The sequence below is a fragment of the Mesorhizobium sp. M0292 genome, from assembly GCF_040321695.1.
Lineage (GTDB): Bacteria > Pseudomonadota > Alphaproteobacteria > Rhizobiales > Rhizobiaceae > Mesorhizobium.
In genome coordinates this window covers 171657-399130 of record NZ_JAMYSB010000004.1, presented here as the reverse complement: position 1 = coordinate 399130, position 227474 = coordinate 171657, and the positions used below count along the sequence as shown (strand labels likewise).

218 protein-coding genes and 3 pseudogenes (1 of these 221 only partly in view) are annotated in these 227474 nt (G+C 62.0%); 105 read left to right on the top strand and 116 right to left on the bottom strand.

The features are described from left to right. Nucleotides 1-485: 485 nt before the first annotated feature. Nucleotides 486-1049: a sigma-70 family RNA polymerase sigma factor gene (locus tag NKI96_RS08820; protein WP_023667968.1), complete on the top strand. Its 564-nt coding sequence runs from the start codon at nt 486-488 to the stop codon at nt 1047-1049. Here the strand turns inward: NKI96_RS08820 and NKI96_RS08815 are convergent, their stop codons facing one another. From NKI96_RS08815 to NKI96_RS08765, 11 genes are all read right to left on the bottom strand, one after another. Continuing rightward, nucleotides 1050-1226, bottom strand: coding sequence for a hypothetical protein (locus NKI96_RS08815; RefSeq protein ID WP_023821896.1), 177 nt, complete (start codon nt 1224-1226; stop codon nt 1050-1052). It abuts the gene before it with no gap. Between the two features lie 142 nt (nt 1227-1368). Next, nucleotides 1369-1587, bottom strand: coding sequence for a hypothetical protein (locus NKI96_RS08810; protein ID WP_023681089.1), 219 nt, complete (start codon nt 1585-1587; stop codon nt 1369-1371). Between the two features lie 73 nt (nt 1588-1660). Beyond that, complete coding sequence (locus tag NKI96_RS08805; RefSeq protein WP_352803771.1) at nt 1661-2563, bottom strand: class I SAM-dependent methyltransferase; 903 nt, start codon at nt 2561-2563, stop codon at nt 1661-1663. A 4-nt stretch (nt 2564-2567) separates the two neighbouring features. Next, complete coding sequence (locus NKI96_RS08800; RefSeq protein WP_245260259.1) at nt 2568-3545, bottom strand: GNAT family N-acetyltransferase; 978 nt, start codon at nt 3543-3545, stop codon at nt 2568-2570. 8 nt (nt 3546-3553) lie between these two features. Then, nucleotides 3554-4681 carry a glycosyltransferase gene (locus NKI96_RS08795; RefSeq protein WP_373420135.1) on the bottom strand — a complete coding sequence of 376 codons (1128 nt, stop codon included), beginning with the start codon at nt 4679-4681 and terminating at the stop codon, nt 3554-3556. Nucleotides 4682-4717: 36 nt separating this feature from the next. Beyond that, the gene (locus tag NKI96_RS08790) at nt 4718-5650 is read right to left on the bottom strand and encodes a glycoside hydrolase 5 family protein (protein ID WP_352803769.1); all 933 of its coding nucleotides are present in this window, start codon (nt 5648-5650) and stop codon (nt 4718-4720) included. Further along, complete coding sequence (locus tag NKI96_RS08785) at nt 5643-6404, bottom strand: TIGR04290 family methyltransferase (RefSeq protein WP_023681093.1); 762 nt, start codon at nt 6402-6404, stop codon at nt 5643-5645. Before NKI96_RS08785 ends, NKI96_RS08790 begins: the two co-directional genes overlap by 8 nt. Before the next feature lie 3 nt (nt 6405-6407). Further along, entirely contained in the window at nt 6408-7211 is an 804-nt protein-coding gene (locus NKI96_RS08780; RefSeq protein ID WP_352803766.1) for a sugar phosphate nucleotidyltransferase, read from the bottom strand. Continuing rightward, complete coding sequence (locus NKI96_RS08775; RefSeq protein ID WP_023699986.1) at nt 7211-8311, bottom strand: CgeB family protein; 1101 nt, start codon at nt 8309-8311, stop codon at nt 7211-7213. The genes NKI96_RS08780 and NKI96_RS08775 overlap by 1 nt, the downstream gene beginning before the upstream one ends. 14 nt (nt 8312-8325) lie before the next feature. Then, complete coding sequence (locus NKI96_RS08770; RefSeq protein ID WP_023667978.1) at nt 8326-8922, bottom strand: histidine phosphatase family protein; 597 nt, start codon at nt 8920-8922, stop codon at nt 8326-8328. Beyond that, a complete protein-coding gene (locus NKI96_RS08765) occupies nt 8919-10022 on the bottom strand; it encodes an inositol-3-phosphate synthase (protein ID WP_023736084.1) in 1104 nt (367 codons plus the stop codon). The genes NKI96_RS08770 and NKI96_RS08765 overlap by 4 nt, the downstream gene beginning before the upstream one ends. Before the next feature lie 156 nt (nt 10023-10178). Between NKI96_RS08765 and NKI96_RS08760 the strand changes: the two genes are divergently transcribed. Then, nucleotides 10179-11921, top strand: a complete 1743-nt coding sequence (locus NKI96_RS08760) for a hypothetical protein (RefSeq protein WP_352803763.1) — start codon at nt 10179-10181, stop codon at nt 11919-11921. Nucleotides 11922-11929: 8 nt separating this feature from the next. Here NKI96_RS08760 and NKI96_RS08755 read toward each other — a convergent pair whose 3' ends face one another. From NKI96_RS08755 to NKI96_RS08715, 9 genes are all read right to left on the bottom strand, one after another. Then, nucleotides 11930-12115: a hypothetical protein gene (locus NKI96_RS08755; protein WP_023667982.1), complete on the bottom strand. Its 186-nt coding sequence runs from the start codon at nt 12113-12115 to the stop codon at nt 11930-11932. 93 nt (nt 12116-12208) lie between these two features. Continuing rightward, entirely contained in the window at nt 12209-13249 is a 1041-nt protein-coding gene (locus NKI96_RS08750) for a UDP-glucuronic acid decarboxylase family protein (protein WP_023681096.1), read from the bottom strand. 23 nt (nt 13250-13272) lie between these two features. Next, entirely contained in the window at nt 13273-14376 is a 1104-nt protein-coding gene (locus NKI96_RS08745) for a CgeB family protein (RefSeq protein WP_352803760.1), read from the bottom strand. Continuing rightward, nucleotides 14373-15467, bottom strand: a complete 1095-nt coding sequence (locus NKI96_RS08740; protein WP_352803757.1) for a CgeB family protein — start codon at nt 15465-15467, stop codon at nt 14373-14375. Before NKI96_RS08740 ends, NKI96_RS08745 begins: the two co-directional genes overlap by 4 nt. Next, nucleotides 15464-16594 carry a CgeB family protein gene (locus NKI96_RS08735; protein WP_023681098.1) on the bottom strand — a complete coding sequence of 377 codons (1131 nt, stop codon included), beginning with the start codon at nt 16592-16594 and terminating at the stop codon, nt 15464-15466. Before NKI96_RS08735 ends, NKI96_RS08740 begins: the two co-directional genes overlap by 4 nt. Before the next feature lie 2 nt (nt 16595-16596). Continuing rightward, nucleotides 16597-17697, bottom strand: a complete 1101-nt coding sequence (locus NKI96_RS08730; RefSeq protein WP_352803755.1) for a glycosyltransferase family 4 protein — start codon at nt 17695-17697, stop codon at nt 16597-16599. Continuing rightward, on the bottom strand, nt 17682-18974 hold the full coding sequence (locus NKI96_RS08725) for a TIGR04295 family B12-binding domain-containing radical SAM protein (protein WP_023725527.1): 1293 nt from the start codon (nt 18972-18974) through the stop codon (nt 17682-17684). Before NKI96_RS08725 ends, NKI96_RS08730 begins: the two co-directional genes overlap by 16 nt. Then, nucleotides 18971-20044, bottom strand: coding sequence for a GDP-mannose 4,6-dehydratase (locus NKI96_RS08720; RefSeq protein ID WP_023696367.1), 1074 nt, complete (start codon nt 20042-20044; stop codon nt 18971-18973). Before NKI96_RS08720 ends, NKI96_RS08725 begins: the two co-directional genes overlap by 4 nt. Further along, nucleotides 20041-21147, bottom strand: a complete 1107-nt coding sequence (locus tag NKI96_RS08715; RefSeq protein WP_023681102.1) for an NAD-dependent epimerase/dehydratase family protein — start codon at nt 21145-21147, stop codon at nt 20041-20043. The genes NKI96_RS08720 and NKI96_RS08715 overlap by 4 nt, the downstream gene beginning before the upstream one ends. A 217-nt stretch (nt 21148-21364) precedes the next feature. On the opposite strand from NKI96_RS08715, the gene NKI96_RS08710 reads away from it, so the two are divergent. Then, nucleotides 21365-21640 (top strand): hypothetical protein, encoded by a 276-nt coding sequence (locus NKI96_RS08710; RefSeq protein WP_023667991.1) that lies wholly within the window; start codon nt 21365-21367, stop codon nt 21638-21640. Between the two features lie 215 nt (nt 21641-21855). Here the strand turns inward: NKI96_RS08710 and NKI96_RS08705 are convergent, their stop codons facing one another. From NKI96_RS08705 to NKI96_RS08690, 4 genes are all read right to left on the bottom strand, one after another. After that, nucleotides 21856-22182: a low affinity iron permease family protein gene (locus NKI96_RS08705; protein WP_023681103.1), complete on the bottom strand. Its 327-nt coding sequence runs from the start codon at nt 22180-22182 to the stop codon at nt 21856-21858. 110 nt (nt 22183-22292) lie between these two features. After that, the gene (locus NKI96_RS08700) at nt 22293-22775 is read right to left on the bottom strand and encodes a DUF2269 family protein (RefSeq protein WP_023687798.1); all 483 of its coding nucleotides are present in this window, start codon (nt 22773-22775) and stop codon (nt 22293-22295) included. Next, entirely contained in the window at nt 22775-24061 is a 1287-nt protein-coding gene (locus NKI96_RS08695; RefSeq protein WP_023725526.1) for an SDR family oxidoreductase, read from the bottom strand. Before NKI96_RS08695 ends, NKI96_RS08700 begins: the two co-directional genes overlap by 1 nt. Before the next feature lie 165 nt (nt 24062-24226). Continuing rightward, complete coding sequence (locus NKI96_RS08690) at nt 24227-25183, bottom strand: NAD(P)/FAD-dependent oxidoreductase (protein WP_031196940.1); 957 nt, start codon at nt 25181-25183, stop codon at nt 24227-24229. 188 nt (nt 25184-25371) lie between these two features. Between NKI96_RS08690 and NKI96_RS08685 the strand changes: the two genes are divergently transcribed. The 8 genes from NKI96_RS08685 to NKI96_RS08650 all read left to right on the top strand — a co-directional run bounded on the left by NKI96_RS08685 (nt 25372) and on the right by NKI96_RS08650 (nt 32000). Beyond that, the gene (locus tag NKI96_RS08685) at nt 25372-25713 is read left to right on the top strand and encodes a DUF768 domain-containing protein (protein ID WP_023696361.1); all 342 of its coding nucleotides are present in this window, start codon (nt 25372-25374) and stop codon (nt 25711-25713) included. A 156-nt stretch (nt 25714-25869) separates the two neighbouring features. Then, nucleotides 25870-26904, top strand: coding sequence for an ABC transporter substrate-binding protein (locus NKI96_RS08680; protein ID WP_352803752.1), 1035 nt, complete (start codon nt 25870-25872; stop codon nt 26902-26904). 10 nt (nt 26905-26914) lie between these two features. Further along, entirely contained in the window at nt 26915-27682 is a 768-nt protein-coding gene (locus NKI96_RS08675; protein WP_023667999.1) for an ABC transporter permease, read from the top strand. Continuing rightward, nucleotides 27682-28353 carry an ABC transporter ATP-binding protein gene (locus NKI96_RS08670; RefSeq protein WP_023696358.1) on the top strand — a complete coding sequence of 224 codons (672 nt, stop codon included), beginning with the start codon at nt 27682-27684 and terminating at the stop codon, nt 28351-28353. The genes NKI96_RS08675 and NKI96_RS08670 overlap by 1 nt, the downstream gene beginning before the upstream one ends. Then, nucleotides 28350-29525 carry a lanthanide ABC transporter ABC transporter substrate-binding protein PedA1 gene (locus NKI96_RS08665; protein WP_352710769.1) on the top strand — a complete coding sequence of 392 codons (1176 nt, stop codon included), beginning with the start codon at nt 28350-28352 and terminating at the stop codon, nt 29523-29525. The genes NKI96_RS08670 and NKI96_RS08665 overlap by 4 nt, the downstream gene beginning before the upstream one ends. Next, nucleotides 29513-30475 (top strand): PQQ-dependent catabolism-associated beta-propeller protein, encoded by a 963-nt coding sequence (locus NKI96_RS08660; protein ID WP_031201516.1) that lies wholly within the window; start codon nt 29513-29515, stop codon nt 30473-30475. Before NKI96_RS08665 ends, NKI96_RS08660 begins: the two co-directional genes overlap by 13 nt. Beyond that, nucleotides 30472-31197, top strand: a complete 726-nt coding sequence (locus NKI96_RS08655; RefSeq protein ID WP_023687806.1) for a lanthanide ABC transporter ATP-binding protein PedB/LutE — start codon at nt 30472-30474, stop codon at nt 31195-31197. The genes NKI96_RS08660 and NKI96_RS08655 overlap by 4 nt, the downstream gene beginning before the upstream one ends. After that, nucleotides 31194-32000 carry a lanthanide ABC transporter permease protein PedC gene (locus NKI96_RS08650; RefSeq protein ID WP_023696355.1) on the top strand — a complete coding sequence of 269 codons (807 nt, stop codon included), beginning with the start codon at nt 31194-31196 and terminating at the stop codon, nt 31998-32000. Before NKI96_RS08655 ends, NKI96_RS08650 begins: the two co-directional genes overlap by 4 nt. A 1-nt stretch (nt 32001) precedes the next feature. Here NKI96_RS08650 and NKI96_RS08645 read toward each other — a convergent pair whose 3' ends face one another. The 13 genes from NKI96_RS08645 to NKI96_RS08585 all read right to left on the bottom strand — a co-directional run bounded on the left by NKI96_RS08645 (nt 32002) and on the right by NKI96_RS08585 (nt 47189). Continuing rightward, nucleotides 32002-32418, bottom strand: a complete 417-nt coding sequence (locus NKI96_RS08645; protein WP_023681113.1) for a c-type cytochrome — start codon at nt 32416-32418, stop codon at nt 32002-32004. After that, complete coding sequence (locus NKI96_RS08640) at nt 32399-33277, bottom strand: cytochrome c oxidase assembly protein (RefSeq protein WP_023681114.1); 879 nt, start codon at nt 33275-33277, stop codon at nt 32399-32401. Before NKI96_RS08640 ends, NKI96_RS08645 begins: the two co-directional genes overlap by 20 nt. Then, the gene (locus tag NKI96_RS08635; RefSeq protein WP_023681115.1) at nt 33274-33615 is read right to left on the bottom strand and encodes a hypothetical protein; all 342 of its coding nucleotides are present in this window, start codon (nt 33613-33615) and stop codon (nt 33274-33276) included. Before NKI96_RS08635 ends, NKI96_RS08640 begins: the two co-directional genes overlap by 4 nt. Continuing rightward, nucleotides 33615-34220, bottom strand: coding sequence for a cytochrome c oxidase subunit 3 (locus tag NKI96_RS08630; protein WP_352597011.1), 606 nt, complete (start codon nt 34218-34220; stop codon nt 33615-33617). The genes NKI96_RS08635 and NKI96_RS08630 overlap by 1 nt, the downstream gene beginning before the upstream one ends. Further along, nucleotides 34217-36193 (bottom strand): cytochrome c oxidase subunit I, encoded by a 1977-nt coding sequence (gene ctaD / locus NKI96_RS08625; RefSeq protein WP_352803749.1) that lies wholly within the window; start codon nt 36191-36193, stop codon nt 34217-34219. The genes NKI96_RS08630 and ctaD overlap by 4 nt, the downstream gene beginning before the upstream one ends. Beyond that, a complete protein-coding gene (gene coxB, locus NKI96_RS08620; RefSeq protein ID WP_023668010.1) occupies nt 36190-37203 on the bottom strand; it encodes a cytochrome c oxidase subunit II in 1014 nt (337 codons plus the stop codon). Before coxB ends, ctaD begins: the two co-directional genes overlap by 4 nt. After that, nucleotides 37200-37733 (bottom strand): c-type cytochrome, encoded by a 534-nt coding sequence (locus NKI96_RS08615; protein WP_023668011.1) that lies wholly within the window; start codon nt 37731-37733, stop codon nt 37200-37202. The genes coxB and NKI96_RS08615 overlap by 4 nt, the downstream gene beginning before the upstream one ends. Next, nucleotides 37730-38521 (bottom strand): substrate-binding domain-containing protein, encoded by a 792-nt coding sequence (locus NKI96_RS08610; protein ID WP_023668012.1) that lies wholly within the window; start codon nt 38519-38521, stop codon nt 37730-37732. Before NKI96_RS08610 ends, NKI96_RS08615 begins: the two co-directional genes overlap by 4 nt. 58 nt (nt 38522-38579) lie before the next feature. Beyond that, the gene (locus tag NKI96_RS08605; protein ID WP_023821880.1) at nt 38580-40457 is read right to left on the bottom strand and encodes a methanol/ethanol family PQQ-dependent dehydrogenase; all 1878 of its coding nucleotides are present in this window, start codon (nt 40455-40457) and stop codon (nt 38580-38582) included. Beyond that, the gene (locus tag NKI96_RS08600) at nt 40454-41188 is read right to left on the bottom strand and encodes a heme-binding protein (protein ID WP_488505412.1); all 735 of its coding nucleotides are present in this window, start codon (nt 41186-41188) and stop codon (nt 40454-40456) included. Before NKI96_RS08600 ends, NKI96_RS08605 begins: the two co-directional genes overlap by 4 nt. A gap of 322 nt (nt 41189-41510) precedes the next feature. Next, nucleotides 41511-42560 (bottom strand): chemotaxis protein CheB, encoded by a 1050-nt coding sequence (locus NKI96_RS08595; RefSeq protein WP_023668015.1) that lies wholly within the window; start codon nt 42558-42560, stop codon nt 41511-41513. A 141-nt stretch (nt 42561-42701) separates the two neighbouring features. After that, nucleotides 42702-43670, bottom strand: a complete 969-nt coding sequence (locus NKI96_RS08590; protein ID WP_023681124.1) for a manganese catalase family protein — start codon at nt 43668-43670, stop codon at nt 42702-42704. A gap of 366 nt (nt 43671-44036) precedes the next feature. Next, nucleotides 44037-47189 (bottom strand): GAF domain-containing protein, encoded by a 3153-nt coding sequence (locus NKI96_RS08585; protein WP_352758032.1) that lies wholly within the window; start codon nt 47187-47189, stop codon nt 44037-44039. Between the two features lie 220 nt (nt 47190-47409). Here NKI96_RS08585 and NKI96_RS08580 point away from each other — a divergent pair, with 220 nt between their 5' ends. The 4 genes from NKI96_RS08580 to NKI96_RS08565 all read left to right on the top strand — a co-directional run bounded on the left by NKI96_RS08580 (nt 47410) and on the right by NKI96_RS08565 (nt 50038). After that, the gene (locus NKI96_RS08580; RefSeq protein WP_352803744.1) at nt 47410-47664 is read left to right on the top strand and encodes a hypothetical protein; all 255 of its coding nucleotides are present in this window, start codon (nt 47410-47412) and stop codon (nt 47662-47664) included. A gap of 128 nt (nt 47665-47792) precedes the next feature. Beyond that, nucleotides 47793-48851, top strand: a complete 1059-nt coding sequence (locus NKI96_RS08575; protein ID WP_352803742.1) for an alpha/beta fold hydrolase — start codon at nt 47793-47795, stop codon at nt 48849-48851. A 20-nt stretch (nt 48852-48871) separates the two neighbouring features. Further along, a complete protein-coding gene (locus tag NKI96_RS08570; RefSeq protein ID WP_352803740.1) occupies nt 48872-49390 on the top strand; it encodes a DUF1003 domain-containing protein in 519 nt (172 codons plus the stop codon). A gap of 255 nt (nt 49391-49645) precedes the next feature. Continuing rightward, nucleotides 49646-50038, top strand: a complete 393-nt coding sequence (locus tag NKI96_RS08565) for a response regulator (protein WP_023687818.1) — start codon at nt 49646-49648, stop codon at nt 50036-50038. A gap of 185 nt (nt 50039-50223) precedes the next feature. Here NKI96_RS08565 and NKI96_RS08560 read toward each other — a convergent pair whose 3' ends face one another. The 3 genes from NKI96_RS08560 to NKI96_RS08550 all read right to left on the bottom strand — a co-directional run bounded on the left by NKI96_RS08560 (nt 50224) and on the right by NKI96_RS08550 (nt 51688). Then, the gene (locus NKI96_RS08560) at nt 50224-50400 is read right to left on the bottom strand and encodes a hypothetical protein (RefSeq protein WP_023687819.1); all 177 of its coding nucleotides are present in this window, start codon (nt 50398-50400) and stop codon (nt 50224-50226) included. A 192-nt stretch (nt 50401-50592) separates the two neighbouring features. Next, entirely contained in the window at nt 50593-50829 is a 237-nt protein-coding gene (locus NKI96_RS08555; protein ID WP_023668023.1) for a DUF6894 family protein, read from the bottom strand. 19 nt (nt 50830-50848) lie between these two features. Next, complete coding sequence (locus NKI96_RS08550) at nt 50849-51688, bottom strand: Crp/Fnr family transcriptional regulator (protein ID WP_352803738.1); 840 nt, start codon at nt 51686-51688, stop codon at nt 50849-50851. Nucleotides 51689-51997: 309 nt separating this feature from the next. Between NKI96_RS08550 and NKI96_RS08545 the strand changes: the two genes are divergently transcribed. Together NKI96_RS08545 and NKI96_RS08540 are read left to right on the top strand one after the other, a co-directional pair. After that, a complete protein-coding gene (locus NKI96_RS08545; RefSeq protein WP_352803736.1) occupies nt 51998-53773 on the top strand; it encodes a CarD family transcriptional regulator in 1776 nt (591 codons plus the stop codon). Then, complete coding sequence (locus NKI96_RS08540) at nt 53770-55326, top strand: DEAD/DEAH box helicase (RefSeq protein ID WP_352803733.1); 1557 nt, start codon at nt 53770-53772, stop codon at nt 55324-55326. The genes NKI96_RS08545 and NKI96_RS08540 overlap by 4 nt, the downstream gene beginning before the upstream one ends. Nucleotides 55327-55399: 73 nt before the next feature. Here the strand turns inward: NKI96_RS08540 and cyoD are convergent, their stop codons facing one another. The 5 genes from cyoD to NKI96_RS08515 all read right to left on the bottom strand — a co-directional run bounded on the left by cyoD (nt 55400) and on the right by NKI96_RS08515 (nt 60545). Then, nucleotides 55400-55810: a cytochrome o ubiquinol oxidase subunit IV gene (gene cyoD / locus NKI96_RS08535; protein ID WP_352803730.1), complete on the bottom strand. Its 411-nt coding sequence runs from the start codon at nt 55808-55810 to the stop codon at nt 55400-55402. Further along, entirely contained in the window at nt 55807-56493 is a 687-nt protein-coding gene (locus NKI96_RS08530) for a cytochrome (ubi)quinol oxidase subunit III (RefSeq protein WP_352803800.1), read from the bottom strand. The genes cyoD and NKI96_RS08530 overlap by 4 nt, the downstream gene beginning before the upstream one ends. Beyond that, nucleotides 56490-58490 carry a cytochrome o ubiquinol oxidase subunit I gene (gene cyoB, locus NKI96_RS08525; protein WP_352803798.1) on the bottom strand — a complete coding sequence of 667 codons (2001 nt, stop codon included), beginning with the start codon at nt 58488-58490 and terminating at the stop codon, nt 56490-56492. Before cyoB ends, NKI96_RS08530 begins: the two co-directional genes overlap by 4 nt. Before the next feature lie 2 nt (nt 58491-58492). Then, nucleotides 58493-59383 (bottom strand): ubiquinol oxidase subunit II, encoded by an 891-nt coding sequence (gene cyoA / locus NKI96_RS08520; RefSeq protein WP_050586850.1) that lies wholly within the window; start codon nt 59381-59383, stop codon nt 58493-58495. A 271-nt stretch (nt 59384-59654) separates the two neighbouring features. Continuing rightward, on the bottom strand, nt 59655-60545 hold the full coding sequence (locus NKI96_RS08515) for an MBL fold metallo-hydrolase (protein WP_023668030.1): 891 nt from the start codon (nt 60543-60545) through the stop codon (nt 59655-59657). A 298-nt stretch (nt 60546-60843) separates the two neighbouring features. Between NKI96_RS08515 and NKI96_RS08510 the strand changes: the two genes are divergently transcribed. After that, nucleotides 60844-62001: a hypothetical protein gene (locus NKI96_RS08510; RefSeq protein WP_023691420.1), complete on the top strand. Its 1158-nt coding sequence runs from the start codon at nt 60844-60846 to the stop codon at nt 61999-62001. A gap of 69 nt (nt 62002-62070) precedes the next feature. Here NKI96_RS08510 and NKI96_RS08505 read toward each other — a convergent pair whose 3' ends face one another. From NKI96_RS08505 to NKI96_RS08495, 3 genes are read right to left on the bottom strand one after another with little or no spacing between them, the layout of a single operon-like run. Next, nucleotides 62071-62592, bottom strand: coding sequence for a ferritin-like domain-containing protein (locus tag NKI96_RS08505; protein WP_023687824.1), 522 nt, complete (start codon nt 62590-62592; stop codon nt 62071-62073). Nucleotides 62593-62639: 47 nt separating this feature from the next. Continuing rightward, a complete protein-coding gene (glf, locus tag NKI96_RS08500; RefSeq protein WP_023754459.1) occupies nt 62640-63782 on the bottom strand; it encodes a UDP-galactopyranose mutase in 1143 nt (380 codons plus the stop codon). A 2-nt stretch (nt 63783-63784) separates the two neighbouring features. Further along, nucleotides 63785-64957: a glycosyltransferase family protein gene (locus NKI96_RS08495; protein ID WP_023704621.1), complete on the bottom strand. Its 1173-nt coding sequence runs from the start codon at nt 64955-64957 to the stop codon at nt 63785-63787. Nucleotides 64958-65310: 353 nt separating this feature from the next. Between NKI96_RS08495 and NKI96_RS08490 the strand changes: the two genes are divergently transcribed. Further along, nucleotides 65311-66228: a glycoside hydrolase family protein gene (locus NKI96_RS08490; RefSeq protein WP_023700021.1), complete on the top strand. Its 918-nt coding sequence runs from the start codon at nt 65311-65313 to the stop codon at nt 66226-66228. 183 nt (nt 66229-66411) lie between these two features. Here NKI96_RS08490 and NKI96_RS08485 read toward each other — a convergent pair whose 3' ends face one another. Further along, nucleotides 66412-66588 carry a hypothetical protein gene (locus NKI96_RS08485; protein WP_155922451.1) on the bottom strand — a complete coding sequence of 59 codons (177 nt, stop codon included), beginning with the start codon at nt 66586-66588 and terminating at the stop codon, nt 66412-66414. Nucleotides 66589-66728: 140 nt separating this feature from the next. Between NKI96_RS08485 and NKI96_RS08480 the strand changes: the two genes are divergently transcribed. Next, the gene (locus NKI96_RS08480) at nt 66729-67238 is read left to right on the top strand and encodes a pyridoxamine 5'-phosphate oxidase family protein (RefSeq protein ID WP_023712198.1); all 510 of its coding nucleotides are present in this window, start codon (nt 66729-66731) and stop codon (nt 67236-67238) included. Between the two features lie 40 nt (nt 67239-67278). Further along, nucleotides 67279-67878 (top strand): cupin, encoded by a 600-nt coding sequence (locus tag NKI96_RS08475; protein WP_023668038.1) that lies wholly within the window; start codon nt 67279-67281, stop codon nt 67876-67878. Nucleotides 67879-67978: 100 nt separating this feature from the next. Here the strand turns inward: NKI96_RS08475 and NKI96_RS08470 are convergent, their stop codons facing one another. The 6 genes from NKI96_RS08470 to NKI96_RS08445 all read right to left on the bottom strand — a co-directional run bounded on the left by NKI96_RS08470 (nt 67979) and on the right by NKI96_RS08445 (nt 70773). Continuing rightward, the gene (locus tag NKI96_RS08470; RefSeq protein WP_023687830.1) at nt 67979-68275 is read right to left on the bottom strand and encodes a SemiSWEET family sugar transporter; all 297 of its coding nucleotides are present in this window, start codon (nt 68273-68275) and stop codon (nt 67979-67981) included. Between the two features lie 15 nt (nt 68276-68290). Further along, the gene (locus NKI96_RS08465) at nt 68291-68854 is read right to left on the bottom strand and encodes a hypothetical protein (RefSeq protein ID WP_032902380.1); all 564 of its coding nucleotides are present in this window, start codon (nt 68852-68854) and stop codon (nt 68291-68293) included. Between the two features lie 118 nt (nt 68855-68972). Continuing rightward, complete coding sequence (gene xth, locus NKI96_RS08460; RefSeq protein WP_023821871.1) at nt 68973-69749, bottom strand: exodeoxyribonuclease III; 777 nt, start codon at nt 69747-69749, stop codon at nt 68973-68975. Nucleotides 69750-69817: 68 nt separating this feature from the next. Beyond that, on the bottom strand, nt 69818-70030 hold the full coding sequence (locus NKI96_RS08455) for a hypothetical protein (RefSeq protein ID WP_245260612.1): 213 nt from the start codon (nt 70028-70030) through the stop codon (nt 69818-69820). Continuing rightward, complete coding sequence (locus tag NKI96_RS08450; RefSeq protein ID WP_155921618.1) at nt 70027-70182, bottom strand: hypothetical protein; 156 nt, start codon at nt 70180-70182, stop codon at nt 70027-70029. The genes NKI96_RS08455 and NKI96_RS08450 overlap by 4 nt, the downstream gene beginning before the upstream one ends. Nucleotides 70183-70245: 63 nt before the next feature. Beyond that, a complete protein-coding gene (locus NKI96_RS08445) occupies nt 70246-70773 on the bottom strand; it encodes a YciE/YciF ferroxidase family protein (RefSeq protein ID WP_023681150.1) in 528 nt (175 codons plus the stop codon). 422 nt (nt 70774-71195) lie between these two features. Between NKI96_RS08445 and NKI96_RS08440 the strand changes: the two genes are divergently transcribed. Continuing rightward, nucleotides 71196-72596, top strand: a complete 1401-nt coding sequence (locus tag NKI96_RS08440) for a phospholipase D family protein (protein WP_023729500.1) — start codon at nt 71196-71198, stop codon at nt 72594-72596. A gap of 91 nt (nt 72597-72687) precedes the next feature. On the opposite strand, the gene NKI96_RS08435 is transcribed toward NKI96_RS08440, so the two are convergent. Then, on the bottom strand, nt 72688-72984 hold the full coding sequence (locus NKI96_RS08435; RefSeq protein ID WP_023668045.1) for a hypothetical protein: 297 nt from the start codon (nt 72982-72984) through the stop codon (nt 72688-72690). A gap of 73 nt (nt 72985-73057) precedes the next feature. Beyond that, nucleotides 73058-74050 carry a YihY/virulence factor BrkB family protein gene (locus NKI96_RS08430; RefSeq protein WP_023691410.1) on the bottom strand — a complete coding sequence of 331 codons (993 nt, stop codon included), beginning with the start codon at nt 74048-74050 and terminating at the stop codon, nt 73058-73060. A 193-nt stretch (nt 74051-74243) separates the two neighbouring features. On the opposite strand from NKI96_RS08430, the gene NKI96_RS08425 reads away from it, so the two are divergent. The 3 genes from NKI96_RS08425 (at nt 74244) to ligD (ending at nt 77563) form a co-directional block, all read left to right on the top strand. Next, a complete protein-coding gene (locus NKI96_RS08425) occupies nt 74244-74468 on the top strand; it encodes a hypothetical protein (RefSeq protein WP_155921617.1) in 225 nt (74 codons plus the stop codon). Continuing rightward, nucleotides 74465-74758 carry a hypothetical protein gene (locus NKI96_RS08420; protein WP_023687836.1) on the top strand — a complete coding sequence of 98 codons (294 nt, stop codon included), beginning with the start codon at nt 74465-74467 and terminating at the stop codon, nt 74756-74758. The genes NKI96_RS08425 and NKI96_RS08420 overlap by 4 nt, the downstream gene beginning before the upstream one ends. Nucleotides 74759-74920: 162 nt before the next feature. Continuing rightward, a complete protein-coding gene (ligD, locus tag NKI96_RS08415; protein ID WP_352803723.1) occupies nt 74921-77563 on the top strand; it encodes a DNA ligase D in 2643 nt (880 codons plus the stop codon). Between the two features lie 95 nt (nt 77564-77658). On the opposite strand, the gene NKI96_RS08410 is transcribed toward ligD, so the two are convergent. After that, nucleotides 77659-78426 carry an alpha/beta fold hydrolase gene (locus NKI96_RS08410; RefSeq protein ID WP_352803720.1) on the bottom strand — a complete coding sequence of 256 codons (768 nt, stop codon included), beginning with the start codon at nt 78424-78426 and terminating at the stop codon, nt 77659-77661. A 182-nt stretch (nt 78427-78608) separates the two neighbouring features. Next, complete coding sequence (locus tag NKI96_RS08405) at nt 78609-79079, bottom strand: GFA family protein (RefSeq protein ID WP_023754451.1); 471 nt, start codon at nt 79077-79079, stop codon at nt 78609-78611. 708 nt (nt 79080-79787) lie between these two features. On the opposite strand from NKI96_RS08405, the gene NKI96_RS08400 reads away from it, so the two are divergent. Both NKI96_RS08400 and NKI96_RS08395 read left to right on the top strand, forming a co-directional pair. Then, nucleotides 79788-81281 carry an alpha,alpha-trehalose-phosphate synthase (UDP-forming) gene (locus NKI96_RS08400; RefSeq protein ID WP_023833975.1) on the top strand — a complete coding sequence of 498 codons (1494 nt, stop codon included), beginning with the start codon at nt 79788-79790 and terminating at the stop codon, nt 81279-81281. Nucleotides 81282-82031: 750 nt separating this feature from the next. Then, nucleotides 82032-82295, top strand: a complete 264-nt coding sequence (locus NKI96_RS08395; RefSeq protein WP_023736053.1) for a hypothetical protein — start codon at nt 82032-82034, stop codon at nt 82293-82295. 221 nt (nt 82296-82516) lie between these two features. Here the strand turns inward: NKI96_RS08395 and NKI96_RS08390 are convergent, their stop codons facing one another. After that, complete coding sequence (locus tag NKI96_RS08390) at nt 82517-82693, bottom strand: hypothetical protein (protein ID WP_023681160.1); 177 nt, start codon at nt 82691-82693, stop codon at nt 82517-82519. A gap of 117 nt (nt 82694-82810) precedes the next feature. Continuing rightward, on the bottom strand, nt 82811-83377 hold the full coding sequence (locus tag NKI96_RS08385) for a response regulator (protein ID WP_023668059.1): 567 nt from the start codon (nt 83375-83377) through the stop codon (nt 82811-82813). 147 nt (nt 83378-83524) lie between these two features. Here NKI96_RS08385 and NKI96_RS08380 point away from each other — a divergent pair, with 147 nt between their 5' ends. Both NKI96_RS08380 and NKI96_RS08375 read left to right on the top strand, forming a co-directional pair. Continuing rightward, entirely contained in the window at nt 83525-86638 is a 3114-nt protein-coding gene (locus NKI96_RS08380; protein WP_023736052.1) for a CheR family methyltransferase, read from the top strand. Then, a complete protein-coding gene (locus NKI96_RS08375) occupies nt 86635-87051 on the top strand; it encodes a response regulator (protein ID WP_023804850.1) in 417 nt (138 codons plus the stop codon). The genes NKI96_RS08380 and NKI96_RS08375 overlap by 4 nt, the downstream gene beginning before the upstream one ends. A gap of 180 nt (nt 87052-87231) precedes the next feature. Here NKI96_RS08375 and NKI96_RS08370 read toward each other — a convergent pair whose 3' ends face one another. The 3 genes and pseudogenes from NKI96_RS08370 to NKI96_RS08360 form a co-directional block, all read right to left on the bottom strand. Beyond that, nucleotides 87232-87477, bottom strand: coding sequence for a hypothetical protein (locus tag NKI96_RS08370; RefSeq protein ID WP_023687844.1), 246 nt, complete (start codon nt 87475-87477; stop codon nt 87232-87234). Between the two features lie 90 nt (nt 87478-87567). After that, a pseudogene (locus NKI96_RS08365) lies at nt 87568-87970 on the bottom strand (SDR family NAD(P)-dependent oxidoreductase); the annotation flags it as partial. A gap of 610 nt (nt 87971-88580) precedes the next feature. Then, on the bottom strand, nt 88581-89378 hold the full coding sequence (locus NKI96_RS08360) for an SDR family NAD(P)-dependent oxidoreductase (protein WP_023696321.1): 798 nt from the start codon (nt 89376-89378) through the stop codon (nt 88581-88583). A gap of 514 nt (nt 89379-89892) precedes the next feature. Here NKI96_RS08360 and NKI96_RS08355 point away from each other — a divergent pair. Genes NKI96_RS08355 through NKI96_RS08340 form a run of 4 tightly spaced genes read left to right on the top strand, consistent with a single transcriptional unit; the run spans nt 89893 to nt 92265 of the window. Then, nucleotides 89893-90354: a hypothetical protein gene (locus tag NKI96_RS08355; RefSeq protein ID WP_352668294.1), complete on the top strand. Its 462-nt coding sequence runs from the start codon at nt 89893-89895 to the stop codon at nt 90352-90354. Further along, the gene (locus NKI96_RS08350) at nt 90351-91571 is read left to right on the top strand and encodes an NRAMP family divalent metal transporter (RefSeq protein ID WP_023668066.1); all 1221 of its coding nucleotides are present in this window, start codon (nt 90351-90353) and stop codon (nt 91569-91571) included. The genes NKI96_RS08355 and NKI96_RS08350 overlap by 4 nt, the downstream gene beginning before the upstream one ends. Then, nucleotides 91568-91930, top strand: coding sequence for a hypothetical protein (locus NKI96_RS08345; RefSeq protein ID WP_245260251.1), 363 nt, complete (start codon nt 91568-91570; stop codon nt 91928-91930). The genes NKI96_RS08350 and NKI96_RS08345 overlap by 4 nt, the downstream gene beginning before the upstream one ends. Before the next feature lie 2 nt (nt 91931-91932). Continuing rightward, entirely contained in the window at nt 91933-92265 is a 333-nt protein-coding gene (locus tag NKI96_RS08340) for a hypothetical protein (RefSeq protein WP_023681169.1), read from the top strand. A gap of 80 nt (nt 92266-92345) precedes the next feature. Here NKI96_RS08340 and NKI96_RS08335 read toward each other — a convergent pair whose 3' ends face one another. Continuing rightward, nucleotides 92346-92921 (bottom strand): GNAT family N-acetyltransferase, encoded by a 576-nt coding sequence (locus NKI96_RS08335; RefSeq protein WP_245261917.1) that lies wholly within the window; start codon nt 92919-92921, stop codon nt 92346-92348. A gap of 201 nt (nt 92922-93122) precedes the next feature. Here NKI96_RS08335 and NKI96_RS08330 point away from each other — a divergent pair, with 201 nt between their 5' ends. From NKI96_RS08330 to NKI96_RS08310, 5 genes are all read left to right on the top strand, one after another. Next, a complete protein-coding gene (locus tag NKI96_RS08330; RefSeq protein WP_031195797.1) occupies nt 93123-93443 on the top strand; it encodes a hypothetical protein in 321 nt (106 codons plus the stop codon). A 628-nt stretch (nt 93444-94071) separates the two neighbouring features. Continuing rightward, nucleotides 94072-94482, top strand: a complete 411-nt coding sequence (locus tag NKI96_RS08325) for a DUF427 domain-containing protein (RefSeq protein ID WP_023704637.1) — start codon at nt 94072-94074, stop codon at nt 94480-94482. Nucleotides 94483-94522: 40 nt separating this feature from the next. Continuing rightward, nucleotides 94523-94942 (top strand): HD domain-containing protein, encoded by a 420-nt coding sequence (locus NKI96_RS08320; RefSeq protein WP_023681173.1) that lies wholly within the window; start codon nt 94523-94525, stop codon nt 94940-94942. A 331-nt stretch (nt 94943-95273) separates the two neighbouring features. After that, complete coding sequence (locus NKI96_RS08315; protein ID WP_023668075.1) at nt 95274-95780, top strand: YciE/YciF ferroxidase family protein; 507 nt, start codon at nt 95274-95276, stop codon at nt 95778-95780. Between the two features lie 128 nt (nt 95781-95908). Further along, nucleotides 95909-96955 (top strand): ATP-dependent DNA ligase, encoded by a 1047-nt coding sequence (locus tag NKI96_RS08310; RefSeq protein WP_352803715.1) that lies wholly within the window; start codon nt 95909-95911, stop codon nt 96953-96955. Between the two features lie 654 nt (nt 96956-97609). Here the strand turns inward: NKI96_RS08310 and ku are convergent. Further along, nucleotides 97610-98599 (bottom strand): non-homologous end joining protein Ku, encoded by a 990-nt coding sequence (gene ku / locus NKI96_RS08305; RefSeq protein WP_502897966.1) that lies wholly within the window; start codon nt 98597-98599, stop codon nt 97610-97612. A 49-nt stretch (nt 98600-98648) separates the two neighbouring features. Between ku and NKI96_RS08300 the strand changes: the two genes are divergently transcribed. The 5 genes from NKI96_RS08300 (at nt 98649) to NKI96_RS08280 (ending at nt 108592) form a co-directional block, all read left to right on the top strand. Beyond that, a complete protein-coding gene (locus NKI96_RS08300) occupies nt 98649-99134 on the top strand; it encodes a DUF6894 family protein (RefSeq protein ID WP_156933725.1) in 486 nt (161 codons plus the stop codon). Nucleotides 99135-99157: 23 nt separating this feature from the next. Next, complete coding sequence (locus NKI96_RS08295; protein WP_023687850.1) at nt 99158-99778, top strand: cysteine hydrolase family protein; 621 nt, start codon at nt 99158-99160, stop codon at nt 99776-99778. 295 nt (nt 99779-100073) lie between these two features. Continuing rightward, nucleotides 100074-100349, top strand: coding sequence for a hypothetical protein (locus tag NKI96_RS08290; RefSeq protein WP_023691389.1), 276 nt, complete (start codon nt 100074-100076; stop codon nt 100347-100349). 445 nt (nt 100350-100794) lie between these two features. Then, on the top strand, nt 100795-106506 hold the full coding sequence (locus NKI96_RS08285; RefSeq protein ID WP_352803796.1) for a HAMP domain-containing protein: 5712 nt from the start codon (nt 100795-100797) through the stop codon (nt 106504-106506). Nucleotides 106507-106555: 49 nt separating this feature from the next. Beyond that, the gene (locus NKI96_RS08280; RefSeq protein ID WP_352803712.1) at nt 106556-108592 is read left to right on the top strand and encodes a PAS domain-containing hybrid sensor histidine kinase/response regulator; all 2037 of its coding nucleotides are present in this window, start codon (nt 106556-106558) and stop codon (nt 108590-108592) included. Between the two features lie 125 nt (nt 108593-108717). On the opposite strand, the pseudogene NKI96_RS08275 reads toward NKI96_RS08280, so the two are convergent. The 7 genes and pseudogenes from NKI96_RS08275 to NKI96_RS08245 form a co-directional block, all read right to left on the bottom strand. Then, nucleotides 108718-109029: pseudogene (locus tag NKI96_RS08275) on the bottom strand (GFA family protein). Nucleotides 109030-109139: 110 nt separating this feature from the next. Beyond that, nucleotides 109140-109316 carry a PCC domain-containing protein gene (locus NKI96_RS08270; protein WP_023691386.1) on the bottom strand — a complete coding sequence of 59 codons (177 nt, stop codon included), beginning with the start codon at nt 109314-109316 and terminating at the stop codon, nt 109140-109142. 26 nt (nt 109317-109342) lie between these two features. Beyond that, entirely contained in the window at nt 109343-109660 is a 318-nt protein-coding gene (locus tag NKI96_RS08265; protein WP_023691385.1) for a hypothetical protein, read from the bottom strand. A gap of 264 nt (nt 109661-109924) precedes the next feature. Further along, on the bottom strand, nt 109925-110896 hold the full coding sequence (locus NKI96_RS08260) for an SDR family oxidoreductase (protein ID WP_023687856.1): 972 nt from the start codon (nt 110894-110896) through the stop codon (nt 109925-109927). 183 nt (nt 110897-111079) lie between these two features. After that, the gene (locus NKI96_RS08255; protein ID WP_023702102.1) at nt 111080-111721 is read right to left on the bottom strand and encodes a hypothetical protein; all 642 of its coding nucleotides are present in this window, start codon (nt 111719-111721) and stop codon (nt 111080-111082) included. Nucleotides 111722-112174: 453 nt separating this feature from the next. Beyond that, nucleotides 112175-113155: a cell division protein FtsZ gene (ftsZ, locus tag NKI96_RS08250; RefSeq protein ID WP_031198409.1), complete on the bottom strand. Its 981-nt coding sequence runs from the start codon at nt 113153-113155 to the stop codon at nt 112175-112177. Between the two features lie 322 nt (nt 113156-113477). Next, the gene (locus tag NKI96_RS08245; RefSeq protein ID WP_023691382.1) at nt 113478-114347 is read right to left on the bottom strand and encodes a LysR family transcriptional regulator; all 870 of its coding nucleotides are present in this window, start codon (nt 114345-114347) and stop codon (nt 113478-113480) included. 233 nt (nt 114348-114580) lie between these two features. On the opposite strand from NKI96_RS08245, the gene NKI96_RS08240 reads away from it, so the two are divergent. Together NKI96_RS08240 and NKI96_RS08235 are read left to right on the top strand one after the other, a co-directional pair. Next, nucleotides 114581-114736 (top strand): YjiS-like domain-containing protein, encoded by a 156-nt coding sequence (locus tag NKI96_RS08240; protein ID WP_023681184.1) that lies wholly within the window; start codon nt 114581-114583, stop codon nt 114734-114736. A 141-nt stretch (nt 114737-114877) separates the two neighbouring features. Continuing rightward, complete coding sequence (locus tag NKI96_RS08235; protein ID WP_023691381.1) at nt 114878-116014, top strand: DUF930 domain-containing protein; 1137 nt, start codon at nt 114878-114880, stop codon at nt 116012-116014. Between the two features lie 79 nt (nt 116015-116093). Here NKI96_RS08235 and NKI96_RS08230 read toward each other — a convergent pair whose 3' ends face one another. The 6 genes from NKI96_RS08230 to NKI96_RS08205 form a co-directional block, all read right to left on the bottom strand. After that, complete coding sequence (locus NKI96_RS08230; RefSeq protein ID WP_023668095.1) at nt 116094-116837, bottom strand: ribonuclease activity regulator RraA; 744 nt, start codon at nt 116835-116837, stop codon at nt 116094-116096. Nucleotides 116838-116860: 23 nt separating this feature from the next. Continuing rightward, nucleotides 116861-118024, bottom strand: coding sequence for a mandelate racemase/muconate lactonizing enzyme family protein (locus NKI96_RS08225; protein WP_023691380.1), 1164 nt, complete (start codon nt 118022-118024; stop codon nt 116861-116863). A 31-nt stretch (nt 118025-118055) separates the two neighbouring features. Further along, nucleotides 118056-119153, bottom strand: coding sequence for an ABC transporter ATP-binding protein (locus NKI96_RS08220; RefSeq protein ID WP_023691379.1), 1098 nt, complete (start codon nt 119151-119153; stop codon nt 118056-118058). 124 nt (nt 119154-119277) lie between these two features. Next, complete coding sequence (locus NKI96_RS08215; protein ID WP_023691377.1) at nt 119278-120168, bottom strand: carbohydrate ABC transporter permease; 891 nt, start codon at nt 120166-120168, stop codon at nt 119278-119280. After that, nucleotides 120165-121124: a carbohydrate ABC transporter permease gene (locus NKI96_RS08210; protein WP_023691376.1), complete on the bottom strand. Its 960-nt coding sequence runs from the start codon at nt 121122-121124 to the stop codon at nt 120165-120167. The genes NKI96_RS08215 and NKI96_RS08210 overlap by 4 nt, the downstream gene beginning before the upstream one ends. A gap of 81 nt (nt 121125-121205) precedes the next feature. Next, nucleotides 121206-122684, bottom strand: a complete 1479-nt coding sequence (locus tag NKI96_RS08205) for an ABC transporter substrate-binding protein (protein WP_023668101.1) — start codon at nt 122682-122684, stop codon at nt 121206-121208. A gap of 205 nt (nt 122685-122889) precedes the next feature. Between NKI96_RS08205 and NKI96_RS08200 the strand changes: the two genes are divergently transcribed. From NKI96_RS08200 to NKI96_RS08180, 5 genes are read left to right on the top strand one after another with little or no spacing between them, the layout of a single operon-like run. Continuing rightward, nucleotides 122890-123600 (top strand): GntR family transcriptional regulator, encoded by a 711-nt coding sequence (locus NKI96_RS08200; RefSeq protein WP_023691374.1) that lies wholly within the window; start codon nt 122890-122892, stop codon nt 123598-123600. Between the two features lie 54 nt (nt 123601-123654). Then, nucleotides 123655-124821, top strand: a complete 1167-nt coding sequence (locus NKI96_RS08195; protein ID WP_023821856.1) for a mandelate racemase/muconate lactonizing enzyme family protein — start codon at nt 123655-123657, stop codon at nt 124819-124821. A gap of 56 nt (nt 124822-124877) precedes the next feature. After that, nucleotides 124878-126236, top strand: a complete 1359-nt coding sequence (locus NKI96_RS08190; RefSeq protein ID WP_023821855.1) for a mandelate racemase/muconate lactonizing enzyme family protein — start codon at nt 124878-124880, stop codon at nt 126234-126236. A gap of 47 nt (nt 126237-126283) precedes the next feature. Further along, nucleotides 126284-126610: an NIPSNAP family protein gene (locus tag NKI96_RS08185; protein WP_023821854.1), complete on the top strand. Its 327-nt coding sequence runs from the start codon at nt 126284-126286 to the stop codon at nt 126608-126610. Nucleotides 126611-126618: 8 nt separating this feature from the next. Beyond that, nucleotides 126619-127821: a mandelate racemase/muconate lactonizing enzyme family protein gene (locus NKI96_RS08180; RefSeq protein WP_352803704.1), complete on the top strand. Its 1203-nt coding sequence runs from the start codon at nt 126619-126621 to the stop codon at nt 127819-127821. 74 nt (nt 127822-127895) lie between these two features. Here NKI96_RS08180 and NKI96_RS08175 read toward each other — a convergent pair whose 3' ends face one another. Further along, nucleotides 127896-128534, bottom strand: a complete 639-nt coding sequence (locus tag NKI96_RS08175; RefSeq protein WP_023691369.1) for a MarR family winged helix-turn-helix transcriptional regulator — start codon at nt 128532-128534, stop codon at nt 127896-127898. Nucleotides 128535-128650: 116 nt separating this feature from the next. Between NKI96_RS08175 and NKI96_RS08170 the strand changes: the two genes are divergently transcribed. Together NKI96_RS08170 and NKI96_RS08165 are read left to right on the top strand one after the other, a co-directional pair. After that, on the top strand, nt 128651-130180 hold the full coding sequence (locus NKI96_RS08170) for an MDR family MFS transporter (RefSeq protein WP_352803701.1): 1530 nt from the start codon (nt 128651-128653) through the stop codon (nt 130178-130180). Between the two features lie 68 nt (nt 130181-130248). Then, nucleotides 130249-131085, top strand: coding sequence for an amidohydrolase family protein (locus NKI96_RS08165; RefSeq protein ID WP_023681200.1), 837 nt, complete (start codon nt 130249-130251; stop codon nt 131083-131085). Nucleotides 131086-131134: 49 nt separating this feature from the next. Here NKI96_RS08165 and NKI96_RS08160 read toward each other — a convergent pair whose 3' ends face one another. Continuing rightward, on the bottom strand, nt 131135-131920 hold the full coding sequence (locus tag NKI96_RS08160; RefSeq protein WP_023681201.1) for an SDR family NAD(P)-dependent oxidoreductase: 786 nt from the start codon (nt 131918-131920) through the stop codon (nt 131135-131137). Nucleotides 131921-132003: 83 nt separating this feature from the next. On the opposite strand from NKI96_RS08160, the gene uxuA reads away from it, so the two are divergent. The 5 genes from uxuA (at nt 132004) to NKI96_RS08135 (ending at nt 139342) form a co-directional block, all read left to right on the top strand. After that, complete coding sequence (uxuA, locus tag NKI96_RS08155; RefSeq protein WP_023681202.1) at nt 132004-133188, top strand: mannonate dehydratase; 1185 nt, start codon at nt 132004-132006, stop codon at nt 133186-133188. Nucleotides 133189-133389: 201 nt separating this feature from the next. Further along, entirely contained in the window at nt 133390-134679 is a 1290-nt protein-coding gene (locus tag NKI96_RS08150; protein WP_352754789.1) for a D-arabinono-1,4-lactone oxidase, read from the top strand. Next, nucleotides 134676-135848: an alanine racemase gene (locus NKI96_RS08145; RefSeq protein ID WP_031193055.1), complete on the top strand. Its 1173-nt coding sequence runs from the start codon at nt 134676-134678 to the stop codon at nt 135846-135848. The genes NKI96_RS08150 and NKI96_RS08145 overlap by 4 nt, the downstream gene beginning before the upstream one ends. A 79-nt stretch (nt 135849-135927) precedes the next feature. Then, on the top strand, nt 135928-137640 hold the full coding sequence (locus NKI96_RS08140; RefSeq protein WP_352803698.1) for an aldehyde dehydrogenase family protein: 1713 nt from the start codon (nt 135928-135930) through the stop codon (nt 137638-137640). Nucleotides 137641-137689: 49 nt separating this feature from the next. Beyond that, a complete protein-coding gene (locus NKI96_RS08135; RefSeq protein ID WP_023729466.1) occupies nt 137690-139342 on the top strand; it encodes an FAD-binding dehydrogenase in 1653 nt (550 codons plus the stop codon). Between the two features lie 237 nt (nt 139343-139579). Here the strand turns inward: NKI96_RS08135 and dgoD are convergent, their stop codons facing one another. Both dgoD and NKI96_RS08125 read right to left on the bottom strand, forming a co-directional pair. After that, nucleotides 139580-140728 (bottom strand): galactonate dehydratase, encoded by a 1149-nt coding sequence (gene dgoD / locus NKI96_RS08130; protein ID WP_023736036.1) that lies wholly within the window; start codon nt 140726-140728, stop codon nt 139580-139582. Nucleotides 140729-140735: 7 nt separating this feature from the next. Then, complete coding sequence (locus NKI96_RS08125; RefSeq protein WP_245259915.1) at nt 140736-141425, bottom strand: FadR/GntR family transcriptional regulator; 690 nt, start codon at nt 141423-141425, stop codon at nt 140736-140738. 245 nt (nt 141426-141670) lie between these two features. Between NKI96_RS08125 and NKI96_RS08120 the strand changes: the two genes are divergently transcribed. The 4 genes from NKI96_RS08120 to NKI96_RS08105 all read left to right on the top strand — a co-directional run bounded on the left by NKI96_RS08120 (nt 141671) and on the right by NKI96_RS08105 (nt 146007). Beyond that, nucleotides 141671-142660 carry an arabinose ABC transporter substrate-binding protein gene (locus NKI96_RS08120; RefSeq protein ID WP_023668118.1) on the top strand — a complete coding sequence of 330 codons (990 nt, stop codon included), beginning with the start codon at nt 141671-141673 and terminating at the stop codon, nt 142658-142660. Nucleotides 142661-142728: 68 nt separating this feature from the next. Further along, on the top strand, nt 142729-144240 hold the full coding sequence (gene araG / locus NKI96_RS08115; RefSeq protein WP_352803695.1) for an L-arabinose ABC transporter ATP-binding protein AraG: 1512 nt from the start codon (nt 142729-142731) through the stop codon (nt 144238-144240). Nucleotides 144241-144251: 11 nt separating this feature from the next. After that, on the top strand, nt 144252-145202 hold the full coding sequence (gene araH, locus NKI96_RS08110; RefSeq protein WP_023815856.1) for an L-arabinose ABC transporter permease AraH: 951 nt from the start codon (nt 144252-144254) through the stop codon (nt 145200-145202). Between the two features lie 25 nt (nt 145203-145227). Next, on the top strand, nt 145228-146007 hold the full coding sequence (locus NKI96_RS08105; RefSeq protein ID WP_352803692.1) for an SDR family oxidoreductase: 780 nt from the start codon (nt 145228-145230) through the stop codon (nt 146005-146007). Between the two features lie 62 nt (nt 146008-146069). On the opposite strand, the pseudogene NKI96_RS08100 reads toward NKI96_RS08105, so the two are convergent. Beyond that, nucleotides 146070-147015 (bottom strand): annotated as a pseudogene (locus NKI96_RS08100) (GlxA family transcriptional regulator). An 88-nt stretch (nt 147016-147103) separates the two neighbouring features. Between NKI96_RS08100 and NKI96_RS08095 the strand changes: the two are divergent. From NKI96_RS08095 to NKI96_RS08065, 7 genes are all read left to right on the top strand, one after another. Then, complete coding sequence (locus NKI96_RS08095) at nt 147104-147811, top strand: DJ-1/PfpI family protein (protein ID WP_352803687.1); 708 nt, start codon at nt 147104-147106, stop codon at nt 147809-147811. 121 nt (nt 147812-147932) lie between these two features. After that, nucleotides 147933-148667: a FadR/GntR family transcriptional regulator gene (locus NKI96_RS08090; RefSeq protein WP_023668124.1), complete on the top strand. Its 735-nt coding sequence runs from the start codon at nt 147933-147935 to the stop codon at nt 148665-148667. Next, nucleotides 148664-149860 carry a PLP-dependent transferase gene (locus tag NKI96_RS08085; RefSeq protein ID WP_352803684.1) on the top strand — a complete coding sequence of 399 codons (1197 nt, stop codon included), beginning with the start codon at nt 148664-148666 and terminating at the stop codon, nt 149858-149860. Before NKI96_RS08090 ends, NKI96_RS08085 begins: the two co-directional genes overlap by 4 nt. A gap of 26 nt (nt 149861-149886) precedes the next feature. Then, nucleotides 149887-151164: an ABC transporter substrate-binding protein gene (locus NKI96_RS08080; RefSeq protein WP_352803682.1), complete on the top strand. Its 1278-nt coding sequence runs from the start codon at nt 149887-149889 to the stop codon at nt 151162-151164. A 231-nt stretch (nt 151165-151395) separates the two neighbouring features. Continuing rightward, nucleotides 151396-152319, top strand: a complete 924-nt coding sequence (locus tag NKI96_RS08075; RefSeq protein ID WP_023748105.1) for a carbohydrate ABC transporter permease — start codon at nt 151396-151398, stop codon at nt 152317-152319. Then, nucleotides 152319-153167: a carbohydrate ABC transporter permease gene (locus NKI96_RS08070; protein ID WP_023668128.1), complete on the top strand. Its 849-nt coding sequence runs from the start codon at nt 152319-152321 to the stop codon at nt 153165-153167. Before NKI96_RS08075 ends, NKI96_RS08070 begins: the two co-directional genes overlap by 1 nt. Before the next feature lie 3 nt (nt 153168-153170). Further along, entirely contained in the window at nt 153171-154238 is a 1068-nt protein-coding gene (locus NKI96_RS08065; protein ID WP_023668129.1) for an ABC transporter ATP-binding protein, read from the top strand. Between the two features lie 2 nt (nt 154239-154240). On the opposite strand, the gene NKI96_RS08060 is transcribed toward NKI96_RS08065, so the two are convergent. Further along, nucleotides 154241-155083: an AraC family ligand binding domain-containing protein gene (locus NKI96_RS08060; RefSeq protein ID WP_502900255.1), complete on the bottom strand. Its 843-nt coding sequence runs from the start codon at nt 155081-155083 to the stop codon at nt 154241-154243. A gap of 246 nt (nt 155084-155329) precedes the next feature. Here NKI96_RS08060 and NKI96_RS08055 point away from each other — a divergent pair, with 246 nt between their 5' ends. The 6 genes from NKI96_RS08055 to NKI96_RS08030 all read left to right on the top strand — a co-directional run bounded on the left by NKI96_RS08055 (nt 155330) and on the right by NKI96_RS08030 (nt 164320). Beyond that, nucleotides 155330-156796, top strand: a complete 1467-nt coding sequence (locus NKI96_RS08055; protein ID WP_023729456.1) for an alpha-glucosidase/alpha-galactosidase — start codon at nt 155330-155332, stop codon at nt 156794-156796. A 98-nt stretch (nt 156797-156894) separates the two neighbouring features. Continuing rightward, nucleotides 156895-159006, top strand: a complete 2112-nt coding sequence (locus NKI96_RS08050; RefSeq protein WP_352803675.1) for an ABC transporter substrate-binding protein — start codon at nt 156895-156897, stop codon at nt 159004-159006. A gap of 99 nt (nt 159007-159105) precedes the next feature. Further along, entirely contained in the window at nt 159106-160113 is a 1008-nt protein-coding gene (locus tag NKI96_RS08045) for an ABC transporter permease (RefSeq protein WP_352803672.1), read from the top strand. Then, nucleotides 160114-161250: an ABC transporter permease gene (locus NKI96_RS08040; protein ID WP_023687914.1), complete on the top strand. Its 1137-nt coding sequence runs from the start codon at nt 160114-160116 to the stop codon at nt 161248-161250. It abuts the gene before it with no gap. A gap of 10 nt (nt 161251-161260) precedes the next feature. Then, entirely contained in the window at nt 161261-162928 is a 1668-nt protein-coding gene (locus NKI96_RS08035; protein ID WP_352803670.1) for an ABC transporter ATP-binding protein, read from the top strand. 21 nt (nt 162929-162949) lie between these two features. Next, nucleotides 162950-164320, top strand: coding sequence for an alpha-glucosidase/alpha-galactosidase (locus NKI96_RS08030; protein WP_352803668.1), 1371 nt, complete (start codon nt 162950-162952; stop codon nt 164318-164320). Between the two features lie 29 nt (nt 164321-164349). Here the strand turns inward: NKI96_RS08030 and NKI96_RS08025 are convergent, their stop codons facing one another. Both NKI96_RS08025 and NKI96_RS08020 read right to left on the bottom strand, forming a co-directional pair. Continuing rightward, on the bottom strand, nt 164350-165996 hold the full coding sequence (locus tag NKI96_RS08025; RefSeq protein WP_352803666.1) for an acetolactate synthase large subunit: 1647 nt from the start codon (nt 165994-165996) through the stop codon (nt 164350-164352). A gap of 107 nt (nt 165997-166103) precedes the next feature. Then, nucleotides 166104-166991, bottom strand: coding sequence for an AraC family transcriptional regulator (locus tag NKI96_RS08020; protein WP_023691348.1), 888 nt, complete (start codon nt 166989-166991; stop codon nt 166104-166106). Between NKI96_RS08020 and NKI96_RS08015 the strand changes: the two genes are divergently transcribed. Next, nucleotides 166977-167795, top strand: a complete 819-nt coding sequence (locus NKI96_RS08015) for a glutathione S-transferase family protein (RefSeq protein ID WP_352803663.1) — start codon at nt 166977-166979, stop codon at nt 167793-167795. The two genes, NKI96_RS08020 and NKI96_RS08015, sit on opposite strands and share 15 nt — an antisense overlap. 125 nt (nt 167796-167920) lie before the next feature. Further along, nucleotides 167921-168481: an FMN reductase gene (msuE, locus tag NKI96_RS08010; RefSeq protein WP_352651527.1), complete on the top strand. Its 561-nt coding sequence runs from the start codon at nt 167921-167923 to the stop codon at nt 168479-168481. Nucleotides 168482-168641: 160 nt separating this feature from the next. Here the strand turns inward: msuE and NKI96_RS08005 are convergent, their stop codons facing one another. From NKI96_RS08005 to pcaQ, 9 genes are all read right to left on the bottom strand, one after another. After that, entirely contained in the window at nt 168642-169673 is a 1032-nt protein-coding gene (locus tag NKI96_RS08005) for a hydroxyacid dehydrogenase (protein ID WP_023685282.1), read from the bottom strand. A gap of 256 nt (nt 169674-169929) precedes the next feature. After that, nucleotides 169930-171375 carry an aldehyde dehydrogenase gene (locus NKI96_RS08000; RefSeq protein WP_352803659.1) on the bottom strand — a complete coding sequence of 482 codons (1446 nt, stop codon included), beginning with the start codon at nt 171373-171375 and terminating at the stop codon, nt 169930-169932. A gap of 94 nt (nt 171376-171469) precedes the next feature. Then, nucleotides 171470-172255: a coniferyl-alcohol dehydrogenase gene (locus NKI96_RS07995; protein WP_023714837.1), complete on the bottom strand. Its 786-nt coding sequence runs from the start codon at nt 172253-172255 to the stop codon at nt 171470-171472. Between the two features lie 2 nt (nt 172256-172257). Next, nucleotides 172258-173322: a branched-chain amino acid ABC transporter permease gene (locus NKI96_RS07990; RefSeq protein WP_352803656.1), complete on the bottom strand. Its 1065-nt coding sequence runs from the start codon at nt 173320-173322 to the stop codon at nt 172258-172260. Continuing rightward, nucleotides 173319-174215 carry a branched-chain amino acid ABC transporter permease gene (locus tag NKI96_RS07985; protein WP_023826435.1) on the bottom strand — a complete coding sequence of 299 codons (897 nt, stop codon included), beginning with the start codon at nt 174213-174215 and terminating at the stop codon, nt 173319-173321. Before NKI96_RS07985 ends, NKI96_RS07990 begins: the two co-directional genes overlap by 4 nt. Then, the gene (locus tag NKI96_RS07980) at nt 174212-174940 is read right to left on the bottom strand and encodes an ABC transporter ATP-binding protein (RefSeq protein ID WP_352803653.1); all 729 of its coding nucleotides are present in this window, start codon (nt 174938-174940) and stop codon (nt 174212-174214) included. The genes NKI96_RS07985 and NKI96_RS07980 overlap by 4 nt, the downstream gene beginning before the upstream one ends. After that, complete coding sequence (locus NKI96_RS07975; RefSeq protein WP_502900254.1) at nt 174937-175611, bottom strand: ABC transporter ATP-binding protein; 675 nt, start codon at nt 175609-175611, stop codon at nt 174937-174939. Before NKI96_RS07975 ends, NKI96_RS07980 begins: the two co-directional genes overlap by 4 nt. Before the next feature lie 89 nt (nt 175612-175700). Beyond that, nucleotides 175701-176999, bottom strand: a complete 1299-nt coding sequence (locus NKI96_RS07970) for an ABC transporter substrate-binding protein (protein ID WP_352803647.1) — start codon at nt 176997-176999, stop codon at nt 175701-175703. Between the two features lie 276 nt (nt 177000-177275). Then, nucleotides 177276-178193, bottom strand: coding sequence for a pca operon transcription factor PcaQ (pcaQ, locus tag NKI96_RS07965; protein ID WP_023685275.1), 918 nt, complete (start codon nt 178191-178193; stop codon nt 177276-177278). Between the two features lie 92 nt (nt 178194-178285). Here pcaQ and pcaD point away from each other — a divergent pair, with 92 nt between their 5' ends. Genes pcaD through pobA form a run of 6 tightly spaced genes read left to right on the top strand, consistent with a single transcriptional unit; the run spans nt 178286 to nt 183104 of the window. Next, the gene (pcaD, locus tag NKI96_RS07960; protein ID WP_023687922.1) at nt 178286-179095 is read left to right on the top strand and encodes a 3-oxoadipate enol-lactonase; all 810 of its coding nucleotides are present in this window, start codon (nt 178286-178288) and stop codon (nt 179093-179095) included. Beyond that, nucleotides 179088-179501, top strand: coding sequence for a 4-carboxymuconolactone decarboxylase (pcaC, locus tag NKI96_RS07955; RefSeq protein ID WP_023685273.1), 414 nt, complete (start codon nt 179088-179090; stop codon nt 179499-179501). Before pcaD ends, pcaC begins: the two co-directional genes overlap by 8 nt. Continuing rightward, a complete protein-coding gene (gene pcaH, locus NKI96_RS07950; RefSeq protein ID WP_023685272.1) occupies nt 179491-180246 on the top strand; it encodes a protocatechuate 3,4-dioxygenase subunit beta in 756 nt (251 codons plus the stop codon). The genes pcaC and pcaH overlap by 11 nt, the downstream gene beginning before the upstream one ends. Continuing rightward, nucleotides 180246-180860 carry a protocatechuate 3,4-dioxygenase subunit alpha gene (pcaG, locus tag NKI96_RS07945; protein ID WP_023685271.1) on the top strand — a complete coding sequence of 205 codons (615 nt, stop codon included), beginning with the start codon at nt 180246-180248 and terminating at the stop codon, nt 180858-180860. Before pcaH ends, pcaG begins: the two co-directional genes overlap by 1 nt. 19 nt (nt 180861-180879) lie before the next feature. Continuing rightward, on the top strand, nt 180880-181932 hold the full coding sequence (locus NKI96_RS07940) for a 3-carboxy-cis,cis-muconate cycloisomerase (protein ID WP_352803642.1): 1053 nt from the start codon (nt 180880-180882) through the stop codon (nt 181930-181932). Further along, nucleotides 181932-183104, top strand: coding sequence for a 4-hydroxybenzoate 3-monooxygenase (gene pobA, locus NKI96_RS07935; protein ID WP_023685269.1), 1173 nt, complete (start codon nt 181932-181934; stop codon nt 183102-183104). The genes NKI96_RS07940 and pobA overlap by 1 nt, the downstream gene beginning before the upstream one ends. Nucleotides 183105-183117: 13 nt before the next feature. Here pobA and pcaF read toward each other — a convergent pair whose 3' ends face one another. The 3 genes from pcaF to NKI96_RS07920 are packed head-to-tail and all read right to left on the bottom strand — an operon-like array spanning nt 183118 to nt 185967. Further along, nucleotides 183118-184323 carry a 3-oxoadipyl-CoA thiolase gene (pcaF, locus tag NKI96_RS07930; protein WP_352803639.1) on the bottom strand — a complete coding sequence of 402 codons (1206 nt, stop codon included), beginning with the start codon at nt 184321-184323 and terminating at the stop codon, nt 183118-183120. A gap of 1 nt (nt 184324) precedes the next feature. Continuing rightward, the gene (locus NKI96_RS07925) at nt 184325-185113 is read right to left on the bottom strand and encodes a CoA-transferase subunit beta (RefSeq protein WP_352803638.1); all 789 of its coding nucleotides are present in this window, start codon (nt 185111-185113) and stop codon (nt 184325-184327) included. Next, a complete protein-coding gene (locus tag NKI96_RS07920) occupies nt 185110-185967 on the bottom strand; it encodes a CoA transferase subunit A (protein ID WP_352538529.1) in 858 nt (285 codons plus the stop codon). The genes NKI96_RS07925 and NKI96_RS07920 overlap by 4 nt, the downstream gene beginning before the upstream one ends. Nucleotides 185968-186083: 116 nt before the next feature. Between NKI96_RS07920 and NKI96_RS07915 the strand changes: the two genes are divergently transcribed. The 12 genes from NKI96_RS07915 to NKI96_RS07860 all read left to right on the top strand — a co-directional run bounded on the left by NKI96_RS07915 (nt 186084) and on the right by NKI96_RS07860 (nt 197843). Next, nucleotides 186084-186854: an IclR family transcriptional regulator domain-containing protein gene (locus tag NKI96_RS07915; RefSeq protein WP_023752096.1), complete on the top strand. Its 771-nt coding sequence runs from the start codon at nt 186084-186086 to the stop codon at nt 186852-186854. Nucleotides 186855-187062: 208 nt separating this feature from the next. After that, on the top strand, nt 187063-187788 hold the full coding sequence (locus tag NKI96_RS07910; RefSeq protein ID WP_023752095.1) for a GntR family transcriptional regulator: 726 nt from the start codon (nt 187063-187065) through the stop codon (nt 187786-187788). A 3-nt stretch (nt 187789-187791) separates the two neighbouring features. Beyond that, a complete protein-coding gene (locus NKI96_RS07905; protein ID WP_023696232.1) occupies nt 187792-188826 on the top strand; it encodes an ADP-ribosylglycohydrolase family protein in 1035 nt (344 codons plus the stop codon). Beyond that, nucleotides 188823-189797: a PfkB family carbohydrate kinase gene (locus NKI96_RS07900; protein WP_023752094.1), complete on the top strand. Its 975-nt coding sequence runs from the start codon at nt 188823-188825 to the stop codon at nt 189795-189797. Before NKI96_RS07905 ends, NKI96_RS07900 begins: the two co-directional genes overlap by 4 nt. Nucleotides 189798-189830: 33 nt before the next feature. Then, nucleotides 189831-190892, top strand: coding sequence for an ABC transporter substrate-binding protein (locus tag NKI96_RS07895; RefSeq protein ID WP_023749929.1), 1062 nt, complete (start codon nt 189831-189833; stop codon nt 190890-190892). A 65-nt stretch (nt 190893-190957) separates the two neighbouring features. After that, nucleotides 190958-191827, top strand: a complete 870-nt coding sequence (locus NKI96_RS07890; protein ID WP_023685260.1) for an ABC transporter permease — start codon at nt 190958-190960, stop codon at nt 191825-191827. After that, nucleotides 191827-192615, top strand: coding sequence for an ABC transporter permease (locus NKI96_RS07885; protein ID WP_031194901.1), 789 nt, complete (start codon nt 191827-191829; stop codon nt 192613-192615). Before NKI96_RS07890 ends, NKI96_RS07885 begins: the two co-directional genes overlap by 1 nt. Then, complete coding sequence (locus tag NKI96_RS07880; protein ID WP_023690769.1) at nt 192615-193682, top strand: ABC transporter ATP-binding protein; 1068 nt, start codon at nt 192615-192617, stop codon at nt 193680-193682. The genes NKI96_RS07885 and NKI96_RS07880 overlap by 1 nt, the downstream gene beginning before the upstream one ends. A 103-nt stretch (nt 193683-193785) precedes the next feature. Then, complete coding sequence (locus NKI96_RS07875) at nt 193786-194874, top strand: Gfo/Idh/MocA family protein (RefSeq protein ID WP_352803633.1); 1089 nt, start codon at nt 193786-193788, stop codon at nt 194872-194874. A 54-nt stretch (nt 194875-194928) separates the two neighbouring features. Continuing rightward, entirely contained in the window at nt 194929-195843 is a 915-nt protein-coding gene (locus tag NKI96_RS07870) for a sugar phosphate isomerase/epimerase family protein (RefSeq protein WP_023705643.1), read from the top strand. Between the two features lie 16 nt (nt 195844-195859). Continuing rightward, nucleotides 195860-196954 carry a fatty acid desaturase family protein gene (locus tag NKI96_RS07865; protein ID WP_023736018.1) on the top strand — a complete coding sequence of 365 codons (1095 nt, stop codon included), beginning with the start codon at nt 195860-195862 and terminating at the stop codon, nt 196952-196954. 85 nt (nt 196955-197039) lie between these two features. Further along, nucleotides 197040-197843: a 3-methyl-2-oxobutanoate hydroxymethyltransferase gene (locus NKI96_RS07860; protein WP_023682254.1), complete on the top strand. Its 804-nt coding sequence runs from the start codon at nt 197040-197042 to the stop codon at nt 197841-197843. Here the strand turns inward: NKI96_RS07860 and NKI96_RS07855 are convergent, their stop codons facing one another. Together NKI96_RS07855 and NKI96_RS07850 are read right to left on the bottom strand one after the other, a co-directional pair. After that, entirely contained in the window at nt 197844-199352 is a 1509-nt protein-coding gene (locus NKI96_RS07855) for an HAL/PAL/TAL family ammonia-lyase (protein ID WP_023815628.1), read from the bottom strand. Then, complete coding sequence (locus NKI96_RS07850) at nt 199349-200350, bottom strand: ornithine cyclodeaminase family protein (RefSeq protein ID WP_352803630.1); 1002 nt, start codon at nt 200348-200350, stop codon at nt 199349-199351. The genes NKI96_RS07855 and NKI96_RS07850 overlap by 4 nt, the downstream gene beginning before the upstream one ends. A 109-nt stretch (nt 200351-200459) precedes the next feature. Here NKI96_RS07850 and NKI96_RS07845 point away from each other — a divergent pair, with 109 nt between their 5' ends. From NKI96_RS07845 to NKI96_RS07815, 7 genes are all read left to right on the top strand, one after another. Further along, entirely contained in the window at nt 200460-201893 is a 1434-nt protein-coding gene (locus tag NKI96_RS07845) for a DHA2 family efflux MFS transporter permease subunit (protein WP_023714823.1), read from the top strand. A 272-nt stretch (nt 201894-202165) separates the two neighbouring features. Beyond that, the gene (locus tag NKI96_RS07840; RefSeq protein ID WP_023699681.1) at nt 202166-203152 is read left to right on the top strand and encodes an ABC transporter permease; all 987 of its coding nucleotides are present in this window, start codon (nt 202166-202168) and stop codon (nt 203150-203152) included. A 60-nt stretch (nt 203153-203212) separates the two neighbouring features. Then, entirely contained in the window at nt 203213-204238 is a 1026-nt protein-coding gene (locus tag NKI96_RS07835) for a sugar ABC transporter substrate-binding protein (protein WP_023668177.1), read from the top strand. 79 nt (nt 204239-204317) lie between these two features. After that, nucleotides 204318-206441, top strand: a complete 2124-nt coding sequence (locus tag NKI96_RS07830) for an ABC transporter permease (protein WP_023714822.1) — start codon at nt 204318-204320, stop codon at nt 206439-206441. After that, nucleotides 206438-207487, top strand: coding sequence for an SMP-30/gluconolactonase/LRE family protein (locus tag NKI96_RS07825; protein WP_023821820.1), 1050 nt, complete (start codon nt 206438-206440; stop codon nt 207485-207487). The genes NKI96_RS07830 and NKI96_RS07825 overlap by 4 nt, the downstream gene beginning before the upstream one ends. Further along, nucleotides 207487-208983, top strand: a complete 1497-nt coding sequence (locus NKI96_RS07820; protein WP_023821819.1) for a sugar ABC transporter ATP-binding protein — start codon at nt 207487-207489, stop codon at nt 208981-208983. The genes NKI96_RS07825 and NKI96_RS07820 overlap by 1 nt, the downstream gene beginning before the upstream one ends. Before the next feature lie 391 nt (nt 208984-209374). Next, a complete protein-coding gene (locus tag NKI96_RS07815) occupies nt 209375-209782 on the top strand; it encodes a carboxymuconolactone decarboxylase family protein (RefSeq protein ID WP_023821818.1) in 408 nt (135 codons plus the stop codon). Between the two features lie 45 nt (nt 209783-209827). Here NKI96_RS07815 and NKI96_RS07810 read toward each other — a convergent pair whose 3' ends face one another. The 12 genes from NKI96_RS07810 to NKI96_RS07755 form a co-directional block, all read right to left on the bottom strand. Beyond that, a complete protein-coding gene (locus NKI96_RS07810) occupies nt 209828-210715 on the bottom strand; it encodes an amidohydrolase family protein (protein ID WP_352803794.1) in 888 nt (295 codons plus the stop codon). Beyond that, nucleotides 210715-211851, bottom strand: a complete 1137-nt coding sequence (locus tag NKI96_RS07805) for a vWA domain-containing protein (RefSeq protein WP_352803625.1) — start codon at nt 211849-211851, stop codon at nt 210715-210717. Before NKI96_RS07805 ends, NKI96_RS07810 begins: the two co-directional genes overlap by 1 nt. A gap of 235 nt (nt 211852-212086) precedes the next feature. Then, nucleotides 212087-212971 carry an AAA family ATPase gene (locus NKI96_RS07800; RefSeq protein ID WP_023690780.1) on the bottom strand — a complete coding sequence of 295 codons (885 nt, stop codon included), beginning with the start codon at nt 212969-212971 and terminating at the stop codon, nt 212087-212089. Then, nucleotides 212971-213975, bottom strand: coding sequence for a xanthine dehydrogenase family protein molybdopterin-binding subunit (locus NKI96_RS07795; protein WP_023690781.1), 1005 nt, complete (start codon nt 213973-213975; stop codon nt 212971-212973). Before NKI96_RS07795 ends, NKI96_RS07800 begins: the two co-directional genes overlap by 1 nt. Nucleotide 213976: 1 nt before the next feature. Further along, nucleotides 213977-215344 carry a xanthine dehydrogenase family protein molybdopterin-binding subunit gene (locus NKI96_RS07790; RefSeq protein ID WP_023690782.1) on the bottom strand — a complete coding sequence of 456 codons (1368 nt, stop codon included), beginning with the start codon at nt 215342-215344 and terminating at the stop codon, nt 213977-213979. Nucleotides 215345-215355: 11 nt separating this feature from the next. Beyond that, entirely contained in the window at nt 215356-215838 is a 483-nt protein-coding gene (locus NKI96_RS07785) for a (2Fe-2S)-binding protein (protein ID WP_023821816.1), read from the bottom strand. 60 nt (nt 215839-215898) lie between these two features. After that, the gene (locus NKI96_RS07780; RefSeq protein ID WP_023821815.1) at nt 215899-216693 is read right to left on the bottom strand and encodes an FAD binding domain-containing protein; all 795 of its coding nucleotides are present in this window, start codon (nt 216691-216693) and stop codon (nt 215899-215901) included. A gap of 15 nt (nt 216694-216708) precedes the next feature. Further along, nucleotides 216709-217152, bottom strand: a complete 444-nt coding sequence (locus NKI96_RS07775) for an SRPBCC family protein (RefSeq protein ID WP_023673045.1) — start codon at nt 217150-217152, stop codon at nt 216709-216711. Nucleotides 217153-217265: 113 nt separating this feature from the next. After that, on the bottom strand, nt 217266-218093 hold the full coding sequence (locus tag NKI96_RS07770) for an AraC family transcriptional regulator (protein WP_023739925.1): 828 nt from the start codon (nt 218091-218093) through the stop codon (nt 217266-217268). Nucleotides 218094-218242: 149 nt separating this feature from the next. Next, entirely contained in the window at nt 218243-219013 is a 771-nt protein-coding gene (locus NKI96_RS07765) for an SDR family oxidoreductase (protein WP_031194897.1), read from the bottom strand. A 39-nt stretch (nt 219014-219052) separates the two neighbouring features. Continuing rightward, a complete protein-coding gene (locus tag NKI96_RS07760; RefSeq protein ID WP_023673048.1) occupies nt 219053-220051 on the bottom strand; it encodes an ABC transporter permease in 999 nt (332 codons plus the stop codon). A gap of 41 nt (nt 220052-220092) precedes the next feature. Further along, nucleotides 220093-220833 carry an ATP-binding cassette domain-containing protein gene (locus NKI96_RS07755; protein WP_023696206.1) on the bottom strand — a complete coding sequence of 247 codons (741 nt, stop codon included), beginning with the start codon at nt 220831-220833 and terminating at the stop codon, nt 220093-220095. A gap of 466 nt (nt 220834-221299) precedes the next feature. Between NKI96_RS07755 and NKI96_RS07750 the strand changes: the two genes are divergently transcribed. After that, on the top strand, nt 221300-222289 hold the full coding sequence (locus NKI96_RS07750) for a sugar-binding protein (RefSeq protein WP_352803622.1): 990 nt from the start codon (nt 221300-221302) through the stop codon (nt 222287-222289). Nucleotides 222290-222468: 179 nt separating this feature from the next. After that, entirely contained in the window at nt 222469-223251 is a 783-nt protein-coding gene (locus NKI96_RS07745; protein ID WP_023729411.1) for a FadR/GntR family transcriptional regulator, read from the top strand. A 19-nt stretch (nt 223252-223270) separates the two neighbouring features. On the opposite strand, the gene NKI96_RS07740 is transcribed toward NKI96_RS07745, so the two are convergent. Further along, nucleotides 223271-224209, bottom strand: coding sequence for an NAD(P)-dependent oxidoreductase (locus NKI96_RS07740; RefSeq protein ID WP_023690788.1), 939 nt, complete (start codon nt 224207-224209; stop codon nt 223271-223273). Nucleotides 224210-224326: 117 nt separating this feature from the next. Here NKI96_RS07740 and NKI96_RS07735 point away from each other — a divergent pair, with 117 nt between their 5' ends. Next, nucleotides 224327-225217: an NAD-dependent epimerase/dehydratase family protein gene (locus tag NKI96_RS07735; protein WP_352803620.1), complete on the top strand. Its 891-nt coding sequence runs from the start codon at nt 224327-224329 to the stop codon at nt 225215-225217. A 107-nt stretch (nt 225218-225324) separates the two neighbouring features. Next, nucleotides 225325-226101, top strand: coding sequence for a FadR/GntR family transcriptional regulator (locus NKI96_RS07730; protein ID WP_023687956.1), 777 nt, complete (start codon nt 225325-225327; stop codon nt 226099-226101). A gap of 148 nt (nt 226102-226249) precedes the next feature. Here NKI96_RS07730 and NKI96_RS07725 read toward each other — a convergent pair whose 3' ends face one another. Both NKI96_RS07725 and NKI96_RS07720 read right to left on the bottom strand, forming a co-directional pair. Beyond that, nucleotides 226250-227356, bottom strand: a complete 1107-nt coding sequence (locus tag NKI96_RS07725) for a Gfo/Idh/MocA family protein (protein WP_352803618.1) — start codon at nt 227354-227356, stop codon at nt 226250-226252. A gap of 32 nt (nt 227357-227388) precedes the next feature. After that, nucleotides 227389-227474, bottom strand: the 3' portion of a protein-coding gene (locus NKI96_RS07720; RefSeq protein WP_023712088.1) for an ATP-binding cassette domain-containing protein. Its footprint extends 751 nt past the window's final position; 86 of the gene's 837 nt are visible here — the last part of the coding sequence; the start codon falls outside the window, past its right edge; it ends in the stop codon at nt 227389-227391.

The window sequence follows — 227474 nt, the reverse complement described above, 5'->3', positions numbered from 1 at the left end:
AGCCAGCTTCGGAGAGCAGCTGCAGATTGTACGCGAAAGCACGCCGTTCGGCGACGTCGTCAAGGGTGAATGCTTAGCCCGATCGGAGGGCAGAATAGAGCAAGTGCTGGACGAGCACGTTCGTTGGCCGGCCTCCCGGCAACTACGACCGATTGCTGGACGCTATGTATCAATGGTAGCCGAGTTCGCCACGTGGTTCGCTAGGCAGTGGTTTGCGCGTTGCCAGCCGCACGACTCGGTCCATGCCCTGCACAGCCAAACGCACCGGCGAGGCTTCCCGGGAATGAAGCTCGGCATGGTGTTTCGTTCCCTTGAAGTGGGCGTGTTTGGGGGAAGACCGTAGTCGGCGCGTTCGCGCCCGATGGAATTTTCGAAGAGTTGTTTCCAACGGCGGGAACGAACCAAACTTCCATGCATTTAGCTCTGGCTTCGTTCATTCACTCTTTCTTCTGGGAGCTGGACCATTGTCATCCGGAGGCTATCTCTTGGCCGACCAACAAACCAATGACGTTTCCATCGTTGATCTGATACCTGCCCTGCGGGCTTTCGCGCGCACCTTCTGCCGCGTTCCAGACGATGCCGACGATCTGGTGCAGGAAACGTTGACCAAAGGGCTCGCCAACATCGACAAGTTCGAACCTGGTACACGCATGAAGTCGTGGCTCTTCACCATCATGCGCAACACCTACTACACCCGGATCAAGATCGCTGCACGGGAAGCGCCAGGCCTTCTCGACTGCGCGTCTTCGAGACCGATTTCGGAAGCTACCCAGGAATGGACCGTTCAGAGCAAGGAAGTTCACGGCGCCATCCAAAAGCTGCCCGAACACCAGCGCGAGGTGCTGATGCTGATCGGCGTTTTGGGAGTGGGCTACGAGGAAACGGCCGAAATATGCGGGTGTGCGGTAGGGACGGTCAAGAGCCGGCTGAACCGTGCCCGCGCCAACATCCTTGAGCTACTCGGGGAGAGCTCTCTGCAGACATTGATAGAGAGACGAAATCAGCTGTCGGATGGTCAGCTCGATATAGAGGTCGACAGCCGCAGATAATCAGCTCTTCACGTCTCGCCGACGCTTCTCGACGAGAGCGTTTTGCAATTGGATCGCCAGCTTGGATAGGCGGTCTGGTATCTTTTCCTGCTCTATGGCGGCCAGGAGGGAAGTAATCTCCCGATCCACTGCCATCTCGACAAGCAGATCCGTGGTATCGTCGCTCGAATGAGACATCACGTTCTCTTGATAGCATCCCTAGATCCAAGTCTGGTGATGAGCGCTCGGCACTACAAGGCGTTGTCGACCGCCGGGAGGCTCACCGGCGGCCCTTGCACAGATTTTCCTCCGTGCCGCGGCAAGACGCGGCGCGGTGGCGTCAGTCCTTCAGCAACCGGTTTGCGGCGTGATCCTGAAATTGATCGGACTTGATTCGATTGCCGTCCAGCCCGCGCTCTCGGCCATGCTGCTTCCTGTCGCGGTTGGACAAAACCGCGTTTTCCTCGATCTTGTCCTTGTCCAAGGTGGTCATTGCGCCGGCGCCGGCACCTTTGCCTTGGCTGCCTTGGCCGAAATGCTTTTTGCCGCCGGATGCCATGATCTCCTCCTTCGAATCCAGGACACTGATCGGTGCCGACGCCCGAACCGGCATCGCGCTGTAATGTTCCGTCTCACCCAGCAAGCAGGAAGGCGTCGCCATCCCATGACCGAAACGGCTTCTCGCCGTCGATGACGACCCGCAATTGGTGAGCTTGCGCAAGACGGCCGATGTCGGCCCGGTCCAAAGAAAGCGATCCGCGATAAGAATAGTTCAGCAATGCGAGCCGGCCCGGCCGTTTGAGAACGCGCGCAATTTCATCGAAAAGCCGCTCAGCCATGCCGGCCAGGACCAGGTAGGGAAAGCTGTCGACCGCCAACACGCAATCGAAACTGTCGTCGTCGAAGTCGGCCAGATCGAGACCGGAGGTTTGGCGCAGTTCGACATTGCCGAGCGCTGCGCATTGCTCGGAGGCGATAGCGATCATCCGCGATGATATGTCGATGCCGACCATCCGCTTGAAGGAATTGGACAGCGCGCGCTCGAAACGTCCGATGCCGCAACCGATGTCGAGAATGTCTCGTTCAATTCCGGTGAATTCTCGCGCCTCGAGCCATTCAACGATTTCATCGGTCATGGCTGTCAGCCGCTCGTCATCGCCAAGGGATCCTAACTGGACACTTGCGGCTGTCGAAATTGCTGCCGCGGCATCAAAACTCGAGGCCAGCCGCGTGACGACGGCGATATCCGTCTCGCCGTTACCGCGCTCATGCCGAACGGCGCCGCCTGTCGCTCGCAAAGTGGCAAGGACGCCCGGTTTGTGGCGCAGCAGTCCAGCGACCTTTCGCAGTCTTTCAGCATCGCCGGTATTCGCCGGACGGACTTTCAGCACGACCTCCGCCAATTCCGCCGCTTCAATTGTGGGCGGCAGGTGAAGCGCCAGCCTGACGAGAACAGCTTCGGCGCAGGCACCATCGGCCACACAACCTTCGACCGCCCGTCTGACCGATGTCCGGCGCTGCGCGTGCACACTCATGACATCAACTCCGCGTCCAGATCCTCCGCATCGTCCACCTGTCGACGGCGCCCCAGCCATATTTGTAGGCTTCCTGGCCGCGCAGGAAGTCGAACTCGCGCGCATCCTCGCGGATCGACTCCGCGATCGCGTGGCCGATCAGGATCGCACCTGGGCTCTCCTCGGCATAAGCAGGATCGAGGCCGCCGAGATAGGCATAGGCGCGGCCGCGGTGGTGAAATCCGTAATAGGCGGCGACAGTCGTGCCATCGATCGCGAGCAACCAGCATCGGACCAGACCGTGAGCATCGAGCAAGGGAAGTGAAAGCCCATGGAAGTGCTGCACGGCGGGGTCGGCCAATACACCACCTCCATGTCCAACCCAGCGTGCATGGTGCAGGCGGATCAATTGGTTCAGGAAGTTCTGATCGCCCCGGGCTGACGCCAACGCGAGCCGGCCGCGTCTGGACGCCGCTTGACGCGCCCGGCGCAACTGGCGCCTGCGCCGAGCGGGAACGCAGCCGGCCAACGTTTCGTCGCCGGCAACAGCAAGCACGGGGCAGGCTGCATGAATTGCCGGCCTCTCGACCGTTAAACCGGGATGCGCGATCGTAAGACCGGCACTGTTTTGCGGCAGATCAGACAAGATCCATTGTGACCACCCGACCGAGCAGATCGTTTCGGCAATGGTGGCGACAACCGCCGCCTCGATATCCTGGACAGCCAGGATGTCCAGATAATCACTGAGCGAAATGCCGACCGGAAGCAGCTTCGAACCGGCCGTTCCATGCTCGAGATAGAGTGGCGCCAGCCCGACCAGATCGCCGCCACGCCAGACCGCGACTGTCGCCAGTTCACCGGGTGCGAATGCGCGCCACCATGGCACCAGCCAGGCGGGGGATTGGAACGGCGTCGCAGAGGAACTCTGCTCCCACAGTTTCCACCAGTGCGGTGTCAAGGCATCGAATTTTACGGGGTCATCGATGATTTCGCTGCGCAACACTGCTTTTCTCACGGTGCCGCAGCGAAGCGCCGGCAATCTGTGCCAAGTTGTGCCAGCGCCTGATAGGCAGCCATATACGACGAGATCATCCGTTCCAGCGAAAACCGCCGTCGCGCCTCCACCCGGCACGCCTCGGCGTCCAGGCTGGGCGCCGCAAGAATGGCTTGGGCCATTTCGTCGACTGTGTTGACGAGAAAGCCCGTCCTGCCGTGCTCGATGACATCCGCAAGCGCGCCATTCGGGAATGCGACCACCGGGGTACCGCAGGCGAGGGCCTCCATGGCGACAAGCGAGCTTGTCTCGGCGGCGAGGCTCGGAATGACCAGACAGCGGGCTGCGTTGAGAAAGCGCCTCTTGGCGTTAAAACCGAGCGGGCCCAGGAAGCGGCGGCGAGCATCAAGACGGGATTGGACCTCGTCGCGAAAGTAGCGCGTATGTGTTTCGTAGGGGTAGACCTTGCCGCCGATGATCAGGGGCACGCCCGCCTGTTTGGCCGCGTCCAGGGCCAGGTGAATGCCCTTTTCCGGGCAGACTCGGCTGAGAACCAGGGCAAAGTCTCGCTTCGGCTGCACCAGGCTCAGTGCTTCGATGTCAACGCCGTTGGGAATCGGCGCCACCAGTCTGGCCCCTGGTGGCGCCGTTTGCTGCTGGGTGGGCGAGACCGCATGGAGCCACAGGTCGTCGCGCGTCGGTCGCAGAGCCTCGGCCGGATACCAGTCCAAGGGCAGGTGGAGGCTCACCAGGGTCGGACCATCGTCGGGCAGATAGGCATGAAAATCGATGCCGTGCAGATGAACCACATCGATCGGCCATCGGGCGCGGGCAGCGGCGATCGCTTTGCGATGAGCCTGCTGCGCGCGGCTCTTCGCCGCCTCGTCGAGCACGCCGTTTTCAGCCGGTATTTCCACAAGGGTACCGCTCGCGCTGGAGCCGCGGCAGCCAATGACGATAGAGCGGTGGCCGGCGCGAACCAGCCCCCGATCGAGAATCGACAGAACCTGTTCGGCACCGCCGACAGCATCGGGTCCGACGGGTGCGAGAGGGTAGGCGACATTGAGGATAGTGAGCGCCGCGGCTGGTTGCGCCTCGGTCCCGTATGCCGCACCACCTGTCGATGATGCCGCTAATTCGTCCAATGTGTCAGGCGTCTGATGCATGGCAGCATGACACTTTCACGCTGCCGAGGCCCGCCGCGTCGGGAGCGAAGCGGACGCCATGCCGGGCGCATAGCGGCGGATCATGGTTGCGCAGAATTCCGCGAACTCCTCCGGCACCAGTGGCGGGCTGGTGTGGTGGGGCATCATTCCCCGATGCTCCGGTGTAAAACAAAAGGTGACCGTCACGTCGAAATCGGCGAGTGCCTCCATCTGCCGGTCGAACCAGTCCAGCGCGTTCGGTCGGAAGCTGTCTGCCCAGGAAAGCCCCGTGCGCATATTGGTGACGCCCAGCCGCTTCATCCAGGCGACAGCATCGTCCAGCCGGGGGTCCTCGAAATGAAACCACTGCACCAGCCCCATTGCGGGCGAGTAGCGCAGGAACTTCTCCAGCGCTGGTTTTGGCGTGCCGTCCTGGCGCAGCAGCCCCATGTGGAAATGTCGATAGTAAGAAGAGCCCTCCGCCTCGCGATGCCGCGTCGTTGCTTCCCATTCGCGCGGAAGATCGTAGAGGCTGTACCACTGGATACGTGGTGCGTTGCCAATCAGCAACTCGGCGGTGCGCTTGAGCCCCCAGACCTGGATCTCTTCCGCGCCGAAGGTCGATACGCCGACTTCGCTGACCCAGATGGGAAGGTTGGTGACGGTCGCGATCTCGCCGATCTTCTGTGGCCATTCGTGGATCTGCCACAGGTTCCAGTCGAGCGGAAAGCCGTGCACGGCGACGGCATCGACATGGTCCAGCACGCCGAATTCCTTCATGCGGGTGATAAAGCCCGGATCTATCGGCGAGATGCCACCGAGTACTTTCGTCAAAGACGGGTTCTCCGACGCGATTGCGTCAGCCGACAAGATCGCCATCCTGCCAAAGCGGCTCCAATCGGGATCGAGCTCTGGGTCCCAATGCGATTTGTTGTTGGGCTCGTTCCAGATCATGGCGGCTTCAATCATGGAGCTGTCCTTTCGAGGGGTAGATGGCGCCGCCGCCGGCCGGGTCCCCGGCTGCGCGGCAGAAATAGACCTCCTGCTCGGGGTGCAGAACGATCTCGAAACCGGCGCTGCGCAGCATCGCTTCGGTGCAGGCGCGGTTTGGAATCCACCAGTTGGTGGGATCGTCGGCATAGCGGTGCTCGATGAAATGCAGCTTGGGAAACTGCGGCTGGTCGAACAGGTCATGCGTCCAGAAATGATAGTTTTCTTCCAACTCGGGCAGATCCGCGCTGCCGCGCTGCATGGACTGGAAGATCATCAGGTCACGGGCGACATGTTCGCGGATCAGGTCGAGCGCGAGCAAGGGGTGGCGCAAATGGTAAAGCACCCCCATGAACAGCACGACATCGAACGTCTCGCGCAGCGAGCCGACGTCGTAGACCGAAAGCTTCTGGAATTCGATCTCGCAATCGGCAACCTCGGCCGCAAAGCGAGCTTGGGCCAGATAGGCGTCATCGAAATCGATGCCGAGGACACGGTCAGCACCTCGCCGTTTCATCTCGATGGAGTAAAATCCTGCATTGCAGCCGATATCGAGTACCGCCTTGCCCGTCAGATCAGCGGGAATGGCATTGGCAAATTTGCGCCATTTGATCAGCGGGTAGTTGCCCAGAAAATGGTTGGGAGCGGTTTGGACGCCGGCAAGTTCCATGTTGTGGAACCATGGGCCGAGCGCATCGATGCGGCGGCGGATTTCGGCATGGGAATGCAGCATGGCTCAAGCTCCTTCGCCAGGAACGACGGGTACATGCGACTGCGCGCCGGGCATGATCATGGTGGGCCGGCGGTGCGCGGATGGGGCGTCGTTTTCAAGCAACCGCAGAGCTGTGCGATAGCCGTTGAAAGTGCCGACATCGACATAGTCCGACCCAGCCCTGACACCAAAAGCTGTACCGCCGGCCGCAATATAGGCGTTGACCAAAGTGCCGATATATTCGTCACTGCGCTCGCGCTCACGCCAGAGTGCCGCAAGCTGATGCAGGATATGGCCCGGCATCTTGAACGCACCCCAAACCCAGTTCGTGGCGGCATCCTGTCGTTTGACCTGGATTTCGATCACGCGCTCGTGGACGTCGGTGACGACGGCGTCGAAGAATTCCGGCTGATCCACCGGGAAAAGCAGAAATGAGAGCTGATCGTCGGGCAAATGGCGGAAACCGTCCTCGGGAAACCAGATCGTATCGGGAAGGCCGACCAGGACGACCTCGGCGCGCGCGACGAGGGGCGCCGCCCGGAAGATCGCATCGCACAGACCGACGGGGTTCGGCTGCACCACGAAGAGAGCCGCCGCGTCACCGTAGCCGGCGGCGTAGTATTCAAGGATGTCGGATTTGCCCGATCCGATGATGAAGCAAATCTTGTCGACGCCGGCCTGCACCATGCGCCGTACCAGATACTCGCTCACGGCGCATGGACGCTCGGTCTGTCCATCGATCCGGCTACCGACCGGCAGCAGCTCTTTCGAGAAGCCGAGCGGCTGAATGCGGCTGCCGCGCCCGGCAGCGGGTACGATGCCCAACATCAGACCGCTTCCCTCATCGGTTCGCCGGGAGATCTTTGAAAGGCCTCGTTCAGGATGCGATCCAGTTCCGCCGCGCGCCGTGCGGAAGTGTGTTCGCCCAAGACCCGGTCGCGGGCACGCCTTCGAATGCCGTCGAGCTCGCGCTCCGGCAATCGCAATGCGGCGACCACATCATCGGTGTCATGCGCCAACAAGATTTCGCGGCCGGGTTCGAAAAATTCGGCCAGGCCCGGCCATGCATCGGTGACGATGGCAGCCCCACACGCGGCCGCTTCGAAGAGCCGTCCCGACGGGCACCAGCCCTTTTGCGCCATCGCCTCCCGGGTGACGTTCAATGTAAGGCGAGATGATGAGAAGAAAGCCGGATGGTCGGCGGGCGGAAGATGCCTGACAAAGAAGATATTGTCGCTCCATGGGAATTCCTGCGGATATTGCGCGCCGCCAATGATGAAGCGGTGGTCAGGCAGGCGCGCGGCCGGGCGGACCAGCAGCTTTTCGACGCCGGCCTGGCGATCCGCCGCGTAAGTTCCGAGATAGGACAGATCACCGGCGAATTCGGCCCGCTTCTCTGCCGGCCGGTGTTGGTCGGGATCGACATGCCCATAGAGAGGCACCACGTGACGCGCGCCTAAAACCGACTTAAGCGCCTCGATCGCAGAGCCGCCGGTGTAACTCAAAACGAGGTCGAAATCGGCAAGACCCTCAGGTCCGAAATAGGGCGGACGCTCGCCTTGCTCGATGCGGGCAAGCGTGACCGGAGTGTCGAGATCGTAGAAGACACGCAATCCGCGACCTGTCTGCTGCGCCAGCCGCGAGGCCTCCACGGCGTCGGCACAGTAGGAGGTAACGACGACGACATCCGCTTGCTTCATTGCCCGCTCCGCAACGCGACGGATGTCTTCCCAGTCCGGATAAATGACGACGTTGCCGCCATCGAGCCGATCGAGATCACGCGTCCCGGCATAGTAGGGGGTATCGCGTTCGAAGAAGGTGATGGACCATCCCAGCCGACCCAGGGCGCGGATCAGTCCGCGCCAGAGCGTGGCATGGCCGTTGCCCCATGATGATGTAACGGTGAGACCGAAAATGACCATCTGCATCCGGAAAGTCCTCGTCAGGCAGCTTCGTTCATTCGCAGGAGCTTGGAGCCCCAGTCACCCGACACGATCGTCGTGATCGAGGCTGGATCGATGTCGAAGCGGAAGCAGTCGCCGACCGGCAAGCCAAGCACCTTGCAGACGGCGGCTTTGATCACGTCGGCGTGGCTGACCAGGGCGACACACTGATTCGGATGCCGCTCGCGCACTGCGTTCATCAGTGCGACGATCCGCTCCTGGACATCCAGCATGGTCTCGCCGCTCGGTGTCCTGGCCTCCTGCCGCTGGTCGTTCCACGCCCGCCAACCGGCATCGCCATTCAACTCGTCGAAAGTCTTTCCCGACCAATCGCCGAAATCGATCTCGTCGAGTTCGGCGCAGATCGCGATTTCGCCGACGCCGCAGGCAAGCGCGATCGGCACGGCCGTCTCTTGCGTACGCTCACGCGGGCTGCACAAGATGGCTTCAATCGGCTCCCGGGCCATGCGGCCACCAAGATGCGCGGCCTGCGCCTTCCCAGCCTCGCCAAGGCAAACGCCGTCCATCCGTCCTGCAAGATAGGAGCCGACATTGTCGTGCGCTGCATGACGGATCAAAAAGAACGTTGTCGTCATTCCGCGGCATCCAGCAAAGGCTCGTCCTTGCCGGCGATGAAAGCGAGCGTGCGCTGCCGCGCTTCGGCGTCGGTGAACTGTTCGGGAGGCGACTTCATGAAATAGCTGCAGGGGCCGGTCAGTGCTCCCGCTATGCCACGATCGAGCGCAAGCTTGGCGCAGCGTATCGCATCGATCACCACGCCGGCTGAATTTGGAGAATCCCAGACTTCCAGCTTGAGTTCGGCGTTGAGCGGCACGCCGCCGAAGGTCGTCCCTTCCACCCGGATATAGGCCCATTTGCGATCGGTCAGCCACGGTACGTGGTCGCTGGGTCCGACATGAATATTGCCCGGCTCCAGGGGAACATCGAACTGGCTGGCCACGGACTGGGTCTTGGAAATCTTCTTTGATTCCAGCCGCTCGCGTTCCAGCATGTTGAGGAAGTCGGTGTTGCCGCCGAAATTCAGCTGATAAGTGCGATCGATGCGCACGCCGCGCTCGCGGAAGAGATTGGCCAGCAGGCGGTGAACGATGGTCGCCCCGACCTGGCTCTTGATATCATCGCCGACCAGCGGCAGCCCTCGCTGCTCGAAGCGCCGGCGCCATTCCGGACGTGAGGCGATGAAAACGGGTATGCAGTTGACGAAGGCGCAGCCGGCCTCGAGCGCGCATTCGGCGTAGAAGCGCGTCGCCTCCTCGGAGCCCACCGGCAGGTAAGAGACCAGCACGTCGGCGCCGCTGTTGCGCAGGATTTCGCTGACGTCGGCAACCGGCTCCGGCGCCTCCTCGATTTCGTCGCGCAAGTATTTTCCGATGCCGTCAAGTGTCGGTCCGCGCTCGACGCGAACGCCGTTTGCCGCCGCATCGGCAAAGCGGAACGTGTTGTTGGGGGCGGCGTAGATTGCTTCAGCGACGTCGAGGCCAACCTTGCTCCTGGCGACGTCGAACGCGCAGACAATCTCGACGTCGTCGACATGGTAGCCGCCGAGGTCGGCATGCATCAGCCCTGGGATTGGTTCGTTGCTTTTTGCGTGACGATAATAGGAGAGGCCCTGCACCAGGGAGGATGCGCAATTGCCGACCCCGACGATACCGACACGAACCTTTTTCGATCCCACGAAACTGCCGCCCTATGCTGTTCAAAGGTAAGTTCCTGCCGCCGAACCACCAGCGTGCCGGAATGTTCCTTGGCCTGCCGAAAAATTGCGCAAGACAGCATGGATCGAAGCAGCGCCCGCTGCGTTGCGCAGGGCAAAGCATTGGAAAACCGATCGATGATCGTTTACGGCGACCAGAAGCGGAGGCAGAGCGCAGAACGGCTTCGCGAAGCTGCCAGCGAGATTGCTCAAAGTCTGGACCGCATGGCTCATGGCGTCCGACGCCATGCCGCGTTGGTCGGCCTATTCATCAGCGTATCGGAACTGGTTCGCGCGCTTGCCGATGTCGATTTCGAGAACAGGGGCATCGACATCTTTTCGCCGCGGCAACAGCAAGGCGCCAGATTGCTGGTTGGTCTTGCGGCCGAGGTCGCGAAGTCGTGGCGAAGCGGTTTCGCCGTAGGCGGTGGCATCGACCCGGGACTTCTCCAACTACTGGACGGGTTGGATTGCGAAGCTGAGGTTCTGACCGGTTCGGCCGAGGGTTACGCGCACTACACGCTTTATCCCGAAAGCTATTTGGGAGCGGCGCAGGAGTCAGGTCTCGATGCGAACACATGCGTGATCGGCATCCGCAGCATCGGCCTGGGGCTTGCAGCCATAGTGGCTGCCGCGATTGGCGCGCCGGCGCCATTCAGCGTTCGTCCGGTCGGCCATCCTTTCCGCAGGCACATCAATGCCGATCCGCGCTCGATCGCCACCTGGAAGAACAGTCCATCGGCACGCTTCGCCGTTGTAGACGAAGGTCCCGGTCTGTCCGGCAGTTCGATGCACGCCGTTGTCGCGTGGCTGCGGGAACTGGGTATTGGTATGGACCGCATTCACCTGTTTCCCAGCCATCCTGGCGACCCGGGCATCGAAGCGTCGCGGGAGGCCAGGGAGACATGGTCGCGCTGTCCGAAACATGTGGCGACGGCGTTCGAATGCACCTTCACCGAAAGCTCGAACATTCCCACGCTGAGCGACTGGGTGGCCCAGGCGGTCGGCAGCCCCGAATTACGCCTGACCGAACTGTCTGGTGGCGAATGGAGGAGCGTCCACTACGTCGATGAAAAGCTTTGGCCGCCGAGCCCGCGCGGCATCGAGCGGCGTAAATTCCTGGCGTCCGCGGGGTGTGGTCGCTGGCTCGTCAAGTTCGCCGGCCTCGGCGAAACCGGGCGGAATAAGAAACGAACCGCGGAAATGTTGGGGAAAGCCGGGTTGGGATCGCAAGTGGTCGGGCTTTGCCACGGCTTTATGGTTGAACGGTGGACTGACGGCACCACGATGGACCAGGCGCCGCTGCCCAGAGGAAGGCTGGTCGCGGAGTTGGCGCGCTATCTAGCCTGGCGGGCGCTCAATCTCCGAACATGCGAACCGGGTGCATCATTGCTCGCACTCGCGGAAATGGCTGTTTCCAATACATCTGAAGCCCTGGGCGAGAACCGAGCGGCGACGTTGCGCGGTTGGCTCTCGAAAAAAACCCCTGCGTATGTTCTGCAGCGGGTGGAAATCGACGGAAAGCTTCACGCGTGGGAGTTTCTCGTTTGTGCCGACGGCACGGTGCTCAAGACAGATGCCGTCGACCATTGCCGGGCACACGATTTGATTGGCTGCCAGCCGATAGAGTGGGACATTGCCGGCGCCCGTGTCGAATATGGACTATCCGACAGCGATGTGACGACATTGGTCGAGGGGATGGGGCTCGATATTGACAATGGCCACATCGATTTTTTCGAACCCTGCTATTTGGCGTTCCAAATCGGGCTCTGGAGCACGGCTGCGCAATCCGAAAATGGCCAGGAAAAAGCAAGGCTGGCCGCGACCGCAGACCGATACAGGGCGGGGCTGATACGATTCCTGGACGAATCTCAGGGGTAGCGTTTCGATCAATCCAGCCTTCGTAGCATGTCTGCTTCCTGCTCGAGAATAGCGGCCACTTCCTCGCGCTGCAGATGCGTCATCATCAGGCTGACGCAGCACTCGAGATAGGTGATCGAGGAGCGCCGCAGATAGGCAGCCGCCTCGCGTTCGGCAATCTTGTCGACATCCTTCGCGGGTCGCTTGGGTTGCATGAGGATGATCCTCCGTATCGGGTCCCTCCCGCCAAACTACAAGGTTGGATGGATGTTCCGCACGATCTCGGGCAGGTCCGGCCGCGGCCCGCGTCATGCAGGAAGGTTCTGCAGCCCGCCTGCGGGTCTCCTTTTGGCAAGGCCTGTCATCTGATCGCCGATGCCGGTGCCTTCGAGCGCCGCGAAATAATCGATCGTCAGCTTGAGCCCTTCGTTGAGCGGCACTCTCGGCGACCAGCCGAGCAGCGTTTTCGCACGCGAAATATCAGGCTGCCTGCGCCGAGGATCGTCTTGCGGCAGGGGCAGAAATTTCAGATCCGACTTGGTGCCGGTCATCGCCTTCACCAATGCCGCCAGTCGCACGATGGTGAATTCTCCGGGATTGCCCAGATTGACCGGCTTGCCCGGATTGGGGTCGATGTTCATCAGGCGCATCAATCCATCAATCAAGTCGGAGACATAGCAGAAGGATCGCGTCTGCTGGCCGTCGCCGAATATCGTCAGCGGACGCTTCTCGAGCGCCTGCATGATCAAATTCGAGACGATGCGACCGTCGGCCGGATCCATTCTCGGACCGTAGGTGTTGAAGATGCGCGCGACGCGGACGTCGGCCTTGCCGGCCCTTAGATAGTCGAAGCAAAGCGTTTCGGCGGTGCGCTTGCCCTCGTCGTAGCAGGCGCGTGGGCCGGTGCAGTTCACATGACCGACGTAATCCTCCCTTTGCGGGTGTTGTTCCGGATCGCCATACACTTCGCTCGTCGAGGCCTGCAGCAGTCGCGCGTCATTGCGGACAGCGAGTTCGAGCAGGTTGAGGGTTCCGATCACGCAGGTACGCGTGGTGTGTATCGGGTCGGCCTGATAACGCGGCGGTGAGGCGGCGCAGGCCAGGTTGAAGATGTGATCCACGGGCTCGCCGAGATCCAGTGGCCGGCAGATGTCCTGCTCGATCAACCGGAAACCCGGCCGGTCCATGATCGAGATGATGTTTTCCATGCGCCCGGTCAGAAAATTGTCGACGCAGATCACGCGCCAGCCGTTGCGGAGCAATACTTCGCAAAGATGCGAACCGAGGAAACCCGCGCCGCCGGCAACAAGCACCGTCTTTGCCCTGTGCGCCTTTCTTGTCTGTCGCATCGCTGTTTTCTCCTGTCTGCCGTTCATGCTGCACTTCCAATGTCGAGATCGAGGGCCGTCGCCCTTGGTTGGGTCAGCGCCGCCACGAATTCGCGAGCCCTGGCCCCACCGGTGTGGGAAGCGAGGACGAGTTTGCGAGCCCGGCCGGCCATGGCCAGGCGTGCGCGCTCGGACTCGCCAACGAGGATATCGATGACTTCGTCCGTCTCCGCGGCGGTGTGGATCGCCGATGCAGGAAAGAAGCTGTCGAGCCCTGGCCAGCGGTCGCTGACGATGGGCGTGCCGCAAGCCGCCGCTTCGAACAGGCGCACGCTGGGCGACCATCCTGCGGTGATCATGGAACTGCGTGTGACATTCAGCGTGTAGCGCTGACGGCTATAGAACGCGGCGTGATCGGCTGGCGGCAAATGTTCGATGCGTTCGACATTGTCCGGCCAGATGATGTCGGATGGATATTGGGAGCCGGCCACGACGAAACGGAGGTTTGGCATATGCCGTGCGGGCTCGAGCAGCAGAGCGTTCAGCGTTGTCTGCCGGTCCATGCTGTAGGTGCCGAGATAGCCGAGATCCCAGCGGACCGGATCTCCTGTCGGGAGATGCCGTTCCGGATCGACCGAACAATAGAGAGGTTCGGCATGGCGCGCGCCGAAGTCTTGCGCCAGATGGTTGAGCGTTGGGCCGCCAGTGAAGGAGAAGTAGACATCGAAATACGGAATTTGCCGCGAACTCAGATAATCGCAATCGTCGGCTGAAAGCTTGGCCAGGGTCACCGGGGTGTCGATGTCGTAAAAGCAGAGCTGCCCCTTGCAAAGCGAGGCGACGATGTCGATGACCTGGCGTCCTTCTGGAACAAAGGATCCGATGACGATGATGTCGGCCTGCTCCAGGCACTGTGCGTAGTCGCGTTGCAGCTCCGCAGTGGTTTCGTAGTAGCGCAAGGCGCAGAACTCCGGTTCGCGCAGATCGCGGTGATTGGCATACCATGGCACGTTGCGCTCCAGAAAAGTCACGTGGTGACCGAGTCCGTGCAAGCCTTTCAAAAGACCTCGAAAAGTGGTGGCGTGACCGTTTCCCCAGGATGAGGACAGCGACAGGCCGAGAAAGACGATGTCCAGTTTCTTGGTCATTCCGCTGCCTCCACGGCCCCGTGCTCGAAATGACGTTTGAAGACGGCATCCGCCACATCCGCCCGAAGCGCGTAGGTATGGTCCGCCAGCACGCGGTGAAGTGCGGCTTGGCCGATTGCCTTGGCCCGCCCGGGGCTCAGCGAGCGCATTATTTCGGCGACATCGCCGCCGTCACGCGCGACCAGGATCTCCTCGCCTGGTTTCAGGAACAGTTCCACGCCCAGCCATGCATCCGTGATGAGACAGGCGCCCGCGCCGGCCGCCTCGAACACTCGCGTGGCCGGTGAAAAACCGTTGGCGGCCATGCTGTCGCGGCTGATGTTCAACACGGCTTTTGGGGTGACATTGAAGGCGTTGTGATCGCGGGTGCCGACATGGCCGAGCCAGCCTACATTGGTGGGGAGCGGCTTGTCGCCCCAACCCGAGCCTCCGAGCAGGAAACGCTGTTTCGGCAGCTGGCTGGCGGGATCGAGGAAAAACGATTCGACACGCGCTTCACGGTCCGGCAGCCGGTTTCCGAGGAACGCCAGGTCGCAGGCAAAACGCGCTTTGCTGGCGACCGGATGGTGCGTTTCGGGATCGAGCGCATTGTAGATGGGCACGCACTCCTTGGCGCCCATGGCACGATAGGCCCAGACAACGGGATCGCCGCCACCATAGGTCAGCACGAGGTCGATCTCCTGCAGTGCACGATGGAGCGGGTGGTCCGGCTCGTCGCGCAACTGGGCAAGCGTGGCTGGCGCATCCACGTCCCAGAATACGACAAGCGCGTCGCTGCGGGCGTGGTCGAGAACGGCGCGAAGCAGCGCCTCGTCTTCGAAACCGACGCCACTCGCCTTGACGACGATGTCGGCGCCGGCGGCACGTGCCGCGACCTGCATCAGCGCATGCTGGGTCGCCTCATAAACGACGACAGTGCACCAGTCGGGAGCTTCGATGTCGCGGTTCTTCTGCCGGTCGTAGACATCGGGTTCGTAGAACGTGATCTCGTAACCCAATTGCGAAAGTGCCTTGAGCAAACCGCGATAGTACGTCGCGGCACCGTTCCAGTAGGACGACAAAAGGCTCGATCCATAGAATGCGATCTTCATGCGACGGCTTCCTTTGCGGCTGTCGGGACGGCGGTGTGTCGGTTCGCGCATTGCGTGAGCACGCCGAGCAACTCGTCGACGCGGTGGCGGCAGGTGTGCCGCGAGCGGATGGTCTCGAGACCCGAGGTCACCAGGGAGGCCGCAAAGTCCTCGTCGGACAACACCGTCCGAAGCTGTTGCCGCATTTGCGAGCCATTCTCGGCAAACAGGAAGTCGACACCGGGCCTGAAAAGCTGCTCGACATCGGACCATGGCGCTGAAATCAGCGGAATGCCGCAGGCGAGTGCCTCGAACATGCGGATCGTCGGGATTCCGGGCAACCTCTCGCGATAGGGGCGCCGTGGAACGTGAACGGTGACACGATGCGCGGCGAAGGCCTTCGGCACGTCGGCATTGGCGATCCACCCCTCATAGCGCAGTCCTGCGGTGGCCAGATCCGCAAGTGCGGTCTTGGGGTAGCGTACGCCGTGAACAGCGGCATCAAGGCCGAGATCGTGCACCGGCTCGATCAGAAACTCCTTGAGTTCGGCGGTCCGCTCATCATCGCCCCAGTTGCCGATCCAGACCAGATCGGAGGTGGGGTGGATCTCCGGGTGCGGCTTGAACAGGCGATCGTCCGCCGCTTCATGCCAAGTGAAGACGCGCTTGCCCCAGCCGGCGCGCAGATAGCTCTCGCGCAAGGTTTCGCCAAAGGCGAGAACGCCGTCATAGTGCTCCAGCCGGAGCGCCGAGAGTGCCTCGGTCGCAGACACGGCCCGGTGGTGGGTGTCGTGAAAAAGAAGGATGAAGTTGCCGCCGGCGGCCCGGGCACGGCCAATACGTGCGACAAGCTCCGGATCCGTCCACTCATGAACGATCACAACGTCGGCCTCGGCAATCCAGGCTTCGTGATCAAATCCGGCGTCGTAGGTCACCGGCATCAGTTCGGGAAAATCCTTGCGGAAGCGTTCGATGGCGAACGACCCCTTCTCAGCCAGCAGATTCGACCGGCTCCAGCCATTCGCCGGCTCCAGCGCAATAGTCTGATGCCGGCGCTGGACCAGCTCTCGCATGACGCCGCGCAGGAAATGGGCATTGCCATGGTTCCAGTCGGAAACGACCGAGTGGGTGTAAAACACAAAGCGCATGATCAGCGCTCCGCCATCGCTAAGGCCGCTTTGTCGTAGACGCCGCGCATAGCCGCTGTCTGCTTTGTCAGCCTAAACCTGCGGCTGCGTCGGATGGCTGCCTGGCCAAGCTCTCGCCGGAGCTCGGCATCGCTGGAGAGACGGTTGAGGCAGGCAGCGAGATCGTGCGGATCGCGCGCGTCAAAGAATATCGCGGCCCCGTCCCATAGTTCGCGATAGGTGGCGATATCGGAAAGCACCAGGGGCGTAGCCGACATGGCGGCTTCCAGCGCGGCCAGGCCGAATGGCTCGTAGAGCGATGGCGATACGAAAATACCCGCGCGAGCCATCAACGAACGCACCTCATCGGACGGCACTGCTCCCAGAGGAACAGCATGGCTGAAGCTGACATGCTCGCCGTTTGGGCCGTTCGTCGAACCGGCGGCAAACAGAGGCCATCGCGTCAGGGACGCCGCCTGATCGACCACCGCCGCATTTTTGCCCTCGTCCCACCAGCGGGCAGCGGCGAAGACGAGCGGTTGATGCTTTTCGGCCTTCGGCAGAGGACGGGCACCATTTGTGACCACACTCAAGCGCGCGATCGGGCCGTAGCAGGTCTCTAGCATGTCGGCATGGCTGCGGCTCGGCGCGATGACCGCGTCGGCCCGATCCATGCCGCGTCTGTTGCGCTCCTTCTGCCAGGCCCATGCCCCATCCGCCGCGTGTCCTCTGACCGCATGGAACCAGGTCGTCACGCAGGAATGGGAGACCACCACGACCGGGCATGGCGCGTCGAATCCCGCCGCCTGCGAAGGCGCGTTGAAATGGACAAGGTCGATGGCGTGGTCGCGCATGGGCGCATGCAACTCCCGCGGCAGCGCGTCGAGATCACCGCCGTTGCGGGTCATCCAATCCGGCGGCGTGTTCAGCCAGATCAGCTTCGCGAAAGCCTCCGCCTCGTCGGCCTGCTGCCTGGACGGTGGCGGACCGAGGCCGGCAAGCACCACGCTATCGCCGCCGTTGACAAGTTCCCTGGCCAGGTCGAGCGCATAGCGCCACACGCCGCCCACGGCGTCGACCGTCATCAGGATGCGCCGCGAGCGCGGCGTCAGTGTCCGCAACATGTCGCCTCCAGTTCCGCCAGCGGACGCGGGCGCCTTTCCTGGATGTCGCTGAACTTCTGGAATGATGCGAGATAGTGATCATGGGCGCGCTCCCAGGCGAGGTCGTCGGGTTCGCCCCAAAGCTCGCGATAGCTTGGCGAACTCGGATATGGATAAAGCGGTACGGGTTCATTGGCCCACACGCCGTTGTCGATCAGGTGCGTTCGCCAGTAGTCCACAAGGGCAGGGTCATCCTCGACGACGCCGATCAGATTGGCCTGTACGAACGGAACGTGACGCCTGGCATTGACGAGCAGCGCGGCAAGTTCCTCGGTACCCAGCCGGCAGCGTTTCGCCAGCATCGCACGACCTTCCACGGTCAGGCTTTCGAGGCCGGCCTCGATGGAGACACAGCCAGCCGCACCGAGCAGTTCCAGCAGCTCGGGCTTCCAAAGGTCGATGCGGGTCTGCACACCGAACTTCACGTCGCGATGGATCAACGCTTCCAGCAGCGCTTTTTGCGGCAGGAAGATTTCATCGATGAAATAAATGTAGCCGACCCCCTGGGCAATCAGCCCATCGATTTCCGCTATGACAGCCTCGTGGTTTCGGCGGCGATAGGCATCGCGGAAATCGATCTTGGCGCAGAAGCTGCAATTGTAGGGGCAGCCGCGCGATGCTTCGACCTCCGCGCCGAACCCAACCTGCTTGTCATCGAACCTGTGATGGTGATGCGAATGGGCTGCGATCCAGTCTGATGGCCATTGGAGTGGCGGATGATCGACAAACGAGCTGGCGTGGACGCCGCCGTTCAAAACCACCTTGGCGTCGCGCAGGTAAGCGGTCGAGGGGACCGCGCTCCAGTCGTCGCGCCGGGCAAGTTCCGCGACGATTTCCTCGCATTCGCCGCGCACAACAATGTCGACGCCAAGCTTGCGCAAGGTTGGCGCGGGCGTAGCCGAGCCATGCGGCCCGACCGCGACTGTGCGTCCACCGCGCCCGGCGAGACGGTTGAGGAAATCGGCCGGCACGCGCAACTCGGGTGGTGCGCAGCGCCAGAACAGATAAGTCGGGGCGGTACTGACGACCGTCATTGCAGGCGCGAAATCAGCCACACGCTCGGAGAGGTCCGAGTTGTCGAGCTTCTGCAATTGCCCATCCAGCATCAACACCTCATGGCCGGCTGTTTCGAGGAGGGATTTCGAATAGCCGAGTTCCAGCGGGAGATGTGGTTGGCGGCAGCCGAAATAGATGCTGTCGTCATAGGTCCAGAACGGGTTTACCAGGGCGATTTTCATGCGACGTACCTCACGACTTCGGGGCGAGGCTGGAGCCGGTGTTGTTGCAGCCAGTCTGCGAGATCGCGAATGCCTTCGCGCCATGAAACACGAGCTTTCCAGCCAAGCATCGCTTTGATCTTGCGGGTGTCGGCGACGAAGAAGGGCTGATCGCCGGTGCGTTCGTCATCATGGCGGATCGAAAGCTCATGGCCGGTCAAGCTACGGATCTCGCTCAACAGCATGCGCAGGCTGATCGCATTATCGGGGCCGCCGCCAAGATTGAATGCCTGGCCTTTGGTCGTCTCGATACGATCGAGCGTGGCCCTGTAGGCGGCGACCGCATCGGAGACATGCAGTATATCGCGCACTTGTCTGCCGTCGCCGTAAATGGTGATTGGACGTCCCGTCAGCGCACTCAGCAGGAAGTGCGCGACCCAGCCTTGATCCTCGGTTCCGAACTGGCGCGGCCCGTAGATGCAGCTCATCCGCAGCACCGCCGTGGGCATGCCGTAGGATTTGGCATAGTCGAGCACATATTGGTCCGCCGCGCCTTTGGAGCAGCCATAGGGCGTGCAGAAATCCAGGCCGTGGGTCTCGTCGATGCCATTCGCTTGGATGATGCCGTCGCAAGGCAGGTAACGATCGCCGTCCTCGCGCACCGCGACGTCGGGCAGGCTGCCATAGACCTTGTTGGTGCTGGCGAAGACCACCGGAACAAACTCACTGCTCAGCCGCGCCGCCTCGAGGACATTGAACGTTCCTCGAAGGTTGATGTCGAAATCCTCGTCCGGTTGGACCAGGCTCGTTGTGACGGCGGTTTGCGCGGCCAGGTGGAAGATCGCCTTGGAACTCTTCAGAACGGGCGCAAGCGCGTTGGCGTCGCGCACGTCAATCGTTTCGACCATGAGGCGGCTTCCGTGTTTCTGCGCCAGCCATTCAAGGTTCTGTTCGACGCCGGGGCGGCTGAGATTGTCGATCACCAGCACCGGCTCGCCATCCGACAACAGGCTGTCGGCCAGGTTCGATCCTATGAAGCCGCTGCCGCCGACAATGGCGACGGGCGCGTCGCGTCGATTGCGCGTATTCATGACACCAGCCCACGTTCTTCAAGCTCGCGTTTCATGTCGGCGCCGCGGTCGATGGCGGACGAGTTGCGCACCCAGGAAACGAAATCGGCGAGCGAATTCTCCAGTTGTTGCCTCGGCTCGAAACCGAGCAGCTCACGGGCCTTGGAAATATCGGCGAAGCAGTTGCGGATATCCCCGGAGCGCGCCTTGCCGAGCAACTCTGGCGAGCGGTCCGGCGTTCCCATGGCCTCGGCAAGTACCCGCGCGACGTCGCTGATAGCATAGGCTCGGCCGCTGCCGATGTTGATGACGTGACCCCTTGCCTGGCGTTGCTGCAGCGCAAGACGAAAGGCGCGGGCGACGTCATCCACATGGACGAAATCGCGTTTCTGTTCGCCATCCTCGAAGATCATTGGACGTTGGCCGTTGGCGAGACGCGAAGCAAAATTGGCCAACACGCCGGTATAGGGGTTCGATAACGCCTGGCCGGCGCCGAAGACGTTGAACAGGCGCAGCGCGACCGCATCGATGCCATAGGCTTCGCCGAAGATCAGCACGGCGCGTTCCTGGGCGTATTTCGTCAGTGCATAGATAGAGGCGAGATCGACCGGCTTTTCCTCGTCCGTCGGCAGGGGGGAGAGGGGTTCGCCTTCCGGCGACAGCGGATTCCACTGTCCGTTTTTGATGTCGCTCGCCTTGCGCCGGGCATTGTCGATGCGCCGGCCGTCCGATGTAGCATAGAGGCCCTCGCCATAGACACTCATCGATGAGGCGACGACAATGCGCTCGACCGGGTGTTTGATCAGCGCCTCAAGCAGCGTCGCGGTGCCGAGATCGTTGGTGCCGACATAGCGCGCGATCTCGTACATCGACTGTCCGACGCCGACTTCCGCGGCTAGATGAATGACCGCGTCAACGCCTTCCAGCGCCTTGGCGACCGCCTCCCGGTCCCGAATGTCGCCCTTGATCAGCTCGGCCCCGGCGGGAAGGGCGACTGTTTCGCCTGCGTGCACCTGCTCCAGCAGCACATCCAAAATGCGAACCGAATAATCCTGCTCGATGAGTTCCTGGGCGACATGCCGGCCGATGAAGCCGCAGCCCCCTGTAACCAATATCCGTTTCACGACCACTCCTCAGACAGGTAATCTTGGCGACCCGAACTTTTCGGCAAAAGGTTTGTTCCCTTGGCTTCAACAAAGTTCCTTTGGCCGGCTTCGTTCGGAAGCAGCCACATCGCGCTCGCCGCGCCGTGCCGGAACATTGCCGCCCTTGTGCTGTTAGGACGCCGGCAGCCCCGACGATGCCCGATGTTGGCAACGCCGATGATCAAAGGAGATTTCAATGTCCCAGTCGCAAACGACCACCAATCACGACGAAATCCGCAAATGGGCGGAGGAGCGGGATGGACGGCCGGCAGTGGTTCGCACCAAAGGCGCGGGCGGCATCCTGCGGATCGACTTCGGCAAACCCGAGGAAGCATTCGAGCCGGTCGAATGGGATGAGTTCTTCCGCATATTCGACGAGAACGATCTGGCCTTTCTTTACCAGTCCAAGACTGGTGACGGACAAACCAGCCGTTTCAACAAGTTCGTCGAGCGCAACCAGAAGGGCGAATGACGCACTTCGAGCCGGCCGATTTGCCTGACCTGGTTCTCGGGCAAATTTTTCTGGATGCGGTGGAACAATAGGGGCTCCGATCCTTCCGTCGCTGAACCACAGCCGCAGCAAGGATCGAAGGCCTTGGCCCTGAGCGCAGGAGGCGGCGGGGCTGGATAGGCGTCAAAAGCCGGAAACCCGCTACTCGTCCTGCCGTGAAACCAAAACGCCGCTCATCAGTCGTCCTGCTGCCTGCGGTGGCGGTGTTTTTCGATTTCCTCGGGCTCTTCATCGTCGATCCGCGTGATGTTCGAGGCATTGTGGTCTGATCGCAGGATCTCATCCAGTTTGGCGTGAATGGCCTGAGTGTCGCGGTGCTCGGCACGCTGGATGAACAGCGTCATGGCCCACGTAAACAAGGTAGCCGCTCCATGCCAGTCCAGGGTCTGTCGCTCGAAGATCATCCAAAGGATTGCGTAGACCAACAGGATCAGGAATGCCGCGGGGCGGGAGGTTAATGTGCCGATTGAGGTAAGCACGCCGGTGACGGGATGATTGGCCATGCGAAAGAACTCGCGGCAGTGACCGTGGTTCCCGACCGCAGTGCATCGCGCCGGCACGAGCCAGCTAGGCGCGACGGATGAATTCACGGCGCAGTGCTTGCCGATCGCAGCTACAACGATGACCACTCGATTGCCGGGCGCGCAATCATCAGCCAGAAAATGGCGAGCACGGCGCCGAAAGCTGGGAAGCCGAAGACAAACCAGCGTCTGAACAGCTGATGGTAGCGCTCGGGAGGAGGTTGGTTGGAGAGTGCGGCCTGTGTGGCTAGATTTCGCATCTCGATCTGCATCCACACGACAGGCAGCCAGAACAGGCCCGTTAAGATGTAGAGCAGGATCGAGAGAACGATCCATCCTTCGGACAGCGAATACCCCGCAACCCTAGCGAGGCCCAGTCCGGTCAGAGGTTGTGCGACAACGGCCGTAGCCGTGAACAGGAAATCAGCCAGCACGACAATTCGGGCGATGGCTGCGATCGTCGCGGCATTCCCGGTCCGGTGTGCCAAAAGCATGAAAAAAGCAATGCCGGCACCAGTTCCGAGCAGCACAGCAGCGCCGATCACGTGCAGGTATTTAAGCACGAAGTACATCATCAGCGTTCCTCCAGAATGGCCAGCGCTGCAAAATGCAGAACGAGGATCGGGAGGATTTTGATCAGCGGCCCGAGTGGCTCAAGCCAAAGATCCGGCCGCAGAATGCTCCCAGCGGTCGCATAGAAAAGCGATACCGCGATTGCGCCGAAAAGACCAAGCCGGCTGGTTGGGCGCCAGGCGACAAGCGCCCCGACGGCGATGTCAGCCAGCGCGCCGGCGACTACCGCCGGTTCGGCCAAGGGGCCGGCAGCAGTGCCAATCAGCAAGTCAACTCCGCTGCGCCAGCCGGCGGTGAGGGAAATGATGCCGGTCATGATCCAGAAGAGCGGCAAGACGACAAAGAGCGCCGGCTTGACGAAGTAAAGACCGGCGAACCATCGCTCCTGCACGGTCGCAGGATTTAGACGCAGTGCAGATGTAAGACCTGATGGTTGAATGCCGGTCGCCGTCATCCACGGCTGGGGATCGCCGACAGCGCCACGGGCAATCTCTTTTGCTGCATTGCTGCGCATGGGCGGGCGCCAGCCCAGCTGAGCCGCGGCATCCCCGAACCTGTACAAGATAGCTGCGGCCCAATTCGGCAAGATGAACTCCCGAGCACTGCTCCATCCGAACCAGCGGCGATAGCGACCCACGACCTCGCTCATCGAAAGTGCCTCGGGCCCAGCCAGGTCCAGCGTGAGGTGCGATGGGCTGCCGGGTTTGAGGAAGAACAGGACGGTGGAGATGACGTCATCGAGTTGGACGACTTGGAGATGGCCCGTGTCGGGCATCAACGGCAAGAGCGGCAACGCCGCGAGGCCGCGAAACAGTGCACTTGCGCCGAAGGCCGGCCTTCCCAGCACTACGGAGGGGCGCAGGATGACCCAGCTAAGGCTACGTGCCATCAGTGCTTCATCGCCGGCGAGCTTGCTGGCGGAAAAGGCGGACGGCTGCTGGCGATCGACCCCGATGGCAGAAAAGTGAATCACCTTGTTCACACCTGCTTGCTCACACGCGGTGAAGAGAGCCGAGGCGCCGGTAGAATGGACATGCCGGGTGTTTTCCCGGGCACTATCCTGGAGGACGCCGGCACAGTTTACGACGGCGTCCACACCGGCGAGATAGGGGATCCAATCCTGAGGTCGCAAGGCCCGCGCCATATCCCGGGAAACGGTTTGGATCTCCGGGTGGACGCCAGTGTCTGCGTGGTGAAGCACGCGGACCACTTCATGACTCTCGCCGGCCAGGCGCGCGCAAAGCGCGGCTCCAATCAGACCTGACGCGCCGGTGACGAGAATTTTCATTCCTTCCTCCAGCCGTTCGCCAGCGCGTGCCCGTCCATCAACCCAGCGGCTGCGCCTGGGAGAACTCTAGCAAAGCCGAAGCCGGTAGTCTCACGCCGGGTGGAACAGGTTCCGGGCATCAACGCAGCCAAAGGTGAGCCGGTACGGTGCGTTCGCATCTGCAGGTCAACTTCGCCGGAAGTTCGTCGCCGGCTCGGCGCAATCGCGGAGGTCGTTATGAATGTGAGTTGCAGCCTTGGCGGCGTCTCCGAACGCAACAGCAATTTGATTGAGCCCCTCGGCCACGTCGCCAATGGCATAGAGTCCTGGCGTTGAAGTCTCAAGGTGTCGGTTGACCAGGACATAGCCTTCTGCGTCACAGTTAGCCCCCAGAGCAACCGCGAGTTCGGAGCGTACGTCGCTGCCCATCGAAGGGTACACCACATCGATGTTGCGCATCGGGGCGCCCTCGGCCATGACGACATCGAACCCGGTTCGTCGAGGGATCAGGTCATCGACCGCGTCCCAGATTTCAACTCCGCCTGCCAAGGCGGCGCCGCGGGCAGCTTCGGAAACATCATCCTGGTTATTGGCGAGCAAGGCGACCTGACTGCCATATCCCTTCAGGAACAGAGCCTCCCTGACGGCGAGATGCTCCGGACCAACAACGCCGATGCGGCTACCCCGGGCCTCATATGCATCGCAAACCGGGCACAGTCTGACAATGCCGGTTGCGATCGCCTCCTCCAGTCTTTCAATGGGAGGTGCCTTGTCCACAATGCCCGTTGCCAGAATCACGCGCCTTGCTTGGACAATCCCGCAGGTGGTCGTCAGAACAAAAAACCCCTCGCGTTTTTCGGCGTGGCCTACGCAACCATGGACAAGGCTCGCGCCGTATAGCTGTGCCTGGGCTCGTAGGCGGCCGAGCAGTTCTTCCCCGCTGATGCCGTCGGGGAAGCCGGGACAGTTGCGGGATTTTGGGATGAGCTTGGCACGCGCATGCCCCGCGTCGAGCGAGATCACCGAACGCAGAAACCTGGCTAAATACATGGCTGCAGCGAGCCCCGCGGGGCCGCCGCCGACGATGGCAACGTCAAAAACTAGTGCGCCCGAAAAGCTTGGTTCGCCCGAAAAGCTTGGCATCGGGCCTAACTTCAACTCAACGAGCTTGTTCCACAGGGTCGAAATGGACGCAATCAGGATGCACACTGCACAATAAGAGTGAACTCCAATCGAGTCGTGAAGAGAAAGGCCACTGCCTCATCAAGCCTGCAAAAACCTCGTGGCTCCCAACGCTGTGAGTACAGCACCACTGGGAAAGTGAACGCATCATGGAACTTCGGCTCACCGTCGCGCTTAGTTTGGCGAAAGGGTGGTCTGAGATGAGCGCGACCAGAGAGTTTTTTCAAAACTGGCTACAGGAGAATGTCGGCACACTTCCTGGTCGAGAGGAAGTCAGCGTCGCGGTGCTCGCTCAGCAATTCGAGCAGGATGCCGAGGTGGCTGGTTATGGGCGTGAAGTAAGGGAGGACGAACTCGGAAACATCGAAGATGCTATCGTGCAAGCGATCGAGAACGCCGGGTCCGGGGTGCAGAGCCCGAGCTCCGAAAAGAGCGATCCGGCACCTGTAATGGACGCGTTGGAGGTCGATGATGCCAAGAGCGGACCGTAGCCCCTGACACCTTCTTCTGTTCGCCTGAACAAGCCCCCGGACTGCCGTACGAGCCGAAAAACGGACCTTAGGTGCTTTCCCGTTAGTTCCATGCACCATCGAGGAACATTCCTGCCGCCACCGCGTTAGGAAAGTTCCTTCACACCCGGTGCGCCCGTGCTGACTGCTACCCTTCCAGGCGAATGGCTGACCCGGCATGATCAGGGTCACATCTCGCGGCGGGCCGCTCTTGCGGGTATTTGTTGCTGGCTATTGGGTGCTTCCGCTGAAGCCGCGCCACAGCCATCGCCGCTCGTGCGATTTGGCGTGCTGGGATTTGGCACCGCCGCCTGGGAAGTTGACGTCATGCGGCGACATGCGTTGGACGCTGTGCACGGCGTATCAATCGAGGCTCAGCGGCTTGCCGGGACCGAAGTCGGTAAGACCGCATTGCTGGCGGGCAGCGTCGACGTCATCGTTTCGGACTGGGTGTGGGTCATGCGCCAGCGCAGCGAAGGCGCTGATCTGGTCTTCTATCCGTATTCTCGTGCCGTCGGCGCGCTGGAACTGCCGCAAGGCTCGCCCATTCGAACTCTTGCGGACCTCAAGGGCAAAAGGCTGGGGATCGCAGGTGGTCCGCTGGACAAAAGCTGGATCCTGTTGCGCGCGCTCGGCCTCCGTCAGGTGAAGCGCGATCTTGCTGAAGAGGTGGATCCAGTGTTCGGCGCGCCGCCTTTGTTGGAGCAGGAATTTCTGGCGGGGCGACTGGATGCACTGCTGACGTTCTGGAATTTCGCCGCCCGTCTCGAGTCAGAGGGGGCAAGGCCTCTGCTCAGTGTCGCGCAAATCCTGCAGGGGCTTGGCGTATCCGTGGACTTGCCGATGCTCGGCTACGTCTTCCATGAAAGCTGGGCGCGGGCCAACCCGATAGCCCTCGCGCGATTCACGAGCGCGACCGCGGCAGCGAAGTCGCTGCTCGAGTCTTCGGACGACGAATGGCGGGTGCTCGCGCCCCAATTGGGCACGGACGATCCTCACCTACAGGCGGCGTTACGCGCCGCCTATCGAGCCGGAATCCCTCGTCGGTTCGGCAAAGACGAACGTGATGGCGCGGCCCGGTTGTTTGCCATCCTGGCCGAATTGGGCGGCGAGGATCTGGTCGGCAAGGCGACGAGCCTCGATCCTGGTGTCTTCCGGGCCATACCGGCTTGAGCTCGCGCCAATGACCGATGTCCCAGCGTTCCCCATCACAATGCAGCGTTCGCAATCCACTGCGGCATTGCTGACCATGGTGCTCGTCTGGCAGATTGCATCATCGATCGCCGCCGATCGGCTGTTTCCTGGTCCGGTCCAGGTTGTTTCGGTTCTCCTGCACGAAGCGGTTCGGGGCGAGCTGCCATACCATTTGGGCATCTCGCTTGCGCGCGTCGTGGCAAGCCTCGGGTCGGCAATAGTCATCGGCGCGGCCCTTGGCTACGCGGCAGGCCGCTCGCACAGAGCCGACATATGGATGAGGCCTTGGATCGTGTTACTCCTCAACATGCCGGCGCTGATCACGGTCATTCTAATTTATATCTGGCTTGGTCTTGCCGAGACCGCGCTTGTCCTTGCGGTCGCGCTCAACAAGATCCCCAATGTCGTGGTGACTATTCGTGAAGGCGCCAGCCGGCTGGACAAGGACTTTGCCGAAATGGCTGAGCTCTATCGCTTCGGGCGTGCTGCAAAGCTGCAGCATGTCGTGCTGCCGCAATTGGCGCCGTTCTTTCTCGTCACCCTGCGCAGCGGGCTGGCACTAACGTGGAAGATCGTGTTGCTCGCCGAACTGCTCGGCCGCTCCAACGGCGTCGGGTTCCAGCTACAGGTCTATTTTCAGAACTTCGACGTCACCCACATCCTTGCCTATGCGATCAGCTTCGGCGTTGTGATGCTTGCCATAGAGTATGGACTGCTTGTGCCGTTGGAACGTCGTCTGTTCGCCTGGCGACGCTGATGCTGAGGATCAGGATCGAGGACAAGACTTTCCCCGGTGACGACGGACAGCGCCGGACGATCTTTCGCGCGCTGTCGCTTGATATAGCCGACGGACAGGTCTGCGTCCTGACCGGCCCTTCCGGTGTCGGCAAGTCGACGCTGCTGTCGATCGTTTCGGGCGTCGACCGCGAATTTCGCGGCAGCGTGAGCGGACGACCGCTTCCGATAGGCATGCTGTTCCAGACACCGAGGCTGCTGCCCTGGCTCACCGCCTTGCGCAATGTAGAGATGGCCATCCCGGATCGCGCGCCCGATGCGGCCCGGTGGCTTGCCGCTGTCGGCCTGAAAGGCAATGAGAAGAGCTATCCGCAGCGACTCTCGGGCGGCATGGCGCGGCGCGTAGCGCTTGCCCGGGCGCTCGCCGTGGAGCCTGCGCTCCTGCTCCTCGACGAGCCATCCGCTTCTCTCGACGAGGCGACGGCGCAAGCCATGCGCCACCTGCTGCAGGATTGTTTCGCCAGTCGGCGGACTACCACGCTGCTGGTTACGCACGATCTCGCATATGCCTCGTCTCTGGGTGATCGGGTCATTGTTCTGGAGGGATCGCCGGCGCGCATCGTGCGCGATGTCGCAATCTCACGTGGCGATGAAGCGGGATCGTCGCGCTTTGGGCTGGGGGCGACACAATGAGACTGATGCTGGGCCTTCTCTTTCTTTTGCTGATCACCGGCCCTGGCGCCACCGAGCAACAGACGATGGTGATCGGGTATATCGGCCAGGAGCGCAAACCGGCTCTGCCCCTTGGACCCCTTGATGAAACCGTCACCGACGACGGCCTGCAAGGCGCACGGCTCGGCATTGCCGACGACGAAAGCACCGGCCGGTTTCTTGGGCAGAAATTTCGGCTGGAGGAAAGAATATTGGAACCAACCGAAACGCCGGACGACGCGGTAAGACAATTCGCCGATGCCGGCATCGCCTTTGTCGTCGCCGATCTCGACGCCAGTCAGCTTCTACAGGCCAGTGCCGCGCCCGGTGCCGAGCAGATGACGTTGCTCAACAGCCGGGCGCCGGACGACGTGCTTCGCCAACAGGACTGCCGTCGGAACGTGCTGCACACGATCCCGAGCCGCGCCATGCTCGCCGACGGGCTGGCGCAGTATCTCGCCTGGAAGCGCTGGCAGCGTTGGTTCCTGCTTGTGGGGCCGCATTCGCAGGATCAGGCGATGGCGGCGGCCTTTCGACGGGCGGCGGCTCGCTTCGGAGCCGAGATCACGATCGACCAGCCGTGGACATTCAGGCCCGCCAACGGACGTGCCGATACAGGGCATGTCACGCTGCAGACCGAAATACCCGCGGTCACGCAGGTCAGCGACTATGATGTGCTCGTGGTCGCCGACGAGGCGGATGAATTCGGCGCCTATCTGGAGGGCCGCACTGCGCTGCCGAGAATCGTCGCCGGCACGCAAGGGCTGGTCACCACAGGCTGGAGCGCTGTCAGCGAGGAATGGGGCGCCACGCAACTGCAGGACCGTTTCCACAGGCAGGCAGGGCGCTGGATGTTGCCCAGCGACTACGCGGCCTGGCTCGCTGTGCGCAGTATCGGCGAAGCGGCGACGCGCCTGCACAGTCTCGATCCCGCGGCAATCGGCAGATATATACGCGGCGACGCGTTTCTTCTCGCTGGCTTCAAGGGGCAGGGGCTTAGTTTCCGTCCTTGGGACGGACAGATGCGCCAGCCCATTTTGATCGCCGGGCCTCGCCTCTTGATTTCCAGCTCACCGCAACCGGGCTTCCTGCATCAGCGCACGCCGCTCGACACGCTGGGCATCGACCTGGAGGAGAGCACATGCAAGTTCTGATGACGCTGTTGTTGGCGGCGTTCGCTCTTGCTGCTCCCGCCGCCGCCGAGACCATCTACGTTTCCAATGAGCAGGACAATACCGTCGCGGTCGTCGACGGCGTGACAATGACTTTGCTGGCGACGATCGATGTCGGCCGCCGTCCGCGCGGGCTGGCGCTGTCGATCGACAACAAGATGCTGTTCGTCGCGGAAGGCGACGACAACCGCATCGACGTGGTCGACGTCGCGAAGCGGCGGGTCGTCGGGGAATTGCCTTCGGGAGCCGATCCGGAATTCTTCGCAGTCCATCCCGATGGCAAGCGGCTGTTCGTCGCCAACGAGAATGACAATCTGGTGTCGGTGGTGGACATCGCCGCGGCCAAGGTCATCGGCACCGTGGATGTCGGCGTCGAACCGGAAGGAATGGCGGCCAGCGCCGACGGCCGCTATGTCGCCTGCACTTCGGAGACCACCAGCATGGTGCATCTGATCGACGCAGGCACGCTTGAACTCGTCGACAATCTGCTGGTCGATACCCGGCCGCGCGCGGCTTTATTCTCGCCGGACGGTAAGCAATTCTGGGTGTCCTCGGAGATCCGGGGCACCGTCACCGTCTTCGACACGGCAACGCGCGCGCAGACCGGCAAAGTCGAGTTCGAGGTGCCGGGTATACGACGCGAGGGTGTGCAGGCGGTCGGCATGGCGACGTCCCGCGATGGCACGACCGTCTATGTGGCGCTCGGCCCCGCCAACAGGATTGCGGAAGTCGATGTGAAAACGTTGACGGTCCGTCGGCTCTACCTTGTTGGTCAACGACCCTGGCACGTTGCGCTCTCCGGCGACGAGAAGCGCCTGGTCAGCGCAAACGGGAATTCCGGCGATATTTCGTTTATCGATCTGGAAAACCAGGAGGTGGTGAAATCGCTGCCGGTAGGGCGGGGGCCGTGGGGCGTCGTGATCGGGCCATGAACGCCTTGTCGGTCGAGAATCTGGGCCATAGCTTCGGAAACCGGCGGGTTCTCGACGGCGTCTCTTTCTCTGTGGCCCAAGGCAGGATGTGCATCTTGCTAGGCCGCAACGGCGCCGGCAAGACGACGCTGTTCTCGCTGATCACCGGTCTTTATCACGCCCGCTCCGGCTCGGTGCATGTCTTCGACCAGGCGATGGATGTCAACCCGTCCGCCGCGTTGGCGCAGATGGGCGTCGTCTTCCAGTTGCCGACCCTCGACCTCGATCTGACGGCCGGCGAGAACCTGCGTTACCACGCCGCCTTGCATGGGCTTAGCCAGGCCTTGAGCAAGGAGCGCTCCATCCACGAACTCGGCCGGCTGGACGTGCTGGACAGGATCGACGATCCTGCCCGAGCGCTTTCCGGGGGGCAGCGTCGCCGTGTCGAGATAGCACGCGCTCTGATGCATAGCCCACGCCTTTTGCTGCTGGATGAGCCGACCACCGGGCTCGACGTGCCGGGCCGCCGCGCGCTCGAGCGGCACGTGCGGGAGCTTTGCCGTGAGCGCGGCATTGCCGTCCTGTGGGCAACACATTTTCTGGAAGAACTAACGGCGGATGACGATGTGGTGGTGCTGCATCGAGGCACAATGCGGTGGGCCGGCCGCGCCGATCGCCTGGCTACCGATCTCGGTGTGGCGAGCACGGGCGAGGCCTTCGCGTCGCTGACGGAGTCCGAATGAAAACGTCTCACGCGGTGCGCGCGCTCAACGGCATCCTGCGCAGGGAGATGCTGCGCACGTTGCGGCAACGCGGCCGGCTGCTCTCGGCGATGGTACGGCCGCTGGTCTGGCTGGCAATCTTTGCCGCTGGCTTCCGCTCCGTTCTCGGTCTGTCGATCACGCCACCCTACCAGACCTATGTTCTCTATGACGTGTATGTGGTGCCCGGGCTAGCGGCCATGATGCTGCTCTTCCATGCCATGGCGAGTTCGCTGGCCATGGTCTACGATCGCGAGATGGGCAGCATGCGCTTGTTGCTGACCGCACCATTGCCGCGCTGGTACCTGCTTGCGGCGCGCCTGCTGGCCAGCGTGATCGTCGGCGTGCCGCTGGTCTATTTGTTTCTGTTGATCGCGCGTTTCTGGGATGTGCGGCCGCCCGTTCTCGGCTACGTCGCGGTATTTCCGGCGCTCGTGCTGGCGGGCCTGATGCTTGGCGCGTTCGGCCTGCTTGTCTCCTCGGTTTCGACACAGATGGAGAACTTTGCCGGTGTCATGAATTTCGTCATCTTTCCGGTGTTCTTTGCCTCGACGGCGCTCTATCCGCTGTGGCGGCTTGCCGAGGCGGGACCGGCGCTGGCAACAATCGCCGCCTGGAACCCGTTCAGCTCGGCGGTCGAGCTGATACGCTTCGCGCTCTATCTGCGGTTCGATCCTGTCGCGGCGATTGTGGTCCTTGGCTGCCTCATCGCCTTCTTCCTCGCGGCGGTCATCGGCTACGATCCCGGCCGCGGCTTGTGGTCCCGGCGCGGCGGCGAGGGCTGATTTACCTCAAAGCATAGAGATAAGCGGCGATGTCCCGCGCCTGTTGCTCGGTGATCCTCGTCGACGGCATGGCCGTGTGCGGATTGACTTCCCTCGCCGAGCGTATCCAGCGGATCATGTTCTCCGGATTGTTTGCCAGCAGGCCACCGATAAAGACCCTGTCGGCAAGGCCACCGTCCAGGCGGGGTCCGACCTGGCCTTGCGCACCCGGCACGCCGGGTATCGTATGGCAGCCGGAGCAGCCATTCGCCGTCATGATTGGAATGGCGCGGGCGCCTACGCCGCCGGTCGCCGCATCCGACTCGTGCCGGACGCGCTCGCGCCTGTCGGACCACAAAGTCGCCGCTGCGACAGCCGCAGCCAGCAGCAGGATTGCGGCAAGGGCGCCCCCGATCAGCCTACCCAGGTCGGAGCGCATGTGTTGCCTCCCTGGTTGCGCTGCTGCTTATCCAGAGGCCGGCGAGCAGCAGGGCGGCGCCGCCATAGATCAAGCCGGCCGGAACCCACATTACCAATCCGGCGAGCTGCTGGTCCTCGATCGCGGTCATTCCCCACAATGCCGCGCCGGCGCCATTCTCCGGATACCAGAGTTTGGGCGACATCAGCAGCAGGACACCGAGCAGGCCGGTATGAAGCGAGGTGAAGAAAAGATGCATGACGGAGTTGCCATAGGTTTGCTGTCGACCGGGGCGCGGTAGGAGCGCCCACCAGAACAGCAAGGCTGTGCCGAGGAAGCTCGCATGCTGGGCATAATGAAGAAAGCCCTGCTGGAGCGCTGCCTGGAACAACGCCGGAATGTGCCAGATCCAGATGGCGACGCCGTGAATGATAGTCGCGTTGAGGGGGCGGATCACCAGGGCCCAAACCGATTGCAGCGTCTTTGCGCGCGTGAGCTTGCCCGTTCCGCGGCGAAGTGAGGCCGGCAAGGACCAGAGCAGGACTGCGCCTGGGCACGCGGCGACAAGGAGAGGCGCCGCCACCGCCATCAGCAGTTCATGCTCGATCATATGGGCGGCAAACACCCGCTCGCCGAGCGCATGGATGGGGCTGACCAGTGCTGCCGTCAGCACGCCCCAACCGGCGGCGAACAACAACGCCTGCCGCATCCGCTCGGGACGGCCTCGGCTGCTGCGGCGCCACAACCGAGTCGCTCCGATGGCATAAAGGAAGGCAATCGCGGCCAGCGGAAACGTGATGGGAAATGCGAGCGTCCATCCGGCCTCGGGCGCGCCGGCGCCGTAGCAGATCGAGGTCGAGAAGAACGCGTCGAAGCTCATCGCAGGCACTCGTCGAGAATGAGAGCCGCGCTGCCTTGCATGATGATGACGAGGGCAAACAGCAATGCCGCAAGCATGCCGAGATCGGCGACGAACTGCTCGGTGCTGCGCGTGCGCTCAGGCTTGAAGGCGGCGCCGCCCTGCCGCTTCGCCCGCCATGACAAGGCACCGCCGAGCAGCGAAAGCACGGCGAGCACCAGTGCCACGGGAAGCACCACCGGCACCTGGCGGTTGCACTGCCATGGTACGAGTGCGTAGTTCAGCTGCGTCGAGATTGCCCAAGCCATCGGCCCCGACAGAAGACCACCCCAGGACGTTCCCATTTTCAACGCACGCATCAGCCTAGCCTCGGCATCCAGTAGATGAGCAGATAGATCGGGATCCAGGTCAGCACCACGAAATCCCAATAGAAGACATTGTCGCCGACATCGCCGAAGCGCCGGCCGCTATAGCCATGGCGTGTGAACATCAGCACCGTCAAAACGATGGTGTCGCCGACATCGGTGATCAGGTGTGTGGTGTGCAGCCCGAGCAGCACCCAGAGCATCGAGCCGTAGGCGTTCGTGTCCCAGTAGATGTTCAGCGCCGGGAATTCGAACCAGCGCACGACAAGCGGGGCCAGACCGAGCAGCGACATCACCACCAGCCCGATCCGCACCGGCACGATCGCGCGTTGCTTGGCATGGCCGTGGAGGATGTGATTCGGCACCACGCTGATGATAAACAGGATGGTGACGATCGTTCCGGGCCAATGGTCGGGGTGCGGGGCGCTTAGACGCCAATTGGGCCACAAGGTGGCGAGATAGAGATAAGCGCCCGCGGCCAACGCAAAGCCCATGCCTTCCAGCGCCATGAAGCCGAGCGTTCCCCACCAGGTCGGGCTGCGCGGACCATCTCCAAAGGTTGGGAGGTCCGAAAGATCCAAGCTGGGACGCTCACTCATCCCTCATCCTCCGGGTCGTCCTTGGGCCAGAACCAGCCGATCAAGGTGATGGCGATCGGCGCGGCGCCCCAGACGATCGCCCAGGGCGTGAAGATCGAATAGACAAACGTACCGCCGACGGCGATTGCCGCCAGCAGCGGCCAGATCGACGGTGTCGCCGATTTCTCGCGAATGTCGGGATGGGCTTCCGCCACGGTTGAGATCAACAGCTCACGGACATCGACGCGGAGACCGGTCGCCACAGGCAGCGCCTCGCGTTCGGCCCAGAGCGGCTCGACATGTGTGACAATCGGTATCCGCGCGAAATTATAGCTTGGCGGCGGCGAAGACGTCGCCCATTCGAGCGTACCGGCATCCCAGGGATTGTTTCCGGCCAGTGCGCCCTTCAACGCGCCGTGTATAAGATTGAACGTGAACAGTACGAAGCTGAGGAAAAAGAGCACCGCGCCGGCGCTGATGAACAGGTTGATGTTGCCCCAGCCAAGCTCGGCCGGATAGGTGTAGACCCTGCGTGGCATGCCCCAGAGCCCGACGAGATGCATTGGGAAAAAAGCCGCGTTGAAGCCGATGAAAGCCAGCCAGAAATGCCAGCGCCCGAGACGCTCGCTCATCATGCGGCCGCTGATCTTGGGGAACCAGAAATAGGCCGCGCCCAGCAGCGGGAAGACCGAACCGCCGATCAGCACGTAATGGAAATGGGCGACGACGAAATAGGTGTCGTGCACCTGGAGGTCCAGCGGCACCGAAGCGAGCATGACGCCGGTGAGGCCGCCGATGACGAAGATGAAAAAGAAGCCGAACACGAACAGCAGCGGCGTGCGCATCACCGGCCTGCCGTCCCACAAGGTCGCCAGCCAGCAGAAGATCTGAATGCCATTGGGGATGGCGATCAGCATGCTCGACGCGGTGAAGAAGCTGGCGCCGAGCTTGGGTAGCCCCGTCGCGAACATGTGATGGACCCAGAGGCCGAACGAAAGGAAACCGACGGCGATCAGCGACAAGACCAGCCCGAGATGCCCGAACACGGGACGCCGGGCGAAGACCGGGATGATCGCGGAGACCATGCCCGTCGCCGGCAGGAAGATGATGTAGACCTCCGGATGACCAAAGAACCAGAACAGATGCTGGAAGAGCAGTGCGTCGCCGCCCTCGGCCGGGTTGAAGATATGTGTGCCGACCAGCCGGTCGAGGATCAGGAAGGTCGAGGTGATCATCACCGCGGGCATGGCGAAGACGACGACGAAGGAGGTAACCAGCATTGCCCAGACGTAGAGCGGAATCCTGTCCAGCGACATGCCGGGGGCTCGCTGCTTGAACACGGTGACGATGGTTGCCACCGCGACGGCCAGGGAGGATACTTCTGTATAAGTGATCATCTGGGCCCAGACGTCGGCCCGCTTGCCCGGCGCGAATTCGGGGCCTGACAGCGGCACATAAGCAAACCAGCCGACGTCGGGCGCCATGTTGAGCGCGAAAGACACCCAGGCGAATATGCCGCCCGAAACATAGATCCAGTAGCTGAACGCGTTCAGGCGGGGAAAGGCGATGTTGCGGCTGCCGACCATCAGCGGGACGAGATAGATGCCTGTCGCCTGCACGATGGGCACGGCGAACAGGAACATCATGGTCACACCATGCATCGTGAACAGCTGGTTGTAGAGGTCCGGGCCGATCAGACCGCGCTGCGGCCCTGAGAGCTGGATGCGCATGGCGACAGCGTTGAGCCCGCCCAGGCACAGAAACACGAAGGCGGTGATCAGATAGCGCCGTGCGACGACCTTGTGGTCGACGCTCGACAGCGCGCCGATGATGCCGGGGGGCGTGCGCCATGTCCGCGCCAGCCAGCGATCCAGGCTGGCATCGTCCATGCCGGTGTCGCGCGGTCCGTCATGCTCGGGTGCGACGTCGCCCTCGGTAGAGGTTTCACGCGCCGGCGGCAGGTCGCGTTCGCTTGTGAGGTCCGCGCTGCTCATTTAAGCGCCTCGAGATAGGCGACCATGGCGTTGAGTTCGTCGCCGCTGAGCTCCACCACCGGCATGTGGGATCCGGGCTTGATGCCCTGCGGGTCGGCTATCCAGGCGGCGAGATTGCCGCGGCTCATCGTCAATGTCCCGGCGGCAAGCGTCTGCCGGCTGGCTATATGGGTGAGGTCGGGGGCGACCGTACCTCCGGCAGGCGTGCCGCCTATTCTGTGACACATCACGCAAGGGCGCTTCAGAAACAGATCCTGGCCGGCCTTGGCCTCGTCCCCCGTCGGAGTAGCGGCCGGCTGCAACTGGTCGTTCCACCAGGCGTCGAACTTCGCACGCGGCTCGGCGATGATGAAGGTGCCCATGTTTGCGTGCTGCGCCCCGCAGAACTCGGCGCATTGACCTCGGTAAACACCAGGCTTGTCTGCCTTGAGGTCGAGCACGTTCATGTGGCCGGGAATGAGGTCGAGCTTGCCCGAAAGGCTCGGGATCCAGAAGGAATGGATCACATCGGTCGAGGTCAGAAGAAGCCGCACCGGCTCCCCGGCGGGGATATGGATCTCGTTCGCCGTGGTCAGGATGCGGCTTGGCGTGGCATCCTCATAGCGCACCTCCCACCACCATTGATGGCCGGTGACCCGAATGGTCAGTGCGGCATCCGAGCCGATCGCGGCGAGCGTCCTGTTGGCGAAGAAGCTCAGCAAGGTCAGTCCGATCAGGACAATGGCGGTCAACCCGACGGCGGTCATCACCGCGCGCAGCTTCCGGTCGTCGGCGCCGGCCTTGATCGCGAGCGGCTCCGCCTGCGCGCGCGACCGCATCATCAAGGGCACGACGAGGGCGATCATCACCAGCACCCACACCACGGCGCAGAGCGCGGTGAAGAACCAGATCAGCCATGCCAGTTCGCTCGCCGCGGGACCTTTCGGGTCGAGGGCGGATTGCCAGCCCGCGCATCCCTGGAGCAACAGAGCCCCGGCGGTGGCGAACGCCATCGAGACGAGACGTTTCACGGCGACTTCCCCAGCGTGGCCGCGTCGGGCATGCGGTTTTCCGAAGGATGCGCCATCATGTCGTCATTGCGTTGCGGCGCGGCGGAAGACGGCGCGTTGCCGCTCAGCGAGCGCACGAAAGCCGCAAGCTCCCAGATCTGGTCGTCGGGAATTTTGTCGCGGAAGCTCGGCATGCCGTTTGGCCGACCGTCGCGGATCGTGGCATGGATGCTTTCGATCGAGCTGCCATAGAGCCACTTCTGGTCCATCAGGGCCGGCCCCATGCCGCCGCCGCCATTGGCGTGGCATCCCGAACAGTTGAACCAGCCGAAAAGCCGTTTCCCTTCGCTCATGTGGAAGGCGTTGGCCTCGAAGCTCGCCGCCTTGTTGTCGCTGGCCGGGGGCCGCTGTCCGCCGGGCTCCAGCGTGGTCACAGGCGTCGGCTGCTCGCCCGATCCGAGCGCCGATTGCGGGCGCGTGTCACGTTCCTCGCGCTGGCAGGCAGCGAGCGCCAGGACTGGAAACAGGAGCATGGCCACAACGGCTCTCATCGCACCGGGCTCCCCGGGGCATCGAGGCGCGGCACGCCATACTGTGACAGCAAGGCATCTATCTCGACCTTGTGCCTGGACAGGGCGCCATTGACATCGCCGCGCAGCGCATCGTCTTCGCGGCGGACGCCCATCGAGATGTCGTAGATCATCGGCAGTTGCGGTCCGTCGATGCGGGGCGCAACCGGCGTGATGCGGAGCGGCACCTTCTGCCTGGCGGCGAAGTAGCCGGCGAGGGGGCCCCAGACCACGGCAAGGTCGATCTCGCCACTCGCCACCGCTTCGACGATGCGCGCCGGCGGGTTGGGGGCGGAATAATCGCCATAGACCGGATAGCCAACGAGGTGCCCGACGATACCGCGGCGGCCAAGCGCCTGGACCGGAGGCGAATTGGCGCCATCGTCGCCGATGAGCTGAACACCGATCCGCATGTCGCGCAGCCGCGGATCATTGAACGATGCTACGTCGGGGCCGTCCCTGCGGGTGACGAAGACATAAGACGATCGGTAGTAGGGCGTGGTGGTGCGCAGCATTTCGAGGTTGCTCGGCGTGCCCGGCACGAGATCGCATAGACCGGCCTTCAGCGTGTTTCGGATGAAGCCGCGGCGCTGCGCCCACCAGGTATAGGTCAGCTTCGCGCCGAGATCGGACGCAACGATTTCGGCGATCCTGTTCTCGAAGCCCTGACCGGCCGCGTTGGAGAACGGCATGTTGTTCGGATCGGCGCAGACCCTCAGCTCACGTGCGTCGGCTGTGGCCGTCAAGAACACGAAGGCGATGGCGGCCATGCCGATCACCAGCCGTTGACACGCCTTTCGCGCCGGACCTACGGTCAAGTACAATCCATCAAGGCAGCCGGAACACATAAAGCGTGCCTCCCGAGGTTGTCGCGTTCTTCAGATCCTTCATGGCATTGACGAAACCGAGCGCGGCGGTGGCGTCACGCGGATCAAGATCGCCCGATACAATGGCGCCGGCCCAGCCGCCGACGCCTGAGAGGATGGCGACATACTGGTGCCCGTCGGGACCGCGATAGGTGATGGGCTGGCCGATGATCCCGGACGAGGTCTTGAACTGCCAAAGCAGGTCTCCGGTCTTGGCGCTGACCGCCTTGAACCAGCCTTCCATCGTGCCATAGAAGACAACGTCGCCGGCGGTCACTACCGCGCCGCTCCACACCGGGAAATTCTCCTTGAGGCTCCAGGCCGGTTTCTCCGCGGCGATGTCCCAGGCGGTGAAGGCGCCGCGATTGCCGCCAGGCCCTGGTATCATGCGGACGTTCATGCCCACATAGGGCGTGCCGGCGATGTAGTTCACCTCGACGCCTTCTTCATCCATGCACAGATTGTTGTGCGGGATGTAGAGCAGGCCGGTCTTCGGCGAGAACGCGGAAGGCTGCCAGTCCTTGAGGCCAGACGCCGTCGGACAGATATCGCGAACGACCTTGCCGGTGCCGGTCTTCTTGTCCGGATTTACGATCAGTCGACCGGTTTTCAGGTCCACACCTTTGCTGGAGTTTACGGGACCAAAGGGTTTTGCCGACAGCACCTCGCCGGTTGTCCGGTCGAGGATGTAGAGATAGCCGTTGCGCTCCGGCCGGATCAGCACCTTGCGCGGCTTGCCCTGCCAGGTCATGTCGAGCAGGATCTGCTCGTTGATTCCGTCATAGTCGTGGAGGTCGTGCGGGCTCCACTGATAGAACCATTTCGCCGCGCCGGTGTCGGGATCGCGCGCGAAAATGCCAGACGTCCACTTGTTGTCGCCCGGCCGCAAATCCGGATTCCATGGTCCGGGATTGCCGGTGCCGTGGAAGATCAGGTTCAGATCGGGATCATAGGAAATCCAGCCCCACATGTTGCCGCCGCCGATCTTCCAGGCTTCCGGCGGCCACGTCGTGACGCCAAGATCCTTGCCTTTGTCCATGTCGTAGTGCGGCTTGAAGTCCGGTCCGATCAGCACGTCCTTGTCCGGCCCGGTGCTATAGGCGATCCAGACGACATGACCGTCGCCGGCGTCGAGCGCCTTTACCCAGCCGCGAACGCCCATCTCGCCGCCGGAATTGCCGACCAGCACTTTGCCCTTCACCACAAGCGGCGCCATGGTGATGGTCTCGCCGATGTTGATGTTGCCGATATGAGTGTTCCAGATCGGCTTGCCCGTGTTCGCATCAAGGGCAATCGTGTGGCCGTCCAGCGTATTGAAAAAGATGCGCCCGTCGGCGAATGCCACCCCGCGGTTGACGACGTCGCAGCAGGCCACTCCCTGTGCCGCCGGCTCGGGATTGGGTTCGTACTTCCACTTCATCGGGGCGCCGGGCTTGGAGAGATCGAGCGCATAGACGAAATTGGGAAAGGGCGTCACGATATACATGGTGTTGCCGACGACCAGCGGCGCTGCTTCCTGGCCCTTGTTCACGCCTGTCGAGAACGTGAACGCGACCTGCAGGTTCTTGACGTTGCCTTCATTGATCTCGGAGAGTTCGCTGAAGCGCGTCGACGCGTAGTTCTTGGCCGGCATCGTCCATTGGCCGTCATCGGGTGGCGAAGCTGCGGCTGGCGGTACGATCGCTGGTGTTTTAGGAGGCTCGGACGCAGCGCCCAGAAGCAGCAGGCAGGCGAGCAGCGTCACCAGAAGGATAGCGCCAAAGGAATTCCCGGCTGCCAATTTGCGGGTACATCGTTCTACGTCAACGCGCGTTAATGCCAACTGCGGCATAGCTTTCATTTATTGATCGAGCCTCCCACGCCGGCGCCGAGTTCGGCCGCGATGTCGGCCTCCGTTCCGGCACAAAGCGGATGGCCCCAGCCCGAAGCGCTTTTGCCGCCGGGGTCCAGATCGTAGACAATGGCATCCTTGCGATTTGGATTGACGCCTGCCGGGACCTTGTCGAAGCCGAGCGCCGCGCGGATACGCCAGGCCACATTGTGATCGGCGCATGAGGAGTCGCCTGAAACGCCGAGGCCGCCGACAATGCTCTTGCCGTCGTAGAGGGCAAGCCCGCCGCCAAACACCACGACGCCTCCGATCGGCTTGCCGACGAGCGGGTCGCCGGCGCTTCCGAACGTTTTGGGATCGCCCGTATAGGCCGCGGCCTGGTTGACGGGATTGGTCTCCTGCAGGCCAAATAGCGGCCCGCCCGGCTGCACCCCCGCATAGAGATTGGCCGTAGAGAGGGCCATCTGAGCCAGGCTGAGACCGTTGGCCGTGTTGGCTTTCTCCGCTGCTATGAGCCGACTTCCCGGCCATTGCGAGTCGGGGGTGGGGCCGCTGAACGCAATCGCGCAGACAGTGCCGTCACGGGCAACGATGGCTGCCCATTCGTTGGTTTCAAAGCCGCCATTGGCTGGTCCGCCGCTTGCCTTCACGTTGGCTTTGAGGGCTGCAAGCAGCTTGTCGTGGTCGGCCGGACAGGGTTCCTGCGCCATGGCCTCGTGCCCGTGGAACAGGCCACCCATCAGCAACAGCAGGCCAAAAAGAGGTACGAAAAGCTGATAGCGATACATTGTCCTGGCATTCGTTTACATAACAAGGACCACCCCGGCAGACCGCAGAATGCGAGGATACGTCCAATGCGTCAGTGCCTAACTCGCGTAGTGCTTCTATGTTCCTGCTTTGCATAAAATTCATGCAGTTGGATTTGGGTGCAGGTGTTCAATCAAAGCATGGGACCTGGACACCCGTGGCCACATGCCAAGCAATGAGGCAACGCGGCTGATCCGGGAAAACCGCGATCGGGACAGCGCAGACGTACCCGCCCTGACAAACCCTGTTGCCTTGTCACGGCGTTCGACGATGGATGATCTCTTCAATAAGTTTCGCGTCGGCTTCGTATTCCGCGGCCCGCGCAGCCATTTGACTGGCCAGGCTGTGTCTTTCCCGCGCGGCTTCGCGTTTTGCCGTACGTTTCGCCAACTCAGCCCGCTGCTGGTGCGCTCTTAAAAGGCTCCAAAGAGCCTGCTCCGCATCGTCAGCCTGGGCCTGCATCAAAACGTCTGCTCCGAACGCATGTCCGGTGTGGCAGCGGTAACGGGTAATCGGCCCGTCTTCTATCTCCCATAGGGGGCCATGACATTCGGGGCAGACAAATGTCGAGGGGGTGCCAAGCTGGCCTTCGGTCAATTCCATTGTGCTGTGCTCCTGAGCTGCAATCGCTGCCTCAAGGCGGATGCCGGACGGGATTTCTGGTGTCGGTCCTGCGATTTCGGAAGCAAGCCTGTGCAACAGGCCAGCCATTTCGGACAGAGGGACGCAATGGTCGATTTCCACATTCTGCAAGGCGCTCAGCGGCATGTCGGGTACTGCGGCGTCGCCGGGGTCCTGGACTACGCTGACGCCTCCGCACATCTTGATTGCGTGCAGGCCGGCGGTGCCGTCGGAGAGGCTGCCTGTGAGCACGACGCCGATCACGCTGCCGCCAAAGCTGCAGGCCGCCGATCGAAACAGGGGGTCGATGGCGGGGCGCGCCAGGTTCTCGCGCGGCCCGCGCCGCAGCAGCATATGATCGTCGTGTAACAGAAGGTGAGCTCCGGGCGTTGCAACGAAGATGTGCCCGTTTTTAACCTTCATGCCGTTGGAGGCATTTGCAACGGGCATGTTGGCAGCGCGACCGAGAATGTCGCCGAGGTAACTCGTGGGACCAACGTGCTGTACGACGAGGAGAGCCGCCGGGATGTCCGGCGAAAGATCGCGGACAAGTCTCTTCAGCGCGTCGACGCCGCCGGCCGATGCTCCGATTGTCACGATGCACCGGTTCTCGCAACCGTCGGGACGGACCTTGTCCGGCTGGCCCGCACGCTCCGAATCTGATCGTGGTGCGGCGGTGGCCATGGTTGCTTCACCCACATTCAGCACAGATGTCGATGCGAGCGCTCCGGCCAGTCCGTTGCTGGTCGGATGCCCTGCCCTCGTCGGTGTTAGCTTCCGGCCGCATCGCGGAACATAGATGCCCGCAATGATGTCGGCTCTGTGCTAACGCCTACGTGCGCGTTTGACGGCAGCCTCTGCCACGGCCGGGGCCTCCTGAATGCTTGCCGCGCCGCCGAAATCGGCGTTCTTGGTACGGCCAGCTCCTGGGCCCGCTCCTAGATCAGCGCCTGTCGTCGGATCGGAAGCCGGATCGGAAAGCGTACGGTCGGCCATCCTGGCCACCACCTTCATGTCTTTGGCCCCCAGCTTGACAGTTGCCAGGCCGTCTCCGCCGTCGACGGGCATCACCTCTTCAAGGTCATCGATCCGATCCCACTCTTCGCCGGAATTCCATGGGCCAGCGACATCGCCGTCGCCTTGAGAGGTGTTGACATACATGCTGGCGTACTTCTCTACGCCTGGGAGCTTGCCGGAAGGGAAATTGTTTTCTATCGCGTAAAGTGCTTTCTCGAACGACTTCTGGTGCGCGATCTCGCGGGTCATCAGGAAGCCGAGCGCGTCCTTGATTCCCGGGTCGTCGGTGATGTTGATGAGGCGTTCGTAAACGATCTTGGCGCGGGCTTCGGCGGCGATATTCGACCGCAAATCCACCGTAGGTTCACCGCGCGAGTCGACATAGGCCGCGGTCCAGGGAACGCCGGCTGAGTCGCACAGCGCGGGAGCGCCGCCGAACAGAATTGATTCCTTGGCTGTTGTGCCGCTGGCGCCGATCATCAGGTAAAGGTCGGCTTCCTTCATTTGGCCCTCGGCCAGCTGTGCCTTGAGCCCCTTGTTGAGCATGGTGACGATTGATCCCACCACTTCGAGATGGCTGAGTTCTTCGGTCGCAATATCGAGCAACATGTCGCGACGGCCAAGATCGTCCTCGCCAAGCCCTTGCGTGAAATAGCGCATGGCCGCTGCAAGCTCGCCATCGGCGCCGCCGAACTGTTCCATGATCATGCAGGCCAGGCGAGGATTCGGCTCCGAGACGCGAACGGTGTATTGCAGGCGCTTGTTGTGCATGAACATGGACATCTCTCCGGTTAGATCATCCGAACATCCCGGCAAGTTGATTGTTCCATCCGGCCATCGGCCAGCGAGCATTTTTACGGCAGCTTCAGTGTTGAGCATCGCAGGGAGCCAGAGGCGGCATTTATTTCTCCGACCGGTGACCGGCGGCAACGAGATTTCGATCGTGCTGCGCCATCACGGCAATGAGCAAGGCCGCGGATGGGCAAGAGGTAGACAAAATCTGGAGGGATACTGGCTCGGAAAAGTGAAGCCGGGCCATATTAATACGATGTCGGTGTCGACACCTTCGGCCCTTTTCGCTGCACACCCACGCGGCAAACGGCGCGTTCGGTCACGGGGCGAGCGTCGCGGGCTGTTGCCCGTTCACTTTCGATCCAGCACCTTCCGGACTTTCTCTGCCAATTCGTCGATCGTGTAGGGCTTGGTCAAAAGTTCGGTTCCGAAATCGAGCGTGCCGTTGTGGACAATCGCATTTCGTGTGTAGCCGGTGGTGTAGAGCACTTTTAGCGACGGGTGCATTGTCTTGACCTGATCCACCAGCTCCCGGCCCGACATCTCCGGCATCACCACGTCGGTGAACAGAAGCGACGGCACTTGCCCGCTTTCGACGGCCACCAGCGCTTCGCGTGGACCTTGCATTTCCAGCACGGAGTAGCCCAGTTCCCGCAGCGCTTCCGCGGCCATCAGCCGGACGCGATCTTCATCCTCGACAACCATGATGATCTCGTCTGCACAGCCGGGGTGCTCGCCTGCCACGACGTCGATTTGGCTGTCGAGCACGCCATGGTGCGAGCGCGGCAAATATATTTTCAAGGTGGTTCCGATGCCCTGCTCGGAATAGATCTTCACACTGCCGCCGGACTGGCGAACAAACCCATAGACTTGGCTGAGTCCCAGCCCGGTGCCTTTGCCGACCCCCTTGGTGGTGAAGAACGGATCGAAGGCTCTTGCGACAACATCAGCAGTCATGCCCGTTCCTGTATCGGTGACCGCTATCATCACATACTGGCCGGAGGGGATCGCGTTCTCCCTGGCATAGCGATCGTCGACGTGGGCGTTTGATGTCTCGATCGTCAGCTTGCCGCCAGCAGGCATGGCATCCCTTGCGTTGACGCAGAGGTTGAGCAGCGCGCTTTCCAATTGCCCTGCGTCGGCCTCGACATGCCATAGGCCCGCAGCGAGCACGGTCTCGATCTGGATGGTCTCGCCAAGCGTCCGGTTCAGCAATTCGCTCATACCGGAGACGAGGCGATTTGGATTCAGCCGCTTCGGCGCCAGTGGTTGCTGGCGGGAAAAGGCGAGCAGTCGTCTGGTAAGTTCTGCGGCACGTTGTGCTCCATCGATCGCGCCGGTTACGAATTGGTGGACGTTGGTATCGCCGTTTCTGAGCTTGCGCTGCACAAGGTTCAGGCCGCCGATGATGACGGCCAGCATATTGTTGAAGTCGTGCGCGATGCCACCGGTGAGCTGTCCGACAGCTTCCATCTTCTGGGCTTGGCGCAGGTGCTCTTCTGCTCTGGCGCGTTCCGCAACTTCATCTTTGACACGTTGTTCGAGCGTGCCGTTGAGTGTCTGCAGCGCCTTGAACAGCCGGGAGTTGTCGATGGCCGTCGCGGCATGGCCGGCAAGCCCCAGCAAGGCCGCTTCTTGCTGTTCGGCGAACACGCCGGTCTCTGAATGACCAAGGAAGAGGCCGCCCAGGACCTCGCCCGAACGCGAGACGACCGGCACGGCGAGATAGGAACGCACCGGCAGATGGCCCTCCGGCATTCCCTTGCGGGGCCAGTTCTTTCCGTAACGGGGATCCGTGAGGATATCATCGGAACGCACCACGCTTGTTCCGCGGAAAGTGGGCTCGAACACCGCGGTGTTGCGCGGCATCGGAAAGTTTTCGAAAGCAGAACGAGGTGCCCCCGACAGGGCGTAGAGCACATAGCTGTCGCCCTTGTCGTCGATCACATTGTAGAAGAAAGCTCCGAATTGTGCGCCCGACAGCACCACGCCGGCATCGGTTACCGTCTGGACAATTCGCTCTACGTCAAGCTCGGCCGCCACGGCTGCCGCAGTGGCGTTCATCAACTGAAGCTGATGCTCCACCCGCTTTCGCGCGGTGACATCGACCACGGTGCCGATGAAGCGGATCGCACGGCCGGACTGGAAAAGCGCTTCCCCCGTTGCGGCAATCCAGCGCTCCTTGCCATCCCGAAGGCCGATCGTCCGGTATTCGATGTCGTAGCGGGAGGGGGGGCCCGGCGCAAGCGACTGGCGTACGGCCTCGTCGGCCCGTGCGCGATCTTCCGGATGGAGGCCCGCCAGGAACGCGCTTTCATATGTCACCTCCGCGTCCGGCGGCAAACCAAAAAGGGCTTTGCACCGGTCGTCCCAACGCAGCACTCCGCTGATGGGATCGTAATCCCAGGTGCCAATAGCGGCCGCGTCGGTGGCAAGCCTCAGCCTCTCCTCGCTGGCCCGTGCCGCCTGTTCCGAGCGAACGCGCTCGATGTGAGCCCAGGACCGCTCCGTCACCTCGGTCAGCAAGGACAGTTCGCGTTGCGACCAGACGCGGCGCTGCTTGTCGTGGATGGCCATCAGGGCAGTCAGTCGGCCTTGTTTGACCAAAGGCATACAGATGGTTGCCGTTATCCCGATATCCTGAAAGGTCTTCGCTTCCTCGGGAGCAATTTCCTCAAGGTTGTTGTTGATGATAAGCGGCTTGTTGGCGCTGAGGTTGGTGACAGCCAGGCGACCGAAATCGGCAAGACTGTAATATCCCCTGATGCTGGGCGAGCCAGGTGCGCTCCAATCGCCGCGGATGGTGAAATGGTCTTGGTCCTGCTCCATGTCGGCATAGGCGCAAATCGAGACGCCAAGATGTTCGCCGAGGAGCCGAGTGGTGATCTGCATGACAGCATCGGCGTCGGCCGCGAGGGCTATCTCCCTGCCGAGGCGGTCGAGAAAAGCAAGGCGTTCGGCGTTCTCACGCAGGGCCAGTTCGGCGCGAAGGCGTTCTATCGCCGTACGCGTCCGGTCCGCGACTGCCGAAATGAGGGCTACTTCCTCCGTCGCCCAGCGTCTGGGCGCGGAGTGGTTCAGGTATAACAGCGCCACCAGCCCGCCATGCTCGGTAACGGGCATGTTGATGACGGATTGGGCGCTGATGGCTTTGAGTGCCTCCGCATGGCTGCTGGTTCGCGGATCTGTCTCGGCGTTTTCAAAGACAACGGTTTCGCCTCGCTTCAAATCCTCGATATACGAGCCGTAGTTCCTGAAATTCAGCGTCCCAGCCAGGCTTTTGATGCCTGGCGCGTTCCAGTCCCTGTCGATGGTGATCGTTTCTTTCTCTAGATCGATCGTGCCGTATCCGGCTCGGCTGATGCCAAAATGGTTCCCCAGCAGTTCCGCGGCTGCGTAGGCCAGTTCTGCGGGATCCGTAATCTCGCGAATACGGTCGCCCAGCGCTGCCAAAAGCTCGAAGCGCTGCAGTTCAGATCGCGGATTGCTTGAAGTGGCCCCCATTTCGCCCCCGTTTTGCCCGGACTTAAATGCAGTCTGCGGCCAAGAGTTCCCCGCAGGACGGCAGTTTCTTTGGCGGGCCGGTCAGCCGAACACGCCGCACCGGTCATAGGTTAATGACAGCTTGGCGCGCTGTGGCGGATAAAGGGGAAACCAGCGGGCACTTGACGAGCTCCCGCTGGCTGGGTGCCCGAACCGCACTTCACTCGTTTGGAGACGTTTGATGCTTGACCGACCCATTCTTGCGAATACGGACGCTCTCTATCCAGACGACCTGAAAACGCTTCGGTCGGTCTTCGACGCGCTGTGTCAGGAATTTGAGATTACGTCGGACACTACCGCGGCAGAATCCATCGCGAGAGAGCTGGTCAGACTTTTCCAGACCGGGATGACGGAAGCGGCCATGCTGATGATTGCCGTGCGCGCACGTTGGCTGGGTGATTGGAAAATGGGAGGCAGCAGCGCTGCCCAGGCTTAACGGTCCCAACTCCATGGAGAAGGCCTACCTTAGCCGCTTGAGCCGGTTGTACAGCGTTGTCTTGTCTGGCGGAACAAGCTTTCGCCCCGAGAGTTGGGGTCGGCAGATAGTTTCCAACAGGCACGGGCATGGCGTTCGACAGAGATGGACCGAAACTCGCGACCGGGTTGCTCGCGGCCTCGTTGGCGGCGCTGGCGGCATACAACGCCATCCACGCCAAACGTGCGATTGCCGGCCGGGCGTGCGGACGTGTGATGGAGATCGATGGTGTGCGCCTGCATTTTATCGAAGCCGGAACCGGCATGCCGCTCCTTCTCTTGCATGGCAATGGATCCATGGCGGAGGATTTCAAGTCGAGCGGCATCTTCGATGAGGCGGCAAAGACCTACCGGGTGCTTGCATTTGATCGTCCCGGTTTTGGGCGAAGCTCACGGCCGCGCGGCCGGCGTTGGTCCGCTCGCGACCAAGCCGACCTCATACATGCCGCGGCCTGCGGGCTGGGTATAGAGAAATACCTCGTGCTTGGACATTCCTGGGGAGCTTGGATCGCCCTCGAATTGGCGCGCAGGCATTCTCAATCGGTCGTGGGCATCGTGCTGGTCTCGGGCTATTACTATCCGCCGCCGCGGCTGGATCTTGCACTGGCCGCACTCCCTGCACTGCCTGTGATCGGCACCGCGTTTCGTCACACCTTGCTGCCGCCGCTTGTAAGGCTTGCTTGGCATTGGGCAATGGAGAAGATCTTTAAACCCGCCGTCGTCGCCGGCGAGTTCGCCGCACTTGCCAAAGATGTCGCCAGCCGCCCTTCCCAACTGCGGGCGGTTTCTCTGGAGACAGCATCGATGCTGGCCGCGTCCCTCTTGGGAAAAGCCAACTATAGGGACATTGCCGTGCCCACCGGCATCATGGCGGGATCCGGGGACCGGTTGTTCGACGCGCAACGCGATGCACGACGCTTGCACGCGGAAGTCGGTGGGTCTCTCCTCGAGGTGGTTCCGGGCGCCGGCCATATGGTTCATCAGAGCGCCCCGCAGGCAGTGGTCGGCATGGTGCACACTATTGCAGGACGGCACGCCTTGTTCCAAGCGGGCCGTCGGCAGCGACCCAAGTCGTGTGCCGACGAGTTCAAGGCAGATCCGGCCTCGCGGGAGCCACCGGCGATAAGCGACGCCGCTTGCACGGAATGATCTCCAAACGGGGCTTTCAAATGAGCGACCAACGTCCAGCCGACATGCAGTCGGTGCTCCACCAGAACATACAGGCCCTGGTCGAGCACAGGCGGCAGCAAGAAGAGCACCAAGGCGTTCAAGCGTGGGTCGCCGGCGCTGTTTCGCGCTTCGCGGGAAGCATGACTTTCGTCTATCTGCACCTTGCAATTCTTGTCGTCTGGGTCCTCGCGAACCTTGGCGCGATACCAGCCGTCCCAGCCTGGGACCCGACTTTCGTGATCCTGGCCATGGTCGCCTCGGTTGAGGCAATCTTCCTGTCTACTTTCGTGCTGATCAATCAGAACAGAATGGCCGCCCACAGCGAGCGCCGAGCCGAACTGGATTTGCAGATCAGCCTTCTAAACGAACATGAAACCACGCGGCTGATCGAGATGGTGGCTGCCTTGACGGCGCGTCTGAATATCTCGACCCCGGCCGACAAAGAGCTGCCGGAACTCGCCGAGAATGTGGATCCCCAAAAGGTGATGACGCAGATCCAGCAAGCTTCTGGAGATTAGGAGAACGCTTGATCAAAGCGACCTCGTCGGCAGCGGTTAAGCGTCGGCTACAACCTATAATTCAGCCTCATTGTCCAAGGCTGTCGAAGCAGCTAAGCCGGTGTCGGCCTTTTCCAGGGTGGCTTCCCGACGTCACAAGTCCGCCGCGCAATCGAGGCAGCGTAGAGCTTCGATAACCAACAGGCTGCTGCGCGTCAGATGGAACCAAGTTGACGCCGAACTCGTATTAGCGGTGGCGGCTTGGGGAGATTCCGGATGAGCGAAGGTGCTGTTCTGATCGTCGAAGATGAGACAATGATCCTGCTCGACCTCGAGTCAGCTTTGGAGGAGGCCGGCTTCCAGGTCGTCGGCACTCGGAGTGCCGCCGAGGCGCTGGCGGCTTTCGACCCCGATCCGACCAAGTTCAAGGCCGTGCTCACGGACATCCGTCTGGGAGCAGGACAGTCGGGGTGGGAGGTCGCTCGGCACTTGCGAAGGTCCAACTCGACCATCCCGGTTGTCTATATCAGTGGCGACAGCGCGGTACACTGGGGAGCGGAAGGCGTGCCCAACAGCATAATGATCACCAAGCCCTTTTTTCTGCCGCAGATCATAACTGCCGTTTCTCAACTTTTAAACGCGCAGCAAGGTGCAGAAACTCACCTCTAGGAATCCGACCGCGGCTCCACGAAACCACCGAACATTCTTTCTTCGGCCAATCGGCGCCGTCCGGCGTAAAGCGTTCGCGTCTGCTTCGGTCAAATGTCGGCGGCCTCAACCAGATGTCGACCTCAGCTCCTTTCCCTCGCCACCGGCTCGCATCCACTCGGAAGCCCTCCCGAAAGCAGGGGCGCTCATTGGTTGAGCTTTCGGTCGAGTTCGTCAAGCAATGACCGATGCTCGCTGGGCATGTCCGCATCTGTCGGCAGATCCAGCAACTGGCGAAGCTGGCGACGATTGGCGTCCGATGAAATCCACTCCCGTATGAGGCGGGCTATGACCTTTTGTTGTGCCTTGCCGATTTCTTCCATGTCAGATTCCGAGCTTGTCCGTTGGACGAACTCGGCGGCTCTTTGATGGTTCCCCGTCCTGTACACAAATCGAGGCACAATCTATGGGTTAATGCATGTCGCTCAAAAGTGGCCATGGTTTTGAGACACGACATGCCAGTGGATGTTTGCAGTCCCAGTCCGCTCGCCTAGCGCTGCGCGTAGAGTGCAAATTTATACGTTCGATTTTACCCGAAGCGAGAGGCTCAGCCGCAAAATCTTGGCGCCATTTTCATCGCGCACTTCGATAAACAATTGCTGCCCGTCGACGCTCTTCAGTGACTCTCTCGTGAGGTCGACAAGGCCCTCGAATCCCGCGCGGCGGACCTCCTCGAGGCCAGCGCATTCGACACCTATTTCGTCCTCGAAGATGAGATCGCCATCGCCGCTGTCGAAGAAAAATCGTGCCATCGGAGAGCTTCCGTCACTGCTAATCTGCGGGGTTCCTTTGGTGCAGGTAGGTCGTGTCGAAATCTCCTGCGTGAGTGAGGCCAGCCCAGTCCAGTGCGTGAACTTTTGATCCCGAGGTGGCAATGAGGCCTCTGCGTCGTAGTTCCTGGAGCATCCGGTTGACGTGGACCGTGGACAAACCCAGTGCATCGCCAAGGGCCGCCTGGGTAATGGGAATATCCGCCACGTGATCCTCAATGCGCCCCATGGAGCGCAAGCGAAAAATCAGTTCGCAAAGGATGTGAGCCATGCGGGTGTATGCCTCGCGTCTTCCCACATTGATGACCCACTCCCTGTAAATCGCGGCATCTATCAACGTCGACCGCCAAAAAGCGGTGGCGATGCGAGGGTGCTGGTCGCAAACGGCGCGCAGAGTGTCATGCCGCATGAAACCTACTCGGGCCGGCGTAAGGGTCGAGAAGTTACAATCCATGACCGACAGATGCAGCCCATGCAGATCAGGAATGTCGCCGGCGACGAAGAATGATGTGATTTGTCGCTTTCCTTCGCCCGTATGTTTGGTGGAACCGACCAAGCCATCAAGAACGATAAACGAGTAAACAGGACGGTCGCCCTCACGCACCAGATCGTGGTTGGCCGAATATTCCTTCTCCTGGATCGGAATGCCTTTCAGAACGCCGATGTCGGCCTCTCGAAGATCCGAGATGGTCTGAAGCTTGCGAATGAGTACATCCGAGGATGAGGTGGGGAACAAATTGACTACCTGGCTGATGTTGGTGATCGAACTATTATCCGCGCCAAAAGTTCCGATTGTCATGGGGACATATGCGCGGCGGCAGAAGGTGCCGCCGTGCGGCATGGTCCCGAGCCTGGAGCGTTTTGCCAGCGTCGAGGGTGGTTGAAGATCCCGGAATGATCGAAGCACCAGTTTTTTAGGACAGCCATAGGTGAGCCAGGCAGCAATGCATTAACCTATGACATAGGCTCGGCTAGAAATTGTCCCGCTGGGCAGCCAGCCCCCAGGAGATCGCCGATCACGGCGCAGCTTTGACCCTGTCGCTCCGCCCATTTCAAGGGCTGCACCCGCAGCCGTCCTGGAACTCTTTGATGCGCCACCAGGAACGGGGTGGCTCCGCTGACGTTGTCTCAGTGGCAAGGTGAGATTTCAGTGAACAGGCATATTTCGCGGACGGATGTCGAACAAATCGATCACACGGATGACAGCGGGTTTGCGATAGGGCACGGCGGACCGCCATCCTCAGCAATCGCGGTAGCGCTGGCCCGTGGCCTGGAGACCAGTCGGGACAAGCACATCATCCATATAGCTCCCTCGGAACGCAGTGCCGAGGAGATCGCCGGCGCCTTGCGTCAGTTCCTGCCTGACGCGGATATCATCTTGCTGCCGTCCTGGGATTGTCTGCCCTACGACAGGGTATGGCCCACACGCGCCAATATGGGGCGAAGGCTTCGCGCGTTGCGTGAGATCGCAACGAAGCCGGATCGCCCGCGCATCGCTGTAATGTCGCTCGAAGCCATTCTGCAGCGGGTGCCGCCTGCTCCGGTCATCGCTGGCGGTTTCACAATTCTGGAGGTGGGGCAAAAGCTCGACCGTGACGATTTCAGAACCAGGTCCGAAGCCATTGGCTATGTCGTCGACGAGAGGGTCGACGAACCAGGTGAGATAGCCTTTCGGGGCGATCTCATCGATATTTTCCCTGCTGGGGCGGATGGCCCCGTTCGCGTCATCGTTGGTCCCGATGCCTGCATCCGCCAGCTCAAGACCTACGACCCGCTCAGTCAGCTCAGCGATCAGGTTCGAGACTCCATTACGGTCGGACCGGCATCCGAGCTGATCTTTAAAGCTGGTGAGCATCCTGAGCTGACAGCTGTGCGCGCGACGTCGATGGAAGAGCGCCTGGTCGCATCGTATGGCGCTTTGCCATCCGTCTTCGATGCGGCTTCCAGCGCCTCGATCTCCTTCCTTGAAGGGACCGACGGGCAGCCGCTCGGCAGAATTCGGGATCTGGTCGAGGATGCACGTCGTGCCAGGCAGGAGGCAGCCGGAACGAAAAAACCTTTGCCGGGACGATTTTACCTATCCCGTGAAGAGTGGGACGCTGCTCTGCTTAACCGCTGCTGCGTGAGACTTGCCGTTTCTGCCGTGGGAGTTCCCAAATTCTTCCGCCAGGCCCGACCCGGGCATGATTTCGCGGAATTCGTCACAAGGCAGACGAGCGCCGGAGTCAGAGTAGTGTTCACCGGCGATGCCTCTGAATTGCAGCGAGCAGATCGCCTGCTCGATAGGAGACTAGGCCGGCGGGCAGAGGAAGCGGCCGACTTGCCGCAAATACTTTCGGCCGCAAGGGGCTCTCTTCTCAAGGCTGAATTCGTCCTCGACGAAGGGTTTGTCGACGCGCAATCCAATATCGCCTTGGTGGCCGCATCCGACCTGTTTGGTCCCGCGTTGAAGGCGAACGGGAGCGCGACCACGGGCATACTCGAACCCGAGTTGCGCATTGGCGATGTCGTCGTCCATGAAGACCATGGCCTGGGCGTGCTCGCCGCGGTCGAACAGGTCGAGTTGGCTGGCCAGCAACAGGATGTCGTCAGGCTCGAATATCATGGCGGGGCTTCCTTGCTGGTTCCGGTCGACGACTTTGGACGAATATGGCGCTACGGCTCGGAACCGGAGGCAGTGTCCCTTGATCGCCTCAACGGCGAGGGCTGGCCGAAGCGACGCGAAGCTGCGTTGCGCGAGATCGACAGGCTGGCCAAGCGCCTCTTGGGTCTTGCCAAAATCAGGTCCAGCCAGCCTGCCGAGATCTTGAAGCCTCCCGCACGGACTTGGCTCGTTTTGCGGCGAAATTTCCCTATACGGAGACGCCCGACCAAGCGGCCGCCATCCTCGCTGTGCTCGATGACCTTTCCTCCGGAAGGACAATGAACCGGCTCGTCTGCGGCGATGTCGGCTTCGGCAAGACAGAGGTCGCCCTGCGTGCTTGCGCCGCCGCCGCTCTCTGCGGGAAACAGGTTGCTATCATAGCTCCGACAACGGTGTTGGCACGGCAGCACTATGAGACGTTCAGCCGCCGCTTCGCAGGAACCGGCCTGCAGGTCGCCCACCTTTCAAGAATGGTCGGGGCAGCGGACGCGAGAGCGGCAAAAGAGGGTCTGCGGAGCGGCCAGGTTGCGGTCGTTGTGGGTACCCAGGCCTTGGCGTCCAGGAGCGTCACCTTCGCCAATCTTGGACTGCTGGTGATCGACGAGGAGCACCGGTTCGGGGTCAAGTTGAAGCGGGCCCTGCGGACCATGGCGCCTCGCCTCCATACATTGAGCATGAGCGCCACACCGATACCCCGGACGCTGCAATCGGCGTTGTCGGGCATCCAGGACGTCAGCGTTCTAAACTCTCCGCCCGCCAAAAGACGTCCCGTTCGCACGATCTTGGCAGCGTTCGATCCAGCATCGGTGCGCGCGGCCCTTCTGCGTGAATTTCACCGGGGTGGACAGAGCTTTTTCGTGGTCCCGCGGATCGAGGATATTGCCCCGGCCTGTGACCAACTGGACAGACTGGTGCCGGAACTCGGGGTCAAGACGGCGCATGGTGAAATGAAGGGGAGACAGCTGGACGAAGTCATGGTCGGATTCGCCGACGGTGATGGCGACATTTTGTTGAGCACCGACATCATCGAGAGCGGCCTCGATGTGCCGCGGGCCAACACCATCATCGTTTGGCGCCCCGACCGGTTCGGTCTGGCGCAGTTGCACCAGCTGCGGGGCCGGGTCGGAAGGGGGGCGGTGCAGGCCGTTGCGTTTCTTCTGACCCAGCCTGGCGTTGAACTGGCCGACAGCACCAGGGCCCGGCTTTCGACGATGCTTGCGCTCGATCGGCTCGGCTCAGGCCTGGCAATCAGTCAAAGGGACCTCGACCTGCGTGGCGCCGGAGATCTTTTCGGAGAAGACCAGGCCGGGCATATGAAGCTGATCGGAGTGGGCCTGTACGAGCACTTGCTGGAGCGGGCGGTCTCGGCGGCTGGCGGAGGGGCCGGCTCCGACCAGCAACTTGCCGAGATAAATGGCTCGGGAAAGGGGGCTTTTCCCGAGAGCTATGTCGAAGAGCCTACGGTGCGTGTTGGCCTCTATGCGCGGCTCTCCCGCATGCGCTCGGAGCCGGACCTCGATACATTCCGCGAAGAGCTCGAGGACCGCTTTGGAGACATGCCTGGCGAAGTAGCCCTTTTGCTGGAATTTACCAGGTTGCGAATAGCCGCGTCGGAATTGGGCGTCGGCAAAGTCGATGTGGGTCCCGAGGCCATCGCGATCACCCTTCGGAACAAGCCGTCGGCGTCCCAATGGCGGAACAGCAAGGCTTTGGGCCTGGAGTACCGGAACGGCCGCCTGATTTTCAGGCCGATCCAGCCCAGCGTCTCAGGCATCGATGCGGTTCGCTTAGCGCTTGATGCCCTACGTGCAGCCCAGCCAAAGCACGAGATCTGACGAGCCTTCTGTCTCCTGGGGCCATCGGTGCGAATGGTGCACTGTGGGCGGCCGTGCGTTCGCAGGGCAGCGTTCAAGGCATCGTTCCGGCTTGATGGGGTGTCATGGCAGCCATGTTTTCATTCAGATGGGCCATGATCCAGATAGAGCCCAGAACCACCAGCGCGACGATCAGCACGCCGAAGGCCAGGGCCAGGATGTTGTTGGTGTTGTCCGGCCCGGTGGTCAGGTGCAGAAAGAAGACAAGATGCACGCCCATCTGCGCAACGGCGAGCACCACCAGGGCCGAGATGACCGCGGGCTGGTAAATCAGGTCGGTTCGCGCCGCCAGGAATGACGCGATCGTGAGCAGGATGGCCAGCCCGAAGCCGAGCACATAGCCCGAGAAGCCCCCAGCCGTTTCGTGCTCGCTTATGTGTTCCTCGCCCGGCGCTGAATCGCGGCGGTCCTGCAACTCGCCGGTCTTGCTCTCGAACTCGGTCATGACGATGCTCCCAGCAGATAGACCAGGGTGAAGATGGCAACCCAAATGATGTCGAGGGCGTGCCAGAAGAGCCCGAAGCAGTGGAGCCGCCGCAAAATGTCGGGCCGAAAGCCCTTGACCCACAGCTGCGCCATCATCGTTCCCAGCCAGAGCAGGCCGAGACCGACGTGGGCACCGTGGCAGCCAACGAGCGCAAAGAAGGCAGAAAGAAATGCGCTGCGCGAGGGGCCTGCCTGCTCGCCGATCATTGCCGCGAACTCCTGCAATTCAAGGAACAGGAACGCTGCCCCGAGCAACCCCGTGGCGAGAAGCCAGAACTGCGTGGCAGCCATTGATCTGCGGCGGGTGGCGAGTGTTGCCACGCCGCCGGTGAAGCTCGAAGTGAGCAGAAGGCCCGTCTGGACCGCAACCCGTGTCGGTTCGAACAGATCCTTGCCTGTCGGTCCGCCGGCGGTTGCCTTGGCGAGCACGGCGTAGGCGGCGAAAAATGCCGAGAACATGATGATGTCGGACAGGAGAAAGATCCAGAAGCCGTAGGTCACCGTGACGAACTTTGAGGCCGGGCCGCCTTCTCCGTGGCCCGTCGCAGAGCGCACCGCATGCCGACCGGTGTGATTAAGCCGATACGGGTCCCGTGCCTGGGTGCCGGCGCTGATGTCGCCGGAGAATGCGTGATCGCTCATGCCGGGCGCTCCCACCCGCGCAACCGGGCAAACTGGGCTGCCTTGTGGTCATGGTCGATGCGGGCGACTTCGTCGACAGGGATCTCGTAGTCTCCATGATCGCGCCAGGCGAATACGACGAAGGTTGCGTATGCGCCGATGAAACCGACGATCGCCAGCCACCATATATGCCAGATCAGCGCGAAGCCGATCAGTGTGCTGAAGAAGGCGGTGACGAAGCCAGTCGGGCTGTTGCGAGGCATCTCGATCGGCTCATATGCCTTTTCCTCGTCCGCGCTCTGTTCGATCCCTCGTTGCTTGATGCTCCAGTAGGGTTCTTCGTCTTCCACGTGAGGCAGCCGTGCGTAATTGAAGACAGGAGGAGGGGAAGATGTCGACCACTCCAGCGAACGCCCGTCCCACGGGTCGCCGGTTTCGTCGCGAAACTTGTCGCGATACCGGATCGAAACGAAAAGCTGTGTGATCTGCAGCGCCGCGCCGGCGATCATCACCACCACGCCGAAAGCGGCCACCACCAGCCACGGCGCCCAAAGGTCCATATCGATATGTTGCAGGCGCCGCGTCATGCCGAGCAGACCGACAATATAGAGCGGTACGAAGACCAGCATGTAGCCGGCCAAGGTGACCCAAAATGCCGCTTTTCCCCAGCCTTCGTGCAAACGGAAGCCGAACGCCTTGGGGAACCAGTAAGTGAAGCCGGCGAATGCTCCAAACAACACGCCCGAGATGATGACGTTATGGAAATGCGCGACGAGGAAAAGCGAATTGTGTAGCACGAAGTCGGCCGGCGGGACGGCAAGCAGGACGCCAGTCATGCCGCCGACGGTGAAGGTGGTCACGAAAGCCAGTGCCCAAAGCATCGGCGTGTCGAAACGAACGCGCCCGCCATACATGGTGAAGAGCCAGTTGTAGATTTTCACACCGGTTCCCACGGCAATGACCGACGTGGCGATGCCGAAGGCGGCATTAACGTCCGCTCCGGCACCCATGGTGAAGAAGTGATGCAGCCAGACCATGAACGAGACGATGCAGATGAACATCGTGGCCGCGACCATCGAACGGTATCCGAACAGCGGCTTCGATGAAAAAGTCGAGAAAATCTCGGAAAAGATTCCGAAGGCGGGAAGCACTAGGATGTATACTTCGGGATGGCCCCACGCCCAGATCAGGTTGACGAACATCATCTGATTTCCACCGGCTTCGTTGGTGAAGAAGTGGAAGCCGAGGTACCGGTCCAGCGTCAGCATTGCGAGCGTGGCGGTAAGGATCGGGAAGGCTGCGACAATGAGCAGGTTGGACGCGAGCGAGGTCCAGCAGAACATCGGCATTCGCAGATAGCCCATTCCCGGCGCCCGCATCTTGAGGATGGTCGTCACCAGGTTGACACCGGTGAGCAGCGTGCCGACGCCGGAGATCTGGATCGCCCACAGATAATAATCGACACCGACGCCCGGCGAGTAGGTGGTTTCCGACAAAGGGGCATAGGGCAGCCAGCCGGTGCGCGCGAACTCGCCGACCACAAGCGAGATGTTGACCAGCAGGGCTCCGGAAGCCGTCAGCCAGAAGCTGACGGAATTGAGCGTCGGAAAAGCGACATCGCGTACGCCAAGCTGCAGCGGCACGACGAAATTCATCAGGCCGATCATGAACGGCATCGCGGCGAAGAAGATCATGATCGTGCCGTGCGCGGAAAAGATCTGGTCGTAATGCTCCGGCGGGAGGTAGCCCGGCCCGTGAATCGCCAGCACCTGTTGTGTGCGCATCATGATAGCATCGATAAAACCACGAAGAAGCATGAGCATCGCCAGCACAATGTACATCACGCCGATGCGCTTGTGGTCGACCGAGCTTATCCACTCGCTCCACAGATATGGCCAGTAGCCCTTCACCGTTATCCAGCCAAGCACGGCTGCTGCTGCCAGAAAGACGCCAAGGGCTGCGCCGAGGGGGATGGGTTGATCGAAAGGAACGGCCGACCAGTCGAGCTTGCCCAGCATCGTCATTCTGCGCCTTGTGGATGATGGGTCATCGTTGCCGCCGCCGCCGGTAATGCCCTTGGGCTCACCTGTGGCTCGCCGCTGGCTGCGCTCTCAGCAGGCCCCGGACCCGGTGGGAGCGTCTGCTGAACGACCGCTTCGAACAGCCCAGGCTGGACATGACCGAAGGAAGCCGGCGCCACATTTGTACTTTGCCGGGCGAGTTCGCGATAGGCATTGGCATTCAGCACGCCGCCCCCGCCACGCAGCGATGACGCCCAGCGGGTGAAGGCATCGGCTGAAACCGCGCTCACACTGAAATTCATATCCGAGAAGCCGTCGCCGCTGAAGTGCGCCGACTGGCCGAAAAAGCTGCCCTCGCGGTCGGCCTGCAGATGCAATTCGGTCTGCATGCCGTTCATGACGTAGACCATGCTGCCAAGCTGGGGCACGAAGAACGTGTTCATCACGCTGGCCGAGGTCAACTTGAAACGCACTGGAACACCGGCGGGGATAACCAGTTGATTGACAGCACCCACGCCCTGCTCGGGATAGAGGAACAGCCATTTCCAGTCGAGCGCCACCACCTGAATGTCGAGCGGCGGCTGGCTAGAAGGGATCGGTTTGCGTGGATCGAGCTGATACGATCCGTAGTAGATCAGCCCGCCAATGAACAGGATGGTGAGCGTCGGGATCGACCAGACGATCAACTCCACGCGTCCCGAATAGGTGAACTCCGGGTTATAGCGGGCGTTGCTGTTCGAGGCGCGGAACTTCCAGGCGAATGCCAGAAGCGCAACAAGCGTGGGAACAACGATCACCAGCATCACCGCCAGCGAGTTCAAAAGAATCGTGCGATTGCCGACGCCAATTGGTCCTTGGGGATCGAGCACTCCCCCCGCGCAACCGGGCAAGAATGCGCCTCCTAGGATACAGAGCAGTTGGCGTGTCAACTTAGGGCTGGATGGCAACAACACCGGTTCTGCAATCTCTCTTTGCGGGAACGCGTGCTAGGGCATGCGTTCATCGGGTTTCCATCTGAGCCTCCCCATGGCGCGGAACCTCGCGGCACTTCGCGGGGTGTCGCCCCCTGAGCGAGTGCCCCAACTGTCGCCGGCCGGGTTTGTTCCGCTGGACCGAGTTACTCTGTCCGATGGTCCCGCGTTCGCCAATCCGACCATAATTTCAGAACGATGGAGGCTCGATTGGCCTAGCTATCGGCGACGCTGGCTCGCGCACGAATTTCAATTTCGGCGGGACGGCGAATACCCTGAATCGCTCAGCCAGATTATCGAGAGCCTGACGCATGCCCACTCCCGCAGCAGCCGCACCGTGTCCACTGATGACCATCTGGGGGCCCAAGGCAGCCAGATGCTTCACGGACCTTTCCGCTGCATCCCAGTCTGGCGTGAAATAGCGCGGCGGACCGTGCATCTCGAGATCCTGAATGGCGACTTCATAGACCGACTCCTGACCGGTGGTGATGAAAGCGTCTCCTACGATGAGCGAGCGGTCTTGCTCGCGCCAGAGCGAGATATGCCCAGGGGCATGTCCGGGTGTGTGCAGCCATTGCCATCCGGGCATTCCGGGGATCGATCCATCGGCGGGCAAGGGTTGCAAACGGCTGCCAAGATCGATTGGCCCGCGTGGAAAAAGCGGTGAAAGCAGCGCCATCAGTCCACCCCCAACCCAGGGATCCGGTGGCGGATAGGATGTGGTTCCGTCCAAATAGGGGTGCTCGAGCGGATGGGCGAAGACAGGCACGTCCCAGCCATTTGCGAGTTCTAGAACCGTTCCCACATGGTCGAAATGGCCATGGGTCAGGATGATTGCAGCCGGCCGTGCGTTGACGCCGAACCGCTTTTCCGCGACCGCAAGAATGCTGCTGCGGGATGTCGGCAACCCGGTATCGATCAGCACCCAGTTCCGATCTCCGCTGCCCGGTGCGCCGAAGAACACGACATTGACGATTGCTAGCCGCAAGTAACCCAGGTCCGGTGCGATGCTCCAAGCGCCGTCGCCACGATCCTCGCGCCTGGCGTGGTCGATCTCGGAAAGTCGAATCTGAACGGTCATGTGATCCCATGCCTCTGTTGTTGCCGAGCAGCCGCTCGAGTGGATGACGGCGGCGGTACATCGCCCCGAACTTGGGACGGGCCTCCTTGTTCCTCATTTGCACGCGGCGCCCGGACAGTTCACCACCGGAACAAAGGCTCTACCAATGGGTTCGGCACTACCGGCCACGCAAGGACTAGCTGGACTGAGCAACGAACATGGGGCGCGCCCGACTGAATTCGGTATTTCGCCAACGCGGTTCCCGGTCCGGACAAGGCGGCCGAGTTCGAAGCCGATTGCCCAAAGGAGACTTCGAAAAATGAGCGAAGTGGGACGCCAGACGGAGGCCTCGGTTCCGGAAGCTTCGCGCTTCGCCAGTTTTTTCATGGCAGGCTTTGAATGCTCCTCGCACCGGCGCAAGGACGGCGTTCGCCTCGATCTTATTCGTGCGACCTCGCATAATTTGCATGCCCTGGGCGACTACCGCGGCTGCGCCGAACTCGGCCTTCGCACGATCCGCGACGGCCTGCGTTGGCATTTGATCGAAACCGCTCCCGGAACCTATGACTGGTCAAGTTGGGCGCCAATGGTGGAGGCAGCCCGATCGGCAGGTGTTCAGGTAATCTGGGACATCTTTCACTACGGATCTCCGGACCATGTCGATCAGGGCTCGCTGCATTTCATCGACGCCTATGCCTCGTTCGCGGCAGAAGCCGTCAAGGTACACCGTTCGATCACCGGAACATCGCCTCTGTTGTGTCCCATCAACGAAATCTCCTTTTTCGCATGGGCTGTCGAGGTCGGCTATTTCCCGCGCGTGGGGCCGAACAAACGTGGATGGTTCAAGCGGCACCTCGTGAAGGCCGCCATCGCGGGTGTTCGTGCAATGCGGGAGATCGACCCCGCCTGCAGATTTGTCTGGGCCGAGCCGCTTATCCATATCGCCCCTCGTGACCGGACCCGCAGCGAACGGCGCCGGGCCGAAAACGCCCGACAGGGGCAGTTCGAAGCTTACGACATGTTGCTGGGCCGCGTCGAACCTGAGTTGGGCGGGAGCGAAGATGTTGTCGATGTCGTGGGCTTGAATTTTTATCCGCACAATCAATGGTACGTAAACGGGCCGACGATTCCGATGGGACACCACGAGTACCGCGCCCTGTCGGAAATGTTGCTAGAAGTTGCCCACCGCTACGGTAAGCCGATGTTCATTGCGGAGACCGGTTCCGAGGGATCCGGCGGGCCGGCTTGGCTCCACTATGTCTGCGACGAGGTGCGTTCCGCAATCAGTCTCGGAGCGCCGATCGAGGGTATTTGCCTGTACCCGATAACGGCCTACCCGGGCTGGGACAATTCGCGACATGCCGAGGTTGGTTTGTTTTCCGTCATCCAGGCTGATGGCAGGCGACACCTGCGCAAACCCACAGCAGATGAACTGGCCCGTCAGCAAGCTCTTCTCGTGGCGGACACGACGCCTTGAAGAGGCCTCAAACGAGGGAGGGGCGGGCGAGCGTCTGTTTCGAAACGCCGCCCGCGCCGGTGCGGTGCATCAGCTTTTTGCAGTCGCCCCGGCCTCGCGCAGCCTGGCATACCGCATGGTAACGTCGCTCAGATTTTCCTTGAGCCAGTTGGCCATGGCTTCCTCTTCGTTCAGGTTCTGCTTGAGGGCCCTTTCAGCATCCTGGAAGCCCCCGGCGTCGGCCAGTACCAGCAGCGAATTGTAGGCAGCAATCTCGTAGTTCTCGAATGCGAAATTCGCCAGGCTGTTCTTGATGATCTCGTCGCCGGCCATCGAATGTCCAATGGCGGCCACGCTGCCAACCATCGACAAGGCAGTGTCCTTGAGGGTGGAGTGCTCCTCACCAAGGCCCTCCAGGACGGACTCGAGTCTCGTGATCTGGCCTTCGGTTTCCTGAATGTGCCGGCGCAAGCGATCGGCCACCTCCGGATAGTTCTCTATGCGCTCGACCTGAGGCTTCATGATCGACAGCGCTTGATTTTCCATGGCGTGCGCGTTGCGCAAGCCGACGATAAATATCTCACGGCTTTCCGAGTTGAAGTTTGTATCCATCGAGTTTCTCCTTCTGATACCCGCCCGATCTTCCGTCTTGGAAGAAACTATCTTCTCGGCTCGGCCAACAACGGCTCCTCCGTGCGTGCCCAGACCGGGAGGCTTTTTTGGATGCGCGCGAAAGTGGCCAGAGCCTGTCCGACTACCTGGTCCATGTTGTAATAGCGGTAAGTTGCAAGCCGGCCGACAAACCACACGTCTGGGCAGCTTGCCGCGAGCGCTTCGTAGCGCTTGTAGAGCACTTCGTTTTCGGGCCGGGGCACGGGATAGTACGGATCCCCGATGTCCGTGGGGTATTCGTAGGTCAGGCTGGTCCGCGAACTTTGCTGGCCGGTCAGATGTTTGTACTCGGTAATGCGCGTGTAATCTTCCGTCTGGGGATAATTGACCACGGCAACCGGCTGAAATTGCTCGCAATCCAGTGTAACGTGCTCGAAACGAAGCGAACGGTACGGAAGGTGCCCGAGCTGCCAGCCGAAATATTCATCGATCGGGCCGGTATAAACCATGCGCCTGAACGGTATCTTCTCACGAATTTCACGGAAGTCGGTCTGCAGCATGATCTTGATGTTTGGATGATCGAGCATGCGTTCGAACATCCGCGTGTACCCGCCGGCCGGCATTTTCTGGAAGCTGTCGCTGAAATAGCGGTCGTCACGGTTGGTCCTGGTCGGCACTCGTGCCGTCACGGATTTGCTCAGCTGACTGGGATCGACGCCCCATTGCTTTCTTGTGTAGCCGCGGAAGAATTTTTCATAGAGCTCGCGCCCCACGGTGCTGACGACGACGTCCTCAGCCGTTCGGACATCCTCCACCGTTTCGCGTCGCGACGCGAAGAAATCCTCCAGCTGTGCCGAGGTCAGGTCTAGCCCGTAAAGCCGGTTGATGGTGTCGAGATTGATCGGGATGGGAACCAGTTGCCCGTCCACGGCCGCCAACACCCTGTGCTCGTACGGCCGCCATTGCGTGAACTGCGAAAGGTGGTCCACGATCGTTTGGCTGTTGGTGTGGAAGATGTGCGGGCCGTAGCGATGGATGAGGATGCCGGCTTCATTGTAGCAGTCGTAGGCGTTGCCTCCCACATGGCTGCGGCGATCGATCAGCAAAACGCTTTCCTGACGCTGCGACGCTATCCGTTCGGCAAGCACACTGCCGGCGAAACCCGCGCCGACGATCAGCCAATCGAACATGGCTATGCACTCCTGCGAAGGGGCACGACCTTCTTGCGTTGGTAGGCGCGCTCAATGTGAGCTGCCATGGCATTCCATGTCCGTTCCCAGGACATGTCCGCAAGATAGGCATCGACTTGCTGCAGGAGCATCTGACGCGGTCGCGAAAGGACGGAGCGCAGCTTGATTTCCAGATCGTCACAGTCGGCGATTTCCACCAGCCCGGCAGCACCGTAACTGCGCACCACGTCGACGATTGCCGTCGAGATCACCGGCAGACCCGCCGCGAGAAATTCCGGCGTCTTGGTCGGGCTGATGAAACGCGTCGCCTCGTTGAGGGCAAACGGCATCCATCCGGCGTCCCAATGGCGCAGATAGTCGGGCAGATCGCAGTAGGCTTTCGGGCCAAGCCAATGAAGGTTTTCGGCTTGCGGCAGGCTTGCAGGGTCGATCTTGACAACCGGACCGAGCATGACGAAATGCACGTCCGGCATTGTCTTTGCCGCTAGCGCCACGAGATCGACGTCAAGCCGCTCGTCGATGACGCCGAAATATCCAACCCTCGGGGAAGGAATGCCCGCCTGGTCGGCTGGGTCCCTTCCTGGCCGTCTTGCGGTGTGAAAGTGCCTCACATCGATGCTGCTCGGAAATGGAAAGATGGCGGGATGGAGGTGACGCTTGGTCTCGAACAAGCTTAGACCACCGGTGAAAACCAGATCCGCGCGACGCAGAAGCGCCTTTTCCATCTGGCCCAGCTCGGGGGGCGCATTCCTGAACGCAGAGAGTTCGTCCATGCAGTCATAGACGCATATGTCTGGGTCGAGGAATTCCGTAAAGCGAAGAGCCATTGGGGTGTAGTACCAGGCGATCAGCCGGCTATGCGGCATAGAAGCGATGGTCTGCTGCACAAATCTCCGCTGGACGGCATCTGCTTTCGCGGCCGACGTGCCAAGCGGCAGCACTGGTGTGACAATCAGAATGTTTTCCGATGCCACGCTCGTCCGCATCAGCGGCTGCGGCAATTCTTCGAAAACGGGTTCTTCAAAGTAGACCACTCTCTGCTGAGCGGATGCGAGAGTGAGGAGATGCTGCGGACGCTGGTGAACAAAATTCCATCGTAAGTGGGAGAAGCAAACCAGTATATTTTCGCGACGAACATATTGACTGCCGGTTACCCCGCCAAAGGCCGCTTCCATTGACATACTCCCTCTGTGACACTATTTATGTTACGATTAACATTTGTTAATCGCGAATGGAGAGAACTACTTAGTTCCAGCTCCTAACTTTCGATCAGGTGAGTTGTTCCAACTGAAATGAAGAAGGCCCGGTCGCCCGCTTGGTCCACGCACGAAGCGGGATCTGGGTGCGGAGGCGAGGGCGGCTGTCGGAACCCGGCCGCCACTGAAAGCGTGGTTGAACGACGAATGCTGGTGGACAGCGGCATTGCCGTATTTGCGTTGAACTCGTTGGCTATAGAATGTGCCTAACATCAATGATTCGCCTGTATCTCTGCGCGTCTCCGACTGCCGAGGCGAATTCCGGGGCTGACATGAACATCAACTTTGAAACCAACGTTTTTCCACTGTTTCATCCGCAAAGCGTGGATGATCTCAAGGACCCGTGTCCTGTCTTCGATGGCCGTGTCTGGCACGTCTTCGGGTCAAGCGGCACGGTCACCACCGAGACGTGGAGAATCTTGCATGCCACGGCGCCCGATCTTTATGGGCCGTGGGCCGAGCATGAGCCGATCGAACTTCCAATCAACGGTACTGGTGTTGCGGCTCCCGGTGTGACCCACGAGTGCGGCGTCTTCCACATGTTCATCCAGACAGAATTCATGAAGTCGGGTGGCCGTTGCGAGCATGCGGTTTCCAACGACGGGTTCCATTGGGTAGTCCTCAGTCCGGCCATTCTGGCCATCCCGGACACGGAAGAGGACGGCATTTACGATCCGCATCCAGCAGTCATTGGCGGTGGGCGCTACCTGGTTTATTCGGCTATGCCAAAATTCACCAGGGTGCCTCAGCCCGACATCTATCTGGCACGTAGCCAGTCCGACTCGTGGTTCGGTCCGTGGAAGCGGATCGGCAAAATCCTCGACCACAACGATGTTCCCCACCATAACACCAGAGATGATCCCGACTACGAATGGGGCATTGAGGGCGCGCAACTGATCGAGCTGCCGGACGGCCGGGTGCTTCTCAACGCCACTTGCTTTCTTCCGAATGGCCTTCGGGGAAACCGGCAACGGGTGTTTTTTGCCATCGCCGACGAGGTCAGCGGCCCTTACGTTTCGATCGGCCCGGTGTTGGAGCCAGGTCAACCGGGCGAGAACGGCCACTCGACAGTGATGATCGATGGCAGTCAGCTTTCACTGTTCTACCAGAGCCGGGTTGCCACAACCGATCACCGATGGCGCTATGGTTTGGCCAGATGCGACGTCGCTCTCTTTTCAAAGGTCGCGTGATTCCAGGCTGCCATTAGCGCCTTGAGGCGGATGCGCGTCATGCGGCCATGGAACTCCGGAGGGTTGAAGGTGATCCGCGTCGGTGACGGTAGCAAAGTGTCATCGCGAAATGATGTCAGCCCGTTCGTCAATTGTCTCCGCGCATCGATGACACCGCCAGATGCCCGACTAATGGGCTCATAGCTATTTCTTCGGTCCCTTGACAGGGAATGTCGCGTCGCCGTCTTTTTTGCCGGAGATCACCCGCGGATCGGCGCTGGCGACGCCATCGTTTCCGCCGCCCTTGTGGTCCTTTTCCGACTGACCCTTAGCGTCCTGCTCGGGTGTCCGTCTTGATGTTCGAAGCGTCTTGTCCGCCATCATGGCCTCGCGTTTGCCATCCAAACTTCCGGCAATTTCGAAAGTTCCACCGCTTTAGCAAGCCGAAGGACCCAGTGAGTTGGAACGTCGTGGCGGGACGTGAGTTGTAAGCGAGGATATTCACCCGCAGGAGGACGCTTATGGCTAACCGCCGAGAGCAGCAGACGGACCTCACGCCCGCCGAGGCAACAGACCGCATCTGGGAACTCGCCGAGGACATCGACGTCTGCATGTTTGTGACCTGGGACGGCGAGTACAATCGAGCCCGTCCGCTATCTGCGCGTGTGGTCCGTGAAGAAAACGCCATATACTTCCTCGTCAATGACGACAGCGCCAAGAGCAAGCAGCTGTCGACCTATCCAAAGGTCACATTGGCCTGGAGTGACAACAGCCACTACAAATACGTCACGATGTCAGGCCCGGCCACAGTGACAAATGACAGGGAAAAGATCGCCGAGCTCTGGGAGAAAACTGACTCAGCCTGGTGGGATAATGCCGATGATCCCGAGATTCGTCTGATAACGGTCAAACCCGACGAAGGCGAATTGTGGGACAGCCCGGGGCTAATGATGGCTACCGCAACGATGGTGTTTGCGGCCGTTACCGGCGCCAAGCCGAATGTGGGCGACAACGCAAAGGTCGAGCTCTGAGCGAGCGGCTAAACTAACCTCTGCTTTAGAGGCAGCGTCGATGAGCATTTTGGAAACCAGCAAGAAAGTGATCGAGAACGTCACCGGTTTCGCAAGACCGCGCAAGCAAGCTGTCGCCGGATTTGTGAGGCAGCGAAAGTCGAATGAGTTCTGGTTCAAGGATGATGGACTTGTACCCAATCATCCAGCATGGCCGCTCGTCGTTTATCGAGGCGCCGTCGAATTGCCCGAAGGACTTGATCCAGCAGCCGTCATGGAGGTGCTTTTCGATGCAAACGGATGGGGCGATAGCTGGCGAAACGGCATCTATGATTACGTTCACTATCATTCGCAAATACACGAGGTTCTGGGCATTGCCCGCGGAAATGCTGAAGTCCGGTTTGGGGGCAAGAAAGGACGAACGCTGTCGCTGAAGGCTGGCGACGTCGCGGTCCTCCCGGCAGGCACCGGGCACCAATGCCTCTCGGCATCCGATGATTTTTTGGTTGTCGGCGCGTATCCTCCATTTGGGACTTATGACGAATGTAGGAGCAAGGATCAGCATAGCGATGCGCTCGCAACCATCCCCAAGGTGGGGCGTCCGCGCAAGGATCCTGCATATGGTAGCCAAGGTCCGCTTCTGAAAAGTTGGAAGCGCTAATGCATGTCGCTCAAAAGTGGCTCCGGTTTTGAGACGAAGAGATGCATAAAACAAAGACCCAAAGCGCGCGTTTTCTGAGTCCGTTCAAACGCGACGCGCTTTAGTCGTCGGGGTCGAAAGCCTTGGCAACCGCGTCTTTCTCAGCCTGCGGCAGGACTGTCATTGTGAGAATGAAGGCTGACAGCAGGAGACAGACGCCATTCGTGATTATGATCGGCCACTCTGCCTTCATGATGCCGAAGGCCAGCCACAAGGCGAAGCCCAACACAGTGATGGCATACATCGGTGCGGAGATGCCGCTTGTCTCTCGTGTCCTGATGATTTTCCAGGCTTGCGGGGTGAAACTGCTCATCGAGCAGACGGTCGCGAGATAGCCGATGAGCGTGACTGTCTGCATGGAAGCGGCCCTGACCTACGTCGCAGATACGCGCTTGAGATCAGATACGCGGACCACGCCGTGCTGGCTGACAAAGGTCAGGGTGGGGTCCGTGCTCTGGCTCTGCGAAACACCGGATATGCGATGGTCGCCTGTGTCATAAATCTCCATCTTTCCATGATCGTCGATGACCAGGCGGCTTTGCTCAGGAAACGCTGCGTAGCGCATATTGTTTTGAGAACCAGCGGCAGACGGGCTCCCAAACTCCTCAGGCCACCATGAGCCGGCGTGGGCCATAGCTGCAGAACGATAGCTCGTGTCGTCGCGTTGTGGCTTGGCGGGATGATCGCGCAGGTAGGCCGAGAGCTCCGCCGCGATAGTGTTGAGCTTCGCCTTGAGGCTGTCATCGAACATGTCGCCGACCATCGTCATGCCGGAGGACCATTGTGACATTCCTCCGAAGTCGACGTGGCTGAACTGGGCCATGGTTCCACCACCACGCCGCAACGCCTCAAGGACAGCCATGACAGCGCCATCAGTGACGCCATGCTGGCGTGCAAGGCGCGCAATCAGTTCAGCTTCCTTTTGAGTGTTTGTCATCATTGCGTCCTTTGAATCGCTTGGCGCCGGCAGTCCTCATTGTTGACGATAGACATGCGCGGCCAAATGTAATCACGAAGGAGCGCCACCAGGTCTTCAGGCTCCTTGCCGAGGAAGCTCAATCAAGTTCTATCCAGGCTGGCGCATGATCGCTCGGCTTGTCCCACGCACGCGTTTCGGCATCTACTCCGGCATTCTTCAGGCGATCCAATAGGGATGAACTCAGCAAGAGATGGTCCATCCGAAGCCCGGAACTCCGATCGTACCCGCCGCGGTAGGAGAAGTTCCAATAGGTGTAAATTCCCTTTTCTGGATGAATGCGACGGACGGCATCGATCCAGCCCTGAGCAAGCATTTCGGCGTACGCGCTCCGGCTCTCGGGGAAGTAAACGGCATCGCCAACCCAGCGCCCCGGCACCGCCGCGTCGATCGGGCCTGGAACGACGTTATAGTCGCCGCACAGGATGGTCGGTGAGCTATCGCCGAGCAGCACCTGGCCATAGGTGATCAAACGTCGGAACCAGCGAAGTTTGTAGTCGAACTTCGGCCCCGGCGCTGGATTGCCATTGGGCAAATACAGGCAGCCGACAACAAGCCCATTCACATCTGCCTCGATGTAGCGGCTGTGCGAATCGCCGGGATCGCCCGGCAGACCTCGACGACGTTCCAGCGGCTCAATCCCGCGAGCGAGGATTGCCACGCCATTGTAGGACTTCTGTCCGTGCCAGATTGCGCCATAGCCGGCGTTTCTAATCGCATCGACGGGAAATTTTTCGTCAGAGGTCTTCAGTTCTTGAAGGCAGACGATGTCATAGCCGGTTTCGCCAAGCCACTTGAGAAGCACTGGCAGTCGGCCGTTGACGCCATTGACGTTGAAGGTTGCGATGCGGGTCATCTCGACGATTTAACGTCTTTGCGCCGCTTCGATGCGACATAGAGTCGGTAGCCAAATCTTGCCTTTTGTCATCGTCCATCTGCATTTTTGCTCGAAGCATTGGTCCTTTGACCGGAAGCAGCGGATGTCTTTGCATCTTTGGAATGCGCGGCAATTGCCGGACCCGCGCCGGTAGCTTTCCGCATATCGCCGCTCCCCTTGCCGTCAGTCGATTTCTTGCTCAACAGTCCTGAGAAATATTTTCCAAAGAAGCCCATCCGACTCTCCATCTTGGCGCTCATTCGGCGGCTTTGCGGGCCCTGAACTCATCTCTGCGCTCTTCTCGCAGCTGCCGAGGATCGCTGCGCGAACCGCCAAGCGCGCGGCGCCTGACCAGCGCGGCCGAACACTCAAGCAGGAAACATTCCAGTCCTTTGTAGATATGCGTGATCATGTCCTTCATCTCCCGGGACCGCCTCGGCACATGGGTCGCCGAGGCGGTTGGGTAGGCGATCAATCAAGCCGCTTTCCGTTCTGCCGCTCGTTCGTTGACGCCGGCTTCACCGAGGGCAGTCAACGCCTCGTCGGTGGCCTTCTCCTCTTCAAGTGTCGCATTGAGGAGCGCAACCACGTCGTCCTTGCCGAGCGTCGTAGCCCAGGCGATCAGGGTTCCATACCTGGCGATCTCGTAGTGCTCCACTGCTTGCGCGGCACCGACGAGCCCTGCATCGAGCGAAGTCGAACCCTTGTACTCCTGAAGGATTTCAGATCCTTCCTCCAGGATGCCGTCGATCGCCGGGCAGGTTTTGCCGCGCGCGGCAGCGCCGAGAATCTCGAAGACCTCCTCCAGACGTTCGACCTGCCCCTCGGTTTCAGCGAGGTGCTTCTCGAATGCTGCCGAAACTTGCTCTTCGGATGCGCCTTTGGCCATCTTCGGCAAGGCTTTCAGAATTTTCTTCTCGGCATAGTAGATGTCTTTGAGGCCATCGAGGAAAAGGTCCTCCAGGTCCTTGTTGTTGCCATTGGCTTTCTTGGCAGTGGGCATTGTGCCGTCTCCTCTGTTGAAAATTGCCCGTCGCGAGCATTTTCTTAACTCGGAAACCCGAACCCGGTTCCGGCATAATGGAGATATCTAAATTTAAGGGGTCGTGCGCTTCAGTGAGAACAACGACCACGTCATTCTCGTCGAAGAGCCGCGGCGGGGCGCACGCCATCGGGCTCTCGCCAACAGTTCACGGTGTGAGGGGCTGGCACTACAGGAGAAGCAAGTTCCGCGGCGGCAGCAGAGCAGTCGGGGCAACGCCTCTCAAGCCTCCTTACCGCTCTGCAGCCGCTTGATTGCTGGGCCCCGCTTGCATCCAGGAATTGGGTGATTGGACGCTGCGTATGCAACCAGAATACCTCAGAATGGTTCTAGCTATGATTTAAGCGGGATGGCGCGAGCGCCGTCCAAAGGTGGCAATTTTCATGGACGTATCGCTTTCGCGAACCGCAGACCACAACATCAAGGCCGGCAAGAGCGGCTTGCTGCTTGTCTCGGACAATTATGACGCTTTCGCCGTGCGCGTGCTGGCGGCAAGGAGCGCTGAGCGCAGTCTCGACCTGATGTATTACCTTTGGCATGATGACCACACCGGCCGCTTGCTGCTTCGCGAGGTTTTTCGAGCTGCTGAGCGCGGTGTTCGGGTGCGCATGCTCCTTGACGACGTCAATCCGCGCAAAAATGATGCGGCATATCTGGCGCTGAACCACCATCCAAACATCGAACTGAAGTTGTTCAATCCGAGCGGTATCAGGCGCGGCCGGATCATGCGTGGTGTGGAAGTGCTGTTGCGGCTCTTTGCATTGACGCGACGGATGCACAACAAGGCTTGGATCGTCGACGACAAATTTGCCATTGTCGGCGGTCGGAATGTTGGCGATGCCTATTTCGATGCGGCAGAAACCAATTTCCGGGACCTCGATCTGCTGCTCCTGGGGCCTGCGGTACGGCAAACCGCGGCGATATTCGATGCCTTCTGGGCTTGCAATGAAGCCAAGCCAATCAAAACCTTGGGATCAGTGGCTGAGCATGAGCATGCCAAATGGCTTGAAGGAAGCGATACCGGCCCCGATCCCAAATTCCTGAACGGCATCGGCAACCGGGGCTCGATCACAGAGTTTATTGCGGCCAGCAACGACGTTCATTGGGTGGATGGCGTGCGGGTCATTTCCGATCCGCCGGAGAAGGTTCGTGGTTGGAGACGTCGCAGCTGGCTTATGAAAGAGCTGCGTCCGATCATCCAATCCACGCGCGGGTGTCTGGAAATTGTGTCGCCCTATTTCATCCCCGGCAAAAGGGGCACAGCGATCTTGCTGGACCTTGTCGGCGCCGGTGTTGACGTTTCGGTTCTGACCAACTCCCTGGCCGCTACCGACGTGGCCGCAGTCCATGGCGCTTACGCAAACTATCGCAAGCGGCTGCTGAGGAATGGCGTCAAAATTTTCGAGCTTCAGCCGTTCAACCGGCGCTCGGCAATCTCGGTGTTTGGCTCGAAGGGCGCCAGTCTGCATACGAAAGCTTTCACCGTCGACGACAATATCGGCTTTGTTGGTTCCTTCAATTTCGATCCACGGTCAGTGTCCTTGAATTCGGAAATGGGCGTTCTGTTTGAGGATCCGAAAATGGTCGCCGAGCTGCGGCATCGATTCCAATCGGAAATATCTCCGGAAACAAGCTATCGGCTCGAACTGAAACACAATGTCCTGCATTGGCATGGATGCGGCGAAGGCAAGATTCAGGACTATACGCATGAACCAGAAGCCGGATTTTTTCGCCGTATCCTGGCGGTCTTCGTCCGTCACCTCCCGATCGAATCTCAGCTCTAGCATCTGATGATGGCCGAGGACCTCGCGATCTCAGCGAATTGCCCTGCCGGGGATCGCGTGAGCGAAACGTGAAACCCTGATCTACCACGGGTCAGCCAGACCGCATCACACCCGGTTCTTCGACAACCGCGTCGCCAATCCCATGCTGTCCGGCGTCCGGATCACTCGGCAACACGTCGGAAAAATTGACTGTGGCGACCAGGTATCCGGCTTCATCGTAGACCTTGATAGTCGATCCCGATTGCTTGGTTCCTGACCCAGGATCCGCCGCCACCGCTACGCGCGCCATCTCTATTGCTCTCGGACTGGCCATCTCCGCACTCGCTAGCTCTTCCTCGAGAGCGGTAGTCTGGCCGGATACTGTCGTCTCAAAGCGGAATTTTGGCATGGGCAACCTCCTGTTCCTATGCAATTCCGGTGTCCGGGTTGCGTTCCAAAGAAACAGAATTGGTGGGAAGCAGCTAAGATCGCCGCGATGGCCAGACCCGTGTCGCCACGAAGGTCAGCAAACCCGTGATCACAATCCAGGCCTGCACCTCGCGTTGGATGGTTGGTCCAAGGTTCGATGTCTGTCGCGACGGGCTCTCTGCCTCCACTATCGGTTGAAGGTCGGACCGACTGCCGAGACGGACGGAATAGGCCCGCGTGAACTCGGCGCCGAGCAGGAATATCTCAGACGAATAGTAAACCCAAAGCAGCACGACCAGCAGTGCACCCGCCGCGCCATAGGAGGATGCAATCGCGCTGGTTCCGATATACCAGCCAATCAGCGACTTGCCGATGGTGAAGAGCAAAGCGGTCACTGCCGCGCCAATTGCGACATCGCGCCAAGCGAGCGACCGGTCCGGCAGGATCTTGAAGATCGCGGCAAACAGAGCGGAAATCAGCACGAATGATACAATGCCGTTTATCGACGCGAGAATGATCGTGCCGAACGGCAGATGGGCGTTGATGACAGCGCCAAGCGCGGAAATGGCGGCACTCGCCGCCAACGACACAAGCAGTAGAAATCCCAACGCTGCAACCAGACCCAGGCTGGCCGCCCGCGCCCGCACCAATCGCGACACAGACATGGGTGGTGGGTCAATCTTCCAGATTGTGTTGAGCGAAAGCTGCATTTCGCCAAACACCCCGGAGGCTGTCACGAAGAGGGTGACGATGCCCACCAAGGTGGCAACAGTGCCGGCGGTTCTGTGAGAAGCGCTTTCGATGGTGCTGCGCAGAAGGTCGCTGGTTTGCGATCCCATCACGCCTGCGATTTCGGCCGACAGAGCGAGTTGAGCTGCTTCATGCCCAAAGACAAGTCCAGCAATCGCAACAACGATCAACAAGATCGGGGCCAGGGACGTAACGGCATAGAACGCCATCGCCGCACCGTGGCTGAGGGCATTGTCGTTGATGAATCCGAGGATGCTCTCCTTGCCAAGAACCCAGGCTTCGCGTGCCACCCGCATGGGGAATTCCTTTTGCCTCAACGAGCAACCTAGTGCTGTCGGCAACGAAAGCGAGACCTGCCGCCAGTGCGCGAGGCGCGATTGCCGAGACACGCCCGCTTGTCTCTGCACGAACGGCCAGAAATGTTCCATGCGGCGCCGGAACTCGCCGGGCTCGTAATGGTTATCGGTCATCCGATTGGAGTGATCAAAAATGCCTGATAATGAAAACCGTCGCGAGACCGGCGCAACGAAGTACCCGGCTAGAACAGGTCCTGATCCTTCGGATGCGTTCTCTCAGGATGCGGCCGGCAACAAGAAACCCAAGAGTGGGGTCGGTCTGACGCGGCCAGTCAATGAGGTGGATGACAAGACGCACCAATCCGATGGCCAGAACGCCCCGGCGAGGCCGGGCGGCGGAAACACGGTCAAGCCATGAACGTTGCCAATCTTCAGCTTGAAGGGTTGATGATGGCGGTCGCGTCAATCAACAACCTGCTCGTTCACAAAGGTCTGCTGTCAATTGACGAGATCGATACCGCCCTGCGAAAGGCAGAGGCGTCCATGACAGGTGACGAGCGGACCTACGAAGACATGTCACCGGCCAACCGTGACGCGATCTGCTTCCCGATCCGGCTTCTGCAGATCGCAAACAACGCGCAAGGCGAACTGGACATCCCACCATTTTCAGAGCTTGCAAAAATGGTTGGGCAAACCAAGGAACCTTAACGTCAGCGGTGACGACACCTGTAGTCTCCGTGAAGGCCTCATTTGACGCCGATGCCACTCTGAAGCGGAAAAGCAGCATCGGCGTCGTCTCGGCTATGAACCGAACCAAATCTCACCCACTGCGTTGAGTCCCGGCGTTGCGTCATTAGTCGGGGCACTTCCATGAAAACGGGCGAGCTTTCAACCTACCGGGCCAAAAGGGATTTCGCGAAGACGAAAGAGCCCAGCGGCGAAAGCTCGATTGCGGGTTCGAACCGACTCCGGTTCGTCATCCAAAAACACGCGGCCACGCGGCTGCACTATGATCTTCGCCTCGAGCTTGGCGGGGTCTTCAAATCATGGGCTGTGACCAAAGGTCCATCACTGGATCCTCACGACAAACGACTTGCCGTGGAGGTTGAGGATCACCCGCTGGAGTACGGCGACTTCGAAGGCACGATTCCCAAAGGACAATATGGTGGCGGCACGGTGCAGTTGTGGGATCGCGGATATTGGGAACCGGAAGGCGCCATGTCTCCCGAAAAGGCGTTGGAAAAAGGCGACCTGAAATTCACGCTGCAGGGCAAGCGCCTGCATGGAAGTTTCGTCCTAGTGCGCATGAAGCATGACCGCAATGGCGGGAAGCGGACCAACTGGCTGCTGATCAAACACCGCGACAAATACGCGACAGAGGGCAATGGCGATGCGGTGCTGGCTCAGGATCGATCCGTCGCCTCGGGTCGGAGCATGGAGAGGATTGCAGCGGGGAAGGGGGCAGGTCCGAAGCCGTTCATGATGAAAGGTTCATCGTTGGCCGATGCGGATGCCGTTTGGGACAGCAAGCGCGGCCATGCCGACAAGCGCGCCGCCAGGTCGGCAAAGCCTGCTCCGCGGCCGAAGCGAGCCGCTGGTGCCTCAGCGGCGAAGATGCCCGACTTCATCCCACCACAGCTTTGCGCGACGCTCTCCCGGCCGCCGGCCGGGACGAACTGGGTTCACGAAATCAAGTTTGACGGTTATCGCGTCCAGTTGCGCGTGGAAGACAAGGACATCGCGCTTAGGACCCGCAAGGGTCTTGACTGGACGGAGAAATTTGGCGCCATCGCAAAGGAGGCCGCCAGTCTTCCCAACGTCATCATCGACGGCGAGATCGTAGCGCTTGGCGAGAACGGCGCGCCCGATTTTGCCGCACTGCAGGCAGCGCTGTCGGAGCGCCGGACGAAGGACCTGATCTACTTTGCCTTTGACCTGCTCTTCGCAAATAGCGTCGATCTGCGAAAGATGCCTCTCTCACAACGGAAGGAACGTCTGAGCGAGATGCTCGGCGAAGTCGATCGCGGCGAGCAAAATCTCATCCGCTATGTCGAGCACTTCAGCAATGGCGGCGACGCGGTGCTGCGTTCTGCCTGTCGCCTGTCGCTTGAGGGGATTGTCTCCAAAAAGGCCGATGCGACCTATGTTTCGGGGAGGACCGACACCTGGGCAAAATCGAAATGCCGCGCCGGGCATGAGGTGGTCATCGGCGGCTGGTCGACGACCAACGGCAAATTCCGGTCATTGCTCGTCGGCGTCAATCGCGGTGAACATTTCGCTTATATCGGCCGTGTGGGGACCGGATTCAGCGAGGCAAAGGTCAAGCAGCTGATGCGCAGGCTGCAGGAGATGAAAGCCGCGACGTCGCCGTTTACCGGCGATGGCGCACCGAAAAGGAATTCAACCGTCTTCTGGACGAAGCCGGAATTGGTCGCGGAAATCGAGTTCGCCGGCTGGACCGGGGGTGGCAATATCCGGCAGGCCGCCTTCAAAGGCCTGCGTGAAGACAAGCCCGCAAAAGACGTCGAGGCCGAGCGTCCAGCCGATCCTCAAGAGACGCCGATTGCCGACCCTGCCAAGGTGACTGGCAAGACAGGAAAAAGCCCGGTTGTCATGGGCGTCATCATTTCCAAGCCGGACAAGCCGCTTTGGCCGAATGCCGGCGACGGTCAGCCCGTCGACAAGCTCGATCTTGCAGAATATTTCGAGACCGTTGGCCCCTGGATGATCAGACATATCAAAGGTCGTCCCTGTTCACTCGTGCGTGCGCCGGATGGCTACGCCGGCGAGCAGTTTTTCCAGCGCCACGCAATGCCAGGCACATCCAATCTGCTGGAACTGGTAAAAGTCTTCGGCGACCACAAACCGTATCTGCAAATCGACCGCGTCGAGGGTCTGGCCGCGATCGCCCAGATAGGCGGCCTTGAGCTTCACCCCTGGAATTGCCAGCCGGGTCATCCCGAAATACCTGGCCGACTTGTCTTCGACCTTGACCCCGGTCCGGAAGTCCCTTTTGCGAAGGTGGTCGCGGCAGCCAAGGAAATGCGCGATCGTCTCGAAGATCTGGGCTTGGTGAGCTTCTGCAAAGCGACGGGCGGCAAAGGCTTGCATGTCGTGACGCCATTGACGGCCCAACGCAGCAAGACGACATGGGCCGAGGCCAAGGCCTTCGCAAAGGCCGTCTGCATGCAGATGGCGGCAGACAGCCCCGATCTCTACCTCGTCAACATGGCCAAGAAGCTGCGGACATCCCGGATTTTTCTCGACTATCTCAGGAATGATCGCATGGCGACAGCCGTCGCCCCTCTCTCCCCTCGCGCCAGGGAAGGCGCGACTGTATCCATGCCGCTGACATGGGGTCAGGTGAAGGCGGATCTCGATCCGACAAAATACACCGTTCGCACGGTCCCGGGCCACCTGGAAAAGACCGTCGCCTGGGCCGACTACGACGATGGCGAACGGTCGATCAGCAGTGCCATCAAACGGATTGGTTCAGCAAAGCTCGCCGCATGACGACTTCGGTTCGCGCAAGAACGCCATGACGGCTGCGGCTACCGCGTCGGCTGCTTCTTCGACCATATGATGTCCGCAATCGATCGGTTGGCCCTTTAGTTCGGTGGTCCAGGGTCGCCAAACATCGAGCACGTTGCCGTAGAGTGCCCCAAGATCATCGCGGGCGGACCAGAGCGCCAAGGTCGGGCACGCGACCCGGCGACCAGCTTTCCTGTCGTCGGCATCGTGCAATTGGTCGATGGCCAGACCTGCCCGATAGTCTTCAAGCATGCCGTGAACAACATTCGGATCGTGGATTGCGTCCTTGTAGTCGATATAGGCCTCAGCCCCCATGGACTCGGCTGAGCCGCCATACCATGCGTCAGGATCGGCCATGATTGCGCGTTCGGGCTTGTCCGGCTGTGCGAAAAGAACCAATGCCACCAGAGCTTCGCAAAGCGGGCGTCGCAGCGTTCGAGGGCTTTCAGGATAGGGACGCTGTCCATGACGATCAGATGGCTGATCGCCGACGGGTGATCCATGGCTGTTCGGAACGCTGTGTAGCTGCCGCGGTCATGGCCTGCGATGGCAAACCGGCGAAAGCCGAGATGTCCCATGAGAGCAATGCAGTCCCTGGCCTTGGCACGCTTGGAGGATCCAGCATGGTCCACGGCGTCCGCCGGTACCGAGGACTGGCCAAAGCCCCTCAGATCGGGGCAGACAACTGTGTGGTCGGCGGCGAGAAGTGGGGCTACCCGGTGCCAGGTAACGTGCGTCCGAGGATGGCCATGCAGCAAAAGAAGCGGCGGGCCTGAACCTCCATACCTGACTCGCAGTGAGGACTCGGGCAGATCCACGGTCTCTAGCTTGAATCCTTCAAACATCCGCTTCTTTGTCGTCAGACTGTGAAAACAAGTCCCGCATGTCCATCTTCAACCCACGCCGGTGAAATTGGTTTCGGGCATTTGTCCGTTTGGAGATCTCTCTCATTCCAATGGTTCGGCCGCCGTTCCGCCAGCCCTGGCGCTGGCTTGCAGGTACGAGGCCCGAGATCCAGCCTCCTGCCTCACCGGTCTCTGGGATTGCCCAGGGCGGGGTCGCGCGCCCGGGTGTAGCCCTCGACGCGAGGCAAACCGTCATCCATCCTGATAAACGGCAGCCGCATTTCCCAATAGGCCTGGGCTTGGGGATGGAACTTCTCGGGCGCGTCCATGAATCCGATCGAGATGTAGAACTCATTTGGCAAGCCTTCATCGGTGTACCCAATCGAGGTGCCACATTGCGAACAGAAGGAGCGCACGACGCCCCTGGTTTTCGAAAATGTTTTTGGTTTGGAGCCGAGCCAATCGACCTGATCTGGACGATAGCCAATCCAGATCGTCAGTGGGCTGCCGATCGCTCGTCGGCAGTCATCGTCGTGGTCGAAACAAATCCAAAAGGGATCGCCACTGAATTCAGCTGTGATGGCTCCGCAAAAGCAATGCCCTCGATCAATCCGGGCCGGTTTTCTGATCGTCGTTCGGGGTTTGTCGTCCATGGTAATCTTCCGGCCAGCGTGGTGGCGTAACGCCGCGGACGGCAAGCAGTTCCTTTGGACGTCACAGAGCCGCAGATGCGCGCAACCGGCGGGCTGCTGGTCAATATCATTTGAGGCAGATCAGGCCTTAATTTGTTGGGAACATTTTTTCAGGTCCGCACTTTGTTCGCCGTCTGACCAAAGGAGGCGACCTTGAAAACACGACGCGTCGACAGGGAAAAGATCGAGAGGGCGGATCGAGAAGCCAAGTTGCTGTTGGAAGCGGAGCGGCATGCCAGGGAAGCCAAGACGGCGCGGCTTAGAGAACAGCGACAGTTGTTGGAGGCATCGATAGCGCAGACCCCGCCCGCGCCCGTAGCCGCAAAGCAGCCGCCCCGCCAACGAAAGCCGACGCGCAAGGTAATCGAGGTGGACTGACGGTTTGGTCAGTTGGGGCTTTTGCCAAGGTGGGGAGTTGATATGACAGGGCAGGGGATCCGGCAGCATGAATACCAAAGCGGTAAGTCCGGCCGTCGCCAAAGCGGCTGCTCGGCGTGCTGGATCGGGGTCTCATCACCGGTGCGTCCGACGACGATCCTGCGAGAGCCGCTGAAAAAGGCGCCGAGCGGGCCGAGAATGTGATCCAGCGAGTCCGGCTGGACACTTACGTCGGGAACAATCGCACGCGCGGACCGTTCCCCAAGCGATCTTCACGCTCAGGATTTGCTCTTGTTGCAGCGACCGGATGAAATTTTCAACGAGGCCTCGCAAACGGTTGGTGATCCCCTTGAGCGCGACGCCTTAGGTGGGGAGGCTGAGCTAACTGGCGATCGCGCCATCCCGCGTCGTCTGGTTGTCGTCTCGAATAGACTGGGAAACATTCGCGATCCGTCCCAAGCCGGCGGACTGGCTGTAGGCATCGGGGATGCGTTGGCCGAGCGTGGAGGCCTGTGGCTGGGAGCAAGCGCCGAGTATCAGGACTACGCCGCGAGCGACGAACCGCTGATCCGCTTGGAACGCGTGGGAAAGATCGAGACGGCTGCGCTTACCCTGCCGTATGAGGAGTATTCGCTCTATTACAATGGCTATGCCAACAGCACGCTGTGGCCGCTTTTTCATTACCGACTCGACCTGGTGAACCACCGGGCAGAGTTTCTACACGCCTACCGGCAGATCAATGCGCGGTTCGCGAAGGCGCTCGCAGGACTGCTGTCGGGCAACGACGACCTGGTGTGGGTTCACGACTACCACCTTATCCCCTTGGCCGCCCAGTTGCGGCGGCTGGGAGTCCGGAATCGGATCGGTTTCTTTCTTCACATACCGTTCCCGCCGCCTGACTTGTTTGTAGCCACGCCCGACCATGAAGAACTCATCGATGATCTGCTTCAATATGACGTCGTGGGATTCCAGACCGAAACGGACGTGGGGAATTTCCGGCGCTCAGTGCAGGCGGCCAACTCCACTACTTTTGATATCAATGGTTCGGCTGAGATGAACGGCCGCACGGTGTTATCGAGGTGTTTTCCGATAGGCATCGACGTCGATTCAATCGCACGCATGGCCAATGAGGCGGCGGAGGATGTGCAGATCGATTCCATGCGCCGCCAGATTCTGGGCCTCAAGCAAATCATCGGCGTCGATCGGCTGGACTACTCCAAGGGTCTCCCCGGCCGCATGCAGGCTTTCGCGCGTCTTTTGGAAAGGCATCCGGAACAAGAGCGGGCGGCAACCTATTTGCAGATTGCGTCGCCGACGCGCGAGGAGGTCAGCGCCTATGCCGACATCCGGGCCCAGCTTGAGGCAACCGCCGGCGCGGTCAACGGAAGATACGCGGATTTGGCTTGGACCCCTATCCGCTACATCCACCGTGCCGTATCACGCTCTCGGCTTGCTGGCCTGTTGCGCGCTAGCCAGGTCGGATTGGTCACGCCCCTGCGTGACGGAATGAACCTCGTCGCCAAGGAATACATAGCCGCGCAGGACGAAGCCGATCCCGGAGTGCTGGTGTTGTCGCGTTTTGCAGGTGCGGCCGAAGAACTTGCCGAATCCTTGATCGTAAACCCGTATGCGGTCGACGAGGTTGCCGATGCGATCGCAAAAGCGCTCGCGATGCCGCTTGAGGAAAGAATTGCAAGGCATAGTGCACTGCTCAAGCGCATCACGCGCAATGACGCAGCAGAATGGCGGCGGTCATTTCTCGCCACGCTCGCGGGTGAGAACTAGCGCCTGGCATCGATGCCTGAACCCGTCCGTGTGTCACGCGTCCCACACGGTCATAGCCCGGCCATAACCCGGCTTGCCTAGCAGTTCGAAAGGCCTTGAAGCTGATCGTGTATCTTGTCCGTCCGCATCAGAACCTTTTCGCTCGTTTGACGGAAGCGCGATAGCCCGCCTCAATCGGTGGACTATCGAAGGTCCCAGGGAACACACCGCCGGTCCGGTCGTTTGGGCTCTGATAGGAGATCTGCGATGACAAGGAACCCCACGCGAAAGGACAGAGATCTCTCTGAACAAGAGGCAATCAAGTTGGCCGAAGCCACCGACGTGTCACCCGGGCAGGCCAAAGAGCTTGCAGCCGAGCACGGCAAAGCCGGCGCCAAGAAGGAAGCAAGAAATTACAAGGCGGAGGGCTGACTATGGCGGCCAGTGGATCCGCAAACGACAGAGACGCACGAGCCACCCTCTACGCACAAGGAGTAATGGAAGCCGAGCGCAATGCGCGGGAAGAGAAAACGGCGCGATTGCGCAAAGCCCGTTTGGCGCACGAGGCGATCAATCCGCCTGCACCCGAGCGGCAACCGACAGTGCCGAAAGCGCCAAAGCGGGCCGCCAAACCAGGCAGCCGAAAAGCTGGAGAAGATTAGCTTCAGCTTCTTCGGCTGTGCCGGCGGAACGCGTCGGGGAAGAGCAGACCGTGCGGTCGATCTGCACGATAAATTTGTATCTCATCGAATGACACAAAGGAGTCCAGTGATGACGGAGCATGTGTCCCGGAAGGAAGAACAGCGTGGCACCCGAAATGTACTCGGGTGGGGCGTCGTCATTGCGGCTGTTATCTTCGTCGCCCTGCTAGCCTTCTTTGTGTTCATACCCCTTTCAGGCGGATCGTGGCAGACATCGCCGGTAAAGCGCACCCCGGAACAGAACCAAGGCGGCAATGCCCCCGCCGAGACATCACCCGCGGCCGGCGTCAAAAAGAGCCCGCAAGAAAATACCGAGATGCCAGGGCAGCAATGATCGACCTCGGGCTGCGACCCAAGTCGGCCCTGATTTTCCAGGTCGTCTCATCGGCGCCATGATGGGATCAGGGCTTTCTGGGCGCAGAACGGCTGAGCTATTGAGACTGGGCTTTCGCCCACATCGAGCGCTGAAAGATTACCGCACCAGGGGTCTGGCGAACGAGGCGATGACGCCATCGTGGAACTCGAGGCAAATCAAGATGCCTAGCTGCAGGCCGTTCAGTTGGGGTTTTTCAGCTGCTTTGACAACAGCAGTTGCTGCTGCAGCTCAAGGGCGAGCTTCAACAGCCGTTCAGGTGTTTCCTCTTCCGCGATTTCGTCGAGCAGCGCTGCGAGTGCGTCGCCCTCAACAGGATCGCGGAATGAGTCAGGTTTGGTTTGCGGAGGTTTGGCCACGAGGATTTCTAGCAGGAATGCGGCCGTATTTGCAAGACGAAGCGAAGCACTCTTGGCGGAGGGTACTGGGGTGGGGGGCGGTCGACGGAGCGGTCTGCGGCAAACTGTCGGACAATCTTAATTCATAATGCCAGACCTGTCGTTGCGGAGCACCTCCTCCATGAGCGTATTGAGCCATTCGCTCAAGGGAAGGTCATGCCGCGTCGACAACCGCTCCTCCAGCGCCGCCTTCAATGTCCGTTCGACGAGGCGATCGGCCGCCTGTGGGTCGCCCAGCAGCAGCCGCGCGGACAGCCTCAGTTTTGGAAGAGCGCGGAAAACGTTGTCTTCGCCAAGCGCTGTTGATTGCGCGGCGAGGATCCCGGCAACCGTCCTGAACCCGGCCGGCTTGGAGAGGTTTTGGGTGTACCGGAACCGCTCCGGCAGGGTGATCTGATCGTTTCCGGAGAAGAATACGAACGGGATGCCTCTGTCCGTCAGCTCATCGGCGAGGGGAAAAACAGTCTCACCGTTGAGGTCGATGTCCAGCACCGCCCCATCCGCTGAATCGATATATCGTCGAGCCCGGCTGACTGACGACACCGGCCCCAAAACGGTCGCCCCACAATCGCTGAAATAGGAGGCAAGTTCGCTTGCCAGCAAGAATTCGTCCTCGACGAGCAGAATTCGCATGCCTAATAACATAGCAGCCCTCCGGGCCTTAAACGGCGATCGCGTCCATCGGTTCCGTGGCTATCGGCGGTGCGGGATGGGAATTCGACCAGGAACGGTTTACACATTGGGATCGAAATCAGCGCTGCCGCGTTGCATTTCACTGAAGCAGGACAATTGATGCAAAAGCTGCCGAGGTTCCCCATAGTCGGTATCGGCGCCTCTGCGGGCGGCATTGCCGCCATGGAGGGATTTTTTCGCGGGATGCCGTCTTCGAGCGGGATGGCGTTCGTGATCGTCACGCATCTCAGCCCGGAACGGGAAAGTCTGCTGCACGAAGTGATTGCGCTTTACACCGGAATTCCGGTTCGTGTCGCTGAAGATGCAATGGATATCCATCCTGACACCGTCTACGTGATGCCGCACAACGCGATCCTCACCATTGAAAATTCCAGCCTAAAGCTGCGCCAACCGAATTCGGTGTCCAGGGAGCGCAAGCCCATCGATATCTTTTTCAGCGCGCTGGCCGAGGATCAGGGCGAATACGCCGTCGGCGTCGTCCTGTCGGGCGGCGATTCCGACGGTACGTTGGGCATCAAGGCAATCAAGGAGCATGGCGGCCTGACGCTGGCGCAACTCTCCGACGAGTCGGGTCCGAGCAATCCCGACATGCCGCGCAGCGCGATCAGTTCCGGTCTGATCGATATCGCCATCCCAGCCGATGAGATGGGTGCGAAACTCATGGAATTTGCCCACAGCTTTGAACTGCTCGACGAGCTTGAAGCTGACGATGGCAAGGCCAGTGCTTTGAAACTCCGCAAGGGCCAGGAGGAAATCTACGCGATCCTGCGCAGCCATTCGGGACATGATTTCTCGGGCTACAAGGCCAAGACGTTCTTGCGTCGCGTCAGGCGACGCATGCAAATAACACAGAACACCGCGATCGATGCCTATATAGAGTTGCTTCGTTCAAATGCGGAGGAAGTGCGGTCGCTGTTTCGCGACCTGCTGATCAACGTGACAAATTTCTTCCGCGACACGGACGCTTTCAAGACCCTGGAAGAAACCGTCATCCCCAAACTTTTCGAAGGCAAGGACGCCAACGATACGATCCGCGTCTGGGTGCCCGGCTGCGCAACCGGCGAGGAAGTCTTCTCGATCGGAATGCTGATGCGCGAGCATATGGATACACTTTCGGCTGTGCCGCGCATCCAGATTTTCGCCACGGACATCGATGACGCGGCGCTGGGCATCGCACGTTCGGCGCGCTATCCGGAGTCATTGCTTGCGGGCGTTTCGCCTGGACGTCGCGAACGCTTCTTCAGCAATGACGGCACAAGTTTCATCTTGAGCAAGAGCGTACGTGATCTCTGCATCTTCTCGGCGCACAGCGTCATCCGCGATCCACCCTTCTCGCGCATGGACATGGTGTCGTGCCGGAACCTCCTGATCTATTTCGGCCCCGATGTGCAAAAGCAGGTTATTCCGACCTTCCACTATTCGCTGAAGCCCGGCGGCTATCTGTTCCTTGGCACCTCCGAAAGCATAAGCCAGCATGCCGACCTGTTTGCACCGGTCGACAAGAAACAACGGATCTTCAAGGCACGAGAACATTCGGCGCCGCCGCGGCTGCCGATCTTGTTGAATGCTGCGCCTGCAACCAACTTTTCCAGCGCCAATGACACACATGCCCGCCGCGGCTTGTCTTATTCCCTAAGGCAAACCGTTGAAGCGCAGGTTCTCGAACGCTTCGCTCCGGCTCACGTCGTCGTCAATGGTGATGGAGATGTCGTCTATTACTCGGTCCGAACCGGCAAATATCTCGAGCCGCCGCAAGGGGTGCCGAGCAGACAATTGCTCACAATGGCACGCAGCGGCCTGCGTCTGGAATTGCGCGGCGCTTTGCGGGAAGCCGCCGAGGGCCGGCGCACGGTTGTGCGCGAAGCGATAGCCATTGAAGAAGATGAAGATCGTGTCCAATTCGTCACATTGACGATCGAGCCCTTGACTGATCGCGGCAGCGGCGAGCCGCTGTTTCTCGTCCTGTTCGAGCCGGTGGGCCAGCCGCAGCCGCGGCTGGAGGCTCTAAAGGTTCGACAGCCGGTGGCATCTGGGATTGCTGATTTCGAACGCGAGCTCCGCGATACGCGCGAGCGCCTGCAATCGACGATCGAAGAATATGAGACCGCGTTGGAGGAGTTGAAATCTTCCAATGAGGAACTCGTCTCGGTCAACGAAGAGGCCCAGTCCTCCAATGAGGAGCTCGAGGCCTCCAAGGAAGAAATGCAGTCCCTCAATGAGGAATTGAACACCATCAATGCCGAACTGGTTTCCAAGATCGAGGATCTCGATCGTGCCAACAGCGATCTGAAGAACCTGTTCGAGAGCACACAGATCGCGACTGTTTTTCTCGATACCAAGCTGGTTATCCGCAGCTTCACGCCGGCGGCGTCTTCGTTCTTCAACTTGCTGCCGACCGACATCGGAAGACCGCTGACCGATCTTGCCAGCCGGCTCGATTATCCGCACCTGCGCGACCATATTGCCCAGGTTTTCAGGGCCGGCGAGATGATCGAGCACCAGCTGCCGCGCGATAGCAACGGCATCCACTATCTCGTGCGGCTGATCCCCTACCGCGACAGCGCGCGGAAAATCCAGGGCGTGGTGGTGACCTTTGTCGATGTGACGACCATGGCTGAAGCCGAAGCCCACCAGCGGGTATTGATCTCGGAACTCAACCATCGGGTCAAGAACATGCTGGCTGTTACGGTCAGCATTGCCAGTCAGACCCTGAAAAATGCTCCCTCTTCGGAGGCTTTCGCCGAAGCGCTCATCGGTCGCCTGCGCGCCATGGCGCGGGCCTACGGAGTGCTCTCGCGCGAAAGCTGGAAAGAGGTCTCGGTCGAGGAAATCGTGCGGCAGGAAGTCGAGCCGTTCGGGCTGGAACGCATCAACACCACAGGCGAGGACATTCGGCTCAAGCCTCAGCAGGGCCTGTCGCTTGGCATGGTGATCCATGAACTTGCCACGAATGCTGGAAAATATGGCGCCTTGTCCGTGCCAAACGGCGTGGTGTCCGTGACTTGGTCGGCGTCGGATCACGGTTTTCAGCTTGAATGGTTAGAAAGCGGCGGTCCCGCTGTCAGTCCGCCTGAGAAGACGGGATTTGGTCTTTCGCTGGTGAAGGGCGAAATTGAGTATCGGCTTGGCGGAAATTTTGAAACATCTTTCGGTTCCGATGGTTTGAGCTTGCGGATTGAGTTTCCGTTTGATCATCGGGAGAGCGAAACGTGACTGCATCTCGTATCCTTATCGTCGAAGATGAATGGCTGGTCGCGGAGGAGCACCGCGCAATTCTGGAAGAGGCCGGCTTCGCCATCGCCGGGCCAGTGCCGTCCGTTGCTCGCGCGAAAAAGCTGATCGAGAGTGAAGTCATATCTGCCGCGGTCCTGGACATTGGTCTCGGCGGCGAGACCAGCGCTGCCCTTGTCCCTCTTCTAGCGCAACGCGGAATTCCGTTTGTTTTCGTCAGTGGGTACACGGCATCCGACATCCCGCAAGATTTGCGTCATCACAAGATGCTGTCAAAACCCGTGTGGGCTGCTGCGCTGGTCGAGGCCGTGCGAAATATGCTCGGTGTTCAACCGACAGCTTTGGCAAGACACCAGGACAGCGGAACGGTGCCAACCCAACGAGAAGCCCGGTAACTGCACAAAGACACTGGTTTTCATCAGATATGCGACGACATTCGGGTCCAGGCCCGAGACGGCGTCGCCGGCAAGTGCCTGCGATCCGGCCGGCACGATTGGCATGCTCCCGGTCTGGCGTACTCCAGCGCTGGGCGAAACTTCGCCACGGCGCGACGATTGGTCAGGTCGATGAGCCTATCAAACGACGGGCAGTTCGCCCTCGGTTTGCCTCGCGTCGAATAGGACGCCAAGGCCGTAAGTGACGGCGCCAGCGGCTATCATCTCTGCCAACGCTGCGCTTGACACCGGGCAATGCGGCATGACCGCCTTGATCGCGAGTTCGGCATTCGCGATCGACACGAAATCGTGCCGTCGCTTACGGGTCTCCAGATATTGTTCGATCAACATCTGCAGTCGCCTTCTTTCTATTTCATCGCCAGCCATTGGTTCCTCCTGTAGACAGTCTGAAAGCCCACCACGCCTAAGGAGCGGTGGGCCTGGCGGCCCTTTTTGAGGACCGTTGACTCGAGTGAGGCGGGCAGCGTTGCTGACCAGGATGTCGAGACCGCCGAGGGGCGTTGCTGCTTCATCGACCAGCTTTCTGCAAAAGGCCTAATTGCGGATATCGCCGGCAAGCCTTTTGACCTGCCGCTTTTATTAGGTCCACCAGTTCGTCGGCGTCTTCCTGTTCTTCGGGGAGATAGCCGAAAGCGACGTCCGCACGCTCGCGCGCGAATGCAATCGCCGCCGCACGACCAATTCCGGAATCGCCGCCGGTTATCAGCGCTTTGCGACCGGCAAGCCTGCCTGATCCCTTGTAGGTTGTTTCGCCGTGATCCGGGCGCGGCACCATCTTGGTGGCCAAACCCGGCCACTTCTGTTCCTGTGCCTTGAACGGCGGCTGGGGATATTGCGTCACCGGATTCTGTTTGAGCATCGGGCTCGCAGGGCCTGCTTTAGCAGGCAATGTTCCCGTATCGGCTGACGCCGTGGAAGCATAAGCGACGAGAATTCCTCCCGCCATGCTTCCGACGACAAGTCTACGCGCTGCGTCTGGTACATTGTCATGCTGGTCGTGGTTCATCATGGGCTCGCTTTGACGGCAGGTGACCGTTACGGAAGTGGCACCTAACCGGCCGTCGACGCGAATGTTCCCTTGTGATTGCAGTGAGTGTCGGTCGCCTTGCCCGTCTTTGCTGTGAGGCCGCGTCACGACTTTGATGCAGCCATCCTGCTTGTCGCGGAACGTCTTGTAGAGATCCGGCCCTGCTTTCAGATCGGCCCGGTGGGTAATAACAAGGAGGGATCGATTGCGCCGCTCTGGACCATGGCCAAAAGAGGTTCGAGGCAGCGTTGCGTATGCGTCTGGCCCATCCGGAAAGCCGGTCTCTTATTCATCGCCGCGCCAGACGGGATGTGATCGACCAGGCCAACACAGACGCCGTGGGGACCGAGATGGTGCCGTCCTTGCGGCAGCGATTGACTGCGTCGCGCAGCACATGCGGTCTCTGCGAATGCCAGCCCGTTTGATGGCGCGAAATATCAGCTCAGTCGCTGGACGCCGACCCCGGCTCGGCCATCCTACGGTGCTGTTCGGCCAAAGTGCCTGCCGGCGTGACATGCGCGGCGGCGACCTGCAGCTTGTTTTTCCAACCGCTGACGACCTGTTCATCACCGGCCATCATCGCCTCGTAACCCGTCTTGGCGACATCGGCCGGATTGTCCTTTTCATCGGAGCCGACCTTGGTATCCATCATTTCAGCGCGCTCGAAGAATCGCGTCTGCGTGGGGCCAGGCATCAGCACGGTGACCGTCACGCCGCTATCTTTCAGCTCATGGCGGAGCGCGATCGAGAAGGAATCGATGAACGCCTTCGTGCCGTTGTAGACGGCCTGGAATGTTCCGGGCATGAAGCCGGCGATCGACCCGGTGAACAGGATGCGTCCGCGACCTCGCCGGGCCATCTTGGCGCCGAGTTCATGCGCCAGATAGACCGTTCCGGTGACATTGGTGTCGATGATCCGGCGGACTTTTCGCCAGTCCTGGTCGACGAAGCCGTTGCCGAGCCCGCGTCCCGCATTGAGAAACAACAGGTCGATATCGCGATCGCCGATCTGGGAGATCAACCGATCGGCGCCCTCGACGGTCGCCAGATCGGCCTCAATGGCTTCGACCGTTACATTGTGGGTTTCAAGTGCCTCTGCCGCCTGCCGGATAGCCGGCTCGTCGGCGGCGATGATCAGGTCGTAACCGTCTTTAGCGCACAGCTTTGCGAGTTCCCTTCCGATGCCACTCGAGGCGCCGGTCACCACAGCGAGTTTGGCGTCCGTCATCATATCCTCCATCTTCGTGCCATCGGAACCACGAGTGGGCACAATTGTTCCGCGGCGTTTGGGCTGGATTGATCGTGCGCTGTCATGACGGTCAGGCGACGGTCGTCGTCGCGGTCCTCGCGCGCATTCATGGATGGGCCGTTGCGACAAAAACCGTTCTACGCCATGAGAACTCGCGATGGCCTACCTTCAAAAGGCCCCCAAACGCATGGATTAAGTACTCAGAACGGATCAGTTGAAGTTGGAACAAGTGGCCCGGTTGGAAGTTCGAACCGTGCAGCGTTGTTGCCCTCCCATGTTGATGCTGCGCGATCGGGTCATCCCCTCGGCCCGATCTGCCCGCGCTTCTCCGCGCCAAAGAGAAGCGCGGGCCCCCCTCTTTTAACGGCTGTCCGGGATGGAGCGTTTTGTTACGTTGGACTAGCCGACCTCACAGGCTCGTCGTCGGTTTCGTTTGACGAGCTCTCCGAGCGCTCTAGATCATTGATGCCGGACGCAGTTGGTTCGGGCCGGGGAGGAAATCCGCGTGGCGCATCCAACGCGCGCTGTACCCCATAACGACCGTCATTTTCCGGTTGGCTGGCTGTGCTTGCTGCTGATTCTAGCCGGGTTGGCCGGATGCTCGTCTTCCAATCAGGTGGCGCAGCAATCACGAACCGCGGCCTCCGCGGCACAGACCGTATCGATGGTGCTGGATGCCTGGGTGGAGGGAGCGGCACCGTCCCCCTATGCCACGGCCGCACTGCACTCGGTCGGAAAAACGCTGGCCGATGTCGAGGCGCAAATTCGATCGGCCGAGACCCCTGAACCAGCCGGGCGAGCAGGACTGACGGCAGCAGTCAACAGTTTGTCGGTGGCGGTGGCGCATGCCGAGGCGGGATTGCGGGTGGACAATCGCACTGAGGTGAAAAGCGCACAACAGGATCTTCGGGCGGCCATGCGCTCGCTCGCCGCCGCTTACACCAGCGCTTTCGGACCAAAGCCGTGAAGAAGCTTCTGGAAATATCGCTTGGCGTCGTCACCAGTGTCGGAGGTTTCCTCGAAGTCGGGTCGATGGCTACGGCGGCGCAGGCGGGTGCCGCCTTCGGATTCCAGCTAATCTGGGCCATAGTTCTCGGCACCATATGCATCATCTTTTTGGTTGAAATGGCCGGTCGGTTCGCCGCGATGAGCCATCACACGATCTCAGAGGGCATTCGTGAAAGATTTGGGTTCAACGTCTTCCTATGGCCGTTGCTAGTCGTCCTTCTCGTCAATTTCATGGTGCTGTCCGCTGAGATCGGCGGTGTGGCCATCGCACTCGAACTTGCCACCGGCATAGGCTTCCAGTGGTGGGCACTGCCGGTGGCGTTGCTGGCATGGCTGCTGCTGTGGAAAGGCACGTTTGGCTTTATCGAGAAAGGCGTTTCGGTCCTCGGCCTCGTGACGCTGTGCTTCGTGGTTGGTGCGGTGATGTTAAAGCCCGACTGGACAGCGGTCGCTGGCAGCGCCGTGCCTTCGCTGCCGGCTCACGATGCCATCAATTACTGGTTCATGGCGGCCAGCATTCTCGGCGCGTCAATATCGCCTTATCTTTTCATGTTCTATTCCTCGGGAGCTATCGAGGACAAATGGGATGAAAGCCACCTTGGGGCCAATCGTGCCATCGCCGGGCTGGGCATGACCTTCGGTGGGACCATTTCGATCGGCGTGTTGATCGTCGCTGCTCTCGTTCTCGCGACGCGCGGCATCGACCAGGTGGACGACTATCACCAACTGCCGTTGATGCTGATCCCTATATTCGGCTTCTGGGGGTTCGTTCTATTCGTTGCCTCGCTCGCCATTGCCTGTTTCGGCGCCGCACTCGAAGTCGGGTTGCAACAGGCATATCTGGTGGCACAGGGCTTTGGCTGGACCTGGGGCGAGGATCGCAAGCCGCGCGATGATCCGGGCTTCAGTGCCGTCTATACGGCATCATTGTTTTTGGCCGCCATTCCGATCATGCTTGGCCTCGACCCACTGAGGCTGACCATCTTTTCCATGGCGGTAACGGCGGCGAGCCTTCCGCTGACGGTAGTTCCATTTCTCTTCCTGCTGAATGACGAACGCTATGTCGGCGAACATCGCAACGGCATCATTTCGAATGCCGCCGTTGTCTTCATTATCGCGCTTGCCTTCGTGCTCGCCGTGGTGACGATTCCGCTGCAGATATTCGGAGGCACATGATGGAATTGATGCGTGATCTCCTGGACAAGCAGGTGTTCGACCGCCGGCGGGTCAAGATCGGCAAGGTCGACGGAGTGGTGGCCGAGTTGCGGCGGGGCAAACCACCAAGGATTGTCGCGATAGAACTCGGCTCCATCACTTTGGCGCGCCGCCTTGGCGCGCGGCCCGGGGAATGGATGGCGCAACTGGCGACGAGGGTGGGTGGCAAACGCCACGCCGAGCCACACAGGATTGCGTGGAAAAAGGTGCAGGACAACGGGCTCGACATCGAATGTGACATCGAGGTGGGCGAGACGTCGATTTTCGCCTGGCAGGACTGGTTGCGCGATCATGTCATCGGGCGCATCCCAGGAGCGTGATGATGAGGACAGTCAACCTCGAACATCTTGCCGGGCGACGCGTGCTCTCGCAGCGTGGAAAGAGCATCGGTCACATCGAAGAGATTCTCGCCGAACAGCGTGGCGACGAGCTCGTCGTTACTGAATTCCACGTTGGCATCTACGCCGCGTTCGAGCGTCTGTCGGCTTCGACCATCGGCATCGCGATGCTCGACCTCTTTCGGCTGCGCCGCCGCGACGGCCTGTACCGCATTCCCTGGGATAAACTCGATATCTCCGATCCGGCGCGACCGCGGCTGCTATGCCCGATGACCGAGCTTCCTGGATGGAAAGGGCAAAAGGACCTTCGGGAGTAGATGGCTACGGCTCGGGAGGGCTAAGGCGCCGGCATTTTGCCGGCGAACAGCCGTTCGTGCAGATGGCGCCTCCGCAAAGATTACTGCAGGTTCTTGCGAAGGAAGATGCGGGCATGTCCTGGAATAACGAATTCGACTTTGCCGAATTCCTCAAACCCATGAAGCCGGTAGAATTGAGGCGCCTGGAAACTGCTCGTCTCGACGACGGCTCTCTTGCATCCGCGCCTAATGGCTTCCTCCTCAATCGCCATAAGAAGCTGTGATCCATAGGATCGGCCACGCAATTTTTCAGGCAAGAAGAACATGTCGAGAAACAGGAGCCCCAGTTCCGTTCTGCCCCAAATTCCACCCCAGATCTTTCCCGAGGGGTCGGTAAGCTCCGCGCCGATCACTGCCCGGTCATCGATTCCGGTTTGTTCGATGTTGTGTCGATAGAGCGCAGCGGCCGCCTGCGTTCGTGCATCCCCGTTGTGAGCCAGAGCGATTGTAAATCCTTCGGATCGAGCCGGCATGCGTTCTGCTCCTGCGTCGGAATGGTCTTGAGATTCAACCGTCAGACTAACATCAAGGCGGCCGGTTCGCTCGCAGCTCTGATCGCCGCTTCTGTTGTAACCCGTATTGCCCACATTCCGCATCGCGATCCGCGTCGGATGCATGCAGCCGCGCCCAACATATCGCTTTGGTGTTGAACAAAGCCCATCCTGCCTTGTCAGGTCTCATCACAATTCGTGCGCCGGCAAGAGTATCCACCTCGACGAAGGCTGCTGCGGATCACAATCCATTACGCCGGGAACAATGAGAAAAACCTGTCGTTGGGAAAGCGATCGCAATTCGGCGATTCAAACACGGAGACTCCAATGTTGAAGAAAATTCTAGCCGCGTCGGTGCTAACTATTGCCTTGGCCGGTTCCGCCTTGGCGCAGACAAATGGAACGGGTGCTGGCGGAACGGCTGGCACGGGTAATGGAACTGGTACTGGAACTGTTGGCAGCGGCGGCGCCGCTGGCAATGGCACTGGCAGCGGGAATGCGGCCGTGCCAACCGATCCGAATTCCACAAACTCGACTACAAAATCGAACGGCATGACCGACCGTTGCAAGGACGCCGCAGGCAATGACATCGATAACAACACTGCAAGTGGCGCAACGACCTCGACCGTGCAAAATTGCAACAAGTAGCCGATGGACCTAGCGGCTTCGGCCGCCCGAAGGCCCGCCATCAAGACAATGGCGGGCCTCCGAATACGTGCCTCGCATGCTGCCTGGATACATAGGAGCACATGTGTCCAAAGAGACCCGGCGGGCCAAACTCGATCGCTTAGCAGCCTCGATTCCGAAGCACGAATTCGAATTCCTAATGAAGATTGCAAAGCTAAGCCGTCATGACCTACTTGGCCTGATCGCTAAACACGATGGCGGCAGGGACAAGGTCTATAGGGACCTTGCGGCCCACTTGGCAGCAACTGAGGCCGCCCCGGAGCCCGTACATGAGGCGGCAGCTGACGACGGCCAAACAGCTGGAGCATCTCCAGCCACGAACTCGCCCGCCGGCAAGTGGCGGCGAAGATCATTTCGGTGCCAGCCCTGACGCTCCACGGAAGCGACGACCGTGTCGTCCTTCCAAAGTCTTCGAATGGGTTGGACGAGCATTTTACCGCGCCTTACTGACGAGTACTGCTGGATACGGCAGGCGGTAGGCGCTTTAAGGCCGGCTGCCATTCAGCTTCATCGGACATGCCGGAACCTGAAGCGCCGCCGCGCATTTCGTCTCCAGGCATCTTGCGGTAATCGCCAGGGAGAAATTCAGATGCAAACTTCAGGCGCAACTTCACAGCAAAACCTTGGCCGATTGGCCATAGAACCGTTTTCCGGCACGGTGACGGTGCGGTTTTCCGACGCCATCGTCGCAGCTACGGAGCGGGCGAAGGTCCTGCGTGAAGACGGGCACGAGCCCGTTTTCTATATCCCCTTCGAGGACATCTATTTCGATCTTTTCGAAAAGACCGACACCACCACCCGGTGCCCGCTCAAAGGCACCGCAAGCTACTGGCGTGTCCACGCCGTCGGCAGTTCTTCCGATGATTTCATGTGGGCCTACGAAACGCCCGATGCGGCTGCTCTGGCTATTGCAGGTCACGGCGCTTTCGATCCGGAAAAGGCCCGTATCGATGTCGACCCTGCCGAGGACAAGCGACACACGCCACATATCGTCGAATAGGTTTCATCAGGCAGAGTCAATCACGGTAACGACAGGCGCGATGAGCATTTTCTACCAGGCGGCAAAGATTGCGGAGGAGGTTCACGCGTCGCAGCGCGATAAGACCGGGCGGCCCTACATCGAGCATTGCCGCCGTGTCGTCGACGCTGTCGAGACAATCGATCAGAAGACTGTTGCCTACCTTCATGACGTTCTGGAGAAAGGCGAGGGCTGGACCCGCGCCAAGCTCGAAGAAGCAGGCTTCGGACCGACAATTACCGCGGCGGTCGATGCCATGTCGCGCAGGCCGGATGAGGAGTATTTCGCCTTTGTCCGGCGGGCTGCGTCGAACCCAGTGGCGCTCCCCGTAAAACGCGCCGATCTGGAGGACAACATCTGGCAGTCGAGGCAGGTCGGAGCGTCGGCGGCCAAATATGAAGAGGGCCTTCGCATACTTGACCAAGAGTTCTCCCGACAATAGTGCGCGCCCGGCGCTGGCATTGCATCTGCCGAGGCAGCCATCGCCTGCGAGAGCTTGCGGCGCACAGCACGTTTCGGCTCTCCTGGCCGTCAGTTTTTCCGCGCCGGCGTGCGCCTGAGGGTCCTCGCCTGGACCATGGAACGTGTGTTCGGGTCAAAGCTCCTCCGGAGATGGACCGCAGCGTCCCGAAAAGGAGTAACGGCCGGCTCGGAATCAGGAACTCCTCCGGCACCGGTGCGTTGACCAGCAAGCCGGGACGAGTTCCCGGCCTCCGCGGGTGGCGGGCGAGCCGCCGCCGGACCCGAACTTCTGCACAATGAAAGGTAAGGCCATGGGCTTCTTTTCGAAGGACATCAAGACACTCGACGATCTCTTCGTGCACACGCTGCGCGACATCTATTACGCCGAAAAGCAGATCGAGAAAGCGCTGCCGAAGATGATCGGCAAGGCAACCGATCCGCAATTGAAGGCCGGATTCGAAAAACACCTCGAGCAGACCAAAGGCCATATCGAGCGCGTCGAACAGGTGTTCGAATTGCACGGCGTCAAGGCCAAGGAGGTCAACTGCCCGGCGATAGACGGCATTCTGGAGGAAGCCGACGATGTGAGCGGCGACGTCGACGACAAGGAGGTTCTAGACGCGGCGCTGATAGCGTCGGCGCAGGCGGTCGAACACTATGAGATGACCAGATATGGCACGCTCATCGCCTGGGCCAAGCAGCTTGGCCGCAGTGACTGCGCCAACGTATTGGCCAAGAACCTGAAAGAAGAGCAGGCGACCGATCGCAAGCTCACCGAAATGGCGGAAAGCAAGATCAACATGCAGGCTGCCGAGTAGACCGTCCCAGGTCATGATGAGATTGGTTGAAATCTCATCATGACCTAACGCTGTTGGAGCATGATTTTTTCCAAAGCCGGCACCAATGCTGCGTTGAGTCGATCTCCATCGTTGTCCACGGAACTTTCATGACGGGCGAATCTGCCATGACTCGCGATCTGCCGACGAGTGTAAAATCGTCTTTCGGCGTTGCGTTGAGCACGGCGCCGATGGAAGCAAAGGCTGCCGACACGTTGCCGGCCGATGCTGGCCGGTGGCAATACGAACCCAAATGGGACGGGTTCCGCTGCCTGGCCTTTAAAGCCGGCGCGGCCGTGGAGTTGCGTGCAAAATCCGGCAAGCCGTTAGGGCGGTATTTCCCGGAAGTCGTCGCGATGTTGCATGAACTGAAAACAAAAGAGTTCGTGGTCGATGGTGAGATCGTCATCGAAATTGCAGGCTCTCTTTCTTTCGACGCCTTGCAGATGCGGCTGCATCCGGCGGAAAGCAGGATCCGGAAACTGTCGGTCGCGACGCCGGCAAAGCTGATCCTCTTTGACATGTTGGCGACCTCCGAGGGCGCCTTGATGCAACAGCCGCTCTCGGTTCGGCGCGCTGCACTCGAACTGTTCGTAAAGTCGGCCCGGCGAAAGGATCTCGAACTGTCTCGGGCAACGCTTGATTTGGCGGCGGCAGGCAGATGGCTTGGCCAATCCGGACAAGGTTCGACCGACGGGGTCGTTGCCAAGCTTCTCGATGACGAATATCGGCCCGGCGAGCGCGCCATGGTCAAAGTCAAGCGCCTGCGCACGGCCGATTGTGTCGTCGGAGGGTTCCGCTACCTGGCGAAGTCGCGTGAAGTTGGCTCCCTGTTGCTCGGTCTGTACAATGACCAGGGGCAACTCGACCATGTCGGGTTCACTTCGACGATCGCCCGGGAGGACAGGGCCAAGCTTACGCGACAACTTGAAGCTTTGCGATCGGCTCCTGGCTTCACGGGAAAAGCGCCGGGCGGTCCCAGTCGGTGGAGCACGGAAAGAAGCGGACAATGGGAGCCATTGCGGCCCGAACTGGTGGCGGAGGTGCGGTTCGATCATGTCACCGGGGATCGTTTCCGTCATGGCACCAAATTTCTGCGATGGCGTCCTGACAAAAGCCCGAAGCAATGCACGTTCGAACAGATACTTGGAAAATGAGGCTTGGCGAAGCGTCGGCAGGTCCACACTATGGAGACCAAATCCGTCAAGCATTCGGCGTAGCCAAATCCAGTCGCATTTCACTGGCGATCTTGAACCCGGCGGCGAGATAAACGCCTTTGCAGGAGGATGCCGGACCAAACCCGTTGTTCAGTCTGTCACTACGCCTCGCTTTGGCGGATCACGGTTCTCGTCCGGATTAGGAACTGGCACTTCGTCGGGAAGAAGATCCGGCTCAGGCTCGCGTATGTCCGGCGTCCACGTCGGCGCATCCACTGGCGGCTCTTCGGTTGGCTCTGGTTTGGGGGGCACATCTATTCTCCGGGTTTCGCTTGGGCGTGGGGTTCGGCCCGCCACAGGTCGCGCGTCGCCGCGTCTGGAGGCGAAAGGGTCTTTTCACACCCCATGTATTTTTACCGATGGCCAGCGGTCCTGGGGCTTGTCGGCGCCCGATCAGAGTCCTGCGTTCCGGCTCCTTTGAGCGCAATGTTGGCATCCGCTGCCTCTGACTCTTTGAGGACTGCCCTGTCGACGTTCTTGATCTCGGCATACGGCATCGTCCTTGGTGGCCAACGGGCAACCGCGAGAATTGTTCCGAGCGATTTAGGGGCGGCTGGGGCTGCTGTGCGGACCTTCTGGCTAGGCAGTTATCAACTATGCTGTCTTGCGTTTCGGTGAGGCTCTCTTTGTGGATCTCGCCAGCCCTTCCTGTTTGAGGCTCTTCTTCAGCACCTCAGCGAGGTTGATGACATTCTCCTGTGGCCTTGGTGCGGGCTTCGGCAGCTTCTTGCCTTTGCGCTTTGCATCGATCATGGCGATCAGCGCGTCTTCATAGGTGTCTTCAAATTTCGAGGGATCGAAGGTCGTCACTTTTTTGTCAATAAGCATGCCGGCGATTTCGAGCAGATCGGGGTCGTATTTCTGCTTGGCCAATCCATCGAACACAGTGCTTTCCGAAACCATTTCGTTGTGGTTGCGAAGCTCGGTCATCACCATCCCCTTGCCATAGGGCTGAATCAGCACTTCGCGGCCGCGCTGGTAGAGCACCACGCAGGATCGAGCGGCCACGCCCTTGTTCTTCATGGCATCGCGGATCACTCCGTATGCTTCGATTGCGGCGCCGTCGGCCGGGATCAGATAGTAGGGCTTCTCGAGATAGCGCGTATCGATATCGTCAATCGATACGAATTCGCCGACTTCGAGCGTGTGCTTCGACGTCAGCTTCAACGCCTTTATGTCGTCAGGTTCGATCTGGAGAAATTCATCCTTTTCGATCTCGAAACCCTTCACCTGATCCGCTGCATCCACCAGCTTTCCGGTCTCCTCGTCGGCGTAGACGCTCCTGACCGGCAGACCGTCCTTGCGGTTCAAAATCTTGAAATGGATCTTGGATGCTTCGCTGGTTGCGCCGACAATCTTCACGCCGCAAGTAACCGAACCAACCTTCAAGAAGCCCTTCCAGGCAGCACGTGGCGCGGCCATTTTGCGCTTATCCCGTTTCCAGCTAGGGCAACGCGTTTCCGTTCGAATTGTTCCTGCGGCGGGGGCTCGGTGCACCGTGAATGTCCGGTGGGGAAGTCCTGTCAGTCTCGACAGCCGGGCCGACGCCCTGCATCCGCAGGAACCGAACCGCACCATGAACATTGTCAGACACAGGCAGGAGAGTGTCATGCAAGTCGTTCGGACCGAAGTGGTGAATGCCAGGGCGCCAGACGGGCAGTCGGTTCGCCGGGTGATATTTTGCGGCGAGGGCGGCGACTGCGTTACGGTGGACATGGCAAACGTCGGGATACAAGCTGAAGATGACGTGCTTGCCCGCGCAAAGGCAATCCTGGTCCAGACAGCGACCTTTGATCTCGCAGCCAATGAATATGACGCGAGCAGCAACGGCAATTTCGACCAGGTCGAGATAACCTCTGCAAGCGACGGCGCCGGCGACGTATATGTCTTTGAGTATCGCGATGGCGAAACCAGCCGACGCATACCGCCGTCGAGGATGGCGAGCCTTGAGGCGGCCCGGTCCGAAGCTATCCGCTGCGCAATCGATCTTCTCGCCGACCTGCAGCCTGGCACGGACGCTCTGTCCGGCTGGCTTGTGAGGGTATCCAACGAAAACGGTGAATTGCTTTACACTGTTGATGTGGCTGAGGCCGATGCAGCGCGGCAGGCAGGCCAGTAACCCAAACCCGACGGAATCCACCAGTGGCCGCCCAAGGATTGATTCACGGACCAATAGGCGACGATGGCCTGCATCTGTGCGTCGACATGCAGCGCTTGTTTGCGCCGGGTGGACCTTGGCCCGTGCCGTGGGCTGAAAAGGTGGTCCCGGCGATCGAAGAACTGGTCGCCAGACATGCCAGCCGTACCCTGTTCACGCGCTTCATTCCTGCCGCCCGCCCGGGCGAGGCGCCGGGAATGTGGGCAAACTACTATCGTCGGTGGGCGGAGGTAACCCTTTCCAACATCGATCCGCGCCTGATCGAGCTGATGCCTCAACTTGCACGATTTGTACCGCCGGCGACGGTGGTCGACAAACACGTCTATTCGCCCTGGACCGAGGGGCGGCTCGACGCGCTGCTGAGTGGCTCCGGCGTGCGTGCGCTCGTGATCACCGGTGGCGAAACCGACGTTTGCGTTCTCGCGACCGTGCTTGGCGCCATCGATCGTGGCTTTCGCGTCATTCTCGTCACCGATGCCATCTGCAGCTCTGCCGACCAGACCCATGACGCACTGATGGAAGTCTACCATTCCCGCTTCAGTGAGCAGATTGAGGCGGCCAGCATGGCGGAGGTGTTGGAGTGTTGGCCACAACTCACTCGCTGATCTGGGGGCTTCAAGTGAAAGGGCCGACAATCGTCATTCTGGTCGGGTGGACTGTTTCAGTTGGCGGACGGCACTACAGTGAACCGGAAAACGTATAAGAACGGCACGATTGCCTGATCTGGTCGCTCGCGTGAATCAGTGTCTGGAAGCGTACAAAGCCTTGCAGAGCTATCGACAGCGCGGCCAACCGTCATAGAATGAACAGGATACAGCGCCGAAGACTAGATGCCGGCATCTAGCAATCTTTGCGAGACATCCGGCGCCTCTGCCGTCGGCCTTCCGCAGGGAGGATGATGTGCTGAAAACCGAAGTCATTGACCTTGAAACCTATAGCGCAGTCTACGCGGTGATCTCTGGCTATCGCGCTGACGACATTATCTCGACGGCGTTTGCGGTCGATGAAATCCGCGCAAGGTTTCCTGAGTGTCGCTGCGACGACGAGGAATTGGTCGGGCTTATGGTCCGTGCCATGTCCGGCAAGAAAATTGCCGTGAGCTTCGACCACCGGGTGGAACCGGTCAGGCGGCGTGCTGCGCTGCCGATCGCTTCGGAGAGCAAAGGACTGCGATAATTGGACCACCATAGGTCCGTTGCGATTTTGGAAGACGAGGCGTTTATCGCGCTCGAACGAATAGCTACGTTGCTTGACGCCCGAAACATCCCCTTTGTCGTCCATTCGGCAAGCTACGCCAATTCGGGTTTTCACGATCCGATTTTCCTTCACGGGACATGGGTCGCAAAGCCTGCCTCGCCTTCCGAGTTGCGCAACGCAATTCATGCCTGTCTGGCAATGGCAAACGGCGATGACGTGTCGTGGTCGGCTGAAGCCCGATAAATCGCAACCGCATCATGAAATCCGGCGTTCAAACCAAGGCGCAATGGTCGGCCTGGAATTCACGGCACGATGGAACAAAATGGAAAATGCCGCGTTTGGGGTCTTGCGGCGCGATCCACCATTGGCCGCGGGGGCAATTTTATCCGTATAAATCCATAGGGCTGGGAGTGGCGCTGTGACCGTGCAGGCATCCAAGAAGCAATTGGACCGTCGAAGCATCCTGAATTCTCTGAAAGCCTTCCGGCGCGGCGATTTCTCCGTCCGCATCGACAATGTTTATGAAGGCCTCGATTCCGAGATAGCTGAGACTTTCAATGAGATCGCTGATCTCAACGACCAAGTGACGCGCGAGTTCGAGCGCTTGAGCCGGGTCGTCGGCAAGGAAGGGCGGATAGGCGAGCGCGGCCGGGTTCGCAATGCCACCGGCAGTTGGGAATCCAGTGTCCGTTCAGTCAATGATCTCATAGAAGACATGGTTCAGCCAACGGCTGAGGTTGCGCGCGTTATCGGCGCCGTCGCCAAGGGCGACCTGTCGCAGACCATGATGGTCGAAATTGACGGCCGACCGCTGCGTGGCGAATTCCTGCGCATCGGCAAGATCGTCAACACCATGGTCGGCCAGTTGGCCTCCTTCGCCTCTGAGGTGACGCGCGTGGCGCGCGAGGTCGGTACGGAAGGCAAGCTCGGCGGCCAGGCCCGGGTCAAGGGCGTCGCCGGCACGTGGAAAGATCTGACCGACAACGTCAACGCGATGGCCACGAACCTGACCGGGCAAGTGCGCAACATCGCGGAGGTTACGACCGCGGTCGCGTCGGGCGACCTGTCGAAGAAGATCACAGTCGATGTCAAGGGCGAAATCCTAGAACTGAAGAACACCATCAACACGATGGTGGACCAGCTTAATTCCTTCGCTTCGGAAGTGACGCGCGTGGCGCGCGAGGTCGGCACTGAAGGCAAGCTTGGCGGCCAGGCGCGCGTTGAGGGTGTTGGTGGTACGTGGAAGGATCTGACCGACAATGTGAATTCCATGGCCGAGAACCTGACTGGCCAGGTGCGCAACATCGCCGAAGTGACGACCGCAGTGGCTTTGGGCGACCTGTCGAAGAAGATTACGGTCGACGTGAAGGGCGAGATTCTCGAGCTGAAATCCACGATAAACACAATGGTGGACCAGCTGAATTCATTCGCGGGCGAGGTCACGCGCGTGGCACGCGAGGTTGGCACCGAAGGCAAGCTTGGCGGCCAGGCGCAGGTGCGCGGCGTCGCCGGCACCTGGAAGGACCTCACCGACAACGTCAACTCGATGGCCGAGAACCTGACCGGTCAGGTGCGCAATATCGCCGAGGTGACGACGGCGGTCGCGTCGGGCGATCTGTCCAAGAAGATCACGGTCGCCGTGCAAGGCGAAATCCTGGAACTCAAGGACACCATCAACACGATGGTCGACCAACTGAACTCCTTTGCCTCGGAAGTGACGCGCGTGGCACGCGAGGTCGGCACCGAAGGCAAGCTGGGCGGCCAGGCAGAGGTGAGGGGCGTCGGCGGCACATGGAAGGATTTGACCGACAACGTCAATCTCATGGCCGCCAACCTGACTGGCCAGGTTCGAAACATCGCAGAAGTCACCACCGCCGTGGCGCGCGGCGACCTGTCGAAGAAGATCACCGTCGACGTCAAAGGCGAGATCCTGGAGCTCAAGGACACCGTCAACACGATGGTCGACCAACTGAACTCCTTTGCCTCTGAGGTCACGCGTGTGGCCCGCGAAGTGGGATCGGAAGGCAAGCTTGGTGGCCAGGCGCATGTCGAAGGCGTCGGTGGCACCTGGAAGGATCTGACCGACAACGTCAACGCCATGGCCGGCAATTTGACGGTGCAGTTGCGTGACGTGTCGAAGGTGGCAACGGCCATTGCGACCGGCGACTTGACCCAGAAGATCACCGTCGACGCGCTGGGCGAGATCTTGCAGATCAAGGACGTCATCAACACGATGGTCGACCAGCTCAATTCCTTCGCTTCGGAAGTGACGCGTGTGGCGCGCGAGGTCGGCTCCGACGGCAAGCTTGGCGGCCAGGCCCAGGTGCGCGGCATAGGCGGCACGTGGAAGGATCTGACCGAAAACGTCAACGCCATGGCGGCCAACCTGACCGGCCAGGTGCGCAACATCGCCGAGGTGACCACCGCCGTGGCGCTCGGGGACCTTTCGAAGAAGATCACCGTCGATGTCCGCGGCGAGATCCTGGAGCTGAAGGACACCATCAACACAATGGTGGACCAGCTCAATTCCTTCGCTTCGGAAGTCACGCGCGTGGCACGCGAGGTCGGCACGGAAGGCAAGTTGGGAGGCCAGGCGCAGGTGCGCGGCGTTGCCGGCACGTGGAAGGATCTCACAGACAATGTGAACTCGATGGCCGAGAATCTGACCGGCCAGGTGCGTAACATCGCCGAAGTCACGACCGCCGTGGCGCGCGGCGACCTGTCGAAGAAGATCACCGTCGATGTGAAGGGCGAAATCCTGGAGCTCAAGTCGACCATCAACACCATGGTGGACCAGTTGAACTCCTTCGCCGGCGAGGTCACCCGAGTCGCGCGTGAGGTTGGCACCGAGGGCAAGCTTGGTGGCCAGGCGCGCGTCGAAGGTGTTGCCGGTACCTGGAAGGACCTGACCGACAACGTCAACCTGATGGCGACGAACTTGACCAATCAGGTGCGCGGCATCGCCGATGTCGTGACGGCGGTCGCGCAAGGCAATCTCAGGCGCAAACTGACGGTCGACGCGAAGGGAGAGATCGCCCTGCTGGCCGACACCATCAACGGCATGATCGAGACGCTTGCCACCTTTGCCGACCAGGTGACCAACGTCGCCCGTGAGGTGGGCATCGAGGGTAAGCTCGGTGGTCAGGCGCGTGTGCCAGGTGCCGCCGGCCTCTGGCGCGACCTCACCGACAATGTCAATCAACTCGCTGCCAATCTGACCACCCAGGTGCGTGCCATCGCCGAGGTTTCGACGGCGGTGACCAAGGGCGATCTTACCCGTTCGATCAGCGTCGAAGCGTCCGGCGAGGTCGCCGCGCTAAAAGACAACATCAACGAAATGATCCGCAATCTGAAGGATCAGACGCTGAAGAATGCCGAGCAGGACTGGTTGAAGACCAATCTCGCCCGGTTTTCGCGCATGCTGCAAGGCGAGCGCGATCTTGCCACCGTCTCGCGGCTCATCATGTCCGAACTCGCTCCTCTGGTGAACGCCCAGTATGGGGTGTTCTACGTCACCAATCGCGACGAGGAGGAATCCTATCTTGAGCTGGCGGCTTCCTATGGCGCCGAGAGCAAAGCTGCCATCAAGCAGCGGCTTGATCTGCGAGAGGGCCTGGTTGGGCAAAGTGCCGCCGACAAGCGCGCCATCATGCTGGACAATGTGCCGCCAGAATTCCTTCGGGTCACATCTGGTCTTGGCAGCGCCTCGCCAGCCAATGTCATCATCCTGCCTGCCCTGTTCGAGGATGAAGTCAAAGCCGTCATCGAGCTCGCCTCGTTCGGCGAGTTTCGTGACACACACCAGTCGTTCCTCAACCAGCTCATGGAATCCGTCGGCATCGTTCTCAACACCATCGCTGCGACGATGCGCACGGAGGGCCTGCTCAAGCAGTCGCAACTGCTGACGTCGGAATTGCAAGCGCGTCAAACCGAGCTGACAAAAAAGCAGGAAGAGCTGCATGCGACGAACGAGGAGCTGCAGGAAAAGGCGCAGCTGCTCGAGAACGAAAAGAAGCAGGTCGAAAACAAGAATCTCGAAATCGAGATGGCGCGACGCGCGCTGGAGGAGAAAGCCGAGCAACTGGCACTCACGTCGAAATACAAGTCCGAGTTCCTGGCCAATATGAGCCACGAACTGCGCACGCCGCTCAATTCGCTGCTCATTTTGTCAAACCTGCTGGCGACCAACCAGCACGGCAACCTCAACGAAAAACAGGTAGAGTTCGCCCGCACCATCAATTCGGCAGGAACCGATCTTCTCAGCCTCATCAACGATATCCTCGATCTGTCGAAGATCGAGTCGGGCACTGTTTCCATCGACATCAACGATATGCCGGTGACGCATCTTCGCCAGCATATGGAACGAACTTTTCGTCAGCTGGCAGCCGACAAGGGACTTGGCTTCACCATCAAGGTCGATCCGGCGCTTCCCGACACGGTCCGCACAGATGAGAAACGCTTGCAGCAGATTGTCCTCAACCTGCTTTCCAACGCGTTCAAATTCACCTCGGAAGGCGAGGTCAGCCTGAACTTCCGGGTTGAGAAGGCCGGCCGCCGCAATGGCGCGACGCAGCCGGTGAAGGCTCTCGCGATCGCCGTCACCGACACCGGCATTGGCATTCCAGAAGACAAACAGAAGCTGATTTTCGAGGCCTTCCAGCAGGCCGACGGCACCACCAGCCGCAAGTATGGTGGCACCGGCCTTGGGCTCTCGATCAGCCGCGAGATCGCTCGCTTGCTTGGCGGCGAATTGCGGGTCGAAAGCACGCCGGGCAAGGGGTCGACATTTACCCTCATCATCCCGTTCGACGGCCCCCGCGTGACGACAGTACAGTCGACCTTGGCTCCGGCGGCGGAGGCGGTTGCTGCGACAGCTCTGCTCAGCAGTCCGCCCTCGGCAGAGCTGATCGACGACCGCGATTCAATCCTACCCACCGATCGGATCGTGTTGATCGTCGAAGATGATCCGACCTTTGGCGGGTTGCTGCTTGGCCTCGCCCGGTCGGCCGGGCTGAAAGGCGTTCTGTCGACTGCAGGTTCCGGCACGCTGGCATTGGCCCGCAAGCTCGTTCCCGACGCAATCACACTTGATCTCGGACTTTCGGATATCGATGGCTGGGTGCTTTTCGATCTGCTGCGGCATGACCAGAAGACGAGGGGAATTCCCATCCATGTCATCTCGGGTGCCGAAGACATCGACAGTCTCGCACGCAAGGGGGCGTCCAGCATTTCCACCAAGCCCGTTTCCTCGGACGAGCTGATGAAGGTGTTTCAGGATATCCACTCGAAGAAGCTCCGCGTTCAGCGCCGCGTTCTGGTCGTGGACCCTGACCCGGAGCGGCGTCTGGCGCTGGTCGAGGCAATCCGCGACGGCGTAACGTCGGTCACCGCGATCGGTCGTGTTGCGGCCAATGCAGAAGACGTTGGCCTCGCCTCCTATGATGCCGTCGTGCTCGGCTTTGGACGCTCCGCCAAGGACAACGCAAAGGCGCTGGACGAGATCACCGGCCAATTCGGCGAAGCCTTGCCGCAGCTGCTGTTCTTTACGCCTCACCCGGACGCGCTTGAACAGGTGCTGGCATTGAACCCGGCCTTGGCGGAAGCACCGCGGGCGGAGAACTTCGCTCAATTGGCGCTGCACATTTCGGCAACGCTGCCGGGAGAAGGTCGCCAAGAGGCCTGGGCAGGAACTGAACACAACGGCAAGTCCGATCTCGCCGGGGCGAAAGTTCTCATCGTCGACGACGACATTCGCAACATCTATTCGCTCACCAGTGTTCTGGAGACCTGTGACATACAGGTTCTGCATGCCGAGCGGGGCCGTGATGGCATCGCGCTTCTTGAACAGGCGCCCGATGTCGACGTGGCATTGATCGATATCATGATGCCGGAGATGGACGGCTACGAGACGATGCGGCGGATTCGCGGCACACCGGCGATTGCTCATATCCCGCTGATTTCCGTCACCGCAAAGGCGATGAAGGGGGATCGGCAAAAATGTCTGGATGCCGGGGCTTCCGACTACATCGCCAAACCCGTCGATCTGGATCTCCTGCTGGCGCTGCTTCGTGTCTGGATCGGACGTGCCCGATCCCGTGTCGAGAGCCCGGAAAAAATTCTCCTGGCAGCGAACTGACGGCCGTTCGATGCAAAAGCTGGCAAGAAACAGGGTAAGGAAACTTGAGGTGGCAGCTCTTGCCGAAGGGCCGGCAAGAGCCCGTATCCTGGCGGTGGACGACGATGAGCGCAATCTGCTGGCGATCAGCGAAGTGCTCGCGACTATCGGAGAGGTCATCTGCGCCCAATCGGGCGAAGAGGCTCTGCGCTTTTTGCTGAAAGAGGAGTTCGCCGTCATTCTCCTGGATGTCCTCATGCCAGGGTTGGACGGGTATGAAACGGCCGCACTTATCCGCCAGCGCGAGCAATCCAAGCGCACCCCAATCATCTTCTTGACCGCCATCAACAAGGAGGATGCGCATATGCTGCGCGGCTATGATGCCGGCGCGGTCGACTATGTGTTCAAGCCATTCGATCCGATCATGCTGCGTTCGAAAGTCGCGGTTTTCGTCGAACTCCACGAGAAGACGCTCGAGATCCAGCGCAAGGCGGAGGTCGAGCAGGGACTATTGGCGCAGGCGTTGCAGGCGCACAAGGACAAGCTTCAGGCCGAACGCGCGCTGCGCAGCGCCGAGCAACGGCAGGATGCCATCCTGAATTCGTTGCCGGTCTGCTTTCATGCTCGGGCAGCCGAGCCACCCTTCGCGGCGCGCTTTGTTACCGAGGGCGTCGAGCGCTTGACCGGCTTTGCGCCTGAATACCTGACATCGGATCCGGAGTTCGGTCTCAGCCGCGTTCATCCCGACGATCTGCCGCGATTGAAGGAAGCGCTGCTGGCGGCAAAAACCACCGGCTCCTATACGTGCGAGTTCCGCTGGCAATGCGCCAATGGCGAGTATCGCATTTTTCTCGACCAGGGGGTGATGTCGGACGGCTCAGATGGCCGTGAACCGGAAATCATCGGCACATTGCTTGACATCACCGAGCGGCGCGGTCTTGAGGATCAGCTGCTTCAATCCCAGCGCATCGACGCTATCGGCAAGCTAACCGGCGGCCTGGCGCATGATTTCAACAACCTGCTCGCCGCAATTCTCAGTGGGTTAGGGCTGCTTGAACGGCGGGCTGCGTTGGATGATCAGGCGCAACAGGTACTCGACCTGACGCGGCGTTCTGCAAAACAAGGCGCTGACCTTGTCGCGCGAATGCTGGCATTCTCGCGGCGCCAGACCCTGAAGCCGGAAGCGGTGCGCCTTGCTGCGCTGGGCGACACGATGAACGGATTGGTGGCGCCCGTGCTGGGGGGGTTGATCCGTTTCGACTGGCAGATCGATGACACGATCTGGCTGGTGCATGTCGATGCAGGCCAACTTGAATTGGCCTTGATGAATCTGGTTTTCAACGCGCGTGACGCCATGCCCTCTGGCGGGACAATAACCGTGCATGCGCAGAATCGATCGATCGGGACGCCAACAGAGGATATTCCGCCGGGCGACTATGTCATGATCGCCGTCAAGGACACCGGATCCGGCATACCCCCCGATCTTGTCGCCAAGGTCGTCGAACCGTTCTTCACCACCAAGCCGGTCGGTAAGGGAACGGGCCTCGGCCTCAGCACGGTCTACGGCTTCATGAAGCAGTCAGGTGGGACACTTCGCATAGAAAGCGTCGTTAACCGCGGAACTACCATGCAACTCTGGCTGCCACGATCGACCGAACAGCCGGTCGATCCTGTGGTGGAACCCGACATTGAACGAGCGTTCGCCGATGCCGGGATGGAGCACCCATCAATCCTCCTGATCGACGACAGCCATGTTTTGCGGCAATTGACCGCCGAGTCCCTTCGCCAACGTGGTTTCGAGGTGACCTGCGCGGGAGGAGGGGCGGAGGCGCTGGCCATGATGGAGCGCACTCCCAACCAGTTCGACGTCATTATCACCGACTTCGCCATGCCACTCGTATCCGGCGTCGACGTGATCCGCTTCGCGCGCAATTTGCGCTCGGACTGGCCAGCGGTCATGATCACGGGCTATGCCGATGCCCGGGATATTGCCGATCGGCCGGCCGACGTGCCCTTGCTCGGCAAGCCCTTCCGCGACGAGGATCTGTTCGAAGCGATTTTCCTCGCGATAGAGAATGCGGCCCCCCAAAGGATCAAAACCGGCTAGCGCTTAGGGCTTGTCGACGGTCTGGCCACGTCGGCAGGCCGGGCAGATCGAGACCGCACTTTCGGGGCACGGCGACAAGGGCCGCATTCCTGATCGGCAATCTAGGTCATTCGCAACAGGCGGCGCTACCAGCGCTCCTCGGTGTCGCGGTCCGGTAGGTCTATTCCGCAGCACACCCAACCAAGGCGCTGCGCTGAACCATAGTTGTACCGAGGCTCCAGATGAGCCGGATCATCGAAGGTACCGACGTGCAGCGCGATCTCGGTTGGCGACGCGTCGTAGCAAAGGCTGAGCGGCGACCCGCATTCTGGGCAGAAGCCTCTTTGCGCAATCGGCGAAGACCTTCGTTATGTTGGCTTTCCGGAATTCCAGGTCAGGCTTTTGCAGGGCATCCAGGCAAGAACTGCAAACGCGCTGCCGGTCGCTCGTCTGCACATATCGCAGTTGGCAGTAGTGAACCCTCGGTTCGATCCCGGCGCTGAATCGGATCCTGCCACAGAGACATCCGCCATGGATGGCCAAGGAGCCGGGTAGGCGCTTGCCAACCTCACGCATCAAGATCGATCAAGGCGGCGCCGAACGCTCCGATCGCAGTCAAAGAGGCACTGCCGAGGTTTTGGTCGGTTGCGAAGGCTGTCAGCGCGCCGAAGCCTTCGTCGCCGAGGTCGAGCACCACGACGAAAATTCTTTGCCCGCTGACCTGGTTAGCGAGCTTGGGTTTCATCGCGTTCCGAACCTGTTGCGGGGCAGTTAATGGGCATGGTGCTCGGCATTCCGCTTGCGGGTTGCCGCTGCCTTCTTTGCCGATTCCGATCGGCTTGCGGCTGACCGTGAAGCCGATGCCTTGCCGCCGCTTTTCCCACCCTTGTGGGCCGCGGGGTGTCCGGTGTGTTTACCACGACCCGCGCCGCCTTCTTTCTTGCCGCCGCCATCGTCCTTGTTGACGGTCGCCCATGCCCGCCGCTCGGATTCCTTCTCGGAAACACCGCGCTTCTCATAGCCTTCGGCAATGTGGTCGGCTTTGCGTTCCTGTTTGTCGCTGTATTTCGATTTGTCGCCTCGTGGCATGGTCGTTCTCCTGGCTCAATGATGTTTGAACGGGATGCCGGCGGGAGAGTTCCAAGTGGAAATTCAGAAAACTGAAACGCGGGCGAGGATTTCGACCAACACGGAGCGCTATTGCTCCGGGGCCGTGGCGGGTGCCGTGAAGCGGCGCACGGCACCGATCACGCTTTTCTTGAAGCGATCGAGCGCGGCAAGCGTCTCCCTGGAGACGACGTCGTCGCGTGCCGTCTACTCGGTAGCCAACGCAATGAAATACGTTCCGCGACCTCAGTAGCCACCGACCACCGGCAGGATCTCTCCCGTGATGTAACTCGAGCAATGCGACGAGGCGAGGAACACGTAAGCCGGGGCAAGTTCTTCCGGTTGCGCTGGCCGTTTCATCGGCGTATCCGCGCCGAATTTCGAGACGTCGTCGGCTTCCTTGTCCGAAGGGTTGAGCGGCGTCCACACCGGACCTGGCGCGACCGCGTTTACCCGGATGCCCTTGCCGATCAGATTGCCCGAAAGCGCTCGCGTGAAGGCATGAATGCCGCCCTTGGTCATCGAATAGTCAACCAGTTGCTTGGAACCGTCGATGCCGGTCACCGAACCGGTATTGATGATCGCGGAGCCCGGCTCCATGTGCGGCACGCTCTCCTGCGCCATATGAAAATAGCCGTAAAGATTGGTCTTCAGCGTCGTGTCGAAATGTTCCTCGGTCAGGTCGTTGAAGTCACTGGAATGGATTTGGAAAGCGGCGTTGTTGACCAGCACGTCGATCCTGCCGAATTTTTCGACCGTCAGCGCCACGGCGTTGCGGCAATGCTCGCGTTCACTGACATCGGCTTTTATCAGTATGCAACGCCGGCCTTCCTTTTCGACGGCGTTTTTGGTCGCTTCGGCGTCCCTGTCTTCACTCAAGTATACGATCGCAATGTCGGCGCCCTCGCGGGCGAACAAGACTGCCACCGAACGGCCGATGCCGGAATCACCACCCGTGATAAGCGCTACCTTGTCATCGAGTTTTTTCGATCCGAGGTAGTAAGGCGCATCGTAGAGCGGAGCGGGCTCGATCGCCCATTCATGCCCCGGTTTGGGTTGATGCTGCTCGGGAAAAGGCGGCTCGGGATATTTGCGAGCGCCGGCTTGCATCGCTTGTTGCATTTTGCCATTGCTCTTCGTCTCGTCTTTGGCGTCGATACCACGCTGGATATGGCGTTGCTTGGCGGCTTCGGCTGAAGTCTGCGACTTAGTCTGCATGGCTTTCTCCTGTGCTCGGAGAACGAACAACGCATGCCGGGCAAAAAAGTTTGCGCAAATATCTCGATCCCGAAAGGGCTCGCCATTGCGAACAGCCTGCGAGGGGCGTGGAGCATTGGTCGTCAATGAGATCGGAATTGCCATGCCGGCGGCGTTCAGACAAACACCACATTCATTACCCGCTCAAAGCACGCTTTTTTCAGAACCATAGGGTTTGGCAATGCGGACCATGCCTTTCGTCCGAAGGCGCTGGTATAAATAGAAAATCGTCATCAAGCCGATTGCTGTTCCAGCGCCAAGACACAGCGCGAGCAATAGTTCTGCACCGACACGAAACGCAAGCAGAGTAACGCCCGCCGCAGCGACGATGGCATTTATGAATGCGATCATAGTCGCTGCGGTGGTCAGGTACGCCAGGAGAGGCCCAGTACGAAGAGAAGGTTCGGCGTCATTTTCGGGCCAGCGACCGAATTCCTTGGAAAACTGGAAGGCAGCCTCGTCGCCCAAAGTTCGATAGTAGGCTCTGATCCGGGCAATGCCGATATGGGCCTGCATGTTCTCAGCGGCGATGTCGACCAACCTCAAGACGGTAAAGGCACCCAGTAAAAAGACCGATGGCAGCACAACCGCGACAAACGGCAGGAAGAACTCGGAGGACTGCGTAACAAAGCCCGTTGCCACCAGAGCGCTCGACAGAGACATAATGTAGATGGTCGTTCGCGACGCCATTTCACTTATGGACGTGCTGATCGCTGTCTGCTGCACGAAATGCTCTGTCGTCAGGGCCGCGAGAAACGAAGCATCGGGTGTCGGCGTGTCAGCCATGGAGTATGCTCCTGTCGGGTCGACCTGAGTTTTTCTTCGATATAGTGCTTGCGAGGCTGGCCGCCACTGGATGCTCCCGACGCCTGACCCATGCCGGTTTTATTGTGCCATATCCAGCGAGCCCGCATCAGCGATCAGAAAGGGCCGATCATGTGGTCAGCAGATGCTGGCCATATCGCAGGCGAAATGTCTGCCGTGGTCAATCCGTATGGCCTCCTGTTGGGGATCCGGGTCGAAGCGCATTCGCGGCGGTTGCAGTTGGGGGCGGTTCCGCGGCGGCGCTGATGCGAGTTCGCGCATTCGTGGCAGCGGCCTCGAAACAAATTCGGTCCCTAGGCCGGCAACGCGAATTCACCGGCAGGTTCAATGGTGCGGGCTTGCGGGCCAAACTTTTCGGTGGCGAAGCCCATGACCACGTCCACCAGACTCATAAATCAGCAGCCCGGATCCTGCCTACTGCGGCATCTCCAGTCCCTGCCGCAATCCTGTCGCCACGACTGAGACCCTGAACTTTCCGGCGAGTGCCCGGTCGAATATGGCGCCGACGATGATGTCGGCGTCGGCGTCGACCTCCTCGCGGATGCGGGTGGCGGCCTCATCGACTTCGAACAGCGTCATGTCCATGCCGCCCGAGATCGAGACCAGGACGCCCTTGGCGCCGATCATCGAGGCTTCGTCGAGAAGCGGGTTTGCTATCGCCGCTTCGGCGGCCTTCCTGGCGCGGTCCTCGCCCGTGGCTTCCCCGGTACCCATCATTGCGCGGCCCATGTCGCGCATCACCGACTTCACGTCGGCGAAGTCGAGATTGATCAGCCCCTCCTTGACGATGAGATCGGTTATGCAGCCGACGCCGGAATAAAGGACGCGATCAGCCATGGCGAAGGCGTCCGCGAAAGTCGTCTTTGCGTCGGCGATCCTGAAGAGGTTCTGGTTCGGAATAACGATCACGGTATCGGCGCATTCGCGAAGCTGCTCGATGCCCTCTTCGGCGGCTTGCATGCGGCGCTTCCCTTCGAAGGTGAACGGCTTGGTGACGACCGCCACCGTCAGGATGCCGGCTGCCCGTGCAGCGTTCGCTATGACAGGCGCGGCACCGGTTCCAGTTCCGCCTCCCATGCCGGCGGTCACGAAGCACATATGGGTTCCCGCAAGGTGGTCCCTGATCTCGTCGATCGATTCCTCGGCTGCCGCGCGGCCGACCGCGGGCAGCGACCCGGCGCCCAGGCCTTCCGTGACATGGGCGCCCAGCTGGATCAGCCGCGATGCTTTCGACATGGTCAGTGCCTGGGCATCGGTGTTGGCGACGATGAACTCCGCACCCTGCAGATTTTCGGCAATCATGTTGTTGACCGCGTTGCCGCCGCCACCGCCGACACCAATAACGGTTATCTTCGGTCGCATTTCAGAGATGACGGGCCTTGCCGCGGTGCTCATCGTCTTGTTCTCCTTGGAATTGGTCGACAAAAGGTTCCCGGAACGCGCCGCTTGAACACGCCAGGTGCAAGAATCAGGTTCTATCGCCTTGGCACAGGGAATCAGAGGGTGAACTTTGCGGCAAGACAAGATGTGGGACTTGTACCATATACGCCTGAATGAGCCGACCTTTTGAATGGGTCTCCAGTCCGATGTTCCGGAATCGGCTCGGATTCTGGCCAGCGAAAATCCACAATCTCCGGGATCCAACCCCTCCAAGCTTCACGCGCCCGCCTCACGCGCGAGAACCTTGAGAATCTGGCGACCGAGCGACGCCTGACGCTTAGCGGATCGGCATCTTGCCGCGAAACAACGGCTGATGGGCCCGCATCAGAGCGGCAATCCGGTTGGCAATCTTTCGTACCGGCGGGGAGTGGCGTTCCTCATGATGGGTGACGATCCACTGGTCGGTTTCGAGTTCGGGGATAGGCTGAGCGACACGAACCAGCCGCGGATCGCTGTCGCCGACGAAGCACGGAAAGACGGAAAGGCCGGCGCCCGCGGCCACAAGTTCTCGCACCGAATGGGTGTTGTTGCCGCGCACGGCGATGCGGTCGCCGTGATGGGCTTGCAGCCAGCGCGCCGAGGCAATGTTTGCCCCTTCGCCGGTGACGCCGACGAACAACCCGGCGGCGATGCCGTTGATCAGGTGGCGTCCGGAATAGATGGCATACGCGACCTTGCCGCTCTGACGGCCGGCCAGCCACTGTTCGGTCGGGCGCTCGCTGCGGATGCCGATATCGGCGGCGCGGCGACCGATGTCGACCCGGTCGGTGGTGGTGACGAGTTCCACCCTGATGCCGTCATCGACCGTCCAGATTTCGCCGATATGGGCAGAAACGAAGGCCGAGGTCCAAGGCCCGGCCGAGACGCGGACAATGCGGTCGGGCAGGTTTCCCTCGCGCCAGCGGGTCAGCGACTGCATTGCTGCTTCGACGTCTTCGGCGCGCCGCAGCAGTTCTTCACCGACCGGGGTTAGCCGGTAGCCGGTCTGCTGCCGTACGAACAGCGCTTCGCCGATCTGCTTTTCGAGCGCGGTGACGCGTCGTCCGAGTGTGGCTGCGCTGAGGCGCGTGGTTGCCGTAGCCGCGCTCAGGCCACCCAGCCGCGCAACGTCGAGAAACAACCTCAGATCGTCCCAGCCAATATCCATTTTGCAGAAATGAAAAACTCCTTGCGACCGTGGCTGTAGCGCGAAGCGGACATCATGCGCAAGTATGCAGCCGTTGGAGGCGCTGGAAATTCCTGCCCTGGTGGGACAAAGACAGGCACCTCGGTTGGCCAGGAAGTCAGTCCAATCCTTTGATCGTGCATACGCTTTGCGCGATTGCTTTGCGTTTTCGACCAACTCAAGAGCGTGAGGTATTTCGCTCTCAAGGAGACGATATGTTGCATGAACTTCGACACCGTTTCGCCCGCTGGCTTGCCTATCGCCAGACGCTTGCGAGCTTGAGGCGGCTTCCAGACAGCATATTGGCGGATGCGGGCCTTTCTCGCGAAGAGCTCCGCGAGCGTGCCCGCGACGCCAGCCTGCGTCGCTGAGATTGGAGGCGGGCATGCAGAGAATGGAGCCGGCGGCGAGAAGCAATCAGGCGTCGTCTCCTCACTGCTGAGCTGCGGCTGAATGCGCCAATACGGTTGCCACGCTTGATGCCGCCGCAGTTTCGCTCCACATCGTGAGGGATGAAGACCGAGAAATCCGAGCGGCGTCGGACCTTGCTGTGGGCCTTGCCCGCATCGCTGGTCCTGCATGCGCTCATCACCGCGTTCCTGGTCTATGGCCTGCCCGTTCCTGCCCAGCAGCCGCAGGAGGAGGAACCGGTCAATGTCGCACTCGTCCCGCCACCCGAACCGCCGAAGCCTGAGCCCCCGCCGCCTCCAAAGCCTGAAGCGCAAAAGCAACCGGAACCGAAAGTAGAAAAGCCTGTAGCGGAAAAGCCGCCGGCGCTCGAGGTGCTGAAACCTGTATTCCAGTTCGGCGACAAGGATACCGGCCCCAGGAAATCCCTGGATGGAGCCAGCGCGCAGGATAATTCGCCGACACCGGTCAAGGACAAGGATACGAAGCCGCCAGGTGAGCCGAAGGACGTCGAGAGCAAACCCGCCGCGTCGCCAGACTCCGGGGAGCCGGCGGGTACGACCAAGACCGAGGAGAAGCCGGCAACCGCAGCCTCCGAGCCGACCCAGGAGAAGCAGGCAACCGAGGACGCGAGCAAGCAGGGAGCAGACAAACAAGAGCCGCAAGATGCTGACAAGCAGGCAGCCGCGACGCCGTTGGCCACCCCCGGCGATGATGGTGAGATCGAGCTTCCTGCATCGGCCCAGGCGCCGAAGGCCAGGCCCGAAAACGCGCCGAAGCGCAGCCCTGCAAAGGTCTCGAAGCCTGGAGGCGGAGGCGCCAGGAAGCCTAGCTCCACGGAGGTGGCCTCAGCCGGGGCTTACTCGGGCCTTCCGGGCGTCCGCGAGCTCTTCTCGCACGGCGCTACCGGCAATGCATTCGGCACCACCGCGACCGACGGCATGTCTCGCGGTGAGCGCGTTGCCACACTTTGCGCCAACGTGTTGGCCGAGGAGCTGAAGGGCGCCGAGTTTTCTCCCGAGTGGCTACCAATGAGACCGCTGAAGTCGGGCAATATTGTTATAGATCCGGATGCGGCCTTTCGCGCAACGATCGGATGGTACCATGTGAGCTTCCGGTGTGAGGTCGACACCGACGCGACGCGAGTGTTGTCCTTCGACTCTCATGTCGGGTCTGCCGCCTCGCCAGCCGAAAGCGCTCAGCTTGAACAGGAACTTCGCCGGCAGCATTCGGGGGGATAGCCTGCGCGTTATCATGCCCACGCGCTGGGCGACTGGTTTATGTCCAAGGCGCTGTGATTGGGTGCCGCGTGGTTGCATCTCAATCCGCCGGGCGGTTGGCCTTGCGCCACTCCTCATATTCGCCGCGGGCATCGTCATGCAGCGGATAGTAGCGCTGCAGCGGTGCGCCCTGCATCAGCTTCTCTCGCGAGAACTCTTCCCAATCGTGATGCTTCCGGGATTCTTCGATCACCTTTGCGGCCATTGCGACGGGAAGCACTACCACCCCATCGTCGTCTGCGATGATAATGTCGCCCGGGATCACCGTGACACCGCCGCAGGCGATCGGAACGTTGACGGCGTTCGGATAGATGCTGGTTTGCACATGGTAGTTGGGCGTCCAGCCGCGCAGCCATAGCGGCAGATCGAGCTTTTCGACATTCGGCCGGTCGCGCATGCATCCATCGATGACGATGCCCGCGCCGCCTCTGCCCTTGAAGTAGGTCGACATCATATCGCCGAAGACGCCCGAGCTCATGTCACCGCGCGCGTCGACGACGACCACATCGCCTTCCTGCGCGTGATAGAGCACGTGCCGGTGCAGTTGCGTTTCCGGGTCGGCGTATTCTCCCTCGCTGAAGAGGTCCGGCCGCTGCGGCAGGAACTGCAGCGTCAGCGCCGGCCCGACGATCGACTTCCCATGGTTCTGCGCCACCGGACCGACCATGTGCGGATTGCGGAAACCCATGTGGCCTAGCGTGCCGGCAACCGTCGCGGCGCCGATTTCCCTCAGGGCGTCAATGAGGTCTTTGGGCGGTCGCGTGATGTCAGGGATATGCGTCATTGTGGACTCCGGTTGAGATGGAACTACCAGTTCGTAACAGACCCGTCCCGGCGCCTGAGGTGAGGCGCTTCCCAGAAACGAAAAGCCTCCGCCCGGACCGCCGCTTCGTTGACCTCGACGCCGAGCCCCGGCAGGTCGCTTACCGGATAGTCGGGACCGTCGAGCCGTGGCTGCACGGGGAAGAAGTCGGAATTGTCGAAGCCCAGCTTCGTCTCGGGTTCCCTGGTCTCGAGCCACGCGAAGTTGGGTACAGCGGCGGCGAGATGCAGGGTCGCGGCCGTGCACACCGGACCAAGCGGATTGTGCGGCATCAGGTCGACATAATGCGCCTCGCTCCAGCCAGCGACCTTCATCGCCTCGGTGAGCCCGCCGACATTGCAGACATCGAGCCGGTTGAACTGATGGATGCCGCGCTCGATGTAGGGCAGGAACTGCCACTTGCTGGCAAATTCCTCGCCGATGGCAAAGGGAATGTCGGTCATCCTGCGCAGGGATTCGTAGGCTTCAGGTGTCTCGTCGCGGATCGGCTCCTCGAGAAAATCAAGCACGCCGCGGCCGAGCTTGTTGCAGAAGCTCGCCGCCTCTGCCACCGACAGCCGATGATGATAGTCGATGCCGAGGACGACGTCGTCGCCCAGCGCCTCGCGCGCCTTGTTCAGCATGCTCGCGGTAGCGCCGATCGACTCGCGGGGTTCGAAGATGTCCCTGCTGCTTTGCCCTACGGGGAAGAAGCGGATCGCCTGCCACCCCCGTGCGCGCAGCTCCCGGGCTCGTTCGATGGCGACGTCGCCCTCGGCCTCGTCTCCGGTCGAGGCGAAGGTGGGGATGCAGTCGCGCTGCTTGCCGCCCAGCAGTTCGTAGACCGGCACCCCCAGCGCCTTGCCCTTGATGTCGTGAAGGGCGATGTCGATGGCGGAGATAGCCGCCTGCAGAACGCGCCCGCCTTCGAAGTACTGGCTGCGATAGGCCTCCTGCCAGATCCGCCCGATCTGCATCGGGTCACGGCCGATGAGAAACTCGCGAAAATGCTCGACCGCGCCGGCAACGGCCTTTTCGCGCCCGCTCAAGCCGCTCTCGCCCCAGCCGAAGACGCCCTGGTCGGTCTCGATCTTGACGAGCATCTGATTGCGCGTTCCAACCCACACAGGATAGGGCTTGATCGCGGTGATCTTAAGCTTTTCAGTCATCCCCAACGTTCCCAATGAACCCCGTCTTGTCTCAGCCGGCCTTGAGGGCCAGTTCAGTTTCGCCATCGAACAGATGCAGCCGCTCCTGGTCGAACTCGAGCCAGATCTGCTCGTCAGGTGCGACGGCGATGTTGGGGGACACGCTGATGTTGACGATGGCGCCTGACAGCAACGCCTGCACGAAGGTGACGTCTCCGGTCGGCTCCACTGTATAGGCCTTGGCCGGGACGCTGCCTGGCACCGCGCTCTTGTGGAGCCTGATGGTCGAGTGACGTGCGCCGAGCACGACTTTCCTCGACGTTGCCCCCGCAACCTTCCGGGCGTTGAGCGGCGAGAGCTCAAGGCTCCAGCCCTCCGCGCCGGTCAACGCAGTGTTGCCGTTTGCTGTCGATGCCTCCAGTGGAACAAGGCTCATCGCCGGGCTGCCGATGAAGCTGGCGACGAACATGTTCACCGGATGGGCAAAGACCTGCGCCGGAGAATCGTATTGCAACAGGTAGCCGCTGTTCATCACCGCCATCTTGTCGGCCATGGTCACGGCTTCGAGCTGGTCGTGCGTGACATAGATGATGGTCGCCTTGAGGTCCTGGTGGAAGCGCTTGATCTCCGAGCGCATCTGCACGCGCAGTTTGGCGTCGAGGTTGGAGAGCGGCTCGTCCATGAGGAAAACGGCAGGGTCGCGGACGAGGGCGCGCCCCAAGGCGACACGTTGCTGCTGCCCGCCTGAAAGTTCGCGCGGCTTGCGCTCGAGAAGGTGCGTCATGTCGAGCACGCGCGCCGCTTCCTTGACCTTCCTGTCGATCTCGTCCCTGGGCAGCTTGCGCATCTGCAGCGGGAACGCCAGGTTCTTGTAGACCGATTTCTGCGGGTAGAGCGCGTAGTTCTGGAACACCATCGCGATGTCCCGGTCCTTGGGGTCGAGGTCGTTGACCACGCGGTCGCCGATGACGATGTCGCCCGATGTGACCGGGATCAATCCCGCGACAAGATTGAGCGTGGTTGTCTTGCCGCAGCCCGAAGGGCCGACGAGCGCAACGAACTCGCCGTCATTGACCGTCAGCGAAACGTCGTTGACAGCTTTGAAGCCGCCATAGGTCTTGACGAGATCTCTCAGGACCACGTGGGCCATCGGCAACTCCCTACGGCATGATGCCGAAAAGTGTGAAGCGGTTTTCGGACGACATCATGCTCTATCTCTTTGATTTAGAGGCGCATTCAGATTTCAGGTCGAACAGACCTGAAATCATCCGGCTCTAGTGTTTGACCGCGCCTTCTGTAAGGGCGCGTACGAAGTATCGTTGCAGGAGGAGGAACAGCACCACGACGGGCACGCTCATCATGAAGCTGGCCGCCATCAGGCCCGGAAAGTCCGTCGTATTCTCCGAGAAGAAACGCTGTATGCCGACCGGCAGGGTCAACTGCTCGTTCTTGGAAAGGAAGGTGTAGGCATAGATGTACTCGTTCCAGGCGCCAATGAAGGAATAGATCGCGGTGGCGATGATACCGGGCGTCGACAGAGGCATCACGATCAGGATGAAGGCCTGGAACCGGGTCGCCCCATCGATCCGCGCCGCCTGCTCGAGCTGCACCGGAATGTTGTCGTAAAAGCCCTTGAGCAGCCAGATCGCCAGCGGCAGGCCGAAGGTGAGATAGGTGAGAATGAGCGAGCCATGCGTGTTCACCAGCCCGATCGCGCGCATCAGGATGAAGAGGGGCACGAGAAAGATCACCGCCGGGAACATGTTGCGCAAAAGCACGGTGAAGAACAGGAAGTTTCGTCCGGGGAAACGAAAGCGCGAAAACGCGTAGGCCGCAGGAACGGCCACGATCACCGAAAGGATTGTGGTGACCGTGGACACGTAGAGGCTGTTCCAGAAAAAACGCAGGAAGTCCTGGCCGACGCTGTTTTGCGGATCGAGCAGCTTTTGGTAGCTGGCCAGGGTAGGCTCTTCCGGCCACCATTGCGGCGGGAACTGCATCGCCGCGAACCCGGACTTGATCGATGTGATCAGCATCCAGATCATCGGCAACGCGGTGTAAAGCAGCATGAACACGAGGAAGACGCGCCCGGCCCAACGCCATCCGTCGATGCGCATGCGGCGCCGGGCTGGACCTCGAGGGGCTGTCTCGACGATCGTGCTCATGCGCTCCCCTCGTTGCGCTCGTTGCCGGCCAGCGCACGAACGTAGAAGTAGCCCAGCACCATCAGCATGAGGAACAGGAGTACCGAATAGGCCGATGCGACACCCCATCGCTGACGGCCGAAGGCGAGCTCATAGATGTGGGTGATCCAGATATGCGACGCGTTCGACGGCCCGCCACCGGTCATGATCCACGGGATGATGAAGGAATTGAAATTGGCCACCGCGAGCAACAGGATCGTCACCGTCGAGACGTTGCGCAGATGCGGGAAGGTGACGTGCCAGAAACGCTGCCATGCATTGGCCCCGTCGACTTCCGCGGCGCGCAGCAACTGGTCGGGGACCGTCTGCAAGCCGGCCATCATCATGATCATGGCAAACGGAAACTCGCGCCAGATATTGACGACGATCAAGGAGGGCAGCACCGTGCTGACGTTGTCGATGAAGTTGGGCGGCCGGTCAGCCAATCCGAGGCCGACCAGCACCGCGCCGATGATGCCGAAGTCCGAATGGTAGATCCACTTCCAGATATAGGAGGCGGCAACCGCGCTGATGACCCAAGGAATGATCAGGACAGCGCGCAGGACACCCCGGCCGATAAACTCGCGGTGGAGCGCCAGCGCGGCGGCAAACCCCAAGGCAAAGGCAACGAAGGTGGATGCGATCGTCCAGATCAGGGTGTTCAGGGTGACTTTCCAGAACACCTGGCTGGTGAGGATGGCCGTGTAGTTGTCCAATCCGATGAAGGTCTTGTCGCGGAGCTGCAGGCCAGGCGGCGTCTTAAAGAACGACAGCTCGACCGTGTAGTAGATCGGATAGGCGATGACGATGAGCATCACGGCGATCGCTGGAAGCACGTAAGCGTAGTCGGCGCGATGCTCCCAGATATTCCGCAGCACCCCGGAGCTACCGGGTTGCAATCTTCGGCGAGCCTCGGCCTTCCCGGTCACGATCGTCACGATGGCGTGCCCTTGTTGTTCGGAGCAAACCGGCTGCACGCACTATCGGCGCAGCCGGTCGGATCGCAGGTCAGGCCCGGACTAGAGTCCGTCCATCAGGTTTTTCACCTTCTCGGCCGCGTCGTCCGCTGCCTGATCGACGGTCATCGCTCCGGTCAGGGCGTTCTGCAGCATGTCCGGGACGATGATATTCATGATCTCGGGCGATTGCGGCAGCGCCGGAAACGGAATGCCGTATGGCAACATCGAGGTCGTGACATCGAGGAACTTGATGTTGTCCAGACGTTCCTTCATCCATTTGGTCTTGAAGCCGTTGAGGTTGCCTGGGTTCGAGCCGGCATACGCCATCTTCAACGACCATTCAGGGCTCGTCCACATGCAGATGATGGCCTTTGCGGCCGGCTCGTCCACCTTGCCGCCCTCGACATATTCGGGCTTCAGGATGTGAATGTTCGAGCCACCAAACACGACCGCCCGCTTGCCGTCGGGGCCGGTCGGAATCAGGCCATAGCGCATGTTGTCGATGACGGTCTGCGCCTTATCCTTGTCGGCGCCCGTTGCCTTCTTCTGCAGGTCGAGCATGACGTTATAGTCGGACGGGTGCGAGACCATCATGCCGAGTTGGCCGGCGACGAACAGGGGCTGGTTATCGGCCTGCTGGTTGGTGAGGGCCGAAACCGGAACCGACTTGTCGCGAACATACATGTCGTAGGAGGCTTGCAACGCCGCCTTGCTCTGCGGGCTATTGAGCTCGACCTCCTTATAGGTCGGGTTCGCGGAGGCTTCGTCGAAGACACCGCCGCCATAGGCCCATAGCTGCGGCATGAAGCGGTACGGCGTGTTGCCGGCGTTCTTTCGCGCCACGAGGCCGTAGCCGGCAATGCCGAGCTTGTCATGGATCTGCTTGGAATATTTGACGACGTCGTCCCAGGTAGCCGGAGCCTTGTCCGGATCGAGGCCCGCACGCTTGAAAATGTCGGCGTTCCAGATGAACGCCATCGTCTCATTGTTGGTGGGAATGCCGTAGGTCACGCCATCCCAGGTTACCGCCTTCATGGCGCCGGGCCAGAAATCCTCTGTGGGATAGCCCACATCTTCCGGCTTGAGCGGCTGCAGATAACCCTTCGAGGCGAACTCGGTTCCACCCAGGATTTGCAGGCGGACCGCCATCGGCGCCGCATTGCCGAGCAGCGCCGTGCGGAATTTGTCGAGAAGGTCGTTGTAGGTGAGGGCCTGATCCTCGAGCTGGATGTTCGGATAGGTCTTGCGGAAGGTCTCGAAGAAATCCTTGTAGTACTGGCGCAGGAGATCGGGGTCGCCCTCGAACACACCCTGATACCAGAACGTCAGTCGCCCCTTGTAGTCGAGCGGAGTGACCTTGCCGCAATCGGCGGCCGTGTCGAAATCCTGTGTGCCGGCGATGGAGCGCACATATTCCGGCGACCACTTGCTCAAATCGACCGGCGGCGAACCCAGCGCCGATCCCGACATGAGCGACGCCATCAAAGCAGTGGCGACTGTGCCGCGCAGGACGGCACCGCCGAGTGTAATCCTCGTCATAGTATCCTCCCAGATTCTCCCATGCCGCCGTGCGCCAAGGGGCTCGTTCGACCGTGCGGGATGTGTCCTTCTGCTCAATGTATCCCTTCGATCATCTGGTACGTTTTCAGATCGTGGATTGCCTGTCAACGCACCCGATCGTACATTGTTTGCAAAACGCGTGTATGATATCAAGCATGTGATGTACTAATCGGGGGAGCCGGCTTTGGCCGAAACAAGTGATTTCAAAGCAGAGCCACCCGTGGGGATTGATCCCATCGCGGCGTCCAGCGAGGGCGCCTCGCTTTATGAGCTGATCCGGGAAGACATCATCGAGGGACGGCTCGCCGCCAACGAACGACTTGTGGTTACCGATCTCGCCCGGCGTCACGGCACCTCGACCAACCCCGTACGCGAGGCGCTGCAGCTGTTGCGAGGGGAGGGCTTCGTCACCTTTGTCGCCAACCGTGGCGCCCGCGTCCGACCCATAGACCAGGATTTCGTCCGGGATATCTACGAGATCGGAGTCCTGATCGAGCCGGCCCTGACGCGATGGTTCGTGAACATGGCGACCGGCGAGGACATCGCCGAACTCGAACGCATCCAGGCTCTGATCGAAGAGAACAACTTCACCGACACATTGCGGCACAGTGAATTGGATACCGCCTTCCACACCGTAATGTACCAGCGCCACTACAACCGCCATGCCGCCGAGCTTTGGTGGAAGCATCGCGAAGTGCTGCGAGCCGTGAGCCGGCGTTTCAATTTCACGCTCGCGCGGCGGGCCGCCATCATGCGTGAACACCGCGAGCTCATCGCGCATATCAAAGCGGGAAATGCCGACGAGGCGGCCGAGCTCATTGCCCGCCATGTCGAGGGTTCCGGCCGGCACGTTCTCGAACAGATGCGTGCGCGCAACGCCGCTCGGGCCGGATAGAACTTCCAGCCCAGAAAATCATTGGTCCGGCCATCAGACAGAGGTAGTTGAGAGATGAAAATCACGAGCGTTCGGCCGTGGCTGATCAAGTCCGATGCTTCCTATTGGGGAGAGTTCCTGTTCGTCGAGGTGACGACCGACGAAGGGGTGAGTGGCTGGGGGGAAATCACCACCACCACAAGGCTCGCCAACCGCGCGCTGTGCACGATCCTGCGTCAGATCGGTGTCGCCGTCACAGGTGAGGATCCGGCGCGCATCGAGCATCTCTGGCACAAGATTTTCCGCAGCTTCACCTATATGGGCAGCCGCGGCGCCGCAGTCGAATGCGTGAGCGCTATCGACATAGCGCTCTGGGACATTCGCGGCAAAGTTCTCGGCAAGCCGATCTACGAGCTGCTGGGCGGACCGGTGCGCGATAAAATCGCGCTCTATACCCATCCCAACCAGGCCAAGTTTACCAGCAAGGAGGCTGTGGTCCGCGAAATTCGAGACATCGTCGAATCCGGACACACCGGGCTGAAGTTCGATCCTTTCCCCCACCAGGGCCGCATCGCCGATGGCTTGGCGCGCGAACAGCGGGACGGCTACCTCGATGGCAGCATGACCCGCAAGGACGAGCGCGAGGCTGCCGAACTAACGGCTTTGATCCGTGAAACGGCGGGGCCCGATGTCGACATTCTCATCGACGCGCATGGCCGCTTCGACGTCCCCACCGCCATTCGCCTCTGCCGAAGCCTCGAGGAAGCCGGCCAGATCGACTGGTTCGAGGAGCCATGCCCGCCAGAAAGCCTCAATGCTCTCAAGCAAGTGCGTGAGAAGGTCAGTGCCGCCATCTCGTGGGGCGAGCGCGGCCACACCAAATGGGATTTCGTGCCGGTGCTCGAGAACAGGCTTGCGGACTACATCATGCCGGACGTTACCTGGACCGGCGGCATTACCGAACTGAAGAAGATTTCCGCCCTGTGCGAAGCCTACTACATCCCGGTCTCGCCCCATGACGCCGCGGGACCGATCAATGTGGTTGCGGGAGCGCAGGTGATGATGACGGTTCCCAACTTCTACAAGCTCGAAACGTCGGAGTGGAACCTGGACAAATATAATCACCTCATCGACGAGCCACTCGATGTCTCGAACGGCAGCCTCAAGCTGGCGTCGAAGCCGGGTCTCGGTGTCGAGATGAACCGAGACTACCTGCAGGCCCACGAGATAGAGCTTGGCTAGCAACGCTTATGCAGGCCGGGGGTGCGGGGCGCCACCAATCAGAACGAGGATAAGCCATGGCAAAGACGGGTAGCGCCGGCGAGGCGCTCAATCGGGTAAATACGAACTCCAGGCCGAGCGACCTGCGCATCACCGACCTGCGCGTTGCCGAGATCGTCGGCGCGCCGTTCACCTCCGCGCTGGTCAAGATCTACACCAACCAGGGCATTGTCGGCCTGGGCGAAGTGCGCGACGGCGCCAGCGCGACCTATGCGCTGATGCTGAAGAGCCGGTTGCTGGGCGAGAACCCTTGCGACGTCGACCGGCTGTTCCGCCGCATCAAACAATTTGGCGGCCATGGGCGGCAAGGTGGCGGTGTCTCGGCAATCGAGATCGCGCTTTGGGACCTCGCCGGCAAGGCGTATGGCGTGCCGATCTACCAGATGCTGGGAGGACGGTTTCGCGACAAGGTGCGTGTATATTGCGACACCGACGCGGACAAGCCCAGCGGCACCGAGACCGGAAAGCGGCTCAAGGCGCGGATGGATCTCGGTTTCACCTTCCTCAAGATGGATCTCGGCCTGGCGCAGATTTCGCACATATCGGGCGCAGTGGTGGCGCCGGCCGGCGTGCTCGACGGTTTCCGCAGCCATGCCGCGCGCGGTCCGGCACGCACGCTGGACGAGCGCCGGGCGCGTAATGCCGCCTATGACGCGCAAAACGTGCCGCATCCCTTCACCGGCCTCCACTTCACCGAAAAGGGCATCGACCTGCTCGACCAATATATCCACGAGGTCCGCGAGGTGATCGGCTACGAGGTTCCGCTCGCCATCGACCATGTCGGCCACATCTCGCTGCAGGACGGCATCCGTCTGGCCCGGCGGATCGAGAAATACGCACCGGCCTGGCTCGAGGACGTGATCCCCTGGCATTACACCGAGCAGTATCGGCAGTTGCAGCAGGCGACCTCGGTGCCGATCTGCACGGGTGAGGACATCTACCTCAAGGAAGGCTTCGAGCCGCTGCTCAACGCCGGCATCTCGGTCATCCATCCGGATCTGCTGACCACCGGCGGCATTCTCGAGACCAAGAAGATCGGCGACGCGGCGCAGGAGCATGGCGTCGCCATGGCCATTCACATGGCGGAAAGCCCGATCGCGGCAATGGCCGCCGCGCATGTCGCTGTAGCCACGGAAAACTTCATGGCGCTCGAATATCACACCGTCGAAGTCGACTGGTGGGACGATATCGTCACCGGCCTGCCCAAGCCGCTGGTCAAGGACGGCTTCATCACCGTGCCCGACAAGCCTGGTCTGGGCATCGACGACATCGTCGACGAAGTGATCAGCCAGCACCTGCAGCCCGGCGTCACCGGCATCTGGCAACCGACCGATCACTGGGACGACGAATACTCCTGGGACCGCACCTGGAGCTGACTCTACACTTCTCTCCTCGGAGGGAGAGGTGAACAGAAGGATGGACCATGATCTACGAACTTCGCATTTACGACTGCGTGCCGGGCCGGCTGCCGGCGCTGCTCAAGCGTTTCAACGACCATACCTTGGCGCTGTGGGATAGACACGGCATCCGCCAGGCCGGGTTCTTCACCACGGTGGTCGGCGAAAACAGCAATCGACTGACCTATTTCGTCGCCTGGGAATCCCTTGCCGAGCGCGAAGTGAGATGGAAGGCCTTCACCACCGATCCGGCATGGCTCAAGGCCCGCGACGAGTCCGAGCGCGATGGCCCGATCCTGGCCAATATTTCCAGCCAGTTTCTCGCGCCAACCGCCTTCTCGTCGGTGAAATAGAGGACATCATGAAGATCACCGATCTCAGGTGCGCCGTCATCGGCAGGCACCCCATCGTGCGCATCGTCACCGACGAAGGCCTCCATGGCCTCGGCGAGGTCGAGTACACCAAGCCTTATCTGAAACCCTGGGTGCTGCATTTCCGCGACGCGCTGATCGGCGAGGACCCGACCGATGTCGAACGCGTGATGTTGAAAATCCGCCAGCGCGGCTCGTTCAAGCCCTACGGCGCCGCCGTCAGCGCTATCGAGCATGCTCTGTGGGACATCGCCGGCAAGGCGGCAGGCGTTCCGGTCTACAAGCTGCTCGGCGGCAAGGTGCGCGACAAGGTGCGGGTCTATAACGGTTCCATCCGCAAGAAGCGCACCGGCGACAGGCCGGAGGATTACGCGGCCGACGTCAAATGGATGATGGAGCGGCCGGAAGGTTTCTTCATGGTCAAGCAAGGCATCTCCTTCCATTCCAACATGAAGACTTCCGTTCCCGACTTCCACTATGGCGTTCGCCAGCCGCCGACCTATCACGGCGCGATGGACCAGGGGCAGATCAGCGAGCGCGGCATGGCGCATATGATCGACTGCGTCATCGCCATGAAGGAGGTGCTCGGCGACAAGGTCTCGCTGGCGTTGGATTGCGGTCCCGGGTGGTTCCTGCCGGACGCCATCCGCTTCGCTCAGGCGGTGGAAAAATACAATCTGATGTGGCTGGAGGACATGCTGACCGGCGACTACGTGCCATGGGTCAACCCGCAAGCCTATCGCGAACTCACCACATCGACGTCCACCCCCATCCACACGGGCGAGCAGATCTACCTGCGCCATAACTTCAAGGAACTGATCGAGACGCAGGCGGTTCGCGTCATCGGTCCGGATCCCGCCGACATCGGCGGCATCGCCGAGCTCAAATGGGTGGCCGAGCACGCCTACATGCACTCGATCATGATGGCGCCGCACGGCACGGCGAACGGGCTGCTCGGCCTCGGCGCGCTGATCAATGTCTGCGCCACGCTGCCGGCCAACTACATCGCCTTCGAATATCCCAGCGCCTCCGACCCCTGGTGGGAGGACATCGTCATCGGCCTGCCCAAGGGGCAGATCGTGAAGGACTCCATGATCGACCTGCTCGAAGCGCCGGGACTGGGTGTCGACATCGATGCCGAAGCAGCGAAGAAGTACCTTGCGGAAGAGGACGCCGGTTTCTTCGGCCGATAACGATCCGACGCGACCTGAGCGTCAAGGGCTATCGAACGGCTCGCACACATGGGTGAGCGTCCACGCCGTGCCGCCTATTTCGTTTCGGGCAGCATCTCGTCCATCAACTGCTTGACGGCCTCGGCGGATCTTTTCATCCCGGCTTCGTCCATGGCCCAACCGGCGAAGCGTTCCAGCAAGGTGGCGAACCTTACTAGGTCCTGCTCATCCCACTGTGCCAGCGATCCGGCGAAAATCCGCCATTTGGTCTGGCGCACCGCCGCCACGAGGCGCTCACCCTTGGCGGTGAGTTTGAGGCAGATGCGGCGGGCATCGCGTTGCGATGCGACACGGCAGGCATAGCCGCGTTCGACGAGGTCGGCCGCGATGCGGCTGGCGCGCGACGGATCGGTCTCGAGGCGCTCGGCGATGACGCCAACCGTCACCTCATCCTGCTGGGTATCGCTGAAAACCGGATTGTTCGCGATGGCGCTGATCGCATCGAGATGGCTCACTTCCAGCGAAGGGTCTACGCGCGCCAGGATCATGCGGCCGAAGTCGCGGCGCTGGATCGAGCGGCGCACCTTGCTCATTACCGCATCGATGGCGGCCACGGCCTCGGCCGCCGGTTCGGACAGGCCGCTGCCGCGCGCCAGACCGGCGAGGTCCCGATCGCCGCGCGTCTGGAACAGGGATGGAAATCGGTCCGGACTGCTGGATGCGTTGCTGCTCATCCATAGCGCGTTAGCAAGAATATATGCTGATGTCAATTATATGCTGCGCGCACATATCTGGTTGACACCTCTCGGCTGTGGGCACATAAATCGCGCCCCAAGCTACGGAGACACCGATGACTGTCGAGCAGACGCTGCCGGACACAGCGCCCGTGGAGGCCCAAGTCAGGCCCGACCTTACGACCTTGATCGTCTATTTCGGCGCGCTGATCGCCATGTTCATGGCAACCATCGACATGCAGATCGTCGTCACCGCCTTGCCCACCATTGCCGGCGAACTCGGCAATCTGCATTTGTTCGGCTGGGTCGGTGCCGCCTACCTGCTCTCGACCGCCGCGGTCTCGCCATTCTACGGCAAGCTCGGCGACATGTATGGCCGCAAGAATGTCGTGCTGACGGCGATCGGCCTGTTCCTGCTGGGCTCGCTGGTCTGCGGCATGGCATGGTCGATGGAGAGCCTCATCGCCGCGCGCGTGCTGCAAGGCATCGGCGGCGGCGGCCTGATGGTCTCGGCCTTCGCCATGATCGGCGAACTGTTTTCGCCGCGCGACCGCGCGAAATATCAGGGCTACAGTTCGGCGGTGTTCGCGCTGTCATCAGTGCTCGGCCCGTTGGCCGGCGGCTACATCACCAGCCTGTTCGGCTGGCGCTGGGTGTTCCTGGTCAATCTGCCGATAGGCATCATCGTGCTGGCGGTGCTGGCCTTCGCCATGCGCAGCCGGTTCAACGAAAAACGGCACCGCATCGACTATCTCGGCGGCGCGCTGCTCGCCATCGGCACAACGGCGGTCGTTTATTGGGGCTATCACGTGCTCGACCCCAGCGGGCCGGACCTGCTCACCTTCGTATTGCCACTCCTCGCGCTGGTCGCCATCACCTTGTTCATCATGGTGGAGCGCCGGGCCGAAGAGCCGATCGTGCCGTTGCGGCTGTTCGGCAATTCGACGGTCAGCATCGTCTCGGGCGTGTCGCTGGTCGCCGGAACGGTGACGCTGGGCATGTTCTTCTATTTCGCCCTCTACATGCAGACGCTGACGGGTCTCAGCCCGGCCGAAGTCGGCTTCCTGTTCCTGCCGGCGTCGCTGACATCGATGGTCATCTCGATCGTCGCCGGGCGGGTAATTGCCGCAACCGGACGCTACAAATGGATGCCGGTGGTCGCCATGGGTATTGGCGGGTTTCTGATGCTGGGCTTTGTCCTCACCAACCAGCACACGCCGATCTGGGTGCTGGCAACGATGATGGCTGTGTTCGGCATCAGCATGGGCCTGCAGTTCCAGGTGCTGATCGTGGCGATCCAGGCGGCGGCACCGCTGCAGGATATCGGCGCGGTGACGTCGCTGATCACCCAGGCGCGGACGCTCGGAGCATCGCTGGGTCTGGCGCTGAACGGCGCGGTGATGATCTGGGCGCTGAACCGGCAGACAGCCGAGCTTCCTGCAGACGCCGCCGCCCTGCTGCCGGGTGGCCTGAACGGGTTGACGCCGCACCTCGCATCGAGCCTGCCGGGCGCGATCCGCGAAGTGGTGCTCGACCATTACTCCAGTGGCTTCAACGTGATGTTCATCTGGGTGGCGGCGCTCTATTTCGTCGCCATGGGGCTGACGCTGCTGCTCGAGGACAAAGAGATCCCGAAGCGGGGCTGAGCCAGAGTATGTCCATGCGCTGGGTTTAGGCATTTGGCGATGATCTGAAATCACCGAGGAGGACAGCCATGATCATCGACACTCATCTGCACCTGATCGACCTGTCGGCGCTGCGCTATCCCTGGCTCAGCCGCGAGCCGGCGCTCAACCGCGATTTCCCGCACGCAGAATATGCGATCCAGGCCCGCCGCGCCGGCATCGAGGCCGCGCTGCATATGGAGGTCGACGTCGATGAAGCCGACATCCAGGCCGAGACCAGCCATGTGAAGGCGCAGTCGCTGGAAAAGGGCACGCTGTTGCGCGGGGCGATCGCCTCCTGCCGTCCGGAGGAGGCCGGCTTCGCCGCCTATCTCGAGCGCCAGCAAGCCGATCCCTTCGTCAAGGGGTTCCGCCGCGTGCTGCATGTCATGCCGGACGAGCTTTCGGACAGCGCGCTGTTTCGCGAAAACATCAAGCGGCTTGCCGGCACAGGCCTGACCTTCGACTTCGTCGTCCTGCCGCATCAGATTCCAAGGGCGGTTGCGCTCGCCGATCTGGCGCCGGATGTGCAGTTCGTGCTCGACCATTGCGGCGTGCCCGACATCAAGGCCAGTGCGGAACATCCGTGGCGCGAGCATATGAGTGAGATCGCGCGGCGTCCCAATGTCATCGGCAAGATCTCCGGCGTCGTCGCCTATGCCGATGCCGGCTCATGGACAGTCGAGACCTTGCGCCCCTATGTCGAGCACACGATCGGCTGCTTCGGCTGGGACCGCGTCGTGTGGGGCAGCGACTGGCCGGTGTGCACGCTTGGCGGTGGCCTTGCGACCTGGGTGGCGGCGACGCATGCGTTGATCGCTGGAGCAAGTCCTGAGGAGAGAACGAAACTGCTGTCGGGCAATGCCAAGCGGATGTGGAAGCTGTAGCGCGGTCGGACACCGATTGCCTGCAAGCGCGCAGAACGCCATGATAGCGCTACTTCACGCCAATACCTGCCGTCAGGCCGCCATCGATCCTGTAGTCCGCGCCGGTGCAGAAACCGGCCTTCGACGAGCACAGGAAGGCGATGAGTTCCGCCACTTCCTCCGGTTCGCCGATACGGCCGAGCGGATGCGCCGCGCCGAAGCGCTTGTAGGCCTCTTCGACATCGGCATCGCTGCCGCCGTCACCGCGCGCAGCCTTCTCCAGGATCGGCGTGCGGATCGAGCCCGGGCTGACCGAATTGACGCGGATGCCTGATGCCGCGTAGTCGAGCGCCAGCGAGCGCGTCAGCGTGTGGATGGCGCCCTTGGTCGTGGCATAGGCGGCGACGTTCTGCTGGCAGGCAAAGCCCTGCACCGAGGCGACGTTGACGATGGCGCCGCCTCCGCGCTTGATCATTTCCGGAATGCCGAAATGCGCGGTCAGGTAGATCGAGCCGACATTGACCGTCATCGTTCGGTTCCAGGTTTCCCAGTCGGTGGTCGTCGCCGTGCCATAGGGATGGACGGCGGCTGAATTGACGATGACATCAAGGCCGCCGAACCTTGCGACGCCAGCCGCCACCGCGTCGCGCACCTGGTCGGAGATGGACACATCGGTTTCGATGACCAGCACCGCAGCTCCAGCGCTTTCCAGTTGCGCTTTCATCGCCGCATTGGCGCTGCGGTCGATGCCGCAGGCGATGATTGCGGCGCCACCGGCCGCAAGGCGTCTGGCGGTTGCCAGGCCAATGCCGGTCGTCCCCGTCACCAGGGCGACCTTGCCGTCGAAATCCATCATTTCTAAAAACTCTTCCATTTTCTATCGACTCCCATCGAGGTCCAACAATAAGTTGCCAACCTCTCGCAGAAGGAAAGCCGAAAATGGAACAATGCTGGCGCTGGTATGGGCCCGATGATCCGGTGACGCTCGATCATGTCAAGCAGGCGGGCGCCACCGGCGTGGTCTCGGCGCTCCACCATATCTATGACGGCCGGGCGTGGCCTGAGGCCGAAGTGCTGGAGCGCAAGCGCATTATCCAGGAAGCAGGACTGACCTGGTCGGTCGTCGAGAGCATTCCGGTCCACAATTCCTTCAAGATCGGCGCGCAGGAACGCGAGCGCTATGCCGGCTATTACCGCGATTCGATCCGCGCGCTGGCCAAGGCCGGCATCGCCACGATCTGCTACAATTTCATGCCGGTGGTGGACTGGACCCGCACCGATCTAGCCTACCGTCTGCCGACGACAGGCTACGCCCTGCGTTTTGATGCCGTTGATTTCGCCGCCTACGATCTGTTCGTGCTGAAGCGCAAGAACGGAGCTGACAGCTACACGCCGGCGCGTATTGCGCAGGCGGAAGCGCGGCTGAAGGAATTGCCGCCCGAGAAGATCGACCAGATCGAGCGCAATCTGATCGCCGGCCTGCCGGCTACAGAGCGCAAGTATGACCGCGATAGTTTTCGCGAGGCGCTTGCGGACTATGACGGGATCGGGCCGAAGGAGTTGCGCGACAACCTCGCGTGGTTCCTGCGCGAGATCATTCCGGTGGCGGAAGAGGAGGGGGTGCGCATGTGTATCCACCCCGACGATCCGCCGTTTTCGCTCTACGGCCTGCCGCGCGTCGTTTCGACCGCCGAGGATGCGCGTTTCATTCTCAATGCCGTCGACAGCCAGGCCAATGGGCTGACGTTCTGCACCGGGTCCTACGGCACGCGCGCCGACAACGACATCGTCGCCATGGTCAAGGAATTCGCCGACCGCATCCACTTCGCCCATTTGCGCAACATCACCATCGAGGATGACGGCTCGTTCTACGAGGCCGAGCATCTCGAAGGCGGCACCGACATGGCGCATGTCATCCTGGCGCTGATGCAGGAGGAGGCGCGCCGCCGCAAGGAGGGCCGCGCCGACTGGCAAATCCCGATGCGGCCGGACCATGGCCACCTGCTCGCCGACGATATCGGCAAGACAAGGATCAATCCCGGCTACTCGCTGATCGGCCGCCTGAAGGGCTTGGCCGAATTGCGCGGCATCATGCGGGCCGTGGAAACGTTTGGGCTGGCTTGAAGGGGCAACGACTGCGTTCAATGCCGACGCCGGCTCAGCGTGCGTCGCTGTAGATAATGCGGCCGGCGCGGACGCAAGACACCTCCGATTGCCAGGTTGACAGAAAGCTGACAATGTATCATATCCGGAAAAGCTGACTATGTATCATATTATCTAGCGCTAGGAGAAAGACCGGCAAAGCCGGCGCCCCAGGGAGGCATCGTGGGAGAGGCTATCAGCCAGTGGAGCAATTGGTCGGGCTATGTCACGGCCACGCCGCAGGCTTTTGCCGAACCGCAGAGTCTCGATGAGCTGAGTGGTGCCATTCGCAACTCGCCGGGACCAGTTCGATTTGTCGGCACGGGCCATTCCTTTACGCCGCTGGTCAAGAATGACGGCACCATCCTGTCGCTCGACCGCTTCGAGGGCCTGAGGTCGCACGATCCCGAAAAACTGACGGCGCGGGTCGGCGCCGGCACCAAGATCGGCGCGCTGGCAAAGCTGTTGCACGGCGTCGGCCAGGCGCTGCCGAACATGGGCGACATCGACAAGCAGGCGTTCGGCGGGGCGCTGGGCACCGCCACCCACGGCTCGGGCATCACGCTCGGCGCTTACCATACCCAGCTCGAGGCGATGCAGATCGTCGACGGGCGTGGCGCCGTGAAAGAGTTCGACCGTGCCAAGAGCCCCGACATGATCGAAGCCATGGGCGCTTCGCTCGGCGCTTTCGGCGCCGTCACCGAAGTGACGATCCGCAACGTGGCGAGTTACCGGATGCGGCACCGCCGCTGGACGGCGCCGATTGCCGATGTGCTTGCGCAATTCGAAAGCACCATGACGGCGCATCGTTCGGCCGAGTTCTACTATGTGCCGTTTTCCGGCCAGGCGCTGCTGATTGCCAGCGACATCACCGAGGCGCCGGCGACGGTGCGTCCGCCGACGGAAGACGACGATGCGGTGACGACGCTGAGAAAACTGCGCGACTATCTCAGCTGGCTCCCTTGGCTGCGCCGCCGTCTCATCGGCTCGGCCTTCGCCAAGGTGCCGGCCGAGGATTATATCGAGGAGTGGCTGAAGGTCTTCACCTCCGAGCGCAACGTCAAGTTCAACGAGATGGAATACCACCTGCCGTTCGAGGAAGGGGCGGCCGCACTCAGCGAAATCATTGCGCTGCTCGAGACGCGGTTTCCAGAGGTCTATTTTCCGATGGAGGTGCGCGTCGTCGCGCCCGACAATGTCTGGCTCAGCCCCTTCTACAAGCGCCCAACCTGTTCCATCGCCATCCATCACGGCGTCGAGCGCGATCCGATGGCGTTCTTCAACGCCGCCGAGCCGATCTTCAGGAGGCGCGGCGGCCGCCCGCATTGGGGCAAGATGCACAGCCTGACATCAAGGGAATTGAGCGCGCTCTATCCGCGCTGGAACGATGCGATGGCGGTCCGCCGCGAGATGGACCCGGACAACCGCTTCGTGTCGCCCTATATTGCCAGGCTGCTCGGCGTCGCGGCATGAGCCTGACCGACACCTATTTCGCGGAAATGTCGGGCGCGCTCAGGGCAGCCGGGATCTTTCAGCCTTGCCTGGTGCTCGATCTCGACCGGCTCGATCACAACATCGCTGCGATCAAGGCGAAGTTCGCCACGGGCCTCGATCTGCGCCTCGTCGACAAGTCGCTGCCATGCCTGCCGCTGATCGACTATATCCGCGCGGCGTTTGCGACCGACAGGCTGATGACCTTTCATCTGCCGATCAGCGCCGAGATGCTGAAAGTGTTTCCCCAAGTCGATCTCCTGTTGGGCAAGCCGATGCCGGTTGCCGGCGCCAGGCACGCGCTGACGAAGGGCGTTCTCGCCGGGCTCGGCGAAGCTACGTCGCGCATCGTCTGGCTGATCGATACCGAGGAGCGGCTGGCCGCCTATGGCTCGCTTGCCGCCGAGCTCGACCGCGAGCTGCGCGTCTGCTTCGAGGTCGATGTCGGCCTTCATCGCGGCGGTATCAGCGATCCCGACTCACTGGCCCGGGCAGTTTCCGCGTTGGCGAATTACCCGCGGCTGAAATGCGAAGGCGTCATGGCCTACGAGGCGCATATCGGCCATATCCCCAAACTGCTGGGAGGACCGGCCAAGGCGCGCGTCAAGGCGATCAGCCTGTTTCGCCAGTATGTCGCTTGCCTTGCCGCCGACCAGCGCAAGATCCTCAATCTTGGCGGCAGCAGCACCGCATTGCTCTATGACAGCTGGGTCGGCGCCAATGAATTGTCCATCGGATCGGCTTTTATGCTGCCGACCGATTTCGATGTGCCGAGCCTCAGCCAATTGCGGCCTGCCGCATTCATCGCGACGCCGATCCTGAAAGTGGTCGATGTCCAGGCGCCGGGCCTCGACCAGCGCTCCTGGCTGCTGCAGAAGCTCGGGCTGTTGCCGCGGCGCGGCTGTTTTCTCTATGGCGGAAAATGGATGGCGAAGCCCGTCCATCCCGTGGGGATGAAGACCGACAAGACGTTCGGCTTTTCGACCAATCAGCAATTCATGGCGCTGCCCGACAACGTCAATGTCGGGCCTGACGACTACGCCTTCCTGCGTCCGACGCAGAGCGAATTCGTGCTACAGCAGTTCGGTTCGATCCAGGTCTATTCCGGCGGGAAATTCGTCGAGCAATGGGCCGCACTGCCGTTTTCGTAGAGCAATTCCAGGAAAAGTGTGAAGCGGTTTTCCCACAGGAATTGCGTCAAACAAAGAGATCGAAGTGGAGGAGGATAGGATGGTTGCCAAGGCAGTCAAAACCCAGCCCGTGCAGCCTGAATGGGCAGCCGAACTCGACCTCGCGCTCACCGATCTCGACGCCAGGAAGGACGACTGGGCGCAGACCTCGAATGGCGAGCGGATCGCCTTGCTGCGGCAGGTCAAGGATCACATCCGCGAGGTCGCCGAGGCGTGGGTCAAAACCGCGACGCGCAAGAAGGGCATCCCGACCGGCTCGCCGCTGGAAGGTGAGGAATGGCTGGCTGGCCCGGCGGCGCTGATGGATGGCTGCAACCAGTTCATCCACACGCTGAGCCTGATGGAGGGCAAGAAGTTCCTTGACAGACTGCCGGTCCGCACCTTGCCTAGCGGACAGGTGGCGGTGACGGTGGTTCCGAATTCGCTTTGGGACAAGGTGCTGTTCACCGGGCTGAAGGCAGAGATCTGGATGCAGCCCGGCGTGACCAAGGCGAACCTCGCCGCAAACACCGCATCGGCCTATGACGCGCCGCGCACCAGCCGCAAGGGCAAGATCGGCCTCGTGCTCGGCGCCGGCAACGTCGCCTCGATCGCGCCGCTCGACTGCCTGCACAAGCTGCTCGTCGAACATCAGGTCGTCCTGCTCAAGATGAACCCGGTCAATGATTACCTCGTTGATTTCCTGCGGCCGGCGCTGCGGCCGCTGATCGAATTCGGCGCGCTGCGCATCGTGCGCGGCGGCACCGATGTCGGTGCGTATCTGTGCAACCACGATCTCGTTGACGACATCCACATCACCGGTGCCGCCGCCTCGCATGACGCGATCGTCTGGGGTCCCGGCGAGGAGGGCCGCAAGAACAAGGCGGCGGGCACGCCGCGCAACAGCCGGCGTATCACCTCTGAGCTTGGCGGCGTGGCGCCGACCATCGTGGTGCCCGGCCCATGGTCGAATGCCGACATCGCCTACCATGCCGAACTGATCGCCACACAGAAGCTCAACAATTCCGGTTTCAACTGTATCGCCTGCCAAATGCTCGTGTTGCCCGAAGGCTGGGACAAATCCGACGCGCTTCTGGCGGCCCTCGAAAAGGTGATGCAGAAAGCCCCGTCGCGCCCGGCCTATTATCCCGGCGCGACCGAGCGCCTCGCCGCCTTCGAGGCGCATGCCGACAGCGTACAGAAATTCGAGCGGCCCGGCGGGCCGGCCTGCGTGGTGGTGCCGTTCCGGCCGGGCACGGATACCTATCTCGAAAATGCCGAGGTGTTCGCGCCGGCGCTCAGCGTCATGCGGCTGCCGGCGGGCAATGCGGAATCCTATCTGCGCGCCGCTGTCGCCTACGCCAATGAAAAGCTGCACGGCACGCTTGCCGCCAACATCCTCATCCATCCCAGGACGATCGCCGAGATCGGCCGGCAGCGCTTCGAGGAAATCATTGCCGAACTGCGCTATGGCGGCATCGGCATCAATTCCTGGAGCGGCGTTCTGTTCGCGCTGCTGCGCCCGACCTGGGGTGCTTTCCCTGGCCACACGCTCGACGACGTGCAGAGCGGCATCGGCGTCGTCCACAACACCTATTTGTTCGACAGACCGGAACGCAGCGTGCTCGAAGCGCCGTTCCGCATCATGCCGAAGCCGGCCTGGTTCCTGACCCACAAAAGGGCACACATGGTCGGCCGCCTGATCACCGAGTTCAACTACCGGCCGAGCCTCATGAAGCTGCCGCGCATCATCTGGAACGCGCTGCGCGGCTAGCAACGAGCATCCGATCTCAAAAACAAAAGCCGGCACAGGAGCTACGACAATGGCTGACGCGGATGCAATCATCGTTGGCGGCGGGCTGGCCGGCCTGGCCGCAGCCGCGGAACTCGGCGATGCCGGCAAACGCGTGATCATCGTCGAGCAAGAGGGTGGCGGTTTTCTCGGCGGCCAGGCATTCTGGTCGCTCGGCGGCCTGTTTTTGGTCAACACGCCCGAGCAACGCCGCCTGCGCATCAAGGACAGCCGCGACCTCGCCTGGCAGGATTGGCTGGGCTCTGCCCAGTTCGACCGGCCCGAGGACCATTGGCCAAGGAAAGTGGCGGAAGCCTATGTCGATTTCGCCGCCGGCGAGATGCGGCCGTGGCTCTACGCCATGGGCATGCGCTGGTGGCCGGTGGTCGGCTGGGCCGAGCGCGGCGGCGCGCTGGCCAATGGCCACGGCAATTCAGTGCCGCGCTTCCACCTGACATGGGGCACTGGGCCGGGCGTGGTCGCGCCGTTCGAAAGGCGCGTGCGCGAGCACGTCGCCAAAGGGCTGATCACTTTGAAATTCCGTCATCAGGTCAGCCGGCTGATCAAGACCAACGGCGCGGTCACCGGCGTCGCGGGCGAAATTCTGGAGGCATCCGATGTCGAGCGCGGCAAGCAGTCGAGCCGCACGGCCGTCGGCGATTTCGACCTTTCGGCCGGTGTCGTGATCGTCACCTCCGGCGGCATCGGCGGCAATCATGAGTTGGTTCGCAAGGTCTGGCCGGTCGGGCGGCTGGGGCCAGCGCCGAAGCGTATGGTTGCCGGCGTGCCGCACCATGTCGACGGCCGCATGGTGGCGATCACCCAGGACGCCGGCGGGGCCGTCATCAACGCCGACCGCATGTGGCACTATGTCGAGGGGATCAAGAACTGGGATCCGATCTGGCCGAACCACGGCATTCGCATCCTGTCGGCGCCGTCGCCGCTATGGTTCGATGCTCTGGGACAACGCATGGAGGCGCCGTTCTTCCCGAGCTTCGATTCGCTCGGCACCTTGAAGCGTATCCTGTCGACGGGACACGATTATTCCTGGTTCGTGCTGAGCAAGACGATCGCTTCGAAGGAGTTCGTGCTGTCGGGTTCGGAGCAAAACCTAGACTTTACGGCCAAGGATTGGCGGGCCGTGCTGAAGAACCGGCGCGGCGGCAAGGCGCCACCATCGGTGGCAGCGTTCCTGGAAAAGGGCGAGGACTTCGTCGTCCGCGACAACCTGGCCGACTTGGTCGCCGGGATGAACGCGCTGTCAGGCGACAATCTGCTCGACTACGACGGGCTCAACGCCCAGATCGTGGCGCGCGATCGAGAGGTCGACCATGCCTATACCAAGGATGCGCAGGTCACAGCCATCCGCGGCGCACGCAACTACATCGGCGACAAGATCTTCCGGGTGACCAAGCCGCACAAGATACTCGATCCCAGGCACGGGCCGCTGATCGCGGTGCGCCTCAAAATCCTGACGCGCAAAACGCTTGGCGGCCTGCACACCAATCTCAATTCGCAGGTTCTCGATGGCAATGGCGCGCCCATTGCCGGGCTCTATGCGGCAGGCGAGGTGGCCGGCGGCGGTGGCGGCGGCTATCACGGCTACAATGCGCTGGAAGGGACATTTCTCGGCAGCTGCATCTTCTCCGGCAGGAACGCAGGCCGGCACGCCGCGGGCAGGTGACGCGGCTGGCGGGCCAAGAAAAGGTCGATGAGAACAGGACATCCGCCATGTCCCAGGATAGCGACCGCTTTCGATCGCTTGCCGCAACCCAGGCGGTCAGCAGTTGCGGCTTGCCGGCGCCGACGGTTCCCATGCGCTGGTGCTCGGCGCTGCGGCCCATCAGAGGCCTGCGTTACGCTGGCGCCACCGCGAAATTGAGCTTGAGGTCCTGAAGGCCTGGCCGCAAGGTCGGCCGGGCTACCACTCGGCGAAGGAGCCGTCCTTGTGACGCCAGACCGGGTTGCGCCAGCGGTGGCCTTCCTTGGCCCTTTCCTTGACGTAGTCCTCGTCGATTTCGACGCCGAGGCCGGGACCATCGGGGATTGCGACATAGCCATCCTCGTAGCGAAAGACGTCCTTGTTGGCGGCATAATCGAGCAAATCGTTTGCGGCGTTGTAGTGGATGCCGAGGCTCTGTTCCTGGATGAAGCAGTTGTAGCTGACGGCATCGAGCTGCAGGCAGGCGGCAAGCGCGATCGGCCCGAGCGGGCAGTGTGGCGCCACCGCAATGTCATAGGCCTCGGCCATCGCCGCGATCTTGCGGCATTCGGTGATGCCCCCGGCATGCGACAGGTCGGGTTGGATGATGTCGACGGCGCCTTGTTCGAACACCGACTTGAAATCCCAGCGGCTGTAAAGCCGCTCGCCGAGCGCGATCGGCGTCGAGCCCAGCGCTGCGATCTCCTTCAGCGCCTCGCGATTTTCGCTGAGCACCGGCTCCTCGATGAACATTAGCCGGAAGGGTTCCAACTCCTTGACCAGCATGCGCGCCATCGGCCGGTGGACGCGGCCGTGGAAATCGACGGCGATGCCAATGTTGGACCCGACGGCCTCGCGCACCATGGCGACTCGTTCGACAGCCGCATCTATTCTGTCATGGCTGTCGACGATCTGCAGTTCCTCGGTGCCATTCATCTTCAGCGCCTGGAAGCCGCGCGCCACCACTTCCCTGGCGCCCGCGGCCACTTCCGCCGGCCGGTCGCCGCCGATCCAGGAATAGACCTTGATGCTGTCGCGCAACTTGCCGCCGAGCAGTTCATGCACGGGCACGCCGAGCGCCTTGCCCTTGATGTCCCACAGCGCCTGGTCGATTCCGGCAATGGCGCTCATCAGGATCGGCCCGCCGCGGTAGAAGCCGCCGCGATGCATCACCGTCCAATGGTCCTCGATCAGGCGCGGGTCCTTGCCGATCAGATAATCGCCAAGTTCCTTGACCGCTGCCTCGACCGTCAGCGCACGGCCTTCGACCACAGGCTCGCCCCAGCCGGTAACGCCGGCATCAGTCTCGATCTTCAGGAACAGCCAGCGCGGCGGGACGATGTAGGGGGTGAGCGAGATGATTTTCATGCTGGTCTCAGTTGTTCTTGAGTTTCTTGGCGCTGACCAGGTCGCGCGCCGCAAGGTCGAGGATCCGGCCTGCCGCCGCACGCGCCGCCGCGGCATCGCGCATGCGCAGTGCCTCCACCACCTCGCGGTGCGCCGCCACTGCTTCCATGCGCCGAGCGAGCGAAATGGTCGCCGTTGCTTCAAGCGAGAATTTCAGCCCGGTGTCGATCAGATTGCCGATCTGGCGGAAGATCGGGTTGTGGCTCGCGGCATAGACGATCTGGTGGAAGGTGATGTCCGAGCGCGAGAAGGCGGCGAGATCCTCGCCGGCATTGGCCATGCCGCGCCAGGCGGCTTCGAGATCGGCGATCTCCTGCAGCGTCGCACGAGTCGCCGCCAGTTCAGCTACCAGAGGTTCGATGGCGCGGCGCGTCTCGAGGATGGCGTCGAACAATTTGTCGTCCAGCGCATGCGGCGCGTGCCAGGCCAGCACCTGCGGGTCGATGATGTTCCAGTTGTCCTGTTCACATACAACCGTGCCGATGCGCGGCCGCGACAGCACCAGCCCCTTGGCGGCCAGCACCTTCAGCGCCTCGCGGATGACGGTGCGGCTGACGCCATATTCGACGCCGAGCTCGTTTTCGGTCGGCAGAGACGAGCCGGCGGGATAGCGTCCGGAAAAGATGTCTGAGGCAAGCGCCTTGGTCACATCGGGCATGACGCGCGGGCGGCGGGTGTCGCCTGATGCCTTCTTCGAAGTTTCGGTCACCTCAGCCCTCCTCCAAGGCGGCGAAACCACTGATCTCGCGTCCCCGGCCTTACCGGATGCGGATGATTTGCGCCAGCGATCCCTGGTCAGAGCATGTAGCTCAATTATCATACCAGATCAATTGACGAGTATGATAAAAAGAATTAGAGACTCTGCATCCGGGCTGAGCGCCCGGCCACCGCTGGGAGGTAATCATGCGACTTCTGAAGACCGCGCTCGTCGCGGGCGCCCTTGCCGTGCTGTCCGTCACGACCATCGCTGCATATGCTCAGGACACCAAGATAGGTTTTATCGTCAAACAGCCCGAGGAGCCGTGGTTCCAGGACGAATGGAAGTTCGCCGACCAGGCCGCCAAGGAGAAGGGTTTTACCCTGGTCAAGATCGGCGCCGAGGACGGTGAGAAGCTGATGTCGGCGATCGACAATCTCGGCGCGCAGGGCGCGCAAGGCTTCATCGTCTGCACACCTGATGTGAAACTCGGCCCCGGCATCGTCGCCAAGGCCGCCGCCAACAATCTCAAGCTGATGACCGTTGACGACCGTCTGGTCGGCGCAGACGGCAAGGCCCTGGAAGACGTGCCGCATATGGGCATTTCGGCGACCAAGATCGGCGAGGCTGTCGGCCAGGCGATCGTCGACGAAATGAAGGCGCGCGGCTGGAAGGCCGACGAGGTTGGCGCCATCCGCGTCTCCTATGATCAGTTGCCGACCGCCGTCGACCGGGTCGAAGGCGCCATTTCGGTGCTGAAGGCCAACGGCTTCAAGGCCGAAAACATCTTTGACGCGCCGCAGGCCAAGACCGATACCGAGGCTGCGCTCAATGCGGCGACGGTGGTACTCAACGCCCATGCCGACATCAAGAAGTGGGTCTCCTTCGGCCTCAACGACGAAGCCGTGCTCGGCGCCGTGCGCGCTTCCGAAAGCGTCGGCATCCCGGCCGAAAACGTGATCGGCGTCGGCATTGGCGGCGCGGATTCGGCGATCAACGAGTTCAAGAAGCCGACCGCCACCGGCTTCGTCGGCACGGTGATCATCTCGCCGAAGCGTCACGGCTACGAGACTGCGCTCAACATGTATGACTGGGTCGCCAACAACAAGGAACCCGAGAAGCTCATCCTGACCGCCGGTGCGCTGGCCAAGCGCGACGACTACCAGACGGTCCGCAAGGGTCTCGGCATCGAATAATCCTCCCTGTACAAACAGGCGGCGGCTCAGTCGCCGCCTGTTTGGCATGGCAAAAGGATAGGCGCCCCATGTCCTTTCTCGACTTCTCGGAAATCACCAAGACCTATCCGGGCGTCAAGGCGCTGTCGGGCGTCTCGTTCGGCGTCGGCAAGGGCGTCGTGCACGGCCTGATGGGCGAGAACGGCGCCGGCAAATCCACGCTGATCAAGATTCTGTCCGGTGACCAGCATGCCGATGACGGCGAGATCCTCATCGACGGCAAGATGCAAGCCTATGCAACGACGCGAGATGCCTTCGACAATGGCGTCATCGTCATCCACCAGGAACTGCAGCTGGTTCCCGAGCTCACTGTTGCCGAAAACCTCAGCCTCGGCCGCTTCCCCGCCAACGCCGGCATCATCGCCCGTGCCAGGATGCTGGACGATGTTGGCGCCAAGCTGAAATCAGCCGGCATCGACATCGATATCAGCCGCAAGGTCAAGACGCTGTCGATCGGCGAGCGCCAGATGGTCGAGATCGCCAAGGCGATCATGCTCGACGCGCGCGTCATCGCTCTGGACGAGCCGACCTCGTCATTGTCGTCGCGCGAAAGCGAAATCCTGTTTGCCCTGATCGACCGCCTGCGCGGCGAGGGCAAGGTCATCATCTATGTCTCGCACCGGCTGGACGAAGTGTTCCGCCTCTGCGACAGCCTGACCGTGCTGCGCGACGGCAAGCTCGCGGCGCACCATGCGTCGCTGAAAAACGTCACACGCGACCAGGTCGTCACCGAAATGGTCGGCCGCGAAATCTCCGATATCTGGGGGTTTCGCCCACGCCCGGCCGGCGATGTCCGGCTGAAGGTCGACGCTGTTTGCGGAGTAAAACTGACGACGCCCGCCAGCTTCGAGGCGAGGGCGGGCGAGATCGTCGGCTTCTTCGGCCTGATCGGCGCGGGGCGCTCGGAACTGATGCGGCTGGTGTTCGGCGCCGACCCGCGCTCAGGTGGCACCATTACCGTTGATGGCAAGGTCGTGCATGCCACCGATCCGCATGACGCGATCCGCGCCGGCATCGTTTTGTGCTCGGAAGACCGCAAGCATGACGGCATCATCCAGGGCCGCTCGATCGAGGAGAACATCAACATCTCGTCGCGGCGTCATCACACGCGCTTCGGGATCCTGAACCGCGCCAGCGAGATCGCCACCGCCGAGACCTTCATCAAGAAGCTCAAGGTGCGCACGCCGTCGCGCAAGCAGGACATCATCAACCTCTCCGGTGGCAACCAGCAGAAGGTCATTCTCGGCCGCTGGCTGTCGGAGCAGGGCGTGCGCGTGCTTATCGTCGACGAGCCGACACGCGGTATCGATGTTGGCGCCAAAGCGGAAATCTACGAACTGCTCTACCAGCTTGCCGAAGACGGCATGGCGATCGTCGTCGTCTCGTCCGAACTGCCGGAAGTGATGGGCATTTGCGACCGCATCCTGGTGATGTGCGGCGGGTGCATCAGCGCCGAACTCGCCCGCGACCAGTTCGCCGAAAAAGCGATCCTGGCCGCTGCTCTTCCCGATCAGAAAACCCCCGACGCGATCGCATCCTGAGGATCTTTGCCATGACCGATCAGTTGAAGAAGATCCTGCTCGGCGAACAGGGCCTCGTCGTGATCTTCATCGTCGCCTTCGCGCTGGTGTCGCTGCTGGTGCCGAATTTTCTGACCGACCGCAACATGCTCGGCCTGCTGCAATCGGTGGTCACCGTCGGCATCGTCGCCTGCACGATGATGTTCTGCCTCGCCGCGCGCGACTTCGACCTCTCGGTCGGTTCGATCGTTGCTTTCGCCGGCATGGTCGCGGTGATGGCGTCGAACTATACCGGATCGATCATCCTCGGGCTTCTTGCGGCAATCGCCTGCGGCGCCTTCGTCGGCTTCATCAACGGCGTCGTCATCGCCAAATTCCGCATCAACGCGCTGATCACGACGCTTGCCACCATGCAGATCGTGCGCGGCCTTGCGCTGATCGCATCCGATGGCCGCGCCGTCGGCATCAACAGCCCGGATTTCTACCAGCTGGCGCTATCCAAGCTGTTCGGCATTCCGACGCCGGTCTGGGTCCTGGCCGTGCTGTTCTGCATCTTCGGTTTTGTCCTCAATCGTACCGTCTTCGGCAAGAACACGCTGGCCATCGGCGGCAACCCGGAGGCCTCGCGCCTGGCGGGCGTCAATGTCGACTGGACGCGCATCTGGATCTTTGCTCTGCAAGGCGTGGTCTGTGGCATCGCCGGCATCCTTTTGGCCTCGCGCATCACGTCGGGCCAGCCCAATGCGGCGGTCGGGCTTGAACTCTCGGTCATCTCGGCCTGCGTGCTCGGCGGCGTCTCGCTTGCCGGCGGCCGCGCCACCATGTCGGGCGTCATCGTCGGCGTGCTGATCATGGGCATTGCCGAAAACGCCATGAACCTGCTCAACATCCCAGCCTTCTACCAATACATTGTGCGCGGCGTGATCCTGCTGCTTGCCGTTTTGCTCGACAATCTGCGTTCGTCGGCACTGGGCCGGCGCTGATCCGTCTTCCAGTGGAGTGACAGCCATGGCTGAGCGCCTGTCCGGCAAACGCATCTTCCTCACCGGCGCCGCGCAAGGCATCGGGCTTGCCATCGCCGAGGCCTGCCTGGCCGAAGGGGCAAAACTGTTCCTGGTCGATCGCGACGGCGCGCTGCTGGACAAGACGGTCGCCGGCCTTGCCGCACCGCAGGGCCATGTCGGACATACCGCAGCCGACATCAGCGACGGGGCCGCGATTGCCGCTGCCGTCAGCCGGGCGACCGACGCGATCGGGCCGATCAACGCGCTGATCAACAATGCCGGGATGAATGTGTTCTCGACGCCGCTCGAGGCGACCGAGGAGGAGTGGAATCGCAATTTCGATGTCAACGTCAAAGGCGCCTGGAACTGCGCCAAGGCGGTGCTGCCGGCAATGATCGCAAATGGCGGTGGCGCGATCCTCAACATCGCCTCGACGCACAGCTTCACCATCATCCCTCATACCTTCCCCTATCCCGTGGCCAAGCACGCGCTGCTTGGGCTGACCAAGTCGGTGGCGCTGGAATATGCCGGGCAGGGCGTGCGCGTGAACGCGCTGGCGCCCGGTTATGTCGAGACGCAGAAGGCGACCGACTATTGGAACAGTTTTGCCGATCCGGTTGCGGCGCGCGCCAAGACGCTGGCGCTGCATCCCGGCGGCCGCATCGCCTCGGCGCGCGAGATCGCGCTGGCCGCTGTGTTCATGATTTCTGAGGAGTGCCCGTTCATGAACGCGGCGACCCTCGTCGTCGATGGCGGGCTCAGCCAGCTACAGCATCCCGCCTGAACGCTGGAGAGGCTCTATTTCTACCGCATCGACCGCCGGCCTACTGGAGCAAGCAGTCGCGATCAGAAACGCTCGCGATAGGCGCGCGGATTGGTGCCCAGCACGCGCAGAAAGCCGCGCCGCATGGTTTCTTCCGAGCCGAAACCGCAGCGGCGGGCCGTCTGGTTGACGGGCTGGCCCCGCTCCAGCATCCGCCGCGCCGCCTCGATCCGGATCTCCTCGATCGCGCGGGCAGGTGTCCGGCCGGTGGCCTCGCGATAGCGCCGCGAGAAGCTGCGCGGGCTCATATTGGCGTGGTCGGCCAACTGCGTGAGCGACAGGTCACCGGCCAGATTTTCGAGGATCCAGCCATGCAGCCGGTCGAAGCGCCCGTCGCCTTGCTGCAGCTTGAGGGTCTGGCTGAATTGCGCCTGGCCACCGGGACGTTTCAGGAAGACCACCAACTCGCGCGCCACGCCGAGCGCCGTGTGCCGGCCAAGGTCGGCCTCGACGAGGGAGAGGGCGAGATCGATCCCCGCCGTTACGCCGGCGGATGTCCAGACATTGCCGTCGCGGATGAAGATCGGATCGGGTTCGAGCCGGACCGCGGGAAAGCGCCGGGCGAACTCCGCGCAGCGTCCCCAATGGGTCACCGCGCGGCGGCCGTCGAGCAGGCCAGCCGTCGCCAGCAGCATGGCGCCGCTGCAGACGGAAGCGGTTCGCGTGGCATCGCGCGAGCGGCTGGCAATCCATTCGACCAGCTGGGCATCGTCGCAGGCCGCGTTGACGCCCCATCCGCCGGGGACAAGCAGCGTGTCGATCTCACCTCCGTGGGTTGGCAGCGCCGTGGCCTCCAGCACCAGACCGGCCGAGGTCCTTATCCGGGGCGAGGCGGCGACGACCACGACCTCGTAGGGGGCCGGCTCGCCCGCCTGCCGCTTGAAGTCGTTGGCGCTGGCAGACCTGGAGCGGTCCGCTGACGTCGAGGAGCTGGATGTCGGGATAGGCAAGCACTTCGATACGGCGCATCGGGTTTTGGCCTGAAACGAGGGGTGAATGGCAATCGTGCCAAACCATGATGCCGTAGATTGCCCGAAGTCAACCCACGGAGATTTCCATGCCCCTTCGTTTCGGCATCCTCGTATTCCCCAACGTCCAACAACTCGACCTCACCGGTCCCTACGAAGTCCTGGCGTCCGCCAAGGGCGCCGAAGTGGATCTGATCTGGAAAGATCGCAACCCGGTGATGTCGTCGACGAACCTCTCCCTCACCCCGACGGCGACCTTTGACGATTGCCGGCCCCTCGACGTGCTGTGCATTCCTGGCGGGGGCGGGGTCAACGCGCTGCTGGAGGACCAGACAGTCCTCGATTTCGTGTGGGAGCGCGCGGGGCAGGTGCGCTACATCACCTCCGTTTGCAGCGGTGCCCTGGTGCTTGGGGCGGCCGGACTGCTGAGGGGCAAGCGCGCGACCACGCACTGGTATGCGCATGATTTCCTTGAGGAGTTCGGAGCGATCCCGGTCGACGAGCGTATCGTCGAAGACGGCAAGCTCATCACCGCCGGCGGTGTCACTTCCGGGATCGATTTCGGCCTGGCGCTGGTTGCGAGGCTGCTTGGACAGGAGGAGGCCAAGATCGTGCAGCTCTCGCTCGAATACGCCCCGGCTCCTCCCTTTCGGTCCGGCACGCCCGCCGAGGCTTCGCCGGCCGTGCTGGCGCAGGCAAAGGAGCGGCTCGCGGGTTCAAGGCGGGTTCGCGAGGCAATCTTCGCTCGCTGGCGCGAGGCTCGCGCCGCCGCTGCGCCGGCGCGCATCCACGGCTGAAGCAGCAAGGCCGAAGGTGCATCCCCTGGCCCTTCGGCCTTGCTGCGTTTCCACTGTTGACAGGTCCCTTCGTCTGTGCAGAAATTGGTTGGACCATTGAACCACTTCGGTAATTGCCCCGGTGACCGAATTCAGCCTTCCGCCGATCCAGACGACGGCCCGCGACGACGCGGTGCTGAAGGCGTTGGCCGGCTTCGTCATGCGCGAGAAGCTGGAACCCGGTGAGAGGCTGCCGACCGAACGCATCCTCGCTGAGCGTCTGAAGGTCAGCCGCAACACGGTGCGCGAGGCGCTGACGCGCTGGGAAGGGCTTGGCCTGGTCGAGCGCCGGCAGGGCTCGGGCACCTATCTCAAGGCCGCCGTCTCGCTCGACATGCTGCACATGCCGCTGACGCTTGCCGGCGGCAATGATTTCACCGGCCTGATGCGCACGCTGGAAATCCGCCGCGCGCTGGAAGCGGAAGCCGCCGCCCTTTGCGCCATTCGTGCCGACAAGGACGACCTCGCCGAGATCGAGCGCAAGCTCGACATCATGGAGGAAGAGTTTCTCAGCCGCGCCGGCATGTCGTCGGAAGAGGACTGGGAATTCCATCAGGCGATCTACCGCGCCTGCGGCAATCCGCTGTTCGAGCAGATTATCGCCGCCATGCACGAACTGTTCCACCGCTTCTGGGAACATCCGCTCGGCGTGCGCGATTTCGGCCACGCAAGCTTTCCCTACCACCGCACCATGTTCGACTGCATCGCCGCGCACGATCCGGAAGGCGCCCGGGCCGAAGCGCTGAAGCTGATCGCCACGGTCGAGGACGATTTGAAGCGCGGCGCCGCCAACCTCAAACTTTCGGTCCGCACATGAACGAGCACAGCTTCGACCCAGGCATTTCCGGCAGCGACTATCTCGCCGAGGCGGCGACGCTTCTGGCGCATGACGACCCGTTCCCCGGCAATGCGGTGGTGCCGCCGATCTACCAGACCTCGCTGTTCACCTTCGCCAGCTATGCCGACATGGCCGACACCTTTGCCGGGCGCAGGAAACAGCCGATCTATTCGCGCGGCGACAATCCGACGGTGATGGAATTCGAGTCGCGCGTCGCAGCGCTTGAAGGTGCTGAAGCCGCACGTGGTTTTTCGAGCGGCATGGCTGCGATCAGCGCGACGTTGCTGGCTTTCGTCGGCGCAGGCGAACGCATCCTTGCGGTGCGCAATTGCTATGGCGACGCCTACCGACTGTTCGAGCGGCTGTTTCCGCGCCTGCATATCAAGGTCGACTATGTCGACGGCTCTGATCCGGATGCGGTGGCGGCGGCACTTCCCGGTGCGAAATTGCTCTATCTGGAAAGCCCGACCTCGATGATGTTCGAGCTGCAGGATCTCGAGCATCTGACGCGGCTGGCGAAAGAGCAGGGCATCGTCACCACCATCGACAATTCCTGGGCGACGCCGGTGTTCCAGAAGCCAATCCTGCACGGCGTCGATCTGGTGCTGCATTCCGCCTCGAAATATCTCGGCGGTCACAGCGACACCGTCGCCGGCGTGGTGGCCGGCTCGGCCGCTCACATCAAGCATATTAACGACCAGACCTACTCGCAGCTTGGCGCAAAGCTGTCGCCCTTCGAGGGCTGGCTGCTGTTGCGCGGCCTGCGCACGCTGCCGCTGAGACTGCCGCATCACATGAAGAGCGGGCTCACCATCACCGAGCGCTTGAAGGCGCATGACAAGGTCGAGCGGGTCAATCATCCTGCCTATTCCAATCATCCCGGCAAGAAGACGCTTGCCGGCTATGCCGGGCTGTTCTCCTTCGAGGTGACGGAGGATGTCGACATTCCCGCTTTCGTCGATGCGTTGAAATTTTTCCGCATTGGCGTCAGCTGGGGTGGTCATGAAAGCCTGGTCGTGCCGGCAAAGGCGTCGCTCGAGCAGACGCCGGGTCTCAATTCGATGGCGCGCTTCGGCGTCAGCCCCCGAACCATCCGCTTCAATGTCGGATTGGAAAGCGTCGAAGACCTCTGGGCCGATGTCGCCCAGGCCTTCGACAAAGCAAAAAAATAACTGGGTTCAAAATGGGAGTTCTGAACATGAAAAGACTGAGCATCATGCTTGCCACCGCTGCCGGCCTGGCGATCTCCGCCGGCGGCGCGCTGGCCGATACCACCCTCAAGCTGGTCGAGGTCATCACCAGCCCGCAGCGTACCGAATTCCTGAAGAAGCAGATCGCCGAGTTCGAGGCTGCCAATGCCGGCGTCAAGGTCGAGGTGGTCTCGCTGCCTTGGGGTCAGGCCTTCGAGAAATTCCTGACCATGGTGCAGGCCGGCGATACGCCCGACATCGTCGAGATGCCGGAGCGCTGGATGGGCCTCTACGCCACCAACGGCCAGCTCGAGGATCTCGGTCCCTACATGGCCAAATGGGATGATGCCAAAACGCTCGGCGACCGCGCCAAGCAGTTCGGCTCGACCGTCAACAACACCCAGTTCATGATCCCGTACGGCTACTATGTGAATGCGCTGTTCTGGAACAAGAAGCTGTTCAAGGAAGCCGGTCTCGACGGTCCGCCGGCGACGCTCGACGACTTCATCGCCGACTCCAAGAAGATCTCGGCCATTCCAGGCAAGTACGGCTATTGCTTGCGCGGTGGGCCGGGCGCCTTCAACGGCATGCACATGTTCATGAACATCGCCGCCGGCAAGGGCGGCTACTTCAACGAGGACGGCACCTCGACCATCAACGAGGAGGGCTCGGTCAAGGGCCTGCAGATGCTGGCCGACATGTACAAGGACGGGCTGGCGCCCAAGGATGCGGTGAGCTGGGGCTTTAACGAGACCGTCACCGGCTTCTATTCCGGCACCTGCGCCATGCTCAACCAGGATCCGGATGCGCTGATCGGCATTGCCGACAAGATGAGTGCCGACGATTTTGCCGTGGCGCCGCTGCCTGTGGGGCCAAGCGGCAAATCCTATCCGACGCTGGGCTATGCCGGCTGGGCGATGTTCGCCAATTCGCAGCACAAGGACGATGCCTGGAAGCTGATGGCGACGCTGTTGTCGCCCAAGGACAATCTCGAATGGGCCAAGGAAGTCGGCGTCGTGCCGATCCACAATGGCGCCGACCAGGATGCCCACTTCAAGACCGAGCAGTTCAAAGGCTGGTTCACCGAACTCAGCGACACTTCCAAATATGAAATGGTGACGCCGCCGACACATCTGGAGAACCTCGGCAATTTCGTCGACCAGGTGGCGATCAAGAATTTCCAGGAAGTGCTGCTCGGCCAGAAGTCGGCCAAGGACGTTGCCGATCAATGGGCCGCGTTCCTGACCAAGGAACAGCAGGACTGGCTGGCCAAGAACAAGAAGTAGTTCTTCCACCTTCTCCCCGTTTACGGGGAGAAGGTGGCCCGAATGCATGTCGCCCAAAAGTGCGTAGCGGTTTTGGGACAACGACATGCATAGACAGGCCCGGATGAGGGGCAGCGCGAGCACCCCAAGGCTGGCGCCGCCCCTCATTTGCCTGCCGGCATCTTCTCCCCGTGAACGGGGAGAAGGGTGCTGTTGCCGCTGTCGGCACCCACCCATGATTGTTGAGCGCTAATGACTTATGCCGTGTCCGAAATACGATCCGCCGGCCGGCCGCGAAAGAAGCGGCTGACGCATGCGGCCATCGAGCCCTGGCTTTATCTTTCGCCGGCGATCGTTCTGCTGGTCGTGGTGCTTTTGGTGCCGCTGATCATCGGCATCAGCTATTCGTTCCGGAAGTTCTCCGCCTTCAAATCCGAATATGTCGGCCTCGGCCAGTATCAGGCGATGCTGACCGACCAGGTGCTGGGGCAGGCGCTGGTCAACACGCTCTGGTGGACCGTCGCCAGCCTGTTCTTCCAGTTCTTCCTCGGCCTGGGCCTGGCGCTGCTGCTCGACAAACCGTTTGTCGGGCGCAAGTTCGTGCAGGCGGTGGTGTTCCTGCCCTGGGCGGTGCCATCTTTCCTGTCGGGCCTGACTTGGGCGTGGCTGTTCAATCCGATCATCGGACCACTGCCGCATTGGCTCTTCACGCTCGGGCTGAAGGCCGAGCCGACCAATGTGCTGTCCGATCCGGCCACCGCCATGTGGGGGCCGATCATCGCCAACATCTGGTTCGGCATTCCGTTCTTCGCCATCACTCTGCTGGCGGCGCTGAAGTCGATCCCGTCGGAACTGCATGAGGCGGCCGCAATCGACGGCGCTTCGCCCTGGCAGCGCTTCACCAAGGTGACGCTGCCGTTCCTGGCGCCGACCATCGTCATCACCGTCATGCTGCGTACGATCTGGATCGCCACCTTCGCCGATCTGATCTTTGTCATGACCGAGGGCGGGCCGGCAGGCTCGACCAGCACGGTGCCGGTCTACATCTATGTCAGTGCCTTCAAGTCGCTGGACAAGGGCTATGCCTCCGCGGTGGCGGTGCTGCTCTTGATCTTGCTGATCGCCTATGCGATCGCGCTGATCGCCATCCGCCGCTTGCTGGTGAGGCACGTCTGATGATTGCCGGACGCTCCACCTCCTCGCGCATCTTCAGCGGCATCGGCCTCTACGCGGCGATTGCCGCCTATATGATCTTTGCGCTGTTTCCGATCTTCTGGACGCTGAAGATTTCGGTAACGCCGGAGCGGCTGCTCTATTCCGAGGGCATCACGCTGTGGCCGTCGCAGACCACCTTCCGCAACTTCATCACTGTCCTGGAAGCCTCTGACTTCCCCCGCTATTTCCTCAACAGCGTTATCGTCTCGGTGTCGACGGCGGCCCTGGTGACAGTCATCGCCACGCTCGCCGGCTACGCCATGTCGCGCTTCACCTTTCGCGGCAAGGCAACGCTGGCGATCATGCTTTTGCTGACGCAAACCTTCCCGCTGGTGATGGTCATTCCGCCGATCTACCGCGTCATGGGCGAGCTTGGCCTGACCAACAGTCTGGTTGGTCTGATCATCATCTACACCGCCTTCAACACCGCCTTCGCCACCTTTCTGATGCAGTCCTTCTTCGACGGCATTCCGAAGGATCTGGAGGAAGCGGCGATGATCGACGGCTGCACGCGGGCGCAGGCGATGCGCAAGGTGATCGTGCCGCTGACCTTGCCCGGCATGGGCGCCACGCTCGGCTTCGTCTTCACCGCCGCCTGGAGCGAATTGCTGTTCGCGCTGATGCTGATCTCCAGCGACGACCAGAAGACCTTTGCCGTCGGCCTGCTCACCTATATCGGCAAGTTCGCCGTGGACTGGGGGCAGATGATGGCGGCGTCGATCCTGGCGCTGATCCCGGTCTGCATCTTCTTCGCCTTCCTGCAACGCTATCTCGTCACCGGCCTCACCGCCGGCGCGGTCAAAGGATAATCGATGGCTTCCGTCACGCTGCAAAACGTCGAGAAGGACTACGGTTCGCTGCGCATCCTGCACGGCGTCGACCTCGAAATCGCCGATGGCGAGTTCGTCGTTCTGGTCGGCCCGTCCGGCTGCGGCAAGTCGACCCTTTTGCGCATGATTGCCGGGCTGGAGGAAGTGTCGGGCGGCGAGATCCATATCGGCGATCGGCTGGTCAACGATGTCGCGCCGAAGGACCGCGATATTGCCATGGTTTTCCAGTCCTACGCGCTCTATCCGCACATGGACGTGTCGTCGAACATGGGCTTCAGCCTGCTTTTGAAGAAGGCGGAGAAGACGACGATCGACGGCAGGGTAGGGGCGGCGGCCAAGCGCCTCGGCCTCGACAGTTTCCTCGGACGTCTGCCTAGGCAACTGTCCGGCGGCCAGCGCCAGCGCGTCGCCATGGGCCGCGCCATCGTGCGCGATCCCAAAGTGTTCCTGTTCGACGAACCGCTCAGCAATCTCGACGCCAAATTGCGCGTCCATATGCGCGCCGAGATCAAGGCGCTGCACCAGCAGCTCAAGACCACATCGGTCTATGTCACCCACGACCAGATCGAAGCCATGACTATGGCCGACCGCATCGTCGTCATGCATGACGGTTACGTCCAGCAGGTCGGCCATCCGCTCGAACTCTACGATCGGCCGATCAACACTTTTGTGGCCGGCTTCATCGGCTCGCCCGGCATGAATTTCTTTCCGGCGACAGTCGCCAAGGGCGGCAAGGTGGATGCGGTGCTGGCCGACGGCCAGAAGCTGAGATTGCCTGATGGCTTGCCATCGAAGGATGGCGATGTGCTCACCGTCGGGCTACGGCCGGAGCACATCCAGCTTGCCGACGATGGTCCGCTCAAGGCAGAAGTCGAGGTGGTCGAGCCGCTCGGCCTGTCGACGCAGTTCTATGTCCGGCTCGCCAACCAGCTGGTTTGTGTCTTCGTCATGGGACGCAGCACTATCCGACCGCGCGATACGGTGCGGCTGTCTGCCGATCCGGCGGCGCTGCATCTGTTCGATCCCGCAAGCGGCAACCGCATCGGGTAATCCTATCGAAGGCTGCCCAGGCTGGCATACATGCCGGTGGTACGGAACTGCGTCGGGTTGATGCCGAAGAGCCGGCGGAAGACTTTCGAGAAATAGTTGGCGTCCTCGAAGCCGCACAGGATGGCGACCTCCTTGACCGGCAGGAAATCGGCTTTGGTTAGCAGCTTCGCCGCCCGCTGCAGCCGCTGCTGCAGCACGAACTCGGCCGGCGGAACGCCTTCGCTCTCGGCGAAGCAGCGCGAGAAATGGGCGCGGCTGAGGCCGCTGATCTGGACGAGCTCGGCCACGGGCAAGGGCTTGTCGAGATTGGCGTTGATATGATCGATGACCGGCTGCATGACGCTCTGTTTCTCAGTGAAGGCGTGCGAGCCGAAGACATCGTCGTAAAGCGCCATCGCCGCCTCATAGGCGATTGCCGAAGCAGCGCCAGGCGAAGCGCCGCCCTTGATCAGGCGCAGGCTGCAATCGGCGAGATGATCGATCGTCTCCGGCTGCAGCCGAAACACCGGGCCGGAGACGCTGAGTATGGATTTGTGGACGCGCAGCGCCTCCTCGCCATTCATCGAGATCCAGAAATATTCCCAGCGGTCGCCCTTCTCCAGCCAGTAGCGATGGTTGTGTGGCACCAGCACCAGCAGCGTGTCGTTGGCCTGCAGGCGGTAGTTGCGGTTCTCGTAGCGCAGCTGGCCGGTGCCGCTGATCGTGTGCTGCAGCACGGTGAACGGTGTCTGGCCGCGCTTGCGCCCATCCCAGTCATAGGTCACGCCCTCGCGTACTTCATAGCCGGTGCTGGTCGGCATGGCATGCAGGCGCTGGCGGCCGCGCGGCAGCGAAATGGTGCGCATCAACTGTCCGTTGGCGATCAGATCATGCAGCACAAAATTACCCTCGAAAGCATAATCGTTCTCTGGCCGCGCCCTGGAATAACGGCATAATCCAAATCCTGAGAACGCGAAAGACCCGCGGTCGAGGAGCGGGCGGGGAGGAGAACGAGCCGGAATTCCGGCTCGAATGGCATGCGCGCCGAGGCGAGCCGCCATTCCCTTTCCTGTTGCTCCTTACCCGGCATTCGAATGCATCGAGGTGAGGTGATGAGTTTCAAAATCGCTATTATCGGCGCCGGCAGCGTCGGCTTCACCAAGAAGCTGTTCACCGATATTTTGTGCGTCCCGGAATTCAGCGACATCGAATTCGCGCTGACCGATCTCAGCGAACACAATCTGCAAATGATCAAGGCGATCCTCGACCGCATCGTCGAGGCCAACAAGCTGCCGACCAGGGTGACGGCGACGACCGACCGCCGCAAGGCGCTGGAAGGCGCGCGCTACGTCATCAGCTGCGTGCGGGTGGGCGGGCTCGAAGCCTATGCCGACGATATCCGCATTCCCTTGAAATACGGCATCGACCAGTGCGTCGGTGACACGATTTGCGCCGGGGGCATCCTCTACGGCCAGCGCAACATCCCGGTCATCCTCGACTTCTGCGAGGATATATTGGAGGTCGCCGAGCCAGGCGCCAAATTCCTCAACTATGCCAACCCGATGGCGATGAACACCTGGGCGGCGATCGAATATGGCAAGGTCGATACGGTCGGCCTCTGCCACGGTGTCCAGCACGGCGCCGAACAGATCGCCGAAGTGCTCGGCGCCAAGTCGCACAGCGAACTCGATTATGTCTGCTCCGGTATCAACCACCAGACCTGGTTCATCGATTTGCGGCTCAACGGCCGCAAGATCGGCAAGGACGAACTGGTGGCTGCCTTCGAGGCGCATCCGGTCTATTCGCAGCAGGAAAAGCTGCGCATCGACGTGCTGAAGCGCTTCGGCGTCTACTCCACCGAAAGCAACGGTCATCTCTCCGAATATCTGCCCTGGTATCGCAAGCGGCCGGACGAAATCACCCGCTGGATCGACATGTCCGACTGGATCCATGGCGAGACCGGCGGCTATCTTCGCTACTCCACGGAAACCCGCAACTGGTTCGAGACGGAATATCCGCAATTCCTCGAAGCGGCGTCGAAGCCGCTCGACGTATCGAAGCGCTCGAACGAGCATGCCAGCCATATTCTCGAAGCGCTGGAGACGAACCGCGTCTATCGCGGCCACTTCAACGTCAAGAACACCGGCATCATCACCAATCTGCCGCAGGACGCGATCATCGAATCACCCGGTTTCGTCGATCGCTTCGGCATCAACATGGCGTCAGGCATCACGCTGCCGGAAGCCTGCGCGGCCACCTGCATGGCTTCGATCAACGTTCAGCGCATGTCGGTGCATGCGGCTGTTACGGGCGACATTGACCTGCTCAAGCTCGCGGTGCTGCACGATCCGCTGGTGGGTGCGGTGTCGACGCCGGAAGAGGTCTGGCAGATGGTCGACGAGATGGTCGTCGCCCAGGCGCGTTGGCTGCCGCAATACGCCGATGCCGTGCCGGCCGCCAAGGAGCGGCTTTCGAAATCGATGGTGAAAACCCGCGACTGGGCGGGTGCGGCGCGGCGCAAAGTGCGCTCGATCGAGGAACTGCGCGCCGAAAAAACGGCCCTGAAACAGGCCGGCTGAGAATGCTGGCAGGCGGACAGCGGGAGGCCGGTTCGCCAATCAGCCATCATGAATAGATGCGGGCAGCAGCAGACGTCGAAACATCTGGGAGGAACACAATGAGGAACTTTCGTGGAATTGGAATTCTCGCCGGGCGAAGAATGGGCATTCTCGCCGGGCTGGCGCTGAGCGTCTCGGCATTGGCGCTTGGCAGTGCATACGCGTCCGAGCCGACCACGCCGCCGGCGCCGGCGGCGTTTCCCGCCGAGGGCAAGATCAAATACGTCGCCCGCGATTCCATCCTGGAGTTCAAGGCGCTGCCCGAATATCACGAGCCCGAGTGGGTCACCGAGAAATACGTCAAGACTGGCAAGCTGCCGCCGGTCAAGGATCGCCTGCCGAAGGACCCGCTGGTGTTCAAGACCGGCAACATGCCGGACGGCATCGGCGTTTATGGCGACACCATGCGCCACGTCATTGGCGGCCGGCCGGAAGGCTGGAATTATGGCGCCGGCCAGACCCAAGGATGGGGCGGCATCGACATCGGCCTTTCGGAATGCCTGACGCGCACCGCGCCTTTGTTCCAGGTCGAGGCCAAGGACACCGAGCCGCTGCCCAACCTCGCCAGGAGCTGGCACTGGTCGAAGGATGGCCACACGCTGACCATGCACCTGGTCGAAGGCGCCAAATGGTCTGACGGCGTTGCCTTCAATGCCGACGATGTCATGTTCTACTGGGACGATGAGGTCGTCGACCCCAATGTCTCGCCGTTGAACGGCGCCACAGCGGAAACCTTCGGTGTCGGCACGACGCTGAAGAAGGTCGACGATTACACCGTCGAGTGGACCTTCAAGGACGCTTTCCCCAAACAGTATCTCTACGCCATGGCCTATGGCACCTTCTGCCCCGGCCCAGCGCATATCCTCAAGCCGCAGCATCCGAAGTACTCGAAGAATACCTACGAGCAGTTCAAGAACGCGTTCCCGCCGGAATATATGAACATTCCGGTGATGGGCGCCTGGGTGCCGGTGGAGTATAGGCCCGACGACATCATCGTCTTGCGCCGCAATCCCTACTACTGGAAGGTCGACGAGAAGGGCAACCAGCTGCCCTATCTCAACGAACTGCACTACAAGCTGTCGACCTGGGCCGACCGCGACGTGCAGGCGGTGGCAGGGGCCGCCGACTTCTCCAACCTCGAGCAGCCGGAGAATTTCGTCGCTTCGCTGAAGCGAGCGGCGGACAAGGACGCGCCGGCCCGGCTCGCCTTTGGCCCGCGCCTGATCGGCTACAATCTGCGCATGAACTTTTCCGCCAATGGCTGGGGCAATCCCGACGAACGCGGCCAGGCGATCCGCGAGCTCAATCGCAATGAGGACTTCCGCAAGGGCATCACCATGGCGCTCGACCGCAAAGCGCTCGGCGACTCGCTGGTCAAGGGGCCGTTCACCGCCATCTACCCCGGTGGCTTTTCCTCGGGCACCAGCTTCTATGACCGCAACTCGACCGTCTACTATCCCTTCGACATCGAGGGCGCCAAGGCGGAACTGGCCAAGGCTGGTCTCAAGGATACGGATGGCGACGGCTTCGTGAACTTCCCGGCCGGGACCGCCGGCGGCAAGAATGTCGAGATCGTGATGCTGGTCAACAATGACTACGGCACTGACAAGAGCCTCGCCGAAGGCGTCGTCGGCCAGATGGAAAAGCTTGGCATCAGGGTCGTGCTCAACGGCCTCAACGGCACCCAGCGTGATGCCTCGCAATATTCCGGCCGCTTCGACTGGCTGATCAGGCGCAACGAGCAGGAGCTGACTTCCGTCGTGCAGAATACCGTGCAACTCGCGCCCGTCGGACCCAAGACCAGCTGGGATCACCGCGCGCCCGAAAGCGGCGTGGTCGACCTGATGCCGTTCGAAAAGGAGCTTGTCGACATCGTCGATAAGTTCGTCTCCTCGTCAGACAATGACGAGCGCGCCAGCCTGATGAAGACGTTCCAGAAGATCTCGACGGAACATGTCTACAATATCGGACTGACCGAATATCCCGGCGCCCTGATCATCAACAAGCGCTTCTCCAACATCCCGCAGGGAACGCCGATCTTCATGTTCAACTGGGCCGAGGATTCGATCGTGCGCGAACGCGTCTTCGTCGCCGCCGACAAGCAGCAAAAATACGAACTCTTCCCCGAGCAGCTTCCCGGCAAGCCCGGCGACAAGGGTCCGACGAACTGAGTTTCCTCCCCTGGCTGACGCCCGGCCGCGCTGCGCGCGCGGCCGGGACGGAGTAAGGTCAGCGGCAACAGATTAGATCCAAGGAGGAGAAACGGTCCGATGCTGCGATTCCTGGCCATGCGCATAGCATCGGCGGTGCCGGTCATGGTCATCCTGAGCCTGGTCACCTTTGCCATCATCCAGGCGCCGCCGGGCGACTATGCCGACTATATCCGTTCGCAGCTCATCAACCAGGGCGGGGCGTCTTTTGCCGAAGCCGACGCGCAGGCGCAGGCCTATCGGGTCGAGCACGGCCTCGATAAACCGCTGCCCGTCCAGTACCTGAACTGGGTCGCCGGCATCATCACCCGCGGCGATTTCGGCTACAGCCTCTATTACAACAAGCCGGTCGCCGCCGTAGTCGGCGAGCGGCTGCCGCGCACGCTGCTGCTGGCATTGGTCTGCCATCTGCTGGCCTCGGTGCTCGGCATCACCTTCGGCATCTGGGCGGCGACCAGGCAATACACGTGGATCGACTCGGTGCTGTCGGCCATCTCCTTCCTCGGCATGACGGTGCCGCGCTTCCTGATGGCGCTGATCATCGTCTATCTCCTGGTCTTCCAGTTCAACGTGTCGGAGATCGGCAGCTTCTTCTCGCCGCAATATGGCGGCGCGCCGTGGTCGTGGGCGAAATTCGCCGACCTCGTCAAGCATATCTGGCCGGTGGTGGCGATCGCCACCTTCGGCGGGCTCGCCTACAATATGCGCGTCATGCGCGGCAATCTGCTCGATACGCTGAACGCGCAATATGTCGAGACGGCCAAGGCCAAGGGCCTGACCGGCAGCGCCGTCGTCATGCGCCATGCCGTGCCCAACGCGCTGCACCCGCTCATCATGTATCAGGGCGTGGTGCTGCCCTACATGCTGACCGGCGAGATCGAGACGGCGATCATCTTTGCGCTGCCGACGGTCGGGCCGGCCATTGTCGGCTCGATGGCGGTCGGCGACGTCTATGTCACGGCGACCTTCATGATGGTGCTGTCGGCAACGCTGATCGTCGGCAACATCATCGCCGACATGCTGCTCGCGCTGCTCGATCCGCGCGTGCGCCAGTTCAGGGAGAGCTAGATGCTGGCGCGCGACCCATCCCCGCCGCCGCCACCGGCTGAAGCAACCGCGATTGCGACCCCGCGCGGCAATGAGAGCTATATGGCGCTGGTCTGGCGCCGGCTGAGGCGCTCCTGGACCGGCATGGCCGGGCTGATCCTGGTGGTGCTTCTGGTGCTGATGGCGCTGTTCGCCGATTTCTTCGCGCCGATGGACCCCAAGGTGACCGATGTCGCTTTCGCCCCGCCGCAAGTGATGAGTTTTCACGACAGAGACGGGAATTTCGTGCTCCAGCCGCGGGTCTATGCGCTGGCGGATTCTGCTGACCTCGACCCGGTCACCTTCCAGCCGGTCGTCGGGCCGGATTACGAGCATCCGCGCCTGCTCGGCTTCTTCGTCAAGGGCGCCGACTACCGGCTGCTTGGACTGATCCCCGCCAACCGGCATTTCTTCGCTTCGGCCGACGGCCAGCCGGTGCATTTTCTCGGCACCGACAAATTCGGCCGGGATGTGTTGTCGCGCGCCATCCAGGGCTCGCGCGTCTCGCTGATGATAGCGCTGACGGTGGTGTTCATCATCACCGTCATCGGCACCACGGTCGGCATGGTCTCGGGCTATTTCGGCGGCCGCTTCGACGTCTGGATGCAGCGCTTTGTCGAGCTGGTGCTCGCCTTCCCGCAATTGCCGCTCTATCTTGCGCTGACGACGCTGATCCCGGTGACCGCGCCGACCAACGTCTTCCTCGCCTTCGTCATCATCGTCATGTCGGCGCTGGGCTGGGCGCAGATGTCGCGCGAGGTGCGCGGCAAGACGCTGGCGCTGGCGCGGATCGACTATGTGCGCGCCGCCATGGCGGTCGGCGCCACCGACATGCGCATCATCATGCAGCACATTTTCCCCAATGTGATGAGCCACGTCATCGTCGCCGTGACGATCGCCATCCCGACGGTGGTGCTGCTCGAAGCCTTTCTCGGCTTCCTCGGCTTCGCGGTGAAGCCGCCGCTGATCTCGTGGGGGCTGATGCTGCAGGACACGGCTACCTATTCGGTCATCGGCACCTATCCGTGGATCCTGTCGCCGGTCGGCTTCGTGCTGATCACCGTCTTTGCCTTCAACGCGCTGGGCGACGGCCTGCGCGATGCCGTCGATCCTTATTGAGGTGGCCGGGATGACTGTAGCGCTCGCAGCCACCTTCGCACCAGCCGTCCGGTTCGACCATGCCGGCCGCCACGACCAACCCATCATCGATGCCCGCAACATCGAGGTCGCCTTCAAGGTCGAGCACGGCGTCGTCGACGCGGTGAAGGATGTCTCGTTCCAGCTCTATCGCGGGGAGACGATCGCCATCGTCGGCGAGTCCGGTTCCGGCAAGTCGGTGACGGCGCGCGCTGTCATGGGGCTCTTGTCGAAACGGGCCACCGTGTCGCCGAAATCCACCATCCACTATTGCGGGCAGGACATACTGAAATTCCCCGAGAGCGCCCGGCGCAAGTTGCGCGGCAATCGCATCTCGATGATCTTCCAGGAGCCGATGAGCTCGCTCAACCCGATCTATACGGTCGGCAGTCAGATCGTCGAGGCGATCAGAGTGCATCGAAAGGTCAGCCGCAAGCAAGCCTGGGCGCGGGCGCTCGAGCTTTTGCGGCATGTCCAGATCCCCGAGCCGGAAGCGCGCATCAAACAGTATCCGCACCAGATGTCGGGCGGGCAGCGCCAGCGCGTGATGATCGCCATGGCGCTCGCCAACGACCCCGATGTGCTGATCGCCGACGAGCCAACGACAGCGCTCGACGTCACGGTGCAAGCACAGATCCTCAATTTGATCCGCAATCTGCAAAAAGAACTCAGGATGGCGGTCATCCTGATCACCCACGACCTCACCGTGGTGCGAAAATTCTCCGACTATGTCTATGTCATGCAGCATGGCGAGATGTGCGAGCACAACGTCACCGAGCGGCTGTTCGCCGACCCGCAGCATGCCTATACCAAGCGGCTGCTCGCTTCAGAGCCGCACGGCAAGCCGCAGCCGCTGCCGGAAAACAGCGGCACCATCCTCGAGGCCCGCGATATGCGCGTCTGCTTCATGCTACGCCATGGCAGCTTCCTGAAGCCGGACTGGCGCGAGCTGGTCGCCGTCGACGATCTCGGCCTGAAGCTTTGCCGCCACGAGACACTGGGGCTGGTCGGCGAATCCGGCTCCGGCAAGACCACCTTCGGTCTCGCCTTGCTCAGGCTCACCGAGGCCAAGCGCGGCGAGGTCAGCTTCGACGGCCAGCCGATCCACGGCCTGTCGCGCGCCGGGATGCGGCCGCTGCGCTCGCGCATGCAGGTCGTTTTTCAGGATCCGTTCTCGTCGCTCAACCCGCGTATGACGATCGGCCAGATCATCGAGGAAGGGCTGGTCGTCAACAGGATCGGCGCGACACGGCGCGAGCGGGTCGATCGGGTTCGCGACGCCCTGGTCAGCGCCGGCATGCCCGGCGATATCCTGTCGCGGTTCCCGCACGAATTTTCCGGCGGCCAGCGGCAGCGCATCGCCATTGCCCGAGCCATCGCGCTGGAGCCCGAATTCATCCTGCTCGATGAACCGACATCGGCGCTCGACCTTTCGGTGCAGGCGCAGATCATCGACCTGTTGCGCAAGCTGCAGGACGAACGCGGCCTTAGCTATCTCTTCATTTCGCACGACCTCAAGGTGGTGCGCGCGCTCTGCCATCGCGTCATCGTCATGCAGAACGGCAAGATCGTCGAACAGGGACCCGTCGACGAGGTCCTCACCCATCCCAAGACCGCCTACACCGAACGGCTCGTCAGGGCCGCCTTCGACGTGGCGTAGCAAAGTGCCGGAGGCTTAATAGTGGCAAGACATCCCAGGATCACCTTCATTGGCGCGGGTTCGACCGTGTTCATGAAGAACATTGTCGGCGACGTGATGCAGCGGCCATCGCTGTCAGGCGCGACGATCGCGCTGATGGACATTAATCCGCAGCGGCTGGAAGAGAGCGCCATCGTTGTCAACAAGCTGATCGCGACTCTGGGCGTGAAGGCGAAGGCTGAGACCTATTCCGACCAGCGCAGGGCGCTCGCCGGCGCCGACTTCGTCGTCGTCGCCTTCCAGATCGGCGGCTTTGAGCCCTGCACCGTCACCGATTTCGAGGTGCCGAAGAAATACGGCCTGCGCCAGACCATTGCCGACACGCTCGGCGTCGGCGGCATCATGCGCGGCCTCCGGACCGTGCCGCATCTGTGGAAGATCTGCGAGGACATGCTGGCCGTCTGCCCCGACGCGATCATGCTGCAATACGTCAACCCGATGGCGATCAACACCTGGGCGATCTCAGAGAAATACCCTGAGATCAAGCAGGTAGGCCTCTGCCACTCGGTGCAAGGCACGGTGATGGAACTGGCGCACGATCTCGACATTCCCTACGACGAGATACGCTACCGCTCGGCCGGCATCAACCACATGGCCTTCTACCTGAAGTTCGAGCACCGGCAGCCGGATGGCTCTTACCGCAACCTCTATCCGGACCTGGTCCGCGCCTATCGCGAGGGCAGGGCGCCGAAGCCGGGCTGGAACCCGCGGTGCCCCAACAAGGTGCGCTACGAGATGCTGACGCGTCTCGGCTATTTCGTCACCGAAAGCTCCGAGCATTTCGCCGAATACACGCCCTATTTCATTAAGGAAGGCCGCCCCGACCTGATCGAGAAGTTCGGCATTCCGCTCGACGAATATCCCAAGCGCTGCATCGAACAGATCGAGCGCTGGAAGGGCCAGGCCGAGGCCTATCGCTCGGCCGACCGCATCGAGGTCGAGCAATCGAAGGAATACGCGTCCTCGATCATGAACTCGGTGTGGACCGGGGAGCCTTCGGTGATCTACGGCAATGTCCGCAACAATGGCTGCATCACCTCGCTGCCGGACAATTGCGCCGCCGAGGTGCCGTGTTTGGTGGACGCCTCCGGCATCCAGCCGACCTATATTGGCGAGCTGCCGCCGCAACTCACCGCGTTGATACGCACCAACATCAATGTGCAGGAACTGACGGTGCAGGCGTTGATGACCGAAAACCGCGAGCACATCTACCACGCGGCGATGATGGACCCGCATACGGCGGCCGAACTCGACCTCGACCAGATCTGGGCGCTGGTCGATGAGTTGCTGGCGACACATGGCGACTGGCTGCCGACCTGGGCGCGTGGGAGCGCCAAGGTCCGGGCCGCCTGAGCGCTGCTGCGGCGGTATCTACTCCACCGTCAGGCCTCCGGTGGCGCCGGCAACCGGTGGCGCAGTTCCTCGACCAGCACGCGCTCGTTCTCCGAATAGTCGATCGGAACGACGACGAGATGGACGCCACCGCCGGCAAAGGCCTGTTCAAGCGTCGATTGTATTTCTGAGACGGCGCCGACCCTGGTTCCCTTGGCGCCATAGGCCTCGGCATAGCGGACGAAATCGGGATTGCCGAAGGTCATGCCGAAATCGGGGAACTGGTCGACCGCCTGCTTCCAGCGGATCATGCCGAAAGCATTGTCCTCGATGATCAGCACGACGAGGTTAAGTTTCAGCCTGACGGCGGTTTCCAGCTCCTGGCTGTTCATCATGAAGCCGCCGTCGCCGCAGATCGCCATGACGCGGCGGCCGGGATAGAGCATCGCGGCCGTCATCGCCGAGGGCAGGCCGGCGCCCATCGTGGCCAGGGCGTTGTCGAGCAGCAAAGTGTTGGCGACGCGCGTGCGGTAATTGCGCGCGAACCAGATCTTGTACATGCCGTTGTCGAGCGCCAGGATGCCATCGGCCGGCATCACCGCGCGCACATCGTGCACCAAGCGCTGCGGCGTGAAACGGTCTTCGGTGGCGCGGGTGGCAATGCGGCTCAAAATCCCTTCGCGCAGCGGCAGTAGCGCCTGCGCGTTGGGGATCTTGCCCTCGATCCGGTCGGCAAGCAGCCTGAGCGAAGCGCCGATGTCGCCGACCACTTCGGTCTGCGGGAAATAGACCTGCTCGACATTGGCCGGCTGGTAGCCGACATGGATCACCTTCGGTCCCTTGTCGCCCATAATGAAGGGCGGCTTCTCGATCGTGTCGTGGCCGATGGTGATGATGAGGTCGGCCTGCTCTATCGCCTCATGGACATAGTCGCGCTCGGACAGCGCGGCGGTGCCCATATAGAGCTCGGTTCCGCCAGGCACCGTGCCCTTGCCCATCTGCGTGGTGAAATAGGGGATGCCGGTTCTGATAACGAACTGGGCGAGATCGGAGGTCGAGCGCGGCCGCGACGCGGCGGCGCCCAGCATCGCCAGCGGACGCTGCGCCTTGATGATCATCTCAGCGGCACGGTCGAGCGCCAGCGGGCTGGCCAGCGGAAGCTCGATCGGATGCGGCGGGATCAGCGCGACATCGTCGCACTCCTCGGCCGCGATGTCTTCGGGCAGTTCCAGATGCACCGGCCCCGGACGCTCCTCCTCGGCAATCCGAAACGCTTCGCGCACCACGGCGGGAATGGTCTTCGCCGAGATGATCTGACGTGACAGCTTGGTCAACGGCTTCATCGCGGCGACGATGTCGACGATCTGGAAGCGGGCCTGGCGCGACGAGCGGATGCCCTTCTGCCCGGTGATCATGATCATCGGCATGGCGCCGAGCAGCGCATAGGCGGCACCCGTCGTCAGGTTCAGGGCGCCGGGTCCCAGCGTGGTGATGCACACACCTGGCTTGCCGGTGAGCCTGCCATGGGTGGCGGCCATGAACGCCGCCGCCTGCTCATGACGGGTGAGGATGAGCTGGATCGAGGATTTGCGGATGGATTCGACGACGTCCAGGTTTTCTTCGCCGGGAATGCCGAAGATGCGATCGACGCCCTCATTCTCGAGGGCGCCAACAAGCAGGTCAGAACCTTTGGGCACGAAGCATCTCCTGGGCAAAGCGGCGGCGAACCGCGTCGGGATATGATCAGACATAGTGCTGGCAAAGTCCTAGCGCGAGGCGCGGCCGCCGCCAATATCGCTCTGCCTTACAGATCCTTCCGTTTCCTGAATTGGCCGGGCGAGACGCCGGCGTGGCGCCTGAAGGCGGTGGAGAAGGCGGCTTCCGAGCTGTAGCCGACGGCCTCGGCGACTTGGCCCAGGCTCTTGCCCTCGTGCAGCAGCCGGCTGGCCTGCCGCATGCGGCAGCCGAAGAGATAAGCCATGGGCGCTTCGCCGACGAGATCGCGAAAGCGGGCGGCAAAGGTTGCCCTGGAGAGCCCGACCGCGCGTGCCAGGGTCTCGATCGTCCAGTCGTGGCCATAGGCTTCATGCAGGGTGGCGAGCGCTCTGGCGATCGCGGGGTCCTGCAATCCCCTCAGCCAACCTGGATTGTCCATGCTTTCCAGACCGGAGCGCAAGGCGCGCGTGACGATGGCCCCAGACAGGCGAGCCATGACCACGTCGCTGCCGGGACCTTCGTCGGTCGCTTCCACCAGCAAAGCCTCGACATAGCCACGCAGCCATTTGGGCAGACGGCCATTCGATCCCCGGATGTGAACGATGCGCGGCAGGCCGGCAAGTGCCGGATGGTCGGCGTCGCGAAAGGCGAAGGCGCCGCACAGGATGACGGTTTTTTCGCCTTCGCCGCCGCTGCGAATACGCCCGGCTGCGGTTTGGGTCGCCAGTTCGGCGGCGGGGACGTTCGCGCTTTTGAGCGCGCCGGGCGACCGCAGCACATGCGGATCGGCACGCGGTGCAATGATCAGGTCGCCGGCATCGAGAGGCTCCACATCTTCCTCACCGAACACCGCCTCGCATCGCCCCTTGATGACGACGTGAATGCCGCGAAGCCCAGCCTGGCTGAACGAGATCGCCCAGGGCGCGGCCAGTTCGAGGCGCCGGTACCCGGCGGCTGCGAAGTGCAATTCGCGCATGAGGGTAGCCAGGAGATCCACGCTCCGCTCCAGAAACAGACGATCGATAAATCAATCCAGACGCTGTCGAATAGCGCGCCGGCCTTACTGGACCTAGCTATGCCCGACAGGCCGCTTGTCGGCGATAACGAAACTCAGGAGTTATTCATGCCGCCAATCGAGCTTTTTGTCGCGCAGCTTTGTCCCTATGCGCACCGTGTCAGGCTCGCCCTTGCCGAGAAAGGCCTGCAGGCGACGGAAATCGAAATCGATCTGCGCAACAAGCCGGCGTGGTTCCTGAAACTCACGCCGACTGGAAAGGTGCCGCTGCTGCGCCATCAGGGGCAATATGTCAGGGAGTCGGCGATCATCTGCGAATATCTCGATGATGCATTCCCCGAACGGCCGATTTTCCCCAGGGATGCTCAGGCCCGCGCTGAGGCGCGCATCTGGATCAGCTTCGCCGACACGCAGCTTTACGCCCGGACGGCAACCATGATGCACAGTTCCGACGCTATGGTTCATAAGCGGATCAAGGCCCAGCTTGCCGACGATCTGCGCTTTGTGGAACAGCATGCCTTCGCCCTGCGAGGGGCGGACGAACGGTTTTTGCTGGGCTCGGAATTCAGCGCCGCCGACATCGCCTTCTATCCCTGGTTCGAACAGCTGTGCGTGCTTGAGAAATATCTGGGCTTCGTCATGCCGACCGAATGCGAGCGCCTGCTGCGGTGGCAGGAAACGGTTGCCGCAAGGGAGGCGGTGCGGACCTGCGCGAGGTCGCCCGGCTTCTACCTGGAATCCTATGGCCCGCTTCTCGCGGCCTGAGACGAGCGGGCAACGGAAAAAAATTCCTCACTATGGTGCTGCAAGGTCAGTCATTTGCTTCTTGCGGCAGGCGCAAGCCTGTAAATATGCGGCATCAAGCAGGTCCCGCGAGAGGTGAGAGAAACATGCCCAATCCAACCGTCGTCGGGTTTTCCGGCAATTTCACCCGGCCGTCCAAGACGCGCGGCTTCGTCGACCAGGTCGTGAGGGACATTGCGCGCCAGCATGGATTGTCGGCGAGTACCTACGACGTCGAAGACCTCGGCCCCTCACTTGGCGCTGCCAAATGGGCGCGCGATCTCGACGGTCAGGCGCGGGCAATCTTCGACAGCGTCGTCAATGCCGATGTGCTGGTGGTGGGGTCGCCGACCTACAAGGGCAGCTACACCGGCCTGTTCAAGCACTTCTTCGATCTGTTCGATCCCGCTTCCTTGCGCGGCAAGCCGGTGGTGCTGCTTGCCACCGGCGGTAACGATCGCCACGCGTTGATCGTCGAGCACCAGTTGCGGCCGCTGTTCGGCTTCTTCGAGGCGCTGACGCTGCCGACAGGGGTCTATGCCACGGACAAGGATTTTTCCGATGGCGTGCTGCGGGCAGAACCCATCCTGAAGCGCGTCGAGCAGGTCGTCGGCGAGGTCGGGCTGGTGCTGGCCAATCGCTCAGCTGCCGGCGTCGCGGCCGGATAGCACGCAGATTTTTACGTCATCCGCAAATCAATACCCCGCCGGCCAGGCCTGGCGGGGTATCGCCGTGCAAAGGTTCCCGCGCTTGCGGTCATCCTGAGCGACGATGACAACGCGGCTTGGCCAACTCCGAAATCCATCTCAGGCGGATTTCTCGCGACAACTAGTTCCTGTCCGCCGGCTTCGAACGCATCCTTGACACCGTCTCGCGCTCGGCGCGCTTGGAGCGCAGAGGCGGCAGGCCGCGGTCGATCAGGTCCATGTCCTCCAGCACCATGTCGCCCATGCGCTTGAAGGCGATGTCAAGCGCACCGGCGCGGTGGGCGGAGCGCAGGAAGCCGGGGATCGTGCGGACCGGATGGTCCTGCGCCAGCGGTTCTTCAGGGAAGACATCGCTGGCGGCGACGATGTGGCCGCTTTCCACCGCCGCCATCAGGGCAGGGAAGTCGACGACTCCGGCGCGGCTGAGCAGGATGAATGCGGCGCCCTTGCGCATGGAGGCAAAAGCATTGGCACCGAGAAAGCCCTGATTCTCTGAGGTCACCGAAGCGACGACGAAGACGAAATCGCTGGTCGACAGCACCTCGTCCAGCGAGGCCGGCTCGACGCCACTGTCGATCAGGATCGATGGCGGCAGCCAGGGATCGAAGACCTTGGTGCGGGTGCGAAAACCCGACAGCAGTCGGTTGAGCGCACGGCCGAGATCGCCGAAGCCGATGATGCCGACATCGGCGCCGGACAGAAGCCGCGCCGTCAAATTGCCGTCGCCGCCCCACAGCTCTTCGCCTTTGCGGAAGGCGAGGTCGGCATCGACGATGTTGCGGGCGAGGTTGAGCGCCATGGCGAGGCCAAGCTCGGCCACCGGCTCGGCGAAGACGAGGCCGGTGGTGACGACATGGATGCCGCGCGCAAACAGCGTCTCATAGGGCATGTTGTTGATGAGGTTGGTCTCGACATTGAAGACGCAACGCAGCGCCTGCATCCGGTCCAAGGTCTCGGGCGAGATCGGCGGCTGGCCGATAATATAGCGGGCTTCGGCAAGCACGTCGGCGGGCAAGTTCGCCACCCCCTCGGCCGTCGTCTCGACGACGCGGTAATGCGCTTTGAGGCGCGCCAGCTGCGGTGAGGTGAAGATCAGGTCGAGCGTGCGTGGTTCCGGCGCGCTGATGACCAGCGGCAGGGCCTTGTTTGGCATAACGATTCCTCCCCGGCGCGATGCGTATCGCTTATTCTTGCTTTGCACTTGTGGTAGTCCCCAAAACCGCTTGCCGCCGTCCGGCGGCATGTGCTTGAGGGGTAAAATACCCACCATTAAACGATTTACAACTCCGGGAGGGGCCGCCGATCGCGCGGCTCGAGCCTTGCCGGGTTTTGATGCGGGAGTCCGTTGGCTCGCCAGGCAACCGGCCCTGAGGGCTCCTTCCCTTCTCCCCCTGTCGGAGAAGGTGCAGTCAAAACGGATAGTGCTGCCCCGGATCCTCGATGGTCAGCCAGCGCAGGTCGGTGAACTCGGCAATCGAGGCCTTGCCGCCGAAGCGGCCGTAGCCTGAACCCTTGACGCCGCCGAACGGCATTTGCGCCTCGTCGCCGACGGTCGGGCCATTGATGTGGCAGATGCCAGCTTCGATGCGCGCGGCAACCGCCATGGCACGGCGGATGTCGCGGCTGAACACGGCTGAAGACAGGCCGTATTCGGTATCGTTGGCGACACGTACCGCTTCGTCCTCGCCCTTGACGCGGATCACCGGCTTGACCGGGCCGAAAGATTCTTCCGAATAGACGCGCATTGCCGGCGTCACGTGGTCGAGCAATGTCGCCTCGACCACGGTTCCGGTGCGCTTGCCGCCGGCCACAAGCCTGGCGCCCTTGGCGACGGCGTCGGCAACCAGTTCTTCCATCTTGTCGGCGGCTTGGTCGCTGATCAGCGAACCGAGCACGACATGGCCGCGCGGGTCGCCGGCAGGCAGCTGCGCGGCGCGGGCGGCGAGCTTTGCGACGAATTCGTCGGCGACCTTTTCATCGACGACCAGACGCTCGGTCGACATGCAGATCTGGCCCTGATGCATGTAGGCGCCGAAGGTCGCGGCATTAACCGCGGCGTCGATGTCGGCATCGTCGAGCACGACCAGCGGCGCCTTGCCGCCGAGTTCGAGCAGCGCCGGCTTCAAGTGACGGCCGGCGAGTTCGGCAATGATCCTGCCGACCTTGGTCGAGCCGGTGAAGTTGACACGCCTTACGGCGGGGTGCGCGACCAGTGCCTCGACGATTGGCGCTGCGTCCTTGGGATCATTGGTGACGACATTGATGACGCCCTTGGGCAGGCCGGCCTCGACGAGCACCTGCCCGATCAGCCGGTGTGTGCCTGGGCACATTTCCGAAGCTTTCAGCACAACCGTGTTGCCGCAGGCGATCGGCATGGCGATGGCACGGCTTCCGAGGATGACCGGTGCATTCCACGGCGCGATGCCGAGGCAGACGCCGGCCGGCTGGCGGATCGCCATGGCCAGCGTGCCGGGCTTGTCGGAGGGAATGACTTCGCCCGAAATCTGCGTCGTCATGGCGGCTGCCTCGCGCAGCATTTTGGCGGCGAGCATGACGTTGAAGCCGGCCCAGGGGCCGGTCGCGCCGGTTTCTTCCATCATCAACTTGGTGAATTCGCCGACCTTGGAGTCCATGACATCGGCCGCCTTGGACAGCAAAGCGCGGCGCTCGCCCGGACCGGTCTTCGACCACGTCTTGAAAGCGGCAGCAGCGGCTTCGACCGCGGCATTGGCGTCGGCGATGCTGGCTGCGGCAGCGCGGGTCGCCAGCTTGCCGGTGAACGGGTCCATGCGCTCGTAAGAGGCTGAGCCGGAGGCATTCCTTTTGTCGCCGTCGATCAGAAGTCCGATGTCCATTGTTCTCTCCCTCGCTCGCCGTGGAGCGTCTTTTCTATCTATTATCGACCACGATCTGATCCGAACACCGGCTCCCACTTTTCGGGATCATGGTCTAGAAGCCGAGCACCTCGGCATTGATCGATGCTTCAAGCCCACCGTCAACCGGCACATTGGCGCCGTTGACCCAGCGTGCGCCGTCCGAGCACAGGAACAGCACAACAGGCGCGATGTCGCCCGAGGTTCCGGCGCGCCCGACCCTGGCGATGTCGCTGTCGACGCGGGCGTCACCCAACACATTGCGGAACTGTTTGAGGATCGGCGTCTCGACCGGGCCGGGGCTCACTGCATTGACGCGGATGCCGCGGCTCCTGAACAGGTCCTGATGTGCGGCGCGCTGCGTCCACAACAGCAGCAGCTCCTTGGAAACGGGATAGCCTTCCTCGTTCTTCACCTGATGGTCGGCGATCATCTTCGCCACATCGGGAAAGCCTTCGATGCCGACCATCGATGCCGCGCGGTTGAGATTGGCGCGCCAGCCATAGCCGGCGATCGAGGCGACGTTGACTACGGTGCCGCCTTCACGAAGTCTTGGTGCGAGGCCTTCCGAGAGCGCGCGCAGGCCGTAGAAGTTGACGGCCAGTGTCGACACCGCACCGGTGTTGCCGGGGAGGCCGGCGACATTGCAGAGCGCATCGATGCGCTGCGGCAGGCGCCCGAGGAGATCGTCGACGCCGGCCTTGGATGAGATGTCAGCCTTGACGAAACTGCCGGCCGATGCTGCCGGTTCACGCATATCGACGCCGATCACGTCAGCGCCCAGTTGGCCGGCAAGTTCGGCCGTGCGAGCGCCGATACCAGAGGCGACACCGGTGATGAGGATGGTCTTGCCGAACAGCATGGTCACGCCTTTTCACTATGCGTTGCGGCCTGTTGCGGCGAAGGCGCCGCGTCACTATCGCCGGCGTCTGCCGGCAGCCTGACCCGGTAGCCGACCGGTAGCAGGCGCAGGCCAAAGCGCTCCTCCAGCGTTCCCCACACGCCGCGCGGCAGGAACAGCGAGAACAGCACCGCCGTGGCGCCGAGGCCGATCAGATACCAGACGCCGGTGCCGCCGAACCAGGTCTCGATGAGGAAGAACAGCAGCGCACCCAGAATGGCGCCCTCGAAGGTGCCGATGCCGCCGACCAGCACCATGAAGATCATGTAGGCGGTCCACTGGACGTTGAAGTAGGTTTTCGGCTGGAAGGTGATCGACGTGGCCAACCACAGCGCGCCGGCCATGCCGATGCCGAAGGCGGCGAGCACGAAGAGCAGCCGCTTGGTTCCGGTGACGCGCACGCCGACCGATGCCGCGGCCTCCTCATTGTCCCTGATGGCGCGGATGGCCGCACCCGTGCTGCCGCGCAGCAGGCTAAACAGGATGGCAAGGAGCGCCGTCATCGCGGCCAGCGCCAGCCAGTAGATCGTCGCCCGCCTGACGCCGGCGTCATAGACGTTGAGCGAGATCAGCGACGTCCCGGTCTCGCCTTGCACCAGCCGGTCGAGATTGACCAGGAGATGGGTGAGCGCCGCGATCACCCACATGCCGATGGCGAACTCGCCGTTCTTCAGCTTCAGCATGAACAGCGACATTGGCCAGGAGATCGCGCCGACAATGATCGCCGAGACAAACAGAGAAGCGAACGGGTTGAGGCCTGCATCGGCCAGGCGGATGGTGAAATAGGCGCCGAGGCCGAAGAACACTTGCTGTCCCACCGAAACCAGCCCGCCGAAGCCGGCCAGCGCATTCCACATCGCCGCCAGGATCACATAGATGAACAAGGCGGTCATGCGGTCGACGGCGCCGGCCGACAGGAAATGCGGCGCAACAGCGAGCAGCGCGATGATGACGACAACCGCAATCGCCGAGATGCGCGAGGCGGAGGTGCCGCGCTCGATAACGGGGGCGTTTAAAACCGAGCTCATGATGCTTTCCTCGCGGGCAGGCGCAGCAGGCCGCGCAGGCCGAGGCCGGAGGTGGAGAGCCGGATGAACAGCACGATCAGGAAGGCGACATGGCCGCCGATCAGAAAACCTTGCGGATGGATCTGCGCGCCGAGCGTCTGGGCGAGCGCCAGAACGATGCCGCCGACCAGCGTGCCCCATAGCGAACCGGCGCCGCCGATCACCGCCGCCTCGAAAGCGAACAGCAATTGAGGTGCGCCGGTATAGGGATCGAAGGTGGCGCGCATGCCGAGGAAGGCACCGGCAAGACCGACCGTGACCATGGCGATGGCGGCCGCGAGGGCGTTGGCGCGGCGCGCATCGACGCCGACGAGACCGGCCGTGTCGGGATCTTCCGACGTGGCGCGGATCGAGCGGCCAAGGCTGGTGTTGGTAAGGAACAGCTGCAGCCCGCCAAGCAATATGACGGCGGCGGCGAACATGATCACGGCAAGCTTGCCGACATAGATGCTGCCCGGCCATTCCCAGGAATCGTAGGAGAGGCTGCCGATATAGGGCGCCAGCGAACGTGTGTCGGCGCCGAACTGCTCGAACAGCGCATTGTCGATGACGATGGCGAGGCCGAACGTGGTCAGGATCGGCAGCAGCGCGCCTCCACGGGCGCTGCGCTCGAGCAGGAAGCGTTGCAGCGCCCAGCCGATGGCCGCCATCAGCGGCAGCACGATGAGCAGGCCGACGAAGGGCGAGATATGGAATTGCGAGGCGAGCCACCACAGCGCGTAGGCGGAAAACACGGCCAGGCTGCCATGCGCGAGGTTGATTATGCGCATCACCGAAAACATGAAGGAGAGGCCGCAGGCGATCAGCGCGTAGTAGCCGCCGAGCAGGATGCCCTGGACGATCTGGTTGCTCATGCCGGCACACTCCCGGCGCTTTTTCTGTGCAGACCGAAATAGGCTTTCGTCACTTCATCGCGGGACATGCCCTTGCTCGGGCCTTCCAGCGCGACGCGTCCTTCGAGCATGCAGATGACCTTGTCCGAGACCGAGAGCGCGCGATTGAGGTCCTGTTCGACCAGGATGATCGTCGTGCCGGAGCTGATCAGGCCTTGCAGCGAAGTGTATACGCGATCGACCACCAGCGGCGACAGGCCGAGCGAGACCTCGTCGAGCAGCAGCAGTTCGGGATTGCTCATCAAAGCGCGGCCGATGGCGGTGGCCTGCTGCTCGCCACCGGAGAGATGCCCGGTCTTGGCATGGCGGCGCGGCTTCAGATTGGGGAACGTGTCGAGCACTCGTTCCACGCTCCAGTCGCCGGGACGGCCGGCGGTCTTGCCAAGCAGGAGGTTCTCCTCGACCGTCATTTGCACGAACAGTTTTCGCCCTTCCGGCACCAGCGCGACGCCCATGCCGGCGCGCTTGTGCGAGGGAACGCCGGTGATATCGGCGCCATTCAGCAGCACGCGGCCGGCCGTCGGCTCATGGGCGCCGGCGATCGCCCGCAGCAGCGTCGTCTTGCCGGCGCCGTTGGCGCCGACCAGCGCCAGCGTTTCGCCGCGCTCGATCGTAAAGCTCACACCGCGCACCGCCTGCAACAGGCCATGGCGGACGACCAGATTCTCGATTGCGAGCAGGCTCATTTCGGGCCTCCGCCGAGATAGGCGCGCACGACTTCCGGGTCGGCCATCACCGCTTGCGGCTCGCCATCGGCGATGATCTTGCCGGCGTCCATACAGATCAGCCGCTCTGCCACCTGCAGCAGGATGTGGACGATGTGCTCGATCCAGACGATGCCGATCTTGCGGCGGCGCAATTCCTTGATGGTATCGACAAGTTCGCTCGCCTCGCCATCGGTCAGTCCGCCGCCGATCTCGTCGAGCAGAAGCAGCGTAGGCCTTGCCGCGAGCGCGCGGGCAAGTTCCAGCCGCTTCCGGTCGAGCAGGCCGAGCGTTTCGGCGCGCCGGTTGGCCACGCCCATCATGCCGCACAGTTTCAGCGACTCCAGCGCCTCTTCATAGGCCTCGTCGCGGGCGAGACCGGCGCCATGCGACGCGGCAACAAAAACGTTCTCGAACGTGGTCATACCGCTGAACGGCTTGGGCACCTGGTGCGTGCGCACGAGGCCGAGCCGGCAGCGCTGCGTTGCCGGCAGCGCCGTCACATCGCCGCCCTTGAAGGCGACCGTGCCGGCGCTCGGCGGGAAGGCGCCTGACAAGATGCTGAGCAGTGTCGTCTTGCCGGCGCCGTTCGGGCCGACAATGCCGACGGCCTCATCGCCATTCATGGCGAAGTCGATATCATCGAGCACCACCAGCGCGCCGAAGCGTTTCTGGATGCCGGCGGCTCTGAGGATCGCAGTGTTTGGTGAACTGTTCACGATGCGATCCCCGTAGCCGTCCGTCAGCCGTTATACGGCTGGAGCTTGGCCTCGACCGGAACCTTCGGGTCGGTGGCGTTCTCGGTCACGACATAGTCGAGCGGGAATTTGCTGCCTTCCTTGGCGGCCACCCATTGCGTGCCGATGATCGGGCCGGGCGAGACATTGGCGACCGGGCCGCTGGTGAAATCGACCTTGCCGATCATGGTCTCGGTGTTGAGCGCGCTCAGCGCCTTGGCGACGGCTGCCTTGTCCTTGGCGTCGGTGCTTGCCTTCAGCGCCTCGAAGCCGGCGTCGAGCAGCGACATCGAGGCGCCGAGCTGCTGCGTCCATTGCTTGCCGCTGGCGGCCTCATAACCGTCGGCCAGTTCGGTCCCCGACACCCCGGTCAGCGGCGACTTGTAGGGGAAGGCCTTATGCCAGTAAGCGGCGCTCGAAATCTTGTTGCCGAGATCGCCGAGCGCCTCGATGTCGGACGGGAACAATCCGGTCTTGGCGACCTGGCAGATCTTGATCTGCTTGATCAGGCCTTGCTGTGCAGCCTGACGCCAGAAGGCGGCGAAGTCCGGCGGGATCGGGAAGGAGTTGAAGATCTCGACGCCTTCCTGCTTGAACAGCGCGATCTGCGAGGAATAGTCGGTGGTGCCGGTCTCGTAGGCGCCGGGATCGATGATGGTGAAACCCTGCTTTGCCAGCAACGGCGCCAGATGGGTGCGGATGGCATTGCCGTCTGCGTCGTTGGGATACATGACGCCGACCTTCTTGTTGGTCTCGATCAGGTTCCATTGCGAGATGTAGGTCCGGAAGAACTCGTCGACGCCGAAGCCGAAATGATAGGTCCATTTGAACGGCGAGGGTTCGCCGGGCTTGGCGCCGCGGCCGAAATACCAGGCCTCCCACGGCATGACGGTGGAGAGGCAAGGCACGCCGGCGGCTTCGCAGGCGTCGGCGACCGGGTTGATCACCTCCGGCGTCGACACCGCCAGCATCAGGTCGACGGCCTGGTTGTTGATGAGGTCCTTGGCGAGCTGGCCGGCGCGCGACGGGTCGGATTGCGTGTCCTGGTCGATGATCTCGACACTGTATTTCTTGCCGCCGATGTCGAGGCCGTTGGCGAGCGCCTTGCGGGCGAGGTCGAGCACATAGCCGTCGGTCTGGCCGAAGCCGGCGAGCGGCCCGGTGCGCGGGCTGACAAAGCCGACCTTCAGCGTGTCGGCGGCCTGCGCGAAGGCCTGGCCGCGGCTGAGCGCAAGTGCCGCGCCGCCGGCGAGCGATGTGGCGATGAACTGGCGCCGCGAGACGCCGGATTTGCTTGAGGTCATGCTGGTATTCCTCCCTTTCCTGACGGCAACTGGAGGTCACCGCCGGCCTGCTCAAAATCGATGCCGCCCGTTCTTAAGATCGGAGATCGCCCCGGCAGGCCTTGAGGCGGCAGCGGAACGCCGCCAATGCCGATAACGGCACGATTTCGATCCTCCCATCGTCACAGTGCCCTAGGTGTTTGGTTTGGTAAAATGATATTTTGCGGTGTTTCGTTAACCAACAGGTTATGGAAATACGGCTGAAGGCCCGCTCTGCGCCAGATTGGCGAAAGGTGCTCAGGCGTTCTGGCTGGCCGCCTCGCGAATGGTCTGCAGCAGGATGGTGAAGGCCGGCGAAGGCGCAGTGTCGGTCCGCATCGTCAGGCCGACCGGCCCTTTGGTTTCCTCGGTGTTGACGGGCAAGGCGACGAAGGCGCCGCTGGAGAGTTCGTTGGCGACGACGCCTGTCGATATGATCCAGACCGCATTGCTTTGGCGCAGGAAGGCACGGCCGAAGGAATCCGAGACGGTCTCGATCTCGGTCGCAGGCGCCGTCATGCCGTTGGTGATGAACAGGCGGTCGACGAACGGGCGGATGACCGATTCCCGCGTCGGCATCAGCACCGGGAATTCATCGAGCCGGGCGAAGATATCCTGGCCCGGCTGCAGCAGCGGATGGCCGGCCCTCACCACGAACAGCACCGGTTCGGAATAGAGATGCTCGAAGAAGAAGCCGGTCATGTTTTCCGGCGCCGCAAGCCGGCCGACGACGAGATCGAGCGCACCGACGCGCAACTGTTCCAGCAGGACCGCGTTCTCGCCGGTGACGATCTTGATCGCAGCACCGGTATTTTCACTCAGGAACAGGCTTATGGCGCGTGGCATCACCTTGGCCGACACTGTCGGGAGCGCGCCGATGCGGATCGGATGCCGGTTGATGGCGCCGTCCTGGCGGACGGAATCGACGCCGCGCTTCAGTGCCGTGATCGCCGTGCCGGCATGGCCGAGAAAGATTTCGCCAAGCCGTGTCACCCTGATGCCGCGGCCGTCGCGTTCGACGACAGCGATGCCAAGCGCCTCCTCCAATTCGCGCAACGTCTTGGTCACGGCCGGTGGGCTGACATGGAGAAAGTCGGCCGCCCTCGCCACGCTGCCTTGCCGCGCTACCTCAAGGAATGCCTGCAGGTGACGGAACCTTATGCGGCTTTCGGACATGTTCTCATAACCTAGCAGTTAATGAAACGGCGTAAAATATCATTTTACCAAACCAAATGCCTTGTGCAATGTGAACACGGAGGATCGAAATCGTGCCATTCGTCAACATTGGCGGCATCACGCTGCACCATCGCCATATCAAGGCGAAGGGAAATGCGCGGCCGATCGTGTTCATCAATTCGCTGGGCACCGACTTCCGCGTCTGGGACGAGGTGTTGTCCGAACTGGGTGGCGAAATGCCTGTGTTGGTCTACGACAAGCGCGGCCATGGCCTGTCCGACATTGGTGGCGTCAGCTCGATCGACGAGCATGTCGATGATCTGTCGGGCCTGATCGATCATTTCGAACTGAACAATGCGGTGCTGTGCGGCCTGTCGGTGGGCGGCCTGATTGCGCAAGGGTTTTATGCCCGGCGCCCCGAAATCGTCGACGGCCTCATCCTGTGCGACACCGCCCACAAGATCGGCACGGCCGACAGCTGGAACACCCGCATCGAAACGGTCGAAAGCAAAGGTATCCAGGCCATCGCCGATGCCGTGCTCAAAATGTGGTTTACGCCTGCCTTCCACGCGGACCGTGTCGCCGAGCTCGACGGCTACTGGAACATGATGACCCGGCAAGCCGTCGCCGGCTATGTCGGCACCTGCGCCGCGGTGCGCGATGCCGATTTCACCGAGGCCGCGCAGGGGATCGCGGTACCCACGCTTTGCGTCGTTGGCGACCAGGACGGCTCGACGCCGCCGGATCTCGTCCGCTGGCTGGCCGATCTGATCCCAGGCGCACATTTCGAAATCATTCGTGACGCCGCGCACATCCCTTGCGTCGAACAGCCCAAGGCGCTGACCACCCTGATCCGCGATTTCGTCGCGGCGCTTCCCCTGAGAAAGCAGACCCATGGATGAACTGCCCAAAAACGAAACCAGATATCAGACCGGGCTGACCGTCAGGCGCTCGGTGCTCGGCGACCCGCATGTTGATCGCAGCGAGGATGCCGTCACCGATTTCGACCGGCCGTTCCAGGAGCTGATCACCGAGGCAGCCTGGGGCACTGTGTGGGCGCGTCCGGGCTTCAGCAGGCGCGAACGCTCGATCGTGACGCTGGCACTGCTGGCCGCCCTTGGCCATGATGAAGAGGTCGCCATGCATGTGCGCGCCACCGCCAACACCGGTGCGTCGCGCGACGATATCTGCGAAGCGTTCCTGCATGTCGCGATCTATGCCGGCGTGCCGGCCGCCAACCGCGCCTTCAGGATCGCCAAGGAGGTGTTTTCGGAAATGGACGGAAGCAGGGCTGGCCATGCCAGCTGATGCCGGCTCGAACCGCAGGCCCGAGAGCGGAGCCTTCTTCCAGCGCGACCGTGGCTGGCATCCGCCGGCGCTGACGCCCGACTACAAGACGTCGGTGTTGCGCTCGCCGCAAAAGGCGCTGCTGGCCTTCGACAACACGGCGTCCGAAATCACCGGTCCGGTGTTCGGCCACGCCATGCTCGGCGAACTCGACAATGACCTGATCCACAACTTCGCCAAGCCCGGCGAGAGCGCAATCGGCGAGCGTATCATCGTCTATGGCCGCGTGCTCGACGAGCGCGGCCAGGGCGTCTCCGGCGCGCTGCTCGAATTCTGGCAGGCCAATTCAGGCGGCCGTTACCGCCACAAGAAGGACGGCTATCTCGCGCCGCTCGATCCGAATTTCGGCGGCTGCGGCCGCACCATCACCGATGCCGATGGCGGCTATGCCTTTCGCACGGTGAAGCCCGGTCCCTATCCCTGGCCGAACGGGCCCAATGACTGGCGGCCATCGCACATCCATTTCTCGGTGTTCGGCCACGGCTTCGCACAGCGGCTGATCACGCAGATGTATTTCGAGGGCGACCCGCTGATCTGGCGGTGCCCGATCGTGCGCGGTATCCGTGACAAGGCGGCCGTTGAGACGCTGGTCGCGGCGCTCGACATGCAGGCGACGATCCCGTTCGACGCGCGCGCCTACAAGTTCGACATCGTGCTGCGCGGGCGCCGCGCCGCGCTGTTCGAAAACCGGCCGGAGGGCAATTGATGGCGCAATCGCTGACCCGGCTGAAGGAGAGCCCGTCGCAGACCGCCGGGCCCTACGTGCATATCGGGCTGACGCCGAATTTCGGTGGTATCGGCGGCGTCTATCCGACAGACCTCGGCGCGACGATGCTCAACGACAAGACCAAGGGCGAGCGCATCGGTTTGCGCATCCGCGTGCTCGACGGCACCGGCACGCCGCTCAGGGATGCCTTGATCGAAATCTGGCAAGCGGATGCCAATGGCTTCTACAATTCGCCGGCCGAATTGCGCGGCGATGCCGATCCGGATTTTCAGGGCTGGGGCCGTCAGCCGACCGACATGGAAACCGGCCTGTGCAGTTTTCAGACGATCAAGCCGGGACGCGTGCCGTATGGCGACGGCCGGCTGATGGCGCCGCATATCAGCCTGTGGATCGTCGCCCGCGGCATCAATATCGGCCTCCACACGCGGCTCTATTTCTCCGACGAGGCCAAGGCCAATGCCGAGGATCCGATCCTGGCCCGCATCGAGCACAAGGTGCGCGTGCCGACGCTGATCGCCGAGCGGCAAGGCGACAACTATATTTTCGACGTCCATCTCCAAGGGGAGAAGGAAACGGTCTTCTTCGACAGCTGACGGTCAGGAAACCAATGACATGACCGTATCGCCCTTCGACCATCCGCTGCTCTCCGGCCTGCTCGGCGACGAGGAGGCGGCTCGGCATTTTTCGGTGGATGCGGAAATCGCCGCCATGCTCGATTTCGAGCGCGCGCTGGCGCAAGCGGAAGCCGAAAGCGGGACTATCGGCACGGATGCCGCCGCGGCGATTGTACCTGTCCTGTTGTCATACAAGCCGGACACCGCGCGGCTGCGGGCCGGTGTGGCGAAGGATGGCGTGATCGTGCCCGAACTGGTGCGCCAGTTGAAGGCAGCGGTCGGGGCGCCGCACGACGCCGGCGTGCATTTCGGCGCAACCAGCCAGGACGTCATCGACACTGGCCTGGTGCTTCGGCTGCGCCGGCTCATTGAACATCTCGACCTGCTGCTGACTGAAAACATTCTGCGGCTGGTGGGGCTGGAAGAACGTTTTGGCAGCCGTGCATTGACAGCGATGACGCGCATGCAGCCGGCGATCCCAATTCAGGCGTCGGACCGCGTGGCGGTGTGGCGCACGCCGCTGCAACGGCATCAGCAGAGACTGTCGGAGCAATCCAAGCGTCTGCTCGTGGTGCAGTTTGGCGGCGCCGCTGGCACGCTGGAGAAGCTGGGCGACAAAGGACCTGCCGTGCGCGCGGCCCTTGCCGCAAAGCTCGGCCTTGGCGACGCGCCGCAATGGCACAGCCAGCGGGATGCGCTGGCCGAATTCGCCGGGCTGCTATCGCTCATCACCGGCAGCCTCGGCAAGTTCGGCCAGGACATTGCGCTGATGGCTCAAGATGGAACCGACATCAAGCTGTCCGGCGGCGGCGGCTCGTCGGCCATGCCGCACAAGCAGAACCCGGTGAAGGCGGAAGTGCTGGTGACGCTGGCGCGCTTCAACGCCACCCAGCTTTCCGGCATGCATCAGGCGCTGGTGCATGAGCAGGAGCGCTCCGGTGCTGCCTGGACGCTGGAATGGCTGCTCTTGCCGCAGATGGCGGTTGCGACCGCGGCTGCGCTACGGCTCGCCGCCGAACTCGCCGGACAGATCGAAAGCCTGGGACACTGATGCGCACCCGGATTGTCATTGTCGGCTCCGGACCGTCCGGGCTGCTGCTTGGCCAGCTTCTCGGCACCATTGGCGTCGAGACGGTGATCCTCGAACGTTCGAGCCGGGAGCATGTGCTTGGCCGGGTGCGGGCAGGGGTGCTCGAACAAGGCACCGTCGAGTTGCTCGAAGAGGCGGGCGCAGCTGCAAGGCTGCATGCCGAGGGCCTGCTGCATGCCGGCATCTCGCTTGCCTTCGGCGGCGGCCTGCACCGGCTCGACCTCACGGCACTGACTGGGGGAAAGCATGTCACCGTCTATGGCCAGACCGAAGTGACGCACGATCTGATGGACAAGCGCGAGGCGGCCGGGCTGACCACCGTCTATGAGGCGGCCAACGTCGCGCTGCATGGTTTCGATGGCGAAGCGCCTTACGTCACCTATAGCAAGGACGGCGTCGGCCATCGCATCGACTGCGACTTCATCGCCGGCTGCGATGGCTATCACGGCGTCAGCCGCAAATCGGTGCCTGAGCGGGCGCTGAAAACCTTCGAGCGGACCTATCCCTTCGGCTGGCTCGGCGTGCTGGCCGAAGTGCCGCCGGCCGATCACGAACTGGTCTACGCCAACCATGAGCGGGGCTTTGCGCTGTGCTCGATGCGCTCGACACATCGCAGCCGCTACTATGTGCAGGTTCCGGTTGATGAGAGCGTCGAGGCCTGGAGCGACGACCGCTTCTGGGATGAGTTGCGCCGTCGCCTGCCCGAGCAGACTGCCGCCGCCGTTGTTACCGGGCCGTCCTTCGAAAAGTCGATCGCGCCGCTGCGCTCCTTCGTTGCCGAGCCGATGCGCTTCGGCCGGCTGTTCCTGGTCGGCGACGCCGCCCATATCGTGCCCCCGACCGGCGCCAAAGGGCTCAACCTCGCTGCCAGCGACGTGCGCTATCTCTTTGCCGGACTTCGCGAATTCTATCTGGACAAATCGCAGGCCGGGCTTGACGCCTATTCAGCCAAAGCGCTGGCTCGGGTGTGGAAGGCGGTGCGCTTCTCCTGGTGGATGACGACGATGCTGCACCGCTTTCCCGATACGGGCGAGTTCGGCCAGCGCATCCAGGAAGCCGAGCTCGACTATCTCGTGCATTCGCAGGCGGCGTCGACCGCGCTGGCGGAGAACTATGTCGGTTTGCCCTATTAAGGGCAGTGCGATCTCAAACCCGTTCGAGCGCCACTGCGATGCCCTGGCCGACGCCGATGCACATGGTGGCGAGCGCATAGCGGGCGCCGCGCTCGCGAAGCTCCAGCGCAGCCGTGCCTGCAATGCGCGCGCCCGACATGCCCAAGGGATGACCAAGCGCGATGGCGCCGCCATTGGGGTTGACGTGCTCCCCATACAAGGCGATGCCGAGTTGGCGGAGCACGGCGATGCCTTGGGAGGCGAAGGCTTCGTTGAGTTCGATGACATCGAATTGGTGCGGTGTCAGGCCGAGGCGAGCGCAGAGCTTTTGTGTCGCCGGAGCAGGGCCGATGCCCATGATGCGCGGCGCCACGCCGGCGGCAGCGCCGCCGAGGATGCGGGCGATCGGCGTCAGGCCGTGTTTTTTCACAGCCGCTTCGGAGGCGATGATCAGCGCCGCCGCGCCATCGTTGACGCCCGATGCGTTGCCGGCGGTGACCGTGCCGTCTTGCCGGAACGGCGTCGGCAATTTGGCCAGCGACTCGACCGTGGTGCCGGCGCGGGGATGCTCATCCTTCGATACGATAGTCGCATCGCCCTTTTTCTGCGGGACCGTCACCGGGGTAATCTCCTTCGCCAGCCGGCCATTGGCCTGTGCCGCGACGGCCTTGTCCTGGCTGCGCACGGCAAAGGCGTCCTGGTCGGCGCGCGACACTGAAAAATCCTCGGCGACGTTCTCGCCGGTCTCCGGCATGGAATCGACGCCATATTGTTTCTTCATCAGCGGGTTGATGAAACGCCAGCCGATGGTGGTGTCATGGATCTCGGCATGGCGTGAAAAGGCGGTCTCGGCCTTGGGCATGACGAAGGGCGCGCGGCTCATCGATTCGACGCCGCCGGCGATCATCAACTCGGCTTCGCCCGCCTTGATGGCGCGGGCGGCAATGGTGAGCGCGTCCATGCCGGACCCGCAGAGGCGATTGACGGTCGAGCCTGAAATTTCCTTCGGCAGTCCGGCCAGGAGCAGCGACATGCGGGCTACATTGCGGTTGTCCTCGCCGGCCTGATTGGCGCAGCCATAGACGACGTCGTCGACAGCCTGCCAGTCGATGCCGGCATTGCGCTCGACCAGCGCCTTCAGCGGGATGGCGCCAAGATCGTCGGCCCGCACCGACGACAGCGAGCCGCCGAAACGGCCGATCGGGGTGCGGATGTAATCGCAGATGAATGCCTCGGTCATGTCATGCGGCCTTTTCTTTTCCGCTTCCCTCATGCGCCGCCTTGGTGCGGGCCTGCAGGTCACGCAATGTCGTCAGCTCGAGTTCCGTCGGCGCCGGCGTTTCGTCAAGCGCCTCGGCGAACTTTACGATCCAGCCGCAGCTGTCCTGCACCTGCTGCCGCGTCACGCCGGGATGCAGCGACACCACGGTGAATTCCTTGCTCATCGGGTCGGGCTTCCAGATGGCGAGGTCGGTGATCAGCAGCGTCGGTCCAGCGGTCTCGATGCCGAGGCGCTGGCGATGGTCGCCGCCATTGCCATGGCCGAAGGAGGTGAAGAAGTCGATCTTCTCGACCATGCCGCGCTTGGACTGCGCCATGGTGATGTAGATCTCCTTCGACGAGGTGGCGATCTCCGGCGCGCCGCCGCCGCCGGGCAGGCGGGTCTTGGGATGCGCATAGTCGCCGATGATGGTGGTGTTGATGTTGCCGAACTTGTCGAGCTGGGCGGCACCGAGGAAACCGATCGAAATGCGACCGCCCTGCAGCCAGTAGCGAAACATCTCCGGCACCGAGACGGTCGTGACGGCGGTGTCGCAAAGTTCGCCGTCACCGATCGACAGCGGCAAAACATCGGGCGCGGTGCCGATGGTGCCGCTTTCATAGATCAGCGTGATGTCGGGCGCATGCGTCAGTCGCGCGACGTTGCAGGCGGCCGACGGCGCGCCAATGCCGACGAAGCAGACATCGTCGTTTTTCAGGGCTCGGCTGGCGGCAACCGTCATCATCTCATTGGGAGTAAAGCCGCTCATCCCGCGCTCCTCAGATGCTTTACGCGGCCGGCGAAATCGTCCGCCGTGCGATCGATGACATTGGCCTGCATCCAGGCCTGGAATTTTTCACGGTCGGCGGCGATGTCGTCCCATTCGAGATAGGCGGCATTGTCGCGCGCATAATAGCCGTGCGTGTACGACGGATGCGAACCGCCTGATACCACCGAGATCGCAGCGATGGTCCAGCGCGGCAGCACGGTGAGGTTGGGATGCAGGTCGTCGAAATTGTCGACGACTTCCTCTACCGTCACCACGGCGCGCTTGGCCGCGAGCACCGCCTCCTTCTGGATGCCGATAATGCCTTCGACCAGCACATTGCCCTTTTTGTCGGCCTTCTGGGCGTGGATGAAGGTCACGTCGGGGCGGATTGAGGGAACAGCGGCCAGCACTTCGCCGGTGAAGGGGCAGGTGACTGACTTGATGTTCGGATTGACTGTTGCCAGCCCGGCGCCGCGATAGCCGCGGAAAACCGCGCAGGGCAGGCCGGCCGCGCCCGCCTCATAGGCGTTGGCCATGCCGGCATGGCTGTGCTCCTCGATCTCGATCGCCCGGGGAAAGCCGTTCTCGATGGCATCGCGGGCGCGTCGCAGCAGGCCGACGCCGGGATTGCCGACATAGGAGAAGATGATCTTCTTGGCCATGCCCATGCCGATCATCTGGTCGTAGATCAGGTCGGGGGTCATGCGGATGAGCGTCAGGTCGCGAAAGCCCTGGCGGATGGCCTCATGCGCCGCCGCCGTCGGGATCAGATGCGTGAAGCCTTCGAAGGCGACCGTATCGCCATCATGCAGGTTCTCGGCCACGGCCTGTTTGAGCGGCAGGAAATTGACCATCGCCAAGAACTCCGAAGTTCAAAAAGTTCGTATTGCGAACAGTTGTTTTGTATGAGATATTTTTACATCGCGCCGCCGAGACGAGTCAAGGCGGCGCATTGTCTTGCGGAGGCCGCATGGAGGACGAGGCAAAGACGCGCGACCATGTCGGCTCGCTGGAGCGCGGCCTTGCAGTCATGGAGATACTGGCCCGGCATCCGGCCGGGATGACGCTGACCGAAATGGCGGAGGAGGCGGGGCTGACCCGCGCCGGCGCGCGTCGCTTCCTGCTGACGCTGACCGCCACCGGCTATGCCACGCAATCCGGCCGGCAGTTTTCGCTGTCGCCGCGCCTGCTCGCCATCGTGCGCTCTTGGCTCGGCGGCGCCTCGCTGTGGACATTCGCGGCATCCATCATGCGCGACGTCGCGGGCCAATTCGACGAGGCCTGTAACGCGGCGGTGCTGTCGGGCGAGGAAGTCGTCTATGTCGCGCGCATTCCTGGCCGCCGCATCCTCAGCGTTTCGCTCGATGTCGGCACCAGGCTGCCGGCGCATTGCACCTCGATGGGGCGCGTCCTGCTTGCGGGGCTGGGCGCGGATGAGCTGAAGGCCTTGCTTGCAGAGGCGAGGATCGAACGGCGCACGCCGAAGACGATCACCAGCCGCGCCGCGCTGGCCAAGGCCATCGACGCGGCGAGGGCGGATGGCTTTGCCGTCGTCGATGAAGAGCTGGAACTTGGGCTGCGTTCGATAGCGGTGCCGATCTATGACCGCGCCGGCAAGATCGTGGCGGCGATCAACGTCTCGACGCAGTCGGCGCGGTTCTCCGTCGAGGCGATGGAGCGGGATATCCTGCCAGCGCTGCGGACGGCCAAGCAACGGATTGAGGAATTTTTCTTGGTGTGAGCGCAAGGCTAATCGTCTGAGGGAAGCGCTGCCCCCGCTCTGTCTCGGAGACGGGAGCGCCCTACGCGGTTAGCGTCGCCATGCGAGCAAACGATGCCCTGGGGCACCTGAGCACAACGCATATGCGTGAATCCAAATATATCGTTGACGTCGCCCTTCAACTCCAATATTGAACAGGACTATACAGGTTTATTGAACAGGTACCCATATGAGGCGGCGCGTGGTTCAACTGTCTCCCGGCACGGGCAAGCCCGAGCAGATCGCCACCGTTCTCGAACATGAGATCCGCTCCGGCGTGCTTGGCTTCGGCGACCGCCTGCAAAGCGAGAACGAACTCGTCCAACGCTTCTCCGTCAGCCGCAACACGATCCGCAAGGGCCTTGAGGAGCTGTCCAGCCGTGGGCTGATAACGACCAAGGTCGGCATCGGCTCTTTCGTGACCTTCGACGGCAAGCCGGTCGACGACGCCATCGGCTGGTCGCGGGCGCTGGCCAATGCCGGCGCCAATGCCGAGACGCGGACGCTGCGGCTTGAAGTGATCGAGGATGCCGATCTTGCCGCGCTGCTTGGCATCGAAAGCCCGTTCTTCATCGCCGTCGACCGGGTGCGCACCAATGCCAGCGACGGCCATGCGATCTCCATCGAACGCAGCCGCCTGCCGCTGTCGCCCGAACTGGAGGACGTGCCGCTGCGCGGTCTGCGCGAAGGCTCGCTGCACCAGACGCTGCGCGGCGCCGGCCTCATCCCAGACCATGGCGAGGAATGGGTCGGCATCGAGATGCTGAATGCCGAAGACGCCGCCATTCTCGGCTGCCCGCAAGGCACGCCGTTCCTGCGCGGACGCCGGCTGACGCGTGCGGCCGACGACCGGCCGATCGAATATGTAACCAGCCTGCTCAACCCGGCGCATTTCGCGCTGCATATGAGGTTTTGAGCGATGCCGGACAGAACCAACGACACGCTCGATCGCGCCATGGGCGCGCTTGTCGGTGGGGCGCTCGGTGATGCGCTGGGCATGCCGACGCAGCTTCTGTCGCCGGCGCGGATCGCCGAGCTATACGGCCATGTCGAGGATTTCGTGGCGCCGTTTGCCGATCATCCGGTGTCGAAGGGGCTCGTTGCCGGCACCATCACCGACGATACCGAACAGGCGCTGCTGCTTGGTCGCATTCTGGTCCAGTCCGGCGACCGCTTCGATCATGCGCGCTGGGTGAACGCACTGCTCGACTGGGAGCGCGAGGTCAAGGCGCGCGGCAGCTATGACCTGCTGGGACCATCGACCAAGCGCGCCATCGACGCCATCAATGACGGCGTGCCGGCGGAAGAGGCGGGAAGCCGGGGCGACACCAATGGCGCGGCCATGCGCATCGCGCCGGTCGGCATCATGATGCCGCTGGAACCGCTCGACGCTTTCGTCGCCAAGGTGGCCGAAACTTGCCGTGCCACGCACAACACCTCGATCGCCATCGCTTCGGCCGCAGCAGTTGCCGCCGCCGCCAGCCACGGCGTCGCCGGTGGCGACTGGCGTGCCGCTTCCGACAGCGCGGTAGCAGCCGCGCGGCGAGGCGCCCGGCTCGGACATTGGGTGACTGGTGGCGATATCGCCGCGCGTATCGCCTGGGCGCAGGAGCTCGTGCGCGGCAAGACCATGCGGGATGCGATCGGGCTCATCACCGATCTCGTCGGCACCGGTGTGGCCAGCCAGGAGTCCGTGCCGGCAGCTTTCGCCGTGCTTGAAGTCGCGCAGGGCGATCCCTGGCAAGCGGCAATCATCAGCGCCAATCTCGGCGGCGACACCGACACGATCGGCGCGATTGCCTCAGGCATGGCCGGCGCCTGCGTCGGCTTTTCGCAACTGCCGCAACAACACATTGCCGGGCTCGTCGGCATAGATATGGGGGAGGTGCGCTCGCTTGCCGAAGACCTCGTCGCGGCGCGCACGGCAAAGGCCAGCAAGGATGCCGCGGCATGAGTGGGCGTCTGGTCCATATCGGCAGCGCCGTCGTCGACTATGTCTACCGCATCGACGCCTTGCCGGCGCCGGGCTGCGAGAAGACCGCGTCGAGCTTTGCGCAGGTCGCCGGCGGCGGCTTCAACATGATGGTCGCGGCCAGCCGCACCGGCATGACGGTGGTGTTCGGCGGCCAGCTCGGCAGCGGACCGAATGGCGATTTTTTGCGCGCCGCGTTTGCGGCCGAAGGCATCATAACGCTGACGTCGCCATCCCCTGTCATGGACAGCGGCAATTGCGTCGCCATGATCTCCGGGGATGCCGAGCGCACCTTCGTGTCGTGGCCCGGTGCGGAGAGCATTCTCAGCCTCGAGATGATGAGGCCCGTGGTGGTCGCGTCTGATGATTGGGTGTTCACGTCGGGCTACACGCTGAGCTATCTCGGAAGCCGCAACGCGCTGACCGACTGGATCGAGGCGCTGCCAGAAAACATTCCCTTCGTTTTCGATCCAACGCCGGTCATCGCGGATATCCCGCGTCCCATCCTGTCGCGGGTGCTTGCCCGTACGACATGGCTGAGCTGCAACATGACGGAAGCGGTCGAGATCGCTGGGCAAGGCGATGTCGAGGCACTCGCCGCCCGGCTGCTCGCCGACCACTGCCCAAAGGCCGAAGGCGTCGTTATCCGCGCCGGCGCCAAGGGCTGTTTCGTGAGGTTGGTCAATGGCGAGACGCAGACCATTGCCGGCTTCAAGGTCGATGCCATCGACACCAATGGCGCCGGCGACACCCATATCGGCGGTTTCGTCAGTGCACTCTCGCGCGGCGTGCATCCCTTCGAGGCGGCGCGCTATGCCAATGCGGCGGCAGCACTTTCCGTCACCCGCCATGGCGGCTCATCGGCGCCGACCGACAGCGAGATCCAGACTTTCCTGAGCCAGGCCGCCACGGGCGAGCCGGGCCAGAACCAGAAGGCCCATCAGACAGCCTGACCCGCCAAGCGGGCAAACAAGAGAGGAACGAACATGCGCATGCCAAGACTGACTGCCCTGCTGACGGCGACCGCCGTCATCACCTCCGCGCTCACGCTGGCCGCCAGTGCCGCCGAAGTGCATGTGCTCAACTGGAAGGGCTACGGCGCCGACGAGCCGTGGGCGATCGAAGCCTTCGAAAAGGCGACCGGCAACAAGGTCGTCAACGACTTCTTCAATTCCGAACAGGAAATGCTGACCAAGATCCGCACCAATCCGGGCCTCTATGACGTGGTCATGATCAACGCCGCCTTCAACGATCAGGCGATGGCGGAAAAGCTGATCCAGCCGATCGATGTCTCGAAGCTGCCGAACTATGCCGACATCAGCAAGGACAAGGCGCAATCACCGATGCTCGACCATGACGGCAAGGTCTATGGCGTGCCGTGGGTGTGGGGCCTGACGGCGCTGGCAATCAACGAAAAGTCCTTCGACAAGCCGCCGACCTCGATCGCCGAAATGTGGGACCCAGCGCATAAGGGCCGGGTCGTCATTCGCGACGACGCTGTCGAAGCGGTGCAGTTCGGCGCCATCGCCACCGGTCAGAATATCAACGACATCAAGGATATGGAAGCGGTCAAGGCGAAGCTGACCTCGCTGATGCCGCAGATCAAGACGTTCTGGAGCTCGGAGAACGACTGGAACCAGATGGTCGCCTCCAACCAGATCGACATCGGCACCTATTGGAGCGGCTCGGCCGACCGTGCCAAGACGCATTTCAAGCTGCCGGTCTCGCTGGTCGTTCCGCAGGAAGGCGCCGTCGCCTGGCTCGACGCCTTCTCGATCCCGGTGGGCTCGAAGAATGTCGAGGGTGCGCAGGCCTTCATCAACTGGATGATCGATCCGAAATTCTATGTCGAATGGGTCACCAAGGTCGGCGCTCCGGTGTCGGCCAACACGAAGGCGGTGGAAGCGCTGCCTGAAGACTCCTTCAACCGCAAGGTGATGGGCGATCCCGAGGTGGCCAAGCGCATCCAGTTCCAGGCGCCGATCACCGACTCGCAGCGCGAGGCCTATCTGGCGCTGTGGCAGCAGCTCAAGGTCGACGTGAAGTAACGCTCACGTCCGGACCAGCCGGCGGTTGCGCCGGCTGGCCCTTCAATCCTGGGGAGGAGGGTATCATGGCAGTACAGGGTGCGGTCGCGTCGCGCAGCGGGCTGAGATCGGCCCTGCCGCTGCTGGCGCCGGCCTATCTCTGGCTGACGGTGGCGATCTTCCTGCCGCTCTCGGCCATGGTATTCTTCTCCTTCATGACCGACCTGCCGCTGTCGGGAAAGCCATGGGCGTTCACCCTTGGCAATTACGCCGCCTTCTTCTCGCAGAGCCTGTACCTGACGCTGCTGCTCGCTTCGCTGCGGCTCGGCCTCGAAGTGACTTTGTGGTGCGTCGTCATCGGCTACCCCGCCGCCTATGTGCTGGCCAAGGTGCTGAAGGGGCGCAGCCGCGAGGCGATCTTCCTGCTGGTCATCCTGCCGTTCTGGTCGAACGGGCTGGTGCGCATCTTCTCCTGGGCGATGGTGCTGCGCGAGGGCGGCATCCTCGACACGGCGCTCAACGCCGTGCTGCCGTTCAAGATCAACATCGACCTGATGTATTCCTATCCCGCAATCATCATCGGCCTGGTGCACTCCTACGTGCCCTATATGGTGCTGACCTGCTATCTCACGCTGCAGGCAATCGACGACTCGCTGATCGAGGCCGGGCGCTCGCTCGGCGCCTCGCGGCTGCAGGTGCTGAAGCGGGTGATCATCCCGCTGTCTATGCCCGGCCTGGTGGCAGGTGCGGCACTGATCTTCGTGCCGGTCGTCGGCTCGTTCATGGAGCCGCGCATTCTCGGCGGTCGCACCGGCACCTTCTACGGCACGGTGATCGAAGACCAGTTCGTCGCCGTGTTCAACTGGCCGCTTGGTGCGGCATTGTCGTTCATCCTGCTCGCCGTCGTGCTGGTCATCCTCGCAGTTGCCTCGCCGGTGCTGCGGAGGGCTGCTTGATGATGACGACCCGCATCCTCGAAGGACTAGGCCGCTTCTACATCGGACTGCTGCTCGTCTTCCTCTATCTGCCGATCATCATCATGGCGCTGATGTCGTTCAACGTCTCGCCCTTCTACCAATTGCCGTTCGAATGGACGACGGAATGGTATGCCTCGCTCTGGCAGAACGACCAGCTGATCGCGGCGACCTGGAACAGCCTCGAGATCGCGGTCATCACCACGCTCATCTCAGTGGTGCTTGGCTCGGCCGCTTCGCTGGCGCTCTTCCGCTACGACTTCCGCGGCAAGAAAGTGCTGCAGGCGTTGCTGTTCCCGCCGATCGCCATACCATGGCTGATCACCGGCACGGCGATGCTGATCTTCTTCTTCGGCGTCGGCATCGGCCGCGGCCTGTCCGCCATCCTGCTCGGCCATGTCGCGCTGGCGCTGCCCTATGTCATCGTCGTCGTCTCGGCCCGGCTGCAGACTTTTGCACCGGAGCTGGAAGAGGCGGCGCGCTCGCTCGGCGCCAACCAGTGGCAAGTGACGAGGCGTGTGACGCTGCCGTGGATCATGCCCGGCGTCATTGCCGGCGGCTTGTTCGCATTTGCCGTGTCGTTCGACCAGTTTGTCGTCTCCTACTTCCTGGCGACGCCGGGGCAGACGACGCTGCCGGTGGAAATCTACGCCGCGATCCGCAAGGGGTTCACGCCCGAGATCAACGCGGTCTCGACCATCATCATCGTCGTGTCGATGGCGCTGATGCTGCTCACGGCGCGCTTCTTCAAATTCGGCGGAGAGAAATAATGGCCGGCGTGCAGGTATCGAACGTCTCGCGCAGTTTTGGCGCGCACAAGGCGCTGGACGACGTCTCCATCGATTTTGCCGATGGCGGCTTTTATGCGTTGCTCGGCCCATCGGGCAGCGGCAAGACCACGCTGCTTCGCCAGATCGCCGGCTTCGACTTTCCCGATACTGGCCGCATTGCCATTGGCGGCGAGAGTGTGGAACGCGTGCCGGTCGAAAAGCGGCGCATCGGCATGGTGTTCCAGAACTATGCGCTGTTTCCCAATATGAGCGTTGCCGACAATGTCGCCTTCGGCCTGTCGGTGCGCGGCGAAACGAAAGCGACGATCGCCACCGAAGTGCAGCGCGCGCTCGATCTCGTCCAACTCGGGAAGCTCGGCGAGCGCCGGCCGCACCAGCTCTCCGGCGGCCAACGCCAGCGTGTGGCGCTGGCGCGCGCCATCGTCACCAAGCCGCGCGTGCTGCTGCTCGACGAGCCGCTCGGCGCGCTCGACAAGGCGCTGCGCGTTGACATGCAGATCGAGCTGAAACGCATCCAGCGCGAGGTCGGCATCACCACCATCTTCGTCACCCACGACCAGGAAGAGGCGCTGACGATGAGCGACCGCATCGGCATCTTGCGCGACGGCAAGCTCGTGCAGGAAGGGCCGCCGGAGGAGATCTACAACCGGCCGAAGAGCGAGTTCGCCGCCACCTTCCTTGGCGACGCAAACATTTTTCGCGGCGATGCGACCGGCAACGGCATCCGGCTGCCTGACGGCACGGCGATCGCCGCCGGGGTGGGTGATCGGCTTGCCGCCGGTACGAAGGCCAGCTGCGCCGTGCGTCCCGAACGCATTCGCATCGCGACCGATGCCGGGGTTGCGGATGCGGCCAATGCCAACGCTCTGAAGGGCCAGATCTCCAAGCGCATCTTCGCCGGCAACAACAGCACCTATTTCGTCGAGCGCGCCGGCCAGACGCTGAAGGTCATCGTCCAGAATACCGGCAATGACCGGCTGGCCGAGGGCCAGGATGTAATGCTCAGCTGGTCGCCGGAAAGCACTGTGCTGATTGCCGCAAACTAGTTCGCACCGTCACCCCGGCATGGTTCTGATGGGAATTGATGGAGCGGACCTTGGCTGATCGACGGGCCATGGCGTTATATCCTGTCGTCCAAGGGAGGAACGGATGGCAGGCCAGGGTTTCGAGCCGGATGTGAGGGTTCGCACCAGCGAATACCGGATCGGTTGCATCGGCGCCGGCATGATCATGGCCGAATGCCATCTTGCCGCCTATGCGCAGGCCGGTTTCCCAGTCGTCGCCATCGCTTCGCGCACCAAGGCCAGCGCCGAGAAGGTAGCTGCACGCTGGAGCATTCCGACCATCCACGACACACCGGAACAGCTGATCGAGGATTCCGAGGTCGAGATCGTCGACCTTGCCTTTCCACCCGACCAGCAGCCGGCGCTGATCCGCCATGCGCTGAAGCAGCCCCACATCAAGGCGATCCTGGCGCAGAAGCCACTGGCGCTGTCGGTCGATGAAGCCGTGAAGCTGCGCGACGAGGCAGCCAAGTCAGGCAAGATCCTCTCGGTCAACCAGAACATGCGCTACGACCAGTCGATGCGCGTCCTGAAGCAGATCATCGACAGCGGCGCGCTGGGCGACATCGTCTTTGCGCAGATCGACATGCATGCGATCCCGCACTGGCAGACTTTCCTTCAGGACTACGACCGGCTGACGCTCGCCAATATGAGCGTGCATCATCTGGACGTGCTGCGCTTCCTGTTCGGCGATCCCTCGGAAATCACCACGCTGACGCGCAAGGATCCGCGCACGACATTCGACCATTCAGACGGCATCACCGTCTCGACGCTGCGCTTTCCCTCCGGCGTGCTCGCCGTGTCGCTGGAGGATGTCTGGTCCGGACCGCGCCAGGAGGGCTATGAGGACGACCAGCACATCAACTGGCGCGTCGACGGCACCAAGGGTGTCGCCAAAGGCACGATCGGCTGGCCGAAAGGCGTGGCCTCGACGCTGACCTATGCGTCGACCAAGACGACCGGCGGCGAATGGGTCAGCCCGAGCTGGGACACGATGTGGTTCCCGCATGCCTTCATCGGCGTGATGGAGCAATTGCAGCATGCGGTGAAGACAGGCGCGCCGCCGGCGCTCTCCGTCGCCGATAACGTCAAGACAATGGCACTGGTCGAGGCGGGCTACCGCTCGATGGCGCAAGGCCGCACCGTCAAACTGTCCGAGATATCGATCGACTGAACATGCCGCCGAATAGTGTGGCGGCTGAATCGCTTACCGGGAGGAGTTCACATCATGATGCAGGCAGGTATCTTCACCGGCTATTTCCCCTATGAGCTCGCGGAGGCCGCTCGCCGCATCCGTGCACTCGGCTTCAACACAGTGCAGCTCGACATGCATTTCAGGGATGTCGATCTCACGGCCGGGCAGATCACCGGGGACAAGGCGAGGACAGTGCGCGACACGTTTCGCGACCACAATCTGCCGGTCTGCTGCATCTCGGGCTACACCAACATCATCCATCCCGACAAATCCGAGCGCGAGAAGCGCGTCGGCTATCTCAAGGAAATCATCCGCAATGCGCGCGACTTCGGCTCGCCCTACGTGATCTCGGAGACCGGCACCTACAACACCGAATCCGACTGGGTGCATCATCCCAAAAACAAGACCGAGGAAGGCTTCGAGGAATGCCGCAAGGTGATCTCGGATCTTGCCCAGACGGCTTACGACCATGGCGCGGTGTTCCTGCTCGAAACCTATGTCAACAATGTCGTCGGTTCGGTCGAGGAGACGGTCAAAATGTTCGCGCAGGTCGACCATCCGGGCCTCGGCCTGCTGATGGATCCGACCAATTATTTCGAGGCGCACAATATCGACCGCATGGACCAGGTGCTGAACCAGGTGTTCGACACGCTGGCCGACAAGATCCGCATCGCGCACGCCAAGGACGTCAAGCGCTCAGGCAGCGACAAGACCGAGAAGCATGCCGATATCGGCGACGCGGACGCGCATGAGGGGCTGACCTTCCGCGGCGTCGGCGAGATCGAGCTGCCGGCGCCCGGGCTGGGATCGCTGAATTACGATCTCTATCTGCAGCGGCTCAGTGAGAAGCACCCGAACATCCCTGTTATCATCGAGCATCTGACCGAGGACGACGTGCCGCGGGCGAAAACATTTCTCGACGGGAAGTTCCGCGCCAACGGGCTTTGAGGTAGGCGAGACGGTGATGGCGACGGCGGCCAAGACAAAGCGCGATTACGGCCTGGTCGGCGAAAGCACCCGCCGGGCGATCGAGACCGGGCTGGCCTCGGCCGAGTGGTATCACACCGACGTGCCGCGCAAGGCAATGAAGGAAATGATGCAGCGCTCCGACGGGCCGGCGATCCGCGATACAGTGATCTGGATCGCAGCCATCCTGGGCTCGGCCGCCGGCATCGTGTGGTTCTGGGGCACGTGGTGGGTGGTGCCGTTCCTGCTCGTCTATGGCGTGCTCTATGGATCGTCGAGCGATTCGCGCTGGCACGAATGCGGCCATGGCACCGCCTTCCGCACACGCTGGATGAACGATGCGATCTACGAAATCGCCAGCTTCATGGTGGTGCGCAATCCGGTGCAATGGCGCTGGAGCCATGCGCGGCATCACACCGACACGATCATCGTCGGCCGTGACGCCGAGATCGCGGTAATGCGGCCGCCAAATCTGGTCAAGGCGGCGCTTGCCTTCACCGGCATTCTCGATTTCCGTTATTCGCTGCCGATCCTGGCGCGCCAGGCGTTGGGCAAGCTGTCGGACGACGAAAAGAGCTACATTCCTGAGACCGAACAGGGCAAGGCCATCACGGCGGCGCGCTGGCATGTCGCCGTGTACGTTGCGACGATCGCCCTCGCGATCGCGCTGGGTTCATGGCTGCCGCTGGTGCTGATCGGCCTGCCGCGTTTTTATGGCAGCTGGCACATGGTTCTGACCGGCCTGCTGCAGCATATCGGGTTGGCCGACAATGTCGTCGACCACCGGCTGAACACGCGCACCGTCTACATGAACCCGGTCAGCCGCTTCATCTACTGGAACATGAATTACCACGTCGAGCATCACATGTTTCCGATGGTGCCCTACCATGCGCTGCCGAGGCTGCACGAGCTGGTCAAGCACGACCTGCCGGCGGCGAACCCGTCCATGTGGCATGCCTATCGCGAGGTCTGGCCAGTGCTGCTGAAGCAGCTGCGGTACGAGGATTATTTCCTCAAGCGCGAATTGCCGCCGACGGCGCGGCCCTATCGCGGTGAATTTCACGAGCTCGATATGTCGGCGGCGGCCGAGTAGCGAATAAACCACCCGCCTTCTATCCGGCCTGTTACGGGGCCGGTAAGGTGACCGGGAAAAGCAACCAGCCAACAGGGACATCCCGATGAGCCGAAAGAGACCGACCGTCGCCGATCTGCGCGCCATGAAGGGCAAGCGCCAGCTGACCATGCTGCGCGTCCTGACCATGGACGAGGCCGAGGCTGCCGAGCGGGCAGGGGTCGATATCGTCTCGGTGCCGCCCGAGCTGGTGCTCAACCCTGAGTATCGCGATGCGGCGCCCAGCCTGTTCACCATGCCGGGCGAGAATTTTTATGAGATCGGCACGGCGGACGATTTCCTGCGCTGGGCGTTCCGGCTCTACAAGGCCGGCGCCGACGCCGTTTATTGCAGCGCCGGTTTCGCCACCGTGAAGCGGCTCGCCGACGACGCGATCCCCGTCATCGGCCATGTCGGCCTCATTCCGTCCCGCGCCACCTGGACCGGCGGCTTCAAGGCCGTCGGCAAGACCGCCGACACCGCCATGCAGATTTTTGAGGCGGTCAAGCAGTATGAGGCCGTTGGAGCTCTCGGCGCCGAGATCGAAGTGGTGCCGATCGAGGTGGCGAAGGCGATCTCGGAACGGACCTCGCTGATCATGCTGTCGATGGGTGCGGGCACCGGCTGCGACGCGCAATATCTGTTTGCCGACGATATTCTTGGCCAGAACCGGGGCCACATGCCGCGCCATTCCAAGGTCTACCGCAACTTCGCCGCCGAGTACGATCGTCTGCAGGCGGAACGCGTCGCGGCGTTTTCCGAGTACGTTGCCGACGTCGATAGCGGCGCCTATCCGGAAGACAGGCATGTCGTGCGCATGGATCCGGCCGAGCTCAGCCTGTTCATGAAACGGGTGGACGCAAAGGGCTGACTACTCGGCCTCCTTGCCGATCATCGCTGCACCTTGCCATGTTCCGTCAGCGAGCATGGCATGGAGCACCTCGGCATCCGTTCCCAGCGGCCGGTCCTCCCTGAGCATCGCTACATGCGCGCGCACCGCGGTATGGACCGCTGCTGTGCCGGGCGCCAGCTTGAGACCGTCGCGCAGGTCCACGGCCTGTGCGGCGGCCATCAGTTCGAAGGCGATCAGCCGTCGCCACAGCGCGATCATCCCGGCGCATTTCGACACGGCAAGCGGCGTCTGCGTGGCGTGGTCCTCTACGCCTTCGGACACGGCCAGGAAATCCAGCATCACCGGATTGGCCTTGTGGCGGATGCCGGCCAGGATTGCCGTTGCGGTCTTTTGCAGCGGCACGAAACCGGCCGAGGCGCCGCCGACCGGTGACAAATATTTTGGCAGGCCGTTGCGGCCGGAGCCGGCGAGCTGGATGAAGCGGGCAACGCTTGCCGCGGCACATTGCGCGATCGCCAGGCCGAGCGTCTCGAAGGCAAGCGCCAGCGATGCGGTGTGGAAATTGCCGGTCGACAGAACCAGCCCGTCATCGCCCAGCACCAGCGGATTGTCGGCGGCGGCATTGAGTTCGATCTCCAGCGCCAGCCGCGCCTGATCGATCGCCTGGATCAATGCACCATGGATCGACGGCATGCAGCGGATCGACAACGGGTCCTGCAAGGTGGTCGGCGCCGGCTCCTCGTCACGGGCAAGCAGGTCGCGCAGGCCCTTGGCCGCGAGTTGCTGGCAGGCTGCCGGCCGCGCCAGATGCAGGCGCGGATCGAGGATGGTGCGGTTGGCGCCAAACCCTTCCATGGTCAGCGCGCCGGCCTGCTGCTGTTGCGCAAAGGCCGACAGCGCGTCGGCCAGTACCAACGCGCCAGTGCCGGCTGATACCGCCGAGGCGTTGATCAGCGACAGGCCGTCTTTCGGCGCCAGGCTGATCGGAGCCAACCGCGCCATCATCAACGCCTTGGCCGCCGGCATGCGCCGACCCTGATAGTCAGCTTCGCCGTCGCCGGTCAGCAGACGGGCGAGCGCCGCCATCAGCACGAGATCGCCGGCGCCGATCGAGCCCAACTGCGGCATTACCGGATGCACGCCTGCATTGAGCGCATCGACAAGGGCGGTGAAAGCCGCCGGCGAAATGCCGGAGCCGCCGACTGCCAGCATCGCTGCGCGCGCAAGCATGGTCGCCCGCACCGCCTCTTGGGGCAACGGTTCGCCGACAGCGCCGCTTCGCCCTTCCAGCAACTGGCGCTGGAAGGCGCTGGCATCGCCCTCGACCGATGTGCCGAGATTGGCGCCGAGCCCGGTGTTGAGCCCATAGATTTGCTGACCGGACGCGGCGACCTGATCGAGCACTTTTCGCGCTTTGTCGAGCCTCTCGATGACTGTCGGTTCAACCTCGACCTTGCGGCCGCCGCGGGCGACCTGCGCAACGTCCTCGACGCTGACGCCGGCGCCGGTGAGGACGAGCGCGCTCATGCGAAGCGCAGCCTCTGGCCGATGCCTTTATCAGCAGCCTTGGCCAGCATCGCCTTGCCCAGCGCAATGTCGGACAGCGACAGGCCGCGATGCCAGAACAGGATCGTCTCGTCGTCGCTCTGGCGTCCCGGCTTGAGACCGGCAGCGATCTGGCCGAGCTCGGCGTGCAGCGTCGCTTCGCCCAGCCGCCCGGTCTCGACATGGGCGCGCAGCGAGCCGAACTTGCCGCCTTTGCACTGGCCCCAGTCGTCGACGACCATTTTCTGCATGATGTCGGTCAAAGACAGCTCCACCGCGCTCATCGTACCATAGGGCACGACCAGCGCACCGGGCTTGATCCATTCGGTCTTGAGCAGCGGCTGCGGCTCCGGCAGCCGCGAGGCCTCGACGACGATGTCGGCGCCCTTGACGCAGCTCTCCCAGTCGGCAACCGCGGTAACTTTCTTGCCGAGATCGGCCGAGAGTTTGGCAGCGAAGCCGTCGCGGCTTTTCGGGCGGCGCGAATGAACGCGGATCTCGTCGAAGTCGAAGAGATGGTCGAGCAGGCGGACATTCCAATAGGCGGTGCCACGTGCGCCGATATGGGCCAGCACCTTGGAGTTCTTGCGCGCCAGATGTTTGGCGCCGATAGCGGTGACGGCGCCGGTGCGCATGTCGGTGATGACGGTGGCGTCGAGAATGGCGCGCGGCGTGCCGGTGCGCGGATCGAACAGGTTTAGAATGCCAAATTCTGAAGGGAGCCCGTGCAGATAATTGTCGACATAGTCGCCGACGATTTTCACGCCCGCCGTATCGAGCGGCGCAACGTAGCCGCGCAGAACGTTGAAATGGCCATGGAAGGAAGGGTCGGGTTCAAGATGGACGCGCGGCTCGATCACCGTCTGGCCATTGCCTTGCGCGATAAGCCCGGCTTCGACAGCGGCAATGATTTCGCCGTCGGTCATCTCCAGGGCTTCGATATCTAGGGCATTGAGGTAGTTTATATAGATAGGCTTCATGCAATGTCCTTGGCCGCCCGCCCATCCATAACAGGCTGCGAGCCGACACGGAAGTTTGTTGGATAAGCTCTGGACGGGGCCAGCCATATGCTGTTCAACGCGGTTCGCTATGACTGCCGTTCCCGACACCGAGGCCTCCGCCGCAACCGCCAGCAATGCGCGGCGCGTGGCGTTGATCGTTGCCATCGCGTTTTTCATGCAGCTGCTGGATTCGACGATCATCTCGACCTCGCTGCCGCAGATGGGACAATCCTTCGGCGTGACGGCGGTGGCGATGAGCATCGGCATCACCGCCTACATGCTGACCATGGCGGTGTTCGTGCCGCTGTCGGGCTGGCTTGCCGACCGCTTCGGCGCGCGCAACATCTTCCTGCTGGCGATTGTGCTGTTCACGCTGGCCTCGCTGGCCTGCGGCTTCTCGCAAAATCTGCCTCAGTTCGTTGCCGCCCGTGTCGTGCAAGGCCTGGGCAGCGCGCTGATGACGCCGGTCGGGCGCATTCTGGTGCTGCGCAATGCGTCGAAGTCGGAGCTGCTCAACGCCACGGCGCTGATCACCTGGCCGGCGTTGTTTGCGCCCGTGGTCGGGCCGGTGCTTGGCGGCTTCATCACAACCTATCTCTCCTGGCACTGGAATTTCTTCATCAACATCCCGCTTGGGCTGGTCGGGCTGGCGCTGGTCGCGCGCTTCATTCCGGGCGACCGCGCGGCCGATCCCAAGCCGCTGGATTGGCCGGGGTTTTTCCTCACGTCGCTGGGGCTCGCGCTGCTGCTCTACGGCCTTGAGCGCATCGCACATCCGGAAGACGGCGCTTTGCCCGCCGTGCTGCTGATTGCCGCCGGCATCGTCATCGGCTGGCTGGCGGTGCGGCATCTCCGGCGCGCGCCGCATCCGCTGCTCGATCTCAGCGCCTTCAGGGTGCAGACCTTCGCCATCTCGACGCTTGCCGCCGGCACCATTTTTCGCGTGGCGATCAACGCCACGCCGTTCCTTTTGCCGCTGCTGTTTCAGGTCGGCTTTGGCCTTTCGCCGGTCGATGCCGGCTTGATGATCCTGGCCTATTTCCTCGGCAATCTCGGCATGAAGACGGTGACGACGCCGACGCTGCGGCGCTTTGGTTTTCGCACGGTCATGGTCGTCAACGGCCTGATCGCCTCGGCCTCGATCATGGCCTGCGCGGCGATCTCGCCCGAAACGCCGCAGGCGCTGGTAGTGATGCTGATGCTGATCGCCGGCCTGACGCGTTCGATGCAGTTCACGGCGCTGAATACTCTGGCCTTCGCCGACATCGATGCCGCGCAGCGCAGCTCGGCGGCGACTTTGTCGTCCATGCTGCAGCAGATATCGATGCTGTTCGGCGTGGCGGTGGCGGCTGCCATTCTCAACCTGTCGCAGATCGTCAGGGACCGGCCGGCGCTCGACCTCGTCGATTTTCGCATCGCCTTCCTGATCATCGGCGCCATCGGGCTGGTGGCGGCGTTGCGGTTCCTCGTGCTGCCGCCCGGTGCAGGCGCCGAAGTTTCAGGCCACATGACCAGGACCTGAATTCGCAATTTTCGCCGCTCAGGCGGCAATTAATTCCGCCTCGTGCTTTCGCCTCAGAACGGCACCTTCGCGCATACACGCAATGGCGCAACCAAATGCCAAAAGCGCAGCCTTTTCCTAGGATTGCGCCAGTTCTAGCAATCGGTGCGTCCACTGGAAGATTATCACTGCCAACGGGCGTTCCGAGCGCGGATTCATTTGACGAAGCGGCGCCGAGCCGATTAGCTTTCTTCGGAAGGGGTGGCAGAGCTGCCATCGGGGCGAATGCAGACATGAACACGATTGGCTGGCCAAATGTCAGGAGCCTGAATCAGGAAGGCATTGTCTTTGCCATCGCCGTGGTGCTGTTCGTCGCCGCTGCCATTGGGCTGCCTGGTTTCATCGCTGCCAACAATCTCGTTGCCATCGTCCGCTCGGTGTCGGTGCTGGGCATTTTGGCGCTCGGCATGGCGGTCGTCATAATCGGCAGGGGCATCGACCTGTCGGCGGTGGCGATCATGGCGATGTCGGTCGCCTGGTATCTACAATTGCTCAACGCCGGAACGCCTGATGGGCTCGCCTTCGCCTATGTGCTGGCAGGCGTGCTCGCCATCGGCCTGCTCAACGGTTTTCTCGTCGCTTATGCCGACGTGCCGGCGATCTTCGTGACGCTGGCGACCGGCTCCTTTGTCTTCGGCTATGTCCGCTCGCAACTGATCACGCAGGATGCGGTGCCGGTGCCTCAGGGCCATTGGGTGGAGCTGCTCGGCGGCCTGCGTTTCCTCGACATTCCGATCGAAGTGTTCGTCTTCGCCGGGCTCGCCTTCCTGTTCTTCGTGTTCCTGCGCTACACCAAATGGGGCCGCTACATCTATTTCGCCGGCGACAATCCGGTCGCCGCGCGCAATATCGGCATTCCGGTGCGGCCAATGCTGGTGCTGCGTTATGTGGTTTCGGCCTTTGTCGCGCTGATCGCCGGCCTGCTTACGGCGGCAAGCCTGCATTCGATCAACACCCGCGTCGTCAACTCGACGCTGCTCTATGACATCGTGCTGGTGGCGGTGATCGGCGGCATCGGCCTTTCCGGCGGGCGGGGCGGGGTGCGCAACGTGCTGGTGGGCGCTGCACTGATCGGCATCCTGTCGAACGCGATGACGATCATCGACATTCCGCTGCTGTATCAAAACCTGATCAAGGCGGCGATCCTGCTCGGAGCCATCATCGTCGACGGCATCATCAACCCGCGCGACGAACAGACTGCGCAGCAGGGCGACATCTAAGGGGTACCCGACCGGGTCATGCCGACCGGCCGGCAATAAGTGAAAAACAGAGGATGTGACATGAAACTGATCAGAACACTGATGGCGGCCGCCACGGCGCTTGCCGCTACCGCCTTCGTCGCGCCGACCTTCGCCGCCGACGATCCGGGCCCGGCCGCATACGCGCAGGCGCTCAAGGGCAAGCGCGTCATGCTGGTGCCGCTGGCGATGGGCTTCGACCTTGCGCAGGGCTGGTCGCACTATCTGAAGACGGAAGTCGAGGCCTGGGGCGGCACCTTCGAAACACGCGATCCGAACTGGGTCGTCGATGCCGGTGCACAGGCGATCACCGACGCGATCTCGTCCGACACAAGGCCGGACGTGCTGATCATCCATGCGCCGGATCTCAACTCCTATTCCAAGCTGATGAAGAAGGCGCAGGCTGCCGGAACCTACGTCATACTGGTCGACAATCCCGCCAACTTCCCGGCCGACGCCTTTGTCGGCAGTGACTGGGACCGGCTCGGCCAACTCGAGGCCGAAGCGGCGATCAAGGGCTGCGGCGAGAATTCGTCGAAGAAGATCGGCCTTGTGCAGGGTGATCAGGCCAACTCGTCCAGTCTCTACCAGTATGCCGGCATCATGAAGGTGCTGGAGAAGCACCCCGACTTCAAAGTCGTGGCCAAGCCCGACTCCAACTGGGATCCGACGACGTCGCGCAACGTGACGACGACAATGCTGCAGCAGAACCCCGACATCTGCTCGATCATCGACTTCTGGGATGGTGACGCCACCGGCGCATCCGCCGCCATCCGCGACGCCAAGCTCGACGGCAAGGTCTTTTTGGTCACCACCGGCGGCGGCGAGAAGGCGGCCGATTGCGACAAATTGCAGGACGGAACTTACGGCGCCGTGGTGATGACCGATCTGGCTCGCCAGTCCGGCGACATGAACGCTATCATCAAGTTCCTGCTGCAGAGCGGCCAGCCGGCCGGCACGTCGCACACCTACATCTACACACTGGAGAAGGCTACGACCAAGGCCGACCTCAAGCCCGACAGCTGCTGGGACCTGAAGGCACTGCAGGCCGAAGCGGCGGCGAAGTAAGCCGCGCTTTTTCGACTGAAATAAACGAGGTGGCTGGACAATCCGGTCACCTCGTTCCCTCATGGAATAGCAGCCGCCGATGTCCTTTCGCGAACGCCTCCAGTCCTGGCGCTACAATCTCGTGCCCGACCATCTGGTCGGCGAAATCCTGACAAAACGCTGGACCGACAACGCCATTCCGTTCCTGGCGCTGGTGGCGACGCTCAGCGTGTTCGGCTCGATCATTCCCGGCTTCTTCAAGCTGACCTCGCTACAGGAATCGACCCGCCAGCTCGGCGAGTTCTCGATGGTGGTCACCGGCATGACGGTGGTGATGCTGGGCGGCGGCATCGATCTGTCCGTCGGTTCGATCTTCGCGCTGTCCTGCTTCTCCGCCGTCTATGTCTTCTTCATCCTCGAACAGTCTATCTGGCTGGCGCTGGCGGCATCGCTTGCCACCGGGCTCATCTTCGGCGCCGTCAACGGCTACCTCGTCGGCTATCTCAGGCTGCGCGCCTTTCTGACTACGCTGGTCACCTTCATTTTTGGCCGGGCGCTGTTCGATATTCTCGTCACCACCTATGCCGCCGACGTGCAGCTTTCCCAGGCGACATCGGATGTGCTCGACTTCATCGGCGACAGCACCTTCTGGGGGCTTTCGGTCTCGGTGTGGCTGGCGATCATTCTTGCCATCGTCACGCATATCGCGCTGACGCGCTCACGGCCGGGCTGGCATGTGCTGGCGGTCGGCGGCTCCAGGCGCTCGGCGCACAATGCCGGCATTCGCGTGCGCCGCACCGTGTTCATGACCTATGTCTTTTCCGGCTTCTGCGCCTCGATCGGCGGCTTCCTCATCGCTTGCCGCCTGAGTGGGGCAGGGCCGGGCACCGGCCTCAACCTGGAGATCATGGCTCTGACGGCGGCGGTGGTCGGCGGCGTCAGCCTGGGTGGTGGCCGCGGCTCGGTCATTAAGGGGCTGATGGGCGCCATCATCGTGCTGACCATGACCAACGGGCTGATCCGGCTGGGCTATGGCACCGGCACCAACCAGATGGTGCTGGGCATCATGCTGGCGGTGGCGGTGACGATCGACATCCGCTGGCTGAAGAACCGCCATAAGGTGCTCAACGAAGTCTATGTCGCGCCGGTCTATCTCAAGATGGGCGAGACACAGTCTGCGGTGCCGGGCTCAGGCACGCCCTACGCGCTCGACAACCGGCTGTCGGCGGCCGACCATATCGGGCTCGGCGAGTTGGAAGGGCCGGAAGACGTCATCCTCGACCGCGACGATCACCTCTATTGCGGCACGCGCCATGGCGAGATCGTCCGCTTCTTCGCGCCGGACTATGTGAAATCGGAGGTGTTTGCCCACATCGGCGGCTTTCCGCTGGGCCTGGCCTTCGACAAATCGGGCAATCTGATCAGCTGCGTCGGCGCCATGGGGCTCTATTCCGTCTCGCCGGATCGGGAAGTGAAGCGCCTGTCGGCCGAGACGTCGCGCTCCTGGACCTCGATCGTCGACGATGCGCGGCTGCGCGACCCCAATGATTGCGACATCGCGCCGGACGGGCGCATCTATTTCACTGATTCCACCAAGCGCTATGACGCCCACGATTGGGCACTGGACTCGATCGAGAACCGCGCCACCGGCCGGCTGCTGGTCTATGACCCGAAGGACGGTTCGACGAAGACACTGCTCGACGGCTACCGCTACACCAACGGTGTGTGCATGGCGCATGACGGCAAGTCGCTGTTCTTCGCTGAGAGCTGGGCCTGCCGCGTGCATCGCTACTGGCTGGAAGGGCCAAAGGCGGGCGCCGCCGAATGCGTCATCCGCGACATGCCGGGCTATCCCGACAACATCAACCGCGCCTCCGACGGCAATTACTGGATGGCATGGCTCGGCATGCGCACGCCCAGCTTCGACCTGTCGCTGCGCCATCCCGATATGCGCAAGCGCATGACGCGCCGGCTGCCGCAGGACGAGTGGCTGTTCCCCAACATCAACACCGGCGGCGTGGTGAAATTCAACGACAAGGGCGGCATTATCGAGGCGATGGGCGACCTCACCGGCGGCGCGCATCCGATGGTCACCTCGATGCGCGAGCACAAGGGTTTCCTGTTCGTCGGCGGCATCCTCAACAACCGCATCGGCCGCTACAAGATTGCGGGCGCGGACCCGACCTGGACCAGCTCCGCTTCTTATTGGGGAACGCAGCCATGATCCTCGATCCCATCTTGGACATGTTTCGCGGCAAGGCCGTCACCATCCCGCCGCTCGACGGCGCCTTCCGGCCCAACACGCGGCTCGATGATGCGCCGGTTTTTGCCGGGCTGATCGAGCCCGACAATCTGCTGGTTGCCGATGGCCGGCTGCTCGCTTCCAGCGGCAACGCCATCTATTCGCTTGCCGCAGGAGTGGAGCCGAAGGTTGTCGAGACCTTTCCTTCCCCCATCACTGCGCTGGCTCTATCGCTGTCGGGAGAACTGACGGTCGGACTTGAGAGCGGCAAGCTGCTGGTCGCCGGCAAGGAGGTTTCGCTGCCGTCTGGCGTCAGCTGCATCACCGCGCTTGCCTATGCCGACGACGGCACGTTGTGGCTGGCCAATGGCTCGGCTGAGCACACGCCGTCGCAATGGGCCGCCGACCTGATGAAGAAGGGCGCGTCCGGTTCGCTTTGGAGGCGGGACGCAGCCGGCGGCGGGTTCCGCAAAGTGGCCGGCGATATCGCCTTTCCCTATGGGCTGCATCCCATTGGGCGGGATGTGTCGGTCAGCGAAAGCTGGCGCCATCAGCTCGTTCGCTTCGATGGTGCGACCGGTAGCCGCTCGACCGTGCTGACGCACCTGCCCGGCTATCCCGCGCGCCTCGCGCCGGCCGGCGATGGCGGCGCGTGGCTGGCTCTGTTCGCGCCGCGCAACCGGCTGATCGAATTCGTGCTGCAGGAAACGCATTACCGGCGCGACATGATCGACCAGGTGCCGCCGGCCTACTGGATCGCGCCGGCTTTGGCGTCCAATCGCAGCTTCCTGGAACCGCTGCAATGCGGCGGGATCCGCACCATGGGCATCCACAAGCCCTGGTCGCCGAGCCGCTCCTATGGGCTGGTGGTCAGGCTCGATCAGAACATGCAGCCGCAATTCAGCCTGCACAGCCGCGCGGACGGCACGCGCCATGGCATCTGCAGCGTGGCGGAAACGGACGGCCGCCTGTTCATCGCCTCCAGGGGCGGCGATTGCGTGCTGGCCATCGACGCAGGAGGTCTCTGATGGAACCGATCGTGCGCCTGGAAAACGTCACCAAAAACTATCGCGGCGTGCCCGCGGTCAGACAAGTCAGCTTCGAACTGCGCAAGGGCGAAATCCACGCGCTGCTCGGCGAGAATGGCGCCGGAAAATCGACGCTGACCAAGATCATTGCCGGCGTCGTCGACGCCACTTCCGGCAAGATGTTCCACAAAGGCCGCGAGATCGCCTACGCCTCGCCGCATGCGGCGCTCGAGGCCGGCATCGCCATGGTGTTCCAGGAGACCAGCCTGGTGCCGTCGATGACAGTGGCGCAGAACCTCTATCTCGGCACCGAAAAGTTTCTCAACCGGCTGCGCGGCACCTACATTTCGGCGCAACAGTTTTTGCAATCGCTGAACTTCCCGGTCGACCCGAACGCCATGGTGGCAACGCTCGGCGCGGCCAAGCGTCAGATGGTCGAGATCGCGCGCGCCGTTCACCACAATGCCGAGATCATCATCTTCGACGAGCCGACGGCGACGCTGACGCCGGAGGAGAAGCGGCACTTTTTCGCACTGATCCGGCGGCTGAAGGCGAACGGCGTCTCGATCGTCTTCATCAGCCATGCATTGGAGGAGGCGCTGATGATCGCCGACCGCATCACAATCCTGCGCGATGGCGAACTGGTGATCACCGACGACACATCGGCCTTCGACCGCGACAAGATCGTCGCCGCCATGGTCGGGCGTACGTTGTCGGGACAGATCTACCGCCAGCGCGACGAGGCCAGGCTGCGCAAGGCCGGCAAGAAGGTGCTGTCGGTGCAGGACATTTCGATGAGCAATGTCGTGCGCAACACCTCCTTCTCGATCTTCGAGGGACAGATCACCGGCGTGTTCGGGCTGATCGGCTCCGGCCGCACCGAGACCTTCAAGATCGTCTCCGGCATCTACAAGCGCGATTTTTTGCGCGGTGGCGCGATTGAACTCGACGACAGGCCGGTGCGCTATATCGTGCCGAGCGAAGCGGTCGCCGACGGCATCGTCTATGTTACCGAGGACCGCAAAAGCGAGGGCATTTTCGAGACGATGGGCATTGCCGAGAATTTGTTCGGCGGGCTCCTGGCGGCGGGCCGCGAAAAGGCCTGGGTGATCAACCAGCAGGAGATGCGCACGCTTTCCGCTGAATGGACGAAGACGCTGAACATCAAGGCGATCAACGACAATGCCCGCGTGGTCGAACTTTCCGGCGGCAACCAGCAGAAGGTGGTGATCGGCAAGGGGCTGGTGCAGCAGCCGCGCATCGTCATCTTCGACGAACCGACGCGCGGCGTCGATGTCGGCGCCATCGCCGAGATCCACCAGATCATCAACCGGCTGGCCGATGAGGGGCTGGCCGTGGTGGTGATCTCGTCCTACCTGCCGGAAATCATGAACCTGTCGGATCGGATTCTGGTGTGCCGACAGGGGCGCATCGTGGAGGAGTTCTCGCCGGCGGAGGCGACGGAGGAGAAGATCATGTATGCCGCGGTTCATTAGGGTGTTGAAGCAGGAAGCGAAAGGGGTGTGCTGCTGGGTTGAACAATGTGGAGATTAGCCGAGCCGTCCATCCCTTCGTCATCCACGGGCGGAGCAAGGAGCGTAGCGACGCAGCGCAGACCGGAGGATCCATGCCGGGACTCCTGAGCGTTTCTTCGGTCCAGAATTTTGCGCCGCTGCATCCCTCGCGCGAGGTCGCAGAATGGATCCTCGGGTCTCCGCGACGGCGCTTCGCGCCTGCTTCGCCCGTGGATGACGACGCTGAGATGCTTCGGCCAATCGCCATGGTTCTGTGTCATTCCGTATGACTGAATTGGAATAGCCGGTTAGCCGCCTTTTCTCGACATCTGATTCAACGACCTGATCCATCGATTCAACGAAAGGAAACACCATGGCTGCCACCAGACTCCTGACCGACGCCGAGGTCGAAAAAATCCCGGCCGTGAACGCGGTCTTCGACGACATCCGCGCGACGCGCAAATCGGACTTCGTCAACAATTTCTGGCGTGGGCTCGCCAATGATCCTCCGGCGCTGAAGCGGATCTGGGAACAGCTGAAGGCGGTGATGGTGTCCGACAGCGCCATCGATCCGCTGACCAAGGAGATGATCTACATCGCTGTGTCGACCGCCAATTGCTGCTCCTACTGCGTCCACTCGCATACGGCAGCTGCCCGCGCCAAAGGCTTGACCGATGCGCAGCATGGCGAACTGGTGTCGATCATCGGGCTGGCCGGGCAGACCAACCATCTGGTGACTGCGATGCAGATTCCGGTCGATCCTGAGTTTGAAGTGAAGTGAGGGGCGGCTTTCCCTTCTCCCCTGTGGGAGAAGGGAAAGCGTGCGCTATGCCGGTCTGTAAACCTTCTCTGCTGTATTCCAAAAGATATCCGCTTCCGCCACCGGACCGTGCTTCGCCACGGCTGCACGATGCGCCTTGATCAGTTCGGCGTGGCTGGTCCAGAGCTTCTCTATCGGGAAGTTGGAGCCGAACATCAGGTGGTCAGCGCCCAGAATGTCGATGGCATTGTCGACGATGTAGGCAATCAACGCCGGATCGTTGCGGTGGGCGAAGGTGCCGAGGCCCGACAGCTTGGCGTAGAAGTTCGGCGCTGTTGATAGAGTACTCAGGCCGGCTTTCCAGGCCTCGGTGGTTTCCGGCTCCATGCCGGTCAGCATGCCGGCATGGGTGAGGATGAAGTTGGTCTCAGGATTCTCGCCGACCAGCGTCAGCCCATCCTTCATCTGGGCAGGGAAAAGCTGCAGGTCGAAGGACAAGCCATAGTCTTTCAGCCGCGCCACATTAGCGCGTACCTTGGGGTCGATGACTTGATCGGCCGAGGCAGCGAAGCGGAAGGCCGGCGTCTCGTGCCAATGCAGCTGCATGCGCACGCCGCGCAGCAGCGGGTACTTTTTCAATCGATCGATCTGGGGCCGGACATCGTCGACAGTCATATCGGTATAGCCGACGATAGCGTGCGGCCAGCCGGTCTCGTCGGCAGTCTTCTGCAGGAAGGCGACTTCTTTTTCGAAATCCTCCTTGGCCCAGTTGGTCTGGACATAGACGGCCTTCTCGACACCTGCGCCTTGCTGATCGGCGAGAAATTCCTCGATCGGATAGTCGCGGCGAATCGGCTCGTAGGGGCCGAAAATGCGCGGCACCATCGGCCCGACCAGCCATGGCTGGTCCTGCTGGCGCCAGATGTGGAAATGCGCGTCGATGGCTTTCTGCATCACCATACCCTTTTCCAGATTGCCGACGCCGCCGGGGCGGGGCGGGCGAGCGACAGGATGAAATCGGTGAGGCTCCCGAGCGACGAGCCGTCGATGAGATCGTCGAGATCAGGCAGGATGGCGCGGAGCGCTGCCGTGGCGGGAAGGAAACGCGGGTCACCGGCCAGCGGTGTGGCCAGCGACAGGCGAAAGGCGCGGGCGCTCAGCCGGCGCATTGCGGTCTCGAGATCGGCATGGTCGCCGCGCTCCAGCGCGTCCGACAGGATGATCACAGCGGCACCGCGGGCGAAAGCTGAGAAACGCGGCACCGAGAGGAAGGCGAGCAAGGTCGGTCCCATGCGCGTGCCGCCGTCCCAGTCGTCGACGAGTGCCGCCGCGCGGGCGAGAGCCTGGTCGCGATCGCGGATACGCAGTGCGGACGTGATGCGGGTGAGCCGCGTGCCGAAGGTGAAGATTTCGACACGGTCAGCACCTTGTACGGCGGCGTGCGCCAGTTTGAGGTAGTCCGCCGTGTGCAGCTTCATCGAGCCGGAGACGTCGATCAGGATCAGCAGTTTGCGCGCCACCGTCTGGCGGCGGCGCAGCTGTGGCGAGGGGATATCGCCATCGGCGCTGACGATTTCCCTGAGCGAGCGGCGCAGATCGAGCTTGCCGCGCGAATGGGTGCGCACGGTGCGGAATGAGCGGCGCGCGGGGAGGGCTGAAGCGAGCTTGCGGCGGAAGGGCCCAAGGCCATCGTCGTCGCGGAGGAAGTCGCGGCTGCTGAGCTGTTCGATTGCCGACGACAGCTCGCCGCCTTTCTCCTGGCGCGTGGTCTGTTTCTCCTCCTGGCGCGTGCCGTGATCGTCCTTGATGCGGGTTTCCTCGTCTTCCTCGCCTTCGATCGAGGGTTGGCCATCGCCATGGAAGTGATTGCGAAAATGCGCCTCGAATTCGCCGCGGCGATTGGGCGGGGGGGCAAGCGTTGCGAGCGCCGCCTCGCGGATGTCGGCCATCGAGCGGGGGCCGAGCAGGGTGACCGCCTGCATGAAGCTGGAGACCTGCTCGGGGGCGACGGCAAAGGCGTGGCGGCGCAGCAGCCGGGCGAAGTGGAGGAAGGGCGCGGAGGCGAGAGGAAGGGTTCCCTGACGCATCATTCCTTCGCGCCCCCCTCTGTCCTGCCGGACATCTCCCCCACAAGGGGGGAGATCAGCAGCTTTGGCGCTTCGGTTCTTTCTGCGCCGCTGGAGATTGGCGAAAGCCAGGATGACGGCTGATCTCCCCCCTTGTGGGGGAGATGTTCGGCAGGACAGAGGGGGGCGCTGTCCCGCCAGCGTTGCAGAGTGCCCAGGTGAGGCCACCTCGCTGTGAACGAGCTGTTGACCTCACACGTCACCCCAGCGCCTCCTCGACAATCCGGCCAAGCTCCGGCGCGATCGCGGACAAATCCTCCTCGTCCTTGATCAGCACGCCGATGGCGCGGCGGAAGGCTTCCGGCCACGGGCTGCCGCCCTTCTCCAGGATGGTGGCGGCGTTGGCCCATTCTACGGCCTCGGAGATGCCGGGCGGCTTGGCCAGCGGCCGGACGCGGATCTCCTGCACAGCGGCCGCCACGGCGCGGGCGGTGGTCTCGGCGACATCGCCGGCGCGCAGCATGATGATGGCGGCTTCGCGCTCGGCGTCGGGATAGCCGATCCAGTGATAGACGCAGCGGCGCCGGAGCGCTTCGGCGAGTTCGCGGGTGCGGTTCGACGTCAGGATGACGATCGGCTGCGCTTCGGCGCGGATGGTGCCGCGTTCGGGAATGCTGATCTGGAAGTCGGAGAGGAATTCCAGAAGTAGCGCTTCGAATTCGTGGTCGGAGCGGTCGATCTCGTCGACCAGCAGCACGCGCTGCTCCGGCGCCCGCAGCACCTGCAGCAATGGCCGCGCGATCAGAAAGCGGTCGTCATAGATGTCGATCTCGTGCTCGCCGGCATGGCGGATGGCGAGCAGCTGGCGCTGGTAGTTCCATTCATAGAGCGCGTGTGCTGCGTCGATTCCTTCATAGCATTGCAGCCGCACCAGATCGCGGCCCAGCAGCTGCGCGATCGCCTTGGCCGCTTCGGTCTTGCCGACGCCGGGCGCGCCTTCGAGCAGCAACGGCTTGCCCAGCCGTATGGCCAGGAAGATCGCCGTCGCCAGGCTGTCGTCGGCGAGATAGCGCGATCCAGCGAGGTGGCGTGCCACCGCCTCCGGTGAGGTCGCGACAGTCTCTGCGTTCACCTCTGGCGTCATCAATTGGCCGCTTGCGCCTTCAGCGCGCGCAATATGCGCTCCGGTGTGATCGGCAGCGTGTCGATGCGCACGCCGACGGCGTCGAAGACGGCATTGGCAACCGCGGGGATCTGCGGGTTCGCGCACATTTCGCCTGGCCCTTTGGCACCGTAAGGACCATCCGCCGACGGCCGCTCCAGCACGATGATCTCGGTTTGGGCGAGATCGCCCGGTCCCGGCATCAGATACTGGTTGAAGTCGGTGCCGCCATGGTCGCGGTTGGGATAATAGGGCTCGGTCGTTTCGTAGAGCGCGTGGCTGATGCCCATCCAGGAACCGCCGACCAGTTGCTGCTCGACCATTTTCGGGTTCAGCGCGCGGCCGATCTCAAAGACGTTCTTCACGGTCAGCACCGTAACCTCGCCCGTCTCGTCATCGACCTCGACCTCGGCCACCGTGCAGGCATGGGCGTAGCAGGTCGACGGCTTCATCGCGCCGGTCTCTTTCTCCGGATAGGAGCGCGGGATCAGGAACATGCCGCGGCCTGAGATCGAGCGGCCACGCTTGAAATGAGCCGACAGCGCGACATCGAAGATCGAGATCGACTTTTGCGGCGCGCCCTTGACCAGAATGTTGCCCTCGCCATCAGTTTCGAGATCGGAGGCGTTCACCTCCAGCTCTTCCGCCGCCACTTCCAGCATCACCTGGCGCGCTTCCTTGGCCGCCTGGATGACGGCGTTGCCGGCGCGGTGGGTGCCGCGCGAGGCGAAGGTGCCCATGCAGTGCGGACCGGTGTCGGTGTCGGCGGTGTCGATGGTAACCCGGTCCGTCGGCACGCCGATGGTTTCGGCGCAGATCTGCGCCATGATCTGCTTCAAGCCCTGACCGAGATCGACGCTGGAAAGCGTCACCATGAAATTGCCGGTCGGCGTCGAATGCACCAGCGCCTGCGTCGGGTCGCCGCCAAGGTTCATGCCCGTGGGATAGTTGATTGCGGCGACGCCGCGTCCGCGCCTTATCGCCATCTCAAGCTCCCTTCTTGTAGGAGGACATCGCCATATACTTCTCCGCCACCGGCCAGTTGGCGGCGCGCGACGCCTCCTGCATACACTCGATCAGCGCCGCTCCTTCGGTCGGCTGGCGATGCGCCTTCATGTCGCCATCGCGATAGGCGTTGATGAAGCGGAATTCGAGCGGGTCCATGCCGATCAGCCGCGCCAGCTTGTCCATCTGCACCTCAAGCGCGAAGTCGCCGATGGTGACGCCGAAGCCGCGCATCGCGGAGGAGGGTGTGCGGTTGGTGTAGACGCAGTAGGTGTCGATCCAGACATTGGGAATGGTGTAGGGGCCGGGATAGTGCGCCGCTCCCTTCTGCGCGCCATAGGGCGAGTGGCGCGAATAGGCGCCGGCATCGGTGTAGCCGGTGACCTTGCGAGCCACGATGCGGCCATCGTTCATCACGCCGTCCTTGATGATTATCTTTTCGGCGGCGCGGGGTGAGGAGATCTGCATCTCCTCCTCGCGGCTGTAGATAAATGAAACGGGACGTCCTGTCAGCTTGGCGCCAAGAATGGCGATCGGCTCGACGATGACGTCGACCTTGCCGCCAAAGCCGCCGCCGACAGTGCCGCCGACGAAATGCAGTTTTGAGCCGGGCATCTGCAGGATGATCGACGCGTTGTCGAGGGTGAAGAACATCGCCTGGGTGTTGGTGTAGCCGGTGAAGCGGTCATTGCCTTCCGGCACCACGACGCAACCCGTGGTCTCGGTCGGCGCATGCTCGATCGGCGAGGACTGGTAGCTCTGTTCCAGGATGTGGTCGGCGCCGGCGAAGCCCGCCTCGACATCGCCAAAGCGCACCTTGCGGCATTCGCCGCTGTCGTAGAGGTAATAATTCTGGCCGTGATATTCGTTGACCAAAGGCGCGCCGGGCTTCAGCGCTTCTTCCATGTCGAAGACGGCCGGCAGCACCTCATAATCGACCTTGACCTTGGCTGCCGCTTCCTGAGCCGCGCGCTCGGTCTCGGCCAGCACCGCCACCACCGCCTCGCCCTTCCAGCGTACCTTGCCGTCGGCCAGCACCGTCTCGTCTTCCGGTCCGACCTGGATCAGGATCAGGATGGTGTAGACATTGTGCGGCACATCCCTGGCGGTGAGGATTTTCACCACGCCGGGATGCTTCTCCGCTTCGGAAGTGTCGATCGAACGGATGCGGGCATGGTGGTGCGGACTGCGCACCATTTTCAGGTGAAGCATATTCGGGACGTTGCGGTCGGCGAAATAGGCGGTCTTGCCCGTCACATGTCCCGGCGAATCCAGCCGCGGCCGCCCATGGCCGATCTCGTGCAGGCCGTCCTTGCGCTGATCGGCGAAATAGTTTTTGCGCAGTTCCATTCTTTTGGTCCTTAGGCCGCGTTCTGCGAATTGGCTCGGGCCGCCGTCAGCACCGCCTGGATGATCGGCTCGTAGCCGGTGCAGCGGCAGATGTTGCCGGACAGCGCCTCGATCACGTCCTCGCGGCTCGGATTGGGCGTGTGGTCGAGCAGCACCTTGGCGGCCATGATCATGCCCGGCGTGCAGAAGCCGCATTGCGTGGCGAAGGCATCGAGGAAGGCACGCTGCAGCGGGTGCAGCACGCCGGCCTCAGCGAGGCCCGATGTGGTGCGGATGTCGGCGCCGCTGCAGGTCTCGGCCAGGGTCAGGCAAGAGAGCCGGAGTTCGCCGTCCATGATGACCGAACAGGCGCCGCAGGTGCCCTGGTGGCAGCCGCCCTTGGGCGAGGTGTCGCCGATCTTGTCGCGCAGCGCGTGCAGCAGCGTCGTGCCGCTGTCGACGAATTCGGCCTTCTCCGAGCCGTTGAGCGTGAACTGAACCGGAACCTTTGCCATGTTTTCCTCCCAGCGCGCCCGCCCGATTGATCGGACAGACGCGCGCCCCCCAAGCGGTGGTTAAGTAAGCAGCAGCCGGCCGAGATGGACCGGGAGAACCTCGGCGCGATACCAGGCGCTGGCGATCGGATCGGTGATTGGCGAAGTGCCTTCACCGGCTGCAGCCAGCGCGGCTGCGACGCCGTCCTGGTCAAGCCTGCTGCCGATCAGTGCCTTTTCCGCAGCGCGGGCGCGCATCGGCCGGTCTGCCATGCAGCCGAGCGCGATCCGCGCCGAGGAGACAGTGCCGTCGCCGGCCTGTTCGAGAACGGCGGCGATGCTGAGCACCGAGACGCCCTTCGGCTTGACCCGCGACACTTTCAGGAAGCGGAAATTCTCGGCCTTCGGCAACGCGAAGGCGACTGACGTGACGATGGCGCGGCTGCCGTCCCGCCTGGCCAGAAAATCCTCGATAGGCAATTCCCCATCATCGGTGCCGACCGTCGCATCCAACGCCAGCAGGGCGACAGCGAAATCACCGTAGGGCGCGGGTGCGAACAGATTGCCGCCGACAGTCGCCATATTGCGGATCGCCGGGCCGCCGACGGCGCGTGCGGCCTTGGACAGCGCCGCAAGCTCCGGATGGCGGGCGATAGCCGCCATCGTCACCGAGGCGCCTATGCGGACCTTGCCGCCGGCAACGGTAATCTCGGAAAGGGTCGGATCGGTCGAGCGGACGAGGCCGGTGACGGAGACATCGCCTTCATTGGCGGCACGCACGACCAGCGTGCCGCCGCCGAGATAGCGGGTGCCGGGCGCCTTCAGCGCCGCGTTGGCATCCCTGACGGCCGAAAAGGTCTGGAGGGCAAGCGCCATGGCAGTCTCCCTGGTTCAGCTCTGGCCAGAAAAATGGCTCTTCAACGCATTGAAGCCACCCTGGAAGACATTGGCGGCCATGCCGGCGGCGATCTTGTCGGCCTCTTCGGGCGCCGCGTCGAAAGTTGCTGTCCATTCGGCATAGGTGCGGTCGCCGTCGGTAACGCGGCGCAATTGCAGCGTCGCTTTGTGATTGGTCAACGGCTGCGGCGTCTCCAGGATGGAGTAGCTGACGCGGAAATTCGCGTCGGAGAAGTCGAGCAGTTTTTCGCGGATACGCGCGCCGCTGGCGAGCTCGAAATTACGCACGCAGCCGATGGTTTCGGCGCTCTTGCCGTCTTCGATATGGCTCTTGACCATGCGCGGATGCCAGCCCGGCAGGCCGTTGAAGTCGCGTATGCGCGCCCAGACCTTTTCGACCGGCGCGTCGATGACGCTGGAGACGGTGACTTCAGCCATATGATCATTCCCCTACGAATTCGATACGCAGCAGGGTAGGGCGGCGGCCGGTGCTGCGCTTATCAATGGGTCTTGCGGCCCTATCAAGGAGTCTGAAAAACGAGCGGCTTGGCTCAGGCCATGGCCCGCGCCGCCTCGCGGTAAAGCGTCGGCGGCACGCCGACATGGTCGCGGAAGAAGCGCGAGAAATTGCCCTGGGTGGTGAAGCCGAGATTGCAGGCGACCGAGATCAGCGGCTCCTGCGACCACTGCAACTGCCGCACGGCTTCCTCCATGCGCAGCGTGTTCCAGTAGACATTGGGCGTCAGATTGGTCTGTTCCTTGAACAAAGCGAAGAAATGCGGCCGCGACAGGCCGACGCTGCGGGCGACGTCGTCGAACGAAATGCGCTCGCAGACATTGGCCTTCATCAGCTGGATTGCCTTGCGGACGCGGAAATCCTGCATGGTGTTGACGCGGATGCGCGTCTCCTGCGGCGCCGAGGCGTCGGCGGCGTCGAGCACGCTATCGATGAAGCGCTCGATCTCGTAATTGGCGACGTCGTCGATGCTTTCATTATCGCTCAAATGGTCGAGCAGGTTGGCGGCGGCCTGGTGCAGCCAGGGTTCGAGCGTGATTGCCGCCTGTGCAAACAACGGCGCCGACGAAGGCAGGTCGCGGCGCCGGCGCGCCCAATCCGGATCGATGTAGAAGGCGAGGAACAGGCCGGGCCTGCCGTTCTGCGACAGAATGTGGCTGTGTGGCTGGTAGGAATTGATGCCGGCGGCGGTGCCGGGACCCAGCGGCACCGTCTCGCGGCCGACGGTCATCTCGCCGGCCGTGCCCTCCAGCCAGATGATGATGTGGGCCTCGACATGCGCATGGGTGACGAAGTCGCTGGCGACATTCAGGACAGAAACATGTCCGAACCGGCCCCAATAGAGCCTGATCGCGTCCGTCATGGGTATACCTCCCGCAGACGACTGGCCTCCCTTCGCCTGCAACGGGATTGTGCGGCTGAGTTCGGGGTCGCGTCAAGGCTGGGAGGTGTGGTGAGCTTGGGGGGCCGCTTATGCCGACGGATTTTCAGACTGAGCGATAGGGTTTCCCGTCAAACCGAAGCCGTCATGCCGCCGTCGACATAAAGCGTATGGCCGTTGACGAAGGACGAGGCGTCGGAGGCGAGGAACACGGCGGCGCCGATCAGTTCGTCGACATACCCCCAGCGGCCGGCCGGCGTGCGCTTTTCCAGCCAGGCGGAGAATTCCTGGTTGTCGACCAGCGCCTGGTTCATCTCGGTGCGGAAATAGCCGGGGGCGATGGCATTGATCTGCAAGCCGTATTTCGCCCAGTCGGTGCACATGCCACGTGTCAAATTGCGGATTGCGCCCTTGGTGGCCGTATAGGGCGCGATGTTGGGCCGGGCGAGTTCGCTCTGCACCGAGCCGATGTTGATGATCTTGCCCTTGCCGCGCGCGATCATATTGCGGGCGACCGCCTTGCCGGCATGGAAGGCGCCGGAGACATTGGTCTTGAACAGCCGCTCCCACTGCTCCTCGGGAAAGTCCTCGAGCGGAGCGCGGAACTGCACGCCGGCATTGTTGATCAGGATGTCGATGGCGCCGATCTCGGCCTCGATGCGGGCGACATCGGCATCGACCGCGCGAAAATCCGTCACGTCGAAGGTCGAGGGGTGCGCTTTGAAGCCGGCGTCGCGCAAGCCGGCGACAGCACCGGCAACCTTGCCGGCATCGCGGCCGTTGAGCACGACACTTGCGCCATGCTCGGCAAGGCCGCGCGCCAGCGCCAGGCCGATGCCCTGGCCGGAGCCGGTGATCAGCGCCAGCCGGCCGTTGAGCTCGAACAGGGATTTCGATGTCAAGGCAACGGTTTCCAGCCGAAAGGTTCAGTCCAAAAACATTCAGTCATTGCGCCTGAAGTTGCGGATCCGGTCGAACAGCACCGCGAGCAGGATGGCGCCGCCGATGAACACGCCTTGCCAGAAAGCATTGATGCCGAGCAGACCAAGGCTGTTGCGGATCACTTCGATGAGCGCGGCACCGACAATGGCGCCGAAGGCGGTGCCGACGCCGCCGGCGAGATTGGCGCCGCCAATGACCGTGGCGGCGATGACCTGCAGTTCCATGCCGGTTCCGAGATTGGTGGTGACGGCGCCCAGCCATCCGGTCTGGATGATGCCGGCAATGCCCGCCGCCAGCGCCGAGATCATATAGACGGCGACCTTGATCTGCTTGACGGGAACGCCGGTCAGCGTCGCCGCGTGCTCATTGCCGCCAATGGCGAAGATGTGGCGGCCAAACTTGGTCCAGCGCAGCGTGAAGCCGGTGATCAGCGCCAAAAGGATCATGTAGAGCACCGGATTGGCGATGCCGAACACCCAGGCACCGCCGCCCAGCGCCAGAAGCTTGTCGTGATCCGGGCCGAACTGGAAGACGACGGTGTTGTTGGAGGCGACCATGGCGAGGCTGCGGGCAATCGACAGCATACCGAGCGTCACCACGAAGGGTGGAAAGCCGAGATAGGCGATCATGATGCCGTTGAAGGCGCCTATGGCGAGCGCGGTGGCGATCGAGGCGAGGATGCCGACCTCGATGGAGTAGCCGGCATGCATGGTGACGGCCAGCACCATCGACGACAGGCAGAGCACCGAACCGACCGACAGGTCGATGCCACCTGTGATGATGACGAAGGTCATGCCGAGCGCGATGATGGCGACGAAGGTGATGTTGCGGGTGATGTTGTAAAGGTTCTTCGACGTGGCGAAGGCGTCGGTGGCAAAAGACAGGAACAGGCAGGCCAGGATGACCGCGATCACCACCCAGAAGGTCTGGCTGGCAAACAGTCTTGCCGGCAAGGATTGCTGCTTTTGTTCGATCGGCTGGTCAATTGTCAGTGCCATCGTCGACCTTCATGTGCTGTGCGTGGTGAAATTCGCTGAGATCAAACCTGTTCGATGGCGCCGGTGATCAGCCCGGTGACTTCCTCGGGCGAACTTGACGCAATCGTCTTGTCGGCGACCTTGCGGCCGCGCCGCATGACGATGACGCGGTCGGCGACGGTGAACACGTCAGGCATGCGGTGGCTGATCAGCACCACTGCGATACCCTGGTCGCGCAAATGGCGGATCAGGTTCAGCACTTCGGCGACCTGGCGCACCGAGATCGCGGCCGTCGGTTCGTCCATCAACACGATCTTGGCCTGCGACAGCATGGTGCGCGCGATCGCTACCGCCTGACGCTGGCCGCCCGACATCTGCTTGACCAGGTCGCGCGGACGGGTCTCGGACTTCAACTCGGCGAAGAGCTGGCCGGCGCGCTTGTACATGGCGGCATAGTCGAGGATGCGTAAAGGGCCGACGCCGCGGCGCAATTCACGGCCGAGATAGACATTGGCGGCAGCGGTCAGATTGTTGCACAGCGCCAGGTCCTGGTGGACGATCTCGATGCCGTGCTGGCGAGCTTCCGCCGGCTTGTGCAGGATCAACTCCTTGCCGTCCATGCGCATGACGCCATGGCTGGGGCGGAAATTGCCGGCGATCATCTTGACCAGCGTCGACTTGCCGGCGCCGTTGTCGCCCATCAGGCCGACCACCTGTCCGGGCTCGATCGACAGCGATACGTCGTTGACCGCCTGGATGGCGCCGAAATGCCTCGAGATATTGGTGAGTTCGAGAACCGCCACCAGTCTTTGCCTCCCCGTGTTTTGCGACCCGCTGCTGTTCCCGGCGTGAATGCCGGCGCTGCTTTGGCCCCGCTCTCCCCATCTCCTCCCGGAAACAGCGTCAGCGTTCTTTTACGCAAAAGCCGGCGCTCGTCAATCAATTGTCGGACGAATTGAAGCCTTGGTTATCCAAAAATCCGTTTTGTAGGACAAATAGCATTGACGTTGGCCGCAAGCCGATATTAGCTAAGCGTCGGAGGAGATTATGCCGATGCCGCTGGCGGTTAGCCGGGCGGAATCGGCGGAGGTTTATCGGTCGAGGTTGCGGCGCCACCCTTGTGTTGAGCCGGGCCAATGCCGCATCTGGAAATGCTTATCGATCTGTCTTGGCGACACGAGTGCTCGTGAAACGAACCTCGGTCATTAAGCATCCGGTCGATCTGTGTGGCGGGCACGCCGTGTCCGTCTGTTTCAAGGGAGGACTGACATGAGGAAAACACTTTTGCTCGCCGCCGTCGCCGCCATGGCGCTGGGCGCCGGGCCGGCTTTGGCCAAGAAACAGCTCGTCATCGTGGTGAAGGGTCTCGACAATCCATTCTTTGAAGCCATCCACCAGGGCTGCGAGAAATGGAACAAGGAAAATGCCAGCTCGGAATATGAATGCTTCTACACCGGCCCGGCATCGACCTCCGACGAGGCCGGCGAAGCGCAGATCGTCCAGGACATGCTGAGCAAGGCCGACACGGTGGCAATGGCGATTTCGCCATCCAACGCGCCGCTGATCGCTCAGACGATCAAGACCGCCAATCCGACGATCCCGATCATGACGCTCGACGCCGATCTCAGCAAGGAAGATGCCGCGCTGCGCAATACCTATCTCGGCACCGACAACTATTTGATGGGTCACAAGATCGGCGAGTACATCAAGAAGGGCAAGCCGAACGGCGGCACGATCTGTACCATCGAAGGCAATCCCGCGGCCGACAACATCCTGCGCCGCGCGCAGGGCATGCGTGACGCGCTGTCGGGCAAGGAAGGCCTGGCGGCACTTGCCGGCGAAGGCGGCTGGACCGAAGTCGCCGGTTGCCCGGTGTTCACCAATGACGACGGCGCCAAGGGCGTGCAGGCGATGACCGACATCCTCGCCGCCAATCCCAAGCTCGACGCCTTCGGCATCATGGGCGGCTGGCCGCTGTTTGGCGCACCGCAGCCCTATCGCGACCTGTTCGGGCCGCTCAAGGACCGCATCGCCAGCAACGACTTCGTCATCGGCGCCGCCGATACGATCGGCGATGAAGTGGCGATCGCCCGTGACGGCCTTGTAACTGCTCTGGTTGGTCAGCGGCCGTTCGAAATGGGCTACAAGGCACCGTCGGTGATGATCGATCTGGTCGAAGGCAAGGCCGTCGCCGATCCGGTGTTCACCGGCCTCGACGAATGCACCAAGGACACGGTCGACACCTGCATCCAGAAGTAGGTTCTCGATTTCGGGGCGCCCTTTGACGGGCGCCCCGTCTCTTCCCGGACGGACGCAACGGTTGGGGCAGCAGGCTCCGGCTTTGACGCGTCTGTAGTTTGGATTTTCGGCAACGAGATCGGCGCGCCGTGCAGGTTCGGACCAGTCCGGACGCAGACGGCCGACGCATTGGAACGTGAATGCCGGACGAGAAATCAAAGAAGCGAACCGAGCGGGCCAAGGCACAAGCCAGCCGCGGTCCGGCTGTCATGCGCAGAGCCGGTGCCGCGCATTTTCCGGGAGCGAGCGTCCATGTCTCGCTGGCCGGCGAGATCGGCCTCAGAATCGTGCGCGGCGATTATCCGCCCGGCACCATTCTGCCCAACGAGGCCAAATGGGCCGAGATCTTCGATGTCAGTCGTTCGGCGGTGCGCGAAGCCATCAAGATGCTGATGGCCAAAAGCCTGCTGGCTTCACGGCCCAAGATCGGCAGCTGGGTCGAGCCCAGGGAACGCTGGAACCTGCTCGACCGCGATGTGCTGGCCTGGTACGCGACCGGGCCGGACCGGGAAGCCTTCCTGCGCACGGTGCAGGAGTTCCGTCACATCATCGAGCCGGAAGCGTCGGCCTTTGCCGCTACGCGGCGCAACGACGAGCAGATGGACGAGATCAGCCAGGCCTGTCGTGAGATGGGCGAGGCTTTGAACCTGCAGGAGCGTATCCGCGCCGATACGCGTTTTCACCTCGCCATACTGCGCGCCTCGGGCAACGATCTGCTGGTGCCGCTTGGCGTTCTGATCGAGTCGGCGCTCGATCATCTCTTTGTCTTCGTCACACGCGAGACCAGCGATCAGCGGCGGGCGCAGGCGCTGCATGAGGCGATCGAGAAGAACATCCGCCTGCAGCGTCCTGCGGCCGCCCGCAATGCGGTGCACAGACTGCTCGCCAACACCGACGATGTTATCGGCCGGTCGAGGCGCTGACACAGGCTTTTCGCCGCCTTCAAATCGTCTGCTTCTTGCCGTCCTTGCTGGGCATCAGGTCGACGCCGTTGACCTTGCCGACATATGTCGCCAGCATCGGCACGAATTGCTCGGCCGGGCCAGTGGCATGGGCACCGGCGAAGGAGTTCTTGGTGGCGTTGCCGAGCGGGTTGGCGATGCCGGCCGCACCCGCCATCGATTCCAGATAGGTCAGGTCCTTGAAGGCGTTGGCGATGGTGAATTTATGCGCGTCGCGGTCGCCCTCCAGCGTCCAGCGCATGAAGGTCTGGTAGAAGCCGCAATCCATGCGGCCGTTGCGGATGACGCTGTCGAAACGCGGTGGCGAGATGCCGACCTTTTCGGCCAGCGCCAGCGCCTCGGAATAGATCGCGGCATAGCCCAGCGAGATGAAGTTGTTGAGCAGCTTCATGCGGTGGCCGTCACCTGTATCGCCAATATGGACGATGCGGCCGGCCCAGGTTTCGATGACCGGCTTCACACGGGCAAACAGCGCGTCGGGCGCGCCGACCATGGCGTCGAGCGTGCCTTCCCAGGCTTCCTTCGGCGTGCGGCTGAGCGGTGCATCGACGAAGTCGACGCCGATCTCCTTCAGTTCCGCCGCCAGCGCCACGGTCGAGACCGGATCGGCGGTCGAGCAATCGACGACAACCGAGCCTCTTTTCAGACCCTCCTTGAGGCCGCCGGGGCCACGGATGATGGCTTCGACCTCGCGCGAGCCGGTGACGCAGATGAAGACGATATCGGATGCCGCTGCCACCTCACGCGAGGTGGCCACTTCCTTCGCACCGCGGCCAGCCAAGTCTTCCGCCGGCTTGCGGTTCTTGCGGCCGAGGAAGGTCAGGCCATAGCCCTTGTCCACGATGTTCTTGGCAATGCCGTGCCCCATCAGGCCAAGGCCGATAAAGCCGATCTTTTCGCTCGCGGCGGTCGTGGTCATGTCTTGAAGTCCTGTTGCGATGATTGATAGTGGGCGCCGCCGTCTGGCGGGCGAGGGTGGTTGCGGAATGCCATATTGTCTGACAATACACGGAAATCCTAGGCATTGGAGACGAAAATGACGAAGCGGATCATGTTCACCGGCGGCAGCGGCAAGGCCGGTCGCCATGTCGTGCAATATCTGATCGAACAGGGCTGCCAGGTGCTCAACATCGACACCAGGCCGCTCGACAATCCCAAGGTACGCACGCTGATCACCGACATCACCGACAGCGGCCAGGTGTTCAACGCGCTGTCGAGCTATATGGGCCTGCATGAATTCGATCCGTCGCTGCGCCCGCAGCCGGTCGATGCCGTGGTGCACTTCGCCGCCATACCGCGCATCATGATCACGACCGACAATGAGGTGTTCCGCATCAATGCGATGGGCACCTACAACGTCATCGAGGCGGCGGTGAAGCTTGGCATCCCCAAGGTGGTGATCGCGTCCAGCGAGACCACCTACGGCGTGGTGTTCGCCAACGAACCGCGCGACCCCAAATATTTTCCCCTCGATGAAGAATACGACGTCGATCCGATGGACAGCTATGCTCTGTCCAAGGTCGTCAACGAGCACACGGCGCGCGCCTTTGCGCAGCGCAACGGCACCGATATCTATGCCTTGCGCATCGGCAACGTCATCGAGCCGCACGAATATTCGCTGTTTCCGAAGTGGTTTGCCGATCCGGGCTTTCGCAAGCGCATCGCCTGGAGCTATGTCGACGCGCGCGATCTCGGCCAGATCGCGCTGCGCGCCGTTGAAACGGACGGGCTCGGCTTCCAGGTGTTCAACGCCGCCAATGACGACACCTCGTCCGACCTGCCGACAGCGGAACTGTTGAAGCGGTTTTATCCCGACGTGCCGGTCAAGACGCAGCTCGGCGAATATGAAACGCTGCTCTCCAACCGCAAGGCCAGGGACATGCTCGGCTTCCGTCCCGAGCACAGCTGGCGCAAATACGTCAAATAGGACGGCCGGGGGCAAGGTTGCGACCTGATCTGTGCACAGCCGCAGGCTTTGCCGTCAACGTCCCGTCCTTTGCTTGACAGCTTTCGAAATCCGGACTTTGTGGACGCATGAGGGACGGAAAGCCGAATAAGGGAAAGAAGCCTGAAAAGGCGGCATCCGGCGAGCGCCCGGCGACCCTTCGCCGGGCTGACGCCACCCGGATGCCCGGCACCAGCGTGCATGCCTCGCTGGCCAGCGAAATCGGGCTTCGGATCGTGCGCGGCGACTATCCGCCAGGCACCATCCTGCCCAATGAAGCCAAATGGTCCGAAACCTTCAACGTCAGTCGCTCTGCGGTGCGCGAAGCGATCAAGATGCTGATGGCCAAAAGCCTTTTGGCATCGCGCCCCAAGATCGGCAGTTGGGTGGAGCCCAGGGAGCGCTGGAACCTGCTCGATCGCGATGTGCTCGCCTGGTACGCGACCGCGCCCGACCGTGAGGTGTTCCTGAAGACGGTGCAGGAATTCCGCCACATCATCGAGCCGGAAGCGACTGCCTTCGCAGCCATGCGACGCACCGAGGAGCAGATGGCCGAGATCAGCCAGGCCTGCCGCGAGATGGGCGAGGCGTCGAGCCTGCAGGAGCGCACGCGCGCCGACACACGTTTCCATCTGGCCATCCTGCGTGCCTCCGGCAATGACCTGCTGGTGCCGCTCGGCGTGCTGATCGAATCCGCCTTCGATCATCTGTTCACCTATACGACGCGCGAACTCGACGATCTGCAGCATGCACAGCAACTGCACGAGGCGATCGAGAAGGCCATCCGCCTGCAGCGGCCGGAGGCGGCCCGCAACGCGGTGCGCAAGCTGCTCGCCAATACAGACGGCGTCATCAACACCCGGTAGGATGTGCTGAAATTCAGGTGAGGCGGGCCTGCAAACGCCGGCTTTCTGCGCTTCCGGTGCTCACGTACTTAAGTACGCTCCGCTCCGGTTCTCGAACCCAATGTTTTCGGCGCGGCCTGACCTGAATCTCAACACATCCTGCGAGCGCTCAGCCGGCCTGCGAAGTGGCCAAATGCTGCCTGGTCAGCGCGATCAGCAGCGCCTGGTCGCGCGCGGCGTGCTCGGGGCGGTTGACCACCTCGTCGCCATTGACGATCGCACCCCAGAAGCCGCGCAGTTCCTCGACGAAGGCTTCGCCGTAGCCGGCGCGTAGATCCTTCCTCGACAGTGTGTGGCCGTCCGAGGTCTTCACAGTCAGCCGGGTCGGGTGATGGTTGAGCCAGGGCGAGGGGAATTCGAGCTCGAGGCTGGCAGCGTCGAAGAAGAGCGTGATGCGTTCCTTGTAGTCGGCGAGCTTCGGCACGGTGAGATGCGTCATCGTCCACAGCGCCTGGCCGTCGAGCAGTTTTACCGCGCCCTGGCCGCCATCGCCATTGGCGAAGATCTGCGCGCCGACAACCTCGCCCTCCGGCACGCCGAGTGCGTCGAGCAGTCCGTGCACGGCATTCACATCGTGAATCAAGGCGGAGCTGTAAGCGCCGATAAATCCACGGAAAGCCAGATCGTTCAAAGGCTGGCCGATGGCGCGTTCGACCTGTTGTTTCTGCTTGCTTTGAGCGGCGGCAATCAGGTCCTTGGGAATATCGTTGCCGCGGATATAGCGCTGGTGGGCGATGAACGGCCAGGCGTCGGGATCGTTGACCTCGACCGAGACGGACCGCAGCGTCTTTGCCGTGCCGGGCAGCGAGGCCAGCGCCAGCCGGTAGCTCGGATCGAAGCGCTTCATATAGCCGACCTGCATGACCTTGCCGGCCTTGTTGCGCGCGGCGACGATCTCGGCGATTTCCGCCGGGGAATAGCAGAGCGGCTTTTCGCAGAAGACATGCAGGCCGCGCCCCAGTGCGGCCAGCACCTGCTCGTGATGCAGCGGGTCGGGCGAGCCGATCACGACGGCGTCGAGCTTATGGTCGAACAGTTGCTCCGGCGTTTCGAAATTGGCGATGCCGTGAATTTCGCTGACATATTCCCGCGAAATCCTTGACGGGTCGGCGACGCCGACCAGTTCGAACAGGTCGCCGAGCCGCAACAGATTCGGAATATGCTCGACCTGCGAGATCATGCCGGCGCCGATAACGCCAACCCGTATCCTGCTCATGCTGCTAAAACTCTCTGCAAAGTGTTCCAGGCTCAGGGTGCGGCGGCCGGCCGATTGCCGATCTGAGCCAACAGCCCGGCAATCTCAGCTTCCACCGCCTTCAGATCCTCGCCGCCCG

Bases quoted from the DNA above. Each gene is read 5' to 3' on its own strand.
- NKI96_RS08570 (WP_352803740.1), top strand. From the start codon at position 48,872: ATGAGCGACCAACGTCCAGCCGACATGCAGTCGGTGCTCCACCAGAAC.
- NKI96_RS08085 (WP_352803684.1), top strand. From the start codon at position 148,664: ATGAACGAGCACAGCTTCGACCCAGGCATTTCCGGCAGCGACTATCTC.
- NKI96_RS08530 (WP_352803800.1), bottom strand. From the start codon at position 56,493: ATGAGCGATCACGCATTCTCCGGCGACATCAGCGCCGGCACCCAGGCA.
- NKI96_RS07860 (WP_023682254.1), top strand. From the start codon at position 197,040: ATGAGCCGAAAGAGACCGACCGTCGCCGATCTGCGCGCCATGAAGGGC.
- NKI96_RS08510 (WP_023691420.1), top strand. From the start codon at position 60,844: ATGAGCGAAGTGGGACGCCAGACGGAGGCCTCGGTTCCGGAAGCTTCG.
- NKI96_RS08635 (WP_023681115.1), bottom strand. From the start codon at position 33,615: ATGCGTGCGTTGAAAATGGGAACGTCCTGGGGTGGTCTTCTGTCGGGG.
- NKI96_RS08660 (WP_031201516.1), top strand. From the start codon at position 29,513: ATGCAAGTTCTGATGACGCTGTTGTTGGCGGCGTTCGCTCTTGCTGCT.
- NKI96_RS08205 (WP_023668101.1), bottom strand. From the start codon at position 122,684: ATGACGAGGATTACACTCGGCGGTGCCGTCCTGCGCGGCACAGTCGCC.
- NKI96_RS08780 (WP_352803766.1), bottom strand. From the start codon at position 7,211: ATGTTGGGCATCGTACCCGCTGCCGGGCGCGGCAGCCGCATTCAGCCG.
- NKI96_RS07735 (WP_352803620.1), top strand. From the start codon at position 224,327: ATGACGAAGCGGATCATGTTCACCGGCGGCAGCGGCAAGGCCGGTCGC.
- NKI96_RS08360 (WP_023696321.1), bottom strand. From the start codon at position 89,378: ATGGAGGATATGATGACGGACGCCAAACTCGCTGTGGTGACCGGCGCC.
- NKI96_RS08325 (WP_023704637.1), top strand. From the start codon at position 94,072: ATGCAAACTTCAGGCGCAACTTCACAGCAAAACCTTGGCCGATTGGCC.
- pcaH (WP_023685272.1), top strand. From the start codon at position 179,491: ATGCCAGCTGATGCCGGCTCGAACCGCAGGCCCGAGAGCGGAGCCTTC.
- NKI96_RS08370 (WP_023687844.1), bottom strand. From the start codon at position 87,477: ATGGCTGGCGATGAAATAGAAAGAAGGCGACTGCAGATGTTGATCGAA.
- NKI96_RS08440 (WP_023729500.1), top strand. From the start codon at position 71,196: ATGGACGTATCGCTTTCGCGAACCGCAGACCACAACATCAAGGCCGGC.
- NKI96_RS07885 (WP_031194901.1), top strand. From the start codon at position 191,827: ATGATGACGACCCGCATCCTCGAAGGACTAGGCCGCTTCTACATCGGA.
- cyoD (WP_352803730.1), bottom strand. From the start codon at position 55,810: ATGACCGAGTTCGAGAGCAAGACCGGCGAGTTGCAGGACCGCCGCGAT.
- NKI96_RS08815 (WP_023821896.1), bottom strand. From the start codon at position 1,226: ATGTCTCATTCGAGCGACGATACCACGGATCTGCTTGTCGAGATGGCA.
- NKI96_RS08685 (WP_023696361.1), top strand. From the start codon at position 25,372: ATGGAACTTCGGCTCACCGTCGCGCTTAGTTTGGCGAAAGGGTGGTCT.
- NKI96_RS07900 (WP_023752094.1), top strand. From the start codon at position 188,823: ATGAGTGGGCGTCTGGTCCATATCGGCAGCGCCGTCGTCGACTATGTC.
- NKI96_RS07730 (WP_023687956.1), top strand. From the start codon at position 225,325: ATGAGGGACGGAAAGCCGAATAAGGGAAAGAAGCCTGAAAAGGCGGCA.
- araH (WP_023815856.1), top strand. From the start codon at position 144,252: ATGACCGATCAGTTGAAGAAGATCCTGCTCGGCGAACAGGGCCTCGTC.
- NKI96_RS08240 (WP_023681184.1), top strand. From the start codon at position 114,581: ATGTTGCATGAACTTCGACACCGTTTCGCCCGCTGGCTTGCCTATCGC.
- araG (WP_352803695.1), top strand. From the start codon at position 142,729: ATGTCCTTTCTCGACTTCTCGGAAATCACCAAGACCTATCCGGGCGTC.
- NKI96_RS08270 (WP_023691386.1), bottom strand. From the start codon at position 109,316: ATGAAACCCAAGCTCGCTAACCAGGTCAGCGGGCAAAGAATTTTCGTC.
- NKI96_RS08690 (WP_031196940.1), bottom strand. From the start codon at position 25,183: ATGCCAAGCTTTTCGGGCGAACCAAGCTTTTCGGGCGCACTAGTTTTT.
- NKI96_RS07915 (WP_023752096.1), top strand. From the start codon at position 186,084: ATGGAGGACGAGGCAAAGACGCGCGACCATGTCGGCTCGCTGGAGCGC.
- NKI96_RS07795 (WP_023690781.1), bottom strand. From the start codon at position 213,975: ATGGCGATAAGGCGCGGACGCGGCGTCGCCGCAATCAACTATCCCACG.
- NKI96_RS07980 (WP_352803653.1), bottom strand. From the start codon at position 174,940: ATGAGCCTGCTCGCAATCGAGAATCTGGTCGTCCGCCATGGCCTGTTG.
- ftsZ (WP_031198409.1), bottom strand. From the start codon at position 113,155: ATGAGCACCGCGGCAAGGCCCGTCATCTCTGAAATGCGACCGAAGATA.
- NKI96_RS08135 (WP_023729466.1), top strand. From the start codon at position 137,690: ATGGCTGACGCGGATGCAATCATCGTTGGCGGCGGGCTGGCCGGCCTG.
- NKI96_RS08495 (WP_023704621.1), bottom strand. From the start codon at position 64,957: ATGGAAGCGGCCTTTGGCGGGGTAACCGGCAGTCAATATGTTCGTCGC.
- NKI96_RS07830 (WP_023714822.1), top strand. From the start codon at position 204,318: ATGTCCTTTCGCGAACGCCTCCAGTCCTGGCGCTACAATCTCGTGCCC.
- NKI96_RS08405 (WP_023754451.1), bottom strand. From the start codon at position 79,079: ATGGACGACAAACCCCGAACGACGATCAGAAAACCGGCCCGGATTGAT.
- NKI96_RS08760 (WP_352803763.1), top strand. From the start codon at position 10,179: ATGATCGTTTACGGCGACCAGAAGCGGAGGCAGAGCGCAGAACGGCTT.
- NKI96_RS08575 (WP_352803742.1), top strand. From the start codon at position 47,793: ATGGCGTTCGACAGAGATGGACCGAAACTCGCGACCGGGTTGCTCGCG.
- NKI96_RS08550 (WP_352803738.1), bottom strand. From the start codon at position 51,688: ATGCCGCACGGCGGCACCTTCTGCCGCCGCGCATATGTCCCCATGACA.
- NKI96_RS07740 (WP_023690788.1), bottom strand. From the start codon at position 224,209: ATGACCACGACCGCCGCGAGCGAAAAGATCGGCTTTATCGGCCTTGGC.
- NKI96_RS07745 (WP_023729411.1), top strand. From the start codon at position 222,469: ATGCCGGACGAGAAATCAAAGAAGCGAACCGAGCGGGCCAAGGCACAA.
- NKI96_RS08480 (WP_023712198.1), top strand. From the start codon at position 66,729: ATGGCTAACCGCCGAGAGCAGCAGACGGACCTCACGCCCGCCGAGGCA.
- NKI96_RS08640 (WP_023681114.1), bottom strand. From the start codon at position 33,277: ATGAGCTTCGACGCGTTCTTCTCGACCTCGATCTGCTACGGCGCCGGC.
- NKI96_RS08675 (WP_023667999.1), top strand. From the start codon at position 26,915: ATGACCGATGTCCCAGCGTTCCCCATCACAATGCAGCGTTCGCAATCC.
- NKI96_RS08610 (WP_023668012.1), bottom strand. From the start codon at position 38,521: ATGGCCGCCATCGCCTTCGTGTTCTTGACGGCCACAGCCGACGCACGT.
- NKI96_RS07775 (WP_023673045.1), bottom strand. From the start codon at position 217,152: ATGGCTGAAGTCACCGTCTCCAGCGTCATCGACGCGCCGGTCGAAAAG.
- NKI96_RS08770 (WP_023667978.1), bottom strand. From the start codon at position 8,922: ATGACGACAACGTTCTTTTTGATCCGTCATGCAGCGCACGACAATGTC.
- NKI96_RS08330 (WP_031195797.1), top strand. From the start codon at position 93,123: ATGTTGAAGAAAATTCTAGCCGCGTCGGTGCTAACTATTGCCTTGGCC.
- NKI96_RS08230 (WP_023668095.1), bottom strand. From the start codon at position 116,837: ATGACGCATATCCCTGACATCACGCGACCGCCCAAAGACCTCATTGAC.
- xth (WP_023821871.1), bottom strand. From the start codon at position 69,749: ATGACCCGCATCGCAACCTTCAACGTCAATGGCGTCAACGGCCGACTG.
- NKI96_RS08255 (WP_023702102.1), bottom strand. From the start codon at position 111,721: ATGGCTGACACGCCGACACCCGATGCTTCGTTTCTCGCGGCCCTGACG.
- NKI96_RS08245 (WP_023691382.1), bottom strand. From the start codon at position 114,347: ATGGATATTGGCTGGGACGATCTGAGGTTGTTTCTCGACGTTGCGCGG.
- NKI96_RS08630 (WP_352597011.1), bottom strand. From the start codon at position 34,220: ATGAGTGAGCGTCCCAGCTTGGATCTTTCGGACCTCCCAACCTTTGGA.
- pcaQ (WP_023685275.1), bottom strand. From the start codon at position 178,193: ATGTCCGAAAGCCGCATAAGGTTCCGTCACCTGCAGGCATTCCTTGAG.
- cyoB (WP_352803798.1), bottom strand. From the start codon at position 58,490: ATGCTGGGCAAGCTCGACTGGTCGGCCGTTCCTTTCGATCAACCCATC.
- NKI96_RS08045 (WP_352803672.1), top strand. From the start codon at position 159,106: ATGCTGCGATTCCTGGCCATGCGCATAGCATCGGCGGTGCCGGTCATG.
- NKI96_RS08740 (WP_352803757.1), bottom strand. From the start codon at position 15,467: ATGAAGATCGCATTCTATGGATCGAGCCTTTTGTCGTCCTACTGGAAC.
- NKI96_RS08075 (WP_023748105.1), top strand. From the start codon at position 151,396: ATGACTTATGCCGTGTCCGAAATACGATCCGCCGGCCGGCCGCGAAAG.
- NKI96_RS08455 (WP_245260612.1), bottom strand. From the start codon at position 70,030: ATGAGCGCCAAGATGGAGAGTCGGATGGGCTTCTTTGGAAAATATTTC.
- NKI96_RS08695 (WP_023725526.1), bottom strand. From the start codon at position 24,061: ATGAAAATTCTCGTCACCGGCGCGTCAGGTCTGATTGGAGCCGCGCTT.
- NKI96_RS08515 (WP_023668030.1), bottom strand. From the start codon at position 60,545: ATGACCGTTCAGATTCGACTTTCCGAGATCGACCACGCCAGGCGCGAG.
- NKI96_RS08120 (WP_023668118.1), top strand. From the start codon at position 141,671: ATGCGACTTCTGAAGACCGCGCTCGTCGCGGGCGCCCTTGCCGTGCTG.
- NKI96_RS08320 (WP_023681173.1), top strand. From the start codon at position 94,523: ATGAGCATTTTCTACCAGGCGGCAAAGATTGCGGAGGAGGTTCACGCG.
- ligD (WP_352803723.1), top strand. From the start codon at position 74,921: ATGAAAACGGGCGAGCTTTCAACCTACCGGGCCAAAAGGGATTTCGCG.
- NKI96_RS08665 (WP_352710769.1), top strand. From the start codon at position 28,350: ATGAGACTGATGCTGGGCCTTCTCTTTCTTTTGCTGATCACCGGCCCT.
- NKI96_RS08125 (WP_245259915.1), bottom strand. From the start codon at position 141,425: ATGCCCGATGTGACCAAGGCGCTTGCCTCAGACATCTTTTCCGGACGC.
- NKI96_RS08380 (WP_023736052.1), top strand. From the start codon at position 83,525: ATGCAAAAGCTGCCGAGGTTCCCCATAGTCGGTATCGGCGCCTCTGCG.
- NKI96_RS08040 (WP_023687914.1), top strand. From the start codon at position 160,114: ATGCTGGCGCGCGACCCATCCCCGCCGCCGCCACCGGCTGAAGCAACC.
- NKI96_RS07850 (WP_352803630.1), bottom strand. From the start codon at position 200,350: ATGAAGCCTATCTATATAAACTACCTCAATGCCCTAGATATCGAAGCC.
- NKI96_RS08785 (WP_023681093.1), bottom strand. From the start codon at position 6,404: ATGCTGCATTCCCATGCCGAAATCCGCCGCCGCATCGATGCGCTCGGC.
- NKI96_RS08235 (WP_023691381.1), top strand. From the start codon at position 114,878: ATGAAGACCGAGAAATCCGAGCGGCGTCGGACCTTGCTGTGGGCCTTG.
- NKI96_RS08590 (WP_023681124.1), bottom strand. From the start codon at position 43,670: ATGTTCATGCACAACAAGCGCCTGCAATACACCGTTCGCGTCTCGGAG.
- NKI96_RS08060 (WP_502900255.1), bottom strand. From the start codon at position 155,083: ATGCGCACCATTTCGCTGCCGCGCGGCCGCCAGCGCCTGCATGCCATG.
- NKI96_RS08605 (WP_023821880.1), bottom strand. From the start codon at position 40,457: ATGAAAGCTATGCCGCAGTTGGCATTAACGCGCGTTGACGTAGAACGA.
- NKI96_RS08725 (WP_023725527.1), bottom strand. From the start codon at position 18,974: ATGAAAATCGCCCTGGTAAACCCGTTCTGGACCTATGACGACAGCATC.
- NKI96_RS07925 (WP_352803638.1), bottom strand. From the start codon at position 185,113: ATGAGCGGCTTTACTCCCAATGAGATGATGACGGTTGCCGCCAGCCGA.
- NKI96_RS07865 (WP_023736018.1), top strand. From the start codon at position 195,860: ATGGCGACGGCGGCCAAGACAAAGCGCGATTACGGCCTGGTCGGCGAA.
- NKI96_RS08645 (WP_023681113.1), bottom strand. From the start codon at position 32,418: ATGCGCTCCGACCTGGGTAGGCTGATCGGGGGCGCCCTTGCCGCAATC.
- NKI96_RS07870 (WP_023705643.1), top strand. From the start codon at position 194,929: ATGATGCAGGCAGGTATCTTCACCGGCTATTTCCCCTATGAGCTCGCG.
- NKI96_RS07970 (WP_352803647.1), bottom strand. From the start codon at position 176,999: ATGACCTCAAGCAAATCCGGCGTCTCGCGGCGCCAGTTCATCGCCACA.
- NKI96_RS07810 (WP_352803794.1), bottom strand. From the start codon at position 210,715: ATGCAGAAAGCCATCGACGCGCATTTCCACATCTGGCGCCAGCAGGAC.
- NKI96_RS08650 (WP_023696355.1), top strand. From the start codon at position 31,194: ATGAAAACGTCTCACGCGGTGCGCGCGCTCAACGGCATCCTGCGCAGG.
- NKI96_RS08450 (WP_155921618.1), bottom strand. From the start codon at position 70,182: ATGATCACGCATATCTACAAAGGACTGGAATGTTTCCTGCTTGAGTGT.
- NKI96_RS08560 (WP_023687819.1), bottom strand. From the start codon at position 50,400: ATGGAAGAAATCGGCAAGGCACAACAAAAGGTCATAGCCCGCCTCATA.
- NKI96_RS08600 (WP_488505412.1), bottom strand. From the start codon at position 41,188: ATGGGTGGCCTGTTCCACGGGCACGAGGCCATGGCGCAGGAACCCTGT.
- NKI96_RS08745 (WP_352803760.1), bottom strand. From the start codon at position 14,376: ATGACCAAGAAACTGGACATCGTCTTTCTCGGCCTGTCGCTGTCCTCA.
- pcaF (WP_352803639.1), bottom strand. From the start codon at position 184,323: ATGACCGAGGCATTCATCTGCGATTACATCCGCACCCCGATCGGCCGT.
- NKI96_RS07820 (WP_023821819.1), top strand. From the start codon at position 207,487: ATGGAACCGATCGTGCGCCTGGAAAACGTCACCAAAAACTATCGCGGC.
- NKI96_RS08105 (WP_352803692.1), top strand. From the start codon at position 145,228: ATGGCTGAGCGCCTGTCCGGCAAACGCATCTTCCTCACCGGCGCCGCG.
- NKI96_RS08465 (WP_032902380.1), bottom strand. From the start codon at position 68,854: ATGACAAACACTCAAAAGGAAGCTGAACTGATTGCGCGCCTTGCACGC.
- NKI96_RS08005 (WP_023685282.1), bottom strand. From the start codon at position 169,673: ATGCCAAACAAGGCCCTGCCGCTGGTCATCAGCGCGCCGGAACCACGC.
- NKI96_RS07985 (WP_023826435.1), bottom strand. From the start codon at position 174,215: ATGAGCAACCAGATCGTCCAGGGCATCCTGCTCGGCGGCTACTACGCG.
- NKI96_RS07750 (WP_352803622.1), top strand. From the start codon at position 221,300: ATGAGGAAAACACTTTTGCTCGCCGCCGTCGCCGCCATGGCGCTGGGC.
- NKI96_RS07725 (WP_352803618.1), bottom strand. From the start codon at position 227,356: ATGAGCAGGATACGGGTTGGCGTTATCGGCGCCGGCATGATCTCGCAG.
- NKI96_RS07990 (WP_352803656.1), bottom strand. From the start codon at position 173,322: ATGAGCTCGGTTTTAAACGCCCCCGTTATCGAGCGCGGCACCTCCGCC.
- NKI96_RS07905 (WP_023696232.1), top strand. From the start codon at position 187,792: ATGCCGGACAGAACCAACGACACGCTCGATCGCGCCATGGGCGCGCTT.
- NKI96_RS08215 (WP_023691377.1), bottom strand. From the start codon at position 120,168: ATGAGCACGATCGTCGAGACAGCCCCTCGAGGTCCAGCCCGGCGCCGC.
- NKI96_RS08140 (WP_352803698.1), top strand. From the start codon at position 135,928: ATGGTTGCCAAGGCAGTCAAAACCCAGCCCGTGCAGCCTGAATGGGCA.
- uxuA (WP_023681202.1), top strand. From the start codon at position 132,004: ATGGAACAATGCTGGCGCTGGTATGGGCCCGATGATCCGGTGACGCTC.
- NKI96_RS07805 (WP_352803625.1), bottom strand. From the start codon at position 211,851: ATGATGCGTCAGGGAACCCTTCCTCTCGCCTCCGCGCCCTTCCTCCAC.
- NKI96_RS08185 (WP_023821854.1), top strand. From the start codon at position 126,284: ATGATCTACGAACTTCGCATTTACGACTGCGTGCCGGGCCGGCTGCCG.
- NKI96_RS08080 (WP_352803682.1), top strand. From the start codon at position 149,887: ATGAAAAGACTGAGCATCATGCTTGCCACCGCTGCCGGCCTGGCGATC.
- NKI96_RS08145 (WP_031193055.1), top strand. From the start codon at position 134,676: ATGAGCCTGACCGACACCTATTTCGCGGAAATGTCGGGCGCGCTCAGG.
- NKI96_RS08050 (WP_352803675.1), top strand. From the start codon at position 156,895: ATGAGGAACTTTCGTGGAATTGGAATTCTCGCCGGGCGAAGAATGGGC.
- NKI96_RS08035 (WP_352803670.1), top strand. From the start codon at position 161,261: ATGACTGTAGCGCTCGCAGCCACCTTCGCACCAGCCGTCCGGTTCGAC.
- NKI96_RS08000 (WP_352803659.1), bottom strand. From the start codon at position 171,375: ATGGACATCGGACTTCTGATCGACGGCGACAAAAGGAATGCCTCCGGC.
- NKI96_RS07875 (WP_352803633.1), top strand. From the start codon at position 193,786: ATGGCAGGCCAGGGTTTCGAGCCGGATGTGAGGGTTCGCACCAGCGAA.
- NKI96_RS07770 (WP_023739925.1), bottom strand. From the start codon at position 218,093: ATGACGGACGCGATCAGGCTCTATTGGGGCCGGTTCGGACATGTTTCT.
- NKI96_RS08735 (WP_023681098.1), bottom strand. From the start codon at position 16,594: ATGCGCTTTGTGTTTTACACCCACTCGGTCGTTTCCGACTGGAACCAT.
- NKI96_RS08710 (WP_023667991.1), top strand. From the start codon at position 21,365: ATGTCCCAGTCGCAAACGACCACCAATCACGACGAAATCCGCAAATGG.
- NKI96_RS08595 (WP_023668015.1), bottom strand. From the start codon at position 42,560: ATGGCCACCGCCGCACCACGATCAGATTCGGAGCGTGCGGGCCAGCCG.
- NKI96_RS08540 (WP_352803733.1), top strand. From the start codon at position 53,770: ATGAACCGGCTCGTCTGCGGCGATGTCGGCTTCGGCAAGACAGAGGTC.
- ku (WP_502897966.1), bottom strand. From the start codon at position 98,599: ATGTTCATGGTGCGGTTCGGTTCCTGCGGATGCAGGGCGTCGGCCCGG.
- NKI96_RS07800 (WP_023690780.1), bottom strand. From the start codon at position 212,971: ATGACGCCAGAGGTGAACGCAGAGACTGTCGCGACCTCACCGGAGGCG.
- NKI96_RS08310 (WP_352803715.1), top strand. From the start codon at position 95,909: ATGACGGGCGAATCTGCCATGACTCGCGATCTGCCGACGAGTGTAAAA.
- NKI96_RS08345 (WP_245260251.1), top strand. From the start codon at position 91,568: ATGATGGAATTGATGCGTGATCTCCTGGACAAGCAGGTGTTCGACCGC.
- NKI96_RS08805 (WP_352803771.1), bottom strand. From the start codon at position 2,563: ATGAGTGTGCACGCGCAGCGCCGGACATCGGTCAGACGGGCGGTCGAA.
- NKI96_RS08195 (WP_023821856.1), top strand. From the start codon at position 123,655: ATGAAAATCACGAGCGTTCGGCCGTGGCTGATCAAGTCCGATGCTTCC.
- NKI96_RS08180 (WP_352803704.1), top strand. From the start codon at position 126,619: ATGAAGATCACCGATCTCAGGTGCGCCGTCATCGGCAGGCACCCCATC.
- NKI96_RS08225 (WP_023691380.1), bottom strand. From the start codon at position 118,024: ATGACTGAAAAGCTTAAGATCACCGCGATCAAGCCCTATCCTGTGTGG.
- ctaD (WP_352803749.1), bottom strand. From the start codon at position 36,193: ATGAGCAGCGCGGACCTCACAAGCGAACGCGACCTGCCGCCGGCGCGT.
- NKI96_RS07895 (WP_023749929.1), top strand. From the start codon at position 189,831: ATGCGCATGCCAAGACTGACTGCCCTGCTGACGGCGACCGCCGTCATC.
- pcaC (WP_023685273.1), top strand. From the start codon at position 179,088: ATGGATGAACTGCCCAAAAACGAAACCAGATATCAGACCGGGCTGACC.
- NKI96_RS08395 (WP_023736053.1), top strand. From the start codon at position 82,032: ATGACGGAGCATGTGTCCCGGAAGGAAGAACAGCGTGGCACCCGAAAT.
- NKI96_RS07910 (WP_023752095.1), top strand. From the start codon at position 187,063: ATGAGGCGGCGCGTGGTTCAACTGTCTCCCGGCACGGGCAAGCCCGAG.
- NKI96_RS07890 (WP_023685260.1), top strand. From the start codon at position 190,958: ATGGCAGTACAGGGTGCGGTCGCGTCGCGCAGCGGGCTGAGATCGGCC.
- NKI96_RS08445 (WP_023681150.1), bottom strand. From the start codon at position 70,773: ATGCCCACTGCCAAGAAAGCCAATGGCAACAACAAGGACCTGGAGGAC.
- NKI96_RS07995 (WP_023714837.1), bottom strand. From the start codon at position 172,255: ATGCTGTTCGGCAAGACCATCCTCATCACCGGTGTCGCCTCTGGTATC.
- NKI96_RS08220 (WP_023691379.1), bottom strand. From the start codon at position 119,153: ATGGCCCACGTGGTCCTGAGAGATCTCGTCAAGACCTATGGCGGCTTC.
- NKI96_RS08385 (WP_023668059.1), bottom strand. From the start codon at position 83,377: ATGTTATTAGGCATGCGAATTCTGCTCGTCGAGGACGAATTCTTGCTG.
- NKI96_RS08055 (WP_023729456.1), top strand. From the start codon at position 155,330: ATGAGTTTCAAAATCGCTATTATCGGCGCCGGCAGCGTCGGCTTCACC.
- NKI96_RS08490 (WP_023700021.1), top strand. From the start codon at position 65,311: ATGAACATCAACTTTGAAACCAACGTTTTTCCACTGTTTCATCCGCAA.
- NKI96_RS08160 (WP_023681201.1), bottom strand. From the start codon at position 131,920: ATGATGGATTTCGACGGCAAGGTCGCCCTGGTGACGGGGACGACCGGC.
- NKI96_RS08420 (WP_023687836.1), top strand. From the start codon at position 74,465: ATGAACGTTGCCAATCTTCAGCTTGAAGGGTTGATGATGGCGGTCGCG.
- NKI96_RS08485 (WP_155922451.1), bottom strand. From the start codon at position 66,588: ATGGCGGACAAGACGCTTCGAACATCAAGACGGACACCCGAGCAGGAC.
- NKI96_RS08170 (WP_352803701.1), top strand. From the start codon at position 128,651: ATGACTGTCGAGCAGACGCTGCCGGACACAGCGCCCGTGGAGGCCCAA.
- NKI96_RS08750 (WP_023681096.1), bottom strand. From the start codon at position 13,249: ATGCGACAGACAAGAAAGGCGCACAGGGCAAAGACGGTGCTTGTTGCC.
- NKI96_RS08315 (WP_023668075.1), top strand. From the start codon at position 95,274: ATGGGCTTCTTTTCGAAGGACATCAAGACACTCGACGATCTCTTCGTG.
- NKI96_RS07835 (WP_023668177.1), top strand. From the start codon at position 203,213: ATGAAACTGATCAGAACACTGATGGCGGCCGCCACGGCGCTTGCCGCT.
- NKI96_RS08700 (WP_023687798.1), bottom strand. From the start codon at position 22,775: ATGATGTACTTCGTGCTTAAATACCTGCACGTGATCGGCGCTGCTGTG.
- NKI96_RS08470 (WP_023687830.1), bottom strand. From the start codon at position 68,275: ATGCAGACAGTCACGCTCATCGGCTATCTCGCGACCGTCTGCTCGATG.
- glf (WP_023754459.1), bottom strand. From the start codon at position 63,782: ATGTTCGATTGGCTGATCGTCGGCGCGGGTTTCGCCGGCAGTGTGCTT.
- NKI96_RS08790 (WP_352803769.1), bottom strand. From the start codon at position 5,650: ATGATTGAAGCCGCCATGATCTGGAACGAGCCCAACAACAAATCGCAT.
- NKI96_RS08260 (WP_023687856.1), bottom strand. From the start codon at position 110,896: ATGCAGACTAAGTCGCAGACTTCAGCCGAAGCCGCCAAGCAACGCCAT.
- NKI96_RS07815 (WP_023821818.1), top strand. From the start codon at position 209,375: ATGGCTGCCACCAGACTCCTGACCGACGCCGAGGTCGAAAAAATCCCG.
- NKI96_RS07780 (WP_023821815.1), bottom strand. From the start codon at position 216,693: ATGGCGCTTGCCCTCCAGACCTTTTCGGCCGTCAGGGATGCCAACGCG.
- NKI96_RS08070 (WP_023668128.1), top strand. From the start codon at position 152,319: ATGATTGCCGGACGCTCCACCTCCTCGCGCATCTTCAGCGGCATCGGC.
- NKI96_RS08165 (WP_023681200.1), top strand. From the start codon at position 130,249: ATGATCATCGACACTCATCTGCACCTGATCGACCTGTCGGCGCTGCGC.
- NKI96_RS08020 (WP_023691348.1), bottom strand. From the start codon at position 166,991: ATGCGCGAATTGCACTTCGCAGCCGCCGGGTACCGGCGCCTCGAACTG.
- NKI96_RS07920 (WP_352538529.1), bottom strand. From the start codon at position 185,967: ATGGTCAATTTCCTGCCGCTCAAACAGGCCGTGGCCGAGAACCTGCAT.
- NKI96_RS08755 (WP_023667982.1), bottom strand. From the start codon at position 12,115: ATGCAACCCAAGCGACCCGCGAAGGATGTCGACAAGATTGCCGAACGC.
- NKI96_RS08670 (WP_023696358.1), top strand. From the start codon at position 27,682: ATGCTGAGGATCAGGATCGAGGACAAGACTTTCCCCGGTGACGACGGA.
- NKI96_RS08410 (WP_352803720.1), bottom strand. From the start codon at position 78,426: ATGTTTGAAGGATTCAAGCTAGAGACCGTGGATCTGCCCGAGTCCTCA.
- NKI96_RS07855 (WP_023815628.1), bottom strand. From the start codon at position 199,352: ATGAGCGCGCTCGTCCTCACCGGCGCCGGCGTCAGCGTCGAGGACGTT.
- NKI96_RS07825 (WP_023821820.1), top strand. From the start codon at position 206,438: ATGATCCTCGATCCCATCTTGGACATGTTTCGCGGCAAGGCCGTCACC.
- NKI96_RS08425 (WP_155921617.1), top strand. From the start codon at position 74,244: ATGCCTGATAATGAAAACCGTCGCGAGACCGGCGCAACGAAGTACCCG.
- NKI96_RS07940 (WP_352803642.1), top strand. From the start codon at position 180,880: ATGACCGTATCGCCCTTCGACCATCCGCTGCTCTCCGGCCTGCTCGGC.
- NKI96_RS07840 (WP_023699681.1), top strand. From the start codon at position 202,166: ATGAACACGATTGGCTGGCCAAATGTCAGGAGCCTGAATCAGGAAGGC.
- NKI96_RS08810 (WP_023681089.1), bottom strand. From the start codon at position 1,587: ATGGCATCCGGCGGCAAAAAGCATTTCGGCCAAGGCAGCCAAGGCAAA.
- NKI96_RS08340 (WP_023681169.1), top strand. From the start codon at position 91,933: ATGAGGACAGTCAACCTCGAACATCTTGCCGGGCGACGCGTGCTCTCG.
- NKI96_RS07880 (WP_023690769.1), top strand. From the start codon at position 192,615: ATGGCCGGCGTGCAGGTATCGAACGTCTCGCGCAGTTTTGGCGCGCAC.
- NKI96_RS08335 (WP_245261917.1), bottom strand. From the start codon at position 92,921: ATGCATCCGACGCGGATCGCGATGCGGAATGTGGGCAATACGGGTTAC.
- NKI96_RS08730 (WP_352803755.1), bottom strand. From the start codon at position 17,697: ATGTTGCGGACACTGACGCCGCGCTCGCGGCGCATCCTGATGACGGTC.
- NKI96_RS08720 (WP_023696367.1), bottom strand. From the start codon at position 20,044: ATGAATACGCGCAATCGACGCGACGCGCCCGTCGCCATTGTCGGCGGC.
- NKI96_RS08655 (WP_023687806.1), top strand. From the start codon at position 30,472: ATGAACGCCTTGTCGGTCGAGAATCTGGGCCATAGCTTCGGAAACCGG.
- NKI96_RS08065 (WP_023668129.1), top strand. From the start codon at position 153,171: ATGGCTTCCGTCACGCTGCAAAACGTCGAGAAGGACTACGGTTCGCTG.
- msuE (WP_352651527.1), top strand. From the start codon at position 167,921: ATGCCCAATCCAACCGTCGTCGGGTTTTCCGGCAATTTCACCCGGCCG.
- pcaG (WP_023685271.1), top strand. From the start codon at position 180,246: ATGGCGCAATCGCTGACCCGGCTGAAGGAGAGCCCGTCGCAGACCGCC.
- NKI96_RS07785 (WP_023821816.1), bottom strand. From the start codon at position 215,838: ATGGCAAAGGTTCCGGTTCAGTTCACGCTCAACGGCTCGGAGAAGGCC.
- NKI96_RS07845 (WP_023714823.1), top strand. From the start codon at position 200,460: ATGACTGCCGTTCCCGACACCGAGGCCTCCGCCGCAACCGCCAGCAAT.
- NKI96_RS08095 (WP_352803687.1), top strand. From the start codon at position 147,104: ATGCCCCTTCGTTTCGGCATCCTCGTATTCCCCAACGTCCAACAACTC.
- NKI96_RS08190 (WP_023821855.1), top strand. From the start codon at position 124,878: ATGGCAAAGACGGGTAGCGCCGGCGAGGCGCTCAATCGGGTAAATACG.
- NKI96_RS08505 (WP_023687824.1), bottom strand. From the start codon at position 62,592: ATGGATACAAACTTCAACTCGGAAAGCCGTGAGATATTTATCGTCGGC.
- dgoD (WP_023736036.1), bottom strand. From the start codon at position 140,728: ATGAAAATCATCTCGCTCACCCCCTACATCGTCCCGCCGCGCTGGCTG.
- NKI96_RS07790 (WP_023690782.1), bottom strand. From the start codon at position 215,344: ATGGAACTGCGCAAAAACTATTTCGCCGATCAGCGCAAGGACGGCCTG.
- NKI96_RS08430 (WP_023691410.1), bottom strand. From the start codon at position 74,050: ATGCGGGTGGCACGCGAAGCCTGGGTTCTTGGCAAGGAGAGCATCCTC.
- NKI96_RS08475 (WP_023668038.1), top strand. From the start codon at position 67,279: ATGAGCATTTTGGAAACCAGCAAGAAAGTGATCGAGAACGTCACCGGT.
- NKI96_RS08565 (WP_023687818.1), top strand. From the start codon at position 49,646: ATGAGCGAAGGTGCTGTTCTGATCGTCGAAGATGAGACAATGATCCTG.
- NKI96_RS08585 (WP_352758032.1), bottom strand. From the start codon at position 47,189: ATGGGGGCCACTTCAAGCAATCCGCGATCTGAACTGCAGCGCTTCGAG.
- NKI96_RS08615 (WP_023668011.1), bottom strand. From the start codon at position 37,733: ATGAGAGCCGTTGTGGCCATGCTCCTGTTTCCAGTCCTGGCGCTCGCT.
- NKI96_RS07760 (WP_023673048.1), bottom strand. From the start codon at position 220,051: ATGGCACTGACAATTGACCAGCCGATCGAACAAAAGCAGCAATCCTTG.
- NKI96_RS08265 (WP_023691385.1), bottom strand. From the start codon at position 109,660: ATGCCACGAGGCGACAAATCGAAATACAGCGACAAACAGGAACGCAAA.
- NKI96_RS08555 (WP_023668023.1), bottom strand. From the start codon at position 50,829: ATGGCACGATTTTTCTTCGACAGCGGCGATGGCGATCTCATCTTCGAG.
- NKI96_RS08435 (WP_023668045.1), bottom strand. From the start codon at position 72,984: ATGCCAAAATTCCGCTTTGAGACGACAGTATCCGGCCAGACTACCGCT.
- NKI96_RS08705 (WP_023681103.1), bottom strand. From the start codon at position 22,182: ATGGCCAATCATCCCGTCACCGGCGTGCTTACCTCAATCGGCACATTA.
- NKI96_RS08580 (WP_352803744.1), top strand. From the start codon at position 47,410: ATGCTTGACCGACCCATTCTTGCGAATACGGACGCTCTCTATCCAGAC.
- pobA (WP_023685269.1), top strand. From the start codon at position 181,932: ATGCGCACCCGGATTGTCATTGTCGGCTCCGGACCGTCCGGGCTGCTG.
- NKI96_RS08175 (WP_023691369.1), bottom strand. From the start codon at position 128,534: ATGAGCAGCAACGCATCCAGCAGTCCGGACCGATTTCCATCCCTGTTC.
- NKI96_RS08775 (WP_023699986.1), bottom strand. From the start codon at position 8,311: ATGCAGATGGTCATTTTCGGTCTCACCGTTACATCATCATGGGGCAAC.